Source organism: Mesorhizobium sp. M1338, from assembly GCF_040318045.1.
GTDB lineage: Bacteria > Pseudomonadota > Alphaproteobacteria > Rhizobiales > Rhizobiaceae > Mesorhizobium.
In genome coordinates this window covers 1-229283 of the sequence record NZ_JAMYLL010000006.1, presented here as the reverse complement: position 1 = coordinate 229283, position 229283 = coordinate 1, and the positions used below count along the sequence as shown (strand labels likewise).

Genomic DNA, 229283 nt, shown 5'->3' with positions numbered 1-229283 from the left:
ATCACCTCATAGCCGGTGCGGGCGCAGAGTTCGGCGCAGACATCGTCATGGCTGTCCAGCCCGCCGAGGATGAAGCCGCCGCCATGGAAATACAGCACCGTCACCGCTGCTTGGCGTGCGCTTCGGTAGATGCGGATCGGAATGTCGTGGGTGGGCGTTGCAATGGCGGACGTTTCGACCGTGACGCCGTCGGGATAGCCGGCAAAGAACTCGCGGCACATGCGGTCATAAATCTCGCGCTGCTGCGCGATCGTGAGATCGATCGTATCGGGCGGGTAATAGGAATTGGTCCGCTCGATGAAGGCCCAGGTCTCGGCGTCGATGAGGGTTTTGTAGTCGGTCATGCTGGCCGCGCCGACTGCAAAGGTTGAGCCCAGGCACCCCCCTCTGTCCTGCCGGACATCTCCCCCGCAAGGGGGGAGATCGGCAGCGTTGATCGCGGCGCTCGTCCTACAGCGTTGACGGTTGGCGAAAGCAGAAACGACATCCAATCTCCCCCCTTGCGGGGGAGATGTCCGGCAGGACAGAGGGGGGTGTGACGGAACGCCATCATCTCGGCAAAAACCACTACTTCCCCTTCCATACAGGCTCTCGCTTTTCCGCAAACGCTCGAAAGCCTTCCATATTGTCCTCGGAGCCGTAGAGCGCATCGACGGTCGGCAGCTGCCGGCGCGTCACCTTGTTCATCGCGTCCTGGAAAGCGAGCGCCTCGGCGACCCGCGCCGTTTCCTTGATCGCGGCGAACACCAGCGGCGGGCCGCCGGCCAGCAGCCGGGCGATCTCCCAGACGCGGTCCTCGAGTTTCTCCTTGGGCAGCACTTCGTTGACCAGGCCCCAGCGATGCGCCTCGGCGACATCCATCCAGCGCCCCGTGAGCAGCAGGTCCATGGCGACATGGTAGGGGATGCGCTTCGGCAGCTTGATCGTCGCCGCGTCCGCCAGCGTGCCGGCACGGATCTCGGGCAGTGCGAAGGAGGAATGGTCGGAGGCGTAGATGAGGTCGCAGGACAGCGCCAGCTCGAAACCGCCGCCCACCGCCATGCCGTTGACGCAGGCGATGACTGGCTTGTTGAGATCGCGCAGTTCCTGCAACCCGGCAAAGCCGCCGACGCCATAATCGCCGTCGACCGCGTCGCCGCCGGCGGCGGCCTTGAGATCCCAGCCGGCGCAGAAGAACTTGTCGCCGGCGGTCTTGACGATGGCGACCCGCAAGCTGGGATCGTCACGGAACGCCTTGAAGGTTTCGCCCATCAGCCGCGAGGTCTTGAGGTCGATCGCGTTTGCCTTGGGCCGGTCGAGCGTGACTTCCAGGATCGCGCCCTCGCGGCGGGTCGAAATGACGTCAGACATTCTTCTTGTCTCCCAGCACCAGCAGTGCGTCGGCGATCCAGGCGCCCTTGCCCTCGGCGCAGACGATCAGCGGGTTGATGTCGAGTTCCTCGATCTCGCCGGCATTCTCCTGCACGAAGGCGGCAATGCCCGAGATGGCGTCGATGGCAGCCTGGACATCGGCCTTCGGCCGGCCGCGATAGCCTTCGAGCAAAGGATACAGCTTCAGGCCGCGCAACGCCGCCTCGATGTCGTCGCGGGTCGCCGGCAGCATCAGCGTGACGCTGTCGCGCAGCAGCTCGACCAGCACGCCGCCGGTGCCCAGCGTCATCACCGCGCCGAACATCGGATCGCGGGTGAAGCCGACGATCAGTTCGGCGACACCATCGCGCACCATACGCTCGACATAGAGCCCGGTGCCGAGCGGCAAGAGGTCATGCGCCGCGGTGCTGACGGACTCGGCGTCTTTGAGATTGAGCCGCACCGCGCCGACCTCGGATTTGTGGGTGACGCCCAGCGCCTTCAGCGCCACCGGGAAGCCGAGCGCCATCGACGAGATCACCGCCTCGACCGCATTGGCGGCGCGTTCGCCTTTCGGCACCGGCAGGCCGGCCTCGATGAGGCGGGATTTCGCCTCGGCCTCATCGGGGGTGACGTGGTCGCCGGCAGGCGCGCCGGAGGCGGACGTGTCGATCGGCTGCGCCTGCGGCTCGTGCCACGCCCAGCCGATGAAGGCCGCCGCCTGGGCGGCGTCCATGGCTTCGGAAATGCCGAACAACGGCACCATGCCGCGTGACATCAACTCGGCGGTGTATTCCTCCGGCAGGTTCTCCGGCAGCGAAGAGACGATCGCGCCGTGCGCCTTGTTGGTCTTCAGCGCCGATTCGAAGGCGCGCAGCGTCGCCCACCAGTCGGTGACCGAGCAGCGGTCGGGGCGCGGGAAGTCGAGCACCAGCATGTTGAGGTCGAAGCCGCCCGACACCATGGCGGTGAAGGTGGCGGTCATCGCCGGCTCGTTGTTCCAGATGAAGGTGTGATAGTCGAGCGGATTGGCCACCGCGACGAGCGGCCCGAGTGTCGATTTGACATGGGCGCGGTGGGTGTCGCTGAGCATCGGGAAATTGACCCAGCGGCCTTCGGCACTGTCGGCCATGACGGAGGCCTCGCCGCCCGAGCAGCTCATCGACGACAGCCTATAACCGGGCAAAGGTCCGGTGATGTGCAGCAGCTTCAGCGCCTCGATGAAGGCGGGGATCGAATCGACCCGCGCAATGCCGAGCCGCCTCAGGAAGGCGCCCGATGCCGCGTCCGAGCCGGCGAGCGAGGCGGTGTGCGAGACGGTCGCCTGCCGCGCCTGTTCGGAACGGCCGACCTTCATGGCGATGATCGGCTTCCTCAGCTCGCGGGCCCTCGCCGCCAGCCGTTCGAAGCCGGCTACGGAATCGAAGGCCTCGATGTGCAGGCCAAGCGAAGTGACCCGCTCGTCCTCGATCAGGCCGAGCGCCATTTCCGACAGGCCCGTCTGCGCCTGGTTGCCGGCGGTCATCAGAAAGGCGATCGGCAGGCCGCGCTTCTGCATCGTCATGTTGATGGCGATGTTGGACGACTGGGTGATGATGGCGACGCCCTTGCCGCCCTCGGCCAGTCGGATGCCGCCATGCTGGTCGGGCCACAGAAGCGCGCCGTCGGCATAGTTGATCAGGCCGTAGCAATTCGGCCCGATGATCGGCATTTGGCCCGCCGCCGCGACCAGCTCGGCCTGCAGCCGCTCGCCGTCGTCGTCGTAGGCTTCGGTCTCGAGGAAGCCGGCGGCAAAGCAGACGGCGCCGCCGGCACCGCGCTCGGCCAGCGCCTTGACCACTTCGATCGTCAAATGCCGGTTGACGCCGACAAAGGCGGCATCCGGCGCGCCCGGCAGGTCGGCCACCGAACGGTAGGCCTTGCGGCCGGCGACCTCATCCTTGGTCGGATGCACCGGCCAGATCTCGCCGGAAAAGCCCATCTTGATCGATTGCGCGACGACGGCCGCGGCCTGCGCGCCGCCGAAGACGGCAATCGATCTGGGGCGCAAAAGACGTTCGAGTTTATGCATGGTCATCTTTTCGTTTGAGCATCATCTTCTCCCATGCCGAACTCCGGCTTTGGGGATCATGCTCTAAGCCCCGAACGGACGCAGCAGCGCCCGCGAAATAATATGTCGCTGTATCTCCGAAGTGCCTTCCCAGATGCGCTCGACGCGGGCGTCGCGCCAGATGCGCTCCAGCGGCAGGTCGTCCATCAGCCCCATGCCGCCATGGATCTGGATCGCCTCATCGGCGACGAAGGCGAGCATCTCGGTGGCCTTCAGCTTGGCCATGGCCATGTCCTGATCGGTGACGGTGCCTTGATCGTACTTCCAGCCGGCTTCGAACACCATCAGGTCGGCGGCCTTCAGTTCGGTCGCCATGTCGGCGAGCTTGAACGACACGCCCTGGAACTTGCCGATCTGCTGGCCGAACTGCTGGCGCTGCGCGGCGTATTCGACGGCATGGCCAAGCGCCCGCTCGGCACGGCCGAGACAGGTGGCGCCGACCTGCAGGCGCGTGGCGCCGAGCCATGAATTGGCGACGTCGAACCCTTTGTGGACTTCGCCCAACACCTGGCTTGCGGGAAGCCGGCAATCATCGAATTCGAGGATGGCGTTGGTGTAGCCGCGATGCGAGACGTTGCGATAGCCGTCACGAACGGTGAAGCCTTTGGTGCCCTTGTCGACGAAGAACGCGGTGATCTTCTTGCGTTTGCCGCGCGCCGACTCTTCCTCGCCCGAGGCCATGAAGACGATGGCGAAGTCAGCCAGATCGGCGTGGCTGATGAAATGCTTGGTGCCGTTCAGCACCCAGTCGTCGCCATCCCGCACGGCGGTCGCCTTCATGCCGCGCAGATCGGAGCCGGCGCCCGGCTCGGTCATCGCCAGGCAGTCCCATTTCTCGCCACGGATACAAGGGAACAGGTACTTCTCGCGCTGCTCGGGCGTACCGGCCAGGAGGATGTTGGAGGGCCGCGCCACGCAGGTCCAGTGCAGCGCATAATTGGCGCGGCCGAGTTCCTTCTCGTAGAGCAGCCATGTCACCGTATCCAGGCCCGCGCCGCCGACATCGGCCGGCATGTTGGCGGCATAGAGTCCGGCCTCGATCGCCTTGGCCTTGATTTCCTCGATCAGCTCGCGGCGCAGCACGCCGGTGCGCTCGACCTCGCGCTCATGCGGGTAAAGCTCGTTCTCGACGAACGCCTTCGTCGTCTCGACGATGAGCCTCTGTTCCTCCGACAGCCCGAAATCCATGCTCTCAGCCTTTCTTCTTGCCGGTCTTTTTCTTCGGCTTTTCGGCTTTCTTCACCGGCTTCAACGCCTTGGCCTTCTCGGCGGCCTTGGAGGCCGTAGGCTTCTTCGCCGCCAGCTTGGCCAGTTGTTTGGTATAGTCCTTGTGCAGGGCGCCGGCGCCCCAGCCCTTGCCTTTGTTCTGCTTCGACAGCGCGTCCATGATGGCGACCAGATTGTCGTCGCGGATCTTTTCGAGCTCGCGGATCGACAGCCCATGCGCCTGGTCGTCCGACTGCGTGGCGATCAGCTCGACCAGCTCGTCGTTGAATTCTGGCACGTCCATCAGCTTGGTCCATGGCCATTTCAGGCACGGCCCGAACTGCGCCATGAAGTGGCGCATGCCGGCCTCGCCGCCGGCGACGCGATAGACCTGGAACATGCCCATCTGCGCCCAGCGCAGGCCAAAGCCGTAGCGCATGATGTCGTCGAGTTCCTCGACGGTGCAGATGCCGTCCTTGATCAGCCACAACGCCTCGCGCCATGCCGCTTCGAGCAGGCGGTCGCCGACGAAAGCCTCGATCTCCTTGCGGATGACGACAGGCTTCATGCCGATCGAAGCATACATTCCCTTGGCAACCTCGATCGCCTCGGGAAAGGTCTGCTCGCCGCCGACGATCTCGACCAGCGGCAGGAGATAGACCGGGTTGAACGGATGGCCGACGACCAGTCGCTCCGGATGCTTCTTCATCGCCACCTGCATGTCGGTCGGCTTGATGCCGGAGGTCGAGGAGCCGACAATGGCGTTGGCCGGCGCGTGGGCGTCGATCTCGGCCAGCACGCGGTGTTTCAGGTCGAGCCGCTCGGGCACGCTTTCCTGAATGAAATCGGCATCGGCAACCGCCTCGGCGATGGTCTTGGCGAAGGTCAGCTTGCCCTCCTTGGGCAGTCCGCCGGGCACCATCTGCTTGTAGGCGCGGCGCGCGCCCTTCATCACTTCGCCGACCTTACGCGATGCCTCGGGATCGGGATCGAAGATCGACACGTCGATGCCGTTGAGCAGCAGGCGCGCCACCCAGCCGGCGCCGATGACGCCGCCACCGATGGCGGCTGCCTTGTTGATAATGCTCATGCGGAGGCTCCGGTTCTTGTCTTGGCTGTTGTAAGGTCGATGAGAGGCACGCGCTCGCCGGCGCGGACCACGGAGGCGTCGTAGGCCTTGCGGGCAAACACCTCGAGCACGAAGGGCCGGAAGAAGTCGATCGGTAGGGTGTCATAGTCGGGGTCGAAGCTCGACTGGTCCCAGCGTTCGCAAAACTGATCGCAATCGTCGAAATAGGCGTGGCCGGCGAAGCGATCGCGCGCATGGCGGTTGCCGCCCAGATGATGGGCATAGTAGAGCCGCTGGAAGTCGCCATGCTTCTCCACCACCCAGGTGCATTGTTCGCGCACGAAGGGTTTCAGGATCGAAGCGGCATATTCATCGTGATTGTAGGGCGCGTAGATGTCGCCGATGTCGTGCAGCAAAGCGCAGGCGATCCAGTCGGTGTCGGCGCCGTCACGCCAGGCGCGCGTCGCCGCCTGCAGCGAATGGCCGAGCCGCGTGATCTTGTAACCCGACAGGCCCTCATCGAGCTGGACCAGCGCGTCGAGCAGCCGCTCGCCGGTCCTGGCCGCATAGTCGATCTCATGCGCGGTCAGGAAATCGTAGTCGTCCCGGTCGCCATCCTTCATCGCGGTGAATTTGACGGTAGTCATGCCGACCCTCCCGGCGAATGAACCTTCCTGTTTGAGCATGATCTTATCCGAAAACCGGTTCCCACTTTTCGGGATCATGCTTATGCCGCGATCGGCGCCCGCTTGGTGAGGTTGAGCTTCTGCCGGACCTCTTCCGGCCCAAGAATCCTGGCGCCGAGATTGGTGACGATGCTGGCGGCGCGTTCGACCAGTTGTGCATTGGTCGCCAGCACGCCCTTGTCGAGCCACAGGTTGTCTTCCAGGCCGACCCGGACATTGCCGCCGGCCAGCACGGCGGCGGCGGCATAGGCCATCTGGTTGCGGCCGATGGCGAAGGCCGACCAGTTCCAGGTCGACGGCACATTGTTGACCATGGCCATGAAGGTGTTGAGATCGTCGGGCGCGCCCCAGGGCACGCCCATGCAGAGCTGTACGAGCGCGTCGGGATTGAGCACCTTTTCCTCGACCAGCTGCTTGGCGAACCACAAATGGCCGGTGTCGAAGGCCTCGATCTCCGGCTTGACGCCGAGCGCCGTCATCATGCCGCCCATGGCGCGCAGCATGCCGGGCGTATTGGTCATCACATAGTCGGCCTCGGCGAAATTCATGGTGCCGCAGTCGAGCGTGCAGATTTCCGGCAGGCACTGACGCACGTGTTCCATGCGGTTGGTGGCGCCGCCCATATCGGTGCCTTTTTCGTTGAGCGGCAGCGGCGCTTCCGGCGAGCCGAACACCATGTCGCCGCCCATGCCGGCGGTCAGGTTCAAGATGACGTCGACTTCCGCCGCGCGAATACGCTCGGTCACTTCGCGATAGAGATGCACGTCGCGCCTGGGCTTGCCGGTTTCGGGGTCGCGCACATGACAGTGGACGATCGCAGCGCCCGCCTTGGCCGCATCGATGGCCGAATCGGCGATCTGCTTGGGGGAGCGCGGCACGTGCGGGCTGCGATCCTGCGAGCCGCCGGACCCGGTCACGGCACAGGTAATGAAAACCTCACGGTTCATCGCAAGCGGCATGGAACTCTCCTCCGAATAGAACAAGCCATGCATGTCGCCCAAAAGTGGGAACCGGTTTTGGGATGACGACATGCACAAGAGCTGACCACAATGCCCGACTTGCCGGAAACTGTTTTGCGTTTTACGAAGCTTCCATGACGAAAGGCGAAAAACCGACGATCTTTTGCGCCGAGCGCTCTCCGCTCAAGGTAACGCTGCTGGTGTTTTCCGGCTCGTCTATCATGTGCGTGGCCTCGGCCGTCGATCCCTTGCGCGCCGCCAACCGCATCTCCGGCGAGACCCTGTTCGATTTCAGGCTGGTCTCGGTGACCGGCGAGGCTCCGGTCACCACCTGCGGCCTGCCGGTGGCGGTCAGTGGCCGCTTCGATGCGGGCGAGCCGACCGACGTTCTTGTCGTCGTCGCCGGCTTCGGCACCCAGAATTATGCGACGTCGGCTCTGTTGTCAGGCCTGCGCAGGGCGGCGCGGACAGCACGCGCGTGCGGCGGTGTCGAAGCCGGCACCTGGCTGGTGGCGCGCGCCGGCCTGCTGGAAGGGCGCAGCGCCACCACCCACTGGGAGGACATGGAGGACTTTTCCTCGGCCTTTCCCGGCGTCGACGTGCGCCCGGACCGCTATGTCATTGACGGGCCGGTGTTCACGTCGGGCGGCGCGTCGCCGACCTTCGACCTGATGCTGCATTTGATTCGCACGCGGCTCGGCATGGCCGTCGCGCTCGATGTCGCCAGCGTCTTCATCTACGACCAGGCGCGTGCCGCGACCGACGCGCAGCCGCTGGTCTCGCTCGGCCGGCTCGACGGCTACGATCCGCGGCTGGCGCAAGCCATTCGGCTGATGGAATCGCATGTCGACCAGCCGCTCACCATAGAAGCGGTGGCAAAACGTGCCGGGGTGACGGCACGGACGCTGGAAAGCATCTTTCGCAAATCGATCGGCGAGACGCCAGGCGCCTATTATCTCAGGCTGCGCCTCGGTGCTGCCCGCAGGCTGGTGGTCGACACCAGGGTGGCGATGGCCGATATTGCCGGGCGGACCGGATTTTCGTCCGCCGCGGCATTTTCGAGGGCTTTTTCACGGGCTTTCGGCGAAGCGCCGGTCAGGCTGCGCCGGGGCTGAGTGCATGTCACCCAAAAGTGTATTTCGGTTTTGGGACAATGACATGCACAAAATCGGAAAGATCAGGCAGCGTCCTGGTGATCGCTGCCGCTGTCGATTTGCGAGCGCATCTGTCTGGCAAGATGGGTCTCGAAGCGGCTGGCCACGGCGCGGTCCCATTCGTTCGAGCGGTGTGTGCCATCCTTCGGATGCGGCATTGCCATCAGCCTATCGATGATCGATCCGGCCTCGCCCGCTGAGAGCAGGGCGTCGATTTCACGTTCGTTCTGCATATCGGGTCGCCTCCTTCTTCCTCACCCGCCACGAGCCGGTCTTATACGAGATACGTGACGGCAGTTTGAAGGCAAGAGCGAGGTCATTGAAGGGCGCCAAAGGGCAAAACCGTGTCGTCGCACCCGTCCTTGCGCAAAGTTTGTTCCCGCGTCCGGGCAGGCCAGGTCAAGGAGAGATCTAAAGCCGCTTTTCGAACAGCAGGCAGCCGAGGATCTATGTGGTCCTCGGCTGCCTGTCGCGAAAAGGGCTGACTAGAGCATTACCGCTCTAACGCTTTGTTTTGACGCAATTCCGGACGGAAAACCGCTTCACACTTTTCCTGGAATTTCTCTAGCAGGAAGCGATTGCCGCGGCTTTCAGTCAGACGTGGTGGATATCGGTCCAGAGGTCGGACTTCACACGTACCGGTTGACGATGTTTTCCAGCAGTTCCTGGCGGCCCGACCTTGGGTGCGGCTCGATCTTCTTCTTGACGACGCGCTCGGCGATATCTTCCAGCGTGCGCTTGCCGGACAGCATCGCCTTGCCCTCGGCCGTGTTCCAGCCGGCATAGCGTTCGGCCAGCGGTGCGGACAGCGCCTTGTCCTCGACCATCCGGGCCGCCGCCTTGAGGCCGCGTGCGCAGGAATCCATGCCGCCGATATGACCGATCAGCAGATCCTGTGGGTCGAGCGACTGGCGGCGCAGCTTGGCGTCGAAATTGGTGCCGCCGGTCTTGAAACCGCCGGCCTGCAGGACCTGGTAGTAGGCCAGTGCCATTTCAGGCACGTTGTTGGGGAACTGGTCGGTGTCCCAGCCCGACTGATAGTCGTTGCGGTTCATGTCGATCGAGCCGAAGACGCCGAGCGCATTGGCCAGCGCCAGCTCGTGCTCGAAGGAATGACCGGCCAGAATGGCGTGGCCCTGCTCGATGTTGAGCTTGACCTCCTTCTCCAATCCGAAGCGCTTGAGGAAGCCGTAGACGGTCGCGACATCGTAATCGTACTGGTGCTTGGTCGGCTCCTGCGGCTTCGGCTCGATCAGGATCGTGCCCTTGAAGCCGATCTTGTGCTTGTAGTCGACGACGAGGCTGAGGAAGCGGCCGGCCTGCTCCTGCTCGCGGGCAAGGTCGGTGTTGAGCAGCGTCTCATAGCCCTCGCGCCCGCCCCACAGCACGTAGTTCTCGCCCTTCAGACGCTTGGTGACGTCAATGCAGCTTTTCACCGTCGCCGCCGCATAGGCAAAGACATCCGGATCGGGATTGGTGGCGGCGCCCGACATGAAGCGGCGATTGGAGAACAAATTGGCCGTGCCCCACAAAAGCTTGACGCCGGTCTGCTTCATCTTTCCCGCGAAGTAGTCGGCGATCTCGTCGAGGCGGGCCGCACTTTCGGAAAAATCCTTGCCTTCCGGCCGTACATCGGCGTCGTGGAAGCAGAAATAAGGCGCACCGAGCAGCGAGAACATCTCGAAGGCGACATCTGCTTTCAGTTTCGCCAGTTCCATCGTGTCGGTGCCGCCGGCCTTGGGAAACCACGGCCGGTCGAAGGTCTGGCCGCCGAATGGATCGCCGCCCGGCCAGGCAAAGGAATGCCAGTAGGCGACGGCGAAGCGCAGATGGTCTTCCAGCCGCTTGCCGGCGACGACCTCGTCGGGATTGTAGAACCGGTAGGCCAGCGGATTGGTCGAATCCGGTCCCTCGTATTTGATCTTCTTGATGTCGCCGAAAAATCCGCTGCTCATGATTTCTGTCCTCTCTCGAATAGTTCGCCCTGATTACGTCAGGTAATTCGCCTTGATTACCTCAGGCGTAATTGGTTTCGTTCGTCCGCTGGTCGAAAAGGCTCGTGTCAGAACCGTCAAACAAAGGAGACAGACCATGACCGACCTCAACAAGATCGCCCAAAACTACATCACCGCCTGGAACGAAAGCGATGCCGAGCGCCGGGCCGACTTGCTCAAGGCGACCTTCACCGAAGACGTCAGCTATCGCGATCCGCTCATGCAAGGCGACGGCCATGAGGGCATCGCGGCTCTGATCGGCGGCGTGCAGCAGCGCTTTGCCGGGTTTCGCTTTTCGCTGAAGGGCACGCCGGACGGTTTTGCCGACAAGATACGCTTCTCGTGGAATCTCGGACCCGAGGGGACGCCTTCGGTGATCGAAGGCACCGATATCGGCGTCATCGAGAACGGCCGCCTGAAGAGCGTCACCGGTTTTCTCGACAAGGTCCCGGCGCAGTGAGGACTTCTGGGGGAGGCGGGCGTGAAGCACCCCCCTCTGGCCTGCCGGCCATCTCCCCCGCAAGGGGGGAGATTGGTTGGCGTCCGCGCCATCGCCAATCATCCACCTTGCAGGACTGGCATACCCGCCAACGCTGCTAATCTCCCCCCTTGCGGGGGAGATGCCCGGCAGGGCAGAGGGGGGTGCCTCGCGCTCATTCACGCGGTCACGCCCCTGATTGCCGGGTAGAGCGACCGGTAGCGCTGATACGCATCCGCATACGCCCCAGCGAGCGCAGCGTCCGGTTCAACGGTAGCATCCGTGCTGGGCGCCGTGCACACAGCCAGCGGATCGGCACCCGTCGCCGCGATCAGGCCGAGCCGTGCGGCGCCAAAGGCGGCGCCGAAGTCGCCGTCGGCGGGAATGTCGACGGGCAGTTGAAGCGCGGTGGCAATCGCCTTCAGCCAGTAGCGCGAGCGCGAACCGCCGCCGATCGCTGTCACCCGCGTCAAGGTCGTGCCGGCCTTGGCCAGGGCTTCGAGGCTGTCGCGGAAGGCAAAGGCGACGCCCTCCAGCACGGCCTGCGTCAGCACGGCACGGCTCGATTCATGCGCCAGCCCGGTGAACGCGCCGCGAATGGCGGAATCATTGTGGGGTGTACGCTCACCCGAGAGATAAGGCAGGAAGGACACGCCGCTGGGTGTCTTCAATGAGTCGCCGAGTTCGGCGGTCAATTCGCCGGCGCCTTTGCCGGTGATTTCGGACAGCCAGTTCAGCGAATCGGTTGCCGACAGGATGACGCCCATCTGGTGCCAGGTGTTCGGAAGCGCGTGGCAGAAGGTATGCACTGCACTTGCCGGGTTGGGCAGGTAGGACGCGTTGGCGGCAAACAGCACGCCCGATGTGCCGAGCGAGACGAAGGCGTGGCCGGCGCCGACCGTGCCCATGCCGCAGGCAGAGGCCGCATTGTCACCGGCACCGCCGGCGATCGGAATGCCGGCCTGGACGCCCCATTTCGAGGCCAGTTCGATACGCAGCGCGCCTGCCTTCTCCGTACCCTCGACCAGCGACGGCATCTGCTTTTCATCGAGCGATGTCGCAGCGAGCAGTTCCGCACTCCAGCGGCGCTTGCCGACATCGAGCCAGGACGTGCCGGCGGAATCCGACATTTCCGAAATGTGTTCGCCCGTAAGCCAGAGCCGCAGGAAATCCTTGGGCAGCAGCACTTTCGCGACCTTGGCGAAGACTGCGGGCTCGTTGTTCTTAACCCAGGCAAGCTTGGGCGCCGTGAAACCGGGAAATACGATGTTGCCGGTCAGCGCGCGGAAGCGCGGATCGGCGTCGAGGACGGCGGCCTCGGCATGGCTGCGTGTATCGTTCCACAGGATGCAGGGGCGCAGCACCTTGTCGGAGGCATCGAGCAGCGTTGCGCCATGCATGTGGCCGGACAGGCCGATACCCTTGACCGCGGCGAACTCCCCGGGATGCCTGGCCTTGAGATCGGCAATCGCCTCTTCGCAAGCGCGGATCCAGTCGTTGGGGTTCTGTTCCGACCAGCCTGGATGCGGCCGCGACACGTCGATCGACGCATGGCCGGAACCGATGACGGTTTGCCCGGCATCGATGAGCAGCGCCTTGACGCCCGATGTCCCGAGATCGAGGCCGAGATACATGGTTTCCTCCCCTTGCCATTAATTTTTTCGGGTCCCGAAATAATATGGCTTGGTCAGTTTCTAAGACAAGATCGGTCGCGGGTCAATTCTCTGACAAATCGGCGGCACGCCGGGAAAGCAGCGCCGACACCGGACTGTCGGGTCGCGCCATCGACCGTTCTGCCGTCAGCGCCCGGGCAAGCGCACCCTCACCGGCGCGCAGGGCCGCCTCGATCAGTGTCAGGTCGATGACGTCGCGTTGGGCGTGGCTGCCGCCGAAACGGTGGGCGATCGCCCGGATCGGCCGGATCAGGCGTACGGTCTCGGCATAGCTGCCCTCACCGAATGCCTTGATGGCGAGCGTGAGGGGATGGCCGACATCCCTGGTGAAATCCGCATTGTCGTCGTTGCCATGCATGGCCTCGCGCTGCGTGTCGAGCAGGGTCCGAGCCGGGGCTTCGAGCCCGGCGCCGACAAACGCCATCATCGCGTGGGCATCGTTGAAGGCATAATTGCCGGCGCCGGCGTTGCGCCAGTTTGCGGCGATTGCCGTCCAGCGGTCGCCGACATCGATGCAGCCAAGATAAAGCCGCCACAGGATTGCCGACGCATCGACCATGTTGAGCGCCATCGTCGATTGCACGCTGTAGATGGGGCCGTCATAGAGCGCCAGCACTTCGTCCGTTTCACCGAGATCATAATGGAACAGCGCCAGGTGCCACCAATTGTGCACCTGCAGGAAGCTCTCCCTTGTCCACGCCTCAGGGTTGGCGCGCATCCAGGCGATGCCATCCCTTTGCCGGCTTTGCATTTCCATGACATGGGCGACGGCATGCTGCGCCCAGCCGTCGCGCGGCTCCATGTCGACTGCCGAGCGGCCAAGCTGTTCGGCCCTGATATAGTCACCCATTTCCTCCAGCCCGAAGGCCTGCATGCCGAGCATGGCGTGATAGCCGGGCATGCCGCTTTGCCAGGACGGCAGGGCACGGGCGATGCGGTCGCGCAGCATGCGGGCATTGCCGGTGAAGAAATCGATCTGGTGGCCGACCTGCAGCGCCAACCCGTCGCGCGGGGTCTCGATGGTGATATCCTCAAGAACGCGGCTGGCTTGATGCCAACGCCCGTTGGCGAGATGACCGAGAGCCGAGACATGCGCCTGCTCGCGCGCGGTCGCGGCAAGCGGCAGTGCCGTCTCATGGCACGCCTTGGCCACGGCCGTCGCCTCCCGCTCGGTCGCAAGGCCGAACAGATAGCCCTTGAAGACATGCGCCATGACAAAGCCCGGATCTTCCGCGATGGCGCGGTCGATGGACGCCACGGGATCGCCGATGAAGCACTGCAGTTGACGCACTGCCTGGCTGTAGGGCGTGACTCCCGCCTCCGTTGCACCCGAAAGCGTCAGGCCGAATACGTCCCTGATTGCCATGCGATGTCCTTTCATCGACCCGTGACAGGCCCTCGATCCTTCGGCCCAAGGCGATCCTAAAGCATGAGCCACCGACACGCCAACCATGCGCGCTGCGTTTGCCGCATGCGTGCTGGATCCATCCGCCGGGAACACCGTTTACACCTGCGATAGCGGCGACTCGGGCGGCAGACCGAGGCGTGATCGCCAAGGTGACGGACAAGGTCAGCATCTTCGCCACCGGCGACTACACCACCAATCCTGGCGGCGACAAACGCCGCATCCTCGAAGGCAATTTCGGCTTCAGCGTGAAATAGTGAGGCGAAGGTGTGCTGATATTCAGGTGATGCCGGTTTGCCACGGCTGTTTTCGCTGACCGCCGAAGTTGGCGCTGCCCGACGAACGAATCCAACCCCCTACCTCAGTTACCCGAACGCATCGCCACCGTGGCGATGCCGGCGCCGACCAGCAGCGTGCCGCCGGTGCGATTGAAGATGCGGATCGCCTTGGGATTGCGCACGACGTTGCGTGCGCGTGCCGCGATCAGCGCATAGCCGAAGGCATTGGCGAAGGCGAGCGCCAGGAAGGTCGTCTCGAAGATCAGCATCTGCGTCCAGAAATCGGCGTGCCGGTCGAGGAACTGCGGCAGGAAGGCGACGAAAAGGTGATGCTTTTCGGGTTGAGCGCGGTGACCAGCCAGGCATGCGCCATCATCTTGGCCGACGACACCGCATCGGTGAGCGGTTCGGCTTTCAGCGCGCCGCCGGCACGAAACAGTTTCACGCCGAGATAGATCAGATAGCCGGCGCCGATCAGCTTCAGGATGGTGAAGACGGTCGCCGAAGCGGCCAGCAGCGCGCCGATGCCCAGCATCGACAAGGTCATCGCGGTGAAGTCACCAAGCGCCACCCCGACGGCCATCGGCAATGCGGTGCGCCAGCCCTGGCCCAGCGCGTAGGACACCACCAGAAGGATGGTCGGACCCGGAATGATGAGAAGGATCGTCGATGCGGCGGCGAAGGCGGCCCAGTTTTCGAAGGACATGCTCGTCTCCGTTGAGCGTAAAGAAGAGGATAAATCCTTGGGTCCGGAAGAATGTAAAGAGGCGATTCCCTAATTCGCCAACGGCGGACCGGTGTCAGTTCGCGCCGCAAACGCAGGCTGAGCAAGGTGTCTTCACGCTTTATCAACCATGAATGATGAAAATGCCTGCTATCCGGTCGGACCGTGCTTCCCGCCGACAGCGTAGGGTTTGGGTATATGGGTGAGTTGCCGCAGGGTCTGACGCCGCCGCGAAATGGCGACGCAATCGAAATCGATCATCATCTTTCCCGCCGCGCCATCCTGTCGGGGGCAGGGGCGCTCGCACTGCTCGGCGCCGCCGGTTGCTCGACCTCGGGTGGCGGCCTGCCGGCGCTCGAGCTCGACGGCGTCACCACCGGTTCGGTGCCGCCGATGCGGCCCGCGATCAGCGTCGACAAGAACATCACCAGCCCCGGCGTCATGTATGCGGCGCTGACCGACGGCGGCTTTAACGTGCCGGAAGTGCCCTATTTGAAGGTCAAGCCGGAATTCCGCCGCCAGATCGTCGTCGACACGACAGGCGAGGCGCCCGGCACCATCGTCGTCCACCTGCAGGAGCGCATGCTCTATCTCGTCCAGCCGGGTGGCGATGCCATCCGCTACGGCGTCGGCATCGGCAAGGACGGCTTCCGCTGGTCCGGCCGCGCCAACATCCAGTACGGCAGGGAATGGCCGACCTGGACGCCGCCGCCCGAAATGATCGTCCGCAAGCCGGAACTGGTGAAATGGCAGGCCGGCCAGCCCGGCGGCCTGACCAACCCGCTCGGCGCGCGCGCCCTCTACATCTACCAGGACGGCAAGGACACCGGCTATCGCATCCACGGTTCGCCCGAATGGGCGAGCATCGGCCAGGCGATGTCGTCGGGTTGCGTGCGCCTGATCAACCAGGACATCATCGACCTCTACAGCCGCGTCTCCAAGAAAAACCCGGTGGTGGTCGTCTGACACGTCATCCGCTCCACTCTTCCGTTGCGCGATAGCAAAAGACAGGCGAATGTGCCTGCGAATTCATCGCTCGGGAGACGTCAGGAATGGCCGGAACTTTTGTCATCGCGCAGGGCGGCGGCCCAACCGCCGTCATCAACCAGACGGTGGTCGGGGCGACGCTGGAGATCCGCAAGCGGCATCCCGGTGCCAAGGTCCTCGGTTCCATCCACGGCGTGCGCGGTATCCGTGACGGCAACTATGTCGACCTTTCCGCGATTCCCGAGGACCGGCTGCGGCTGATTGCCGGAACGCCGAGTGCAGCCCTTGGCTCGACGCGCGACAAGCCGGATGCCGCCTATTGTGACGTCATCCTCAACGGATTGAAGAAGGTGGGCGCCGACGCCTTCATCTATATCGGCGGCAACGACACGTCGGGCACGCAGCAGATCCTGACCGATGCCGCAGGCGGCACGATCGCCTTCGTCCACGCGCCGAAGACCATCGACAATGACCTCGAGGAGAACGACCACACGCCGGGCTTCATTTCGGCGGCCGAGTTCGTCGCTGGCGCCTTCCTGTCCGTCGACCTCGATTTTCGCGCCCTGCCCGGCATCTATGTCGGCATCGTCATGGGTCGGCATGCCGGCTTCCTGACCGCGGCCGCCGCCGCATGGCAGCTCGACCCCGACAGCGGCCCGCACCTGGTCTATGTGCCCGAGCGCCCCTTCTCGGCCGCCGGTTTCATCGACGACGTGCGCGCCACGCTCGATCGCCACAAACGCTGCATCGTCGCCGTTTCGGAAGGTGTCGGCACCGCCGATGGCAAGGCGCTGGTCGAAAGCCTGGTGCCGCCGGACAAGCTCGAGCGCGACGCGCATGGCAACGTCAAGCTGTCGGGCAGCGATCTGCCGGCCGCACTCGAGCGCGCACTGGCCGAAGGCCTGCCCGGCAAGCGCGCCCGCGTCGACGCGCTCGGCTACATGCCGCGCGGCTATATCGGCGCCATTAGCGCGGTTGACGCGCGGGAGGCTTTCGATGCCGGCGCCTTCGCGGTTGCCGTCGCCGAACAGGGCGGCGGCTCGGTGGCGCTGCAGTATGACGGCACCAAAACGGTGCTGAAGAAGGTGCCACTGAAGAACGTCGCCGGCAAGACCCGCCACATGCCGGACGATTTCATGAAGCCCGATGTCAATCAACTGTCCGATGCCGGTATGGCTTATCTCAAGCGGCTGGTTCCGGAAAAATACAAGGTCGGAAAGCCCTTCGTCTGATGCTGGGTCACAGCTGATGCCGGGCTCACAGCTGATGCCGGAGTGGTTCAGCAAAAGCATCATCGACGATAAGACGACGATGCTGACCGAACCGTTCGTGCATGAGTACCTGCGTGCCAACATCTGGTATCTGCGCGGCCGCGACGCCGACCTTCTGGTCGATACCGGCATGGGCATCCGTCCGCTGGCGCCTGAGATCGAGACGCCCGACGGCAAGCCGCTGCTGGTCGTCGCCACCCACATCCATCTCGACCATGTCGGCTCGCTGCACGAATTTCCGTGGCGAGCAGGGCCAAGGACAAGCGCGGAACAGTTCGAGAGCATGGATGAGGCGGCGACCTACGCCTACATGTTCCGTGATCTCGAAGGCGCCGTTTCGAAAGTGCCGGCGCCGGGCTGGAAGGCCGCCGACTACAAGATCCCGCCCGCGCCGCTGACGCGAACCCTGGACGAGGGCGACATCGTCGATCTCGGCGACCGGCAATTCCGTGTGCTGCATCTGCCTGGCCATTCGCCGGATTCGATCGCGCTGTTCGACGAGGCCGACGGTCTGTTCTTCAGCGGCGACGCCATCTACGACGACACGCTGATCGACGATCTGCCCGATTCGGACCGAACGGCCTATATCAGTACGATGCAGCGCCTGCTCGACCTGCCGATCCGCATCGGCCATGGCGGCCACGGTCCGAGCGTCGACAGCAAGCGCATGCACGACATCGCCACCGCGTATCTAGGGCGAACCGGCGGGATCTGATGCCCCGGCGGGACAGGGAACACCGGACTGGCGCGGCGCCTGACGACATCGTGACCAGCCGTCATACGGAAATTAAATCTTCGTAAGGTTGCCCGAAAACCCTAAATCGGGCCAATCCACGTCCTAGATGCAGAGCTGTCGATCCGGTCGGCTGCCATGCCAGGCGAGACGGGCATTCGCGACGTTCGACACGCCGAATGGCCGGTTTCCCCACAAGGAGACCTCCACGGCGACCGATCAACTCTCGCCCGGACAAACGACCATGTCAGACATAATTCGCAGACATCGCGTCGCGGCCTTGCTGGGCGCTGCGCTGATCATATCTCCTTTCGTCATGTCTTTCGCTCAAAGCGAAGGTAACACTGTTCCGACGACCCAGACACCTGTCGCCGGCCTCACCGCTCCCAACGGCTCGTTCGCCCCCATCGTGGCGGCCGACAAGCCGGCAGCGGTAACGATCACCACCGTCATGAAGGCAGAGCCTGGAACGACGAGCGATGCCTCTCCCTTCGACGGCGGCTCGCCTTTCGACGACTATTTTCGTCAGTTCTTCGGTGACCAGGGCATGCCGATGCCCAAGACACCGCCACAGCAGCAACCGCAGCGTGCCGAAGCGCTGGGTTCCGGCTTCATCGTGGGCGCGGATGGTATCATCGTCACCAACAATCACGTCATCGATGGTGCCTCCTTGATCAAGGTTGCGCTCGATGACGGCACCGAACTCCCCGCCAAGCTGGTCGGCCGCGATGCCAAGAACGATCTCGCCGTCCTCAAGGTCAAGTCGGTCAAACCCCTGCCGACTGTCAAATGGGGTGATTCCGACAAGCTCATGCCAGGCGACCAGGTATTGGCCTTCGGCAACCCGTTCGGCATCGGCACCACCGTCACCGCAGGCATCGTTTCGGCCCGCGGCCGGGATTTGCACAGTGGCCCGTTCGACGACTTCATCCAGATCGACGCCCCGATCAATCATGGAAATTCCGGCGGTCCGCTGGTGGATGTGAACGGCAATGTCGTCGGTATCAACGCGGCGATCTATTCGCCCAATGGCGGCAGCGTCGGCGTTGGCTTCGCCATCCCGTCCGACCAGGCCCAGAAGGTTGTCGCCAAGCTGATGAAGGACGGCTCGATCCAGTATGGCTACCTCGGCGTCGAGATCCAGCCGGTGACGGCGGATGTGGCGAGCGCAATCGGCCTCGATCATCCCGCCGGCGCGCTGGTTTCGCGGGTCAATGACGGCTCGCCGGCCGCCAGGGCCGGAGTCGAGGCCGGCGACGTCATCACCAGCTTTGCCGGGCAGGATGTCAAGGATCCCAAGGACCTGTCGCGGGCGGTCGCCGATGTCACGCCTGGCGCCAGGGAGACCCTGAACATCTGGCGCAAGGGCAAGGCCGTGGATATTTCCGTCGATATCGGGCGCAACACCGACGACGTGAAGACCGCGTCGCTGGACGACGGGTCCGGCGCGCCTGGCGTCGGGCAAGGTTCCCCGGCGATCGAGCTTGGCCTGATGGACATCACCCCTGACATTCGCGAGCAGATGAATCTCGCCCACAATCAGCGCGGTGCGGTCGTTGCCAGCGTCAATCCCGACAAGGCTGCCGCGGCTTCCGGAATCCAGGCCGGCGACATCATCGTCGCCGTCAATCAGATGCCGGTGAAGAGCGCCAGGCAGGTCACCCAGGCGATCGCCCAGGCCGGCAAGTCCGGCAGGAAGTCGGTGCTGTTGCTGGTCGAGCGCGATGGAGGCCAGATCTATGTCGCGGTGCCGCTCGCCAATGGCTGACGCGAGGCGCTGAACTGAATGCAAAGGCGGTAGGCTCGTCGAGCCTGCCGCTTCCGCTCTCAAGATTTCGGTTGCCCGCGGCGGCATCATCGAGAAAACTGCGGCAGGCTGACGGATGCCTGGTGCAGAGGAATTGCCGCGATGGTCACCCGAGGTTTCTCTTCAGGACGGCGCCCGCCAGCCGATGGCGATGCGCGCATACCGCCCGGCCAATATCTCGAACAGGGTTTTCCGGTCTTGTCGGCCGGTCCGACGCCACGTGTGCGCACCGAGGATTGGTCTTTCACGCTGAAGCATGGGCCACGGCCGATCAAGAAATGGAACTGGGCCGAATTCAACGTGCTGCCGCTGACCAAGATGACACGCGACATCCATTGCGTGACCGCATGGACCAAGTTCGACACGCCGTGGCAGGGCGTGCTGGTCGACGATATCCTTGCAGACGCGGGTTTGGAGCCGCCGACCGGCTTCACGCTGGCGCACGCGTTCGATGGTTACACCACCAATGTGCCGGTAAAGGATCTCACCGCCGGCAAGGCCATGGTGGCGCTGCTCTATGAAGGCAAGCCAATCACGCCGGATCACGGCGGCCCGGCAAGACTGCTCGTTCCGCATCTCTATTTCTGGAAGTCGGCCAAATGGCTGAACGGCCTGCAGTTCACGACGCGCGACGAACCCGGTTTCTGGGAATTGCGCGGCTATCACATCCATGGCGATCCATGGCGCGAACAGCGCTATACGGGCGATCCATGAGCGATGCGGCAGCAGTGCAATCGCCCTGGCAGACGGCCGGGATCGTCCGTATCGAAAAGCGCACGCCGCGGGTCACCAGCTTCTTTTTCCGGCCATCGCGGCCGTTTGCCTATCGCGCCGGGCAGCATGTCGATATCAGGCTGACGGCGCCGGACGGCTACCAGGCGCGCCGCTCCTATTCCATCGCCTCCGCGCCCGAGATTGGCAGCGTGATCGAACTGGCGATCGAGAAGCTCGACGATGGCGAGGTTTCGCCCTTCTTCCACGAGGTCGCGGCGATTGGTGACGAAATCGAACTGCGCGGGCCGCTCGGCGGGCATTTCGTCTGGCCGGAAGATGAGAGCGGACCGCTTGTGCTTGTCGGCGGCGGTTCGGGCGTCGTACCCTTGATGTCGATGGTCCGCCATCGCGCCGCGCGCAATTCGACGATGCCCGTCATCCTGGTCTTTTCAGCCCGGATCTGGGACGAAGTGATCTTTCGCGACGAACTGATCGGCCTCGACGACCGCAGGGACGGCTTCGACCTTGTGCTGACGCTGACGCGCGAAGCCGCGCGGCGCCCGGCCGATTATGCGCGGCGGGTGGACGTCGCGATGATGGCGCAAGCAATGGCGCGGCTGCCCGAGCCGCCCGGTCTCGCCTTTGTCTGCGGCTCCAACGCTTTCGCGTCGGCCGCCGCCCAGGCGCTGATTGATGCCGGCGTTGCAGCGGGAAACATTCGCACCGAACGCTACGGAGTTTGAACGGACGTTGCGTTCCCAACGCGTGTCGTCTTGGCACTGACAGTTCGGCCGAGGACTCGATGCTTCAAGCATTGAAATCCGACCTGCAAGGTAATACCTTATCGAAACATGGTATTACCAGAGGACGAAGATGGCCACCACCGTTACGGCAAAGGGACAAGTGACCATCCCGAAACCGGTCCGCGATCTCCTGGGAATCGTCCCGGGCAGCAGGGTCGATTTCCGACGCGCCGCCGATGGCAGCGTGGTGCTGGCTCGCGTTGACAAAAAGCCGCCTGCGAGCCGCTTCGCCAAGTTGCGCGGCCATGCCGGCGAGGGGCTAACGACCGACGCGATCATGGCGCTGACGCGTGGCGAAGCGTGACGCTGGTCGACACCAACGTTCTGCTCGACCTCGTTACGGATGATCCGACCTGGGCGGACTGGTCGGTTGCACAGCTAGAGGCAGTAAGCCTTAATGGGCCATTGTTGATCAATGATGCGGTCTACGCCGAACTTGCTGTTCGGTACACTCGCATCGAGGATCTCGAGACGTTTCTGGACGCGGCCGGTCTCGAAATGGCTCCGATGCCGAGAGCCGCCCTTTTCCTGGCCGGGAAGGTATTTACACAGTACCGCCGATCAGGAGGATCCAGGACTGGCGTGTTGCCCGACGTCTTCATTGGCGCCCATGCCGCTGTCGCTCGGCTTCCGCTCCTGACCCGTGATGTCGGCCGCTACCGGACTTATTTCCCATCCTTGAGGCTGATCACTCAGGGCCCCTGATGGCACCAACCGCCGGTCACGCCTCGATTTCGAGCGCCGAAAGCGGTTTTGAGCAACAGGCGAGGATAAACCCGTCGTCGATCTCGTGGTCGAGGATGCCGCCATTGTGGCTCATCTCGACGTCGCCCGCGACCTTCTTCACCTTGCAGGTGCCGCACAGGCCGAACTCGCATGCGGCGGGAATCCGCACACCTGAAGCCCGCGCGGTCTGCAGCACGGTTTGGCCGGCGACGCATTCGGCGTCGATATCCGAAAGCGCGAACCGGATCGGTGTCACGGCTTCGACGACAACGGCGGCGCCGTCTTCCGCAGGCGACGTGAACGGCGCCAGGATTTCTTCCACCACAGGCGCCGCAAAGCTCTCCTGATGGTATTTCGTCATGTCGAAGCCCGTTGCCTCCAGCATGCCGCGCACGGCGCGCATGAAGGGATCGGGGCCGCAGCAGAAGATTTCGCGATCGCGGAAATCGGGCGCCAGCAATGGCAGCCGAATGGCGTCGATGCGGCCCATATGGCCGAACCAGCCCTCGCGGCTCGACCGCTCCTCGATCATGAAGCCGAGCGACAGGCCGGGCATACGGCTGCCGAGCAGTTCGAGTTCCTTGCGGAAGATGATCTCTTCCGGACGGCGCGCGCAGTTGACGAAGCCGACATCGGTCCATGGCGCGCAGTCGTTCAGCCAGCGCAGCATCGACATCATCGGCGTCACACCGGAACCGGCGGAGATGAACAGATACTTGGCCGCCGGGTGGCTGTGCAGCGAAAAGTCACCTGTCGGCCCATAGGCCTTGACGTGCGAGCCCGGCGCCAGATGGTCGAACATCCAGCGCGTGCCTGTGCTGCCCGCCTGCGCCTTCACTGTCACCGCGATAGAGAACGGCCGCGATGGCGAGGACGACAGCGTGTAGGTGCGCATCAGCGGCCCGTCGGCTGTCGGCAGTTCCAGCGTCACGAACTGGCCCGGCTTGTAGCGAAACCAGGTCTGGTTGTCGGAGCGGAAGGTGAAGGTCTTTACGTCAGGTGCTTCGTCGCTGACGCCGATCACTTCCAGCACCTGCAGCCTGTCGTTCCAGGGCGTCATCTGGTCGAGATGGCGATAGAGGCCAAGATCCGTCATCGCATTCATCCTCTTGTCCCTTTTGTTTTGTGCATGATCCCAAAGCCGCTGCGCATTTTGGGCGACATGCACTAGGCGACGCTGCGCAGGGCCGGCCGGCCGCCTTCGGCGAGGCGCGGGCCGATGAACGACGCATACCATTCGACGAACTGGATCACGCCGCCCTCATGCAACTCCGAATAGGGGCCGGGCTCGTAGGCGGGCGACAGGATGCCAAAGGCGTTTTCCTCGACGATGCGGCGATCCTGGTCGTTGGTTTCGGTCCAGACATGGGTGAGGTCTTCGATGGTGTAATCGACCCCCTCGACCGCGTCCTTGTGCACCAGCCACTTCGTCGTCACCGCCGTTTCCGTGGCGCTGATCGGCAGCACCCGGAACGTCACCGCGTGATCGATGAGGATGTGGTTCCAGGTCGTCGGATAGTGATAGTGCATCAAGGTTCCGATCCTGTCGGCGGAGACAGTGTCGGAGAGGTTCTTCTTCACCGCCAGCTTGCCGGTCATGGTGTAGCTGACGGCATCGCGCAACAGCGGCGCGCGGGTGGCGCGGTACTGCCCGGCCGGATCGATGCGGAACTTGCTCGGCAGGCCTGATGCCTCGCATTTGGCCCAATGCGCGACCATTTCGGGGTCGCTGTCGGCGCCGTTGACGCCGGTCACGGTAGGCGCTTCCGGGAAGGTCTTGCACAGCTCGGGATGATTGGCGACGCAGTGATAGCACTCGCGATTGTTTTCCCAGACCAGCTTCCAGTTGCCCTTCTCTATGATCGTGCTCTCGAAGGCGATCTTTGCTTCCCGCAACCGGTGCGGCAAAAGATAAGGTTCGATCATCGCCCGCATCGGCGCGAAATCGGCGGGCTCCTTGCCCAGGCAGATGAAGATGTAGCCGCCGACGCTCTCGCAGGCGACCGGCTTCAGGCTGAACTCACTTTTGTCGAAACCGTCGGCCATCTGGCGGGCAAACAGCAGGCGGCCGTCGAGCTCATAGGTCCACTGGTGATAGGGGCAGACCAGCTTTGCCGCCGTACCCCTCTCTGTGTTGCAGACGCGGCTGCCGCGATGGCGGCAGGAATTGTGGAAGGCGTTGATCTTGCCTTGCTGGTCGCGGACAAGAACGACCGGATAGTCGCCGATCTGCACTGTGATGTAGCTGCCCGGCTTAGGCAGCTCGCAATCGTGGCCGATGAACAGCCAATCACGATACCAGATCAGCTCCATGTCGAGCTTGAAAAAGTCTGGATCGGTGTAGAAGGGCTGCTCCAGCGAAAAGCCTTGCCGGCGGCTGTTCAAGAGCCTCAGCATGTCGTTGCGAATATCCATGTCCTGTCCTCGTTTCTTAAGGACTGAAATGGTGGTGACGGAGGAAGGATCGGACGCAGGCCGGCGATGCGCCGGACATGCACTATCCACCTCTTGACCGCCCACCGCGATCAGTCGAGTCTAGAAATCTCGGGCTGGTTTCCGGGCTCTGGAGTTGTCCTTACGGACCATCGCGACACCTTCCCAGGCAACTGCCCAGTGGTCTCCCGTTGCGACTTGAACTCCACCACCGTTGCGGGGGCAGCGCCGGATTCTGACCGGCTTCCCAATTCTCCGCCTCGTCGTCACGAAGCGGCACCTGAGATGGTATGATCTAACCACGATCGCGGGCGCGTCATCGGCATGAAAACGACATCGTATCCATGCGGCGCGACACGCATGCGAAACGTTCCGGTTGGCGATTGTTGAGCCGAAATCCTATCTCCGCGGCGGCCATTCCCAACTGCAATCTCCTCGAAGCCGGCCCCTTGCCGGCGACCAAAAAGGTTAACGGTTTCGAAAAGTGACTATTAGCTGGTTCTAAAATCGAACCGAACGGTTCGTTTCTGTTGACGGTGCGTGCAGGACGGTGTGAACGCCGGGCCTTGGAAACAGTTGGTGATCCAGCGGGCGATTTTGCTTAAGTGTTGAAAAACATAAATAAAAAGTAGCGTGTAGAATCCCGTGGCACAATTTCAAGTGGCGGATTCATGGTCCACACGGAACAACTTCGTGATTGGAAAAGGCGAGGATGCCCTCCCACATCGGGGCTGTCCGAACGACGCGATTTCCCTTCCAAGACACGCCGCTGGACGGACGGAAAAGAAGATACTGGAGTACAAAAAAATGAAAAAGATCATTCTCACTGCCGCCGCCGTTCTGGCCATTTCCGGCAGCGCCTTCGCTAATGGTAGCGACCACTACGGTTCGAACGGCGCCAATCAGCCTGCTGCCGCGGTCGACAAGTCGTACACGGCTTCCACCAAGACCTCGGAACCGGTTGCCCAGACGCCCGCTCAGGGCAGCGACCGTAACCTCTTCGGCCGCTAACAACCAATTCCCAGTTGACGGCGGGTCTGCCCGCCGTCCTGGCGAAATCCAGAAATCCAGGAGACTAAAATGAACAAGATCCTTCTTGCCGCCGCCGCCGTTCTGGCCGTCACCGGCAGTGCCTTCGCCGGCAGCGACAACTTTGGCTCCAAGGGCGCCGACCAGCCTGCCGCCGCGGTCGACAGCTCGTACACGGCTTCCGTCAAGAAGTCGGAGCCGGCCACGCAGGCGCCTGTCGACCATGGCAGCGACCGCAACCTGTTCGGCAACAACTAACCCGACCAAAACCAACATCCGACAGCGATGCGGCGGGTTAACCCGCCGTATCGAATTCGAGAATACGGAGTATCAAAATGAAAAAGATTGTTCTTACTGCCGCCGCTCTTCTGATTGCCGCCGGCAGCGCCTATGCCCGCAACGACAACGCTGGCGGCACCGACATCAACAAGCAGTCGACCGTCAACGTCGACACCTCGCATACGGGCTCGATCCGCAAGAGCGAATCGCCCGTCTACAAGCTGCTCAATTCGTCGGGCGATGCACCGAAGTCCGCCCCTCAGGGCAGTGACCGAAACCTCTTCGGCCGCTAACAGCCGAAGCTGATCTCCAAACGAGAGCGGCGGACCTTGCCCGCCGCTCTTGTTTTTGTAACAGGGCAGTATCGTCGTGCGACCTCTCAGGCCGCCTTCGCCTCCGCTTCGTGAAGAGCGAAGGACCGCCCATCCGTGTCGAAGATATGCAGATCTTCGCCATTGGCGCTCAGGCGCAATGTCGAGCCACGCTTGACTTCGACATTGCCAGGCAGCTTGGTCACCAGCGGCAGGTCGGCGCGGCCGATGTCGATGTAGACAAGCTGGACTTCGCCGAGCTGCTCGACATAGTCGACCGTCCCTTCGAACAGATAGTCCGCACCGCTGGCGATGATCAGGTCCTCCGGTCGCACGCCAAAGCTCACCGCGGCACCCTTTGCCGAAGCAGGCGTCGTGATCGGCACGGTCGCCTTGCGCCCGCCGACATGGCTGACGACAGTCGGATTTCCGGTCTTGTCGATGGTCGCCGGCAGGATGTTCATGGCCGGCGAGCCGATGAACTGGGCAACGAACAGATTGCCGGGCTTCTTGTAGAGGTCCATCGGCGTGCCGACCTGTTCGATATGGCCGTCCTTGAGCACCACGATGCGGTCGGCCAGCGTCATTGCCTCGACCTGGTCGTGGGTGACATAGATCATGGTCGTGGCGGGCATCGATTCCTTGAGCTTGGCGATCTCGATGCGTGTGGCGACGCGAAGTGCGGCGTCAAGGTTCGACAGCGGCTCGTCGAACAGGAACACCTTTGGATTGCGCACGATGGCGCGGCCAATGGCGACGCGCTGGCGCTGTCCGCCCGACATCGCCTTGGGCAAGCGGTCGAGATATTTCGTCAGCTGCAGGATTTCCGCCGCCTGGCGCACGCGCCGATCGATCTCGGCCTTGTTCTCCTTCCCGATCTTCATCGAGAACGCCATGTTGTCGTAGACGGTCATGTGCGGATACAGCGCGTAGGACTGGAACACCATGGCGATCCCCCGCTTCGACGGCGGCACGTCGTTCACGACCTCGCCAGCTATTCTGAGCTCGCCGGAGGTGATTTCCTCGAGCCCGGCGATCGACCTCAGCAATGTCGACTTGCCGCAGCCCGACGGACCGACGAAGACGATGAATTCGCCCGACTTGATATCGAGGTCGATGCCGTGGAGAATGTTCAGATTGCCGTAGGACTTCTTCACTTGTCTTAGCGTGACATCGGCCATTGGTTTCCCTCCAGTAATTTGAAATTCAAGTGATTTGAAATTCAGTCGGCGCGCCCGAACCAGGCGCCGTAGCCGCCAAGCTCGATGGAACCGGTGCTCGCCTGCCCCGAAAATCCGTGCCCGGGCAAAGGTTGCAGCGATCGGCCGCCGAGGTCAACCTCGGTTGGCCCGGCTCCCAGATTGAAGACGCAGACGATCTGCTCATTGCCTGAGCGGCGGGTGAAGGCGACGGTGTCGCCCTCGCTTTCGATGAAGGTGATGTCACCCTTGGCCAGTGCCGGATGGGCACGCCGGAAGGTCAGAAAGCGCCGGTAGTGCTCAAGCAGCGAGTTCTCGTCGCCCTGCTGGACATTGACCGCTTGCGACAGATGCTTGGCCGGCACCGGCAGCCAGGGCTTTGCCGATGAGAAGCCGCCATTGCTGGCGCTGCCGTCCCACACCATCGGCGTGCGGCAGCCGTCGCGGCCCTTGAATTCCGGCCAGAAGCGGATGCCATAGGGGTCCTGTAAATCCTCGAACCGAAGGTCGGCTTCGCCGAGCCCAAGCTCCTCACCCTGGTAGATGCAGACCGAACCGCGCAGCGACATCAGCAGCGCCGAGATGACCTTGAGATAGGCGGTCGGATCGGCTTCGCTGGCCGCCCAGCGCGAGGCCGGGCGCATCACGTCGTGATTGGAAAAGGCCCAGCATGACCAGCCGTCGCTGGCGACCTTGCCGAAGGATTCCAGCACCGAGCGGACCTTGGCCGCACTGATCTTTTCCGGCGCCAGGAAGTCGAAGGAATAGCACATGTGTACGCGCTTGCCGCCGGCGGTGTAGGCAGCCACCACGTCCAGTCCGCGCTGCGAATCGCCGACCTCCCCGACCGCGGCGGTTGCCGGATATTCATCGAGCAGGGCGCGGAAGCGCTCGAGGAAGCCGAGGTTCTCCGGGCGGCTCTTGTCGTAGAGATGATCCTGGTAGTTGTAGGGGTTGACCGCCGGTGCGGTCTGGTCGTTGCGCTCTTCCGGCGGCAGCGGCGGATTGTCTTCCAGGCCCTGGCTGTGGAAGTAGAAATTGATGGTGTCGAGCCGGAAGCCGTCGACGCCGCGCTCCAGCCAGAAACGGGTGACGTCGAGCAGCGCATCCTGGACTTGGCGGTTGTGGAAGTTGAGGTCGGGCTGCTCGGCCAGGAAATTATGCAGGTAATATTGCTGGCGGCTGGTGTCCCATTGCCAGGCCGAGCCGCCGAAGATCGACAGCCAGTTGTTGGGCGGCGTGCCGTCCGGCCTGGCGTCCGCCCAGACATACCAGTCGGCCTTCGGGTTGGTGCGGCTCGACCGGCTTTCCCTGAACCACGGGTGGTTGTCGGCGGTGTGCGACAGCACCTCGTCGATCATCACCTTCAAGCCCAGCCTGTGCGCCTCGGCGGTCAGCGCGTCGAAGTCGGCCAGCGTGCCGAACATCGGATCGACGTCGCGGTAGTCGGTGACGTCATAGCCGAAATCCTTCATAGGCGATTTGAAGAACGGCGAAATCCAGATGGCGTCCGCACCGAGTGCGGCGATGTAGGGGAGGCGGCCGATGATCCCCTTGAGGTCGCCTATGCCGTCGCCGTTCGAGTCCTGGTAGCTGCGCGGATAGATCTGATAGATCACAGCACCCCGCCACCAGTCGCGATCGAGGGCGAGGTCAGGTTTCGAGCTGGCCTTCAAAGCGGATTGCATCGTCTCAGCCTCCTTTCACCGAGCCGGCAAGCAGCCCGCGGACAAAATAGCGCTGCAGCGAGAAGAAGACGATCAGCGGCACGATTATGGTCACGAAGGCCGATGTCGTCAGAATCTCCCAGTCGCCGCCGCGTGAGCCCAACAGCGCGTTGAGCTTGGCGGTCAGCACGATCTGGTCTGCCTCTGTACCGAGGAAAACCATCGCCACCAGCAGATCGTTCCATACCCATAGGAACTGGAAGATGGCAAACGAGGCCAGCACGGGGAACGACAGCGGCAAGACGATCTTGACGAAGATCTCGAAATCGCTGGCGCCGTCGATACGCGCCGATTCCATGATCTCGCGCGGCAGGCCGGCAATGTAGCTGCGCAGCAGGTAGATGGCGAAGGGCAAGCCGAAGCCGGTATGCGCCAGCCAGATGCCGAGATAGGTTTTCGACGGCATGCCGAAGAAAGCGCCGACGCCGTTGTAGAGCTTCAAAAGCGGGATCAGCGACATTTGCAGCGGCACCACCAGCAGGCCGATGATCACCGCGATCAGCAGCGCCCGGCCGGGAAACCGCATCCAGGCCAGCGCATAGGCGGCAAACGCCGCGATCAGGATCGGGATGACTGTCGCCGGGATGGTGACGGTCAGCGAGTTCATGAACGACCGTCCGATGCCCTCGGAAAACAGCACGGTTCTGTAGTTGTCGGTGGTGAATTTCGGCGGCGCCGACGAGGCATAGTAGACGCGCTGGCCGCGATCGCCTTCGAACGCCTTGGGCGAGGCCATGACGAAGCTGCCGTCGGCGTTGAGCCGCAGGGTCACGCCGTCGCCGAGATCGGCCGAAGTGTCGGCGGGATATTGCGTCGGTGCCGCCGATTTGACACCGAAGGCGCTGATGTTGCGCTTGGCGCCGTCGCCGAAGATGTTGCCCTCGAGAACGAACTTGCCGTCCTTTTCGACTTGCGTCGAGGCGGCCGGCAGTCGGCCGGCCTCGGTCTGGGTGGAACTGGCGAACGAGTTCCACCAGCCAGAGGCGATGATCTGGTTCTTGTCGCGCAGCGACGAGACCAGGATGCCGAGCGTCGGTATGGTCCAGATCGCGACGAAGACAAGCACGGCGATGTGGACGCCAAAGCGGCTGGCGAAGGACTTTCCGGTCGCAACGGCCATCTCAATGTCCTCCCGTCTCTTTGTTCGCCTGGCGGATGTTCCAGATCATGATCGGAATGACAGCGATCATGATGATGATGGCGATGGTGGCGCCACGGCCGAAATCGCCGCCGCCACGGAACATCCAGTCGAACATCAGATTGGCCAGCACCTGGCTGTTCCACTGGCCGTTGGTCATGGTCAGAACGATGTCGAACACCTTGAGCACCAGGATGGTGATGGTGGTCCAGACGACGGCGATGGTGCCCCATATCTGCGGCACCATGATCTTCCAGAAGATCTGGAATGGATTGGCGCCGTCGATGACGGCGGCTTCCAGCGTTTCTTCGGGAATGCCGCGCAGTGCGGAAGACAGTATCACCATGGCAAATCCGGTCTGGATCCAGATCAGGATCACCATCAGGAAGAAACTGTTCCAGAACGGCAGCGATATCCAGACCTGCGGCTGGCCCCCGAAATGCTGGATGACGGCGTTGAGGATGCCGATCTGGGTCTGGCCCTCGCCACGATACTCGTAGATGAATTTCCAGATCACGCTGGCGCCGACGAAGGAGATCGCCAGCGGCAGGAAGATCAGACTCTTGGCGATCGTGCCCCACCAGATCTTGTCGGTGAGCACGGCGATGATCAGCCCGAGGAAGGTGCAGGCGGCGGGCACCACCGCCAGCCAGATGATGTTGTTGAGGATCGAGTTGCGGAACTCGCGGTCGCCGAAGGCCCATTCATAGTTGGCCAAGCCGACAAAATTGATGCCGCCGCGATCGAGGAACGACAGCCGCAGCGTCTCGACCACCGGGTAGATCAGGTAGATGGTGAGGATGATCATCGCCGGACCGACGAACAGCCATGGTCGGACCAGCCCTTGCCGGCGCAGATTGTCGATGGCCGCGGCGCCGGCGACGCCGCGCGACGGGAATATCAGGTCGACCAGTTTGTTGGCGCCCCAGAAATAGGCGACGCAACCGCCGACTCCGACGATGATTACGAATATGGCCGAGAAAATCTGAGCCGCCATGGGTCCCTCCCCCTGCGTATCATCAGCCAAGGCCGAACGGTCCGGGCGGTGAGATGCGCCGATTCAGTTGTTCAGAGCGCGATCGCCAGGCAAGACAGGCTTTCCCTTTGCTGATCGCGCTTCATGCCGGATGTTTGTGTGCTCATGATAATCGCCGCGGCACGGGCCGCCGGTCGGATCCGGGCCTCCAGGGCCCGGATCCAGTCGGGATCGGATAGCCGAACAATCGGCTGCTTACTGTCGGACGCCTACTTGATCGCGTCCCAGCTTTTCTGAATGTCGGTGGCGACATCCTGCGCGGACTTGCCGCCGACCAGGTCGATCATGCCGGTCCAGAAGGCGCCGGCGCCGATCTTGCCCGGCATCAGGTCGGAACCGTCGAAGCGGAAGGTCGAGGCGTTGGCGAGGATTTCGCCCTGCTTCCTCAGCGCGTCGCTGGCATAGGCCTCCTTGTTGACCGACTTGAGCGGCGTCACGAAACCACCCTCGGCCATCCAGATCTCATGGGCGAGCGGCATCTTCAGAAAGTCGATGAACGCGCGGGCGGCCTTGGAGTCCTTGGTGATCATCGCCAGCGTGCCGGCGCCGAGCACGGGCGTGCCCAGTTCAGGCTTGGAGGCATAGGGAGGGAAGTAGAAGAAGTCCGCGTCCTGGCCGACCTTGGTGCCTTCCGGGAAGAAGGTCGGGATGAACGACGCCTGATGGTGCAGGTAGCATTTCGGCGGCACAGAGAAGAGGCCCTTCGGGCTGTCGCGGAAATCGGTCGCCGCAACCGCCTTTGCGCCGCCGTCGACCATCTTGTCGTCGGTCGCGATCTTGCCGAAGATGTCGATGGCGCTGACCACCGCCGGGTCGTTGAACGGGATCTCGTTCTTCACCCATTTGTCGTAGACTTCCGGAGACTGGGTACGCAGCATCAGGTCTTCGACCCAGTCGGTCGCCGGCCAGCCGGTGGCGCCGCCGGAGCCGAGGCCGATGCACCACGGCTTGCCGCCATCGGCGATGATCTTCTTTTCGAGATCGGCGAGTTCTTCCTGCGTCTTCGGCACCTTGTAGCCGGCTTCCTCGAAATTGTCCGGCGAGTACCAGACCAGCGATTTCACGTCGGCCTTGTAGGGGAAGGCGAAGAAGCCCGGCTTGCCGTCCTTGTCCTTGAAGGTGCCGAGATCGACCCATGACTGGCCGGCGCCGTAATTGTCCTTGACCCATTTGGCGGTGTCGTCGCCGAGCGGCGTCAACAGGCCCTTCGATGCCAGATCCTGGATCAGCCCCGGCTGCGGCAGCACGGCGATGTTCGGCGGGCTGCCGGCCTGCGTGTCGATGACGATCTGCTGTTCGTAATTTTCCGAGGAGGAGTATTTGATCTCGACGCCGGTGGCTTCCGAGAAATAGTCGAGAACGCCGCGCACCAGGCCTTCGTCCTCACCGCGCCACGGTCCGAAGATCGACAGCGTCTCCCCCTTGAGGTCGACTTTCTTGAGCTCTTCGTAGTTGGCCCAGTTGAAGCGCTTGTCCTCACCTGGCTTGAACTTCAGTTCGGCATGAGCCGGCGCGCTCAGGGCGAGCGTGGCAAACGCGGCACCCAGCAAAAGCATTTTCTTCATCGGTATTCCTCCCAGTGGATCAAACACACCGGACGGAACCTCCATTCCGCCCGCCGACGCCGCAGGACTGTGACTCACTCGGAAAGGAACCGCAACCTTTCGGAGAGTCTTCCAAAGCGCTTTGGCCTTTTTGATCTCGCCATTGAATCGGCCGGAAGTCAAGAGGCAGGTGGGCTAGTCGATTTAATCCGGCGCGTCTGCGGCCTAAAAAGTGCGCTGCAACATGCTTTTATGGCAATGCAGCAGCATTTTTTGTTTCAAACACGTCTGAAGCACGCTTATGGTTCGTTGTCGAACGGCTCAACCCCGAGGGCACTTGGGTCGATTCAAGTTAAAAGCGCTTTGAGGGAGATGGAGAGTTTTCGTGAACCTCAAGCAGCTTGCCCATATGCTGGCGCTGTCGCAGACTACGGTGAGCCGCGCGCTGAACGGCTATCCCGAGGTCAACGAGGAAACGCGCAGGCGTGTCATGGATGCCGCCAAGCGCCATGGTTACCGTCCCAATCCGAGCGCGCGCCGCCTGGCGACCGGCAAGACCGGTATGATCGGCTATGTCCTGCCGACCGGTGCGTCCGTCGACATCGATCCGCATTTCGTCGAATTCTTGTCTGGCCTAGGCGACTACGCCCGCTCGCACGAACTCGACCTGGTGCTGTCGCCGGCCGACGCCGACGACCAGGAGACGACCTACCGGCGCATCGTCGCCAACCGGCAGGTCGACGCCGTCTACATTTCCTCGCCAAGGCCCGCCGACCGGCGCGTGGCGCTGGTCAACACGCTCGGCATTCCCTTCATCGTCCATGGCCGTAGCGAAGGCTTCGATTTCGACTATGCCTTCACCGACATCGACAATGAGGGCGCCTTCCACGAGGCGGCCAGGCTGCTGATCCAGCTCGGCCACCGGCGGCTGGCGCTGATCAACGGCGACGACCGCGAGACCTTTGCCATCCATCGCGAGCGCGGCGTGCGCCGGGCGCTCGCCACGAGCGGGCTGACTTTGGGCGAACGACACGTCTGCTCGGTGGTCATGACCGAAGAGAATGGCTATCGCGCCACCAGGCGTTTGCTGGAAGAGGGCGACGCACCGACGGCGATCGCCTGCTCCAGCCTGATCATGGCGCTGGGCGTCGTGCGCGCGGTTCGCGACCTCGGCCTGAGCATTCCGGGCGACGTGTCGCTGATTGCCCATGACGATGTCTTCCCCTGGCTGAGGCCGGAGAATTTTTCGGTGCCGCTGTCGACGACGCGCTCATCCATCCGTCTCGCCGGCGCCCGCGTCGCCGAGCGGCTGGCGGCCCGGATTTCGGGGCTGGAAGAGGGCGCTCGCGGCGAAGTCTGGCCCGTCGACCTGGTGGTCAGGGGATCGGTCGCCGGCGCGCCGGCATAGCGGCAAGACCTCAACTGCTCTAAGTGACGAAGAAGGCGGACGTCCGTCTTGTCACGGAAGCGGAGGTTGACCGAGGCGAGATGCCGCCAACAATCGTCGTCGTCAGTATATTTTTGGGCAACTTTCTCCACGGGCGAAGCCGTTGACCTCTTCATAAATATATGGCCACCTTCGTAACGAAGCGTTCGCTTACGGGTTATACGATGGCGCTGGGCGATATTGCCGGCCCAACGAAGGTGAGGAATGCCAAGCGTCAATCCCGATGTGCTGAAGTGGGCCCGTGAAACGGCAGGGCTTGACCTTGAAGGCGCCGCAAAAAGGCTGGGCCTCAAGGACACGCGTTCCGTCGTTGGTGCGGATCGTCTTGCAGCGTTGGAAAATGGTGACGGCGAACCGTCCAGGCCATTGCTCCTGAAGATGGCAAAAAACTACCGGCGTCCATTGCTTGCGTTCTATCTGCCAGCGCCTCCGAAGCGTGCGGAACGTGGCGAAGATTTCCGTACCTTGCCGGTAGACTACGCTCGGCGCGACGAGGCCTTGGTTGATGCTTTGTTGCGCGAAGTCAGGGCAAGGCAAGAGATGGTCCGCTCGCTTCTCGAAGTTGAAGATGAGGCAAAGAAGCTCCTTTTCGTTGGTGGCTTCGATATCAATGGTGGCACCAAGGCACTCGCAAAAGAAATTGAGGGCACTCTCAGTTTCAACCTCGCTCAATTCAGGCGCGGTAGCCGAAATGATGCCTTCGCCTATCTGAGGGATCTTGCCGAACAAGTCGGTGTCTTCGTGCTGCTGATTGGGAATCTTGGGAGTCACCATAGCACTCTTGACGTCGAGCTTTTCCGCGGGGTTGCCTTGGCGGATTCTGTCGCTCCTTTCGTAGTCATTAATGATCAGGACAGTGAAGCAGCATGGTCTTTTACCCTGCTCCACGAACTGGCGCATATTTGGATCGGTCGCACGGGAATCAGCGGGGCAAATCCTTCCTCCGCGATAGAGGTGTTTTGCAACGACGTTGCTGGTCAAATCCTCATGCCTGAAGGTGAATCTGCACGTGAAGACGCTCTACGAGGCGCACCAACCGACCAAGTCATCGCGAGAATAAGGCAACTCGCTGACGCCTGGCGCGTGAGCCATTCCGCAGTTAATTATAAGTTGTTTAGACAGGGGGTTATCTCGCGTGAAGTGTGGGCCGAGATCAGCGGTATCTTTCGTCGCTTTTGGCTTCAAAGCCGAGCGGCGGCGAGAGAGCGAAATAAGGAGAACGAAAACGGCCCCGACTACTACGTTGTCCGTAGGCATAGGCTGGGCAATCGGCTGGTAAGCCTTTCCGGGCGAATGCTTGCCGAAGGCGCTCTCTCGCCATCTATGGCAGGCAGGATCTTGGGAGTTAAGCCGACCAACGTCTACGCTTTGACGGGGGCGTCGGCTGCCGGCGCCTCTGGTCGCGCAGCCTGAGGGGGCGACGATTTATCTCCTCGATGCGAACGTCTTAATCACCGCCAAGAATTCGTATTACGCATTCGATCGCGTGCCCGAGTTCTGGGAGTGGTTACTGCATTGGGCCGAACGCGGTGCGGTCAAGATTCCCCTCGAAATCCTCGAGGAAATCGTTGGGGGACCGATGACCTGGCTCAATGGCTTGGCGACAAAGACAATAGGAATGCGCTTTGCCTCGAGGAAGAAGCCGATGTGGGGCGAGTTCAGGATGTCTTAGCGAATGGTTATGGAAATGACCTTACCGACGCCGAAATCATCAAGATAGGACGTGATCCTTTCCTGATATCGTATGCCATGTTTGCGCCGGATGTCCGGAAGGTTATTACGACCGAAGTATCAAAGCCGGCAACCCAACGTGCAAACCGCAGGATTCCGGATGTCTGCAACCAAATGCACGTCAGATGGGGCGACAGCTTCTTGCTCGTTCGAGACCTCAATTTCTCGACCAAGTGGCGTGATCGCATTTAGAACGTCGCTCGCTCCCCTTGTAAGGACGTGTCGCCGAACGTCGTCCACTACCGGCCCGTCCCGGTAATTGAATTGGCAGTAAGTCAACTGATTAAGTTTGACCCATCCATCTCGACGAAAGCCTACTCCTTCGCCGCCTCGGCCGCCTTGATGTCCAGCAGCCCGTAGCCGAAATCATTGTCGCGCCCCTTGGGGCCGAGATCCCTGGCCGTAGCCCCGAGCGCCTTTTCGATGTCGTCGGCCGAGCGATCGGGCGCGGCGTGGATGAGATTGGCGATGGCGCCGCTGACGATCGCCGCCGCGAACGAGGTGCCGGTGACCACATCCGAGCCGGCGCCGCTCGGCGCCACCATCTCGACGCCGGGCGCCGAGATGAAGACATAGGCGCCGCGATTGGCCTGCGGCATCAGCCCGTCCTTGGCATCGGTGGCGGTCACGGCGATGACGTCGTCGAAGGCGGCCGGATAACCATAGGGTGCTTTCGGCCCGTTGTTACCGGCGGCGGCGACCAGCACCATGCCGAGCGCCCGGGCATTGCGGCAGGCGACGCCGAGCAGGTCGTTCTTCGGCCCAACGAAGCTCATGTTGATGATGCGCACGTCCTGCTCCGCCGCCCAGTCGAGCGCCGACAGGATGACATCCATGGTCGACTTGCCGCCCTCGAAGGCCCGGGCGTGGTAGATCCTGGCGCCCGGTGCCATGCCCTCCAGCGCGCCGACGCCGGCGATCAGGCCGTCGATCGACGTGCCGTGATCGCGCTTTTCGATCGGCACCCCCGGCATGGCGTCGAACTGTTCGGCGATGACGCCAGCCAGCGCCGGGTTGGTGTCGTCGATGCCTGTGTCGATCACCGCGATGCGAACGTTTTCGCCGCTGGCCTGCTTGGAATCGAGCGCGATGCGGTCGAAGGCATAGTTGACGATGCCGGCGGCCTGCTGCAGCGAATAGACATGGTTGGGCTCGCGCCGCTGGGTGCGGCCGTCGGCCGCCAGCTGCGCAAGCACGACGCCGACGGGCCGGCCATCGGGAATGCCGAAGCGCACCAGCGTGGTGCCAAGCAGCCGCGACTGGCGCTGCGAGCGCACCTGGAGGCCGAAGGACGCGGCGATCTGCTGCACCGCGCCGGCGTCGCCGTCGACGGTCACCAGCACCTCGTCGGGCACGAAATCGCCGACCACCGCGCGCGGCGGCTGAACGGCGATGAGATCGGTCGGAGAGACGATCGGGCCGCCAGGCGGAGGGCCGGCTTGACTATCGGCCGGCGGTGTCGCCGGAGCCGGCCGTGGCGTCGGCACCGGTGCCGGAGGCGCGGCCGGGTTTGGAAACAGGTCGACGATCAAGGCGGGCAGAAAGACGGCCCCTGCCGCTGCAGGACCCGCACCGACTGCACTGTCACTGTCGTCCTTGGCGCAGTCGGCTCCCGCCGCATTGGCCCCGTCGCGGCAGTCGATTTTCGCGGGATCAGGCTTCGCGCTGGTCTGCGCCGACGCGGGCACGGCGGCGATTGTCATCGTCGCCGCAAGCATTGCCGCAAATCGAATGACCGCCTCAGCCGCCATCAACCGGCCTCCTTCCCTCGATCACAGTCTCCGTGAAAGGCTGGGCGGCAACAAGGCCGATTTGCCTTGTGTAGTCGGCGGTGGTGGTCGCGGGAATGCCAAGCCGGAAGACGCCGTCGGTGGTCGGTCCGCCGATGATCTTCAGCCCGTTGCTGCCGAGAAAGCCAGAAATATCCGACATCTTCGCATCCGGCTTGAACTTGACCAGGGCGAACGGCATTTTCGCCAGATCGTCTTGCGCGCCGGCTATCTCGAAATCACTGCCCTTGCCGCTGGGCTCGACAAATGACTGCACCATGACCAGGGCCAGCAGAACCGCGGCCGCGGCCCAGGCGACGCCGACCGGCACCGCCATGAAGCGGCCCCAGGCCTGCGCCAGCCAGGACGAGCCCGCCGGCTGGCGGACAGGTCCGGCCTCGGCATCGAGCGCCCTGGCGAAGCGGCCGAGCGCATCGGCCGGCGGACGGATCGCTTCGTTGGCGGCCGTGGTGCCGGAGAATTCGGCTTCCGCCTCGCCAAGGGCGGCAAGTGCCGCCGGATCGCTGGCCAGCCATTCCTCGACGGCTTCCAGGTCCGAACCTTCCAGCGAGCCGTTCAGATAGAACGGCAGCAGCGTTTCCATTTCGTCGCGGCGCGACATCTTTTCAGCGGCGCTCATGGCCACCCCCTGTCGTAACCGGCGGCCTTGAGGGCCTCACCGAGTTTCTTGCGGGCGTAAAACATTCGAGTCTTGACGGTCGCGACCGGAATGTCGAGCACTTCGCCGATCTCGCTCACCGACTGGCCATGATAATAGGCAAGATCGATCACCACGCGATGCTCTTCCGGCAAGGCGTCGACGAACCGGCGCAAGGCGGCAGCCTTGTCTCCCTTCATGGTGACGACTTCCGGCGTGTCGGCGCTGTCGGCCACCGCGGCGGCGGCCTCGTCGTCGATCCAGTCTTCCTTCTTCTTGCGCAGCAAGGACAGCGCCTTGAAACGGGCGATGCCGAGCAGCCATGTGGAGACTTCGGAGCGCCCTTCGAAGCATGGCGCCTGGCGCCATAGCTCGAGGAACACTTCGTTGGCGATATCGTCGGCCATCATTTCCGATCCCGTCTGGCGTGCCACGAAGCGGTAGACCCGCACGTGGTGACGCATGAACAGGAGCCGCACGGCGGCACGGTCGCCCTTCGCGACCCGGTCGACAAGCACGCGATCGGTTTCCGTCGCTGCCGTCATGGCCGGTCGAGCCGCCTGGCTCCTGTCTGCTCTGTCGCTGATCGGTCCAAAAAGGTTCATCCTCCCGCCAAGGAATTTTTTGGAGGCTAACCGAAGAGCGGGGCGGTTGCCAGAGCATCCCTTCTCCCGGTCATTATACGGGGAGAATGTACCGGCAGGCGCATGAGGGGCGGCGCCAGCGTTCGCTATTCATATTCGATGTTAGCGCTGCCCTCACCCTTACCATCTCCCCGTAAAGGACGGGGGAAGGGGGCGCCGACGTCGCGGCAACGTCACCCCAAGAACGGCTTAGCCTTCATCGTCTCCGGCACCGGCACGCCGAGGCGCGTCAGCACCGTCGGCGCCAGTTGCAACTGGTCGAGCAGCGTGTCGGCCTGCGGGCCTTTGCCGGGCCCAAAATAATACAGCGCGAAATCCTGCATCTCGTCGTCATGGCCGCCATGATGGCCACGATCGGTCTGGCCATGGTCGGCGGTGACCATCACCTCATAGCCGGCTTCGATCCAGCGCGGCAGGAAGGCGGCCAGCATGCCGTCCATCGCATAGACCGCGTGGTCCATCTCGTGGCAGTCATGGCCGAAACGGTGACCCATCGAGTCCAGCGTGCAGGTGTGCAGGATGCCGTAGTCGATGCCGTGGCGTTTGGTCAGCATGGTCAGTGTCGCGAACAGGTCGACATCGCTCGGCGTCATCTGATTGCGGGCGTTGTAGCCGGTCATGGTGTGGAAGCGGCCATGCGTGATCGGTCCGCCCGGCTCGTCGAATTCCATATCCTCGACCAGGTCGAACGGATGGGCGCGGAAGAATTCCGACCAATAGGAATGTGTCACGGCGCCGGTCTTGCCGCCGGCCTTGCTGACTTCGGAGAAGATGTCGGGTTGCGCGATTCGAAACCGGTTCTCGTTGGATAGGATGCCATGCACCTGCGGCGAAACGCCGGTGTGGATGGAGGCGTAGCAGCAGGCCGAGGTCGACGGCAGCACGGAGCGCATCTTCCAGACCCGCGCCTCGCCCGATTGCACCCACCCTTCGAGATTGCCCATCAACCGGCGCCAGTTCCTGTAGGGAACGCCATCGAGGATGATCAGCAACAGTTTTGTCTCGAGCGCCATGGGCGACTCCGGAAGGCTTTGTCGTTGAAGGATGGCTTCGCGCCACGAATTCCCTAGTTCCCCGCGCTGGCCATGCGCCGTCCCTTGATCGCCTTTTCCAGCCAGCCGATCTCCATCTCGGGAACCGAGGAAAGCAGAAGATCGGTATAGGCGTCGAAGGGCGGCGCCAGAACCTTGCTCTTCGGGCCGTAGCGCACCACCTCGCCGCGATACATCACCGCGATCGAATCTGCGATCGACTTCACCGTGGCCAGGTCATGGGTGATGAACAAGTAGGCGACGTTCTCTTCCTTCTGCAGCTCGAGCAGCAGCTCGAGGATGCCGTGTGCCACCAGCGGATCGAGCGCCGAGGTTACCTCGTCGCAGATGATCAGCTTGGGCTTGGCGGCAAGCGAACGGGCGATGCAGACGCGCTGTTTCTGGCCGCCGGAAAGCTCGGCCGGATAGCGGTCGGAGAAGCCCTTGCCCATCTCGATCTTGTCGAGCAGTTCGGCGACGCGTTTGTCGCGCTCGCGGCCGCGTATGCCGAAATAGAATTCGAGCGGCCGGCCGATGATGGTGCCGACCGTCTGACGCGGGTTCATCGCCACGTCGGCCATCTGATAGATCATCTGCAACTGCCGCAGATCCTCCTTCGGCCGGTCGGCCAGCCGGTTTGCCAGCGGACGCCCATCGAAGGTGACAGTGCCTTCTTCTGGCGGCAGCAAACCGGTGATGGCGCGTGCCAGAGTCGACTTGCCGGAGCCGGACTCGCCGACAACGGCCAGCGTCTGGCCCGGATAGATGTCGACCGAGACGTTCTTCAGCACCTTGATGTGGCTGCGGCCATAGGCGGCGGTGACGTTCTTCACCGACAGGAACGGCGTCATGCCGGGCTTCTGCTCGTGGTGTTCGATCTCGTGCACCGACACCAGCGCGTTGGTGTACTCCTGGCGCGGCTCCTTGATGATCTGCCTTGTGCCGCCCCATTCGACCAGTCGGCCATGGCGCAGCACCATGATCTCGTCGGAGACCTGGGCGACGACGGCAAGGTCGTGCGTGATATAGAGTGCCGCCACATGGGTATCGCGAATGGCGTCCTTGATCGCCGCCAGCACGTCGATCTGCGTCGTCACGTCGAGCGCCGTGGTCGGCTCGTCGAAGACGATCAGGTCGGGCTCGGAGCACAGCGCCATCGCCGTCATCACGCGCTGCAGCTGGCCGCCCGAGACCTGGTGTGGAAAGCGTTCGCCGATGGTTTCGGGGTTCGGCAGGCTGAGCTTCCTGAACAGCGCGATGGCGCGCTTTTCGGCCTCGGCGCGTGTCGCCGTGCCGTGCAGCAGCGTGGCTTCCACCACTTGGTCCATCAGCCTATGCGCCGGGTTGAACGCGGCGGCCGCCGACTGCGCGACATAGCAGACCTCGCGGCCGCGCAGCTTGCGAAAACCGTCCTTGCCGCCCTTGAGGATGTCGCGGCCGTTCAGGATGACCTCGCCGCCGGTGATGCGCACACCACCGCGGCCATAGCCCATCGACGATAGGCCAATGGTCGACTTGCCTGCGCCGGATTCGCCGATCAGGCCAAGCACCTTGCCCTTCTCGAGCGTCAGCGAGACATCGTGCACCAGCACGATATTCTTCGGCGGTTCGCCGGGCGGGAAGACGGTCGCCTCGATGCGCAGATTGCGGATGTCGAGAAGCACGCCGGGCTTCGCTTTGCTGTCGGCCATCACCCGCGTCCTCCCTTCAGGCTTGTCGTCCGGTTGAGCACCCAGTCCGCGACCAGGTTGACGGAAATCGCCAGCAAGGCGATCGCCGCCGCCGGGATGAGTGCGGCCGCGATGCCGAAGACGATGCCGTCCTTGTTTTCCTTGACCATGCCGCCCCAGTCGGCGTCCGGCGGCTGCACGCCAAGGCCGAGGAACGACAGTGTCGACAGGAACAGCACGGCATAGATGAAGCGCAGGCCGAGTTCCGAAACCAGCGGCGACAGTGCGTTGGGCAGGATCTCGCGGAAGATGATCCAGGCGCTGCCCTCGCCGCGCAGTTTCGCCGCCTCGACATAGTCCATGACGTTGATGTCGACGGCGACCGCGCGCGACAGGCGATAGACGCGGGTCGAGTCGAGAATGCCCATCACCAGGATCAGCGTCACCAGATTGGTAGGCAGCACGGACAGCACGACAAGACCCATGATCAGCGTCGGGATCGACATCAAAAGATCGACAAGGCGCGACAGCAGCGTATCGAACCAGCCGCCGAAGACCGCCGCCGAGAAGCCGAGTATGGCGCCGAGCGAGAACGACAGCGCGGTGGCCAGCACCGCGATGAACAGGGTGATGCGCGCGCCGTAGATCATGCGCGACAGCAGGTCGCGGCCAAGATTGTCGGTGCCTAGCAAATGGGTAGCCGACATTGGCTCCCAGACATCGCCGACGATCTCGCCATTGCCGTGCGGTGCGATCCACGGTGCGAAGACCGCCGCCAGCACGAACAATGCCGTCAGCACGATGCCGATCAGCGCGGGGATGGGGATGCGTTTGATATCGAGCATATCCGCCCCCTATTTCGGATGTCTGAGACGCGGATTGGCGACGATAGCCCCTATGTCCGCAATGATGTTCAGGCTGATGTAGACGGCGGCGAAGATCAGGCCGACCGCCTGCACCACCGGCACGTCGCGCTTGGTGACGTGGTCGACCAGATACTGTCCCATGCCCGGATAGACGAAGATCACCTCGACCACGACGACGCCGACGATCAGGTAGGCGAGGTTGAGCATGACGACGTTGATGATCGGCGCGATGGCATTGGGAAAGGCATGCTTGCGGATGACGTTGAAGGCCGACAGGCCTTTCAATTCCGCCGTCTCGACATAGGCCGACTGCATGACGTTGAGGATCGCCGCGCGCGTCATGCGCATCATGTGCGCCAGCACGACCAGCGTCAGCGCCGTCGCCGGCAGGGCGATCGCCTGCATGCGTTCGCCGAACGGCATGCCGTCATAGACGGTTGAGATGCCGGGGAATATTTGCCACTTCACGGCGAAGAAATAGACGAGCACATAGCCAATGAAGAATTCGGGAAACGACGTCGAGGCGAGCGCAAGTCCTGAGATCAGCTTGTCGACCCAGCCATTGCGGTAGCGCACCGCGATGAGACCGAGGATGATCGCCAGCGGCACAGCGACAACGGCCGCCCAGAAGGCGAGGAACAGCGTGTTCCACAGCCGGCCCTTGATCGACGTGGCGATGTCCTGGCCGCTCGACATGGCGGTACCCAGGTCGCCTGTCATTACCCCGCCGAGCCAGCGGAAATACCTGATATAGGCCGGATCGTTAAGGCCGAGCTGCTCGCGCAGATTGGCGAGCGACTCCGGCGTCGCCGATTGCCCGAGAATGGCTTGCGCGACGTCGCCGGGCAGGATCTGTGTGCCGGCGAAAATCAGGACCGAAACGGCCAACAAGAGGAGAATGCCCAGCGCAACGCGCTGGGCAATCAGTTTCAGGATGGGTGAAGACATATCCGCAAAGCCGGCTCAGGCTTCGAGCCAGCACTTCGCCAGTGCGTAGCCGTTCATTAGCTCCTGATGCGGATCGTCGATCCAGCCGCCGACCTTGGCGCCGGTCGCGTCGATGAACTGGTTGAACATCGGCAGGATCAGGCCGCCTTCGTCGCGCACCAGGACAGCCATGTCGTGGTACATCTGCTTGCGCTTGGTCTCGTCGAGCTCGGCGCGAGCCGCCAGCACCATCTTGTCGAAATCCGGACGCTTGAAACGCGTGTCGTTCCAGTCGGCCGTCGATAGATAAGCGGTGGAATACATCTGATCCTGGGTCGAGCGGCCGCCCCAGTAGGAGGCACAGAAGGGCTGCTTGTTCCAGACTTCGTTCCAGTAGCCGTCGCCCGGCTCGCGCTTGAGCTCGAGCTTGATGCCGGCCTTGGCGGCGCTCTGCTGGAAGAGCTGCGCTGCATCGACTGCGCCTGGGAAGGCGACGTCCGAGGTTCTCAGTAGCACGGCGCCGTCGTGACCGGACTTCTTGTAGTGGAACTTCGCCTTGTCGGGATCGTACTTGCGCTGCTCGATCTCGGTAAACAGCGGATAGGACGCATTGATCGGGAAGTCGTTGCCGAGGGAACCGTAGCCGCGCAGGATCTTGTCCAGCATCTCCTCGCGGTCGATGGCCAGCTTGAGCGCCATGCGCAGGTCGTTGTTGTCGAACGGCGCGGTGTTGCAATGCATGATGAACACGTAGTGGCCGGGGCCGGCGTGATTGCGGATGGTGACGCCCGGCAGACGCTTGATCAGATCGACGATCTTCGGCTCGACGCGGTTGATCATGTTGACCTGGCCACCCTGCAGGGCCGCTGTGCGCGCCGTCGCGTCGTTGATGACGATGACCTCGATCTGGTCGGCATGGCCCATCTTGTCACCTTGCCAGTAATTGGCGAAGCGCTCGGCGCCATGGCGCACGCCAGGCTCGTTGGTCTTGACCATGTAAGGGCCGGCCGAGATGCCGGCGTCTGGCTTATCCTTGCCGCCGTTCGGCTGGACGATCAGGTGATAGTCGCTGAGCAGGTAGGGAAGGTCGGCATTGGCTTCCTTCAGGGTCAGCACGACTTCCTTGCCGCTGGCCTTGATGGTTTCGATGCCCTTCATGTAGCCGAGCGCACCGGATTTCGACTTCTCGTCCGAATGGCGCTCCAGCGTGGCCGCGACGTCTTCGGCGGTCACCGTCTTGCCGTTGTGGAATTCAACGCCGTCGCGGATCTTCAGCGTCCATACCTTGGCGTCGTCCGAGGCGCCGATCTCCTCGGCGATGCGGTTCTCGAGCTTGCCGTCGGGAGACAGCTCGACGATCATTTCGCCCCAGCACTTGCCGAAGGCGAACGGCACCTGCGTCATCATCAGCGCCGGATCGAGGCTGTTGGTGGATTCGCCACCGACCAGGCCGGCCTTCAGCGTGCCACCCTTGACCGGACCCGCCGCGCGCGCCGCACTTGAAAGCAGCGAGTTGGCGAAGGGGGCGGTGACGCCGAGCGCTGCCGCCCGGCCCAGAAAATCACGACGGCTCAGTTTGCCCGACGCGACACGCCGGCTAAGATATTCCAGTTCGTTTGACATTTTGAGTTCCTCACTCTGTTGGTTCGACTCTGGGGTCGTTTTTCTTGTTTCTTGTGGGGAGAATAATGACCGCAAGGGAAAGCGGTAAGCAAGACCGAATGCGACATGCCGTGGCGTAAATCGTACGTCGCAATTGGACCAACGAAACCGGCGTTCAAAGAAGCGCGCGGGGCACCTTCTCTTCGAAATTGCGTTCGAAAACGAGCCTTTCGCCCTCATAGGCCTCGATTCTGGCGCTGACGATGAAGTTTTGCGCGTCGGATCGCATTTCGGCGGATGTCTCGGTGCGCACCGACCATCCATTTCGCGACAGGGTCTGCGTCCAATGCGTCTTTCCCGAGGCCGACAGCGGATCGTCGGGATGGATCGTCCAGGTCTCGCGGGCGATGCTGCCATTGGCAAGGCCGTGATCGAGATCGCGCACCTCGCCAAAATCATCAACGATGGAAAGCGTGACAATTCCGGTCTTCTCGTCGCGATCGACATGGCGCTCGGAATTGGTGGCGCGGATCGTTTCTGTCGCCCAGGGGGAGGCGCCTTCCGGCTCGGCAAACGTCGCTTCGTCGCCTGTTGCCAGCGGCCGCAGCGGCAAGGACAGCGTCGCGGTCGACAGCGCGAGTTGGACCGGCTCCGGCGACGGCCAGATCATCGGCCAATAGGCGTTCGAAACAGCAATACGCAGGCGGTGGCCAGCCGGCACGCGGTAGGCGCATTGATCGAGCACCACGCGCGCCGACACGGTTTCGCCCGGCACCAGCGCCTCGGGGAATTCGTGCGAGTTGCGATGCGTCAGGTTGAGTACGCCGTAAGAGATCAGCTCGGTGGCACCGTCGGGATGCACGTCGCAAAGCCGGACCGCGATGTTGGCCTGACGCCGGTCGGACGCGACCCGGACCAGGACTTCGGGCGCACCGACGATATCGATAGCCTCACGGAGTTCCGGCTGGTCGAAACACACCGACAGCGCATCGTCGGGGCGCTGGTCGCCGGGCAGTTCGGGGCCGAAGGTGAACGGAAAATACTCGCCGCCGGCCAGCCCGCAGCTTTGCGGCGAGGCGACGATCGCGGGGTTGCCGCCCTCGGCGATAAGCTCGATCGATTGCGTCTTGATATTGGACGAAGGCCATTGCTGTTCCGCCACCCAGCGGCCCGGCCGCTCGGGATGCCAGCGTGCCGGACGCACGCTGTCCATGACATAGGCGCGGTAGGCGGGGTCGGCCTCGACGCCCGTGTCGATATCCTTCAGCCAGCGGTCCCACCAGCGCAACGCCTCCTGCAGGAAGCCAATGGCGGGCTTGGGCCCGGCGTAGTGCGGGTATTTGTGGATCCACGGCCCGATGATGCCCTTGACCGGCGCTTCGATGTTGCTGGCGAGATGCGAGACGGTGTTGCGGTAGCCGTCATGCCAGCCGCCGATCGACAGCACCGCGGCTTTGACGGCGGAAAAATCCTCGCAGATCGAGCCGCGCTTCCAGTAGGCGTCGCGGTGCTGGTGCTTCAGCCACAGCGGCGCCAGGAAGGACTGGTTTTCCAGCCGGGTGAGCCACAGGTCGCGCCATCTATTGTCTCCGGCCAGCAGCGGATCCGGAGGCCGCGACGAGTAGGACAGCATGGTCGAGGCCCAGCCGAAATTCTCGATCAAAAGGCAGCCGCCCTTGTAATGGATGTCGTCGGCATAGCGGTCGACGGTCGAGCACAGGCTGATCACCGCCTTCAGCGCCGGCGGCTGCTTGGCCGCCACCTGCAGGCAGTTGAAGCCGCCCCAGGAAATGCCCATCATGCCGACATTGCCGTTGCACCAGGGCTGGCTTGCCGCCCAGGCGATGACGTCGCAGGCATCCTGCAATTCCTGCTCTGAATACTCGTCGTCCATCAGCCCTTCGGAATCGCCATTGCCGCGCATGTCGACGCGGATCGAGGCATAGCCGTGGCCGGCGAAATACGGATGCGTCAGCTGATCGCGAAAGATGGTGCCGTCGCGCTTGCGGTAGGGCAGATGCTCAAGGATCGCCGGCACCGGATCATCACCGGCATCTTCCGGCATCCACACCCGCGCCGACAGCCGGCAGCCATCGGGCATGACGATGGCCATGTCCGGAAATTCGACGACCTTGCGGGGAAATTCGGTGACGGTTTTCATGGGAGCTCTCCAGGATGTCAGTGACGCATGAAACGTGTACGTCACGAAGTCAAACGGGCGACGGTCCGTGTCGCCGAGACGACGCCTGGCGGGGACCGTTCGACTTTCCATCTTGCGTTGTCCCATTAATTTATGTATTACTTTTATTCGCTTAGGCCCGATGCATTGAGGACAATCTCGACTGAAGATCGTTTGGGATGAGCCAAAGCGCGTGACGAACCTCGAAGGCCGAGGTCTGGACTTTGCCGAACTCGATATCGAGTTTTTTGCGACTTCAACCGTCCTCCCGGCCAAAGCAGGCCGACTCAAGGCGATTGGCGAATTCGGAGAGATCATTCTCGCCGTGATCTTTAAGCCGCTTGGTTCCGAAGCGATTTCGGTAATCTCGATGCGTCGTGCCAGCCGAAAGGAAAGGTCCGTATATGAGCAATCCTAAATCGCATATTCGACCGCTTACCAATGAGGAGGAAGCGGAAATTCAAAGACAAATTGCCGCTGATCCCGATGATGCGGAGGCGACCGACGAAGAGCTGGTGCATGCCAAACCTTTCGCGGAAGTGTTTCCAGAACTTTTCGAGAGTATAAGGCGGTCCCGTGGTCGGCCGACCGTGGAAAAGCCGAAGCAAGTTGTGTCCATCCGCCTGGATCAGGATGTCGTCAGAAAATTCAAGGCCACCGGCAAGGGTTGGCAAGCCAAGATAAATGAAGTGCTGAAGAAAGCGAAAGTTGGTTAAGCATCCGCGTCAATTCAGCGGAATGTCGTTTTCATCCTTGCTCGCCTGGTAGGCGCCGGACAACTCGTCATAACGGGCCGAGATATTGTCGATGCGTGTTTCCAGCCGCTGGCGTTCGGCCTCGGGCAGGGACCGCACCAGCCTGCGGATCGAAAAGCTCTTCCAGTAGGCGTTCTCGGCATTGTAGCCGCCGGGATCGAGGGTGAAGACCTCCTTCAGGATCTTCAAATCATGCGGGATGGCGAAGCTGTCACGCGAATCCTCATGACTGAACAGATAGTAGAAATTGTCGAAGCCGGTCCAGGTGATCGCCGACAGGCACAGCGAGCATGGCTCGTGCGTGGCGATGAAGATTGCGTCCTTGGTGTCGACTCGCTCTGCCTTCGGCATTTCGTAGAAGCGCTTCAGGCAATGCACCTCGCCATGCCAGAGCGGGTTTTCCATCTCGTTGTTGGTTTCGGCCAGCACCAGCGAACGGTCGTCCTTGCGCAGGATCGCCGCGCCGAACAGTTTGTTGCCATGGGCGACACCTTCGGCCGTCTTCGGCACGATATCGTGCTCGACCACGTCGAGCAGGCGGTCGATCAGCGAAATGTCGGTCATTACTGGGTCTCCTGCTGCATGTCCCCCAAAAGTGCCCCGGTTTCGGGGTAACGACATGCACAAAAAATCAAGGGAGATGTATCTCGTAGGCGTGCGAGAAATGGAATTCCTCGAGGTTGGGGCCGTCGCCACCCCGGTCGACGATCAGGAAATCCTGCGCCTCGCCGAGCGGCGTCAGCACGCCATGCCAGAGATTGCGCCGGTAATTGATCCCTTGTCCGGGGGCAGTGATAAAGGCATGCGGCTCTCCGGGTCCTTCATCCCCGTCATGGCAGACGACGACCAGGAACGGGCGCGGCGACAGCGGAATGAATGCCTGGCTGCCGAACGGGTGGCGCTCGACCATCGTCAGCTTCAGCGGCAATTCGTAGGGCGTGCCGCGCACCATGGAGATCAGCACGCGGGCGTTCGGCCCGGTCGCCTCGGCGGTGGCGAGATCGTGGTAGCGCTCGGCCCTGCCGCCATTGATCGGGTAGTGGTTGTCGCCGCTCATGTCGATGACGTTGCCAAATGGAGCAAAGCTCTCGCGGGTCAGCGGCCGCGCGACGATACGGGTCATGGAGCGCGCTTTGCGATGCCGGCGCCACCGAGCTTGGCGTGGCGGTTGACGTCCTTGTAGAGCAGATAGCGAAATTTGCCCGGACCGCCGGCATAGCAGGCCTGCGGGCAGAAGGCGCGCAGCCACATATAGTCGCCGGCCTCGACCTCGACCCAATCCTGATTGAGGCGGTAGACCGCCTTGCCTTCCAGCACATAGAGCCCGTGCTCCATGACATGGGTCTCGGCGAAGGGAATGACCGCGCCGGGTTCCAGCGTCACGATTGTCATGTGCATGTCATGGCGCAAGTCGGCCGGATCGACGAAACGTGTCGTCGCCCAGCGACCCTCGGTGCCGGGCATCGGCGTTGGCGCGATCTCCTGTTCGTTGGTGAAGAAGGCTTCGGGCGTATCGAGACCGTCGACCACCTCGTAGGCCTTGCGAATCCAATGGAAGCGGACATCGGCCTTGCCTTCGTTGCGAACCGTCCAGCCGCTGGCCGGCGGCAGGAAGGCAAATCCACCGGGCCGCAATACGTGCTTCTTGCCGGCAAGCAGAACCGTCAATTCGCCTTCGACCACGAACAGGGCACCTTCGGCGCCGGCATCGGGTTCCGGCCGGGCGCTGCCGCCGCCGGGCGCGACCTCGACAATGTACTGCGAGAACGTCTCGGCAAAACCGGACAGCGGTCGCGACAAGATCCAGACGCGGGTCTTGTCCCAGAACGGCAGGGCGCTGGTGACGATGTCCTGCATCACGCCCCTGGGGATGACGGCGTAGGCCTCGGTGAAGACGGCGCGGCCGGTCAGCAACTCGCTCTGGCCGGGGTGGCCGCCATGTGGTGCGTAATAGGTTCGCTCGGGCATCCTGATCGTATCCATGGGTTCAAACCTATTGCGGAAGCATGTCCTTGAGGCGGAGCAGCGCGATGCGCTCGACCTGTTTGCAGGCGGTCTCGAATTCGACGCCGCGGCTATTGCCGATGCGCGTCTCGAATTCGGCGAGGATTTCCTCCTTGGTCTTGCCCTTCACCGCGATGATGAAGGGGAAGCCGAAGGTGGTGACGTAGGCGGCGTTCAATTTGGAAAACAGTTCGCGCTCCTTGTCGGTTAGCGCGTCGAGCCCGGCCGAAGCTTGTTCCCTGGTTGATTCAGCCGTCAGCCGTTTGGCCTTGGCCAGCTTGCCGGCAAGGTCGGGATGGGCATTAAGCACGGAAAGCCGCTCGGTCTCGCTGGCGGAGCGGAAGATACGGCAGAGTGCGTTGTGCAAGCCACCGGCCGTGTCATGCGCCGGGCCCAGTTCCAGCTCATGGGCGCGTTCGGCGATCCAGGGCGAATGCTCGAACACGCCGCCGAACGTGTGAACAAACGTCTCGAACTCCATCTTGGATGGACGCAATGCCGCCGGCTTGTAAGGATGATTCTCCTGCCAATGCTTGGCGATATCGACGCGCCGCGCCAGCCAGACCTTTTCATGCGATTTGACATACTCGACGAAGCGCTTCAGCGCTGCCACCCGGCCCGGACGCCCGACGAGGCGGCAATGCAGGCCGATGTTCATCATGCGCGGCCGGCCGGCCTTGCCCTCGGCGTAGAGCGTATCGAAACTATCTTTGAGATAGGCAAAGAACTGGTCGCCCGAATTGAACCCTTGCGGCGTGGCGAAGCGCATATCGTTGGCGTCGAGCGTGTAGGGGATGATGAGCTGCGTGCCGCCTGCGTGCTCGAACCAGTAGGGCAGTTCGTCGTCATAGGTGTCCGACACGTAGTCGAAACCGCCCTCTTCCGCCACAATCCGCACCGTGTTGATCGATGTGCGGCCCGTGTACCAGCCGGTCGGTCGTTGCCCGGTCACCTCATAGTGCAGGCGGATCGCTGCTTCGAGGTCGCGACGCTCATCTTCGGCGCTGTGGTCGCGGTAGTCGATCCATTTCAGCCCGTGCGAGGCGATTTCCCAGCCGGCTTCCTGCATGGCCGAGACCTGATCGGGCGAACGGGCGAGCGCGGTGGCGACACCGTAGCAGGTGATCGGCACCTCGGCCTCGGTGAACAGCCGCAGCAGCCGCCAGAAGCCGGCGCGCGCGCCATATTCGTAGATTGATTCCATATTCCAGTGGCGCTGGCCCACCCAGGGCGCAGCGCCGACGATTTCCGACAGGAAGGCTTCCGACGCCTTGTCGCCATGCAGCACGCAGTTCTCGCCACCCTCTTCGTAGTTGACGACGAACTGCACGGCGACATGCGCACCATCGGGCCATTTCGGATCCGGCGGATTGGCTCCGTAGCCGCGCATGTCTCTGGTGTATCGCATCGTCCCTCCTGCCGGGCATGGCCCGAAGTGTGGTGAGAATATCGAAAGGACTGCCTACGCATTCCCCCGAAAATTTTTGAAAGTGTTTTTGTCGCACTCCGCTCGACCAGGACTTATGCATCGCCTTTAATTGGCGCACAATTCACTGTTGATACTTGATCGTACCGGGCCAAATTCGCTCGTACCGAAAATGGGAGGCGGCCAATGGCAGAAACGTCGAAAGCCGATGGCGGGCGTCTGACGACCCATGTCCTCGACACGGCGACCGGCAAGCCGGCGGCGGGACTGTCGATCGCGCTCTATTACCTCGAGGGCAAGGCGCGAACACATCTGAAGACTGTTGTCACCAATGCCGACGGCCGTTGCGATAAGCCGCTGCTCGCCGGCGTGGAGTTCCGCACCGGCGAATACGAACTGGTCTTCGCGGCCGGTGATTATCTACGCCAGCAGGGAACGAAATTGCCAAACCCGGCCTTTCTCGACTTGATACCAATTCGTTTCGGCGTGGCCGAGCCGGTGCACTATCATGTGCCACTGCTCGTCTCGCCCTATGGCTATTCGACCTACAGGGGGAGCTGAAGCATGGCCAAAGTCAGCATCCGTAACGAGATCCGGTTCATTCTCAATGGCAGGGATGTCGTGCTTTCATCGGTGGCCCCTGAGGCGACCTTGCTTGATTGGCTGCGGCTCGACCGTTCGCTGTGCGGCACCAAGGAAGGCTGTGCCGAAGGCGATTGTGGGGCCTGCACCGTGTTAGTGGGCAAGCTCTCGGCTGGCGGCCTGGTCTATGAAAGCGTCAACGCCTGCATCCGGTTCCTTGGCTCGCTGGACGGCACCCATGTCGTCACCGTCGAGCATTTGCATGGGTCGCCCGGGCAGTTGCACCCGGTGCAGCAGGCGATGGTCGATTTCCACGGTTCGCAATGCGGCTTCTGCACGCCGGGTTTCGTCATGTCTCTCTATGGCCTGTGGATGAAATCACCGGACCCGTCGAACGCTTCTATCGAAAAGGCGTTGCAGGGCAATCTCTGCCGCTGCACCGGCTACGAGGCGATCATACGCGCGGCGCATGCCATCTCCAGCTACGGCAAGGTGGCGAAGGACCCGCTGGCCGCCGAGCGCAAGGCGATCACAGCGAGGCTCGAGGCCATGCATGACGGTGCGCGGGTCGAGATCGGCGCCGGCAAGAAGCGGCTGATCGTGCCGGCCAATGTCGATGATTTCGCCACCGTGCTGGACAAGGAACCTGGCGCCACAATCGTCGCCGGTGCGACCGATGTCGGCCTGTGGGTGACCAAGCATATGCGCGATATTTCGCCGGCGATCTTCATCGGCGATCTCGATGGGCTTTGCACCATCGCCGAAGACAATGGCCTCATCACCATCGGCGCCGGCGTCACCTACACCGAAGCATTCTCGACGCTGGCCAGACGCATACCGGCGCTGGGGCCGTTGTTCGATCGCATCGGTGGCGATCAGGTGCGCAACATGGGCACTATCGGCGGCAACATCGCCAACGGCTCACCGATCGGCGACATGCCGCCGCCCCTGATCGCGCTTGGCGCGCGGCTGACGCTGCGCAAGGGCAACAAGCGGCGCACGATCCCGTTGGAAACCTTCTTCATTGCCTATGGCAAGCAGGACCGGCAGCCTGGCGAATTCGTCGAAGCGGTGCACGTGCCAGTGCCGGCCAAGGGCACAAAATTCGCCGTCCACAAGATCACCAAGCGCCGCGACGAGGACATCACGGCAGCCCTCGGCGCCTTCTTCCTGACGCTGGCCGAGGATGGCACGGTCGCGGATGTGCGCATCGCCTATGGCGGCATGGCGGCGACGCCGAAGCGTGCGCCGGCCGTTGAAAAAGCGCTGCTCGGCAAGCCGTGGACAGAACAGACGGTAGAGGCGGCGATGGCCGAGTACGCGAAAGACTTTACACCGCTCACCGACATGCGCGCCTCGGCAGAGTATCGAACTCTGGCGGCGAAGAACCTGCTGCTGCGCTTCTTTGTCGAAACCACGGATACCCGGGCACCATTCCAGGTGTCACGCAACGAGGCGGCATGATGAACACCAATGGTAGTGAACAAACAGCCGAACGGTCGCGAGTAGCGTCCCCGTTCACGGGGAGAAGATGCCGGCAGTCAGATGAGGGGCGGCGCCGTCATCGATCTTTGTCTGAAAGGCTGTCAACGTCGGCGCTGCCCCTCATCCGGCCCTTCGGGCCACCTACTCCCCGTGAACGGCGAGAAGGGAAAGGGGGCGCTCAATGACCAGCCACGCTCCCAACCTCAAGGCTGAAAAGATTTCAGGTGGCGTCGCCACCGACCAGCGCCACGATTCCGCGCACAAGCATGTCAGCGGCACCGCCGTCTATATCGACGACATGCCGGAGCCGGCCGGCACGCTGCATGGCTGCCTCGGGCTTTCGGCTGCAACACATGCCACCATCACCAGCATGGATCTCTCGGCGGTGCGTACGGCGCCCGGCGTTGTCGACGTGCTGACGGCCAAGGACGTGCCGGGCGAAAACGACATCTCGCCGACCGGCCGCCACGACGAGCCGGTGCTGGCCGACGGCAAGGTGCAGTTCTACGGACAGCCGATCTTTTGCGTCATTGCCGAGACGCGCGAGCAGGCGCGTCGTGCGACAAGGCTGGCCAAGGTCGAATACAAGGAATTGCCTTTCGTCACCGACATCGGCGAGCTCGATCCGAAGAAAGACAAGCTCGTCACGCCGCCGCTGACCCTGAAGCGCGGCGATGCCGCCACAGCGATCCGTCAGGCGCCGCGCCGGCTGAAAGGAAAGATGCGCATCGGCGGCCAGGAGCATTTCTATCTCGAAGGCCATATCGCTATGGCCGTGCCCGGCGAGGACCAGGACGTCACCATCTATTCCTCGACCCAGCATCCGAGCGAAATCCAGCACATGGTCAGCCACGCGCTGGGCGTGCCGAGCAACGCCATTACGGTGGAAATCCGCCGCATGGGCGGCGGCTTCGGCGGCAAGGAGACGCAAGGCAACCAGTTTGCGGCATTGGCCGCGATCGCCGCGAAGAAGCACCATCGCGCCGTGAAAATCCGGCCCGACCGCGACGACGACATGATAGCCACCGGCAAGCGTCACGATTTCCTGGTCGACTATGAGGTCGGCTTCGACAACGAGGGCAACATCCTCGGTGTCGATTTCATGTTCGCGGCACGCTGTGGCTTTTCGTCGGACCTTTCCGGCCCGGTGACCGATCGCGCGCTGTTCCACTGCGACAACACCTATTTCTGGCCGGCGGTGCATGCGCAATCGGCACCGCTCTACACCAACACCGTGTCGAACACCGCTTTCCGTGGTTTCGGCGGCCCGCAAGGCATGGTCGGCGCCGAGCGCGTCATCGACGAGGTCGCCTTTGCGGTCGGCAAGGATCCACTCGAAATCCGCAAGAAGAATTTCTACGGCACATCCGACCGCAACATTACGCCCTACCACCAGACGGTCGAGGACAACATCATCCAGCGCATCGTCGCCGAACTGGAGGAAAGCGCCAGCTACGCACGGCGGCGGCGGGAAATATCGGCCTTCAACGCCAACAGTCGTTTCATCAAGCGGGGCCTGGCGCTGACGCCGGTCAAGTTCGGCATCTCGTTCACCGCCACGCACTACAATCAGGCCGGCGCGCTGGTGCATGTCTATACCGACGGTTCGGTGCATCTGAATCATGGTGGCACCGAGATGGGGCAGGGCCTCTACGTCAAAGTGGCGCAGGTGGTGGCGGAAGAGTTTCAGATCGACCTCGACCAGGTGAAGATCACCGCGACCACGACCGGCAAGGTACCGAACACTTCGGCCACGGCGGCGTCGTCCGGCTCCGACCTCAACGGCATGGCGGCGCGGAACGGCGCTCGCCAGATCAAGGATCGGCTGACCGATTTCGCCGCCGAAAAATATCAGGTGCCGCGCGATCAGGTGCTGTTCCTGCCCAACCGGGTGCGCATCGGCAACCAGGAAATCGCCTTCGCCGACCTCGTCAAGCAGGCTTATATGGCCCGCATCCAGCTTTCGGCGGCCGGTTTCTACAAGACGCCGAAAATCCACTGGAACCGTGACAAGGGCGAGGGGCGCCCATTCTATTATTTCGCCTATGGAGCCTCGTGCTCGGAGGTCTCGGTCGACACGCTGACCGGCGAATACATGGTCGAGCGCACCGACATTCTGCATGATTGCGGCCGCTCTCTGAACCGCGCCATCGACATCGGCCAGATCGAGGGAGGCTTCATCCAGGGCATGGGCTGGCTGACGACGGAAGAACTGTGGTGGGACGACAAAGGCCGTCTGCGCACCCACGCGCCATCGACCTACAAGATCCCGCTCGCCTCCGACCGGCCGAAGATCTTCAACGTCACCTTGGCCGACTGGCCGGAAGCCAGCGAGCCGACGATCCACCGTTCCAAGGCGGTCGGCGAGCCGCCGTTCCCGCTCGGCATGTCGGTGCTGCACGCCCTGTCGGACGCGGTGGCGAGCGTCGCCGACAACCGGATCTGTCCGCGCCTCGATGCGCCGGCGACACCGGAGCGGGTTCTGATGGCGATCGAGCGGCTGAAGTCCGAGGCCAAGGCCTGAGTCTGCGCCACGGTCGGCATGCGTGCAATTCAGGCCGAAAAACCCTATGTTTCCCGCACGGGAATGCGAATGATGAATTCGAACGTGCAAAACCTCAAAGACTTCCTTGCTGGTCAAGGCCGCATCGCTTTGGTCGAGGTCGCCGGCACGAAAGGGTCGACGCCACGCGAGAAGGGCGCCTTCATGCTCGTCTCGCAATCGGCGATTTCAGGCACGATCGGCGGCGGGCAACTTGAGTATATGGCCATCGACAAAGCCAGGCAGATGCTTTTCTCCCCCCTTGAGGGGGGTGAGGAACGATCGGCTGAAGGCCGAGAAAAAGCCAATGATTTGGCTTTTTCAGCGACGAACGCCCGGAGCCATGGCGAAGGGCAATCCGCGAAGCGGCCAGAGGGGGCACTCTCAGAAGGCACCACAAGGGCGTCGAGCACTGCCGCAACGACCCCCTCTGTCGGCTTCGCCGACATCTCCCTCTCAAGGGGGGAGAGACCCCGCGCCGCGGCGACCCCACCCGACGGCTTCGCCGCCACCCTCCCCTCAAGGGGGAGGGATATTCGCGCCACCCTCGACGTCCCGCTAGGCCCCGAGATCGGCCAATGCTGCGGCGGGCGCGTCGAAGTGCTGATCCGGCTCGTCGATGCCGCGCTCGCCGCCGACCTGGTTGCGGCCGCGGAAGCCGAGGAGGCTCATCTGCCGCATGTCTATATCTTCGGTGGCGGCCATGTCGGCCAGGCGCTGGCGTCGACGATCTCACTTCTTCCCGTGCATGGCGTCGTCATCGAAACGCGGGCCGAGGCGCTGGAAGGCATGCCGGAAACCGTGGAGATGCGGCTGACGCCGATGCCCGAGGCTGAGGTGCGAAACGCTCCCGCCGGCACCGCTTTCGCCATCCTCACCCATGATCATGCGCTGGATTTCCTGATTGTCGCCGAGGCGCTGAAACGCGACGATGCCGCCTATGTCGGCATGATTGGCTCGAAGACCAAGAAAGCGACGTTCAAGAACTGGTTCTTGAAATCGGCGGATGGCAGCGAGGCGGAATTTGCCCGCCTCGTCTCGCCGATCGGCGGCGACACCGTCAAGGACAAGCGTCCGCAAGTCATCGCGGCGCTGGCGGCGGCCGAGATCATGACGGCGCTGGTCGCCCACGCCGCAGCATCAAATGTAGGCCATCAGGTTCCGCATGACAAGGTGACGGTCGGCTAAGCTTGCGCCTCAACGCATCTCAGCCAGGCCGCTTCAAGCCCAGATGCTCGCGCAGGGTGCGGCCGTCATAATCCCTGCGGAACAGGCCGCGCCGTTGCAATTCCGGCACGACGAGCGTTGCAAACGCATCGAGTTCGCCGGGGAAATACGAGGGCATGACGTTGAAGCCGTCGGCCGCTCCGCCCTCGAACCGCGCCTGCAGCTCGTCGGCGATTTGGGCCGCTGTTCCGACGATGCGCCAATGGCCGCGCGCGCCAGCGAAATGCCGCGCCAGCTGCCGGATGGAAAGTCCGTCGCGGCGCGACTGCTCGATCACCAGCGCCTGCCGGCTCTTCATCCCCTCGCTCTCAGGCAGCTCCGGCAGCGGTCCATCGATCGGATAGCGCCACAGATCGGAGATGCTGAGATAGCTGGACAGCAGCGCCACCCCGACATCGTCGGGGATCAGCTCCTGCAATTCTTCGTATTTTTCCTGGGCCTCCGCCTCGGTTTCCGCCACCACTGGCGCGACGCCGGGCATGATCTTGATGTCGTCCGGCTCACGCTCATAGGCCGCCAGACGCCCCTTGAGGTCGTCGTAGAAGGCCTTGGCCTCCTCGAAAGTCTGCGCCGCCGTGAACACCACATCGGCGGTGCGGGCGGCGAGGTCGCGGCCGATCTCAGAGGCGCCGGCCTGGACCATGACCGGCGCGCCTTGCGGTGAACGCGGCAGGTCGAGTGGATCCCGCACCGAAAAGCTTTGGCCGGCATGACGGGAAGTTCCATCGAGCTTGCCGCGCCAAAGCCCGGCGACCACTTCGGCGAACTCGCGCGCCCGTTCGTAGCGGTCGGCATGGGGCTTGAGGCCAGTCGAGCCGAAATTGGCGGCTTCGATGGGGCTGGCCGAGGTGACCAGGTTCCAGCCGGCACGGCCGCCGCTTAGATGATCGAGCGACAAAAAGGTCCGTGCCAGCCCATAGGGCTCGTTGTAGCTTGTCGACGCCGTGGAAACGAGGCCGATGCGGCTGGTCTGGACGGCGAGCGCCGAAAGCAGGCTGATCGGCTCGAAGCCGATCGAGCGCGACGTCTGGCTGGCGATGCCGACATTGGCTTCGCGCAGGCCGGCGGCGTCCTCGCAGAACACCATGTCGAATTTCGCCGCCTCCGCCGTGCGCGCCAGCTGGACGTAATGGTCGATGTCTATGCCCGCCGTGACATGCGCCTTTGGGTGGCGCCAGGCGGCGATGTGGTGGCCGGTCGCCCACAGGAAGGCACCGAGCTTCATCTGACGGTGCGCGCCGGTCATTGATCTTCTCCGCCGGCAAGCCCGAGATGCGAGCGCAACGTCGCGCCGCGATAGCTCTGTCGAAACAGGCCGCGCAGCCGCAGCTCCGGCAAAACCAGATCGACGAAATCGTCGAGCGCTGAGAGTTGTGCCGGCATCTGGATATTGAATCCGTCGCAGCTTTTCGAGCGGAATTCTTTTTCCATGCTGTCGGCGATGGTCGGCTTGGTGGTGCCATTGGTGAGGAGCGAGATATTCGTCAGAAGCCTCACGGCATCAGGATCGCGTCCGCAGGCGACAACGCGGCGCTTCAGGTCCTCATAGCGCGCTTTCGCGCCATCGATCGGCCCGTCGTCCAGCAGAATGACATCGGCGGCGCGGGCGGCAATATCCAGGTCGGGCTCCGACAGACCGGACAGCACCAGCACCGGCCTGTCCTGCGGCGATCTCGCGACGTTCAGCGGTCCGCGCACGGAAAAGAACTCGCCCTTGTGGTCGAGCAGGTGCATTTTTCCGGGGTCGTGGAAGCGGCCACCGCTCTTGTCGAATAGCAGCGCATCCGCATCCCAGCCCCGCCACAAGCCCTGGACGATGCCGATATACTCCTCCGTGCGCCGGCGAAAATCGTCGGACGAAAAGCCTTCGGGCCGGCTGAAATTGGCCGCCTCGCGCGGGTTCTGCGCCATGGTCGCGTTCCAGCCGGCGCGGCCATGGCTGATGATGTCGAGCGAGGCGAAACGGCGCGCCAGGTTGTAGGGCTGATGGGCAATTGTGGAGGCCGTGGCGACGAGGCCGATCCTGCTCGTTACGGTTGCCAGTGCGGCCAGCAGCGTCGTCGCTTCAAAGGGCACCGGCCTATTCGCTGCATCGCCACCGGCAGTCGGCGCGGAATCGGCGAACAGCACCATGTCCAACCCCGCAGCTTCGGCCTTTTGCACAAACTTTGCCAAGCGACCGAATGGCGGTTCGGGTGATGGATCGGCGGTCCCCGGAAACAGCGAAACGGCAAGATGCATTGTGGCGCCGTTGTCCATCGATGGTCCCTGCAAGACGAAAATCGACCTGAACTATGTTCGCCGCTTCCCGGGATGGCAACCGCTTGCGCTGGGCCAACCGCCGGTCACTTGCCGGCCAGTCCTATTTACCCGCGAGCAGATCATTGATCAGCCGCTGGCAGCGTTCGGCCATGAAGTCGAGCAGCAGCCGCACTTTTGGATCCTGCAGCTTCTTGTGCGGGTAAACGGCGGCGAACTGCACTGGCGTCGGCGGCGTGTTGCTCAGGATCACCTTCAGGCGCTGGTCGCGGATGAACGGCTCGACCTCGAAGCGCGGCTTGTTGATGATGCCGCGCCCCGACAGCGCCCAACTGGTCAGCACGTCGCCATCGTCGGTGTCGTAGGGCCCGTGCACTTCGAATTTCTGCGGGCCTGTGGGTGTCTGCAGCGTCCACACATATTCGCGCGCGCCGGAGTAGCGCAGCATCAGGCAATCGTGTTTCTTGCCGATCAGCTCCTGCGGCTCCACCGGTTCGCCGCGCGCTTCCAGATATTCCGGCGCTGCCACCAGCACGCGCTCGCATTCCATGATGCCGCGCATCCTGAGGCTGGAATCCTCGATGATGCCCAGCCGGAAGGCGACATCGATCCCTTCCTTCATGATGTCGACATTGTGGTCCGAGAGCCTCAGCCGCACCTCGATATCAGGGTATTTGTCGTGGAAATCGGGAATGCCCGAAGCCACCAGCCGGCGGCCGAGGCCCAAGGGTGCCGTGACGCGGATGGTACCGCGTGGCTGGCCGGAAAGGGCCGAGACAGCCGCTTCGGCCTCGGTGATCGCCTCCAGAACCTGCTTGGCGCCAGAATAAAAAACCGTGCCGTGTTCGGTCGGCATCAATTGCCGCGTGGTGCGGTTGAAAAGCCGCACGCCAAGGTGCTTCTCCAGCTCCTTGATGCGGTTGGAGGCGACCGCCGGTGAAATGCGCATGTCGCGCCCGGCCGCCGACAGATTGCCGAGCTCGACGACGCGGACGAAGACGGCGATGTTGTCGAGATAGGCCATACGGAGCACCTTCGCCGGTTTGCAGCGATAAGCCTAGTATTTTCCATTTTTTTTTGAAAGTCATCGTGCACCTCGCCCCTTTCCGTTTGCGCTCCAGCCCGTAAAGTCACCCAATCGGCAGGGACGACTTCAATGATGGATTTCGCGATTTTCTGGGACTGGCTGAGCTTCGCCGTGCGCTGGCTGCATGTCATCACCGGCATTGCCTGGATCGGCTCGTCGTTCTACTTCGTCGCGCTCGATCTCGGCCTGCGCCAGAGGCCGGGCATGCCTGTCGGTGCCTTCGGCGAGGAATGGCAAGTGCATGGCGGCGGCTTCTACCACATCCAGAAATACCTGGTGGCGCCGGCCGAGATGCCCGAGCACCTGACTTGGTTCAAATGGGAATCCTACGCCACCTGGCTGTCCGGCTTCGCCATGCTGTGCGTCGTCTACTATGCCGGAGCCGATCTGTTCCTGATCGATCCCAACGTTCTGCCTATGTCGGTGCCGGTCGGGATCCTGCTGTCGCTGGCTACCATCGGCGTCGGCTGGGTGGTCTATGATCTCCTCTGCCGCTCGCCGCTCGGCAAGAGCGACACCGGGCTGATGCTGGTGCTCTACTGCGTGCTGGTGTTCATCGCCTGGGGACTGACGCATTTGTTCACCGGCCGCGCCGCCTTCCTGCATCTGGGCGCCATCACCGCCACGATCATGTCGGCCAACGTCTTCATGGTCATCATCCCCAACCAGAAGATCGTCGTCGCCGACCTTATCGCGGGGCGCAAGCCCGATCCGAAATACGGCAAGATCGCCAAGCAGCGTTCCCTGCACAACAACTATCTGACGCTGCCGGTGCTGTTCCTGATGCTGTCGAACCACTATCCCCTGGCGTTCGCCACGCAGTTCAACTGGGTCATCGCCTCGCTGGTGTTCATCATCGGCGTGCTGATCCGGCATTATTTCAACAGTGTCCACGCGCGCAAGGGCAACCCACATTGGACCTGGCTGGGCGCTCTTGTCCTGTTCATCATCATCATCTGGCTGTCGACCGCGCCGAAGGTGCTGACCGGCGAACCCCGGGAATCGGCGTCGGCGCAGGTCTATGTCGCTTCGGTGCATTTCCCAGCGGTGCGCGACACCGTGCTCGGCCGCTGCTCGATGTGCCATGCGGCGGAGCCGGTCTACGAGGGCATCTATCATGCGCCGAAGGGCGTGATGCTGGATACCGACGCCGGCATCGCCAACCATGCTCGCGAGATATATCTGCAGGCCGGCCGCAGCCATGCCATGCCGCCTGCCAACGTCTCGCAGATCACCGATAAGGAACGGGCGCTGCTGGTGGCCTGGTTCGAAGGCGCAGGGAAATAGCATGATTTCGACATTTCTGCGCGGCCGCACGCTGTCCTTTGTGCGCTGGCCGCAAACCATCGACGACCATGCCGCCTGGCGCTACGAGGAGGATGGCGGCCTGCTTATCCGCGAAGGCAGGATCGTCGCCGCGGGCGCCTATGCTGACGTGGAGAAACAGGCCGGTGAAGCGGCGAAAAGAATCGACCACCGGCCGCATCTGCTGCTGCCGGGCTTCATCGATGCGCATGCGCATTTCCCGCAGATGCAGATCATCGCTTCCTATGGCGCCGAACTGCTCGACTGGCTGAACACCTACACCTTCCCGGAAGAAACCAAGTTCGCCAACGCGCAGCACGGCCGCCGCATCGCGCGGCTGTTCCTCGACGAGATGGTGCGCCACGGCACCACGACGGTCGCCGCCTATTGCTCGGTGCACAAGGCGTCAGCCGAAGCCTTCTTTGCGGAGTCGCATGACCGCAACATGCTCAACATCGCCGGCAAGGTGATGATGGACCGCAATGCGCCCGACGGCGTGCTCGACACCCCGCAATCCGGCTACGACGACACGAAAGCGCTGATCGCCGAGTGGCACGGCAAGGGGCGGCAGCTCTATGCCATCACCCCGCGCTTCGCCATCACCTCGTCGCCGGAGCAGATGGAGATGGCCGGCGTGCTGTGCCGCGAGCATCCCGACCTGCACATGCAGACGCATCTGTCGGAAAATCATGGCGAGATCGCCTTCACGCAGGAACTCTATCCGTGGTCGCGGGACTATACCGACGTCTACGAGCACTATGGGCTGTTGGGCAAAAAGAGCCTGTTCGGCCATTGCATCCATTTGTCGGAGCGCGAGGCGGATGCGCTTTCGGACTCGGGCTCGGTGGCGGTGTTCTGCCCGACTTCGAACCTGTTCCTTGGCTCCGGCCTGTTCGACTATCAGCGCTTTCGCCGCCGCGACAAGCCGGTCCGCATCGCCGCCGCCACCGATGTCGGCGGCGGCACCAACTATTCGATGCTGCGCACCATGGACGAAGGCTACAAGGTGATCGCGCTGAATGGCGAGAAGCTGAACCCGTTCCAGTCCTTCTGGCAGCTGACGCGCGGCAATGCCGAGGCGCTGTCGGTGGCGGAAAAGATCGGCACGCTGGATGCCGGCACCGACGCCGACATCGTCGTGCTCGATGCCAGGGCCACGCCTGCGATGCGGCTCAGGATGGAAACGGTCGAGACACTGGCGCAGGAATTGTTCCTGCTACAAACGCTGGGCGACGACCGCGCCGTGCGCGAGGTCTATGTGGCCGGCCGTCCGGCCAAGACTGATATTGCAATTTAGAATCCTTGCTTGACCCCACGGCAGCCATCGGTCAAAGCGTGCGGCGAAGTTGACAGGGGAACGACATGGCCGTTGCTGACGACATCGCTTTGATCAAGAGACAGGAAGAGACCCTTGTTTTTCCGGCCTTTGACGAGGCCGTCGCGTTCAAGCTCGGTTCGGCCATCCGCGACCGGGCACTGGCCGAGAACCTGCCTGTTATCGTCGATATCAGGACCTTCGACCGGCCGCTTTTCTATGCCGCGATGCCGGGCTCGAACGCTTCCAATCCCGACTGGGCGCGACGCAAGATCAATGTCGTGAAGCGGTTCCTGAAAAGCACTTATCGGATGGTGCTGGAACAGCAGCGCCCTGACCGCACCTTCAAGATCGGTGAGGGCCTCGACATCGCTGACTACGTGCTCGCCGGCGGCGGTTTTCCGGTCACGGTTGAAGGCGCCGGGGTCATTGGTGTGATCGCCGTCTCCGGCCTGCCGGAGCGCCAGGATCACGGCGTCGTCGTCGAGGCACTGTGCGATCATTTGGGCATCGACAAGCTCGGGCTGGTACTGCCCCCGGAAGAAAAATGAGCGACCCCAAATCGTTCCTCACCGCCATCTTCAACGCGGCCGTCGCCGCCGCCGATCCGGAACGAACCATCCGGGATCATTTGCCGGCCAAGCCCAAGGGCCGCACCATCGTCATTGGCGCCGGAAAAGGCTCGGCGCAGATGGCGGCGGCGTTCGAGAAGGTGTGGGACGGCCCGATCGAAGGGCTGGTCGTCACCCGCTATGGTTATGGCGCGACCTGCGAGCGTATCGAGATCATCGAAGCGGCGCATCCGGTGCCGGATGCAGCCGGGCTTGAAGCCTCGCGCCGCCTGCTCGCGAAGGTCCAGGGACTGACGGCGGACGACCTGGTCGTGGCGCTGATTTCGGGCGGCGGCTCGGCGCTGCTGCCGTCGCCGGCCGGCACCCTGACGCTGGCCGACGAGATCGCCGTCAACGAGGCGCTGCTCGCCTCCGGTGCGCCGATCGCGGCGATGAACACCATCCGCAAGCATCTTTCGACCATCAAGGGCGGTCGGCTGGCGGCTGCCGCCTGGCCGGCCAAGGTGGTGTCGCTGGTCGTTTCCGACATTCCCGGCGACAATCCGGCGCTCGTCGCCTCCGGCCCGACGGTGCCGGATACCGGCAGCCGCGCAGACGCACTGGCCTCGATATCAACCTATGGCATGAAGCTGCCGGCCTCGGTGATGGCGCATATCAATTCGCCGGCCGCCGATGCGCCAGACCCGGATGATGAACGCTTTTCGCGCAACGAGGTCCATCTGATCGCCTCGGCCGGCGTATCGCTCGAGGCAGCGGCCGCGGAAGCGAAACGACAGGGCGTCGAGGCCGTCATCCTTTCCGATGCGATCGAGGGTGAGGCGCGCGAGATCGGCGGCGTCCACGCGGCAATCGCCCGCGAAGTGACGACGCGCAACCGCCCATTTCCAAAGCCGGTGCTGATCCTGTCGGGCGGTGAAACCACTGTGACACTTCGTGCCAAGGGCAAGGGCGGCCGCAATTCGGAATTCCTGCTCGCCTTCGCCATCGGCATCAGCGGCGTCGAAGGCATTCACGCACTGGCCGCCGACACCGACGGCATCGACGGTTCGGAAGACAATGCCGGCGCCTTTGCCGACGCTTCGACCGTATCGCGCATGCGGGCAGCCGGGGTCGATGCCAAGGCCATGCTGGCCGGCAACAATGCCTGGACGGCCTTCAATGCGATTGGCGATCTTTTTGTGCCGGGCCCGACCGGCACGAATGTCAACGATCTCAGGGCGATCCTGATCAGGTAGCTTCAGGCGGCCATCAGCCGCTTCACCTTTCTGATATCGTCCAGGAACCGCTCGCGTTCGGCTTGCTTGTCCGCCGGCTCACGAATGCGCAGGATGAGGGAGGGATGGATAGTGACAAAGACGCGCAAACCGTCCTCGCGCTCGATCACCTGGCCGCGCATCTTCATTACCGGGATCGCCTTGCCCAGCAGCGACGTCGCCGCTGTCGCGCCGAGTGCCACCGCGATGTTCGGCTTGATCAGCTCGAACTCCTGGTCGATCCACCAGCGGCAGGCCTGAATCTCGCCGGCATTCGGCTTGGAATGGATGCGCCGCTTGCCTCGGGGTTCGAATTTGAAGTGCTTGACCGCGTTGGTGACGTAAACTTTCTGACGGTCGACCCCAGCGTCATCAAGGATGGCGTCGAACACCCTGCCCGCGGGCCCGACGAAAGGCTTGCCGGCGAGATCCTCCTGATCACCCGGCTGCTCGCCGACGAAGATCACCTTGGCATTGTCCGGTCCTTCGCCGAACACGGTCTGCGTCGCATGACGCCAGAGCGGGCAGCGGCGGCAGCCATTCGCGGCCTCTTGCAGTTCCGTGATCGAGCTGGCTTTAGCCTCGTCCGCTATCGGCTCCGCACGCGCTATGGAAACACGCCGGGCTGGGATCTTCGCTTCGTGCGGAAGGCCCGTGCTCGCCATCATCTTGCCTCGTCCATTTCGATATTGAAATGAACGAGATCGACGATGGTTCCTTTCCTTACACCTCGTGCAGATAGAGGTGGTAATCCAGTTCGCTGACCGTGCGCGCCACGCGCAGATATTCCGACTGCTTGATCGCCACGAAGGTCCGGTGCAGGTCTTCGCCGAGCGCGCCCTTCAGGAAGCTGGATGCTCGCGCGGCTTCGATCGCGGCGCGCCAATCGACAGGCATGGTCGTGCGCGTGACTGGCGCCTCGTAGCCGTTGCCGGTGGTTTCGGGACCAGGGTCGAGACCGTCGTCGAGCCCTTTGGTTATAGCGGCCAGCACCGTTGCCGCGATCAGATAGGGGTTGGCATCGACGCCGGATGGCCGATGCTCGATGCGCCGATTTTTCGCGTCGCCCGCCGGCACGCGCAGCGCCACCGAACGATTGTTCACGCCCCAGGTCGGCGCCACCGGCGCATAGGATTGCGAGACGAAGCGCCGCCAGGAATTGGCGTGCGGCGCAAACACCAGCATCGATTCCGCCATCGTCTGGATCAGGCCGCCAAGCCCCTGGAGCAGCGGCAGCGACCAACTCTCGCCGCCGGCTTCGGCAAAGACGTTTCGGCCAGCCTTGTCCTGCAGCGAGACATGGAAATGCATGCCCGAGCCGGCATATTTCTCGATCGGCTTGGCCATGAAGCAGGCGGTGACGCCATGGCGGCGCGCCTGCGCCCGCACCAGGCGCTTCAGCATGACCAGGTCGTCGGCGGCCCTCATCACGTCCTTGCGGTAGTTCAGCGTCAATTCGTACTGGCCGGGCGCATATTCGGAAATCACCGTCTCGGCCGGAATGCCTTGTGCCTTGGCCGCGGCATAGATGTCGGAAAACAGCGGCTCCATGCCGTGCAGGTGATCGACGGAATAGACCTCGGTCTTGCCCGAGACGCGGCCGTCGAGCACGGCGCGCGCCGGCTGCACCTTGCCGTCGGCATCGCGCTCATTGGCAAGGAGAAAAAATTCGAGTTCGAAGGCGCCGGCCGGATAGAGACCCTTGGCCGCCAGTATGTCGACCTGCCGTGCCAGCGCCAGCCGCGGATCCGATGACATCGGCCGGCCGTCGAGCTGGTACATGGCCATCAGCAACTGGCCGCGCGGCGGGTTCGTGCCGTAGAGCGGCACCAGCGTGCCGGGGATCGGCCAAGCCCTGAGGTCGCCGTCGCCGGTCGTCCAGATCAGCCCGGTCTCGTGCACATCCTCGCCGGTGATATCGAGGCCGAGGATCGAGATCGGCATATGGCGGCCGCCCTCGAAGATGCTTTTCAGCTCATGCCGGCGCACGATCTTGCCGCGGCCGACGCCATTGGCATCGGTCAGCACGATATCGAAGGCTTCGATCTCGGGATGGGCGTCGAGAAAGGCTTGCGCCTCGGTGGGCGTCGAGCCCGAAGGTGAGGTCATCATGGCATTGGGGTTGTCCATCGCCGCTTGTCTCATGCCGCAAGCTTTGCCGCAACCGCGCCGAAGGCGGCAATCAGCCGGTTGACCTGGGCTCCTGAAGTCGCCGGCGAGATCAGCATCATGTTGTGGAACGGGGCGATCAGCACGCCGCGATTGACCAGCGCGACATGGATGGCCGCCTCCAGTTCCGGCGCATGCGCCACTTCCGCCTCGGCGCCATTCCTCAACGGGCCGGGCGCGCAGATGAACTCGACGCGCGCGCCGACGCGGGAAACATGCCAGGGCAGGCGGTAGCGGTCGATCACGCCGGTCAGCCCGGCATCGAGCCGCCGCGCCAGATGATCCATGCGGTCATAATTTTCTTCAGTCATCACCTCTTCGAGCGTGGCGCGCATCGCCGCGAACTGCAGCGGGTTGGCCGACAGCGTCGTGCCCATGCCGGAATAGCCCGGCTCCTTGGTCCTGTTGTAATCCGCGTAGCGCGAGGCGACGTCGTCGCTCATACCCCACACACTTGCCGGCACGCCGCCGGCGATCGGCTTGCCCAGCACGAAAAAATCCGGCTCCAGTCCGTATTTCCTGGTGTAACCGCCCGGACCGGTCGAGATCGTGTGCGTCTCGTCGATCAGAAGCAGTGTGCCGGCTTGGTGCGTTAGTTTGCGCAGCGCGTCATGGTAGCCCGGATCGGCCACCACCATGCAGGAATTGGTCAGCACCGGTTCGGCGATAACGCAGGCGACGTCCTTATTCCCAAGCGCGGCTTCGAGTGCTGGAACATCGTTGAACTCGATGACCTTGGCCGTGCGCGTCAGGTCGCGGAACTCGCCCGCCAGCCCCGGCCGGTTGACGGGCTTGCCGTCGATCAGCCGCACCATCGTCTCATCGACCGAGCCGTGATAGCAGCCATTGAAGACCAGGATATTCTCCCGGCCGGTGACGGCGCGGGCGACGCGCAACGCAAAGCGGTTGGCGTCGGTCGCCGTCGTCGCGATCTGCCAGAACGGCAGGCCGAAACGCTGCCGCAGCAGCGGCCCGATCGCGAGCGCGTCTTTCGAAGGCAGCATATAGGTCAGGCCGCGTCCGGCCTGGCGGCGGATGGCGCGCGCCACCGGCGTCGGCGAATGGCCGAACATCGAGCCGGTGTCGCCAAGGCAGAAATCGTCGAGCCTGATACCGTCGATATCGGTGATGGTCGCGCCCCTGGCGCTGTCGACCAGGATGGGAAACGGCGTCGGCCAGTCGTTCATCCAGTGCATCGGCACGCCGCCGAAGAAGCCGGGCAGGCCATTGCCGGCCTTGGCTTGCGACTTTGGCCGGGCCTTGCGGAAGGCCGCGCCCTCGGTCTCGCGCAATTCGGCAATGCGGTCGCGGCCGATGCCGCCGATGGCCATCTTGGAAGTGTCGCTGTGCATGAAAACCCCTCTGGTCTGTCCCTCTTAGCCAATCCATGTCCGCAACCGCAATTGGCCGCGCATCTGTCCTGCATTGGCTCAGCCCTTGGCAGCGGCGCTTGACCGTGCCGCCGAAGTCAGCGCCAATATGAGCGGGAACCAAGGTAGGGGAGCAAATATGCGGACGATCATCTGTGTGGCGACGCTTCTGTCGTCGGCCAGCGCGGCTTTCGCCTCAGGCGGCATCTGGTGCAACGTTGACGATGCCGCTGTGACATTCGACGTCGGTGCCGGCGTCACCAGAGGCATGGGCGGCCCGACCTTCAACTTTCGCGGCGATCTCGAAATCAAGGCGAGGCCAGTTGGCGATCATCTGCGCAAGACGGTGTTCGAGGATTCCAACCTCACCCAGTACTGGCTGGACGGCAAGGAATTGCGGCTGAACATCTACCGCGAGCATCAGCTCGCGGATACCTACAACTATGTCGAGCTGACGATCCTGACCAAGACCAGCGACGAAGGCGTCTATGACGGCCAGTACACGCTCGCCGTCTATGACCATGCCGCCGACACGGACAAGGACGGCAAGACGGTCGAACTGACCGGAAAGGTCTCCTGCGGGGCCGAATGAACCTGAAATTACGCCGTGATGTCGATGACGCCGCAATCTCCGGCCGCACTGCCGAAAGCGACGCGGCGTTCTTCCTTGTCCCACATCATCGAGGTGATGGCGCCCTTGCCCGGCCGCCGCAACAGCACTTCCTTGGCGTCGGCAAAACGCACCGCCATCACCATGCCGTCATCATAGCCGACGGCGACGACATCCTGGCTCGGGTGGCAGGCGACAGCCGTCACCATGGCGTTGCCGCGCGTGCCGAGTTCCAGCGGTGCCTTGCCCATCGGACCGTCCTTGCCTGAAAACGGCCAGACGATCGCCGCCGGCGCGCCGGAACTCGCCAGCCACTTGCCCTTCGCGCTCCACGACAGACTCTTGACCTTGGCGGGATAACCGCTCATGCGCATGTGCTTGCCGTCGGCGAGCTTCCAGCCGTGCAATGCGTTTTCCTGCATGGTGGTGACCAGGAAGGCGCCATCCGGCGAGAAGGTGATGCCGGTGTGGGCGCCGGCCCATTCGAGCTCCACCGGCTTGCCCTCGGCGGCCGGGAAATGCAGCGTCGCGCCATTGTAGCGGGCAACGCCGAAGCGCATGCCCTTGGGCGAGAACGCCAGCCCCTCGACCGAGCGCGGATGGACGAATTCCCGGGTCTTGCCGTCGGCGAAGCGCACGTAGGCGGTCTTGCCGGTCGCATAGGCGATGGCGCCTTGCGGTCCGGCGGCAACGCTGGTGATCCACTTCTTGGCCGCGCTTGCCAATTCCGTGGCCTCGCCGCCCGCTTTCACGGCAAACACCTTGCCGTCCTCGCCGCCGGTGATCAGCCGGTCATTGGGGGCATCGTGAAAGGCGGCTAGCAGCCCGTCATTGGCCTGCACCGTCTTGTGGCCATGGTCCAGCCGGTGGATGGCGCCGTCGGCCATCGCGAAATGCGGCACGTCGCCGAGGAAGACGGCGGCGATGCAATGGCCTTCGAGATCAAGCGGGGCGACTGTGGGCATGACTATTCTATTCACCTGGACGAGATTGTAGAAACAGCCCGGGCGGCTTACTCGACGTTTGCGGTTCCGGCAACCATGAGGTTCGGCAAGTCCCGAGAGGCGATTGTCAAAGCAGTCCTTTCTCCCGCAGATCGGTTGCAAACGTCGCCAGGGGCATCACCAGGGTCAAATCCGATTCTTGGAGGGGCTCGGCGCCATAGCTGGCATACCACCTTGCCGCTCGCTCGCTCTTGGCGTCGATGATGAGCAGGATACCGCCGCCCTCGCCAGCAAGTCGCAGGCAGCGCAACGCCGCGGCAGCAAGCAACTGGCCGCCGAGCCCTTGCCCTGCGACGGTGCGGTCGGTCGCGAGCCGTGCAAGCTTGAAGCCGGAAACCTCGTGTCGGGCTAAGCCTCTCGTCATGTCTTCGGGCACGGTTTCGTAGGCGATTGCAGACGGTGCGATCGTATAGAAACCGAAGATATGTTCCGAAGCCGCGTCATCGACCGCACAGAAGGTCTTGGCTGCATTCTGATCGTGGCTCTGTCGCGCGAAACGCCGTAGAAAATCGTTCATCTGCGCGTCGCCGCAATCGAAGGAAGCCCGATCATGACGTTTCGCAATCGGTTCTTCGTGCCAGGATGGAAGCGTCACAGAGTAGCCGGCAAGGCAGCGATCGCGGCCCTGAGCTTGGCGTTTGGCTTTGGCGGGTGCTCCAACAGGTCGAGGATGCGCGAGAAATCGCGACCGGACACCTTCGTCACCTCCGCTGCTTCGATCACGGCCTGCGCTTCGGGCACGACCTTGTCGAGGATAAAGTCGGCCATATCCTTGTGCGACAGCGCTGCGGCGCGGGAGATCATCGCCTTTTGCTCAGCCGGAATGCGGATTTGGTAGCGCTCGGTCTTGTTGTCGGCTGATCTAGGCATAGGTCACTCCTCGCCGCTAATATCGTGTACACATGATATGTGTACACGAGGAGATATTCAACCCGCAATGAGCAGCGCTACGAAGGATGACCTAGGCCTGGCAGGCGTCAAAGCTCTTCTTCAGCCGCTCGGCGTCGAGTTCGCGGCCGATGAACACCAGCCGGCTTTCATGCTTCTCGCCGTCCTTCCAGGCGCGCTGGTGGTCGCCCTCGATGATCATGTGCACGCCCTGGATGACATAGCGCTCGTCATCGCCCTTGAGCGCGATGATGCCCTTCAGCCGCAGGATGTTGGGGCCTTCCATCTGGGTGATCTTCTCGATCCACGGGAAGAATTTCTTCGGGTCCATCTCGCCGCCGCGCAGCGACACCGACTGCACGGTCACGTCATGGATGTCGGAAGGATGCGCGTGATGGTGGTGATCGTGTCCGTCATGATCATGATGATCGTGGCCGTCATGGTCGTGGTCATGATGGTCGTGATCGTCATGCGCCTCGAGGAAATGCGGATCGTTTTCCAGTGCCCTGGACAGGTCGAAGGCGCCGCGGTCGAGCACTTCGGACAAAGCGACGCCGGCTCGTGTCGTGCGATGGATCTTCGCCGCCGGATTGATGGCGCGGATCGTCGCCTCGACCTTGGCAAGCTCTTCGGTGGTGACGAGGTCGGTCTTGTTGAGCACGACGACGTCGGCGAAAGCAATCTGGTCCTCGGCTTCCCTGGAATCCTTGAGCCGCAGCGGCAGATGCTTGGCGTCGACCAGCGCCACCACCGCGTCGAGCCTGGTCTTGGAGCGCACGTCGTCGTCCATGAAGAAGGTCTGCGCCACCGGCACCGGATCGGCGAGCCCGGTGGTCTCGACCACGATGGCGTCGAAGCGGCCGGGCCGGCGCATCAGGCCCTCGACGACGCGGATCAGGTCGCCGCGCACCGTGCAGCAGACGCAGCCATTGTTCATCTCGTAGATTTCCTCGTCGGATTCCACGATCAGGTCATTGTCGATGCCGATTTCGCCGAACTCGTTGACGATGACGGCGTAGCGCTTGCCGTGGTTTTCCGACAGGATGCGGTTGAGCAGCGTCGTCTTGCCGGCGCCGAGATAGCCGGTGAGAACGGTTACGGGAATCTGCGTCTGTGCGTCGCTCATGGGTTGCCTCGAACTATCTGGGCCGCGAAAGATCCGGCCATCGAAATGAGATTGTCGGCTCCATATAGGATGTGCGCCGGGCTTTTGCACGAGGCAAACCGATGGGCCAAACAAGCTGCTGCCATTACCGAATTTTGACTGGCGAGAGCCGCTGTGACCGCCTAGATCAGGATACGGGAGGCCAATTCGAGAGGCAGGATATGTCCGGCAAGCCATCCTCCTTCCCATTGAGCCGGCGCCAGGCGCTCGGCTTGATCGCGGTCACGGCCGGCGGTGGTGCCTTCCTGCCCGCCTCCGCGATGGCCGCCCAATCTTCGGCTACCCAAGTTTCACCCTATGCCGGACTGGCTCTGTTCGAAACCGGCGCGGGCGTGTGCGTCATTACGCCTGAGGTGACCGAGGGGCCGTTCTATTTCGACCCGAAACTCGAACGTGCCGATGTCACCGAAGGCAAGAAGGGCATTGCTCTTGCTGTCCGGCTGCAGGTCGTCGACGCTGCCTGCCGCCCGCTTGCCGGCGCTCGCGTCGATATCTGGCATTGCGACGCCCAAGGTGCCTATTCGGGCTATCCGGGACAAGGTGACGGCAGGGATGTCGATACATCGGGCCAGACCTTCCTGCGCGGTTGGCAGAAGACCGATGCAAGCGGCATCGTTTCCTTCGCCACCATCTATCCCGGCTGGTATCGCGGTCGCACCACCCATATCCATTTCAAGGTTTTCCCCGACGACAGTTCGGTGATGACCGGCCAGTTGTTTTTCCCCGACGGTCTCAGCGAGCAGATATTCACCACGGTCGCACCCTACAATGACCGGCCCCGCAAGCGTGACACCTCGAACACCAGCGACGGCATCGCCAGGCAGGCCGGACCGCTGTCGCAGGCCGCACTGCGCGAGGTGGAGGATGTCTATCAGGCGCTGATGATCGTCGCGGTGAAGCCCATCTGAGCGGCATTCCCTCACGCACCCTGCCCACGGCGAAAACTCCGGCCGCGAAAACTCGTTTGTCATCTAACTGAAATAAACATCTGGCATTAGCCACGGCGGACACCACAATTGCTTGCCGGCAAAGCTGTTTGAAGCGCCGGAATCTTTTTGATCGTCGATTGCCAACCGGCCGGCTGCCTCTATGCTACCCGCACCGGTACGGCCGAAGAGGGATGACCATGGCCAAGGCGGACAAGACTGCGACAATGAGCCGGCTGCATTCGGCGGCAAGGCTGGCAAGAACCGCGCTGGCGGCACGGCTTCTGGCGCACGGCTTCTATGCCGGCCAGGACCAGATCATGCTGTCGCTCGACCGTGAAGATGGCCAGACGCCTGGCAATCTGGCAGGACGCCTCGGCGTGCGCCCGCCCACCATTACCAAGACCATCAACCGGCTTCAGGCCCAGGGTTTCCTGGAGAAGCGCGCCTCCGAGGCCGATGCCCGCCAGGCGCATATCTTCCTCACCGACACCGGGCGCGACATCATTCACGCTATCGAGAAATCGGTGAAGAAGACGGAAAAGCAGGCGCTGAAAGGCCTCGACAAGAAGGACCAGAAGACGCTGTTCAAGCTGCTCGCCCGCATCGAGGCCAACCTCTCGAACGAAGAACTGGCGTTGATCGACGACGACGCCGAGCTGGACGACTGATCGTACGGCAGGCGTTCAAGCCGCCGCTGCGGCCGATCCACGGATCAGCGAAGACCAGCGTCCCGGCGTCATGCCGAACGCCTTCTTGAATTGTCTTATGAAATGGCTTTGGTCGCTGAAGCCGGCGTCGACGGCGATCTGCGCCAATGGTTCGCCGGCGGCGATCATCCGCCGCGCGCGCTGAAGCCGGCGCATCACCAGGAAGCGATGCGGGCTGGTCGAGAAGGCGGCGCGGAAATGCCGTGACAAGGCATAGCGGTCGAGCCCGGTGACCGCTTCCAGTTCGCCCGAACGCACCGGCCGGGCGAGGTTTTCCGTAAGATAGTCGCGCGCCAGCATAGCCGCCCGCCACGCCGTTCTGGCCATTGGCTTGGCAGGTTGGCCGGCATGCCGTGTCAGGCTTTGCATCAGTTGCGTCAGGAAGTCGTCGACGAACAATTCGTCGAGTTCCTGCTCCAGCGGCCCCAGCGCCGAAAGCAGCATTGCGCGGAAAGCCGCGTCCGTCACCACGCCATCCCCAACAAAAGGCAGCGAAGCGCCGCCAAGGCAGTCGAGCATCAACGACGGCTCCAGGTAGAGCATTCGGTAGCGCAGGCCGTCCTCGGTGCCCGCGCCGCCGTCATGCAACTCGTCGGGATGCAGCACGATGATCTGGCCGGGCAGGCTGTGGCGCGTCTCGCCGAGATAGCGAAACGTCTGCACCCCGTGCAGCGTCACGCCGATCGCATAGGTATCGTGACGATGCAGGTCGAAGGCGCTGCCATGGAACCGCGCCTCGATGCGCTCCATGCCGGCGGGGTCGGGGGCGGAGATGATGCAGTTTTCCGCCGCATCGACGCACAAACGTCCAAGACCTCTAAAGGCCTGGCTGTCTAGATCGTGAGACATCGTCTCCTTCAGTCCCGAAACCGGGGCGCAACCTCGAATGGTCTATTTTCTCATGTTCGATACGAAATTTGCAATCGTGCTCAGGCAGGATCTGCCGGTCTGGCAGAAACTCAACGTCACCGCCTTCCTGACCAGCGGCATCGCCGCGCAGTTTCCGGACATCATCGGCGAGCCCTATCGCGACCGCGCTGGCAATCTCTACAACCCGCTGTCTATCCAGCCCGTCATCGTGCTGTCGGTCGACCATGCGACGCTGGCCACCATCCACAGGCGCACGCTGGAGCGCGGCGTGACCACCTCGCTCTATGTCGAGGAGATGTTTTCGACCGGCTTCGACGCCGCCAACCGCGCCGTCTTCGCCGAGTTCGCGCCCGAAGACGCCAAGGTGGTCGGTATTGCGCTTCGCGCCGAGAAGAAGCTGGTCGACAAGATCACCAAGGGTGCCCGCATGCACGCCTAGCTTTCCGACGCATGGACCAAGCCTGTCGCCGCGTCTTGTTGTGCCAGGCGCTTTTGGCTTGCCGGGAGCCGGCAATTCCCGCAAAGGTGGGCTTCAGCCAGCTTCCCACCCGGCCTGCAAGTGAGTGCTCCCCAAAGATATCCAGAAAGCGCGACGCCCCCGGTGGCGATCCTGTGCATGCTTTCCACCTATGTCTGCTTCACCTTCCTCGACACCAGCAGCAAGTATCTCGTCCTGGCCGGCGTTTCCGTGCTGATCGTCGCCTGGGTGCGCTTTGCCGTGCATGTGGTGCTGGTCGGCACGCTGCTGCGCGGCTGGCGCCAGCCGGCGCGATTTCGCCCGGTCAATCTGCCGGCACATGTCCTGCGCGGCCTGTTCCTGTTTGGATCGACCATATTCAACGTCCTGGCGCTGCGGTCCCTGCAACTGGCCGAGACCACCTCGATCTATTTCTTCGGGCCGATGGTGATCACGGCGCTGGCCGGTCCGCTGCTTGGTGAGTGGGCCGGCTGGCGCCGCTGGCTGGCGATCCTGGCGGCCTTTGCGGGGGTTCTCATCATCACCCGGCCAGGCGTCGGGGTTTTCGGCATCGGGCATCTCTTCGCGCTCGGCTCGATGCTGTCGAACTGCTTCTACGTCATCATGACGCGCCGCATGTCGGCGACCGAGACGCCGGAGAGCCTGATCCTGTTCTCGGCGCTGGCGCCGGCGCTGCTGCTGTTGCCCTTGCTGCCGTTTTCGTTTTCGCTCCCACATGACGGCTGGCACTGGTTCGTGCTGCTCATGCTTGGCGTGTTCGGCGGCGTCGGCCACTGGCTGCTGGTTCAGGCCTACCGGCTGGCGACGACCACGGCATTGGCGCCCTATACCTATTCCCAGATGGTGTGGATGATCATTTCCGGCTGGATCGTCTTCAAGCAGTTTCCCGACCGCTGGACGCTGGTCGGAGCCGCCATCATCGTCGCCAGCGGCCTCTACATCGTCCACCGCGAGCACCGGCTTCGGCTGCAGAGCCGCGCGGCCTCGGATGTCGAGGCGGAAGCGCTGGCAAAAAAACTTTGATTTGCCTCCGATCGGTGGCATAACGCCGCCTTTAAACAGTTTAGGTCTGAATTCAGGTCGTTCGGGGGGCGCAAGGCGCTGGCACAGAAAATCAAGCTTTCGACGATCGCGGATGCGCTCGGCGTGTCCACGGCCACGGTCTCGCTGGCGCTGCGCGACAGCCCTCTGGTTGCCGGAATCACCCGCGACCGCATCAAGGAACACGCCCGCGCCATCGGCTATATCTACAACCGCCGCGCCGCCAGCCTGCGCACCTCGCGGTCGGGCATTGTCGGCGTTGTCGTCCACGACATCATGAACCCGTTCTTCGCCGAGATCCTGCGCTCGATCGAAAGCGAGCTCGACCGCAGCCGGCAGACCTTCATCCTGTCCAACCACTATGATCAGCTCGAAAAGCAGCGCACTTTCATCGACACGCTTTTGCAGCTCGGCGCCGACGGGGTCATCATGTCGCCGGCCATCGGCACACCGGCCTCCGACATCGTGATGGCCGAGGAGAATGGCCTGCCGGCGGTGCTGATCGCGCGCACCGTCGAGGGCGCCGACGTGCCGGTCTTTCGCGGCGACGATGCCTATGGCACCGGGCTCGCCACCAACCATCTGATCTCGCTCGGCCACAAGCGCATCGCCATGATCGGCGGCACCGACCAGACCTCGACCGGCCGCGACCGTTACCAGGGCTACGTCAATGCCATGGACGCGGCCGGGCTGGAAGTCAGGCCGTCCTGGCGCATCGCCGGCCCGCGCACCAAGCAGGCCGGCTTCGAGGCAGCCGGCCAGTTCCTGGCGCTGAAGGACAGACCGACGGCTGCCTGCTGCTGGAACGACCTTGTCGCCATCGGCCTCATGAACGGCATTGCCCGCGCCGGCCTGGTGCCCGGCGTCGATATCTCCGTCACCGGCTATGACGATCTCGAAGAGGCGGCGATCGCGACGCCGGCGCTGACCACCGTCTGGAACGGACAGCGCGAGGTTGGCCGCCGCGCCGCCAGCGCGCTGCTCGACAAGCTCAACGGGCAGATGGTGCGGCCCTCGCAGGAATTGATCAAGCCGGAACTGCATGTGCGTCAGTCGACCGGCAAGCCGGTGGAGCGTGCATGACCAAGGCCGAACAGCTGCAAACCGTCGCCATCCTGGTGCCGGGCGATTTCAACGATCATGCGATCGACCGCATCAACCGCACATTCAGACGTGTCACAATCGAACGCGCCGATCCCTCCCTGGTCACCGACGAGATGCGCGGCAACGTGCGTGGCATCGCTTCGTTTGCCGGCATCAACGCGGCGATGATGGATGCCCTGCCCAATCTCGAACTCATCGCTTCCTTCGGCGTCGGCTATGATTCAGTCGATGTCGGCCATGCGGCGGCGAAAAACATCATGGTCACCAACACCCCCGACGTGCTGACCGAGGAGGTTGCCGACACCGCCATCGGGCTGCTGATCAACACTGTCCGCGACCTGCCGCGCGCCGAAGCCTGGCTGCGAGACGGCAGTTGGGTGCGCAAGGGCAACTATCCGCTGAGCCGGCTGACCTTGCGCGGGCGCAGTGTGGGTATTTTTGGCATGGGCCGCATCGGGCAAGCCATCGCCCGGCGGCTCGAAGCTTTCGGCCTGCCGGTTTCCTACCACAACCGGCGCCAGGTTGAAGGCTTGAGTTATCAGTATCACCCGACGCTGAAAGGGCTTGCCGAAGCCGTCGATACCCTGATTTCGGTGGCACCTGGCGGAGCTTCGACGGAGAAGGCGGTCAATGCCGAGATCCTGTCGGCGCTCGGCGCCGACGGCGTCTTCGTCAACATCGGCCGTGGCAGCACGGTCGATGAGTCGGCGCTTGCGGCATCACTCGCCAACGGCATCATCGCCGCTGCCGGCCTCGATGTCTTTGCCGACGAGCCGAACGTGCCCAAGGCGTTGCTCGACGCGCCAAACACCTCGCTGTTGCCGCATGTCGGCTCGGCTTCGGACCACACCCGCCGCGCCATGGCCGACCTGTGCGTCGACAATCTGGTGTCCTGGTTCACCGAGCGCCGCCCGCTGACGCCGGTGCCCGAGACGGCTGGGGTCAGGGCTCGTGGCTGAGCCGCGGCTGCCACACTTATTAACGTCAGCTTAACCCTTTGGAATCATTCTTTATCCTGTGCGTGTGCGTGGATGAAGAATGATGAAAGCACTTTCCGCATTGATCGCTGCCGCAGCGCTGTTTGGCGGCATTCAGCTGTTTCACGGTGGCAGCGGTGAAAGTGCCGCCGACGAAGTCGCGCCGTCCAACAGCTACAGGTTGGTCGCCAATGGCCATGAGGCGGCCTGTGCGGTCAGCCGCGGGGCCGAAATTTCGGATGGCTTGGCCCTGCTCACCGTTGCTCCGAAATGCCGCCGGCTCTTGCCGGGCATAGAGCAGGCGAAGTTCTGGCGCGAGCAAAACGACGGCACGGTCGCCTTCAGCGCCAACGGTGTCGATGCGATCGTCACATTCGCGGCTGCCGACGGCGACGGCTATGAATCCTATGCCCCGGCCGCGCCACTTCTGTCGCTGGCGGCTACCGGTGATTCGAAATCCGGCGATTGATTATTCGGCCGCGGCCCGCGCGCCAGCCTTCGCCGCGGCGTGCAGGCGAACCGCATCGCCGAAGGCACGGAATATTTTCGTCGAGTTGCTGTCCGAATTGACCCAATATTCCGGATGCCATTGCACGCCGACGGCGAAGGCGCGGGCATCCCTGACCGACACCGCCTCGACCGTGCCGTCGCTGGCGACGGCCTCGATCTGCAGCTTCGGGCCGAGCCGGTCGACGGCTTGGCGGTGTACGGAATTGACCATGATATCACCCTCGCCGAACACACCGGCCAGGCAGCTTCCGGGCTTGATCGTCACCTTTTGCCGGATACCGAAGCGTTCGTCCTGATTGTCGCTCACCGGCGCACGGTGATCGAGCGAACCCTCACGCTCCTGGATCTCGGTGCCGAGCGTGCCGCCCAGCGCCACGTTCATCTCCTGGATGCCGCGGCAGATGGCGAGCAGCGGCACGCCGCGCTCGATCGCCTGGCGGATCAGCGGCAGCGTCGTGGCGTCGCGCGCCGGGTCATAGGGGCCGTTGGCTTCGCTGGCATCGCCGCCATAGAGCGAAGGATGCACATTGGATTTCGAGCCGGTGACCATGACGCCGTCGACCGACGACAGAAGTTCGCCGAAGTCGAGCCGGTCGCCGAATGATGGCACAAGCACCGGGAACACGCCGGCGCCGGTGATCGCCGCTTCCAGATATTGCTGCGGGGCGGCATGCCAGGTGTAGTTGTCGAACTGACGGACGTCGGTCGATATGGCGACGAGCGGCTGATGCATTTTGGCTCTGTGTTCCATCTGGGCAAGGGAATGTCCTGCCTCTAAAATAGGCGATCCCCGGCTATTTTTCCATGCCAAGTTTCAGCGTGTCGCATGGGCCACGAAACGGCCTGTTAGACTATAGTTGCAGGGCAGCTGGGCTTCGCCGTCAAATCGGGCCGCCGTGCTGGACTCGACTTCTTGCCCGTGTATTGTTTCGAGCGAACCGATATGGGAATCGAGGATATCCCCGAACATCGGTCTGTTGATCCGAAAGGGAGGAACTTCATGGATCGTCGTTCATTCATTCGCAAGGCCGGTGTCACCGGCGTCGGTGCCGCGGCGGCGGCGGCCACGCTGGCGGCGCCAGCAATCGCTCAGTCCAATCCCAAGGTGACGTGGCGGCTGGCATCGTCCTTCCCGAAGTCGCTCGACACTATCTATGGCGGCGCCGAGGTGTTCTCCAAGATGCTGTCGGAGGCCACCGACGGCAATTTTCAGATCCAGGTCTTCGCCGCCGGCGAACTGGTGCCGGGCCTCCAGGCCGCCGACGCCACCACGGCCGGCACGGTCGAGGCCTGCCACACGGTGGCATATTATTACTGGGGCAAGGACCCGACATGGGCGCTTGGCGCGGCGGTTCCCTTCTCGCTCAACGCACGTGGCATGAATGCCTGGCACTACCATGGCGGCGGTATCGACCTGTTCAACGAGTTTCTCGCCACGCAGGGCCTTTTCGGCCTGCCGGGCGGCAACACCGGTGTGCAGATGGGCGGCTGGTTCCGCAAGGAAATCAACACGGTGGCCGACCTTTCCGGCCTCAAGATGCGTATCGGCGGCTTTGCCGGCAAGGTGGTGCAGAAGCTCGGCGTCGTGCCGCAGCAGATCGCCGGCGGCGATATCTACCCGGCGCTGGAAAAAGGCACTATCGACGCAGCCGAATGGGTCGGCCCCTATGACGACGAGAAGCTCGGCTTCTACAAGGTCGCACCCTACTACTACTATCCCGGCTGGTGGGAAGGCGGCCCGACCGTCCACCTGATGTTCAACAAGGCGAAATACGACGAGCTTTCGCCGACGTACAAGTCGCTGCTGCGCACCGCGGCACAAGCCGCCGATGCCAACATGCTGCAGAAATACGATTATTTGAACCCCGCGGCGGTCAAGCGGCTGGTGGCCGGCGGCGCGAAACTGCGCCCGTTCAGCCAGGAGATCATGGCCGCCTGTTTCGAAAAGGCCAACGAGGTCTATGCCGAAATGGAAGCCTCCAACGCCCCGTTCAAGAAGATCTGGGAATCGATCAAGGGCTTCCGCAAGGAGCACTATCTCTGGGCGCAGGTGGCCGAATACAACTACGACACCTTCATGATGGTCCAGCAACGCAACGGCAAGCTGTAGCCCTATCTTATAGATGGATTGCGCCGGCTAAGGACTGAAAGTCCGCGCCGCCCCTCATCCGCCTGCCGGCACCTTCTCCCCGTATAGAGACGGGGAGAAGAGAAACTGGCACCGGCCGCGGCGCCCTGCAACGCGGATGATTGGCGAAATCGGCGATGAAAGCATCCTTCTCCCCGTCACTATACGGGGAGAAGTGCCCGGCAGGGCGATGAGGGGCGGCGCGGACGCTTGTAACTAACAATCTGGGGCGGTAGCCACTCAGCTCCGGCCTGGCACCACCAGCACCTTTACCTCGCCGGGCGCCGGTGGATTGGCAATCACCGCGGCCGCGTCCTCGAGGGCCACCTGCCTGGAGATCAGCCTGTCGATCTCGATGGCACCCGATGCGATGAGTTCGGCGGCGCGGCGATGGGTGTACGGATTGAGGAAGGAACCGAGCACCCTCAGTTCCCGGAACAAAAGGTCGAAGGGCTCGAATTCCGCTTTCATGCCTTGCGGCGTCACGCCGACGATGACGACGGTGCCGCCGGCGCGGGCCAGCCGCATCGATTGCTCGACGGTCTCTCGCACGCCCGCGCATTCGAACACCACGTCGGCTCCGCCCGGCACCATGCCCGCCGGTCCGGCGATGGCTTCGATGACATCGGCGGCGGTCGGATCGACCGTCGCCGTGGCACCGAGTTCCTCGGCGAGCGCGCGCCGCGAGGCTTGCCTGGTCGACAGAATGACGGTGGTGGCGCCTGCCTGTCTTGCCAGTTGCACGGTGAGCAGGCCGATCACGCCGCCGCCCAGAACGACCACCGAGCTGCCCGGTTTGATCCCGGCAAGGTCCACGCCATGCAGACAACAACCGAGCGGCTCGCAGAATGCACCGTGCATCGGATCCAGGCCCACAGGCAGGACAAAAGCCTGCTTCTGCGGCAAGGCAAGGTATTCGGCAAAGCCGCCGTCGCGATGGATGCCGATGGCTTGCAGATTGCTGCAGAGGTTGACCCGTCCGGCATGACAATGCGCGCAACGCCCGCAGGCGATGTTGGGGTCGCCGGTGACACGATCGCCAATGGCAAAGCCGGATACGGATGTTCCGATCGCCTCGACGATGCCGGAGAATTCGTGGCCGGGAGTCACCGGCGGCGTGCAAGGAAATTCGCCGTGAAACAGATGCCGGTCTGTACCGCAGACGCCACAGGCTTCGACACGCACCAGAAGCTCGTCCGGCCCGATATCAGGCTTGTCGACTTCGCGCAGCGCGATGCTGCCCACCGCTTCCAGCCGAACCGCCTTCATGATCTTGCTCATGCCGGGTTCAGTTGAAGCTTGGCGGCTGCGACAGATCCGGCTGCGGTGCTGCCGGTTGGGCCGGCGCCGGTTCGCCGAAGTTCGGCGGCTGCGACAGATCATCGGGCGCGGCGGGAGCGGCTGGTGCCGTGCCGCCCGCAGATGGTGTGCCGAGCGGCGACAGGCCGGGTGCCTCCGGCACCTTGTAATCGATCGTGCCCGGATCGACGGTCGTTCCCTTGTAGTGCATCACCATTTGCGGGAAGGCGATGGTCAGCCCGATCATGATCACCTGAATACAGACGAAGGGCACCGCGCCCCAATAGATCTGTCCGGTGGTCACGGGTGCGATCTGTTTGCCGGTCAGGCGGTCGAGATAGGGCACGCGGGCGGCCACCGAACGCAGGTAGAACAGCGCGAAGCCGAAGGGCGGGTGCATGAAGCTGGTCTGCATGTTGACGCCCAGAAGCACGCCGAACCAGATCAGGTCGATGCCGAGCTTGTCGGCGGCCGGCGCCAGCAGCGGCACGATGATGAAGGCGAGCTCGAAGAAGTCGAGGAAGAAGGCGAGGAAGAAGACGAGCAGGTTGACGCCGATCAGGAAGCCGACTTCGCCGCCCGGCAGCGAGGTCAGCAGGTGTTCGACCCAGATGTGGCCGTTGACGCCGTAGAAGGTCAGCGAGAACACCCGCGCGCCGATCAGGATGAACAGCACGAAGGACGACAGCCGCGTCGTCGAGGTCAGCGCCTGCTTGACCACGTCAAGCGACAGCCGGCCCTTTGCCGCCGCCATGATCAAGGCGCCGACGGAGCCCATGGCGCCGCCCTCGGTCGGGGTGGCGATGCCGAGGAAGATGGTGCCCAGAACCAGGAAGATCAGCGCCAGCGGCGGGATCAGCACGATGATCACCTGTTGCGCGAGCCTGGACATCATGTTGAAGTTCAAGCCTTTGTCGGCAATGGCCACGACGTAGATGAAGAACACGCCGGCAGTGGCGCCCAGAATGTCGGCATTGTCGCCATGGGCCGGCGCGAGATAGCGATACGCCGCGTAGGAAACCGCTGATGTGACCGCCAGCGCCACCAGCAAGGACATCACGCCATGGCCGAGCTTGCGGGCCTCGAGCGGCAGCGCCGGCATCGAGTTCGGCCGGATGATCGACATGATCAGGATGTAGAGCATGTAGAGGCCCGTGAGTACGAGGCCCGGGATCAGCGCGCCCGCATACATGTCGCCGACCGAACGGCCGAGCTGGTCGGCGAGTACGATCAGCACCAGCGATGGCGGGATGATCTGGGCGAGCGTGCCCGACGCCGCGATGACGCCGGCCGCCACGCGCCGGTCATAGCCGTAACGCAGCATGATCGGCAGCGAGATCAGGCCCATGGCAATGACGGATGCCGCCACCACGCCGGTGGTCGCCGCCAACAGCGCGCCGACGAAGATCACCGCATAGGCGAGGCCACCGCGGATCGGCCCGAACAGCTGGCCTATCGTGTCGAGCAGATCTTCGGCCATGCCCGATCGTTCAAGCACGATGCCCATGAAGGTGAAGAACGGAATGGCCAGCAGCGTGTCGTTCGACATCACCCGGCTGCCGTAGAAATTATCCGGCAGTGCGTGCAGAAGCGGCCAGGCGAGATTGATCGATCCACCGGAATAGGGCGAGAGGAGCACGCCGATGAAGAAGAACATCAAGCCGTTCGCGGCCAGTGAAAAGGCGACTGGATAGCCGATCAGCATGAACAGGATCAGCGAAGCGAACATGATCGGCGCCATGTTCTGGGCGATGAACTCCATCACGAGCGCACCTCGTCGGCCAGCGCCTTGGCTTCGAGCTCGGCCTGCTCATGCACCGATATGAAGGGATTGGGGTCGTCCATGTCGCCGCGCATGATGGCGATCTTCTTGATGATCTCGGAGATGCCTTGAAGTGCGAGCAGGAAAAAGCCGACCAGCAGGATGGCCTTGGCCGGCCAGATGATCAGCCCGCCGGAGTTGTTGGACATCTCGCCGCTGCGAAACGACAGCGACACATAGGGAACGAAATAGATCACCATCAGCGTCACGAACGGCATCAGGAAGAGGATATGGCCAAGCAGGTCGATCCAGTGCTGCATGCGGCGCGAAAACAGGCCGTAGACGACGTCGATGCGGATATGTTCGTTCTGCTTCAGCGTATAGGCGGCGGCCAGCATGAAGGCGGCGCCGAACAGATACCACTGCAGCTCGAGCCAGGCGTTCGAGGATATGTCGAACACCTTGCGGATGATGGCGTTGGCTGCGCTCACCAGGATCGCCAGCAGGATCAGCCACGAGACCCATTTGCCAATGAACTCATTCGCGCGATCGATGGTCCTGGATAGAGCGAGAAGCCCTGCCATGCATTCCTCCCTGTGTGTCGGAGGCGTGCCGGCTCCCCCTTATTGCCCGTCACGCCGCGTGGTCCAACGGTATGCCGCGCGTGGACTGACGGGTCAACAAGGATAGCGGCGGCAAAATATCATTGCACGGGAGAGCTGGGCGGATACCGGCTCTCTGCCCGCGCGTCATTCAACCAAAGTCTGATGCGGTTCAGCCGATTTTGCCGGTGTCGCGGCCGGCGCCGATCAGCACCAGGATCGCGACCAGGAACAGATACATCCACGCATCGCGCCATTCGACCGGGAAATAGCCGGCCCACAGCGATTCGGCCATGCCGAAAGCGGCCGCGCCGAGCGCCGCCCGCGGCGGCGAGAGATAGCCGCCGACCGCCGTCACGAACAGGATCTTCAGCCCGTAGACGAGGCCGGAGCCGAAGCTGACATTGCCGTAATAGAGGCCGGCCATGACGCCGGCCAGCGCGGCGCAGAAACCGCCGAACAGCACAGCATGCCGTAACACCGCGCGCACGTCGACGCCGCACATCGCGGCTGCCTTGGGATCGTCGGAGACGGCGCGCCACTGCCGGCCGAAGCTCGAACGGGCAAACGTCCAGCTGGCCAGCGCGATTGCCGCCAGTACCAGCGCGCAGTCGATGAGCTGGATAAGCGTCAGCGTCGCCTTGAAGGTCGCGCCCTGCGCGAAAATGACAGGCTGTGCCAGCATCGGCGGCAGCCACAGATCGTGCGTGTCGGCCGCAATGCGGCTCGCCTCGGACAACAGCAGCAGGATGCCGAGCGTCGTCACCACGATCGCGTTGGGTGTACGGTCGGCCAATGGTTCGAAGACGCTGCGCGACAGCACGTGGCTGAGCAGCGCGGCATAGAGGAAAGCCGCGACGACGCCGAGCGCCACCGCCGCAAGCAGTGTCAGCCAAAGCACCTGATAGCCGAAGGCCGCGGTGAGGATCATCGTTTGTCCGCAAAAGGCGAACAGCGCGCCATAGGCGAGGTTGGTGCGATGCAGGATGCCGTTGGTCAGCACATAGCCGAAGGCGAGCAGCGCATAGAGCGCGCCCGAATGCAGTCCGCTCAGGACCTGCTGGAAGAAGTAGAGCATGCAAGAACCTCGGAACATGTCGCCCAAAAAAGCGAAGTGGTTTTGTGACGACGACATGCTCAAAAGGCTGCGGAGACCGCATCCTGCGGTAAGGTTTGCATCGTCGAATCTAACTTGTCAAATGCGATTTATCGGTTAGATTTCCGATATGACGGTATCCTGGACCCCGCACCGCTTCACCGGCGGCCTGCTTGCGCTCGACACGGCCAACACCGTCGTGCTGCGCGGCGATCCGCGGAGGTCTTTCGACCGCTTCGACGATCCAGCCGAGATTGCCCGCTTCGCCGATGCGGCGAGCCGCTTTCGCGCAGCCGAGCTTGGCGGCAGACCGCTGGCGGCACCGTCACCGGCGACGATTGCACCCGTCGTGCTATCGATCCGCGAGGCGACAGACCGGCTGTTTCGTGGCGCGGTGTCGAAGGGTTCTATTACAGCCTCCGATTTGCCGGGCTTCCTCAAAGCCTGCTCCGATGGCCTGGACGGTAGCCGGACCGAGATCGGTGCGCCGGGAAGGCCGTTCGGCGATCCGGTGACGCCGATCGCCTTCGAGACGGCGCTGGCGGTTTCGGCGCTCTCGCTGCTGTGCGACGACACCGCCGCAAGGCTCAGAATTTGTCCCAACTGCACCTGGCTGTTCGTCGACAGAAGCCGCAATTCCAGCCGCCTTTGGTGCGACATGGCGGTGTGCGGCAACAGGCAGAAGGCTAGGCGTCACTATCGTCGCCGCCGCATGGCGGAAAATGAGGTCAAGAATGCCTAGGGGTCTTTCCCGTTCGATCGTCGTCGGTGCGGCACTCATTGCCGCCGTTGCGCTCGGCGCCTGCCGTGACACCGGCCGCGATACCGGTGAAGACGAAGGCAAGCTGTTCGAGATTTCCGGCAAGATATTCGTCTTCAATTACCGCCTCGCCAGGGCGACCTATGTCGTGACGCTGCGGCCGCTGAAGCCGATGGGAGAAGGCCAGGTAGCGATCGCCAACTTCCAGGATCCCGCCGGCGGCGCGCCATTGGTGGTCGAGCAGAAGGTGTGGCCGAAGCTCGACAAGGTGACGCTGGAGAGCCCGGCACTGACCTGCGTCGTCAAGAACAAGCCCTATGCGATCTCCATCAGCATCAAGGGAGCCGACGGTGCGGTCCTGCAGGAGATCGACACCACGCTGATGTCGACGGAAGACCAGTCGATCCTGCCCGACCGGCCGCTGGTCATCGACCAACTCTATACGGCCAATCCCGATCTCGCCGGCCATCCCGACGGCAAGCTGCCGGGCGAGCCGAAGCCGGATTGCTCGAAGGGCACCTGACGCGTCGCTGCCAGCCCGGCTACAGCGCCGTGCAATGCCCGCGGCGATGGTCGCCGACTGTTCGTCGTGCGTTGCCCGGCACCTGCGATTTTGTTTGACCTGCCTTGCAAGGGAAGAAAGGATGCGTCATCCGACCCCGACGTTGGCTGCCTGCCCCCGCGCGGCCTCCGCAGAGGAAATTCCTGATGACGCTGCATGACGTCGCGCTCGACGATAAGTTCGACCTCGCAAAGGAGCGCATCTTCCTGTCGGGCGCGCAGGCGGTCATCCGCATGCTCCTGATGCAGCGCGAGCGTGACCGCCGCGCCGGCTTGAACACGGCCGGTTTCGTCTCCGGCTATCGCGGCTCGCCGCTCGGCGGCCTCGACATGCAGCTGTGGAAGGCCAAGAAACAGCTCGCTCAGGCCGACATCGTCTTCCAGCCAGGCCTCAACGAGGAGCTGGCCGCCACCGCTTGCTGGGGCGCGCAGCAGACGGAGCTGCTGGGCGAGGGCACCCATGACGGCGTCTTTTCGGTCTGGTACGGCAAGGGGCCGGGCGTCGATCGCTCCGGCGATGTGTTCCGCCATGCCAATCTCGCCGGCTCGTCCAAGCATGGCGGCGTGCTCGCCCTGATGGGCGACGATCATATGGCCGAATCCTCGACGAACGCGCATGCCACCGAATTCCTGTTCGTCGACACCATGGTGCCGATCCTCAACCCGGCCGGTGTCCAGGAGGTCATCGATTACGGGCTCTACGGCTTTGCCATGTCGCGCTTTGCCGGCACCTGGGCGGCGATCAAATGCGTCAAGGACAACATCGAATCGACGGCCTCGGTCGATGCCTCGCTCGAGCGGTTGAACATCGTCGTGCCGGATTTCGACATGCCGCCCGGCGGTCTCAACATCCGCCACGAGATCGATATGCTCGGCCAGGAGGAGCGGCTGCATGAGCATAAGCGCGCCGCGGCTTCCGCCTTTATCCATGCCAACGGGCTGAACCGCATCGTCTATTCGGGCGGCCGCAACCCCAAGATCGGCATCATCACGCTGGGCAAGAGCTATCTCGACGTCCGCCAGGCGCTGGAGGACATCGGCATCGACGAGGCGGCCGCCAACCGCATCGGCGTGCGGCTGTTCAAGGTCGGCTGCCCCTGGCCGCTCGACTTGCATCACATCGCCGACTTCGCCCGCGGCCTCGACACCATCGTCGTCGTCGAGGAGAAACGCTCGCTGATCGAGGTGCAGCTGCGCGAGAGCCTTTACGGCACCGCCACGCAGCCGGTCATTGTCGGCAAGAAGGACGAGCGCGGCGACTGGCTATTCCCGGCCAAGGGCGCGCTCGACCCCAACGAGATCGCCATCGCGCTTGGCGAGAGGATCATCAGGACCATCGGTCCGTCCGAGGAGATTTCGGCACGGGTGGCCAAGCTGCGTCAGTTCCAGGCAATGCTCGCCGACGCCACCGACATCGGCTCGCGCACGCCGTTCTTCTGTTCCGGCTGCCCGCACAATTCGTCGACCAAGGTGCCGGACGGCTCGATTGCCGGGGCCGGCATTGGTTGCCATTTCATGGCGCTGTGGATGGACCGCAACACCGTCGGGTTCACGGCCATGGGCGGCGAGGGCGCGCAATGGGTCGGCCAGGCGCCGTTCTCGAAGCGTGGCCACATCTTCCAGAATCTCGGCGACGGCACCTACAACCATTCCGGCACGCTGGCGATCCGCTTCGCGCTGTCGACCGACGCCAACATCACCTACAAGATCCTCTACAACGACGCCGTCGCCATGACCGGCGGCCAGCCGCACGAAGGCGGTCTGACCGTCGATATGATCGCCAGGCAGGTGCGGGCCGAGGGCGTCGATCGCATCGCCATCGTCACCGACGAACCCGACAAATATGCCGGTAAGGCCGAATTCCCGGCCGGCGCCACCATCCATCACCGCGACGATCTCGATCTCGTCCAGCGCGAACTGCGGGACGTCAAGGGCGTATCGGTCTTGCTCTACGACCAGACCTGCGCCGCCGAAAAACGCCGCCGCCGCAAGCGCGGCACCTTTCCCGATCCCGACAAGCGCGTCTTCATCAACGAACTTGTCTGCGAAGGCTGCGGCGATTGCGGCGTGCAGTCGAACTGCGTCTCGATCCAGCCGGTCGAGACCGAATTCGGCCGCAAGCGCAGGATCGACCAGTCGAGCTGCAACAAGGACTTCTCCTGCGTCAACGGCTTCTGCCCGTCCTTCGTCACCGTGCATGGTGCCAAGATTCGCAAGGCCGAAGGCCTTGCCGGCAAGGCCAACCCGCTCGACGGCGTGCCGACGCCCGCCGAATTCCCGCTGGGCGAGCAAGGCTGGGCAGCGATCATCGATGGCGTCGGCGGCACCGGTGTCGTCACTGTCGGTGCCGTGCTCGGCATGGCCGCCCATCTCGAGGACAAGGGTTGCGGCATGATCGACATGGCCGGTCTTGCCCAGAAGGGCGGTTCGGTGTTCACCCATGTCCGTATCGCCCGTACTCCGGACGACATCCATGCCATCCGCGTTTCGGCGGGAAAGGCCGATCTCGTGCTTGGCTGCGATCTCGTCGTGTCGGGCGCCAAGAAGGTGCTGACCGCGGTGCGCGAGGGCCATACCATCTTCCTCGCCAACACCGCCGAGATCATGCCCGGCGAATTTGCCCGTTCGGCCGATTTCTCGTTGCCGACAGAGCGCCTGAAGAAGGCGATCCGCACCGCTGCCGGGGACGACAAGGCGCATTTCTTCGACGCCACCCGCACCGCCACGGCACTGTTCGGCAACTCGCTCGGCGCCAACATGTTCATGCTCGGTTTTGCCTTCCAGCATGGCGGCTTGCCGCTCTCAGCCGAAGCCGTCGAGAAGGCGATCGAGCTCAATGGCGAAGCCGTGGCGATGAACATCGCCGCCTTCCGCTGGGGCCGTCGGGCCGCCCACCAGCCGGACTTCGTGCGCGGCCTTGTCGCCCAGCCGGGCCCAACCGTCGCTGGAAAGACCGGCCAGGCCGCCGATGTCGCCGAGACCCTGGACGACATCATTGCCCGTCGCGTGGCATTCCTGACCGCCTATCAGAACGGCGCCTATGGCAGGCGTTATGCCGAAAGACTGGCCCTATTGCGCGCCGCAGAAGCGAAGGCCGTGCCCGGTTCGACCGCGGTGTCGGAAGCCGCCGCCAGGAACCTGTTCAAGCTGATGGCGATCAAGGACGAGTACGAGGTGGCGCGGCTCTATACCGACGGCTCGTTCGCCGCCGAATTGGGCAAGCAGTTCCAGAGCTACGACAAACTCGAATTCCACCTTGCGCCGCCGATCATGGGCCGCCGCGGCAATGACGGCAAACCGAGGAAATCGAGCTTCGGCCCCTGGATGATGAAGGGATTTCGCCTGCTGGCGGCGATGAAGGGCCTGCGCGGCACCGCCTTCGACCCGTTCGGCTACACCGCCGAGCGGCGCATGGAGCGGCAGCTCCTGGCACAGTACGAGGCGGATCTGGAGCTAATCGCCGGGGCGCTGGCGCCGGCCAGGGTCGATGCGGCGGTTGCCCTTGCCTCGGTGCCCAGCCTCATTCGCGGCTATGGACACGTACGGCAGGCCAGCGCCGAAAAGGCAGCCGGCGAGCGCTCCCGGTTGCTCCAGCGCCTCGCAAACGCACCGGCGGGGGCGGCACTTCAGGCCGCCGAGTGAAGGCCTTGTTTACCTGAAGCTTGATTTTCCGGTCTGTCCTGCTTTTGCGCTCCTTCGGCAACCGGGCCAAAGCCACTGTTCTAAGCCTTTCTTAAGGCGGATGTGGGATGACGAGGCCTAGCGTTGGGCCGACGATATGGGCAGAACAAAGACCGAAAACATCCCGGCGGATGTTTATATCCAGTTTGTGCGGTCGTTGTTCGACAACGCTCACATGCTGGTGATTGGCGGCGTGTGCTACTGGATCCTCGGATTCATGATCTACTTGCGCACGCACAATTCATTGTTCCTGGCTTTCTCTTTTAGTCTGCTGTCCATCAGCCTTTTCCGCTACTTCGGCATTCGCGACTTCCGGAAGGCGGGCGGTGTAATAGCCAATGTCCAAGAGGCGCGGCGGTGGGAGCGCAATTATATCCTCAAGGGCAGCCTGCAGGGCCTCGGCCTGGGCGCGCTGTGCTTCATATCGATCTATGTCTATCCCGATCCCTTTGCCGAACTGGCCGCGACGTCGCTGGCCATCGCAACCTTGGTGACGGTTGTTGGCCGGAACTACGGATCTCCGCTCATGGTGCGGATTTTTTCCGTGACCTTCATTGGTCCGGCAGCACTTGCACTCTTGCTGCGCATGGATATCCCCTCGGTCGTTCTGGGGCTGATGATCATCCCGTTGACGTTTATCACGATCAACAGCGCCGACCACGTCCGCGACGTGCTTTTCTCGGCGGTCATCGGCCACAAGGAAGCAAAGAAGCTCGCGCACAGGTTCGATCGCGCCCTCAACACCATGTCACACGGCCTGGTCATGCTCGGCCCCAACGGCCGCGTGGCGGTAGCCAATGCCGAAGCCGCCCATCTGATGTCGCTCAAGTCCGGGGATGCGCTGCTTGGGCGGTCCATCCACGGTCTTTTGATGCGCGGCGTCGCCGCCGGCATGTTGGCACCGAAGGATTGCCGCTACATCGAGGCCCAATTGACGCGCGCGCTGCGCGAGGGCCGCGACCGCAAGGTGCTGGTTTCCCTCGCCAACGGCCAGCACTATGAATTCTCGGCTCGCGAAGGCAGCCAGGAGCTGGGCGTCATCACCTTCGAGGACGTGACGGCGCGCGTCGAGGCGGAAGACAAGATCCGCTTCATGGCGCGTTACGACAATCTTACCGGCCTGCCCAACCGTGCCTATTTCCACGAGTTGATCGGCGAGGCCATGGCGTCCGGCGATCGCGACCGGCTCTGCGGCCTGGCGGTACTCGACCTCGACGATTTCAAGAGCGTCAACGACACGCTCGGCCATCCGATCGGCGACGGCTTGATCTACGCCGTTGCCGAGCGGCTTGCCGCCATTGCCGGGCAAGGCATAACGGTCAGTCGTTTCGGCGGCGACGAGTTCATGATCTTCTTCGACCGCGTCGAGGATGAGAGCCATCTGACCAGCCAGCTCGACGAGATTTTCGCCGGCCTGCAAGGAGAAGTCGACGTCGCCGGTCACGGCCTGCGGGTCCAGGCCAGCGGCGGCGCCGTGCTGTCGCGGGTGAAGGATACCGATGTCGACGCCATGATCGTCAAGGCGGACCTGGCGCTCTACAAGGCCAAGGAGCTCGGCAAGAACGGCTGGCGGCTGTTCGAGGCGGCAATGGACGCCGCGTTCCGCAACCGTCAGCTGATGAAGGCGGATCTGCGCAGCGCGGTGGAAAGCAAGGAATTGCGGGTAGTCTACCAGCCGATCGTGGCAATGAACACGATGCGCATCGCCGGTTGCGAGGCGCTGTGCCGCTGGGACCATCCCGATCTCGGGCCGATCTCGCCCAGCATCTTCATTCCGCTGGCCGAGGAAATGGGCATCATTTCCGAGATCAGCACCTTCGTGCTGCAGGCAGCCTGTACCGAATGCGCCAACTGGCCCGACCAGACCAGCGTCTCGGTCAATCTCTCCGCCAAGGATTTCCGCAGCCGCGATGTCATCCAGAAGGTTCGCGACGCGCTGGCGAGTTCCGGTCTCGCCGCTGGCCGGCTGGAAATCGAGGTCACCGAAACGGCGCTGCTCGACGACAAGTCGCTGACACGCCAGTACATCGAGGAATTGAAGCAGATTGGCGTGCGCATCGCGCTCGACGATTTCGGCACGGGCTATTCGAGCCTGAGCTATCTGCATAAGCTGCCGCTCGACAAGATCAAAATCGACCGCTCGTTCCTGATGGACGTTACCCAGAACCCGCGTTCATTGGAACTGCTCAAGGGCATCGTCAACCTGTCGCGGCCGCTGGGACTTTCCGTGACCGTCGAAGGCGTCGAGACCTTCGAACAACTCAAGATCCTGGCCTCGCAGGTCAAACCCGATCTCGTGCAGGGCTTCCTGTTCGGTGCCGCGCTCAGTGCGTCGGGTATCGAGACGATGTCGAATGTCACTTGGCCCTTCGCCGCTGACCTGCGTCTCATCGGCAAGCGGACAGCCATTTAGCGCCGTGACCGACAGCTCAAGCGTTGGCTTAGCTCACGCACCTTTATTGACGGGGTGCGATGCCTTGGAGGCAATGATCCAAATCCTTTTCGGGGCGTAATCCCCACTAAGACGTTCTCAAAGGGGCGGGTCCGGCTGTTAAGGTTAACAGAAGGTAAATCAACAACATCCAAATTTCAGCTTGTGTCTCACTTCCACTCGAATAGCTTGTCCGTAGGCGGAATTTCGAGGACAGATGATGGATGCTGCAAGGGGTGCAAGGAATGCGCCGGGCGCGATCAGCGCGGCCGGGGATTCGGTGCTGAACCGATCGATCATGCAACAGCTGGAGCATGTCGATTATCGCCTCATTACCGGAGGCGAGGATCTGGAGGCGATTTACCGGCTTCGCTATAAATCCTACCTGCGCTCAGGCATGTGCGGCCCAATCGCCAGCGGAATGTTCGAGGACCGTTGGGACGATCTGCCCAATTCCTACCGGTTCGGTGTCTATTGCTATGGCGAATTGGTCAGCACGATCCGCTTCCATTACATTTCCAGCGAGCACCCGCATTCGCCCTCCGTCGATGCCTATCCGGAAGTGCTGATCGAGCGACTTGCCCGCGGAGAAACCTTCATAGACGGAACCCGCTTCGCAACCGATCCCGACAGTGCACCGGCGCCCGGAGTGTTGCCTTTCCTGACACTCAGGCTTGCCATGGTGGCCTCGCGCTACTTTGGCCAGAACTCGGTCCTTACGCCGGTCAAGATCGAGCATTCCAATTTTTATTCCCGTTACTTCAATGCCGTGCAGAGAACCGAGGGAAAAGTATTTCCGGGCGTTCTTGCCCCGATCGCTCTGTTCGAAATCCCCGCCGGCGAGAATATGCGACTGACGCTCGAACGGTTCCCATTCTTCAGGTCGACGTCGACGGAACAGCGGCTGATGTTTGCCAATCCGGCCATCAACGGACTGACACCCCTGTCCATCGTGCCGACAGCGAAATATTATCGCGACGCCGCCTGAGGCTTCCGATTTTTGCGGAGCGTCTGGAGCTTTCCAGCCGGACAGGCGTTCTGATGATGGCGCGTTTTGACGCTCGGCATCTGCATTTCGACGGATCTCCCAGAAGGAACCCGACATGACCATTTCCACGCTTGCGCTCACCCCGCTCATCTCGCTGATCGCCGGCGTGCTGATCCTCGTCATGCCAAGGCTATTGAACTACATCGTCGCGCTCTATCTGATTGTCGTCGGACTGCTCGGGCTTTTCCCGCACCTTGCCGGCTGACAGCGCCACTTGAGGCAGCGCAACCGTCTGCCTCGACCCCCTTTCTGAGCATCTTCGCATCAGGCGCCCGAATCCGGGGTCGGGCTCCGGCGTCATGTCGGCACCGGCTTCAAATTTCCGTTGAGGCAGTTGTCGCTGCGATGCGGCAATAGCGCCATTGCTCTCGGCCCGGCTTTTCGCTATGTGCCTGAAAGATGTCTTCGAAGGGGTATTCCTATGGCTGATCACTCGCCGACCGGTCCTGTCGAACTGGGCGCGAAGATGGACTATGCCGAGCATGACCGCACCTATGCGGGCTTCCTCATGCTGGCCAAATACGGATCACTTTTCTGCGGAGCCCTGCTCCTGGCGATGGCCTTCGGCTTCTTCGCGGGCGGCTTCTTCTCGGCGACCATCCTGTTCGTGCTGATTATGGCCGCCGGCGCCTTTATCCTCCGATAGATTTTCCGACACCTTGTCCACGCCGCCGCCGCGAGGCCGGCCGGCATCTTGCGGGAACGAGCTTCCCGCCGAAAGGATCACGCGGTGGGACAGACGGTATTCATCCCTCGTGAACTCGATGCCAACGAGCCGCGCGTCGCAGCCTCGCCCGATACGGTGAAACGGCTGGCGGCGCTGGGCTTCGAAATCGTCGTCGAGACCGGTGCCGGCACCCGGTCGCGCATCCCCGACGAGGAATTCGCCAAGGCCGGTGCCGCCGTCGGCAAGGTTTCGGATGTCGCCAAGGCCGATGTCGTGCTGAAGGTGCGTCGACCGACGGATGCCGAGCTGAAGAGCTACAAGCCGGGCACAGCGGTCATCGCAATCATGGATCCCTATGGCAACGACGCCGCCGTGGCAGCCCTGGCCAAGGCCGGCGTCACTGCTTTCTCGATGGAATTCATGCCGCGTATCACCCGGGCGCAGTCGATGGATGTTCTGTCCTCGCAGGCCAACCTGGCTGGCTACCAGGCGGTCATCGACGGCGCTTCGGAATATGACCGGGCGCTGCCGATGATGATGACCGCGGCCGGCACGGTGCCGGCGGCAAAGGTCTTCGTCATGGGCGTCGGTGTTGCCGGCCTGCAGGCGATCGCCACCGCGCGTCGGCTTGGCGCGGTCGTCACCGCCACCGACGTTCGCCCCGCCGCCAAGGAACAGGTCGCCTCGCTTGGCGCGAAGTTCCTCGCGGTCGAGGACGAGGAGTTCAAGGCTGCCGAGACGGCCGGTGGCTACGCCAAGGAAATGTCGAAGGAATACCAGGCCAAGCAGGCGGCCCTCACCGCCGAGCATATCGCCAAGCAGGATATCGTCATCACCACGGCGCTGATCCCCGGCCGTCCGGCGCCGAAGCTGGTTTCGGCGGCGATGGTTGCCTCGATGAAGCCGGGCTCGGTGCTCGTCGACCTGGCGCTCGAGCGCGGCGGTAATGTCGAGGGCGCCGTGTCAGGCCAGGTCGTCACCACGGCCAACAACGTCAAGATCGTCGGCCATCTCAATGTGCCCGGCCGCATCGCGGCGTCGGCATCGCTGCTTTACGCCAGGAACCTGTTCGCCTTCCTCGAGACGCTGGTCGACAAGGCGACCAAGACGCTTGCCATCAATCGAGACGACGACCTGGTCAAGGCGACGATGCTGACCGATGGCGGCAAGGTGGTTCATCCGGCCTTCGCCAAGGCCGACCAGCAGCCGCCAAAGGGCCAATATGTCGAGCCGGCGGCAATTACGGCCAAGACCATGGTCGCCGACGCTTCGGCCAAACCGAAGAAGGCCGCTCCCAAGAAGGCAGCCGCGTCCAAGTCGCCTTCGTCGAAGTCGAAAGGCATTGCGTGATGGATCAGACCCTGCAGAAAGCCCTCGATCAGCTCGACCAGGCCTCCGCCGCCGTTCGGCTGGCGGTGCACAATATGGCGACCGCGCCTGGTGGCGCCGAGGCGGCGGGTGATGCCGCGCACGCTTTGTCCGGCGGCGCCATCGATCCCTTCGTCTTCCGATTCGCCATTTTCGTGCTGGCGATCTTCGTCGGCTATTATGTCGTCTGGTCGGTGACCCCCGCTTTGCACACGCCGCTGATGGCCGTCACCAACGCCATCTCCTCGGTCATCGTCGTCGGCGCATTGCTTGCCGTCGGCATCGCGGCCTCCGGCATCGCCGCGGGCTTCGGCTTCGTCGCCTTGATGCTGGTTTCGGTCAACATCTTCGGCGGCTTCCTCGTCACCCAGCGCATGCTGGCCATGTACAAGAAGAAGGACAAGTAGAGCGCCATGAACGCCAACTTCGCGTCCTTCCTCTACCTTGTTTCCGGCGTCCTGTTCATCATGGCGCTACGCGGGCTGTCGCACCCGACCACCAGCCGCCAGGGCAACCTCTACGGCATGATCGGCATGGGCATTGCCATCGCCACCACGCTGGCGCTGGCGACCCCTTCGGCCGGACGCTTCGGCCTGATCGTGCTCGGTCTTGCCCTTGGCGGCGGTGTCGGCGCCGTCACCGCGCGCCGCATCGCCATGACCTCGATGCCGCAGCTTGTCGCCGCCTTCCACTCGCTCGTCGGCCTTGCCGCCGTGATGGTGGCGGCTGCGGCGATCTATGCGCCTGAGAGTTTCGGTATCGGCACGGTCGCCGACATCCACGCCCAGGCGCTGATTGAGATGAGCCTCGGCGTCGCCATCGGCGCCATCACCTTCACCGGCTCGGTCATCGCCTTCCTCAAGCTCGATGGCCGCATGTCGGGCAAGCCGATCATGATCGGCGGCCGCCACTTCATCAACGCAGCGCTTGGCGTGGCACTCATCGTGCTGATCGTGCTCCTGGTCACCACCGAGTCGAAGCTGGTGTTCTGGCTGATCGTCGTGGCCTCGCTCGTCCTGGGGGTCCTTCTCATCATCCCGATCGGCGGCGCCGACATGCCGGTCGTCGTCTCGATGCTGAACTCCTATTCCGGCTGGGCGGCGGCGGCCCTCGGCTTCACGCTCGGCAATCTGGCGCTGATCATCACCGGCGCGCTGGTCGGCTCGTCCGGCGCGATCCTGTCCTACATCATGTGCAAGGGCATGAACCGAAGCTTCATCTCCGTCATCCTTGGCGGCTTCGGCGGCGAGACGGCAGCCGCGGCCGACGACGGCCTCGAGCGCACGGTCAAGCAGGGGTCGGCCGACGACGCCGCCTACCTGATGATGAACGCGCAGAAGGTCATTATCGTGCCGGGCTACGGCATGGCGGTCGCCCAGGCCCAGCACGCGCTGCGCGAAATGGCCGACAAGCTCAAGGCCAATGGCGTCGACGTGAAGTACGCCATTCATCCGGTCGCCGGCCGCATGCCTGGCCACATGAACGTGCTGCTCGCCGAAGCCAATGTGCCCTACGACGAAGTGTTCGAGCTCGAGGACATCAACTCCGAATTCGCGCAGGCGGACGTCGCCTATGTCATCGGCGCCAACGACGTCACCAACCCTTCGGCCCGTGACGACAAGTCGTCGCCGATCTACGGCATGCCGATCCTCGACGTCGACAAGGCCCGTACCTGCCTGTTCGTCAAGCGCTCGCTCGGCTCCGGCTACGCCGGCATCGACAACACGCTGTTCTACAAGGACGGCACGATGATGCTGCTCGGCGATGCCAAGAAAATGACCGAAGAGATCGTCAAAGCGATGGATCACTGATCGGGAATCAGCACCGAGACACGCCAAGGAACGCCCGGCTCGCGCCGGGCTTTTTCTTGGCTTGACGGCGATTTCCAGGCTACGATGACGAAATCCCGTCTCGCTGACGGGATTGTCGTCAACGGAGACGTTGGTGCCCGACCCCATCGCATCGCCGCCCACCGGGAAAGCGCCGCGCAAGCCCAGTCAGGCGGTGGTGATCGTGCATGGCATGGGCGAACAGCGGCCGATGGATACGCTGCGCGGCTTTGTCCAGGCTGTCTGGAGCCACGATCCCGCCCGCGCGCCGTTCTATGCCCATGTCGCCGATCCGGCCGACCCCGCCGGCGCGAAGATCAACCGGAGCTGGATCACACCCGACAGCCGGACCAATTCATACGAACTTCGCCGCATCACCACGCCCTACGACGTCGATGGCCGCCGTACCGATTTCTACGAGCTTTACTGGGCCGACATCACGCAGGGCACGACGCGGGGCCGGCTTGCCGCCTGGGTGACGAATCTGCTGTGGCGCAAGCCCACCGACATTCCGCGCGACGCCCGCAAGCTCTATCTCGTCACGCTTCTTGCCGTCATCGTCGTCCTGTGCGCGGCGCTCGCGCTCGCGACGTCGGTTTGGCAGCAGTATATCTCCTTGGCCGCCGGCCTGCTCGTCACCATCCTGGCCTCATTCATCATCTGGGCGGTGGACCGGTTTGGTCTTCCCTATTTCGGCGATGTCGCTGCCTATGTGCGCGCGGAAGCGGCGACGGTCGAGAAGCGGGCGCTGATCCGCGACCGCGGCCTGAGGCTGCTGAAAGGGCTGATGATGGACGATGCCTACGACCGGATCGTGCTGGTGTCGCACAGCCTTGGATCGATGATCGCCTACGATCTGTTGCAGATATTATGGGCCGATTTCAGACCCCGAAAACTGGAGGCCATCCGCGACAAGACGAAACTGAAGGCCATCCACGCCATCGACAAGGCCACGCTTATTGCCGACGGTTCGGCATGGCCTGACAGGCTGGACGACCTCGCCGGCTTCCGGCGCGACCAATGGGAGCTCTACCGACAACTGCGCACTGGCGATGCCGACCATCCGTTGCCATGGAAGATCAGCGATTTCATCACGCTAGGCAGTCCGCTGACCCATAGCGAGTTTCTGGTGACGCATGATCTCGCCGAATTCAGGCGCGGTATCGCCGAGCGGCTGTTCTCGGCATGCCCGCCGATCGCTGACACGGCAGCCGGCGGGATCGTGCCTTATCAGGAAGGGCGCAGCCGTTCAGGCAAACCACAGCGGGCGGCGCATCATGGCGCGGTGTTCGCCGCGACGCGCTGGACTAACATCTTCGACCACGGCAATGGCTGGCTGACAGGTGACCCGATCTCCGGCCCGATGACGGAAAATTTCGGCCCGGGCGTGGAGAATATCCAGGTCGAGCTGCGCGGCTCCCGCGGCCGCATCTTCACCCACACGCTCTATTGGTCGTTGGCGGCGACCGGTGTCGAGGTCACCGCGCCGGCCGGCGTTGCGCCGCGCTCGCATCTGGAGGTGTTGCGCGACGCTATCGACCTCGGCCGCAAGCTGGAGCCGAGCTAGGCGGCTCCGGCGGCGAGCCCGCAAGCGTAGAAGCGGATCGGGGCTCAGATATCCAGGTTGGCGACCGACAGCGCGTTGTCCTGGATGAATTCGCGCCTCGGTTCGACTTCATCGCCCATCAGCCGCGAGAACAGACTGTCCGCATCCGTCGCGTCGTTGACCTTGACCTGCAGCAGCGAGCGCACGTTCGGATCGAGCGTGGTTTCCCACAGCTGTTCGGCGTTCATCTCGCCGAGACCCTTGTAGCGCTGCATGGTCAGGCCCTTGCGGCCGGTCGCAAAGACGGCGTTGAGCAACGCCAGCGGCCCCGAGATGGTTTCGGAGACATCCTTGCGGCGCAGCACCGGCGGCGACCCGTAGACGTCGCTAAGACGTTGTGCGTAGCGGTCGAGCTGGCGTGCATCGGCCGAGTTGATCAGCGCCAGATCGAGATGCGCGTATTCCTTGACGCTGCGCACCGTGCGCTCGAACACATAGCCGCCGACGCCTTCGTTCGAGGTCGACATACGGCCGGTCCAGCCGCGCTCGGTGTCCTCGGCGATGATGTCGAGGCGTTTTGCGACCCGGTCGGCCATGGCGTTGGCGCGGCCAAGATCGGTGAAGACGTCCGGGTTGAGCCCGCCGGCGATCGCCGCCTGTTCGACCACGCCTCTGTTGTAGCGTGTGTGCAGGCCGTTGATCAGCTGACGCACGGCCAGCGCGTCGTCGATGGCGCCGCGCAAATCCTGCCCGGCACGAACCTCGCCCGATCCGAGCGAAAGCGATGCTTCTTCCAGCCCCGAGCCGATCAGGAATTCCTCGAAGGCGCTCTCGTCCTTGATGTATTGCGAACTCTTGCCGCGCGTCACTTTGTAGAGCGGCGGCTGGGCGATATAGAGATGGCCGCGCTCGATCAGCTCCGGCATCTGCCGGAAGAAGAAGGTGAGCAGCAAGGTGCGGATGTGGGCGCCGTCGACGTCGGCGTCGGTCATCAGGATGATCTTGTGGTAGCGCAGCTTGTCGGCGTTGAATTCATCCTTGCCGATCGAGGTGCCGAGCGCGGTGATCAGCGTGCCGATCATGTCGGAGCCGAGCATGCGGTCGAAGCGCGCCCGTTCGACATTGAGGATCTTGCCGCGCAACGGCAGGATCGCCTGGTTCTGGCGCGACCGGCCACCCTTGGCCGAGCCGCCGGCGGAATCACCCTCGACGATGAAGATTTCGGATTTCGCCGGGTCGCGTTCCTGGCAGTCGGCCAGCTTGCCGGGCAGCGAGGTGACGCCGAGCGAGCTCTTGCGGGTGATGTCGCGTGCCTTGCGCGCCGCTTCACGCGCCGCCGCCGCCTGGATCACCTTGTCGACGACCACCTTGCCCTCTGCAGGGTGCTCCTCCAGCCAGGTGCCGAGCGCTTCGTTGACCAAGCCTTCGACGACGGGGCGGACTTCCGACGAAACCAGCTTGTCCTTGGTCTGCGAGGAGAACTTCGGATCGGGAACCTTGACCGAAAGCACCGCCGTCAGGCCTTCGCGGCAGTCATCGCCGATCAGCGAGACTTTTTCCTTCTTGGTCAGGCCCGAGGATTCGCCATAGCCGGTGATCTGGCGCGTCAGTGCGCCGCGGAAGCCGGCCAGATGGGTGCCGCCGTCGCGTTGTGGGATGTTGTTGGTGAAGGCCAGCACGTTCTCGTGGTAGCTGTCGTTCCACCACATCGCCACTTCGACGGTTATCCCGTCGCGCTCGGCCTTGATAGCGATCGGCTTGTCGATCAGCGGCTTCTTGACCCGGTCGAGATATTTGACGAATTCTTCCAGCCCGCCATCATAGTGCAGTTCATGGCGCACGACGTCGGCGTGACGGGCATCGGTCAGGACGATGCGCACGCCGGAATTGAGGAAAGCAAGCTCACGCAGCCGGTGTTCCAGCGTCCCGAAGTCGAATTCGACCATGGTGAAGGTCTCGGTCGACGGGAAGAAGGTGATCTCGCTGCCGCTGCGCCCTTCATAGGTGCCCGGCTGCTTGTCCTGTTTATAGCTGCCTGTCGCCTTCAGCGGCGCGTCGGCATTGCCATGCGTGAAGCTCATTTCGAAGATCTGGCCGTTACGGCGGATTTTCAGTTTCAACCAGGCCGAAAGCGCATTGACCACCGAGACGCCGACGCCATGCAGGCCGCCCGAGACCTTGTAGGAATTCTGGTCGAACTTGCCGCCGGCATGCAGCTGAGTCATGATCACTTCAGCCGCCGAAATGCCTTCTCCGGTGTGGATATCGGTCGGAATGCCGCGCCCATTGTCGATCACGGTGACCGAACCGTCGGGGTTCAGCGTCACGGTGACGAGGTCGGCGTGACCGGCCAGCGCCTCGTCGATCGCATTGTCGACCACCTCATAGACCATGTGATGCAGGCCAGAACCGTCGTCGGTGTCGCCGATATACATGCCGGGGCGTTTGCGCACGGCATCCAACCCCTTCAAAACCTTGATGGAATCGGCGCCGTATTCGGCTTCAGCGCCGTTGATGTTGTCGATCTGATCGCTCATGAAAACCTGTTGTCTGGATGCCGCTCGCACGGCGCGAAAAATCGGCCCCGAATCGCGCCTCTAATATACATTAGATATAGGCGCTAAAGGCGGTTTTTCCAAGGTTTGCAGGCATTTCCCCGGGAACGGGCCGGCTGTCCATGACGCGCTCTCTCCAGGCCTTATCTGGCCTTGGCCAGCCGGTCCCTGAGAAACTTGATCATGAACTTGTATCGCGGCGCCAGCCGCCCGGTCCGATCAAGTTCCAGCGTCATGTCGAGCGCCTGGGAAAGCACCGGCTTGGGGTTCTTGGCGACCTGAGCATAGTCGATCATGGCCACCACAAGGTCGCGCTGCCAGGTGGCATTGTTGGGGTCGGACTGGGCAAGCTGCTGGCGGATGTCGAGGCTGTCCTGGAAGGCCCGCCGCGCGCCCTTGAAGTCGCGCTGCTTGCCCTTGAGCATGCCGATTTCGGACAGCGTGATCGACAGGTCGCGCTGCCAGTCGGCATTGGCAGGATCGAGCTTGGCCAGCCGGTCGGCGATGACGAAACTGTCGGTGTAGGCCTTGAGCGCGCCCGCCCGGTCGCCTTGTATTTCCAGAATGCCGGCGACCTTTTCGAGGCTGACGGAGAGGTCGCGCTGCCAATCCGTATTGTTCGGGTCGCCGGCCGCCAGCACGCGGGCCAACGAGAGGGCTTGCCTGTAAGCCGACAGCGCATCCGGCCATTTTTCCTGGTCGCTCAGCGCATTGCCGATCTTGGCATTGCCGACAGACAGGTCGCGCTTCAGCTCGGTGTTGTCCGGGTCGCGGTCCACCAATCGTTCGACAATCGCCTGGCTTGCCCGATAGGCCGCGAGTGCGCCCACCGCATCGCTCCGCTCGCGCTTGAGGTTGCCGATCGTCGTATGGCTGACCGAGACATCGCGCTGCCGCTCGGCATCCTGCGGCTTCTTTTCGGCCAGCGCCAATCGGACCTTCAGGCTCTCTTCATAGGCCGCCTGGGCGTTGTCCAACTGGCCGGCGGTGCGCGCCAGCGCGCCGATCTCGTCATAGCTGATGGTCAGGTCGCGCTGCAGCTCGGCGCGCTCGGGTTCGTTGTCGGCAAGCTGCTTCTTGATCGACAGGCTTTCCTGGTAGACCCGCGAAGCTCCAGCCAGATCGCCTTGCGTCACCAGCACATCGCCGATCTTGTCGTCGGCCATGGCGAAGTCGCCGAACCACGGCAGACGATCGGGCTCGGCCGCAGTCAAATCCCTGAGCATGGTTCTGGCGGTCTGATAGTTCTCAAGCGCTTCCGGCAGGTCGCCCTGCGCCAGCCTGATGTTGCCGAGCTTGATGTGGCTGACGGCGAAATCGCGCTTGACGCTCGGATCGGTTTCCTGGGCCGAACGCAGCTCGAGATTGGATACCAGTGCCGCAAAGGCGCGGCCTGCCGCATCGGTGTTGCCGATAAGGGTGTAGAGCTTGCCAAGGTCGTCCAGCGTCCGGATCTGGCGATCGGCGTCGTCCAGCGTCAGCGAGGTCTGTCCGGCCTCGCCGTAAAGGGCCAGCACCGATTCATAGTCCTTGATGGCCGTGGCGTAGTCGAGATCGGCGCGTGCCGCACCGCCGGACAGAAAACGCGTCGCCGCCTCCGACAGCGTGCGGCTGACGAAATTGACCTTCAAGGCGTTGCGCGAGACATTGTCGATGTCGGCGGCCCTGGCGAGGATGGCGCGCGCGCCATCGAAGGCGCCGAGCGATAGCTGCACCTCGGCCTGCCGGCGCAGTTCCGTCACTTGCGGATCGTCGGAGGCGAGCGTCCTCATCTCGCCGCGCACCTTGACGAAGGCGTCGGCCGCCTCGTGCAGCCTGGCATTCAGGCTGTCCGCCGAGAGGTGGCTGGCGTCGGAGCTGATCAGCGCGCCATAGAGTGGCGCCAGCGGCATGTCGGCATCGCTGGCAATCTGCTCGACCTCGCCGCGCATTTCCGGTGTCACGTCGGCCATGGCGAGCAGCAGGCGCTCGCGCTCAGGCAGCTGTTCCTTGGCCGATGCGGCAAAGAACAGCTTCGGCAGGCCACTCTCGACATAGGGTAGCTGTTTGCCGCGAGACAGGTCATAGACCTCCTGCTGCACCAGTGTCAGCACCGAGCGGATCTCGAGCCCGTCGGTGCCGAGATATTTGGTCAGCGCTGTCGTGAACGGCGAATTCTGGCCGGTCCCGTCGGCCGCCGTCTCGCCCGGTGCGGCCGAGAACGCGAACAGGATGTTTTCGGCGCGGCCAATCCGGCCGAGACCCGGCCGGACTTTTTCCGCGACATCCTTTGCCAGCGATGTCGCGCCTCGCCCTTCGCCCATCGTGCCCGAAAACGGATCGCTGCGGCAGGCATCGAGCATGATCAGGCCGACCTTGGCAGTGGCCGCCACGGTGTCGCGCACCTCTTCCAGCGGCAGGCTGGTCTTCTCCAGCGCATCGAGCGAGGAGGCGTCGGCGTCGACCGGCAGCAGCCGGTTGTCGCCCGAGATTTCGACGCCGTGGCCGGAGAAATAGACGAGCGCCACGTCGGCGCCTCTGGCATCCTCGCGAAAATCGTCGAGCGCGCGGCGCATCCGTCGCAGATCGCGATTGGTTTCGAGGACGACCTCGAAGCCGAGCTTCTTCAATGCCGCTCCCATCGCCTCGCCGTCATGGACCGGATTGGCGAGTGGCCGGACCAGGCGGTAGTCGTCATCGGCGATGACCAGCGCCACGCGCCGCTCCGCCACCGCGGCGGCGGTGGCCGTGAGCATCAGCAGCAAGGCAAACAGCAAGCGCAAGTCGAACTGCCCCCCGGCTCGTTCATTTGCGCGAACATTCCACCTCTTTATGGCATGAGCAAGCCAAGCTTTTGGCGGAAAGCCGATGCTTTCAGGCAGCCCGCATCGGCTTCAAGGCCTCGCTCCAGCGCGACAGCTCGTCCAGCATGGTCTTGGCGCCGCCGCGCACCTGCTCGCTGGCGCTGAAAGCGCCTTTCTCGTCGAGCAGTTTCTGATACATCGGCAGCGCGACACCTTCCGGGATCGGCATGACGCCCACCGAGGTCAGCAATGGCTTCAGCGCCTGCGCCGCGCGCAGACCGCCGGAGACGCCGCCATAGCTGAAAATGCCGGCGGGCTTGTATTTCCATTCGCGCAAGAGATAGTCGATCGCGTTGACGATCGCCGGCGCCACGAAATAATTGTATTCCGGCGCGACGAAGACAAAGGCGTCGGCGGCATCGATCGCCTTGGACCAGGCCTTGGTATGGTCGTTCTGGTAGTTGCCAAGCCTTGGATGGTGCGGTTCGTCCAGCACCGGAAGCTTGAACGTATCGATGTCGGTCAGCACCGGCTCGAATTTTCCATGCTCGCGCGCGAACCTCTCCAGCCACTCGGCGAAAACCGGTCCGGCGCGGCCGGGCCGCGTGCTGCCGATGATGATGTTCAACTGGTGCTTCAAGGCGGGCTCCTTCGTTTGGCGGTATCTGTTGGTGACCGTGACCTACGGCAGGCCATGGCCGCGGACAAGGCGACACCGCCAGGGAGGCGGTCACAATTGCCTGAACGGACTGTCTGCCGCACGTCCCGGGTCGCATGGTTCGTGCCTGCCGTTCGGTCCCATGGACGCCCGGATTGCCAGCCACTACATTGGTGTATCAGCGGAGCAGCCCATGGACATCCAGCCCGCCCCCTTCGTCCCCCCGGCGCCAAAGCCGCGCACGACGCCTCCCTCGACGCTGGAGATGATCCGCATCGTCTACCGCAACCCGCTCGAACTGTGGGGGGAGCATACCTACAACGAGCCCTGGATCTCGGCGAGTGGCGTTGGTGGACATCTCATCGTTGCCAACGATCCGGGCCTGATCCGCCACGTGCTGGTCGACAACGCCAAGAACTACAAGATGGCGACGGTGCGCCAGAAAATCCTGCGGCCGATCTTGCGCGACGGCCTGCTGACCGCCGAGGGCGAGGTCTGGAAACGGTCGCGCAAGGCGATGGCGCCGGTGTTCACGCCGCGCCATATCTTCGGTTTCGCCCAGCCGATGCTCTGGCGCACGCGGGAGTTCGTCACCCGTTACGAAGGCGGCGGCATATCCGACATCGCCCATGACATGACGCTGCTCACCTACGACATCCTGGCCGAGACGCTGTTTTCCGGCGAAATCGCCGGCGTGCCGGGCAGTTTCGCCAACGAGATCGACCGCCTGTTCGAGACGATGGGCCGCGTCGACCCGCTGGACCTGTTGCGCGCGCCCGACTGGCTGCCGCGTCTCACCCGCATCCGCGGCCGCAAGACCATGGCCTATTTCCGCAAGATCGTCACCGACACGGTCAAGATGCGCGAAGAGAAATTCAGGCGGGATCCCGATGCCGTGCCGCAGGATTTCCTGACGCTGCTGCTCAAGGCCGAGGGCCCCGACGGGCTGACGCGGGCAGAGGTCGAGGACAACATCATCACCTTCATCGGCGCCGGCCACGATCCACGGCGCGCGCGCTTGGCTGGACGCTCTATTGCCTTGCGGAATCCCCGTGGGAGCGCAACCGCGTCGAGCAGGAGATCGACCGGGTGCTGGCGCGCGAGCCCGATCCGACGAAGTGGCTCGATGCCATGCCTTTCACGCGTGCTGCCTTCGACGAAGCACTCAGGCTGTATCCGCCGGCACCGTCGATCAACCGCGAGCCGATCGAGCCGGAAATGTGGAAGGATCTCTATATCCCGAAACACGCCGCCGTGCTGGTGATGCCATGGGTCGTCCATCGCCACCGGAAGCTTTGGGATCAGCCGAATGCCTTCCTGCCGGAGCGCTTCCATCCGGGAAACCGCGAAAAGATCGACCGCTTCCAGTATCTGCCGTTCGGTGCGGGCCCGCGCGTCTGCATCGGCGCCAGCTTCGCCATGCAGGAGGCGATCATCGCGCTGGCGATCATGCTGTCACGCTTCCGCTTCGACACCACCGCGGAGACAAAACCCTGGCCGGTGCAGAAGCTGACCACCCAACCGCAAGGCGGTTTGCCGATGCAGGTCACGCCCCGCCAGGTGTGGTGATATTCAGGTGATGCCGGCCTGCGAACGCTCCGTTCCGGTTCTCGGTATCCACCGCTCTCGGCTCGGCCTGACCTGAATCTCAACACAACTTCAAGCTGTGGTAATGAATTAAGCTGCGGGTTTGCGCTGCTGGAACTGGCCGGCGGCGCGGTAGCGCCAGAGGTAGCTGGGCAGGATCGTCGCGATCGATTGCGGCTGGATGCCGAGGCCGGCGAGCGTCCTGTTGGCCTTGGCCGCCGCGTCCGACACGATGTTGTGCTCGCGCAGCTGTATCACCTGGTCCTTGGTCAGCAGCGGATTGGGCAAGAGGCCGAGGATCGAGGCCTGGATGTTGGCCACCCACCACGGCACCGGCACCAGCAGGCGCTTGCGCTCGATCACCTCGAGCAGCTCTTCCATGCACTCCTTGAAGGTGAGCACCTTCGGCCCGCCGAGTTCATAGATCTGGCCGCCCTCGACCTTGCCGTCGACCGAGCGTGCCACCGCTTCGGCGACGTCGCCGACATAGACCGGCTGGAACTTGGTCTGGCCGCCGCCGATCAGCGGCAGCACCGGCGAATAGCGGGCCATGTTGGCGAAGCGGTTGAAGAAGGCGTCCTCGGGCCCGAAATTGATCGACGGCCGGAAGATCACGGCGTCCTTGATCGTCTCCAGAACGGCCTTTTCGCCGAGCGCCTTGGTGCGCGCGTAGTCCGATCCGGAGTTCAGATCGGCACCCAGCGCCGAAATATGGGTGAGACCGGCGCCGACGGCGCGCGCTGCCTCGGCCACGGCGCGGGCGCCGAACTCGTGGACGGCGGAGAATTTCTGCCGGCCGCTCTCATGCAGGACGGCGACCAGATTGACGACATGGTCGGCGCCCTGCACGGCGCGGTCGACTGACCAGCGCACGCGCACATTGGCCTGCACCGGCTGGATCTGGCCGACATTGCCGAGCGGCTGCAGATGGCCGGCGAGATCGGGCCGCCGGCAGGCGACGCGGATGCGATAACCGCGTTTGGCCAGCGCGCGCACGACATGGCGACCGACAAAGCCTGACCCGCCAAAGACGACGACGAGCTTTGGGGTCTGCAGGATTTCGGTCATGGCTGGCTCCGGCGCTCGCAGGCTTGGCTGAAGCCGTTTCATAATCGGTTTCGCGCCAAAGGCAAAGGGTGACGCGTGGTCGCTGCCAGCCTTATCGGAACACCTTGCCGATGCAGGGTCGGCCGAGTGGCGGTTGCCGCCGCGAATGACGAAGAACAGCAGGATCGCCGCCTGAAGACGTGGATGCAAAAACGCAGAAAACCCCGCCGAAGCGGGGTTTTCCGGGCTGCATCCATGCGAAGCCAGGGGCCGCCGGAGCGGCCTGACCTGAGACGGTATCAGGAGGGCGTGAAGCAAGTACGCCCACCCCAGCCCTGAACATCCGACATGGTGCCGCCGACCTTCTTGCAGGCGGCGGCGAAATCGACGCTGCAGTTGGCGGTCCCCCAGTGTGGATCGGGCAAGGTCGCCTTGCCCCGGACAAAGCTGGGTCGCGGTAACGCGCGGAAAGGTTCAGCGGGGCGCGAAGAAAATTGCACCACGCCGCGCCTCAAGCGGGAAAATGCGAGATAACTATCTGATATCTAACGGATTATTCAGGAAGAATAGCGGGCGGCGAATTCGGAAATGCGCTGCACCACGGCCTTGGACGCGCTGATGCCCCGCGCTTGCGCCTTCTCGGCGGCTTCGGCCCGGGCACGGCCGGGCACATGCACGCCGAAGCGCCGCCGCAGGCGGTCGAGCTGGTCCTTCATCCGCTGCTCGAAATCGGGATCGAGCAGCTTGGGTTCGATCGCAAGCACAAACAGCCCGGTGCCGGGGCTGTCTGGTCCACCACTGAACCATGGCGCGTCGAGCGACCAGTTGGCGCCCGACAGGCCCGCCGCCAGCACCTCGACCATCAGCGCGATGTTGGCGCCGCGCTGGCCGCCGAAGGCAAGCATCGCGCCCTTCATGGCGGCGGCCGGATCGGTGGTCGGATTGCCGCTGGCGTCCAGCGCCCAGCCTTCGGGGATTGTCTTGCCCTCCTCGGCCGCCTTGCGGATGTTGACGAAAGCGGTGGCGCTCGACGACTGGTCGATGACCAGCGGCGCGCCATCGGCGGCGGGTGCGGCAAACGACATCGGATTTGTGCAGTAGACCGGCTTCACCGAGCCGGAGCCGGCGAGCACGGCGGGGCCGTTGGTGGCGGCGAACGACACCAGCCCTTGCGCTGCCAGCCGGCCGGTGAAATAGCCGAGCGCGCCGCATGTATAGGCGTTCTTCTGCGAGAAGATGGCGACGCCAAACAGCCTTGCCGCCTTGGCGAGGTCGTCGATGGTGCGGTCGAAGCCGGTGTGCGCCAGCCCGCCGCGTGCATCGGAGAGGTAGATCGCCAACGCCGGCCGGGTGATCACCGGGTCTGCGTTGCCGTCGATGCGGCCGGCTTCCAGAGCCTCGAGGTAATCGATGAAATGCGAAAGCCCGACGGAGGAAAGCCCTTCCGACTCGGCGGCGATGATCGAAGCGGTTAGCGATTGTGCCGCTTCCTCATTGGCCCCGGCGCCGAGTGCCGCCATCCGGCACAATCCTTTTGCCTGGTCGAGACTGAGTTGCATCGCAATGAGTTCCTAAGCGAGTGGCGAGTGGCGAGTGGCGGAAATAGCGGAAATAGCGGGCGCTTGCTATTCGCTATTCCCTATTCCCTATTCGCTAACTCACTAACCGATCTTGTTCGGGATCCTGGCCTCGATCCTGCCGAAGGCGAGGACCAGAATACCGGTGATCGTCATGTAGATCAGCGCCAGCAGCAGCAGGGGCTCATAGGTGAGGTAGGTATCCTGCCGCACCTTGGACGAAACGGCGAAGATGTCGATGACGCTGATCGTCGCCACCAGCGGCGTCGACTTCAATTGCAGCACGGTCTCGCCGGTCAGCGTCGGCAGCGCCCGGTAGATGGCTTGCGGCAGCCAGATGCGCCGGAATGCCTTCCAGCGGCTCATGCCGAAGGCGCGGGCGGCCTCGAGTTGCCCCTTGGGCACGCCGGCAAAGGCGCCGCGCATCACTTCACCTTCATAGCCGGCAAAAGACAAGGTCAACGCCAGCACGCCATAGGGCCAGGCTTGCCGCAGATACGGCCACATCCAGGATCCACGGATCCACGGATATTGCGGGAACAGCGAGCCCAGCCCGTAATAGAGCAGCCACAGCTGGATCAGCAGCGGCGTGCCCCGGATCACCGTGCAGAACGCCTTGGCGGGCGCGGCGAACCAGAAGGAGCCGGTGGCCTGCGCCAGCCCGAGTGGCACGGCAAGCAGGAAGCCCAGCACGCAGGTGACGGCCAGGATCCACAGCGAGCGCCAGATGCCGATCAATCCCATTTCATAATATTGCGGCAGCCAGTCCCAGCGCATGAAAAAGGCCGCCGACAGAACCAGGCCGAGCGCGATCAGGATCAGCATGATGCGGTGCGGCTGCAGCCACAGCGACGTTCGCGCGACGACGTTGATGATGGCCGCCTCGTTGGCCATCAGCGCGCCTCTCTGAGCGAAGGCATGCCGCGCCGCGACCAGGCCTCGACACGGCCGATGAGGAGGTTGGAAAACAGCGACAGCAGCAGATAGAGCACAGCCGCGGCGAAGAAGAAGGTGAAATAGGCTTTGGTGACGCCGGCGGCCTGCCGCGTTGCCAGCGCCAGCTCGTAGAACCCGACGACCGCCAGCAGCGCGGTGTCCTTGGTGGCGATCAGCCAGAGATTGGCGAGGCCCGGTATGGCGAAGGGCAGCATTGCCGGCAAGGTGATGCGCCGCAGAAGCAGGCCTGGAGACATTCCATAGGCGCGCGCGGCTTCGATTTGCCCTTGCGGAATGGCCAGGATCGCGCCGCGTATCACCTCGGTCGAATAGGCGCCCTGGACAAAGCCGAGCACGGCGATGCCGGCGGCAAGGCCGCTAATGTCGACGCGCTGATAACCCATTGCCGTCAGCGCCTGGTTGATGAGGTCGGTTCCGGCATAATAGAGCAGCAGGATCAGCACCAGTTCGGGCACGGCGCGCACGATGGTGGTGTAGACCGCCAGCAGATCGCGCACCACCGGGCCGCCATAAAGCTTGCCATAGGCGCCGCCAGTGCCGATCAAGAGACCGAGACATGTGGCGCCCAGCGCGATCTCGATCGAATGGAGCAGCCCAACCAAAAGGGTCCCGCCCCAGCCCGGCGGATTGGGCGAGAGAAGTTCGATGATGCCGGCCGCCGAGGCCGAAAGAAATGCGTCGATCAGCGTCGCCCCCGGATTGCTGGCTCTAACCGCCGACGGCTGCGTCTGCGGCAAACATGCCTGGGAAAGATCGGGCAGGAGGGGCATGGCGCTGACGCCATGCCCCTCAGCTCATGCGAGAGGATTGTCAGTTCGACTGCGCGCCGCCGCCGCCGTAAATGTCAAAATCGAAGTACTTCTTCGAGATCTCGTCGTATTTGCCGTTGGCGCGGATCGCCTTGATGCCGGCGTTGATCTTGTCCTTCAACTCGGTGTCTTCCTTGCGCACGCCGGCCCCGACGCCCGGTCCGAGCACTTCGTCATCCGGTGCCACCATGCCCTTCAGATCGCAGCAGGCCTTGCCTTGGTCCGATTTGAGAAATTCACCAAGCGCGATGGAATCGGCCTGCACCGCGTCGAGGCGGCCGGCCGCCAGATCGTTGTTGGCTTCGTCCTGGGTCTGGTATTCCTTGATTTCCGCCGCTCCGGTGAAGTGCTTCTTGGCGTAGACAGCGTGCACGGTCGACACCTGAACGCCGATGACCTTGCCCTTGAGGTCGTCCGGAGTGGCGCCGAATTTCTGGTCCTTTGGCCCGATGATCGCCGTCGGCGTGTTGTAATACTTGTCCGAGAAGTCGATCGTCTTCTTGCGCTCGTTGGTAATCGACATCGAGCTGACGATGAGGTCGATCTTCTTCGTCGTCAGCGCCGGAATGATGCCGTCCCAGGCAACCGGGGTGATGACGCAGTCGAGTTTCTCTTCGGCGCAGACGGCGTCGATGAACTCGATTTCCCAGCCGACCCACTTGCCCGATGCATCCGGCGAGGTGAAGGGTGGATAGGGCTCGGCGGCGACACCGATCTTGACCGGATCGGCCTTGGCCACGCCCATGGCGGCAATGCCGAGCAGCAGCGCTGCGGCGAATGTCTTCAGAACGGTCTTCATTTCACGACTCCCAGTTTGTTGTTGGTTCCCGGTTTTCTTCCGTCCCGGCCTGTCCTAGCCGATGTTGCGGATGAACTGCTTCAGCCTTTCGGATTTCGGCGCGCCGAAGATTTGCTCCGGCGGCCCTTCTTCCTCGACCAGCCCGTTGTAGAGGTAGACGACATGCGTCGCGACCTCCCGGGCAAACTTCATTTCATGGGTGACCAGCACCATGGTGCGGCCTTCGCGCGCCAGGTCGCCGATCACCTTCAGCACCTCGCCGACTAGCTCAGGGTCGAGCGCCGAGGTCGGCTCGTCGAAAAGCATGACGCGCGGATTGATGGCTAGCGCCCGGGCGATTGCGGCGCGCTGCTGCTGGCCGCCCGACAGATAGGCCGGATAGACGTCGCGCTTTTCGGCAAGGCCGACGCGGGCGAGCAGCTTTTCGGCCTCTGCGATCGCCACATCGCGCTTGACACCAAGCACATGCACCGGAACCTCGATGACGTTTTCGATCAGCGTCATGTGGCTCCACAGGTTGAAGTTCTGGAACACCATGCCGAGCTTGGAGCGGATGCGCTCGATCTGCTTGCGGTCGGCCGGAACCGTGTGGCCGTGGCTGTCGGCCTTGAGCTTGATCTCTTCGCCATTGACGCGGATGATACCGCTGGTCGGATTTTCCAGGCAGTTGATGCAGCGCAGCAGCGTCGACTTGCCCGAGCCTGAGCCCCCGATAATGGCGATCACCTCGCCGTCACGCGCCGACAGCGACACGCCCTTCAGCACATGCAGCTCACCGAACCTCTTGTGCAGGTTCTCGACATGAATGGCTTCGGCGGCGCCGCCCTGCGCCGTCTGTTTCAATGCGGATGCGGCGCCTTGCGCTATCATCCCGGATGCGGCACTTGTAGCCGTCATCCCTTCGACGCTCCGCGGAGCGGTCGACCTCGTCGCTGCTGGTATCTTTTACCCATTACCCATCACTGGACAGAGTTCCCATTCTCAGGATGGACCGTTCCGCTTGCCTCCGTCAACCATGGTTTTTGGACTATTGATCACAGCCTGCCGTAGTGGTTAGTGGCGGCAACGGACGTTTCGGGAGAATTTAGTGGGCAAATCATACGGGTCGCAGTCCATGGCCGGACCCTTGAAACGCGTGCTGATGCGGTCCGCCGCCAGCGCCATGCGTCATGCAAGGGCACAGGAATGGCACTATGGTCCGGGTTTCGATCCGCAAAAGGCCGCAACCCAGCATGAGCAATTGACCGGCATGGTCGCGGCCTCCGGCGCCGAGATCGAATGGCTGACGGATGCCGATGACGGGCTGGCCGATTCCGTCTTCACCCACGATCCGTCGCTGATGACCGATCATGGCGCGATTATTCTCTCGATGGGCAAGGCGTTGCGCCGGGTCGAGCCCGGCCTGCATGAGGCAGCCTACGAGCGCATGGGCATTCCCATTCTCGGCCGCATCGACGATCCGGGCCAGGTGGAAGGCGGCGACTGTGTCTGGGTCGATGCGACCACGCTGGCCGTCGGCCGTGGCGCGCGCACCAACCAGGACGGTATCCAGCAGCTTTCGAACCTGCTTTCGCCCAAGGGCATTTCGGTTTTTGGCTTCGACCTGCCGCTCTGGCATGGGGAGGAAGCCTGCCTGCATCTGATGTCGGTGATCAGTCCGCTCGCCGACGATCTGGCGCTGGTCTACGCGCCGCTGCTGCCGGCCGCCTTCTACCAGCTGCTGCGGGCGCGCGGCATCACGCTGGTCGAGGGTGACGCCGACGAGTTCTTCATCTCCAACGGGCTCAGCCTCAACGTGCTGCCGACCGCGCCGCGCCAGGTCATTGCCGTTGCCGGTTTCCCCAGGACTGCGGCTGCCATGCAGGCTGCCGGCTGCGTGGTTTCCACCTTCGAGGCGGACGCACTCTGCATCGCCTGCGAGGGCGGCCCGACCTGCCTGACGCGCCCGGTGCTGCGCCAATGACCACCATTGGGACCATCACTGGGACGACTGTCGGTGAGGCGCTTATCTCGCTGCTCGAAGCTCATGGCGTCGACACGGTCTTCGGCATTCCCGGGGTGCACACGGTCGAACTCTACCGGGGGCTGGCGCGCTCGACGATCCGCCATGTCACGCCGCGCCACGAACAGGGCGCCGGCTTCATGGCCGACGGCTATGCACGCGCCAGCGGCCGGCCGGGCGTCGCCTTCGTCATCACCGGACCGGGGCTCACCAACACCATCACCGCCATGGGACAGGCACGTGCCGATTCCGTGCCGATGCTGGTCATCTCCGGCGTCAACGCCATGCCGACGCTGGGCAAGGGGCTGGGTTTTCTGCACGAACTGCCCGACCAGCGCGGCATGATGGAGAAAGTGGCGCTGTTTTCGCAGCGCGTTACCGAGGCCAGGGAATTGCCCGGTGCCCTGGCGCAGGCCTTCGCCCTGTTTTCATCGGCCCGGCCCGGCCCGGTGCATATCGAGATCCCGACCGACGTCATGGTCAAGCCGGCGGATGGCATCGCTGCCATGCTGAGCAATGTAACGCCGCCCGCGCCGGAAGCTGCCGCAATTGCCAGCGCCGCCAAGCTCATCGCTGCCGCGCGCCGCCCCCTGATCCTGGTCGGCGGCGGTGCCAAGCGTGCCGAAGCGCCATTGCGCCGCCTGGCCGAACGGCTGGGAGCGCCGGTCGTCCAGACCGCCAATGCGCGCGGCCTGCTGCATGGTCATCCCCTTTGCGTGCCAGCCAGCCCGAGCCTGAAGGCGGTGCGGGCGCTGATGGCCGACGCCGATCTGGTGATTGCCGCCGGCACCGAATTCGGCCCCACCGACTATGACGGCTACAGCGATGGCGGCTTTGTGCTGCCCGCCAATCTGATCCGCATCGATATCGGCGCGGATCAGCTTGCCCGCCGCCCGGCGACGGTTTCGATCCAGGCCGATTGCGCCGAGGCGCTCGAAGCGCTGCTCCCGCAAATCAGCCATGTCCCGGCAAGCGAGGACGGTCCGCCGCGCGCCGCCGCCGCGCGGCAAGCGGCCTTTGCCGAGCTCAATCCGACGCTGCGGGAGCAGGTGCGCGCCGTCGAGGTGATCCGCGACACTTTGCCGGGCGCGTTCATCGTCGGCGATTCAACGCAGCCGATCTATGCCGCCAACCTCTATTACGACCATGATCGGCCAGGCGGCTGGTTCAATGCCGCGACCGGCTTCGGCGCGCTCGGCTATGGCCCGCCGGCGGCGATCGGTGCTGCTCTTGCCGTGCCCGAGGCGCCGGTCGTCTGCCTCACGGGTGACGGCGGCTTCCAGTTCACGCTGCCGGAACTGGGCGCCGCGCTCGATGCCCGGGCGCCCGTCATCTTCGTCGTTTGGAACAATCGCGGCTACCGCGAGATCGAAACCTCGATGCTCGATGTCGGGGTCGAGCCGGTCGGCGTGTCGCCGGCGCCGCCGGATTTCTGCAAGCTGGCTGAGGCCTATGGCATCGGCGCCGAACGGCTGTCCGATATCGCCGCTCTAACGGACGCGCTGAAACGCGCTCGCGCAACCGGACTGCCACGCGTCATCGAAATCACGGTTGACTGAATATCGGTGGCCCGACTTCCCGCCTCGGCCATTGCCCACGGCTAGCCGGTGGCGGACGCATGCAAAGACGCGACAACTGCCATGTCGAGATTTCAATTGAGTGATGGCGAGAAAGGCGCGACGCTTCGCGTCGGCGGCGCAAGAAACGACCTAACGATAAAAAATGACAGGAGCGGTCCAAGATGACGGAAACCCTTGAAGGCAGGCATATCGTCGTGACCGGTGGAACCGGTGCGCTCGGCGGTGCGGTTGTCGGCAAACTTTTGAGTGACGGCGCGATCTGCCATGTGCCCAATGCCCATGCCGCCGCACCAGCCCATTTCCCTTTCACCGCGCATGATCGTGTCGAGCTGGTGCACAATGTCGATCTCTCGGACTCCGCCAAGGTCGAGGCGTTCTACAGCCAGGTTCCCGGCCTGTGGGGGTCGATCCACCTGGCCGGAGGCTTCACGGGAGCGCCGGTGGAAAAGATCGAGTCGGCGTCGTTTGCCGAGATGATGGACACCAATGCGCGCACCGCCTTCCTGTGCTGCCGCGCGGCGGTACGCTCGATGCTGGCATCAGGCACGGCAGGCCGCATCGTCAATATCGCTGCACGGGCGGCATTGGAGCCGCGCAAGGGTGCGGGCTCGGTCGCCTACGCGGCAAGCAAGGCGGCGGTGGCGGCGATGACGGTGGCGATGGCCGAGGAGCTGAAGCACAAGGGCATCCTGGTCAACGCCGTGGCGCCGTCGACGCTCGACACGCCGGCAAACCGCGCCGATATGCCGGATGCCGATGTCACCAGATGGGTCAGTCTCGAAGCCGCCGCCGAAGCCATCGCCTATCTCGCCTCGCCGGCCAATCAGGCGATGAGCGGCACGCTGGTGCCGCTTTACGGCAGGGCCTAACCTTCCGACCTTCCAACCTTCACGTCGATCAAAGAAGAACCCCGCCGGATTGCTCCGGCGGGGTTTTGTTTTCGAGCTTATGCGAAGACTTCGCTGTGCGAAGGACTTAGCTGCCCTGCTTCTTCAGCGCGGCACCCAGGATGTCGCCCAGCGAAGCGCCGGAGTCGGTCGAGCCGTACTGAGCGACCGCTTCCTTCTCTTCGGCGATTTCCAGCGCCTTGATCGAGACCTGCAGCTTGCGGGTCTTCTTGTCGAAGGCGATGACGCGGGCGTCGACCTTCTGGCCGACGGTGAAGCGCTCGGGGCGCTGCTCGTCGCGGTCGCGGCTCAGATCGGAGCGCTTGATGAAGGTCTCGATGCCGCTGTCGACCAGCCGCACTTCCAGACCGCCATCCTTGACGCCGATGACTTCACAGGTGACCACCGCGTTCTTGCGCAGTTCGCCTGAAGTCGCCGCTTCGCCGACCGTATCCTTGGCCAGCTGCTTGATGCCGAGCGAGATGCGCTCCTTGTCGATGTCGACGTCGAGCACCTGCGCCTTGACCATGTCGCCGCGATTGTACTCTTCGATGACCTGCTCGCCCGGACGCGTCCAGTCGAGGTCGGAAAGGTGGACCATGCCGTCCACGTCGCCTTCGAGGCCGATGAACAGGCCGAACTCGGTCTTGTTCTTGACCTCGCCCTCGACCTGGCTGCCGACCGGATGGCTCGAGGCGAAAGCCTGCCACGGATTCTCGAGCGTCTGCTTGAGGCCGAGCGAGATGCGGCGCTTGGCCGGATCGACCTCAAGCACCACAACGTCGACTTCCTGGGTCGTCGACAGGATCTTGCCGGGATGCACGTTCTTCTTCGTCCACGACATTTCCGAAACGTGGATGAGACCCTCGATGCCCGGCTCCAGCTCGACGAACGCGCCGTAGTCGGTGATGTTGGTGACGGTACCCTTGATCTTCTTGCCGATCGGGAACTTGGTGCCGATCTCGGACCACGGATCGCTCTCGAGCTGCTTCATGCCGAGCGAGATGCGGTGGGTTTCCTGGTTGATGCGGATGATCTGCACCTTGACCGTCTGACCGATGTTGAGGATTTCGGTCGGATGGTTGACGCGGCGCCATGCCATGTCGGTGACATGCAGCAGGCCGTCGATGCCGCCGAGGTCGACGAACGCACCGTAATCGGTGATGTTCTTGACGACGCCTTCGACAACTTGGCCTTCTTCGAGATTCTGCACGATTTCCGAACGCTGTTCGGCGCGGCTCTCCTCGAGCACGGTACGGCGCGACACCACGATGTTGCCGCGGCGGCGATCCATCTTGAGGATCTCGAAGGGCTGCGGGTTGTGCATCAGCGGGGAGACGTCGCGGATCGGGCGGATATCGACCTGGCTGCGCGGCAGGAAGGCCACGGCGCCGTCGAGGTCGACGGTGAAGCCGCCCTTGACCTGGTTGAAGATAACGCCTTCGACGCGCTCACCCTTGGTGAACTTCTCTTCGAGACGGACCCAGCTCTCTTCGCGGCGGGCCTTCTCACGCGAAAGCATCGCTTCGCCAAGCGCGTTCTCGATGCGCTCGACATAGACTTCGACGGTGTCACCGACCTTGAGGGTGGTGTCCTTGCCCTTGACGCCGAATTCCTTCAGCGGCACGCGGCCTTCGACCTTGAGGCCAACGTCGATGATCGCCATGTCTTTTTCAATGGCGGTGATGATGCCCTTGACGACCTGGCCTTCGCCGGAATGGCCGGCGGTAAATGATTCTTCGAGCAGGCTCGCGAAATCATCGCGAGTGGGATTTGCAGCTGACATTGTTTCTCCTGGAGTGCCCCGCATCTCAAGCGGGACGGGCGCCGTGGGTTAGCGTTGCGTTAGCCTGCCGGCGTTCCGGGCTACAAAAGCCCTGGGCCGCTCTTTAAGCGGCAATTCCGGCGCATGAAGAATGCTGGCAGGCTGGTTCGTGCCCGATATGGGTGTCTTCTTCGCCTCCGACAATGGAAACGCGAGGGAAAAACCCGGATCAGGCGTTGTCTCTCTTGGCCAGCACGTCGTCTATGATCGCCTTGGCTGCGAGAAACGCGGCTTCTATAGCCATTTCGCTGGTATCAAGCAAGTGCGCGTCGGCGGCGGGCTTCAAAGGCGAGTCGGCGCGACCCATGTCGCGCTCGTCGCGGCGCACGATATCGGCAAGGATCTCGGCGAAATCGGCGGTGCCGCCGATGCTCTCGATCTCGGCCAGCCGGCGCCTCGCGCGCACCTCGGCGCTCGCCGTCACATAGAGTTTGATGTCGGCGTCAGGGCAGACGACGGTGCCGATGTCGCGCCCGTCGAGCACGGCGCCCGGTGGTGTCTGAGCGAAGTCGCGCTGCTTTTCGACCAGGATGCGCCGCACGGTCGGGAACACCGCCACCTTCGACGCCGCCTCGCCGACCGCATGCGCCGACAGCACCGCGCGGTCGAGCTTGGCCAGATCGACCTGGCGGGCAGCGGTCTCGGCGGCCGAGACATTGTCGAGCGGCAGCGCGTGCTGAAGCAGCGCATAGGCGACGGCGCGATAGGTGAGGCCGGTGTCGAGCAGGTTCAGCCGATAGTGGTCGGCGAGCCGCCGGGCGAGTGTACCTTTGCCGGCGCCCGCGGGTCCGTCGATGGCGATGGTGAAGGGGATGCTCATTGGCTGGCCGCCGCGATCGAAAGGCGCGATGAAAAAGACAAGCGCCGCGATCCGTCGCACCCCCCTCTGTCCTGCCGGACATCTCCCCCGCAAGGGGGGAGATCAGCCGTCACCGCTGACTTCGCCAATCGCCAATGTTGCAGGACTGAGCGGAGCGTCAAAGCTGCCAATCTCCCCCCTTGCGGGGGAGATGTCCGGCAGGACAGAGGGGGGTGCTGTCCCGCCGACGTCTCTGCCAGAGCGCAATCTTCAACGCTAGCGATTGCCATGAACGTCACCCAATCTCCGCGCCCAACGCCTTCATCAGGCCCATGAATTCCGGGAAACTTGTCGCGATCATCGCCTGGTCGTCGATGGTGACCGGCTTTTCCGTCGCCAGTCCCATCACCAGAAAGCTCATGGCGATGCGGTGGTCGAGATGGGTCTGCACGGTCGTGCCCTGGCCGTTGGGATGGCCGCCGAGACCCTTGCCGCCCGGTTTGCCGCGCACCGCAAGCGAAGCTTCGCCCTCGGTGCAGTCGACGCCGTTGAGCTTGAGCCCGTTGGCGACGGCCGACAACCGGTCGGATTCTTTCACCCGCAGCTCTTCCAGCCCCTGCATCAGCGTTTCGCCCTCGGCGAAGCTGGCGGCGACCGCGAGCACCGGGTACTCATCGATCATCGACGGCGCCCGCTCGGGCGGCACGATGACGCCTTTCAGCTCGGAGTAACGCACGCGCAGATCGGCGACGTCCTCGCCGCCGGCATTGCGCGGGTTCAGGATGTCGATCTTGCCGCCCATTTCCTGCAGCGTCAAAAGCAGGCCGGTCCGGGTCGGGTTCATCAGCACGTTCTCGATTGTTATGTCCGATCCCGGCACGATCAGCGCGGCCACCAGCGGGAAGCCGGCCGAGGAGGGGTCGCCCGGCACCGCGATGGTCTGGCCGGTCAGCTTGCCTTGGCCCTCGATGAAGATGTGGCGCACGCCGCGCTCGTCGGTCTCGACCGAAAGGTTGGCGCCGAAGCCTTTCAGCATCTTTTCGGTGTGGTCGCGCGTCATGACAGGTTCGATGACCGTGGTGATGCCCGGCGTGTTCAGCCCGGCGAGCAGCACCGCCGACTTCACCTGCGCCGAGGCCATCGGCACACGATAAGTGATCGGTGCGGCATGCTTGGGCCCATGCAGCGTGATCGGCATGCGGTCGCCGGGCGTCGCCTTCAGCACCTGCACGCCCATCTGGCGCAAGGGTTCGAGCACCCGGCCCATCGGCCGGCCGGACAGCGAGGCGTCGCCGATGAAGGTCGTTTCCATGTCATAGGTGCCGACAAGGCCCATGGTGAGCCGCGAGCCGGTGCCGGCATTGCCGAAATCGAGCGGGCTTTCCGGCTGCAGCAGCGCGCCATTGCCGGTGCCGCGGATCACCCACTCGGCGCCGCGCTTCTCTATATGCGCGCCCATCGCCTTCATGGCCGCGCCGGTGCGCATCACGTCCTCGCCCTCGAGCAGGCCGGTGATGCGGGTCTCGCCGGAGGCGAGGCCGCCGAACATGAAGGAGCGATGCGAGATCGATTTGTCGCCCGGCACGCGGGCCGTGCCGGAAAGCGCTGATGATTTACGGGCGGTGGCCGGCTTTGGGGCGGCGGCGTGAGACATGGAATTTCCCTGGACGGAATGCCGGCGGGCCGGCGCTTTTCATTTGTTGCGGCGGTCTCGTATCACGGCGGGCCGAAATGGTCATCCCCCGTGGTCGTCGCTTGACGGGAGGCCTTTCAATGCATGGTTTTGTGACGCCGGCTTTTCGCTTTGACAGCGCTGCAAACTGTGGTTAAGGGGACCACTCTTTTATCGACGAGGCTTGCCGTGGCAAAAACCGAACTTGGCACAAAACGTATCGACCCGGAGACGGGCCGAAAATTCTACGACCTGAACAAGGACCCGATCGTCTCGCCCTACACCGGCAAGACCTATCCGCGTTCCTATTTCGAGGAAGGCAAGATTGCCGCTCTCGAGGAGGAAGAAGAGGAAGTGGCCGAGAAGGAAGTGGACGCCGAGGAAGAAGAGGGCGTTGAGGTCGTCTCGCTCGAAGAGGCAGACGAGGACGCCAAGGGCGACGACCTGCCCGATCTCGGCGACGACGAGGACGATGTCGATCTCGGCGACGACGAGGATGACACTTTCCTTGCCGACGAAGAGGAAGAAGACGACGACGTTGCCGACATGATCGGCGTCGGCGACGACGACGACGAGGTCTGATCGGCCTTGAAAGCGGGCGTTTGCAGGCTTTCGTGGCCTGTTGCGAAAAAGCGGCTCTCGAAGGCTTGATATTGACGAAAGGCGGGGTTAGAAGCCGCCTGCACTAACGGCGCGGTCTCCAACCCGCGCCGGATCTCTTCGCCGGAAACGGCGCCGGTAGACTGCCGGAAGTGGGGCCATAGCTCAGTTGGGAGAGCGCTTGAATGGCATTCAAGAGGTCGTCGGTTCGATCCCGATTGGCTCCACCAAACAGTCCCTCTGCAAAACTGGCTATTCCCTTGCGGGATAATCGCGCCTCTTCAAAGGCTTGCCAGCTCGAGTTTTACCCCGCCTGACAAAGACTGCGCTTCGGCGGATTTCAGCCCCAACAACCTCAGCCCTTGGCCTAGTCGCCGACGCTTTGGTGGGACACAAGACGGCATCGAAGGGCGCAGCAACTGGTGCGGCTTGGCGGCTTCAGCCGAGAAGGTCGGCCGCGACTTCGAGCGTGTTGCGCAACGACGTCTCGAGATGGTGTTCCATCGCTTGCGCGGCGCTCTCGGCGTCGTGACGCTTCAGCGCCTCGAGAATGGCTTCATGCTGCTCGATCGTCTGTTCGCCATAGCCGGGCTTCGGAATGACGAGGTAGCGGCCACGGTCCATTTGCGCCTTTGAGATGTCGACGGCTCTCCAGATCATCGGCAGGCCGCAGATTTCGGCGATGGTCCGGTGAAAGACGTCGTCGAGCTGTATCGCGGTGGCATATCTGCTCCGCGATATGGCAAGCCGGTGCGCCGCCATATTGTCTTCCAGCAATTCGCCGGCTGCCGGTGAGAATTTGGCGGCCGCGCGCCTGGTGCTTTCCATCTCCAAGGCCCGGCGGATGATATAGGCTTCTTCGAGGTCGGCTCGGCTGATCGGGGCGACATAGGTGCCGGTCTGCGCCAGGATGTTGACCAGACCCTCGTCGCTGATGCGCTTGACCGCTTCGCGCACCGGGGTACGCGAAACACCGAGTGCTTCCGCGATGCTAACCTCGCTGATCACGTCCCCAGGCCTCATCTGTCCGATGACGATCAGGTTGCGAATCTGATGATAGATCTGATCGCGGAGCGGAAGAGCCCGATTGAGAGTCGAAGGGTCCAGGTCCATGGGAAATCCGTGGCTTAGGTCGCCGGAAATGATCAAATTAGAATGTAAATCAGAAAGCACCTAATGCGAGGCGCGGCTTCGACTTGGAATTCGCACCCGGGCAAAGCGTCACAGTCAGTGAGTTCGGATTCGGGCCGGCTGGAGAGAATTTCTAATCCCGTCGGCGGAATTGGAATAAACTAACTCTACAGAATTTATGGAATAAGCAATCTGCACGGGCGATCTGGTTTCCACACGGACAGGACCACGCCATGCCCACCCTTTTGCGCTTGCTCTCAACCAAAGCAGGCATTGCCGGCAGTCTCCGTCACCACATGGGAGGCAGGCCATGACCAGCGACATTCCTGAACGCATCAAGGTGCTCTGGTTTCTGCCGACGCATGGCGACAGCCGCTATCTCGGCACGACGGAAGGCGGCAGGGCCGTCGATCTGCCTTATCTGACGCAAGTCGCGAAGGCCGCCGACACGCTGGGTTACTACGGCGTGCTGCTGCCGACCGGCCGGGCCTGCGAGGATTCCTGGGTGATCGCGTCGGCGCTGGTGCCACTGACCGAGCGCTTGCGCTTCCTTGTCGCCGTGCGGCCCGGCCTGCAGTCGCCGACGTTGGCCGCGCGCATGACGGCGACGCTGGACCGCATCTCCAACGGGCGCCTGCTGATCAATGTGGTCACCGGCGGCGATCCGCTGGAGAACAAGGGCGACGGCATCTTTCTATCGCATGCCGAGCGCTACGAGGTGACGCAGGAGTTCCTGCGGATATACAAGCGGGTGCTGAGCGGCGAGACGGTCGAGCACGAGGGCAAGCATTTCCGCATCGAGGATGGAAGGCTGCTGTTTCCGCCGGTGCAGACGCCCTATCCGCCGCTCTATTTCGGCGGCTCATCCGACGCCGGATCCGTGGTGGCGGCGCAGGAGATCGACAAATATCTGACCTGGGGCGAGCCGCCCGCGGATGTCGAGCGCAAGTTGGATGGCGTGCGTGAACTGGCGCAGAAGGCCGGCCGCAAACTCTCCTTCGGCATTCGCCTGCATGTCATCGCCCGCGAAACGAGCGAGGAAGCCTGGGCCGCCGCCGACAGGCTGATCAGCCGGCTCGACGATGCGACGATCGCCTCGGCACAGAAAGTCTTTGCCCGCATGGATTCGGTCGGCCAGGCGCGGATGAGCGCGCTGCATGGCGGCAACCGTGCCAAGCTCGAGATCGCGCCCAATCTCTGGGCCGGTGTCGGCCTGGTGCGCGGCGGCGCCGGGACCGCGCTTGTCGGCGACCCCGACACGATCGCTGAGCGCATCGATGAATACCGGCGCCTCGGCATCGACACCTTCATCCTCTCCGGCTATCCGCATCTGGAAGAAGCCTATCGCTTCGGTGAACTGGTGCTGCCAAGACTGCCGACCGATCATCCGGTCAAAGTTGCCGCTTCGTCCGTCAATACCGGCCCGTTCGGCGAGACCATCGCCGGCGACCACCGGCCGAAGTCGCTCGCCAGCGCTTCATGAACGCGCTCCCTCCGATCCGCCGGTTGCGTGTCGCCATAATCGGCGGCGGTTTTTCCGGCGCGGCGGTGGCCTGGCACCTGGCACGAATGCATCGGCCGGAGCGTATTTCCATTTCGGTGATCGAGCCGCGGCCGGTGCTCGGCGGCGGCCTTGCCTACTCCACCGAGGAGCCGTCGCACCGGGTCAATGTCCCGGCTGTCAGAATGAGCATGGTACCCGACGACCCGCGGCACTTCGCGCGCTGGTTGACCGGCAGCGGAGAACTCGAGCGCGACACGGACGCCATCTGGAAGAATGGCGACGCCTATCCGCGCCGGCGCGTGTTTGGCCGCTACGTCGCCGAACATCTGGCGCCGCATCTCGGCTCAGGCGTTGTCCACCATGTTGAAGGGTCCGCCACAAATGTAACGCGCGATGCCAGTGGCGCGGGCTGGACCGTGCATACGTCCAGTGGGTTGGTCGCCGCCGACATCGTCGTCCTGGCAGCGACGCACCCGCACCCCGCGATTCCAGCCGCGCTGATCCAACTGGCGGAAGCGCCGGGTTTCATCGCCGACCCTTACGTCGCGTCAGCGCTTGCCGGGATCGGGCCGGAGGCCTCGGTGCTGATCGTCGGCTCCGGACTGACTTCGGCCGACATGGTCGCCGAACTCTCCCGCCGTGGCCATCGCGGCCGCATCGTGGCGCTGTCGCGCCGCGGGCTGCGCTCGCGTGGCCACCCGGACATCAGGGGCGAGCCTTTCGGCGACTTTGCCTCGGCCCCGGCAACAACGGCGCTTGGCCTGCTCAAGAACATTCGCGCGACGCTGGCGGCGGCGCGTGCGGCCAATGTCAACTGGCAGTCCGTCTTCGACCAGTTGCGCCTGCAAGGTCCTGTGCTGTGGGCCGCACTTACCCCGCCAGAGCGGGCAAGGCTGGTCCGCCAGCTGCGCGTGTTCTGGGACGTGCATCGCTTCCGGATCGCTCCGCAGGTCGCTTCCGTGCTCGACCGCCGTCATGAGGGCGGCACATTCGACACCATCGCCGCCAGGCTTGTCGCGTCGAACGTTGAGGACGGCAGCCTGGCGGTCAGCTTTCAGCGGCGCGGGCAGACGCGGATCGAGACGGCGCGCTTCGATGCCGTCATCAACACCACGGGTCCGGCCCATGGGCAGGCACCGCGGCTGAACCCGGCGCTAAGCTCGCTGGCGCAAGCCGGGCTGATCAGGATGGACCAATACGGATTGGGCATCGAGACCAGTCTCGACAGCCGCGCCGTCGGCCGGGATGGCGGGACAACCACGACACTGTTCGTCGCGGGTCCGCTGGCGCGAGCGACTTTCGGCGAACTCATGGGCCTGCCCGAGGTCGCCCGCCATGCCCAGGCGGTCGCGGCCGAAATTGTCAAGCTGCTCGAATCGCCAGCCACCATCAGCGCCAATGTTGTGCCTGGTCCGCTCGCGAGCTGACATCGGCAAGCCGGATTGGTCGGGCAAAATTGGTATTTCCGTCCCAAGAGGGCCTCAAAAACGGAAAATCCTCCTTTGTATATATATTCTATAAACATAATAAATATTGGAAGCCGGCGTGACCGGAGCGATCAACGACACGGCCTGGATGGGAGACAGTTCATGGCACACGCAGGAACCGACGCGATCAAGTTCGCCTACTGGGTGCCGAATGTTTCGGGCGGCCTGGTGATCTCCAACATCGAGCAGCGCACCAACCATTCGGCCGAGTACAACCGCAAGCTGGCGCGGATCGCCGAGAAATCCGGCTTCGACTATGCGCTCAGCCAGATACGTTTCACCGCCGGCTACGGCGCCGACGAACAGCATGAATCGGTGGCGTTCAGCCATGACCTGCTAGCCGCGACCACCACACTCAAGGTCATCGCGGCGATCCTGCCCGGCCCCTGGAATCCGGCGCTGGCAGCAAAGCAGATCGCCACCATCAGCTATCTGACCAATGGCCGTGTCGCGATCAACCTTGTCTCCGGCTGGTTCCGCGGCGAATTCCACGCCATCGGCGAGCATTGGCTCGACCATGACGAGCGCTACCGCCGCTCGGAGGAATTTATTCGTGCGCTGCGCGGAATATGGACAGAAGACAGCTTCACCTTCCGAGGCGACTTCTATCGTTTCAACGAATATTCGCTGAAGCCGAAGCCGCCACATCCGCTGCCCGAGATATTCCAGGGCGGCTCGTCGCGCGCCGCACGCGACATGGCCGCGCGCGTCTCGGACTGGTACTTCACCAACGGCAACACGCCGGCCGAGATCGCCAAGCAGGTCGACGATCTCAGGGCCAAGGCGAAGGCCAACAACCATTCCGTCAAGGTCGGCGTCAACGCCTTCGCGGTCGTCCGCGAGACCGAGGACGAGGCCAGGGCGGTGCTCGCCGAAATCATCGCCAAGGCCAATCCCGAGGCGGTCAACGCCTTTGGCCACGAGGTCAAGAATGCCGGCAAGGCCTCGCCGGAAGGCGAGGGCAATTGGGCGAAATCCTCTTTCGACGATCTGGTCCAGTACAATGACGGCTTCCGCTCGAACCTGATCGGCACGCCAAGGCAGGTCGCTCAGCGCATCGTCGACCTGAAGCGCGCCGGTGCCGATCTCATCCTGCTCGGCTTCCTGCATTTCCAGGAAGAGGTCGAGTATTTCGGCAAGCATGTCATCCCGTTGGTCCGCGAGCTGGAAAACGCCGAGGCGGCGGCGTCGCTGGCGGCGGAGTAGTTACCCCACAGGCTGGCCGGACAAGCACCGGCCAGCACTCGCGTGAAGCTTGCCGGCGCGCTCGATCCATCGGGCGGCCTGGGAACTTGCGCGCCTGCTGAAGCAATCGAGGACATTGGAATGCCTCTGCCCAGTTATGCCTTAGGAGTGATGGAGGCTTCCGCCTATGCACCGGAGGTCTTTGCGCGCGGCCTGCCGTCAAGCTCGCGGCCGCAGCAGCAGCCCGAAGACAATAGCGAGCCGGTCGGCTCCGTTGCCGGCGTACCCGCTGCGCTGCTTTCGCTGGAAGGCATCGGCCTGTCGTTTGGCGGTGTCGTGGCACTTGCAGACATCGACCTGTCGGTCCGTCCCGGCGAGATCCGCGCCATCATCGGCCCGAACGGCGCCGGCAAGAGTTCGCTGATCAACGTCATCAGCGGGGTCTACCGGCCGGATCGCGGCCATGTCCAGCTCGACGGTACTTTTTATGCCCAGGTCCCGACGCAGCGGTTGGCGCATCTCGGGGTCGCCAGGACCTTCCAGAACCTTGCGCTGTTCAAAGGCCTCAGCGTGCTCGACAATGTAGCTTCAGGCCTCGCCTACAAGGCCCGCTCCAACTTTGCCGGTCAGGTGCTGGGCATCGGCCGCTCGCGCGACGAGCAGCGCCACTCGCGCAGCCGTGCCGAACAGACCCTCGAATTCCTTGATCTCACGTCTGTTCGCGATCGCCTTGCCGGCACGCTGCCTTACGGGCTGCGGAAGCGGGTCGAACTCGCCCGTGCACTGGTCGCCGAGCCGCGCCTGCTTTTGCTCGATGAGCCGATGGCCGGCATGACCGCAAACGAAAAGAGCGAGATGGCGGCCTTCGTCCGCGCCGCGCGCGACCGCTTCGCCACATCAGTGGTGTTGATCGAGCACGATGTCGGCGTCGTCATGGGCCTGTCCGACCGCATCGCCGTTCTCGACTACGGCCGCAAGATCGCCGACGCCACGCCCGATGAAGTCAGGAACGACCAGCGGGTCATCGATGCCTATCTCGGTGTCGCCTCGGACAATGAGGACAGGGCAGGCATATGATCGCCGATTTCGACTACCAGTTCTTTATCGAAGTGCTCGTCGGCGGCCTGCTTTCCGGCGTCATGTACTCGCTGGTCGCGATCGGCTTCGTGCTGATCTACAAGACCTCGGGCGTGCTCAATTTCGCGCAAGGCGCGATGCTGTTGTTCGCGGCACTCACCTTCGTCAGCCTTGTCGAGCGCGGTATTCCGTTCGCGTTGGCGCTGGTGATCACCTTCGCCATCATGGTGGCGATGGGTGTCGCAATCGAGCGTACGGTGCTGCGGCCGCTCACCAACAAGCCGCCGATCACGCTGTTCATGGCGACGCTCGGCCTGTCCTACATCATCGAGGGCGCCGCCCAACTGATCTGGGGCACGCAGGTCCACGGCCTCGACCTTGGCATCGAGGATGTGCCGCTGGAAATCGGCGGCGTGCTGATCAGCCAGTTCGACATCTTCGCCGCCGTGGTTGCCGCCGGCATGGTTCTCCTGCTGTCGCTGTTCTTCCGCTACACGCGCATCGGCCTCTCCTTCCGTGCCGTCGCCGACGACCAGTTTGCCGCACTCGCGGTAGGCCTGCGTCTGCCGCTGATATGGGCGACCGTGTGGGCCGCCGCCGGCCTCGTCGCACTGGTGGCGGGACTGCTCTGGGGCGCACGCCTCGGCGTGCAGTTCTCGCTGTCGCTGGTGGTGCTGAAAGCGCTGCCGGTGCTGGTGCTCGGCGGCTTCGACTCCATCCTCGGCGCCATTGTCGGCGGGCTCTTGATCGGCGCGAGCGAGAAGCTCGCCGAGGTCTATATCGGCGACTATTTCGGCGGCGGTATCGAAAGCTGGTTCGCCTATGTCCTCGCGCTCGTCTTCCTGCTGATCCACCCTTCCGGCCTGTTCGGCCAGAAACTCGTCGAGAGGATCTAAGCGATGGCCGCGATAACAAGCGATTTCGCCTCCGCGCCGGTCCTGCCGAAATGGATCGTGCCCGTGCTGTTGCTCGCCTTCGCCTATGGCGTCGTGCCGCTGATCGGCTCGAGCTATCTGTTCGAGGCCATCCTGCTGCCGTTCCTGGCGCTCAGCCTCGCCGGCGTGGGCTTGAACATCCTGACCGGCTGTGCCGGCCAGGTTTCGCTGGGCAGTGCCGCCTTCATGGCGGCGGGCGCCTTCGCCGCCTACAATTTCAACCTGAGGATCGAAGGCCTGCCGCTGATCGGCAGCATCTTTCTGGCCGGCATTGTCGCGGCCGCGATCGGTATCGTATTCGGCCTGCCCAGCCTGCGGCTGAAGGGCTTTTATCTCGCGGTCTCGACCTTGGCCGCGCAGTTCTTCGTGCAATGGGCGCTGACCAAATTCAGCTGGTTCTCCAACAACTCGGCTTCCGGCGTCATCGACGCGCCGAGACTTTCGATCGGCGGGCTCGCTCTGGATGACGCCGTCGGCCGCTATCTCTTCGCGCTGACCATCGTCACAGTGCTGACCTTCCTTGCCTATCGGCTGGTCACGTCCCAGACCGGGCGCAACTTCATCGCCATCCGCGACAATGAAACCGCGGCCCGCATCATCGGCATCCCGGTGCTGAAGACCAAGCTTCTGGCCTTCGCCATCTCATCCTTCATCATCGGCGTTGCCGGGGTCATCTGGGCCTTCGCCTATCTGCGGACCGTCGAGCCGGACGGCTTCGATCTCGATCGGTCGTTCCAGATCCTGTTCATCATCATCATCGGCGGCCTGGCTTCGATTCGCGGCGCTTTCTTCGGCGCCGCCCTCATCGTCGTCTTCCCGCTCGCCCTGTCGCGCCTCGGCGGCTTCCTGCTCGGCGATCTCTTCGACTCGGGCGTGCTCGACATGAGCCAGCGCATCGTGCTGGGCGCGCTCATCATCCTGTTTCTGATCCTGGAACCCGACGGGCTGGTGGCCCTTTGGGACAGGCTCCGAAGACGGCTCCTGTTCGCCTGGCAGACGACTTGAGCCCGTGCATTTGAAAATGAACCACATCTGAAAATGAACTGGGGCCGAACCCAAGACGGCCCATACCGGGAGTACCTCGACCATGACTTTCCTCAGCACAATCAAGACGGCGGCGCTGTCCGCGGCGATGAGCGTGTCGGTGGCCTTGCCCGCCGCGCACGCGGACGAGCAATATTTCCCGCTGCAGAGCTATCGAGTCGGGCCCTATGCGGCCGGCGGCACCGGCTTCTTCGGCGGCTTCATCGACTACCTCAACCTCATCAACATCCGTGACGGCGGCGTCAACGGCGTCAAGCTGACCTGGGACGAATGCGAGACCCAGTACGAGGTCGAGCGCGGCGTCGAATGCTACGAGCGGCAGAAGAGTCATGCCGCCGCAGCCGCCTGGAACCCGCTCTCGGTGGGCATCGCCTACGCCATGATCGACCGCATCACCGCCGACAAGGTGCCGCTGATCACCGTCAACCACGGCCGCACCGATTCCACCGACGGGCGCGTCTTCCCCTATGTCTTCCCGCTGCTGCTCAATCCCTACAGCGAGACCTCGGGCATCGTGAACTACATCGCCTCCAAGGAAGGCGGCATCGACAAGCTGAAGGGCAAGAAGATCGTCGTGCTCTATCACGGCTCGCCCTACGGCAAGGAAACCATCCCGATCTATGACTTGCTGGCGCAGAAATACGGCTTCACCGCGCAGCAGATCGAGGTGCCGCATCCCGGCAACGAGCAGCAGTCGCAATGGCTGACCATCCGTCGCGCCAAGCCGGACTTCGTCGTCCTGCGCGGCTGGGGGGTGATGAACCCGGTGGCGCTGAAGACGGCGGTCAAGGTCGGCTATCCCGTCGACCACATCGTCGGCAATGTCTGGTCGAATTCGGAAGAGGACGTGATCCCGGCCGGCGACGCCGCCAAGGGCTACACCGCCATCACCACCCAGGCTTCCGGCAACAGCTACCCGGTGGTGCAGGAGATCGTGAAGACGGTCTACGGCGCCGGCAAGGGCAATCTGGAAGACAAGTCGCGCATCGGCTCGGTTTACCACAACCTCGGCATCGTCAACGGCATCCTCAATGTCGAGGCGATCCGCGTCGCGCAGGAGAAGTTCGGCCACCGCACGCTGACCGGCGACGAGGTCCGCTGGGGCTTCGAGCACCTCAAGCTTGATCCGGCCAAGGTCGAGGCGCTCGGCGCCAAGGACCTGTTCCACTCGATCAATGTCAGCTGGGACAATCACGAGGGCGAAGGCTACGTGACCTTCCAGCAGTGGGATGGCAAGAAATGGAACGTCGTCTCCGACTGGATCGCGCCGGACTGGGCGCTGCTGCGGCCGATCATCGAGAAGTCCGCCGAAGCCTATGCGGCCGAGAAGGGCATCAAGCTGCGCACGGCTGATGACGCCGATGCGGTGACCACCAACTGATCAGCCAAGGGCGGGCGCTTCGGACAACTTTCCGTAGCGCCCGGCCCGTTTCGGTTCATCGAACCACGGAAATGAGAGCCTATGTCGGACGATGACGTCATTCTTGCCGTGGACGCGGTTCATGCTACCTACAACCACGCCATCACGGCGTTGCACGGCGTCAGCTTAGAGCTGAGGCGGGGCCAGATCCTGGCATTGCTTGGCGCCAATGGCGCCGGCAAGACCACGACGCTGAAGGCTGTTTCCAACCTGCTGCCGGCCGAACGTGGGCAGGTCAACGCCGGCACCGTCCGCTATGAAGGCTCGGATGTCTCGCGCCGCAAGCCGGGCGATCTCGTGCGTGCCGGGCTGGTCCAGGTGCTGGAAGGCCGCCACTGCTTCAAAAGCCTCACCGTCGAGGAAAACCTGGTCGCCGGCGGCATTGGCCGCAGCGGCAGCCGCGCCGAGATCAACGGGGATCTCGAACGGATCTACGGCTATTTTCCGCGTCTCAGGGAGAAGCGCCGGACATTGTCCGGCCTGACCTCGGGCGGCGAACAGCAGATGACGGCGATTGGGCGGGCTCTGATGTCGCGGCCGCGCCTGCTGGTCCTCGACGAACCATCGATGGGGCTCGCCCCGCTCATCGTCCAGGACATTTTCCAGAGCTTGAGAAAACTCAACCGTGAGACCGGCCTGTCGATCCTGGTCGCCGAGCAGAACTCGGCGGTTGCCCTCAGATACGCCGACCACGCCACGGTGCTGGAAAACGGCGTCTCCGTTCTCTCCGGCGCGGCCGCCGAGCTTCGCCAGCGCGAGGACATCAGAGCCTTCTATCTCGGTCAATCGACCCCCGGGCAACAGGCATCGCCCGCCGCCAAACCATCCCATCTCCATGCCGTCGCCTGAACCGAAATCTCAAGGAGCAGTGAAATGACCGTTTCGACCGTCAAGACCGACCAAGCTTCCGCCGCCGTGCCGCCAGTCGCAAGGCCGACCGTGCCGGCGCATATCATCAAGGACGACGCCGAGGCGATTGCGATCGCCCACGCGCTCGCCGCCGAATTCGTCAGGGATTCCTCCAGGCGTGATCGCGAGCGGATCTGGCCGGTTGCCGAACTCGATGCGTTTTCGCAAAGCGGCCTATGGTCGATCAACGTGCCCAGGACATTCGGCGGGCCGGAGGTGTCCTATGCCACGCTGGCGAAGGTGATCGAGATCATCTCGGCGGCGGATTCCTCGATCGGCCAGGTGGCACAGAACCATCTCGGCGTCGTCGCCGCCATCCGCACCGTATCCGACAAGGATCAGCAGACGCTGCTGTTCGCCGAAGCGCTGAAGGGCACCCGGTTCGGCAACGCGTTTTCGGAGTTCGGCTCCAAGCGTGCCGCCGATTTCGAGACCCGCTTCACCGAAGCCGGCGATCATGTGATCGTCAATGGCCGGAAATTCTATTCGTCCGGCGCGCTGCTGGCGCATCTGGTGCCGATCGTCGCGCTCGATGACGAGGGCCGCGCCTGGTATGCGATCGCCGACCGTGGCGCACCTGGCCTGACGGTCATCGACGACTGGTCAAGCTTCGGCCAGCGTACGACGCTGTCGGGCACCGTCATCATCGACAACGTCAAGGTGCCGAAGACCCATCTGGTGCCCGGCTACAAGGGCTACGACAAGCCGACCGCCGACGGCGCCATCTTCCAGATCATCCAGGTGGCGGTCGACACCGGCATCGCCCAGGCGGCGATCGACGAGACGGTCAGTTTCGTCAGGACCAAAAGCCGCGCCTGGATCGACAGCGGCGTCGACAATGCCTGGGACGATCCCTACACCATCCAGGCCATCGGCGATCTGACGCTGCGCCTGCACGCGGCGCAGGCGCTGCTCGAAAAGGCCGGCCTGGCAATCGACCGGGCGGTGATTGAGCCAACCGCCGAGACGGTGGCGCATGCCCAGATCGTCACCGCCGAGGCAAAAATCCTGTCGACCGAAATCGCCATCGCCGCGACGAACAAGCTGTTCGAGCTGGCGGGAACCCGCTCGACCCTGGCGGAACACAATCTCGACCGGCATTGGCGCAACGCCCGCACGCACACGCTGCACGACCCGGTACGCTGGAAATATGCGATCCTGGGCAAATATTTCCTGAACGGCGAGAATCCGCCGCTGCACGCCTGGAGCTGATTTCCCATCGGCGGCGAGCGGCTCGCCGCGTCAAAACTTCGACCATCCAAGAGAGGCCCACTGCCATGTCAAACCCAACAGTCGTCGGCTTTTCCGGCAACATCACCCGGCCGTCAAAGACGCGCGCCTTCGTCGATTTGGTCGCCAGGGACATCGCCGCCAGTCACGGCCTGTCGGCGAGTACCTATGATATCGAGGATCTCGGTCCGTCGCTCGGCACGGCAAGATGGGCCCGCGATCTCGACGGCCAGGCGCGCACGATCCTGGAACAAATCCTCGCCGCCGACGTGCTCGTCGTCGGGTCGCCGACCTACAAGGGCAGCTATACCGGCCTGTTCAAGCATTTCTTCGACCTGATCGACCCGGCAGCGTTGCGGGGCAAGCCCATCGTGTTGACGGCGACCGGCGGTGGCGAGCGCCATGCCTTGATCGTCGAACATCAGCTGCGGCCGCTGTTCGGCTTCTTCGAGGCCTTTGCGTTGCCCACCGCCGTCTATGCCACCGACAAGGATTTCACCGACGGTGTGCTGCATTCCGAGGCCATCCTGAAGCGTGCGGCGCAGGCGGTCGATGAGGTCGGCTTCGTGCTGGCCAATCGCTCGGCCGGCAGGATCGCCGCCGAATAGCCTGCCGTCACCAGATTTCGCCACGATCGAAATAAGCAAGGACCGCGCCCTCGCTTACGCGCGGTTTACGACCGCACGCTACATCTGTTCCTGTCTGATTCGCCTGGGACAGGAACCTTATGAGCAAAGCCCTCACCTCCTTCGCACTGGTCGCCGTGCTGACCGCCCTGCTCATGGCGTTGAGCCTGGCCGTGGCCAGGCACGGCTATCCCTATGGCGCGATCGGCGTCAGGCGCCTTGACGGCATCGCCGATGCCGGCGTGTTCATCCCGATCGCCGCGGTCTATTTCTTCAGCGCGATGCTGATGATGATCCTGCCGATCAGGGCGGCCGGCATTGTCCTGACCCATGCCGCCGACGCGATCTTCTGGACGGTGATCGTGCTGTTTGCGGCCATCGTCGGCTGTCTCGCCGCCAGATGGGCTTTCGGCCAGGGCAGCGCCGTGTGGGCGCTGCTGAACTGGCGGTTTTTGTTTGCCGCGGCGATCGTCGGTTGCCACTTCGTCATGAACGAACTGCGCCGCAACGTTCTGCTGCGCAGCCTGTTTTTCGTGGTCTTCGCCGTCGCGACGCTGGCCTGCCTGTTCTGGTCGTTCACGCTCTGACGTGGCGCCGGCTAATCCGCTGATCCGGCGGCGATGTTGCAGGCGGCAATTTCCATCCATGTCCAGAGATAGGCCGCGAGACTACGGTCGATATGGATGCGATCACTGCCACATGAAATTGCCGGGCCCCGGCAATTTCATGGCTACCGGCCGCGAGGAACGGTTTTCTCGACATAGCGCGAGAAATCCTCGACGTCCCGGGGTGACGGTTCCTGGCCAGTGAAACTGCGCAGATAGGAGGCAACATGAGCCAGCCGGCTGCTCATCGGCTCGTTGAGCTCGAGCGAGTAATAGCCGATCTGCATGAAATAGAGCACGCGAGCCCGCACGAACGCATTCACCTCTTGATAGCCATGACGCATGAACATGTCGCGAATGGCGTTGACGCGCTCCTCGTCGGCCTCGTCAAGCGCGCGCCGGATGGCAGGTGAGCGGCGGGCCCAGGCCCTGATCGCGAAATCCAGCTGCGGATCGAACAGCCTTTCGTCCACCCAGCATTCGAAAATGCTCATCACCCCGCGGATGACGGTCGCGGACGGCCGCCTGGCGCGTTCGACGATGAATTTGGTGTTGGTCTGCCGCCAGTAGTCGAGCAACTGGTCGAGCAGATCCTGCCGGCTCTTGAAATACCAGTAGAAGCTGGAACGCGACACATCGAGCTTCTGGCCAAGCGTCAGCACGCGGACGCGTTCGACACCGTCCGAGATCAACGTTTCAAGCGCAAGCTTCAGCCAGTCTTCGCGAGTGGCCTTGATGTTGCCGGTGGCGCCAGCGCGCTGAATCATCGTTTCGAGAGCTGCCATCGACACGACGCATGACATGCTGCCTCAGGCAAATCAAGGCTATGGACACTAATGTACAGAGCAATTCGACCTGGCCCGAATGGTGCGGCACAGATGTTAGCCGGACGGGATCGATATGGCGCTGTCGTCGCAGCGTCATATCGAGCGAGGGGGGTTTTTGTCGCGGCTGCTGGATCAGTGCGTGCTTTCCCGCAAGCCAATTGTCTGGCAAATACCAGTTCAGACAGATGCCGCCGCGCGGCCAACCAGCAGGGAGATAGGAACATGACGCTGTTTCGACAGAACCTTATCGATGGCGAATGGGTCGGCGAGGCCGGTTCGCGCAACATCAACCCTTCCGATACCGGCGATGTCGTCGGCGACTATGCCTCCGCGGGAGTCGAGCAGGCCAAACAGGCGATCGCCGCGGCCAAGGCGGCGTTTCCGGCGTGGTCCCGCTCCGGTCCGCTGGCGCGCCACGCGGTGCTGAAAAAAGCCTCGGACGAGATCATGGCGCGCAAGGACGAGATCGGCCGCAACCTGGCACGTGAGGAAGGCAAGACGCTGGCCGAGGGCATCGGCGAGACCATTCGCGCCGCCCAAATCTTCGATTTCTTTGCTGGTGAAGCATTGCGCCTGGCGGGAGAGGTCGTGCCGAGCGTGCGGCCGGGTGTCGGCGTCGAGATCACGCGCGAGGCGGTCGGCGTCGTCGGCATCATCACGCCATGGAATTTTCCGATCGCCATCCCGGCCTGGAAGATCGCGCCGGCGCTGTGCCACGGCAACACCGTCGTCTTCAAGCCGGCCGAACTGGTTCCCGAGAGCGCCTGGTCCATCGTCGATATCCTGCATCGCGCCGGCCTGCCGAAGGGCGTGCTCAATCTCGTCATGGGCAAGGGTTCGGTGGTCGGCCAGGCGATGCTCGACAGTCCCGATGTCAACGCCATCACCTTCACCGGCTCGGTCGGCACCGGCAAGCGCGTCGCCGCGGCAAGCATCGAGCATATGCGCAAGTTCCAGCTTGAAATGGGTGGCAAGAACCCGCTGGTCGTGCTCGACGATGCCGACCTCGCGGTTGCCGTCGATTGCGCGCTCAATGGCGCCTTCTTCTCGACCGGCCAGCGCTGCACGGCATCGTCCAGGCTGATTGTGACCGACGCCATTCATGACCGTTTCGTCGAAGCTCTCAAGGATCGCATGAGCAAACTGGTCATCGGCGATGCGCTCGACGCGCAAACCCAGATCGGCCCGGTCGTCGACGCCACCCAGTTGAAGCAAGACGAGGACTATATCGCTATCGGCGTCAGGGAAGGTGCCACGCTTGCCTTCGGCGGCGAGCGGCTCGACCGCAAGACGCCGGGTTTCTACCTGCGGCCGGCGCTGCTGACGCAGGCCACCAACGCCATGCGCAGTTCGCGCGAGGAAATCTTCGGACCCGTCGCCAGCGTCATCCGCGTCAAGGACTATGACGAGGCGCTTTCCGTCGCCAACGACACGCCCTTCGGGCTGACCTCGGGCATCTGCACCTCGAGCCTTAAGCACGCCACCCACTTCAAGCGCAATTCGGAGGCCGGCATGGTGATGGTCAATCTGCCGACGGCGGGTGTCGACTTCCATGTTCCCTTCGGCGGGCGCAAGGGCTCGAGCTACGGCCCGCGCGAACAGGGCCGCTACGCGGCGGAATTCTACACCACCGTGAAAACCGCCTATACGTTCCCAGGCTGATCGGCCAAGTGGCCGATCATGCCGAGCTGATCGGTCGATCGGGCCGGCAACCCGCCATGCACATCAAGATCGGGCACATTCTAGATTGGAGCGGCGCGAAGCGATGACAGTGCAGGACCTGACCTGGCTCAATCCGCCGCCGCACCATTCCATCGACGGCGACAGCGTTCGTGTGCGCACCGGCAAGGAGACCGATTTCTGGCGCGAAACCTTCTACGGTTTCTGGCGCGACAACGGTCACTTCCTGTACCGCCAGGTCGAGGGCGATTTCACCGCCGAGGTCACGGTCAAAGGCGACTACGAGGTGCTTTATGATCAAGCCGGGCTGATGGTCCGTCTGAGTGAAACGCATTGGATCAAGGCCGGTATCGAATACACCGACGGCGTGATGTACTTTTCCGTCGTCGTCACCAATGATGCCTCCGACTGGTCGCTGGCCACCATTCCGGCCAGTCCCGACGGTGTCAGGATCCGGTTGACCCGTCACGCCGAGACGATCCGCGTCCAGTATCTCGATGCTTCCGACGGCCACTGGAAGCCGGTGCGGCTCGCCTATTTTCCGATCTCGAAGACGGTCGATGTCGGCATGATGTGCTGTTCGCCGCAGCGCGAAGGCTTCGAGGTCACATTCGCCGGCTTTTCGGTCGGCCCACCGATATCGCGGGAATTGCACGACTGACACTGCCGTCGCTTCCAGCGTTAGGCCTGAAAACGATGCGGAACGACGTCGCTCTTCCACGTCTGGTGAAGGATCGGTAGAATCATGCGCCAGCCTCGTCCAGTCCCAGCCCGGCGCGGACGGCATTGCGGATGGCACGCGGGCTGAACCTGGCCCAAACCGCTTGATGCGCGCGGATGCGCTGCCGTGCCCGGCGGTCAGCGTCCAGGCAAAGTTCGACAGCCATGTCGGCAAGCCCTTCATCGGTATCCGACAGCAGCAACTCCTCGTTGTCGGTAAGGTCCAGACCCTCGGCCGCTAGCGGCGTCGCGATCACCGGCACGCCCCAGGCCATCGCCTCCAGAATCTTGATGCGCGTGCCGCCGCCTGCCGCAAGCGGCATGATGCTGAGATGCGCCCCGGACAGGAGCGGCGCCACGGTTTCGGGGTCTTCGACGAGCTCCACGCCAGGCAATCCGGCCAGCGCCCGCACCGCGGGCTTCGGGCTGCGTCCAGCGAGAACCAGTGTCGCCGCCGGCAAGGCCTGCCGGATGCGCGGTAATATGGAGCCGGCTAACCGCTCGACAGCATCGACGTTTGGCGGATAGCCGAGATGGCCGATAAACAGGATCACCGGAAAGCCATTGCCGGGTCCGGGCTCGGCGGGTAGCGTTTCGGGACTGTGCCCGGCGTGGGGAATTCCGTTTGGAACGACATCGATCGGAACCGTGCACCGCGAGAGGGCCATCAGCCTCTCGCGATCCTGGCCCGAGCAGACCCAGACCCTGTCGACAAGGGCAAGCGTCTTTCGCTCGAGGCGCCTGATGCCAAGGCTTGGCGTGATCGTCGCCATGGCAGGTCGCTTCGCATCGGCGCGCCGCAACTGTCCTGCCAGGTCGGATTCGACATTGTGCATGTCGAGGATGAGCTGTCGTGTCAGCGCTCGCAAAGGCCGCAGCAGCTTGAAAAGGCCGATACCCTCGACCAGCACGGTGTCCGGGCGGAAGTCCCGGACCAGTGCCTCCAGCCGCGTCAAGGCGGCGCGCGAAATGCGATGCTCCGCCCTTATGCGCCACCACCCGATCGAACCGGAGCGGGCCTCTCCTTCGATCGACAAAGCCTCGATACGGATCGACGGATCGGCTGCTTCCACGGTCCGCGGCCGCACCGACACCAGGCAGACCGGGCCGAATTCCGTTGTCGCCTCAGCGTTGCGGTAATTCCTCAGGTCAGCGCCGGATGTCGGCGGAGAGGCCGGATCGTGGGAGACGAGCAGCACGCGCCGCTCGGCGTTCCGCGTGGAAACAGTAGGGTTCAAAGCGGGCGCCCGGGACGTCGCACCAGGCACTGCTTTAAAGGCTTCATTCCAGATGGCATTCACGACGGCCCCAAGCCACAACAATCAGCTTCGACTTGTTTAGCCGAACGGGGCTTTCGTCAAGCGTCGTATCCTCTGTGGATGTCTGGTGCCCCAGCCTTGCGGCAGGCCTGCCGGCATAGCGCGATCACCGCCTGGACCATGCCAGCCAGCGGGCCGCCAGACGCTTCCAAAATGAGGTGAGCCTTGTCCGCCGATAAGCGTCGCCGGCCATCTTGATGCCTTGCGCCTGCGTTGGGAAAGGATGGATGACGTCGGCCAGCGCATGCAATCCCATGCCAGACCGCATGGCGAGCGACACCGCATTGATCATCTCGCCGGCATGGCTGGCGACGACCGTGGCACCCAGGATGCGGTCGGACCCCTCTCTGACGTGGATCTTGACGAAACCCTCCTCCTCGCCGTCCATGACCGCGCGCGCGACGTCGTGCATCAGCACCGTATAGGTCTTGACCGGGATGCCGTTCTGCCGCGCCTCCGCCGGATAGAGGCCGACATGGGCGATCTCCGGATCGGTGTAGGTGCACCACGGAATGACCAGTTCGCTCAGTTTCCTGCGTCCGAGAAACAGGGCATTGCGCACGACCATGCGGGCTGTCGCCTCGGCGGTATGGGTGAATTTGTATGCAAGGCAGACATCGCCAGCCGCATAGATGCGTGGATTGGTGGTTCTGAGGTAGTCGTCCACTTTGATGCCGGTGGCGTCGTACGCCACCCCGGCGTTCTCCAGGTCGAGTCCGTCGACATTGGGCGAACGGCCGATGCCCGTGATGATCTCGTCGACGGAAACCGTCATTGTGTCGCCGTCGCGCACAAGGTCGGCGAGCTTCTTGCCGCCTTCTGTCCGCACCGCCACCGCCTCGGTATTGAGGCGAACCTCGACCCCTTCGCGCGCCAGCGCGTCCGAAAGGATCTGGGCGGCGTCGCGTTCCTCGCCAGGCAGGAACATCGGTTCCCGCTGCACCAGGATGACGTTCGCGCCCAGCAGGCAGAAGGCCTGCGCCGCCTCGCAGCCGAGCGGTCCGCCGCCAATGACCAGAAGCCGTTTCGGGCACTCCGTGAGATCGAACATGGTTTCGTTGCTGAGATAGCCGGCTTCGGCGAGGCCCGGAATCGTCGGCAGGGCCGGACGTGCGCCCGTCGCAACCAGCGCCTTCCTGAAACGCAGTGTCTTCCCGGCAACCGTGACCTCGTCAGGCCCGGAAAATCGCGCTTGACCGAAATAGAGGTCGATGCCCGCGGAAGCCAGGCCCGCGGCCGAATCCGCGCGGCTGATCCGCTGCCGGATTTGCCGCATCCGCGTCATTGCCCGCTGAAAGTCGATGTGAAGACGGTCCGGCGTGTCGCCGCCAAGATTCTCGGCATCGCGCATATCGGCATAGAGCCTGGCCGTGCGGATGATCGCTTTCGACGGGATGCAGCCGACATTGATGCAGGTGCCGCCGATCAGCCCGCGCTCGATCAGCGCGACTTTCGCACCGAGGTTTGCCGCTTCGCTGGCAGCCGTCAAGCCGGCTGGCCCGGCGCCGATGACGACAAGATTGTATGGGCCATTGGGCTCGGGATTCTTCCAGAGCGGTGGATGGGCACCCCTGATCAGCTCGATGTCATCGCGGTCGACTGGGAAGGCGTTGGCCATGGTCCGGTCACGCGACATCGCCGTCACCTGACGCCGGGCTGGCCGGCTGAGACAGCCAGCCGCCGCTGAATCCGGCTCTGCCCAGGCCGCGGCGGATGTGCGGATTGGACCGCATCAGCTCCCAGATCAAGCGCGACCGGTGGTTCTCGATCATCATCACCACGATGCCCTGATCCAGCCCGTAATGGCCTTCCGACACCCAGCCGTCGCGGCCGAATTTTCGCCGATTGGCCAATGTCGGATTGAAGCCGCTTGGCAGCCGGAAATTGTCGATCACCTCGGGGTAGCGATCCCCGAGATGGCGCAATGCCGCCAGGCAGATGTCCGGGGCGAAGGGCAGCGACGCCGGATAGGACCATGGGGTGATCGTTCCATCATCCGGCCCGAAAGGCGCGCCGCGCGCGGCATAGCCGGAAAACCGGCGACGCTGTCGCGCTACGCTGGCACGAAAGCCGCCTGGTCCGTCGCCCGCCGAAAGTCCCCACAGGTTCTCGTCGTAGCCGCCGTAGCCGTAAGGGTTGTGGCGCGCATAGTCGCGGTGCAGGTAGGTCGAGCGGCGGCTGTTTTCGAAATAGTCCGAATTCTTCTCACGCATGAAAGCGTCGCGGATGCCCGCGAAGTCGATCCAGGCATGCGAGAACTGGTGCATGAACAACGGACCGCCATAGAGCACGTCGTAGCCGTAGATGTTTTCCCATTGGTAGGTCGCCGTCCAGCCCTCGTAGCTGTTGTCCGAGGTCGGTTTGTCGGGCGAGGCCATCGACAGCACGTAGAGGATCATCGCTTCGTTGTAGCCTTCCCAGCCATAGTGGAGAAAGCCGCTCTTCGGCTTCCAGCCCTGCCGCAGGGTCGAGCTTGAGCCTTGCGCCCATCGCCAGTCGACGCGCCGGTAGAGCGCCTCGGCCAGTTGGCGGATTTCGGCTTCGTCGCCACTGTCGTCGGAGAAATAGGCGCCTGCCACCAGCATGCCCGATATCAGCAATGCGGTATCCACCATCGACAGTTCGCAACGCCAGACGCGCAGGCCGGTCCGCATGTCGAGGAAATGGTAGTAAAAGCCCTTGTGGCCGGTGACCTCGTCGCCATTGCCTTGCCGGCTGGTCGAGAAGAAACGCAGGGCGGCAAGCGTCAGCTTCACGGCCGTATCGCGCGTCATCCAGCCGCGCTCGACTCCGATCGGGTAGCAAGACAGCGCGAAGCCGACGACAGCGATGCTGGCCGGCGAATTCGGTCGCGACGTATCGGCTACCAGTCCGTTGTCGGGGTTCACGTTTTCGAGGAAGTAGTCGAAGGCGGCACGCTGATAGCGCTCCAGAAGCTCGTCGTCGGACAGTGCGGCAGGGTCGACTTTAAGCAAAAGAAGCTGGCTCCCGCCCGATGGCTTCGTTCCGTGTCATGGTTCCCGGCATAGCTTCCTTGCATGATCGTCGATTCGAAGTCTGGGACTATACGCCCGTACGCTCCCGTTCGTTGCACCGTCACGCGGAATTGAGATGCATCCGGCCTCATTAGCTGGCGCGGCCGCCGGATACGTCGAACACGGCGGCCGTCGTGAACGAACACTCCTCCGAGGCGATCCAGCAGCCGGTCTGCAATACGCTGTGGGACAAGATCGTCGACACCTTCCGCGTCACCCGTGCCGTGCGGCCGGGCGGACCTCTCCACAAATGCCTCGCCGTAAGACAAGGTGACCGGATTTGCCATTGAGCGCCGGGCGCGATAGGTTATATTGCACTGCACAATGGAGACGCCGTTTATTGCACGCCCTTGTTTGCGGATATGCCGTCTGGCCCATGGCTTGGCGGTTCCGGGTCGCGCCGACGGGACTCTGAGATGAAGATCCCAAAGTCCCTGCTGATCGATCCCGAGAGAAATTCGGTCTATGGCGCCTTTGCCGTAGCCGTCTCGATCTGGGCGTTTTCCTACTCCGTCATTTTCGGCCAGGTGCTGATCCTGGCCTACTATGCGGTCTGGCTTCCGCTCATCCTGGTCGATTACCGGCGGTTCCTGCGCCAACTGTCCAGCGCCTGGCTGCCGCTGCTGTTTGCGGCCTATGTCTGCTCCTCCGTCTTCTGGTCGCAGGCGCCCGGCGTCACGGCGAGAACGGCCATCCAGTACTTTTCCCATATAGCCTGCGCCTACGTCGCCGCGCGCACCGTCAGTGTGCGCACCCTGACCATAGGTGCCCTGGTCGGGATATTCGTCGTCCTCATCTATTCACTGAAGGTCGCGAACTATTCCGAGGACGTTCTGGATGGCACCGTCAACTTTGTCGGCGCCTTCGCCTCCAAGAACCAGATCGGCTTTGTCGGGTCGCTCGGCGTCTATTTCTGCGCCGTCTTCCTCGCCTTTTACAGGCGCGGCCGGCTGAGCCTCATCCTGGCGGCGCCCGTCGTGCTGCTGTCGGCCTATGTTCTGGTCGTTTCGCATTCCGCCACCTCGATGGCCTCGATACCGGCGGTTCTGGCGCTGGTGGCGCTTCTTGCCATGAGCAAACTACTGTCACGCCGCTACCGCCGCGTGATCTTCCTGATCGGCGCCGGCCTGCTGGTGGTGACTGCCTTTGTCGCCTTGAATCTCGGGCTGATGGACTTCGTCCTCGGCATCTTCGGCAAGGATTCGACGCTCACCGGGCGGACCTATCTGTGGGAGCAGGGCTGGAATGCCATACAGAAATCGCCGATTCTCGGTGTTGGCTATGCCGCCTATTGGGTGCAGGGTTTTGCCGAAGCCGAGCGGCTGTGGAACGAATTCTACATCACCACACGCACCGGCTTCCACTTCCACAACACCTACATCGAAGCCCTCGTCGAACTTGGCTTCGTCGGAGCGACGCTGGTATCGCTGATCATGCTGCGCACGCTCTACGGCCATGTTTCGGCGGTGATCTTCAGGACATGGCAGGCGGATTCGGTGGTCCTCTTCGGCGTCATGGTGCTGCTGCTGATCCGCTCTTTCGTCGAGGTCGAGGTACTCAACCCCTACATCATGGGCTCTTTCCTGATGTATTTCAGCTTCTTCAAGCTGGCGCGGCTGCCCGTTACCCGCACGCGGCGGTCGCGGGCCCTGGAGCAGGCAGAGGCCAGGGGGGAGGCTGACTGGCCCCGGCATGCCGGCCGGCCGGCGGCCGCCGGCCCGTCATGAGCTATCAGCTCGCTGGTTGAACTCAGCGCACGGGAAGCCTCCGCCCGGCTTGCGTGACGCCTAATGCATGTCGCCCAAAAGTGGCCCCCGCAACGACATGCATAAAAAACGAAGCCTAAAGCGCGTCGACTGAATTCGCTTCAACGCGCAGCGGTTTAGGCCATCCCTTGCCGGGATGGATCGAAACACTGGACAGTGCCGGGGTTCGCGGGTCTACTGACTGGCCAGCGGCGCCAGCTTGATCTTGATCACATCGCCAGGCAGCACCGGCGTGTCTTCCTTCGCGGCGATTTCGCTGGTCTTGCCGTCGGCGACCCTCACCAGTGTGTAGATCAGGGTAGGCTCTTCGTTGGTAGCACTGGCCGCTATCGTGGCGGGATCGGTTGCCTGGGCCATGAGGCCTTTCTGCATATTCGCCTTCAGCGCCGCCTCATTCAGGTCGGCTTCGGTCTGCTGCCGGTCGGTGGCGAGCCTTGAACTCAAGGTGTTCTGGGCATCGATGGCATCCTGCGTAGCCTTGCTGATCGCCTGCTTGGCGGTGAGGATGGCCGTTTCGTAGTCCAGGATCTTGCCCTGCAGGTCGGCAACGGATTGGCGCGAATCCAGCAGTCGGGCGTTGGCGATCAGGCCTTTCTGCGCCAGCGGGCCGATGCTGGTGAGTTGCTGCTGCGCCAGGTCGACCTGCTGCTGCTGGTTGACGATCTTCTTCTGCAGAGATTCGATTTCGGACTGTAGAACCCCCTTCAGCTCGTCGAGCGCCTCGAGTTTCAGCTTCAGCGCCTTTTGGTCGGCTGTCAGGATCGTCATCTCGTCGGCGACGATGGCTGGCAATCTCGGATCGCCCTCGACCTCCTTCGGTACGTCGAAACTCGTCTTGCCGGCCATGTCCGCGTCGATGCGGGCGCGCTTGACGATCAGCCGAACGCGCACGTCGTCAGAGATATCGAAGTTGCCCTTGGCGGTGACCAGATCCTTGCCTAGCTGAGGGCCGTAGTCAGTGTTTCGCCTGATGCCGCCGGCGACGCTGATCGCCTGCAACACCGTCAGGTCGGGCACATAAGGAAATTTGCCGGGGTTCTGCACTTCGCCCGAAATGTAGAATGGCCGGAACTGCGCCATCTCGACCGAGGCTTCCGGCTTGTCCGATAGAGCGAGCTTACGCTGCAGCGCCTCGCCTATCGCCGTTGCGATTTCGGACGTGGTCTTGCCTGCTGCCGGCAGCTCGCCGGCGAACGGCACCGACAGCGTGCCCGATGGACCGACCGTGTACTCGCCATTCACCGCCGACCAGTCACGAAACGTGCCCTCCACGGTCTGCCATTCGGCAACGCGGATGGTGAGCTTGTCCTGCGACCCGAGGCGGTAGTCGCCGGCGGTGGCGACGTGGGGGAGAACGAGCGACACGGCAAGGCACGTGGCCAACAAACGCGCCCGCCGCGGGCGGCCGGAAACCGGGCCGCTGCGAAAGGCTTCGAAAATATCTGTTTTCAACTGAACGTTCCGATCCGCTTTAGCCCCATCGCCCGATGAGCTTGCGTCGAATGGCCGGCGCCAATGTCTGGCATCGGCCATCGGCTGGTCAGTAAGAGCCGCGCGACATCCAGACGGCCGGGACGGTCTTGATGATGATGCGAACGTCCTCGAACAGCGACCAGTTCTCGACATAGTGGCGGTCGAAGGCGACGCGGCTGTCATAGGACACATCGTTGCGGCCGCTGACCTGCCACAGGCCGGTCAGGCCCGGGCGGGATTTCAGGTAGTAGACCGCGGACGTGCCATAGATTTCCAGTTCGTCGCGCACGACCGGACGAGGGCCGACAAGACTCATGTCGCCCTGCAGGATGTTGATGATCTGCGGCAGTTCATCGAGGCTGAGTTTCCTCAGTACGGCTCCGACACGGGTGACGCGGGGGTCGTTCTTCAGCTTGCGGGTCGCATTCCATTCCGCGTTGGCGTCCGGGTTGGCGGCGAGATAGGCTGCCAGCACCTTGTCGCCGTCCGGAACCATGGTGCGGAACTTCAGGCACGGAAAAATCCGCCCGCCGCGCCCTATTCGCCTGTGGCCATAGAAAATCGAACCGCCGTCGGAAAACTTGACGAGCAGCGCTATCATGACAAACAGCGGGCTGAGAGCGATCAAGCCAATCAGCGAACCGGTGATGTCGAAACTGCGTTTGAGCAGGCCGCCGATCGGCGGCGGAAAATCGATGTCAGCCTGCGAAAAGCCCGCCGTGGCCGACTTGGCAACGTCCCTCATGCCGTAAACTCCATGCGTTGAACGAATGGTTCGCGGCAAGATACCAAAAAAATGTTGCAGCGCAACACACAATTTCCCATCTCGTTGAAATAGTCGCGTCATGAATTGACTAAATAATAAGCTAGCCATGCACAAATTTCGGCATATTTAGCACATTTGTGACAAGAAATGGGCATCGTCGAAAAAATACGGACATTTTTAGGGCGGTTTTTAGGCAAGCCTACCTATCTGCCAAGGCACGGCCCATATTAGTGCTTCAGTGTTCGGTGATGCTTGGGCAAAACCACGTAAAATACTACTTAATATTGCTTATTCTACTGGAGGTAACTGATGGCCGGAGATCGGCTTGAATCCCATTGCGTGCATTGCAGCATGATGGAGTCGATCGCAAAAGCCCGATGAAAAATATCCGGAGTTGCCCTTGCCGCCTATTGCTCGCCTTAATAGAATTGCAAATTATATCTGTCAGAGTGGCGACAGGTAGAAAAGGCCGGAAGCAACCGGCCGAGAGTGGGCGACCTTAACAAGCCCACATAACAAGGGACGGCGCTCGGGTGGGGCAAACGTTATATGTACCCGAGCCGGTTTATGGGCTGTTGGGTATGGCACTTCCAAAATTCATCCTCGGGATGATTTTCGCTTTGGCTATCGTGGTCGGCTGGTCCTGGCTGGGCGGCGCGTCGATAGGCACAATACTGGTGCGCGCCATCATTTGCGCGGTTGTCATCCAGGCGGGTTACTTCGTGCTCGTCTATGCCATGATCGCCAGGAGCCCGCCGACGCCGGCCGACATGGCTCGTGACGCCGAGCGAAAACTGAATGCGCCCGAGGTTGCCGAAGGCGAAAAGCTGAGCGCAAGGCGCGGCCTGCATTAGCCGGTCGGAATCGCGCCGCCCTCACGCGACGTTGGCGGCTTCGCTCTCCGACTGTTCCCCCGACAGCATCCTCGACAACCGGCTGCCGGGTTTTTTCCTTCAGCCGCTGATATTGGCCGACCTCGACGATACGGCGCATGACCGCACTTATGTAACGCTCTGGTTGCAAAATTCCGCACGGCAAAAGGAAAGGCTTTACGGCATCAAGGTTTTTGGTGATGCTTGCTTCGCACTTGCAGCATAAGCGTCGCGGGAACCGCTTTCTTTGGGAGACTGTGCGCTAAATGGCCTTGCCGGATGGTTCATACGAATGATTGCGCGCCGCCGCCGTGTCGATGCCTGGCCCGGCGCCACCAAAATTGCCGACATTGCCTGGCTGAACAAGCTCGCGACCTTCGTCCTCAAAGCCCGTCGCGCGCAGCTGCGCATGACAGGCCGCCTGAGCTTTTCCAGTGGCTCGACACTTGCCGCGGCAGTCGATTTCGGTCGCCGCGTCTTTGAACGGCCGGGCATTTGCCGATGGCAATTCCATCGGGCATCGAACGAGCATGGGGCGAGGGCAAATCGATATCACCTGTACGAGAGGCAAATCCATGTCGATGATGAAATCCGAGGTCTGCGTGATCATCGCGGCAAAAAACGCGGCAGCGACCATCGCTGTCGCCATCGCATCCGCGTTGCGCGAACCGGAGGTGGCGGAGGTCGTCGTCGTCGATGACGGCTCCACCGACGGCACTGCTGACGTCGCACGATCCGCCGACGACGGCAGCGGCCGGCTCACGGTGATGCGCCTCGACGTCAATCGCGGCCCCTCTTTTGCCCGCAACGCGGCGATCGCCGGCTCGAAATCGCCGTTCATCGCCATTCTCGATGCCGACGATTTCTTCCTCGAAGGTCGGTTTCGCAGCCTGTTTGCCGGTGCCGATTGGGATTTCGCGGCGGACAACATCATGCTGATCAGGGATGATGCGACAGGCGATGCGACGAAAATCGTCGCGCCTGAATTTGCCGCCGATCCGGAATTCCTCGATTTCGAACGCTTCGTCGAAGGCAATATCTCCAGGCGCCGCGTGCAAAGGGGCGAGTTGGGCTTTTTGAAGCCGGTGATCAGCCGCGCCTTCCTCGACCAGCACGGCTTGCGCTATGACGAGAGCCTGCGGCTGGGCGAGGACTATGAACTCTACGCCCGTGCGGTCGCCCGCGGGGCGCGGTTCAAGGTCATTCGCTCCTGCGGCTACGGCGCCATCGTCCGCGCCGATTCGCTGAGCGGCCGCCACAAGACGCAGGATTTGAAGCGTCTGGCCGATGCGGATTTGGCGCTGCTGGCGATCGACAGCCTGCCGGAAGGCTCGAAAGCGATGCTGCGGCGGCATGAGCGGCACGTGCGCGACAAGTATCGGCTGCGCAATTTCCTCGACGTCAAGGCCGAGCGGGGGCTGGCATCGGCCGCGGCCTATGCCTTGTCAAGCCAATCTAACCTCGTCCCTATCGTCCAGGGCGTGGCCGCCGACAAGCTCGAGGCGCTGTTTCGCCGTGTCGGCCTTGTCTCCAGGCAAAACGTGCCGCCGCTGCGTTTTCTGATGGCCGGAACCAGCACGGGCAAGGAACGTTAAGCGCGGTCCATGCGTGCGGTTGCCTGCCAAGGGACACCTTATCACGCAAACCATTTCGGCCGGAATTATGAGTTTACGAATTGGGTAGTTGCCTCACGGCTCCGACGATGGCAGTCTATGTTGCGGTGCAGCAAATTAGACGACCAGCCGAACTGGCCCCCGATCGGATTGGTTTGATGTCTCTCCCTAAGAGGAGCAGGACAATGCGACGCGAGTTTTCTGAGCCCCGGCTGCGGGGATCGGCCAGAAGCCCGGCCCACAAGCCGGCGATGACAGGAATTTGAGTTCATGGCCTCGATATTCGGTTTCAGATCAAGGGATCCGGCCCGCGACCGGCAGACCGATGTTTCACGTCTTGATCGTCTGGCAAAGCTGTTCGAGCAAATCGCGGCCGAGATCGAGTCCGAGAGGGCCGGGCTCGAGAATCGCTACCGGACGAAGGCGACCAACGCCGCCTTCCTGGTCGAAGCGATGGAAAACGGCTCCGCCTCCGACAAACGGTCCTCGGAAGTCAGCGCATTGACGCAGTCGATCCTGAATTGCGAACGCCGCATCGCGGCACTGTCGCGCCAGGATGGCATGATGAAAGAGCTCCGTCATTCGCTGGATATGGTCTTCGACGAGAATGCCGAACCGGCAGCCAAGGCTGAATTCGCCAGGCCGGCGGGAGTCGGCAGGGGTTGAAGGTGAGGGCTCGGAATTGTCGCAACGGATTTGATGCAAGGCAGCAAAAGCAATTCGGGAGGGTCACAAAAGAGATCAAGGTTGCCCGTTCAGGAGCGGTTCGAACGTCGACTTTGGGTTGGGGACGCGCAGCGCAAGGGTGAGTTTGGTATGAATTCGAATCCGAAATCCAAGTCCATGACAACACTCGACGCACCGTCGTTCGCACAGCGGCCCGGGCAAGCCGGCCGGCGGCGACTGGTTTCGCTCGGCGCGTTGCTGCTGGCCGCTCTTGGCAGTTTCCTGGCAACCCCTTCCCATGCCCAGGACATTCCGACATCGCCGTCCTTTGTCGACGATTTCAAGAGCTTCGATCGTGCGCGCTGGTATGTTTCCGACGGCTGGAACAATGGCAGCCATCAGAATTGCACTTGGTCGAAGGGACAGGTCAGCCTGTCGGACGGGGTGCTGTCGCTGGGCTTCGAGAAGCAGCAGCTGAAAGACCGTGAGTTTGCTTGCGGGGAGATCCAGACCAAGCAGCGCTTCGGCTACGGCACCTATGAGGCACGGCTGAAGACCGACACCGGCTCCGGCCTCAACGCGGCGTTCTTCTCGTATATCGGTCCGTCCGACAAGCAGCCCTGGGACGAGATCGACTTCGAAATCCTGACCAAGGACACCTCCAAGGTGCAGGTCAATGCCTATATCGCGGGCAAGGGCAAGAACGAGAAGCTGGTCGACGTGCCGGGTGGCACCGAGAGTGCTTTCAACGACTACGCCTTCGTCTGGCAAAAGGACAGTTTGCGCTGGTACGTGAACGGCCAGTTGGTCAATACCATCACCGATCCGGCGAAATTGCCGACCCATGCGCAGAAGATATTCTTCAGCTTTTGGGGCAGCGATACGATGAAAGGTTGGATGGGAGCCTTCGCCGATCCAGGCCGCAAGCTTTCGCTGCAGATCGAGCGCGTTGCTTTCACGGCGCTCGGCGAACCCTGTCAATTTCCGGAATCGCTGGCATGCAGCGTAAAGTAGTTGGGATAGTCGATTTGAACTGGCCGGGCCGAGAACGGTTCGCCGCCTTGCATGGGAATGAAAACGAATGAATTTGACGGTGTTTGGAATTGGCTATGTCGGCCTCGTGCAGGCGGCGGTGCTTGCCGAAGTAGGGCACCATGTGGTGTGCGTGGACATCGACGCCGCCAGGGTCGAGCGGCTCAATCAGGGCCTGGTTCCCATTTTCGAACCCGGGCTGGAAAATCTCGTCAAGGAGAACCATGCCGCCGGCCGCATCAAGTTCACCACCGATGCCGCCGCCGCCGTCAGGCATGGCGACATCCAGATGATCGCGGTTGGCACACCGCCCGGCGAGGACGGCTCGGCCGACCTCAAATATGTGCTGGCCGTCGCCGAGACCATCGGCCGCGAGATGGACAAACCCAAGATCGTCGTCGGCAAGTCGACGGTGCCGGTCGGCACCTGCGAAAAGGTCAAGGCGAGGATCGCCGAAACGCTGAAGAAACGAGGCCGCGAGGACCTGAGCTTCGACGTCGCTTCCAATCCGGAATTCCTCAAGGAAGGGTCCGCGGTCGCCGATTGCATGAAGCCGGACCGCATCATCGTCGGCACCGACAGCGAGGACACCGAGGCGGTGATGCGCGAACTCTACGCACCGTTCAACCGCAACCATGAGAAGATGATCGTGATGGATGTGCGCAGCGCCGAATTCACCAAATACGCCGCCAATTGCATGCTGGCGACCAAGATCAGCTTCATGAACGAGATGGCCAATTTGGCCGAGCAGCTCGGCGCCGACATCGAGGAGGTCCGCAAGGGCATCGGCAGCGACCCGCGCATCGGCTACCATTTCATCTATCCGGGTCTTGGTTATGGCGGCTCGTGCTTCCCGAAGGACGTGCGTGCGCTGATCAAGACCGCTGAAAGCGTCAAGTTCGATGCCAAGCTGCTGCGCGCGGTCGAGGAGCGCAACAACGCACAGAAATCGGTTCTCTTCGACAAGGTGGACCGCTATTTCAAGGGCAATCTCAAGGGCAGGACCTTCGCGCTGTGGGGCCTCGCCTTCAAGCCCGACACCGACGACATGCGCGAGGCGCCGGCGCGCGTCCTGATGGAAGCGCTGTGGAAGGCCGGCGCCAATGTCCAGGCCTATGATCCCGAGGCGATGCAGGAATGCCAAGCCATCTACGGGCTGCGCGACGACCTGCTTCTGTGCGGCACCAAGGAGGCGGCACTGCGCGGCGCCGACGCGCTGCTGATCGCCACCGAGTGGAAGAGTTTCCGCGCGCCGTCCTTCGATGCGCTGAGAGATGCACTGACCACACCGGTCATCTTCGACGGCCGCAACCTCTATGATCCCAAGGTCATCGCCCGTCACGGCATCGAATATCACTCGATCGGCAGAATGGCGGCGTGACGGCAGGGCGGCACAACAAGGAGCCAGGTCCATGAAAGTTCTGTTTGCGGGCGGCAGCGGCTACACGCCGCAATTCAGCGGCGGTGTGCAGTCGAGCACCCACCATCTGGTCGAACAATTGCGCGAGAACGGTCATGATGCTTCCGTTCTGGCAGCGCTGTTCGGCGATGGCATATTCGGCTTCAGGGCGCGCGCCAAGATGAAGCTCCTTCGTCAGCGCGCTGTCATCGACACTTTTCCGGGCTATCCGGTGGTGCGCGCATGGTTTCCCTGGGAAGCGGTCGGCTTTGCGGTCGAAAAGCTGAGGCCGGATGTTGCCGTGGTGCAATGCCACAACTCGGTTCCGATCGGCAGGGCACTGCAAGCCGAAGGCGTGCCTGTCGTCGTTTATCTGAGGAATGTCGAATTCCGCGAACTGGCCGGTGACCTGCGCGACCTGCAATCGGCGCTCTATATCGCCAATTCCGAGTTCACCGCGCGCACCTACAAGGCAAAATTCGATATCGATTCGACGGTCATTCCGCCGACCATCAATCCCGGGTTCTACAGCACTCCCACGACCGGTGAATTTGTCACGCTCATCAACCCCTATGAGGAAAAGGGCTTCGACCTTGCAGTCCGCATTGCCGCCGCCTGTCCTGAGATCCCATTCCTGTTCGTCGAAAGCTGGAAGCTCGATGACGATCATCGGGCCCGGATCGAAGCGACAATCTCTCCATTGCAAAACGTCAAGCTGGAAGGCCGCACCAGTGACATGAAGACGGTCTACGGCCGCACGAAGATACTGCTTGCGCCCAGCAAATGGGAGGAGGCCTGGGGCAGGGTAGCCTCAGAAGCGCATTGCAGCGGCATTCCCGTGGTCGGCTCACGTCGCGGCGGTCTGCCGGAAGCAATCGGCTCCGGCGGCGTGGTTCTGGACTACGACGCACCGCTTGCCGACTGGGTCTCGGCCGTCAGGCGGCTGTGGAGCGACGAGGCCGAGTACAAGCGTCTGTCGGCGGCGGCGATTCAGTTTTCCGAGCGATCGCAAATGAACCCAGACCGTCAGTTTGCCACGTTCATGGACGTTCTCGACAGCGCTCGGCGCGTCGGCCTGGAGCGTGCTGCCTAAACGCGCTGCGTTGGATTTGCCCAACTGGCCATGCCGGCCTCCGCACCTGGACCCGCCAAGCATGCCGGCGCTGCCGGGGTTCTGGCGGATCCTGTAGGCCTTGGAGGTTGATCGGCAGACACGCCAAATTGCCTGAAATCTTGCAAGGTCGCACCAAAAATGTTGCAGTGCAGCAAGGCCTGTACTAACGTCCGTCCGGGTGGCCAAACAGCGGTAGAATTCTATGCTGCACGTCTTGTGCCTCGGGCACGATGTTTTCGGCCCGGCCGTCGTCGGGCGCGCACCGGTTCCCAGCGCGGTTGACCTGCAGCCACCTTGCAAGGTTTCCGTGTCACCTGTCAGTCCCCATGCGGGGCGGTTCACAACGGGCTGCTTGATCGGTGTTCGCACGAACGCATCCTGCCGATGAAGATTTGCTTCGTAGTCGACAAGTTCCCCTCATTGTCGGAGACTTTCGTTCTCGACCAGATAGCCGGATGCCTTGAGCGCGGCATGGAAGTCGGCGTCGTCTGCAATGAAATGTCGTTTGGCAAGGACGGCAATATCGACGATTCTCGCTGGCACGCGCTGCCGGGAAAGGTCGTATGCTGGTGGGGTGGCCTGGCTCGCTATCGCCCGCTGCTCAGGAAGTGGTCTGGCAGGTTCTGGGATAAACTGTCGACCGCCATCGACATTGCTTATGCGCGTAAATTGCAGAACGCCGACCTGATCGTCGCCCATTTCGGCAACAACGGCATGCGCGTGGCCCGCGCTATTAAGCGAGGCAGGATTTCCGCTCCCCTTATGACGATATTTCATGGCCGCGATGTCGGCGAGCCGCTGCATGACAATTCACTCGCGCGCTACAAAATTGTGTTCGAAAAGGGCGCTCTTCAACTGCCGGTGAATGCGTTTTTCCGCGATGCTTTGATCGACGTCGGTGCATCGCCGACGCAAGTTATGGTTCACCATATGGGCGTGCGGCCGAGCGAGATCGGCTATCGGTGGCGTTCATGGGAGCACGCCACTCTATCTTTCATCTCGGTCTGCCGCCTGACCGAAAAAAAGGGCATCGAATATGCGCTTCGCGCGCTCGCCGGCCTGCCGCGGCGCGATTGGGTCTATTCGGTGATCGGAGGCGGAGAACTTCTGGAGGAGCTGAAGGAGATCGCCGCAAATCTCGGCATCGCCGACAGGGTGACCTTTCTTGGCCCGCGTTCGCACAGCGAAGTGAAGCAACGGCTGCGCGATGCTCATGTGTTCCTGCTGCCTAGCGTCACTGCGCGCGATGGCGATCTGGAAGGCATTCCGGTTTCACTGATGGAGGCGATGGCCGCCGGACTGACAGTGGTCAGCACATATCACTCGGGGATTCCCGAACTGATCGAGGATCAAAAGACAGGGTTCCTCGCTCCCGAGAGAGACATTGCGGCGCTGACTAGCAAACTTGCCTGGATCGCCGAGAATCCGAAGCCCTGCGAGCAAATTGCCCTCGCCGCGCGCAAGAAGATCGAGGCGGACTTCAACGCAGATGTGCTGAACGAACATTTCGCACAGATAGCCGAGCAGCTTGGCGAAACGAGGTTCGGTTCATGAATGTCAATCCGCCGCCCCCCCATTTCGGCCGTGTCGCCCTTCGTGGCGGATTGGTGACGATCGGTGCGCAGGGCTTCAAGATGGCGATCCAGTTTCTCTCCGTCATCGTGCTCGCCCGTCTGCTCGTTCCCGAGGATTTCGGCCTGGTGGCTTCCGTCGGGCCGATCGTGGCCTTTGTTGGATTGCTTCAAAACCTGGGCCTCCAGCAGGCTGTGGTTCAGCGCAAGGACATCAGCGACCAGCAACTCAACCAGGTTTTCTGGATCAGTGCGCTCGTCGGGCTGGGCAGTGCCGTGGCAGTGGCCGGCCTGGCGCCCGCGATTGCCGCTTTCTACGGCGATCAGCGCATGTCCGGCATCACTCTTGGCTCCGCCTTGCCGCTGCTCCTCGGCAGTCTTGCCGCGGTGCCGCTGGCATTGATGAATCGCCACCTGCAATTCGGCCAGCTCGCCGTGAACGATGTGACAAGCGCCGCAGCCGGACTTCTGGCCGCTGCGGTCGCGGCCTATGCGGGGCTTGGCTACTGGTCGCTGGTCATCGGCCCGGCTGTTTCAGCGGTTGTCGCATTGGCGGCCGCGTGGCGGGTGGCGCGGTGGAGGCCGCTACGGCCGGATTTGAAAGTCGATGCCGACATATTGTCGTTCGGCGCCAATCTGACGGGCTTCAATCTTGCCAACTTCTTCTCGCGCAATCTCGACAACATTCTCATCGGAAAATATTCCGGCGCGATCGAGCTCGGCTATTACGACCGCGCCTATAAGCTCCTGCTGTTCCCGCTGCAGAACATCAACCAGCCGCTGACGCGCGTGATGGTGCCTCTGCTAAGCCGCATCCATGAGGACAAGGCTCGATTTCGCGACATTTACGTGCGGACCAACTGGATGCTGGCTGCCGTTACCATGCCCGGCATTGCGGCGCTGACGATGACCTCCGATCAGGTCGTAGGACTTCTCTTCGGCCAGGGTTGGGCGCCGGTGGCGCCGATTTTTGCGTGGCTGGGCATCGCTAGCCTGGTCCAGTCCGTTTCAAGCACCACAGGCTGGATATTCATCTGTCAGGGCAAGACGAAGACCATGTTCCACTGGGGCATCTATTCGTCACTGACGACCGTCGCCGCCTTCATCGTCGGCTTGCACTGGGGTGCCGTCGGCGTTGCCGCGGCCTATGCCATCAGCGGTTACGTGCTGCGCGTTCCCGTGCTTGCCGTGCTGGTCCATCGAGTCGGTCCCGTCACAGCCGCCGACTTTCTCGTCATGCAGGGGCTTTTCATTGCCTCGTCCCTGCTCGCCTGGCACGCATACTCGTGGCTGCCGGCGTCGCTGACCGGACAGTCAGACCTGCTCGCGGTCTTTCTTGCGATTGCCCTCAATTACGGGATCGGTCTCATTCTCATGCTTGCGGTCGCCCAATCGCGCCGCGCGTTGTTCACCACCCTGTCCAATGCCGCGCGCAACATCCGCTGAGTGACCCTCGATCAAAGGCGCCAGCAGGTTTGTGGCCGACATTGCCGAGGCATGCTCCTCAAGCACCGCCTGAAGGCTGGTCTGGCGATAGAGGTTGAGGTTTCCTGCAAATCTGCCGAGCTTTTCGCTCGCTTCCTCAGGCGTCACTGTGTCGATGTCGAGCAGCACGTCGGCGACACCGATCCGCTTGGCTACTTCCTTGGTCTTGAACTCATAGGCGATTGGCAGCACCGGCGTGCCGACACAAAGCGACATGATCATCATGTGCATACGCGTGGCGACCACGAAGTCGAACCCTTTCACCAGTGCCATCAACTGGTCCGGCGTGTGAAATGCAGCGTCTACGGTCACATGTTTGGCGATCTCCGGATCGAGTTCGGCGACGATCGCCCGTGCGGTCTTGGAATCGTCATGGGCATATTCCGGCACCCCCTGACACGTGGAGACGAAGGTCACCTCCTTGCCGTGGTCCCTGACGAGAATCGTCGCGATCTCGTGGATCGAATCGAGATAGCGGCGCATGCCACCTTCGCCGTCGCTGACATAGTTCCAGTGGCGGACGGAAATGGCGACGCGGCCCGTCGGCGCCGGCGGCTGACTGGAGGCTAGAATTTTCTCGATCCTGTCGGTTTCTGCCAGGGCAAAGACGGCATCGGCCACCACGTGGCACTTGCCGAAATCCTTCACCATATCCTGGATATGGTTTCTGGACCGTTCGTCACGCAGCAGGATGAGCGGGCTGCGGTCGAAGATCGGACTCAATTCCTGGCGGTTGTAACTTTTATTGAACGGGCCGAGCGATTGCGTGAAGAAGACCGGATCCTTGCCGAGCACGGCATCAAGCCGGAACTGATTGAGACGCCTCTCGAGATTGTAGTTCTCGACGAGATAGGTGCCGCCCGTCGTGACCACGAGATCGGCGCCAGTGTAGATATCGAGGCTGCGACGGTCACTCCGGCTGAAGAAAGTGCCAAGCGCGCTGCTCCCAAACCACCGCAGGGCCTGAAGGACAATTTTGTTGTAGATCGGTTTGATCCGGTTCTTCAGTCCATCGCCATTCTTGTACCTGAAAAGGGATTCCGACAGCAGCTTGTGAAATTCGAGGTCCGGATACTCCCTTTTCGGGTAGAGCCTCGCCGCGACCTCGGGCTGGCTGTCGAAGATGAAGAACTGCAGGTCGCTCCCGGCGACTGCCTTTAGGATGTGCCGGATCGCTAGGAGAATCGCTGCATCCCCGGTGTTCAGGCAGACTGTGTTTTCGACCACGATCTTCATGGAATTTACCTCATATCGTCAGCAGATTCCGCAGCTAGGCCGGCGGTGCTTAAGACGGGGGTGACCGAAAATGCTGCACGCCAGGACGATCCCGATGCGCTCCGCGTCACGATTAGGGCGCCGCACCAAGTCGGTGACCGCATGGTCCGAGTGGCACTAAAAGCAAGCCCGAGATTAACGCATCAATTTTGCAGTGCAACAGAAAACGTGGATCACTGCACCAAAAATGTTGCGATGCAGCAAGAGGTGTACTAGCATTCTTGTGGGTGGGCCAACAGCGGTCGAGTTTTCATGCTGCATGTCTTGTACCTTGTGCACGACGTTTCCGACCCGGCCGTGCGCCGAAGGATTACGATGCTCAAGGCAGGTGGGGCCCAGGTCACTTTGGCCGGCTTCCGTCGCACCACGAATCCGATTGCGGATGTCGAGGGATTGCGGCCGATCGACCTTGGCGCGACGCGTGATGGGCGATTCGGCCAGCGCCTCGCGGCGGTCGCCAAGGCGGCTCTATCGGTCGGCTCGAAGCTTGCCGGGGTGCCGAGGCCCGATCTCATCATCGCGCGCAACCTGGAAATGCTGGCGCTCGCCCGCCGCGCCAGTTCAGCCTTCGGTGCGTCGGTTCCGATCGTCTACGAGTGCCTCGACATTCATCGCCTTGTGCTGCGCAACGATGTCCTGGGCAAGGCGCTGCGCGCCACGGAACGCTTCCTGGCCAGGGACGTGAAGCTGCTGGTGACCAGTTCGCCTGCCTTCATCGCCAATTATTTCAAGCCGTTCGGCCAGGTCGCGGCACCCATCGAGCTGGTCGAAAACAAGTATTTCGAGGCCGCGGCGATCTTGCCTGGCGCCCCCGAGGCCTTGGAGAGTCCGCTCGGCCCGCCATGGCGGATCGGCTGGTTCGGCGCCTTGCGCTGCCGCCGTTCGCTCGAACTGCTGGCCGATTTCTCCCGCCGCATGGATGGACGCTTCGAGATCGTGCTGCGCGGCCGTCCGGCTTTGTCCGAATTCCCGGATTTCCATGGCTTCGTCGAAGCCGAACCATGGCTGTCGTTTCGCGGGCCCTACCGCAACCCGGAGGACATGGCGGCGATTTATAACGACGTCCATTTTTCCTGGGCGATCGATTTCTTCGAGGCGGGGCAGAACTCCGAATGGCTTCTGCCCAACCGGCTCTATGAAGGCTGTCGTTTCGGCGCGGTGCCGATCTCGATGGGCAACACCGAGACCGGGCGATTCCTCAAGCAGCAGGATATCGGCGTGCTCTTGCCGCAGGCTTCGCCCGAGGCGCTCGAAACCGCGCTCGGCAAGATGGAAGAGCATCTCTTCGCCAGGCTGAAGTCGCGTGTTCTGGCCCGCAACCCGAGGACCTGGAGCTACGATCGAAGCGATTGCCGGGCGCTCGTCGAGCGGTTGCGCGGCCTGACCGCCGTGCCCGGCTCCTTTGCAGCCGAGGCATTTGGCATAGGATGGCCAGAGATGGACAGAGGCGGATGACGCAGACTGAAAACCCCTCATCCTGCCTGATCGTTATTCCGTGCTTGAACGAAGCCGCCCATATCGGCGCGCTGCTCGATCAATTGCGACCCGCGGCCGCCAGGCTTGACGCCAGCATCATCGTCGCCGACGGCGGCAGCACCGACGGCACGCTGGCCATCGTCCAGGACATCGTTGCGAAGGACCAGCGCGTTATCCTGCTTCACAATGAGCGGCGCATCCAGAGTGCGGCGATCAATCTCGCCGTCGGCACGTTCGGTAAGGGTGCCGACTATCTCATCCGCATCGATGCGCATGGCGGCTATCCCGACGACTATTGCGACCGGCTGGTCGAGGAGGCATTGGCCACCGGCGCGGATTCGGTTGTGGTTTCGATGCTGACCAGCGGCAGCGGCACCGTGCAGAAGGCCGCCGCCGCGGCGCAGAATTCCAAGCTCGGCACCGGCGGCTCGAAGCATCGGCACCTTTCGGGAGGAGAGTGGATCGACCACGGCCATCACGCGCTGATGCGGATATCGGCCTTCGGGGCGGTCGGCGGTTATGACGAGACGTTCAGCCACAATGAGGACGCAGAGCTTGACTACCGCCTTCGTCAGGCCGGCTACAAGATCTGGATGAGCGGCAAGACGCAGATGGTGTACTATCCGCGCGCCTCGCTCATCGGCCTCTATTTCCAGTATCTCGGCTACGGTCGCGGCCGCGCCAAGAACGTGCTGAAGCACCGCGTCATCCCGAAGGTCCGGCAGATGGTGCCGCTGCTGGTGTTTCCGGTCGTGCTTCTGGCGGCCTTCTCTTTCGTGCATTGGCTGGCGGCGGTGCCGCTGCTGATCTGGGCGTCGGTATGCCTCGGCTACGGCATGTGGACGGCCATCCGCCAGCGCAATGCCGATATCGCGCTTGCCGGCGTCTCGGCGATGGTCATGCATCTTGGCTGGTCGGTCGGCTTCTGGCTGCAGCTTCTCGGCCTCGGGTCGCGGCGCGGGGTGGCGTGATGACGGCGCAGGCCAAGAACCGCGGCATCGACATCGGCGTCTGCACGTTCCGCCGACCGGAACTGGCTGACACGCTGCGCTCGCTCGACGCCATGGAGATTCCGGCGGGATTCGATGTCAGCATCGTCGTCGCCGACAATGACGACGCCCCGACCGCCCGTGATCTGGTGACGGCGCTGTCGCGGGAATTGACGGTGCCGATCCGCTATCAGCATGCCCCGGCGCGAAACATCTCGATCGCCCGCAACGCTTGCCTCGACGCCAGCACCGCAGATTTCGTCGCCTTCATCGATGACGACGAGACGGCCACGCCCGCATGGCTCGCCGAACTGGTCGCTATGGCTGAAGCAAGCGGTGCCGCCGCTGTGCTCGGCCCGGTCAGGGCGCACTATCGCCCGGATGCGCCGGACTGGATGCGGCGCGGCGATTTCCATTCGACCTTGCCCGTCTGGGTGCGCGGCGAGATCCAGACCGGCTACACCTGCAACGTTCTGCTGCGGATGGGATCGGACAGCCTGCGCGGCCGCCGCTTCAGCCTGGCGCGCGGCCAGACCGGCGGCGAGGACACCGAGTTCTTCGACCAGATGCACAAGGCCGGCGGCCGCATCGCTTTTGCGCCGGAAGCCTGGGTCGACGAGGTGGTGCCGCGCACAAGGGCGGCATTCGACTGGCTCGGCCGCCGCCGCTTTCGCGTCGGGCAGACGCATGGCCACCTGCTGGGGCGCAACGCGCGGGGCATCGGCCTGGTCAAGCAGGTCGGCCTGGCGTCGGCAAAGGCCATCTATTGCTTCGCCTCGGCACTTCCGGTCCTCATCAGTCCGGTTCGAAGGAACCGAAGCGTGCTACGCGGCATTATGCATGTCGGCGTCGTCAGCGGCCTTGTCGGCATCCGCGAAATCCGGCTCTACGGCCAGCCTTCGCCACAGGAGGGAGGCAATCGTGCAGCCTGATGTGAGCTTCGTGATTGCCGCCTATAACGCCGAGGCGACCCTCGACCGGGCGATCGCCAGCGCTATCGCCCAGAACAACGTCAGCGTCGAAATCATCGTCGTCGACGACCAGTCGCGCGACGCAACGCTCGATGTGGCGCGGGCCTATCCGCAGGATATCGTCCGCGTCGTCGCCCTTGCCAGCAATCGCGGCCCTGGCGGCGCCAGGAATGCGGGCCTCGACGCCGCCCGAGGCAGGTGGATCGCGGTTCTTGATTCCGACGACGCCGTCTTTCCCGATAGGCTCGCCGCCATGATCGCGCGTGCCGAGAGTGCAGGCGCCCAGATCGCCGTCGACAACCTCCAGGTCATTCGCGAGGACGGTGTCATCGAGGACGCGATGTTCCCGCGGCACTATCTGGAAGGCTTGCGCGAAATTTCGCTAGCCACCTACATCGCCGGCAACGTCCTCTTCGAATCGAAGTTCAATCTCGGCTATCTCAAGCCGATCTTCCAGCGCGAGTTCCTGAACGAGAACGGACTTCGCTATGATGAAAAACTGATCATCGGGGAAGACTACATCCTCCTGGCCAACGCCTTGGCCATGGGCGGCAAATGCGTCGTCGAACCTGATATCGGCTATGCCTACCATATCCGCAGCGGCTCCATCTCCCGCGTGCTCGAGCTTCACCATGTCGAAGCGATGCACAGGGCAGATGCGGTGTTCGCTCAAACTCATCAGATGGATGACGCCGCTCGGGCCGCGTTCGCCCGGCGCGGCCGCAGCCTGCGCAAGGCCGCTTCATTCCTGTCGATGGTTCAGCACATCAAGGCGCGGTCACCGCTCAAGGCGATCCTGACAGCGCTCGGCGACCCGGCGGCGGTCAGGCATATGGGCATGCCGATCGCCGTGCGGTTGCGAAGAATGGCGGCGCAGTTTGCCGTTGGGGTGGGCAGGTGAAGATGCAGGCACATGGAGGTTTTCGTGGCCTGTGAATGGACTGAAGTCGATCTCCTCAGAAGGAATTTGCGATGAAGAAAATCAGGAAGGCCGTGATACCGGTGGCGGGGCTTGGAACACGGTTCCTGCCGGCGACCAAATCGATGCCGAAGGAAATGCTTCCCGTCGTCGATAGGCCTGTCGTGCAATATGCGGTGGACGAGGCCTTCGAGGCGGGCATCGAGCACATCGTGTTCGTGACCGGTCGCAACAAGGCGGTAATCGAGGACTATTTCGACCTCCATCCGGAACTGATCGGAACCCTGGAACAGACCGGCAAGAAGGCGCAGTTGCAGTCGCTGGAAAGCCTTTTGCCGGTGGCCGGCGCCACCAGCTTCATCCGCCAGCAATCGCCGCAAGGCCTCGGCCATGCCGTCTGGTGCGCGCGCGAAGTCATCGGCAACGAGCCCTTCGCCTTGCTGCTGCCGGACATGGTCTCCTTTGGCGGGCGCGGATGCCTCGCCGAAACCGTCGACCTCTACGAGCGAACCGGCGGCAATGTCATCGCCGTCGAGCGTTGCGAACCAACCGAGACCAACAAATACGGCATCGTTGGCCGCGGCGCCGAGATCGGCAGTGGCTTCGAGGTGACGGCGATGGTCGAAAAGCCGGCGCCGGCCAACGCGCCGTCGAACTTCTACATCAACGGCCGCTACATCCTGCAGCCCGAGATCTTCGCGCTTCTGGGCAATCAGCAGCGCGGCGCCGGCAACGAGATCCAGCTGACGGACGCAATGGTCCGTCTGTCGAAGGATCAGCCGTTCTTCGCCCAGCCTTTCAAGGGTCGCATGTTCGACTGCGGTTCCAAGGAAGGGTTCATCCAGGCCAACATCGCCTTCGCGCTGGCGCGCGACGACATGAAGGGCCCGGTTTTCGAGATGCTTCAGGAGTTCGTCCGGACGCATGAACGTCAGGAAGAAGCCGCATAATGCCCATGTTTCGGGAGCATTTTCAGATGGTGGATGGCGCGGGGCGATAGGCTTTGCGCTGTCTGGCACGAGGTTTGCGTCGTTTTGCGCAAACGCTCCCGATCTTGGCGGCGCCTGCAAGCCAAAGCATGATCCCGGAAAGTGGGTCCCGGTTTCCGGAAAAGATCATGTTCAAACAGTGAGATAGAGCCCATTGCGATCAATCGGAATGGGACCGGCTCTAGAATTGGACCGAAGATGAACTATGCCAACTTTCCTCTCGACAAGAGGATGCCATTGCCGAATTCAGACGCAGGAGACGGCGAAGACTTCATCGATATCGAGCGGCTGCTTGGCATGGCCGCACGGCAAGCCAAGGTGGTTGCCGTGTGCGCCATCATCGGTCTCATTCTTGGCGTGCTCTATCTGCAGACCACGCCGCCCAAATATCAGTCGGTCAGCAGCGTGCTGATCGACGAAGGCTTGAACAAGATCGTCGATGACATCTCAGCGGCATCGACAACCATGCAGACCGATTCCGCCATCCTGAGCCAGATCGAAATACTGAATTCGACGCGGCTTGCCGCCGTGGTGGTCGACAAGCTGAAGCTCGACCAGAACGATGCGTTCATGAATCCGCCCGTATCGGCTCTGGCCCAGGGCGTCGGTCTGGCCCGGAGCCTGATCCAGTATGTTCGCCCCAGCCCCGCCACGCCGGGCGTCGGTGACATCAGCAAGCTCGACCCCGCCGCCCGCGATGCGCTTATCGCCACGTCTCGTCGCGACTACGCGATCCTCAAGCTGCAGAATGAGGTCCAGGCGGAGCGCACCGGGCGAAGCTTCGTGATCACCATAGGTTATCAGGCAACGGATCCGGCCCTCGCAAACGCGGTCACCAAAGCCTATGCCGATGCCTATCTCGCCGATCAGCTCGATGCCAGCTTCGACGCCACCGAGCGGGCGGCGGTCTGGCTGCAGGGCCGGTTGACGGAATTGCGCCAGAGCTCGCAGGCGGCATCGCTCGCGGTCGAGAAATTCAGGGCCGAACATGGCTTGGCCGCCAACAGCGATGGTCAGCTGATGAGCGACAAGCAACTCTCCGATCTCAACGCCCAGCTCATCGTCGCGCAGGCCGACACCGCACGCGCCAGTGCCCGCTACCAGCAGTACAAGGCAATTGTCGAAAGCGGCTCCGACAACGCTTTCAAGGATGCCGCCATATCGAGTGACCAGCCGAGCAGCTCGGTCATCGCGGCGCTCAAGACCCGCTACCTCACGGTCTCCAAGCGGCTGCAGGACGTCGAGGCGAATTTCGGCCCCCAGCATCCGCAGGCGGTGGCGCTTACCAAGGAGAAGACCGACATATCGACGCAGATTTTCGGCGAACTGAAGCAGCTGACCGAAAGCTATCGCAACGAATATGAAGTGGCGCAGGCGCGCGAGACCGCGCTCAGGGCCAATGTCGCGGCCGCACAAGGCAAGAGCTCCGTTGACAACCAGACGCAGGTCAAGCTGCGTGAACTCGAACAGCAGGCGACGGCGCTCACCACGCTCTATCAGACCTTCCTCGGCCGCTACGAGGAAGCCGCGCAGCAGCAATCCTTCCCGGTCGGCAAGATCCGCATCATCTCGGACGCCTCGATGCCGACCTCCGCGTCAAGCCCACGCACGATCATCGTGCTGGGACTTTCGCTGGTTCTTGGCATGCTGATGGGCGCCGGCTTCGGCGGCCTGAACGAGTTCAACGAACGGTTCTTCAGGACCGGCGAGGATGTACGCGACCGGGTCGGCCTGAAATTCCTCGGCTATCTGCCGATGATCGGCGGCAAACTCGGCAAGGAAGAAAAGCCTGGCGATACCCAGGTGGATGCCAAGACCGCCAAATCGCTGTCGGCCGCGGAAAAACGGGCGCGCATGCGGGTCAGCATCGATTCGCCTGCCTCGATGTTCTCCGAAACGCTGCGCAGCGCCAAGATTGCCTTCGACGTCGTGCTGGAAGGGCAAGGCAGCCGCGTCATCGGCATCATCTCGGTGCTTCCCGGCGAGGGCAAGTCGACGGTCGCGGCCAATCTCGCCGGCCTGCTTGCCGCCAATGGCGCCAAGACGTTGCTGATCGATGGTGACCTGCGCAATCCCGGCCTCAGCCGTGGCCTCGGCATGGAAGCCGAGCAGGGCTTGATGGAAGCGGTGGTCAACGGCCAGACCTGGCAGTCCGTCGGCAAGATCGACAGGCAGACGAAGCTGGCGATCATCCCGGCCGTGCTGCGCGGCAACTTCTCGCATACCAGCGAACTCCTCTCCTCCGCCGGCATGCGGCGCTTCATCGGGAACGCCAAGGAGACATTCGAATACATCGTCGTCGATCTGCCGCCGCTTGGACCAGTGGTCGATGCCAAGGCCTTCGCGCCGCTGGTCGACGGTTTTCTGCTCGTCACCGAATGGGGGCGCACGCCGCGCGCCATGGTCAGGTCGATGCTGGAATCCGAACCGTATGTCGCCAACAAGATCGTCGGCGCGGTGCTGAACAAGGTCGATCTGAAGAAGCTGGCCAAATACGGATCGTTCGGCGGCTCGGAAAAGTTCTTCGATAAATACTCGACCTACTATCTGGAAAAATCGGAAGTGCGCAGCAAGGCACCGGTCTGATTTGACCGCTGCCAGGGCAAGGCCGGCCGCGTTCATTGTGGCTGCACGTGACGTGGCGATGCGCTAACCGGAGCAGACGATTGGCTACGCGGCCTTGAGCCGGCAGCGGAAATGGTGCGGTCGAGCAGTAGCCGGATGCGTGGCTCGGCTTAGGTCGCCACCAGCTTGCCGCGATCATCGTCGCGCCGATTGCCATCGACCGGAGATAGAGATAAGGCGCTCCGGCGCGGACCATCGCCACTCAAGCATCGCAGCCCCGACAAGCCAAGCCCTTCAGCGGCTCAAAGGCCGATCCCGCGCTCCTTCAGGGCGGCGGCGATCTCGTCGAGAATGACCGGGTCGTCGATGGTCGCCGGCATCGCCCATTCTTCCTTGTCGGCGATCTTCTGCATGGTGCCGCGCAGGATCTTGCCCGAGCGTGTCTTGGGCAGGCGCTTGATCGTCACCACCGTCTTGAAGGCGGCGACCGGGCCGATGCGTTCGCGCACCAGGCCGACCACCTCGGTCTCGATGAGGCCGATATCGCGCGTCACACCAGCATTCAGCACCACGAAGCCGAGCGGAACCTGCCCTTTCATGGCGTCGGCAATGCCGATGACCGCGCATTCGGCGACATCGGGATGCGCCGAAAGCACCTCTTCCATGGTGCCGGTCGACAGCCGGTGGCCGGCGACATTGATGATGTCGTCGGTGCGGGCCATGACGTAGAGATAGCCGTCCTCGTCGACCATGCCGGCATCCGCCGTTTTGTAGAAGCCGGGGAACTCGTCGAGATAGGCTTGGCGGAACCGTTGATCGGCGTTCCACAGCGTCGGCAGGCAGCCGGCCGGCAGCGGCAGCTTGACCACCACATTGCCCAGCGTGCCGCGCGGCACTTCGTGGCCCGCATCGTCGAGCACGCGGATATCGTAGCCAGGCATCGGCACGCCCGGTGAGCCGTATTTCACCGGCAGCAGGCCGAGGCCGGCGGGATTGATCGTCATCGGCGAGCCGGTCTCGGTCTGCCACCAATGGTCGATCACCGGCACGTTCAGCTTCTGCTCCGCCCATTTGATGGTTTCAGGGTCGGCGCGCTCGCCGGCGAGGAACAGCGTGCGGAATTTCGACAAATCGTATTTCGCGATGAACTCGCCCTTCGGATCCTGCCCCTTGATGGCGCGGAACGCGGTCGGCGCGGTGAAAAGTGCTACGACACCGTATTCCGATATCACCCGCCAGTAGGTGCCGGCATCGGGCGTGCCGACAGGCTTGCCCTCGAACAGGATGCTGGTGCAGCCATGCAGCAGCGGCCCGTAGACGATATAGGAATGGCCGACCACCCAGCCGACATCGGATGCCGCCCAGAACACCTCGCCCGGCTTGACGCCGAACTCGTTTTCCATCGTCCATTTCAGCGCGACCATGTGGCCGCCATTGTCGCGCACGATGCCCTTGGGCTGGCCGGTCGTGCCCGATGTGTAGATGATGTAGAGCGGATCGGTAGCGAGCACCGGCACGCAATCGATATTGGCGCCCGCTGCCCGTTCGCGGGCGACGGCATCGGCGTAGTCGATGTCGAAATGCTCCCTGAGGTCGCAGCGCAGTTGGTCGCGCTGCAGGATCAGGCAGGCGTCCGGCTTGTGGCGGGAAATCTCGATCGCCTTGTCGAGCAGCGGCTTGTAGGCGACGACGCGGCCCGGCTCCAGGCCGCAGGAGGCGGAAATGATCAGCTTCGGCCTGGCGTCGTCGATGCGGGTGGCGAGCTCATGCGAGGCAAAGCCGCCGAACACCACCGAATGCACCGCGCCGATGCGGGCACAGGCCAGCATGGCGATGGCCGCCTCGGCCACCATCGGCATGTAGATGATAACGCGGTCGCCCTTGCGAATGCCGCGGTTCTTCAGCACCGAGGTGAGTGCGACCACCTCGCGCTTGAGTTCGGCATAGGTGAATTTCTTGACCGTGCCGGTGATGGCGCTGTCATGGATCAGCGCGATCTGGTCGGCGCGTCCGCCCGCCACATGGCGGTCGATGGCGTTGTAGCAGGTGTTGCAGGTGGCGCCGGTGAACCATCGGCCATAGACCCCGGCAGTGGCGTCGAACACCTTGTCGTAGGGCGAATACCAGTCGATGGCGCCGGCCGCGTCAGCCCAGAATTGCTCCGGGTCGCGTTTCCAGCCGTCATAGACCTCGTGATAGCGTGAAGCCATAAGGCCCTCCCCAGGAACGATTTTCTTCCCTCCAGATAGCGCGCTCTAACCTTGGCCGCAAATGTACGCCATTGTGCTGACGACATCGACCTGGTGCTTGGGGGCAAGCTGCTATGAAATTGCGATATGGGATTGGAGCCGCGATGTTTGCCAGGCGATCCTTGCTTCCATCCTTCCTGGCTGTCTTGCTCGCGATCTCCACCGGAGCCGCTCAGGCCGGCGATGCCGCGGCACGGCGTATCATCGGCTTTTCGCCCGACGGTGCCTATTTCGCCTTCGAGCAATATGGAAAGCTCGATGCCGGCGCCTCGGACTCCGGCTGGTCGGAGATCGACATCATCGACACGCGCACCGATGAATTCGTCGGCGGCAAGCCGATCCTCGTCGTCGACGCGTCGGAGGAAGCGACGCTGACCCTGGAACAGGCGAGGGCGCAGGCCGCCGTCAGGGCGGCGCCCGTTCTTGCCAGATATGCCATCGCATCGCGCGGCGATCAGACAGCTTCCGATAAGTTCACCTTTCCAGGTGAGATGATTGCCTACAACGACATTTCCCGCCTCGAACAGGTGTCGCAGAAGTGGCTGGCGCCGCTCTATGGCGAAACGGATATTTCGACCATCCAGCTCGATCAGATCCTGGCGGCCAGCACGGGCGATTGTTCGGCGAGTTTCGATGCGGCGCGGCAAGGCGATACATCCGGCAAGGCGCTCGGCTTCCGGCTGACGCTGCAAGGGCAAGACAGCAAGCCGTTCAAGATCCTGCACGAGGACAAGGCCGTGCCGGGCTCAAGAAACTGCCCGACCTCCTACAGCCTGTCGGAATCCTACGAATTCACCCCGGCCGGCAAGCCGGCGGTGATCGTCGTGCTGGTACAGCGTTTCAGCCAGGGTTTTGAGGGGCGTGATCGCCGCTTCCTCGCCGTGACCGGGCAACCGCGCTGACACGACGGCCCAAAGTTGCCCTGTCGATGACTATTGATTGTTCTAGATAGGCAGGGCCACAAGCATGAGACCAATGCCGCCAGCGATCAAAATTGCCGTCGCCAGCGCTTTTCTGTGACGTTCGAAGCTCGTCGGAGCCCGCTCCCAATTGTAACCCATACGCTATCTCCCCAAGACCCAGGCAGGCTTTACCTTACTCCAGGGAAGAAAAGCAACGGCCGAGCCGGTCGGTTCCCTTGTCCATGCCTCGCCTTGGCGTCTATTTCTGAGACGATTCCGGCCGGGAGCAGGCCGCGGATGCGATTTCGCGACCGGGACGAGGATCTGTCGGAACGCAAAACCGCGGCTGCCCGCCGCCGGTCTCCATGATCGGCTGATAGACAGCGTTCCATCGCCGCGCTATCTGAAATCCGGGGTTTTTGCATGGCTTGGTGGGGTTGGTGATGGAAATTGGCTCTGGAACGGTTCTGCGGCTGGCGGAAGACGCTTCGGTCCAGCATGTCGGCGATGGTGCAGTCGTGCTTTTGGCGCGCAGCGGCCAGCTTTACACATGCAACGGCACGACCGAAGCCTTCCTCGACAAGGTGGACGGCGCGCGCAACCTCGACCAGATCGTCGACCTGCTTTGCGGGGAGTTCGAGGTCGACAAGGGGACGCTCGATCAGGATATGGCGTCACTGGCCACCGATCTGATCGAGGAAGGTATCCTCGCCGCGCCGGGTGCTTGATGGCTAAAGATACGCGCCTGATGGCCGACGGTCCGCTCATGCGCGCCTTGTTTCGCTGCCATCTCTGGGCAAGCGCGCGGCTGATGCCGTTCCTGGTCGCCAACCGCAGCTTCGAGGACGTGCTCAAATGGGCGCCGCTCACCTCGTCGACGCCCTATCGCGGCTTGCCGTCCGCCTACATCGTCGCCAGCGTCAACCGCACCGTCCGCCATCCCTGGCTGATGCGCGACCGCAGGTGTCTGAGAGAGGGTCTGCTCGGCCATCGTTTCCTGCGCCTTGCCGGCTTCGATCCGGACCTGCGCTTCGGCGTTGATCCCCAGTCGATGCACGCGCCACGCATGTCGGCGCATTGCTGGGTCTGCCTCGACGGCAGGCCGGTGGTCAGCGACAGCCTTCCCGGCATGGTCGAGATCTACCGTCACCATGCCGATGCCACGAAGGTGCGTCCCGCTTGACCAGACCTTCAGCGTGCTACGCCCTCAACGGCCAGATTCTCGGCATATCGGCCGAGCGCACCGAGCTGTGGCGGGATTTCGACAGGATGTTCGCCGGCCTGCGTATCGCCGAACCCGTCGAGCCGGGCTTTCGCCTTGATATCACCGAGACCGACACCTTGGATGAGACACCCCACGGATCCCTCGTTTTCGATGGTGAGGTCCCGGAGGATGGCCACTGCCGGATGATTGAGGCCGGCGGCACCATCCATCTCGTCTTTCCCGCACGTCTCACCGTCTCGATCAAGAGCGACGAGGGTTGGGCCGAGCTCCGGGTGCGCCCCGGCACGAAAGTCGCCTGGACGGCCTGGATGCTGGTGCTCGACGCCGCGCTCGACGCTGGCGGCCAGCATATGCTGCATACCGCGGGCCTGACGTTGCCGGGCAGCGATGCGGTGGTGCTGATCCATGCCCCGAGCGGCACCGGCAAGACCACGACGTCGCTGGCTCTGGCAACGCAGGGCTTTGGCCTCTGCTCCGACGACGCCATGATCGTGAATGTCGCTTCAAGCAAGGTCGTGGCCTGGGGCTTGCCGCGCGCCGTCAAGATCCACCGGAAGACGGCGCAGATGATTCCGCGGGTGGCGCCATGCCTCGGCCAGACGTGGGATCGCAACGGCGAACAGCCCGTCTCGCTTGAAAGGCTGGCCGGGATCGTGCGGGTAGAAAACGCGTCCGCCAGGCCGGTAGCGGCCCTTCTGCACTTGGCGCGCTCCGCCGACAGCCAGACCCGGCTCGTCGCCATGGCCAGGACCGACGCAATGGTGGCGCTGGCAGTGGACAATGTCCGCACGGGCATGACCGGGCTGCTGCCGATGCAAAAACGCCGGTTGGCGACCATCGCCGGGCTGGTCAATTCGGTGCCGACCTTCCGGTTGGAGGTGGGCGCGCACCCGGCCGACGCGGCGGCGCTGATCAGCTCTACCCCGGATTGACGTCAAGTCAGGCAAGCTGTGGCCTGGCCTTGGCCAGCCGCTGGATCCATCGGAAGGCGTCGCGGCGCAGGCGCGAACCAAGCTTGTCCCTGGAATTGACGCCGAGCAGCGTATTCGTGGTGATCAACCGTCTGGCCAGCCGTATCGAGAGATCGGGCTTGATGCGGCCGGCGAGTTCAAGCGCACGGGTCTCCTCGAACAATTCGCCGGTCACATTGAGCACAACAGCCAGTTCGAGCTCGATCCCGGTCATGCGGGCAGCGTCGAACAGGCGCGCTTCCGCTTCCGCCGACTGCAACGCCCGCACCCCTTGCAGCACGTCGACGCAAAGCTGCAGCCGGTGGAATTTGTGGCCGCCGGCGGCATGCACGATGGCAATCGTCAAAAGCGCCGCCGGCGTGTCCGTCGCCTCGCCGTCGATGGCGCGCAATTCAGGGAAACCCAGCGACAGGCGCCGCCGCATGCCGGTGTCATGCACCAGATCGCCATGCAGTTCGACCAGCAGGCTCGAATTCTCCTTCTCCAGCCATTTGAACTCCTGCAACTCGTAGGATTGCGCCTCGTTGCTGCCAAGCTCGAAGCCGCATGCCGCGATCACCCGGTTTGCCCGCGCCAGGTTGGCCGGCTCGACCAGTATGTCGATGTCGGTGAACGGCCTGTCGGCGACGTTGCGGTAGAGTTTGCGCGCGAAGACCGGCCCCTTGACGATCCGCGCCGGAACGTTGTCCGCCGCCAGCCCCTTCATGATGCGGTCGCCATGGTACCGCAGCAGCATCGACTGGCCGGTGGCGATCGTCGCCTTCTGGCGCAGATCCTCCAGTCTGTCCCGCAGCCCCTGATCCGGTGGCAGCCGCGCGTCGCCGCTGAGCTTGCGCAGCATGATCGGCAGGACACCATGGAACTCGGCATTGTCGAGCAGCGCCGTCAGGGACTTTGCCGGCAAATTATCGGCGTCGAAGGCCGACGCTTCCGGATCGGCGTAGCGCAGCAGCAGCTTTTCTTCGGGTGGGGTGAGAGATGGCAGCATCAACCCGGACAATGTTGCGGCTAAAGGGATTGTCCAGGATGGTTGCAGAAAAGCGGAGTGGAAGCCAGCGTTACATGCCCCATCGCAGTGCCGCCGTGCGCACCGGCGCATCCCAGAATGCCGTCGTCTCGTCGTCGAGCATGGTGAGTGTGATCGAGCAGCCGGCCATGTCGAGCGAGGTGACGTAGGAGCCGACCAGCGAACGGGTCACCGTCACGCCGTGCTTCTCGAAAATCGCCCGCGCGCTGTTGTACATCAGATAGAGTTCCATCAGCGGCGTGCCGCCGAAGCCATTGACGAACAGCAGCGCCGGGCCTTTCGCCCCGTCGCCGAGATCGCCCAGGATCGCGGCACAAATCTCCTGCGCGATAGCATCGGCGCTTTTCAACGTATCGCGCCGGCGGCCGGGCTCGCCATGGATGCCGACGCCGAATTCCATCTCGCCGTCGCCGATGTCGAAAGTCGGCTTGCCCGCCGCCGGCACCGTGCAACTGGTCAGCGCCACGCCCATGGAGCGGGTGGCAGCGTTGACGCGGTCGCCCACTGCCTTCAACGACGCCAGCGCCAGGCCATGTTCGGCCGCCGCGCCGACGATCTTTTCCACCACCAACGTGCCGGCGACGCCACGCCGGCCGGTCGTATAAGAAGAATTCTCGACGGCGACATCGTCATTGGTCACGACCTGCTGGATCCCTTCCGACATCTCTGCCGCCATGTCGAAGTTCATCACGTCACCCTCGTAGTTCTTGACGATGAACAGGCAGCCGGCGCCGGTGTCGACGGCTTCCGCCGCCGCCAGCATCTGGTCCGGTGTCGGCGAGGTGAACACCTGGCCGGGGCAGGCAGCGTCCAGCATGCCATGGCCGACAAAGCCGCCATGCAGCGGCTCGTGGCCGGAGCCGCCGCCGGAGATCAGCGCCACCTTGCCCGGCCGCAAGGTCTTGCGGCGGATGAATTTGTGCTCGTCGCCAAGCACCAGGATGTCGGCATGGGCGGCAACGAAACCGTCGAGGCTCTCGGTCAGCACCGTGTCCACCGAATTCATGAATTTCTTCACGGCCGTCTCCTCCCGAAATAGGCGTGACATCGAAGCAATTCCAGGAAAAGTGTGTAACGGTTTTCCGTCCGGAATTGCGTACAAACTCCAAGGGGTCAGCCACCCTTGCCGGTGATGCTGGTGATCTTCTGGATGAAGTCGTTGACAGCCCTGTCGAGCGCGGCGTTCTGCTTGTCGTCGCCGAAATCCGGCACGATCAATGAAACATGCCGCGTCTTGCGCATGCCTGCCGCGACCGACATTTTTCCCGGATGCGCCTGATGATAGGCTGCGAGAAACTGATCGCGCTCTGCCGGGCTGAAATGGCACACCGAAAATATAGCCGGCAAATGTTTTGACGGGATCGGGATCGAATAGGCCGGGCTCGAAATCTGCGTGACGAAGCTGCGATGCTTGCCGAGCGCGTCGGCGAGGCGCTGGCGCATGCCGGACGGCCGCTGGTCGATGACGTGCGACAGGATCGTCTTGTAGGCGCGGATTGCCTCATCGGAACCGGGTTCGGGTGTCTTGTCGATCATGCCAGCCGCGCCTAGACCGAAATATCGGCGATGGCCGCCTTGGCCATGGCGAGTTGCGCCGGCGCGACGGAAAGTTCGCGCAGGCCGGCCTCGAGCAGCGACGGGATCGAGGCGGGATCGCCGCCGGCATCGCCGCACAGGCTGACCGGAATCTTTTCACGCTGGCCAAACGCGGTCACGGCGGCGATCAGCCGCAGCACGGCCGGATGACGGACCGAATTGAGATGTGCCACGGCGGCGTTGTCGCGGGCCGCAGCCATGACATATTGGGTGAGATCGTTGGAGCCGATCGAGAAGAAGGCGGCCTCGGCAAAGGCTTCCGGCACGATCGCCACCGAAGGCACCTCGACCATGATGCCGAGCGGCGGCATCCTGTGCGCGATGCCGCGCGCGGCAAGTGCTGCCTGTTCCTCGGCGAACATCGCCGCTGCCTGCCTGTATTCCACAATAACGGCGATCATCGGGAACATCACCTTCAGACTGCCGTGCACGGCGGCGCGCAACAGCGCACGAATCTGTACACGAAAAACCTCCGGTCTTGCCAGCGACAGCCTGATGCCGCGCAGGCCAAGAAACGGGTTGCTCTCCTCGACGGTGAAGCCCGGAACCGGCTTGTCGCCGCCGGCATCGACGGTACGGATCGTCACTGGCTTGCCGCCGGCCCACTCCAGCACCTTGCGGTAGGCGCGATATTGCGTCTCCTCATCCGGAAGCGTCCTGCCGAACAGGAATTCGGTGCGCATCAGGCCGACACCGTCGCAGGTGACGATGTCGATGCCGTCGACTTCGGACGGGTCGGCGATGTTGACCTGCACGCGCACCACCGTGCCGTTCTTGGTCACCGCCGGCCGCGCCAGGAACGTTCCAGCCCGGTCGCGGCGCGCCGAGAACGACGACGACGATTGGCGAAAGGCGGCGATATCGGCCCTGGAGGGCAACAGAACGATGCCGCCATGTTCGGCGTCGAGCAGGGCGATACCCGCAAGGTGAGCCGGCGAAGCGCCCAGCCCGACTACCATGGGAACGCCGCGCGAGCGCGCCAGCATGGCGACGTGGCTGGCGGTGCTGCCCGCCTTCAGCGCGATGCCGCCGCCGCTGCTCCAGTCGGTCTCGAGAAAGCGCGTCGGCGCGATGTCATCGCCATAGAGAATGGCGCCGGCCGGTGCCGGGATGTCGCTATCCCTGGTCAGCGCCCGCAGCACCTGGTCCCTGATGTCGCGTATGTCGGCGGCACGCGCGCGGAAATAGTCCTGGTCTGAGGCATCGTAGCCGGCGATCTCGGCATCCAGTGCCTGTCGCCACGCCACATCGGCGGGTTGACCAGTCCCGATCGCGGCAAAGGCCGGGCTGCTCAGCGCATCGTCTTCCAGCATGGCGATTTGAAATTCAAGAATGTCGGCGGCGTCGCCGTTGGCGGTTTGGATCAATGCGGTGAGACGAGCGGCCGCACTGGCGATTGCGCTCTCAAGCGCGGCCTTCTCTCCGGCGGCTGTGGCCTTGCCGACATAGGATGCGGCAATCCGGTCGAGATCGAACAGCGGCCCCTCGGCATAGCCGGCCGAGGCCGAAATGCCTTGCAGCCTAAGCGGTCCGGACATGGTCCGTGCCTTCATCGAAGTCGCGCCGCACCAGTTCGACCAGCGCGTCGACGGCATCATCGGCGCCGTCGCCGCTCGCCCTGATGTGCAGCAGCGTGCCTTTCGGCGCCTTGGCCGCCATCACCTTGACGATGCTCTTGGCGTCGAACCATGGCCCGTTGGCGGCCAGCGCTATTTCCACCTCGGCGGCAAAAGTCTTGGCCAGCTTGGTGAACTTCACCGAAGGACGCGCGTGCAGGCCCACCTCGTGGGTGATCACAACGGTCGCTTCGGCTGCTGCGGACATGTCGTCAAGCTTCCCGTTCACTCACGACGGCGACAATTCATGTGCCGTCGCCACCACTTCTTTCAGCGAGGCACCGCCTGAGGCCTCGGTCGCCGCCATGATCGCGCCCTCGACGATCGGCGCGTTGCACACGATGATCTTTTGCGACCGTGGCTCGCCGATCATCTCCACCGCCATTTCGCTGTTGGTCTCGGCGCCGCCGAGATCGACCAGGATGACGACACCGGCTTCCGACCAGGCCTTGTCGATGGCGCCCATGATCGCCTCGACATTGGTTCCGAGCCCGCCATGGCCGTTTCCGCCGCACCATGCAAGCGGCACTTCGTCGCCCACCATCTGCCGCACCATGTCGGCCGTGCCCTCGGCGACCAGCGGCGAATGCGAGACGATGACGATGCCGACATTGCTCATGGCTGACCTTCCAGCGTTTCGACGATCGTGCGCACCAGAAGCGCGGTCGAACGCGCGCCGGGATCCATATGGCCGATCGAGCGGTCGCCGAGGAACGAGGCGCGGCCACGCAGGGCCTTCATTGACACGGTCGCCTTAGCCGCGGCGTCGGCGAAGTCAGCGATTTCCGATCCAGTCTTTCCCTCGACCAGCGCGTCATGCACCGGCTGCAGCACGTCGAGCATGGTTTTTTGCCCAACCTGCGACTTGCCACGCGCGGCCACCGCTTCGATCGCCTTGCCAAAAGCCGCCGTCAGATCGGCGCGGTCGGGCGCCGCCGAAATCTCCTTGCCGAGCGCCAGGAACAGGGTGCCGAACAGCGGACCGGAGGCGCCACCGACCGTCATCACCAGCTTGGTGCCGATCGCCTTCAGGGCCTCGGGCAATGGCTTGGCAGCAAACGCTTCGGCCTCGGCCCGCACCGCCTCGAAGCCGCGCTTCATGTTCAGCCCGTGGTCGCCGTCGCCGATCGCCTGGTCGAGCGCCGTCAACTCTTCGGCGTGAGCGGCAATCGCATCCGCGGCGGCCGCGATCAACCCGGCAAGGTTCAGCGCCGCCATGTCACTCGCATTCCTGGTTTCCACCTTTCCGGCAGTATCGAAAGAACGGTCATTCGACAACTGGAGCATGCGTCAGGCCGCTTCATGCAGCGCGGCGGCGGCCGCGAAGACCTCGGCTACCGCATAGGCGCCGGGGTCTACAACACCTTGCAGCTTGCCGCCGACATAGGCGGATCGTCCGGCTTTCGCCCTGTCCATGGCGGCAGTGGCCTCGGCACCGCGTCGGGCCGCTGGTGCCGCATCTTCCAGGCCGTTGGCGGCGAGCGCTTTCAGCGCTGGTTCCAGGGCATCAATCATCGTGCGATCCCCCATCCTTGCACCGCCATAGAACGTCATCCGCTCCAGGCCGGCTAGCAGCGCCTCGGCCAGGTTCGCGCCGCCGTTCAGAGCCTGCGCCGCCGCGGTGAAGAAGATCGACAGCAGCACGCCGCTGGAGCCGCCCATGGAGGCGCTCAGTATGTTACCTATCGCACCAAGGGTCGCGGCAGGTTCGGCAAGCGGCAGCGTGTCGAGCCGTTCCAGCACGCTGCGTGCGCCGGTCGCTGCCGTCGAGCCGGTGTCGCCGTCGCCTGCCTTGGCGTCCAGCGCGTTCAAGGTGCCTTCGAGCGCGATCAGCCTTTCGCAGACCGTGACGACCAGCCGTCTGGTGCGTGCATCCTGGGTGGGCTTGGGCACCGCGCTCTGTCCGGCCGCTTTCGCCATCGGCACGACGGCAGGCGGCACAACGGGCTTTGCCGGCATCCAGGCATGCGGGCCGACCGGCGCCAGCAAGGCTGTTTCGCGTGCCGCGTCGAGCCGGATCAGCGACAGCGAGAAGCCGTTCATGTTGAGCGCCGTCATCAGCGGGCCCGGGCCGATCGTCAGCTTGATCGCTTTGGCGAGTGGTGCGGCAAGCACCGCGTTGGCGATAACGGACATTTCGAGCGGTGGCACCGAACCGAGATTATTGATCAGCAGGGCGTAGCTGGCCGCAGGGTCGAGCCGTGCCGACAGGCGCTCGGCCATGATCGCGACCAGCCTGTCGGCGCTTTGCACCGCAATGCGCTCGACGCCCGGCTCGCCATGAATGCCGAGGCCGAGCTCGCCGTCATTTTCGCCAAACCGGTCTTCATGCGGCTGACCGGGGATCGAGCAGGACGACAGCGACATGCCGAGCGAAACGATGTCCTTCGCAGCCGTGCGCGCGGCTGCCGCAACGGACGCGAGGTCATGACCGGCTTCCGACAGATGGCCAGCGATCTTGTGCACGAACAAGGTGCCGGCGACGCCGCGCGGCTGGGTGATGTCAGGCAAAGCGATATCGTCGGCGACGATGACCATTTCGACACGAAACCCTTCGGCGCGCGCCTTCTCGGCCGCCAGGCCGAAATTGAGACGGTCGCCGGTATAATTCTTGACGATGAGCAGGCAGCCGGCCGGGCCGGTCACCGCGCGAATTGCCGCCAGCACGGCTTCGACGCTCGGTGAGGCAAAGATCTCGCCCGAAACCGCCGCCGTCAGCATGCCCTTGCCGACGAAGCCGGCATGCGACGGCTCGTGCCCGGCGCCACCACCGGAGATGACGCTGACCTTCGTCTTGTCCCAACCGGCGCGCAGGATCACCTTGATCTCGGGATAGCCGTCGAGGCGCGCGAGATCGCCTGATCCGATGGTCCGCAACAGACCGTCCAGCGCCTCGGTGACGATCGTTTCCCTGCGATTGAAAAAGTGCTTCATCGAATTCGTCCCGTACTCGCAAAGTCAAAAACCGGCGCCGAGCCCTTGGCAAGCAAACACCGAAAACCGCTCACATCAGCCCCATTCACATCAGTCGTTGTCCGTCGGCGCCAAAATACAGCGGCGACCGGTAGCGGATCACCACTCTGTCGCCCTGCGCCAGATCCGTGTCGGGGTCGGTCAGCGTCACCAGTTTCTTCGACCCAACCGTAACATGCAGGTGGTTCTGGTCGCCGAGATGCTCGACCCAGTCGACCACGCCGTCGGCGTGGCCGTTGGTTGCCTTTTCGATCGTCAGATGTTCGGTGCGCGCGCCGATCGTCTTGGTTCCCGCCGGCGCGCCACCATCGGGCAGCAGTCCGGTCGGCAGAAGATTGATCGCCGGCTGGCCGAGTCTTGCCGCGACATGCAGGTTCGCCGGCTCCGAATATATGATTCGCGGCGAGCCGATCTGCACCAGCACGCCGTCGGCAAGGATGCCGATGCGGTCGGCCATCGTCATCGCCTCGATCTGGTCGTGCGTGACATAGAGCATGGTGGCGCCGAGTTCGGTCTGGATGCGCTTCAGCTCGAGCCTGAGATCCCCGCGCAGCTTGGCGTCGAGCGACGACAGCGGCTCGTCCATCAGATAGATCGAGGGCTTGCGCACCAGCGCGCGGCCGATGGCGACGCGCTGCATTTCGCCGCCCGAAAGCTTGGTCGAGCGGTTGGCGAGCTTGTGATGGATGCGCACCATCCTGGCCACCTCCTCGACCCGGCGGCGGATCTGGTCTTCTGGCATTTTCCGAGCCGGCGAGCGCAGCGGGAAGGCGAGATTGTCGAACACCGACAGATGCGGATAGAGCGAATACTGCTGGAAGACGAAAGCGGTGTCGCGCTCCGCCGGCGACAGCGTCGTGGCATTGTGTCCGCCGATTTCGATCGTGCCGGAATCCGGTCGCTCCAGCCCGGCGATGAGCCGCAGCGTCGTCGTCTTGCCGGCCCCGGTCGGTCCGAGCAGCACGACGAACTCGCCATCTGATATATCCAGATCAAGGCCGTCGACGGCGGCATGGTCGCCAAAACTCTTGGTCACGTTCTTGATGTGCACATCAGCCATGCTGGGCCCTCCGCTCAGAGGCGACGTCGTGGATCGCGGTTCTCACCGCGCGGCCGGATCCTTTCTCGAACAGCGACAGCCGCGCGCTGCTCAGCGCCAACCCGACATGGTCGCCGGTGGAGAGCCGGATTTCGGCCGGGACGCGTGCCTTGATGATGCCGTCCGCCGTCTCTACCGCCACGATTTGCGTGGTGCCGAGATATTCGGTGCCATAGATGGCACCGCGCAGCTGCGAATTGTCGTCGAAGCGGATGTGTTCGGGCCTGATGCCGAGCGCCATGTCGGCAGGTGCGATATCCTCGCGCACCTCCGGCACCGCCACCTTCGCACCTTGCACGACGATCTCCCTGGCACCCTTGGCGAGCCCGCCGCCGAATCCCAAGAAATTCATCGGCGGCGAGCCGATGAAGTCGGCGACGAACATGGTCGCCGGGCGGTCGTAGATTTCGCGTGGCGTGCCGAACTGTTCGATGACGCCATGGTTCATCACCGCGATCTTGTCGGCCATCGACATCGCTTCCATCTGGTCGTGCGTGACATAGACCGTCGTGGCGTGGATGCGGTTGTGCAGCTCGCGCAGCTCATGGACCATCAGATCGCGGAATTCGGTGTCGAGCGTGCCAAGCGGCTCATCCATCAGGAAGCATTTGGGCCGCCGCACGATGGCTCGGCCGAGCGCCACGCGCTGGCGGTCGCCACCGGCAAGGCCGGAGACGGATTTGTTGAGCAGATGGTCGATGCGCAGAAGCTTCGCCGTCTCCTCGACCCGCGTGCGAATCTCGGCCGAAGGCATGCCTTGCGCCAGGAGCGGAAAGCCGATGTTCTTGCGCACGTTCATGTGCGGATAGAGCGCGAACAGCTGGAAGACGAAGGCGATGTCGCGCTCGCGTGCCCGCCGCATGGTGACGTCGTCGCCGCCGAGCAGGATCTGGCCGCCGGTCGGCAATTCGAGCCCGGCAATCATTCGCAAGGTCGTCGTCTTGCCGCAGCCCGATGGCCCTAGCATGACGAAGAACTCGCCATCCTCGACGACGAAGTTGGAATCCTTCACGGCGACGAAATCGCCGAAGGCCTTTCTCAGGTGCTGGACGCGAATTTCGGCCATGATTATTCCGGGAACTTCGAGACGATGATGAACATCACCGTGCCGGCGAGCATGGTGATGAAGGAATAGGTGTAGAGCGACAGCGCGAAGGGCTGGAACAGCATCAGGAAGCCGATGGCGATCAGCGCCGTCGCGATGTTTTCCATCAGGCCGCGGCGGAGCGCGCGCGGCCAGGACGAGCGCTTGGCAGAGCTGCGGCGGGTCATGGCGACAACCTCCGCGACACCTTCTCCCCGTCACTACACGGGGAGAAGGTGGCCCGAAGGGCCGGATGAGGGGCGGCGCCCAAGTCCGGAAAGCTAGCGCTGCCCCTCATCTGCCTGCCGGCATCTTCTCCCCGTAAACGGGGGGAAGGGACGCTGCCGCGCCGTCGGTTCCATGCCTGCTGACAACTCATGATGCTGCTCATTTGCGCACCGCGCCGAAAGTGATGCCGCGCAGCAATTGCTTGCGAAGCAGGATGGTGAAGACCAGGATCGGCACCAGGAAGATCGTCGTGCCGGCTGCTACCGCCGGCCAGTCCTGGCCGCCTTCGCCGATGATGGTCGGGATGAAGGGCGGCGCGGTCTGCGCCGTGCCGGAGGTCAGGAGTGCCGCGAAGGCGTATTCGTTCCAGGCGAAGATCAGGCAGAAGATAGCGGTCGCGGCAATGCCGGTGGTGGCTTGCGGCAACACGGTGCGCCAGAAGGCCTGCAGCCGCGTATAGCCGTCGATCATCGCCGCTTCCTCATATTCGCGCGGGATCTCGTCGATGAAGCCTTTCAGCAGCCACACCGCCAGCGACACGTTGACGGCCGTGTAAAGCAGGATCATGCCGAGCGCCGTGTCGGACAGGCCAAGCTCGCGGTACATCAGGTAGATCGGAATGGCGACGGCGATCGGCGGCATGAAGCGCGTCGACAGGATGAAGAACAAGAGGTCGTCGGCCAGCGGCACCTTGAAGCGCGAGAAGCCGTAGGCCGACAGCGTGCCGAGAAACACCGCGCAGAAGGTCGAGCCGAAGGCGATGATCAATGAGTTGAGGAAGCGCGGCAGGAAGTTGGAAGGGCCGGCGATCACCATGTTGCGCTTGCGCGTGGTCTCGTCGCAGAAGCTCGTCGCCGGTCCCAGCGAGTTGATGTATTCCGGCGTCTGCCGCGTCCGCGTCGTGAACAGATTGCAGTAGCCTTCGAGGCTCGGCTGGAACAGGATCTTGGGCGGATAGGCGATCGAATCCGGCGGCGTCTTGAAGCTGGTGGCGAAGATCCACAGCAGCGGCACGATCGAGATCAGTGCATAGGCAATGATGATCGCGCCGGCGATGCGCTTCGAGTTGCTGCTCGGTGCGACGACCGAATGGGCTGTGGTCAGGCTCATCTCTGCTTCACCTTGTTGAGCGCCTTGACGTAGATGTTGGCCAGCCCGAACACTGCGACGAACAGGATGATGGCGAAGGCCGAGGAATAGCCGGTGCGCCAGCTTTCGAAGGCTTGCCGCTTCAGCGTGATCGAGGCGACCTCGGTGGTCGAGCCCGGCCCGCCGCCGGTCAACAGATTGACCATGTCGAACATCTTGAAATTCTCGATGCCGCGAAACAGCACCGCCAGCATGATGAAGGGCAGCGCCATCGGCAGGGTGATCGACCAGAACTGCCGCCAGTTGGAGGCGCGGTCGACCTCGGCCGCCTCATAGATGTATTCGGGAATGGAGCGTAAGCCCGCGAGGCAGATCAGCATCACGTAGGGCGTCCACATCCACGTATCGACGATGATGATCGACCACGGCGCCAGCGACACGTTGGAGAGCATCTGGATATCGGTCGGCGGGATCCTCGTGACGAACGAGATGGCATAGGCGAACAAGCCGATCTGCGGCTCGTAGAGGAAGCGCCAGAAATTGCCGACCACCGCCGGCGACAGCATCATCGGCACCAGGATCAGCGTCGTCCAGAAGGCATGGCCGCGGAACTTCCGGTCGATCAGCCAGGCCAGCGTGAAGCCGATCAGCGTCTGCAGCAGGATGGTCCAGAACACGAAATGCGCCGTCGTCTGCATGGCGATCCAGATATCCTTGTCGCCGAGGATGCGCTGGTAGTTGGCAAAGCCGAGGTTCTTCACCACTTCGTTCGGGCGGTTGGCGCGGTAGTTGGTGAACGACAGATAGATCGCCCAGAACAGCGGGAAGATGTTGATGGCGAGCAGCAACAGGATCGTCGGCGAGATGAACAGCCAGGCCAGGCCCTTGTCGCTGATGCCCCGGACTTTGCGGGCCAACGGTTCCGGGGTCGCCCGGGCAACGTTCTCCGCGGTCCGATTGAGCATGGTGAGTCCTGCTTCGGTCACTTGGTCGTCTCTGTCATGGAATTTATCTGAACCGCGTCCCGTGCCAAGGGCGGCACGGGACCAAGAGCATGATGCCGAAAAGTGTGCAGCGGTTTTCGGACGACATCATGCTCTCTCTCTTTTTATCCCTGGAGGCGGATGATTTCTGGTCGATTCGACCTGAAAATCATCCGCCTCCGGGGCCTAGCTCGGGAGGAGCCGATTACATCTTGCCGTCGTCCTCGAAGACCTGCGTCCAGTCCTTGACGAGGCCGTCGAGTGCGTCCTTGGCCGATCCCTGGCCGGCGACGACATAGTCGTGGAAGCGCTTCTGCGAGGCCTGCAGCAGCGGTGCGTAGCTGGGCTCGGCCCAGAAGTCCTTCACGATGGCCATCGAGTCGAGGAAGGTCTGCGCGTAGGGCTGGCTGGCCGGGAAGGCCGGATCCTTGACCACCGCGTTGAGGCAGGAATAGCCGCCGAGCGACCACCACTTGGACTGCACGTCCTTGTTGGCGAACCACTTGATGTATTTCAGCGCCGCTTCCTGCTTGTCGGAATAGGACACCACCGAGATGCCCTGGCCGCCGAGCTGGGCGAACTGCTCGCCGTCGGGACCCTTGGGATTGACGAAGTAGCCGATCTTGTCGCCGCCGACATTCTCGTCCTTTTGCAGGCCGGGCCATGTGAAGGCGAAGTTCATGTGCATCGCCACCTGGCCGGATTTGAAGGCATCGACACCTTCGCCCATGTAGCTGTTCGAGGCGCCGGGCGGTGTGCAGCAATCATAGAGCGCCTTGTAGAACTCCAGGCCCTTCACCGACTTGTCGGAATTGACGAAGCCTTCCATCTCATAGGGCTTCTTGGGGTTCTCGTACTGGAAGCCATAGCTGTAGAGCACGTCCATGGCGCCCATGGTGATGCCTTCAGAGCCGCGCTCGGTATAGATCGAGGCGCCGTAGACGGTCTTGCCGTCGATCTCACGCTTCTGGAAGAACTCGGCGACCTGCTTCAGCTGGTCGAAGGTGGCCGGCGGGCCGAGATCCCAGCCGTACTTCTCCTTGAATTCCTTCTGCAGTTCCGGCTTGGAGAACCAGTCCTTGCGATAGGTCCAGCCGACGACGTCGCCCATGGCCGGCAACGCCCAGTAGTTCGGCGTGTTCTTCGGCCATTCCGAATAGCCGACGACGGTTGCCGGTACGAAGTCGTCCATGCTGATCTTCTCCTTGTCGAAGAAGTCGTTCAGCTTGACGTAGTGGCCGTTCTCGGCGGCGCCGCCGATCCACTGGCTGTCGCCGATGATCAGGTCGCACAGCTTGCCGTGCGAATTCAGCTCATTGAGGAACCGGTCGGCATAGTTGGTCCACGGCACGAACTCGAATTTCATGCCGATGCCGGTTTCCTTGGTAAAATCCTTGGACAGTTCGACAAGCGCGTTTGCCGGGTCCCAGGCGGCCCAGCAGAGCGTCAGGTCTTCAGCGTGCGCGACGTTCGAGACGGCTGTCGACGCTGTAATCGCCGAGGTCAGTCCCAGCGCCAGTTTCAAACTCGATTTCATATCTTCCTCCCATTTGCGAAACGCGCCGGATGACGGTTTCAAGAGCCTTCAAACCCTCTCCTCAGGGGGCCCAAACATAGCGGCGCAACAGCGTCGCGGATGTTTAGTAATTTGTTTAGTGATGCAATTTTTACTAAACAAGGCAAGCGAATTCGTTGCTGCGCCGCAGCATGCTTATGGCGATGTCTGAAAACGTTGGGAAAAGCGCTGGTCGGCTACGGCCTGGCGGTCGTCGGTGGAGCGGCCTGCTGACCATGGTGCGCGAGGAAGCGCGGCTGGGCACGGTGCGCTGGAACCCGTTTTCCCGCACCCGGCTTTGAATTGGCGTTGGTGCGATAAGTTGCGCGGCCACCACCACCGCTGATATGCGGACGCGATGACCACAAAACCCCTGCCGGAGCTTCCGGTATCCGCCGTGCTGCCGGCGCTGAGCGAAGCGCTCGGCCATGGCAACAGCGCCGTGCTGGTGGCGCCGCCCGGCGCCGGCAAGACGACGCTGGTGCCGCTGGCGCTGCTCGACGCGTCCTGGCTGGGGGTCGGCAAGATCGTTCTGCTCGAACCGCGCCGGCTCGCCGCCCGCGCCGCCGCCCGCCGCATGGCGCAATTGCTTGATGAGGAGCCCGGCGCCACCGTCGGCTATGCCATGCGCATGGAAAACCGCACCTCGGCAAAGACCAGGATATTGGTCGTCACCGAGGGCGTGCTGGCACGGATGATCCTCGACGATCCCGAACTGCCCGGCGTCTCGGCGGTGATTTTCGACGAATTCCACGAGCGTTCGCTCGACGGCGATTTCGGTCTGGCATTGGCGATCGACGTGCAGGGCGCGCTGCGGCCGGATCTGCGGCTGCTGGTGATGTCGGCGACGCTCGATGGCGCGCGCGTCGCGAAGCTGCTGTCGGGCGCCCCGGTAATCGAGAGCGAGGGCCGCGCCTTTCCTGTCGATGTGCGTTACGACGAGCGGTCGGCGGGCACCACCATCGAAGACGCCATGGCCAAGGCGATCCGCGCCGCCCTTGCCGACGAGAGCGGCAGCGTGCTCGCCTTCCTGCCCGGCCAGCGCGAGATCGAACGCACCGCCGAGCGGCTGGCCGACAGGATCAGTGCCGATACCGACATCGTGCCGCTCTACGGCATGCTCGACGGCAAGGCGCAGGACGCGGCGATCAAGCCGGCGCCGCCAGGCCGCCGCAAGGTGGTGCTGGCCACCTCGATCGCCGAGACCTCCATCACCATCGACGGCGTGCGCGTCGTCATCGATTCCGGCCTGTCGCGGCTGCCGCGCTACGAGCCGGCGAGCGGCCTTACCCGGCTGGAGACCGTGCGCGTCAGCAAGGCTTCCGCCGACCAGCGCGCCGGCCGTGCCGGCCGCACGCAGCCTGGCGTCGCCATCCGGCTGTGGCGGGCCGAGCAGACGGCCGCACTCCCCGCCTTCACGCCACCCGAAATCCTTGAGGCCGACCTGTCCGGCCTGCTGCTCGACTGCGCCGCTTTCGGCGTCGCCGATCCGACAGGGCTCGCCTTTCTCGATCCGCTGCCGGCGCCAGCGCTCAACGAGGCTCGGGCGCTGCTGCGCGCGCTGGATGCCATAGACGAGGATGGGCGCCTGACGGATGCGGGTATGGCGATGCGCAAGCTCGCTCTGCCCGTGCGGCTTGCGCATATGGTCGCCGAGGCAGCCGAGAGCGGTCACGCCCATGAGGCGGCCATGCTTGCCGTGCTGCTCACCGAACGCGGCCTTGGCGGTGATGGCGCCGACCTAGAGCGACGGTTGATGCGCTTTCGCCAGGAAAGATCGCCGCGCGCCACCGCCGCGCGCCAGCTCGCCGAACGGCTGGCGAGGCAGGCATCTTCACCCTCCCCCTTGTGGGGAGGGTCGATCCGCGAAGCGGAGCGGGGTGGGGGTCGGCCGAGCGCGGCACCCCCACCCCGTCTCCCTCGTCTTGCTGCGCAAGGCGCGCTCGCCGACCCTCCCCTCAAGGGTGCCGGCCCTCTGCTCGTCCATGCCTGGCCGGATCGCGTCGCCAAGGCGCGCGGCGAGCGCGGCCGTTTCGTACTGGCCAATGGCTCGGGCGCCATGCTCGACGCAGCCGACCCGCTGGCGGGTGAGCCGTTTCTGGTCGTCGCCGATTTGCAGGGCAAGGCGCAGAACGCGCGCATCACGGCGGCGGCGGCAATCAGCGAGGACGATGTCCGCGCCGCGCTCGCGGACAAGATCGAAACACGAAGGCAAACGAGCTTCGACCGCGACAAGCGCGCGGTGCGCGTGCGCGAGGCCGTTCGCCTTGGCGCCATCACGCTTGCCGAACGCATGCTGCCGCCGCCAACCGGCATCGATGCCGATCGGGCCATCCTTGATGCGGTGCGCGAGCACGGGCTGTCGCTGCTGACCTGGAGCAAGGAGGCGCAAACGCTGCGCCAGCGGCTTGGCTGGCTGCATCGCGGCCTTGGCGCGCCCTGGCCCGATATGGCGGATGCCGCCCTCATCGAGCGTCTCGACGACTGGCTGCTGCCGTTCCTGTCCGGCGCGGCATCCTTTGCCGCCATCGATGCGGGCGTTGTCTCGGCCGGACTGGCCACACTCGTGCCGCACGATCTGCAGCGCAGGATCGACACGCTGGCGCCGACCCATTTCGACGCCCCGTCGGGCAGCCATGTGCCGATCCGCTATGACGGCGAATGGCCGGTGCTGGCGGTTCGCGTGCAGGAGCTGTTCGGTCTCGACCGCCATCCCGCCATCGCCAATGGCAGCGTGCCGCTGACGCTCGAACTCCTGTCGCCGGCGCACCGGCCGATCCAGACGACGCGCGACCTGCCCGGCTTCTGGCGCGGCTCCTGGGCCGATGTGCGCGCCGACATGCGCGGCCGCTATCCCAAGCATGTCTGGCCGGAAAATCCGCTTCTCGCCGCCGCCACCGCCCGGGCAAAACCCAGAGGTACCTAGCGCTTGCCGTCCCGCGGCTGTATTTCATGGTCATGATCAGCGTTTTGCGTTCGCCCGATTTCCAGCAGAGTCAGAGACTGCGCCTCAACACGCTGATCCGGCTGCGCTGGCTTGCCATCGTCGGTCAGAGCGTTGCGGTTCTCGTCGTTGCCTATGGCCTGAAGTTTCCGCTGCCGGTCAGCCTCTGCTTTGCCCTGATCGCCTGTTCGGCCTGGATGAACCTGTTTCTCGCCTTCCGTTTTCCGGCGGCGCACCGGCTCACTCCGCTCGCGGCCTTCGGCATCCTCATCTTCGACAGCCTGCAGCTTGCCGGCCTGCTCTACATGACCGGCGGCCTCACCAACCCGTTCTCGCTGCTGATGACCGTGCCCGTCGTCATTTCGGCGACCTCGCTGCCCCTGCGCCTGACCGCCATCCTCGGCGGGCTGGTGATGTCGGCGGCGACCTTGCTGGTCTTTGTCCATCTGCCGCTGCCCTGGCATGAAGGCGCGCCGCTGGAGATGCCCTTCATCTACGTCGCCGGTATGTGGATGGCGGTGCTGTCCTCGATCGCCTTCACCGCCATATACGCCTTCCGGGTGGCCGCCGAAGCACGGCTTCTGGCCAATGCGCTCGCCGCCACGGAGTTGGTGCTGCAGCGCGAGCAGCATCTTTCGGCGCTCGACGGGCTGGCCGCCGCGGCCGCGCACGAACTTGGGACGCCGCTCGCCACCATCGCGCTTGTCGCCAAGGAGATGGAAAAGGCCCTCGGCAACGATCTGAAATACGGGGAAGACGTGAAGCTGCTTCGCTCGCAGAGCGAGCGCTGCCGCGAAATCCTCAAGCGCCTGACCAGCCTGTCCTCCGAGGGCGAAGCGCATCTTTCGCGGCTGCCGTTGACCTCGCTGGTCGAGGAGGTCACCGCGCCGCATCGCGACTTCGGCATCTCGATCAAGCTTCGGCCTGGCGAACGCATCGGGCCCGAGCCGGTCGGGCGCCGCAATCCGGGCGTCATCTACGGCCTCGGCAATCTGGTCGAGAACGCCGTCGACTTCGCCCGCAAGAGCGTCACCGTCGGCTGGAGCTGGAACGAGGCCACCGTCACCTTCTCGATCATCGATGACGGACCGGGCTTTCCGGCCGAGATCATCGACCGCATCGGCGAGCCCTATATGTCGACGCGCCAGGGCAATGAAGGCGGCGGCGGCCTGGGGCTCGGCCTGTTCATCGCCAAGACTTTGCTCGAACGCTCTGGCGCGACGCTCGATTTCCGCAATTCGAGCGGCCTGGGCGAGGGCGCCGTGGTACAGATATCGTGGCCGCGTGGTGTGTTCCTCAATCCGGAAATCACTTCGGCCAGCATGTTCGACACCGCCTGAGAGCCTTGAAGGAGCTCTAAAAATTGGACAATGAGGCTCGGGAACTATATCTGCGTAAAATTAAGGCAGCAGGAATTTTGAGACTATGACAGGCGACGAAAATATTGGCGCAATGGTTGAAGGCGAGGACACCTCGCTGCTCATCGTCGATGACGACAAGCCGTTCCTTACGCGTCTGGCCCGCGCCATGGAAACCAGGGGATTCGTGGTCGAGACGGCCGAGAGCGTCGAGGAGGCGGTTGCCAAGGCGCGCGCCAATCCGCCCGCCTACGCCGTGGTCGACATGCGGCTTGGCGATGGCAACGGCCTCGACGTGGTCGCGGTCATCCGCGAAAAGCGCGACGATTCCCGCGCCATCATCCTTACCGGCTACGGCAACATCGCCACCGCGGTGACCGCGGTGAAGCTTGGCGCCGTCGATTACCTCTCCAAGCCCGCCGACGCCGACGATATCTTCGCGGCACTCACCCGCACCGCCGGCGAGCGCGCGGCGCCTCCGGAAAACCCGATGTCGGCCGACCGCGTCCGCTGGGAGCATATCCAGCGCGTCTATGAAATGTGCGAGCGCAATGTCTCAGAGACAGCGCGCCGGCTCAACATGCATCGCCGCACCTTGCAGCGGATACTAGCCAAGCGCGCGCCACGCTGAGAGACTGCTTGGAAACTCTACTCTGGCGGCCATCTGATGGCGTTTTCTGCGCTTCCGTTGCTCACGGACCAAATGTCCGCTGCGCTACGGTTCTCGAAACCGCCACCATATGACTCGCCAGAGCGAATTTCGAAACAGTCTCTGGGGCGCGGAACACAGTCCGATGCTTGCTCCACTGCCGGAGTTTGAGCATCATCGCGAGTGACGCGGCTTAACGGAGGCGACATGCGGGATTTGAAGCAGCGGCCGGTTTCCGTCTTCCGCGAATTCCTCGATAGTGAAGCGGCCGGCGGTATCGTCCTGATGGCGGCGGCGGCACTGGCTCTCATCGTCGCCAATTCGCCGCTGGCCGAAACCTACTTTTCCGCGCTCCACGCCTATCTCGGCCCGCTCAGCGTGTCGCACTGGGTCAATGACGGGTTGATGGCGGTGTTCTTCCTGCTCGTCGGGCTGGAGATCAAGCGCGAGATGCTGGATGGCCAGCTCTCCACCTGGCCCCGGCGCGCATTGCCCGGCATCGCCGCCGCCGGCGGCATGGTGGTTCCGGCGCTCGTCTATGTCGCCATCAACCGCGACAATACGGCGGCACTGTCGGGCTGGGCGATCCCGACCGCCACCGACATCGCCTTCGCGCTCGGCGTGCTGTCGCTGCTCGGCAGCCGCGTGCCGGCTTCGCTGAAGGTGTTCCTCACCGCGCTGGCCATCATCGATGATCTCGGCGCCGTCATCATCATCGCCATCTTCTACACCAGCGGTCTGTCGCTCACCTATCTCGGCGCCGCTTTCGCCGTCATCGCCGCGCTCGTCGTGCTCAACCGCATGCGAGTGATGACGTTGGTGCCCTACCTTGTGCTCGGCGCCATCCTGTGGGTGCTGGTGCTGAAATCGGGCGTCCATGCGACGCTTGCCGGCGTCGCGCTGGCGCTGACCATTCCGCTCGAACGCTCCGCCGGGATCGGCCACGATCTCGACCATTCGCCGCTGCACCGGCTCGAGCACGGCCTGCACAAGATAGTGCCCTTTGTCGTCATCCCGATCTTCGGCTTCGCCAATGCCGGCGTTTCGCTCGCCGGCCTCAGCTTTGGCGCGCTGATCGAGCCGTTGACGCTGGGTGTCGCCGCCGGCCTCGTGGTCGGCAAGCTGGTCGGCGTGTTCGGCTCCTCGGCGCTTGCCATCCGGTTCGGTCTTGCCGATCTGCCCGCCAACGCCGGCTGGGTGCACATGATCGGCATCTCGCTGCTGTGCGGCATCGGCTTCACCATGAGCCTGTTCATCGGCCTGCTCGCCTTCGCCAGTGACGTGGCATTGCAGGACGCGGTCAAGGTCGGCATCCTCGCCGGCTCCTTCATCGCCGCTATTCTGGGTGCCGCCGTGCTTTTGATGGCCCCGGCCGAGCGTGGGCTGGAAGAGGGTGAAGGGTAAGGCGATACCTACTCGCTCTCACCCTCGAGCGCCGGCACCGACACGCCGGCAAGTTCAGCCGCCAGCAGCCGTGAAGCGCCGGCCCGCGCGATCCGCAGCATCAGCGCCTTGCGCGTGGCCGCCGCCATGCGGTGCTCCGGCGCATCGCGCATGATTTCGGCGCCGTAGCCGTCGGAGAGGATAAAGCCGCACTCTTCGGGAAATATCTCCGAGGGCACGCCGGGATGGGTGGCGAAGAAGAAGCGGTCGGAGTGCAGCCGGTAGTCGGGCCATTTGCGGTCGACCCTGAAATCCTCGATCGAGGATTTGATCTCGATGATCCAGATGTCGCCCTGCCGGGTCAGCGCGACGAGGTCGGCACGGCGGCCGGTGGCCAGCGACAGTTCGGGCAGCACATGCGCGCCCATCTCCATGAGCAGCCGCTGCACGCCGCGCCGCACCAGCATGGCGCGTTCGGACTGGCGACCGTCGATGAGAGGGTTGATTTGGATGGGAGAGATGATCGGCATGACGGCAGCATGCCAGATTTTGTTCACGGTTTGAACCCCGCCCGCGGGGCGATTGACAAACTCGGCGGAATAGGAATATAATCCTCGAACAATCAACTGCCGACAGAGGGACGCGACGTCATGCCCCAAACGCCATGGGAAGTGCTGCTGATGAGCCTGCGTTGGGTCGCATTTCTGATTGCTGCCTTCCCATCTGCGAGGAACGGTCCAAAGAATCCCGATGCCCTGGATCGCTCCAAAGAAACCGCACCATCCCCATGCGCGATTCATATCAGCGCACCCGGATTCGCCAACTCGGCGACGAGCCAAGAAGTGGCCGGCGCATGCCGGTGGGACGGCATTGCCGAAGCCGCGTCGGCCACTGCGGCGATTTTTGGGGGTATGCCGCCCCACCAGACTAGCATCGGGAGACAAAAGGCGAGGGCTTTGGTAAAAACCGTACCGTCGAAGTCCGGAAGGCGGCTCTGGCTCACCGCCCCGTTTCATTCCATCCGAGGAATGGCGTCCTTGCTTGCCTGCGCCTCGGCATTCAGCAGCGCTTCATGCAGGTGCCCGGAGCGGTCACAGCAAGGCGATTTTATATTTGACAGACTCCGGCCCACTGCAGCGCCACGTTCGTTCCCCCTGATGACTCCCGCCCAGCGGCAGGCGCATAGCCTCTCTTTAAATTAGCTAGCGCGCATATAACGGAAAGGTGGTATTTTAGGAGGCAGCCGGAGCTCCCCCCTTACACCCCGCTCCGGTCAGGCCCGGTAGCGGTCCACCCAAAGGAAAGGCCACCGGGCCGCCGTCTTCCATCAACAGCTGGAAAATGGGGCCAAAGTCCGAGGTTCATACGCAAAAATCCGACAGTTCCGGAAATGTCCATTGGACGTACCGCCACTTTAGTCAGTCGACAGGTAAGTCGCGTCGACCCGCCCCATCAAAGGTAATGCCGGTCATCAGGATGACAACTCGCCCCCGCGCCTCAAATGTATATTCGTCGCCAAAATGGCCGACGCGGATGCCGGTGAGACAACATTGCCTAATCGCGTCGGCCATCTGCGGCGGATTTGGGATTGCCGCCTTTCAAGTTTAGCGCGGCTCAAAAGGTGGGCAATGCGCCTGGCTGCTTGGTTATGATCGTACAATCGAATGCCCATGTGCCTTTTTGCAACCAACCCATGGCCCGCTGGTTGACCCAATGCCGGGTTGATCCCCTGGCACTCCAGAGACTGCCCGCCGCCCCACAGCGGCGGGCCTTTTTTGCCCTGATCGGAAGTCTAGCCGACAGCGACGGCGCAGGCCCGACGAATGCGACTTCTTGTTTGCCGGCCTCGGTCAGAAGCGGATCCAGAAGGATCTGCGGAAACACCTGCGGCGCCAGTAACCGTGACGCCAATAGCGACGGCAAACCCGTCTCCACCCGCGACGGCGGCGATGCCACCTGCGATGCCGCACGAGCTCGATGCCGTCTTGGACGTCAGGACCATCCTGGTCGAGAATATCGTCGGACGGTTTGTCGAGTTCATCGAGAATGCCGGGTCCCGTATTCGGGATGCCGGCCAACGCAGTGGCGGGGCGCGCAAGTGCGACCACGGTCGCGGCCCCCGCCATTCCAAGCATTCCAGTCAGGAACAATCGCCGATCCATGCCAACCTCCATCGTTGATCATTGCGACAAGGATGAAATAGTGCGGTCGATTGACGCGCCCAGATATCGAAGGAAATTGTGCCGATCGAATTGCCGTGCGGCCGGCGGCGGACCTTTTTAGCGCCTGCTCGACAATCCGTGCGCCAAGGCGCCGCTCGATCATGGTCGATGCGAAGTCCTTATGCAGGGGCCGAAGCACCCTTGTCGCTGAGCAACGTCGCCCCCGCCATGTCATCAAGGATCGGGCAATCCGGCCTTTCGTCGCCATGGCAGGCGTGGATCAGCTTCTGCAAGGTCGAGCGCATCGACTGCAGTTCGCGCACCTTCTCCTCGATCGCCGCGACATGGGCGGCGGCGATCTCGCGCACGTCGTGGCTGGCGCGGCCGCGGTCCTTGTAAAGCGCCATCAGCTGCCGGCAATCATCGATGGAAAAGCCGAGATTGCGCGCGCGGCGCAAAAAGGTCAGCCGGTGGATGTCGTCTCCGGAATAGTCGCGGTAGCCGTTGGCGGCGCGCGCCGGGGCGATCAGGCCGATCTCTTCATAGTAGCGGATGGTCTTGGCCGGCAGGCCGGAGCGGTGGGCGGCGTCACCGACATTCATGATGGTTCTCCTCGATTCCTGGCGAAGCCGTGGGCCCGGTCATTGAATTTCCTCCACAATCCTGTGAGGGCTGTTGCCGAAATGCCATAGTAGTGCGCTTACCAGCACGTCAACTCCGGCATATAGGCATCGCGCGCTTGGCAAGCAAAGCAAATGCCAGCATGAATGATTGAGAGAAAGCGGCCGACTCGTGCCGCCGAAGTTGGGGCGGGGCACCGGATCACCTGATGCGCATGAAGTCGTTTGCTATCGTCGCCGCACTGGCGCTGTCCACTGCTATCGCCGGTTGCAGCACCATCGGCTCGCGGATTTTCTCCAACGACTACGGCGCCGTCACCGACGCCGGTTACCAACTGCCGCGCATCCCGATCGAGAAAGTGCCGATGAAGTACCATCGGCAGGAAGTGAACTACGACAGCCCGGAAAAACCGGGCACCATCATCGTCGATACGCAAAACAAGTTCCTCTACTTCATCGAAGATGACGGAAGGGCAATTCGCTACGGCATCGGCGTCGGCCGTGAAGGATTCGAGTGGCATGGCACCGCCCACATCGCGCTGAAGCGCGAATGGCCGACCTGGACGCCGCCGCGGCAGATGATCCAGCGCCAGCCCGAACTGGAAAAGTTTGCCAGCGGCATGGAGCCGGGCCTGAAGAACCCGCTCGGTGCGCGCGCCATGTACCTGTTCAACAAGGGCGGTGACTCGGGCTATCGCCTGCATGGCAGCCCGGAATGGAATTCGATTGGCAAAGCGATGTCGTCGGGCTGCATCCGCCTGATGAATCAGGACATTATCGACCTCTATGACCGCGCCTCGGTCGGCGCCAAGGTCATTGTTCTTTAGATCATGATTCCGAGAAAGCGGTATCGGTTCTCGGGAAAATCATGATCGGATAGAGGCAGCTTTCATACGCGGACCGTCTAGGCAACAACGGACGTCCCAAACAAAAAACCGGGCAATTTGGCCCGGTTTTTTGTTTTTTGCGATGGATCGAGTTTGTTAGCCGGCAAGACGGCGAGTTGAACGGTCAGGAGACCTGCTCGACCTGCTGCACTTCCGGCACGAAGTGACGCAGAAGGTTCTGGATGCCGTGCTTCAGCGTCGCCGTCGATGACGGGCAGCCGGCGCAGGCGCCTTTCATGTGCAGGAACACCGTGCCGTTCTCGAAGCCGCGGAAGGTGATGTCGCCGCCATCCTGGGCGACCGCCGGGCGCACCCGCGTATCGAGCAGTTCCTTGATGGTGATGACCAGTTCCTCGTCGGCCTTGTCGTAGAACTCGCCGGTCAGGCTGGTCTCGGCGGCAGGACCGGCCTTGGCCATGACAGGCGCGCCGGACATGAAATGCTCCATGATGGCGCCGAGGATCGCCGGCTTCAGATGCTGCCAGTCGGGGCCGTCCTTGGTCACGGTGATGAAGTCATAGCCGAAGAAAACACCGGTAACGCCGGGAATCTCGAACAGCCGGCCCGCCAGCGGCGAGGCAAGTGCGGCGCTGTCGGCATCGCGGAAATCGGCGGTGCCTTCCAGAAGCACTTCCTTGCCGGGCAGGAATTTCAGCGTCGCCGGATTTGGCGTCGATTCGGTCTGGATGAACATGGCCATCTCCGTGCCCGTTTCGGGCAGCTAGTTTGGAATAATTCTAAATAGGCTCAATCGGCTGGACATTCAAGCGAAACGCATCGCCGGAATGGCTGGCTGGCGGAATGTTTTTGCGCGCCTCGGTAGGTGCTCGAAGGTGTGTCGAGATTCAGGTCAGGCCGGCATCACCCCGACATCGATACATCTCAGGCGAGGCTGTCGATCTCCTCGTCCGAAAGATTCTGCGGCACGACCGTCACCGGGATCGGGAAGGCGGCACCCTTGCCGGCCACGGCGCCGACCAGCGGCCCCGGGCCTTCCTTGCCCGCACCGGCGGCCAGCACCAGGATGGCGATGTCCTGGTCTTCCTCGATCAATTTGTGGATCTCTTCCGTCGGCTTGCCTTCGCGCACCACCATCTCCGGCTCGATGCCAAGCTTCTGGCGCACCTTGCTGGCATAGCTGTCGAGTGCTGCGCGCGCCGTGGCGGTCGCCTCCTCGCGCATGATCTTCTCGACGCCCAGCCAGTGCTGGAAATCATCCGGCTCGATGACATAGAGCAGCACCAGCGTGCCGCTGGTGCTCTGCGCCCGCTTCGAGGCGTAGGCGACTGCGCGCTCACACTCCGGCGTGTCGTCGATGATCGCCAGGAACTTGCGGCGATGGCCGGCTTCGCGGCTGAGGCGTTTGGAGACCATGTCTTCTACTCGGTGTTACTGAGGCCGTAATCTGCCACCGCCACGGACCGGCGGCAAGCCGCCGGCCTTGGGGCAGTATGGTGCAGTGCGGCAGCGAGATCAGGCCTGCAGCAACCCGATGATGTCGCGGACCGTCTTCATCGTCGCTTCGGCCAGCACGCCGGCGCGCTCGCCGCCGTCCTTGAGCACCGCGTCGACATAGGTGCGGTCGTCGGAAATGCGGCGCATCTCGCTGGCGATCGGCGCCAGTCTTTCCACCGCAAGGTCTGCCAACGCCGGCTTGAACACCGAAAACTGCTGGCCGGCGAACTCCTTGAGCACATCCGCCTTCGACATCTCGGCGAGGCCAGCATAGATGCCGACCAGGTTTTCCGCCTCGGGCCGGGCGGCCAGACCGTCCAACTCGCTCGGCAACGCTTCCGGGTCGGTCTTGGCCTTGCGGATCTTCTTCGAGATGGCGTCGGCATCGTCGGTCAGGTTGATGCGCGACAGGTCCGACGGATCCGACTTCGACATCTTCTTCGAGCCGTCGCGTAGCGACATGATGCGCGCCGCCGGCCCGCCGATGACCGGCTCGGTCAGCGGGAAATAACCGTTCACGGTCTCTTCGCCGACCTGCATCTCGACGCCGACGCCAAGACCGGCGATGCGGCCGGAGAAGTCGTTGTTGAATTTCTGCGCGATGTCGCGGGTCAGCTCCAGATGCTGCTTCTGGTCCTCACCCACCGGGACATGCGTTGCACGATAGAGCAGAATGTCGGCAGCCATCAGGCTCGGATAGGCAAGCAGGCCGAGCGACGCGTTCTCGCGGTCCTTGCCGGCCTTGTCCTTGAACTGCGTCATGCGATTCATCCAGCCGATGCGCGCCACGCAATTGAAGATCCAGGCAAGCTCCGCATGCTGCATCACACGCGACTGGTTGAAGACGATGTGCTTCGTCGGGTCGATTCCCGAGGCCAGGAACGCAGCGGTGATCGACCGCGTCTGGTCGGCGAGGTCTTCATAAACGAGTTGGGCGGTCAGCGAATGCAGGTCGACGACGCAATAGATGCAGTCGGAAGTGTCCTGCAGGGCGACGAATTTCTTGATGGCGCCGAGATAGTTGCCGAGATGCAGATTGCCGGTCGGCTGGACGCCGGAAAAGACGAGTGGCTTGAAGGCGGTCATGGTTTCCTCATGGCTTGTGGAGGGCCGTTTCGCGCGCGGCGAAAGTCTTGCGACGGCGCGCTTATGAACGAGAGTGTGGAGCGGATCAAGAGGTTCGGTGATCGCGGCGGAGCAATTGCGTCAGGTCGGATTGCTTGTTCCCATGTTGTTGGGAGCGCGCTTATAGCGCTGGTCTCTTGACCTGCCAGCTTGGCGCCGCCCCTCATTGTCCTGCCGGACATTTCCCGTATAGAGACGGAGAGAAAGAGCCCGTCATCACCGGTTTCGCTAATCGCCAGCGCTGCAGAAACGCGCCGCGTTGCGGTCAGCTACTTTCTCCCCGTTTACGGGGAGAAATGCCCGGCAGGGCAATGAGCGCAGACATCGGCATTCATGATAGAGTGGGACCTATTCTGCATACGATCTGATGAAAAATAAATGCCCGTCGACATCAACATCGAAGCAGCTTTGAAGCGCCGCGCCCTCGAGACGCCGCTGGAAACAGCGGCGCGGCTTCGGGCCGAATTCGGAATCGAACTTAGCAAGCAAGTCGCGAGCCACTGCGAACCCGGTCTACGACGAGTTGTCTGGCGAAGACTGATGCTTGTCGACGGGGTCAATACAGTTGGGCTCACGGATCTGGAGACTGTTCCTTGACAGGGGGCGTGCCCTTCCGCCCAACATTGCGCCGGATCATGCCGAAGTCGGCGCCGCCGGTGGCAAATGCGGTGATGAAGTAGAGCAGCGCTCCGCCGGCGACCAGCGACAGCAGCGTCGTCGCCTTGACGACCAGCGGCGAGCCGGGTCCGAGCCTGACGGCGAACCAGTGCTCGGCGAAATAGAGCGCCGCCCCCATCACCACCGCCGACAGCACCAGCCGTGGAATGCGTTTCATCAGCGGCACGTCGCGGCCCCAATGGCCGCGCCGGATCAAGACGCCGAGCAGCATCAGCGCGTTGACCCAGCCGGCGACGGCCGAGGCCACCGCGATGCCGGGCGCGCCCATCCGGGGGAACAGCGTCAGCGCCGTCGTCACGTTCACCGCCACCGAGATGGCGGCAAAAATCATCGGCGCGCGCGTGTCCTCGCGGGCGAAATAGCCCGGGGTGAACGCCTTGATCAGCACGAAGGCCGGCAGGCCGAGGCCGAAGATCGCCAGGATCGCCGCCACCGTCGGTGTCGAACCGTTGGCGGCAAACGCGCCGCGCTCATAGACCAGCCGCACAATCGGTTCCGACATCACCCAGAGCGCGGCTGCAGCCGGCAGGGTCAGAAACAGCGTGAACTCGACCGAGCGGTTCTGCAGGTTGGCCGCTTCGATCAGATTGCCCGACTTCAGCGCCCGCGACAGTTCGGGCAACAGCACGATCGCCACCGCCACGCCGACCACGCCGAGCGGCAACTGGTAGATGCGGTCGGCATAGGCAAGCGAAGAGACAGCGCTGTTTTGCGCCGAGGCGATCGCCGTGCCGATCAGCTGGTTGATCTGAGTGATGCCGCCGGTGATTGCCGCCGGCAGCGCCAGGATCAGCAGCCGCTTGACAGCGGGCGTCATTTTCGGACGGCGGAAGCCGATCGAGATGCCCGCATGGCGCACCGCCACCCAGACGATCGCCAGTTGCACCAGCCCGGCGGCAAGCACGCCCCAGGACAGCCCGTAGCCGACGGTGAGTGCGTCGGAGCCCTTGTACCAGGCATAGGCGAGCACGCTGATCAGGATGACGTTGAGGAACACCGGTGCCACTGCCGCTGCGAAATAGCGGCGCAGCGAATTCAGCATGCCCGCCATCATGGCGCCCAGCGACATGCAGATCAGATAGGGGAACATGATCGTCGCCAGCGTCACCGTGGTGTCGAATTTCCCCGGTGTGCCGGCAAAACCCGGCGCCACCAGGTAGCGCACGATCAGCGGCATCGACAGTTCCATGATGATCGTCAGCGCCAGCAGCGCCGTGAACAGCACACCGAACACTTCCTCGGAAAAGCGCTTGGCGCCGTCGGTGCCGTGGGTCTCGATCTCCTTCGCGAACAGCGGCACGAAGGCGGCGTTGAAGGCGCCCTCGGCGAACAGCCGGCGAAACGTGTTGGGAAACTGGAAGGCGGCGTTGAAGGCGTCGGCGACCGGTCCGGTGCCGAGTGCGGCCGCCATCAGCATCTCACGGCCGAAGCCGAGCGCGCGGCTCATCAGCGTGCCGGAAGCGACCGTTGCAAATTTCTTGACGAGGCTCATGCGTTTGGAGACTGCCTGCGGGATAAGGACAAAGTGATGGCGGCGGTCACTCGGCCGCCGCCCTGGCCTTGCCGCCGCGTTCGGGCACGATGCCTTCGAGCGTTGCCATCAGCCGGTTGCGGATGGTGGCGATGCGGGCCGGGCTGTCGATCTTCTGGCCGGTGAGGTCGGTGACATAGAAGGTGTCGATGACCTTCTCGCCGAAGGTGGTGATGTGGGCCGATGCGATGTCGAGCGACAGGTCGGAAAGCGTTCCGGTGATCTCCGACAGCAGCCCCGGCCGGTCCAGGCCCTCGACCTCGACGACCGAAAAACGGTTCGACAGCGTGTTGCGGATTTCGGCGCGCGGCGGGATCTTGAACACCTTGGCGCCGCGCCGCGGCTTGGTGCGCTTCTCGATCATCTCCGGCAGCCAGCTCTTGCCAGACAGCACGTCCTCGATCAGCCGGCCGACGCGCTCGGCGCGCCGGCGCTCGTCCTCATCGCGGTCGAATTCTCTGCTGATCAGGATGGTGTCCAGGGCACGGCCGTCCGACGTCGTGAATATCTGTGCGTCGACGATGTTGCCGCCGGCTCCGGCGCAAGCCCCGGCGATGACCGAGAGCAGGCGGGGGTGGTCCTGCGCCAGCACGGTGATTTCGGTCACTGCCTCGAACTGGTGGGTCATGACCATGGTGGCGAGCTTCTTGCCCGCCACATCAGCCTCGCGGATGAACTCGGCATGGCGCAGCTGGTCGGCGAGATCGACGGTCAAAAGGTAGTTCTCGTAGTGCTGGCCGACATAGCGCTTGCGAGCCTTGTCCGGCCAACTGGCAAGTGCCTCGGCGAGACGCTCTCGCGCCGCCGCCGTGCGCTGGGCGCGCGACACTTCCGAAAAGCCGCCGGTCAAAAGCAGTTCGGTCTCGTAGTAGAGCGTGCGCAGCAACTGGCCCTTCCAGCCGTTCCAGACACCGGGTCCAACGCCCCTGATGTCGCAGACGGTCAGGATCAAAAGCAGCTTCAGCCGCTCGACCGACTGCACGATCGCGGCGAAATCCTCGATGGTCTTGCGGTCGTTGAGGTCGCGGGTCTGCGCCGTCATCGACATCACCAGGTGGTTCTCGACCAGCCAGGCAACGGTTTCGGTATCGGCCGGCGACAGCCCCATATGCGGGCAGATGCGCCGCGCGATCCTGGCACCGGCCTCGGAATGATCTTCAGGTCTGCCCTTGGCGATGTCGTGCAGCAGCACGGCGACATAGAGCGCCTCGCGGCTCTTCTTCAGCCCCGGCATCAGCGTGTGCGAGAGGGGATGGACCTTTTCGCCGTCGCCGCGCTCGATCTCGGCCAGCACGCCGATGCAGCGGATCAGGTGCTCGTCCACCGTGTAGTGGTGGTACATCGAGAACTGCATCATGGCGACGATCTTGCCGAAATCCGGGATCAGTCTGCCGAGCAGCCCAGCCTCGTTCATGCGGCGCAGATTGAGTTCGGCATTGCGGTCCGAGGTCAGGATGTCGAGGAACAGCCGGTTGGCCTCCTCGTCGCGCCGCAACGACTTGTTGACCAGGCCGAGCGAGCGGGTCAGCAGCTTCAGCGCATCGGGGTGGAACTCCAGGCCGTGCTTGTCGGCAAACCAGAACAATCTCAAAAGATTGACCGGATCGCGTTCGAACACCTGGTCGTCGGCGATGTTGATGCGGTGGTTGTCGACAATGAAGTCCGACGTGCCGGCCAGCTTGCGCTTGCGGCGCGAGAAGGTGAGGAAGATACGGTTGAAGCCCGGCACGTGCTTGGCCTGCTCTTCTTCGAGCGCGGCGCAGAAGATGCGGGTCAGGTCGCCGACATCCTTGGCGACGAGGAAATAGTGCTTCATGAAGCGCTCGACCGCCGACAGGCCGGGGTGAGTGGTGTAGCCGAGCCGTTCGGCGATCTCGCGCTGAATGTCGAAATGCAGCCGTTCCTCGGCCTTGCCGGTGAGGAAATGCATGTGGCAACGCACCGCCCACAGGAAATCCTCGGCCTTCTGGAACTCCCGGTATTCGCCCTCGGTGAAGACGCCCTTGTCGACCAGTTCCTGGCCGGTGCGCACCCGGTAGAAATATTTGCCGATCCAGAACAGCGTCTGCAGATCGCGCAGGCCGCCCTTGCCGTCCTTGACGTTGGGTTCGACGAGATAGCGGCTTTCGCCGGCCTTGGCATGGCGGTCGTCGCGTTCGGCAAGCTTGGCCTGGACATATTCGGGACCGGTCGTGCGCACCACCTCATGGTCGAAGCGCAGCATCAGCTCGTCATAGAGTTTTTCCTCGCCCCACAGGAAACGCGCTTCGAGGATCGAGGTGCGGATGGTGACGTCGGTGCGCGACAGGCGCAGGCATTCGTCGATGTTGCGGGTGGCGTGGCCGACCTTGAGCCCCAGGTCCCACAGCATGTAGAGCATGTATTCGACGGTCTGCTCGCCCCATGGCGTCTGCTTGTAGGGCAGCAGGAACAACAGGTCGATGTCGGACCCAGGCGCCAGCGTGCCGCGGCCATAGCCGCCGACGGCGACGACGGCCATGCGCTCCGCCGAAGACGGGTTCTTGACCCGGTAGACATGGGTGACGGCGAAATCGTAGAGCGCCCGGATGATCTCGTCCATGAGATGCGACAGCCGCGCCGCGCAGGCACTGCCGCCGCCGTCGTCCCGCAGCATGCGTTCGGCAATGGCGCGCCCGTCGGCCAGCCGCCCCTTGAGCAGCTGGAGCACACCGCTGCGCGCCGCCTGTCCGGAGCCGTCGCCTGCCTTGGCCGCGGTCTGCGCGGTCATCTCGCGGCGCAAGGCTTCGCCGTCGATCAGTTCGTCGAGCTTCAGGGAGATTCTTGCCATATGTCCGGGTCGGCCTCGCCTTTTCGGCGGCGTCTATAGCGCGTTTTCGCGGCGCTGGGTATGGGGCGGGAGGACGAGTCTCCGCGCGGACATTCGACACCCGCCGCCACAAAATCAAAACCGGCCCTTGACCTTCCAGTTACTGGAAGCCCTATCTCCGCGTCGCACACCGACCCATCGAGGCATTTTTCGCATGACGCATTCCGATCACGATCATCACGCGCATGGCGGCTGCTGTTCAGTAAAGGGCGCAGCACCTGCCGCACAGGCCGTCGTCCGCGACCCGGTCTGCGGTATGACCGTCGACCCGGCCGCCGGCAAGCCGACGGCCGAGCATGATGGCCATCTCTATCATTTCTGCAGTCAAGGCTGCCGCACGAAATTCGTCGCCGAGCCGGAAAAATTCCTGACGGCCACCGATCCGGTCTGCGGCATGAGCGTCGACCGTGCGACAGCCAGGCACTTTGCCCGCCACGAGGGTCAGGGTTTCTACTTCTGCTCCGCTGGCTGCCAGGCGAAATTCGAAGCGGAGCCGCAAAAATATCTCGGCGACAGGCCGGCGCCCCAGGAGATGCCCAAGGGCACGCAATACACCTGCCCGATGCATCCCGAAATCGTCCGTGACAAGCCCGGCGCCTGCCCCATCTGTGGCATGGCCCTGGAGCCGATGGGCGTGCCGACAGGCGATGAAGGGCCAAATCCCGAACTGGTCGATTTCACCAGGCGGCTCTGGGTGAGCGCGGCCCTGTCGGTCCCCCTTCTGATCATAGCTATGGCGCCCATGCTCGGCCTGACGTTTGAAGGCCTGGTCGAGGATCGGACAAAGGTCTGGATCGAGCTGGTACTGGCAAGTCCGGTGGTGCTTTGGGCTGCCTTCCCCTTCTTTCATCGCGGCTGGGATTCGATCCTCAACCGCAGCCCCAACATGTGGACCCTGATCTCGTTAGGCGTAGGTGCTGCCTATTTCTACAGCGTCGTCGCCACGCTGTTTCCGGACATTTTTCCGCATCAGTTCCGCGGCCATGGCGGTGCGGTGCCGGTCTATTTCGAGGCTGCCGCCGTCATCGTCGCGCTGGTCTTCCTCGGCCAGGTATTGGAGCTGCGTGCCCGTGAAAAAACCGGATCGGCGATCCGCGCCTTGCTTGATCTCGCGCCGAAGACCGCGCGGCTGATCGTCGCCGACGGTTCCGAAAGCGATGTGCCGCTTGACGCGGTCAAGGCCGGCGATCGCCTGCGCATCCGTCCCGGCGACGCGGTGCCGGTCGACGGCACGGTGCTGGAAGGCCGTTCCTCGGTCGACGAATCGATGATCACGGGTGAACCGTTGCCGGTCGAAAAGACTGAAGGCGATGCCTTGACCGGCGGCACGCTCAACAGACAAGGTTCGCTGATCATGCGCGCCGAGCGGATCGGCTCCGAGACGACGCTGGCGCGCATTGTCGAGCTCGTCGCCAAGGCACAACGCTCGCGCGCCCCGATTCAAGGGTTGGCCGATCGCGTTTCTTTCTACTTTGTGCCGACCGTCGTCCTTGTCGCGATCGCCGCTTTCATCGCCTGGGCCGTGATTGGACCCGAACCGAGCCTGATCTTTGCCATCGTCTCGGCTGTGTCGGTGCTGATCATCGCTTGCCCCTGTGCGCTCGGCCTCGCCACGCCGATGTCGATCATGACCGCCACTGGGCGCGGGGCGCACGCCGGCGTACTGATCAAGGAAGCCGCCGCGCTCGAACGCTTCGCCTCCGTCGACACACTGATCGTCGACAAGACGGGTACGCTGACCGAGGGCCGGCCGAAACTGACCGATGTCGTTGCGGCAAACGGCTTTTCCGAAGACGAATTGCTGGCGCTTGCCGCGGGTTTGGAAAAAGGCTCGGAGCATCCGCTGGCCGAAGCCATCGTCGAAGGCGCCGCCACGCGCGGTGTGACCGTTGCCGAGGCCAGCGGCTTCGAGGCGGTCACCGGCAAGGGCGTTTCCGGCACGGTGTCGGGAAAGAAGGTCGCGCTCGGCAATGCCGCGATGATGGCCGATCTAGGGATCGACACCGGGTCAGTCTCGGCTAGGGCCGAGGCACTGCAGACCGAAGGCAAGACGGCGATGTTCGTCGCCGTCGGCAACAGACTGGCCGGCCTTGTCGCTGTCGCCGACCCGGTCAAGGCGACCACCGCCGAGGCAATCAAGGCGCTGCATGACAGCGGCTTGAGGATCATCATGGCGACCGGCGACAATGAACGCACGGCCAACGCCATCGCCAGAAGCCTCGGCATCGATGAGGTTCGCGCAGGCCTGCTTCCGGAACAGAAGGCGGCCCTCGTCGAGGAACTGCGCGCCAAAGGCGCGGGCGTCGCCATGGCCGGCGACGGCGTCAACGACGCACCCGCGCTTGCCGCCGCCGATGTCGGCATCGCCATGGGCACCGGTGCCGATGTCGCGGTCGAAAGCGCCGGCATCACGCTGGTCAAGGGCGACCTCAACGGCATCGTGCGGGCGCGCACGCTGGCCCAGGCGACGATCCGCAACATCCGCCAGAACCTGTTCTTCGCCTTCCTCTACAATGTGCTTGGCGTGCCGGTCGCCGCCGGTGTGCTCTATCCGCTCACCGGCACGCTTTTGTCGCCGATGCTGGCTGCGGCGGCGATGAGCCTGTCCTCGGTGTCGGTGATATCAAACGCCCTGCGGCTGAGAACATTGAAACTCTGATCCAAGCTCCCAAATACGAAACCTACCCAACAGGAGACCATGAATGACCTTGGCTAGAAAACTCGTGCTTTTGCTGATGGCGGCCGGAATGCTGGTTGCCGTCTTCCTCGAAAGCGTTCCGGCGCAGAGCGAAGAGATGAAACACGACATGGGCGCCATGGCGACGGACGCGACCAGTCCTTCGACCGAAGGCTACAAGGCGGCGATGGACAAGATGCATGCCGACATGATGGCGTCCGAGTACACCGGCAATGCCGATGCCGATTTCGTCCGCAGCATGATCCCGCACCATCAAGGCGCCATCGACATGGCCAAAGTCGTGCTTGCCAACGGCAAGGATCCGGAAATCCGCAAGCTGGCCGAAGGCGTCATCGCCGCTCAGGAAGCCGAGATCAAGCAGATGCAGGCATGGCTCGCCGCTCATCCGGTGAAGTAAGGTTCAGGCAACCGCCAAGGCGGCGAGAACGCCTGTGGATTTCTCGCCCAGCCTGTGATGCGATCCGGCCCCACTGGAGCCCGCCATGCCATCGACCATCAGAACCACCAAACTGCCCTCAGGCGAAGCCGTTCAGGTGCTTGGTCAAGGCACGTGGAAGATGGGCGAGGATATCGGTCGCCGTGCCGATGAGGTGAATGCCCTCAAGCTCGGCCTCGACCTTGGCATCACGCTGATCGACACCGCCGAAATGTATGCAAGCGGCGGCGCCGAGGAGGTGGTGGCCGAGGCTATTGCCGGGCGCCGCGACGAGACCTTCCTGGTCTCGAAAGTTCTGCCATCGAACGCTTCGCGCGCGGGCGTGCAGCGCGCCTGTGAAAACAGCCTGAAGCGCCTGCGCACCGACCGCATCGATCTCTATCTGCTGCATTGGCCCGGCAGCGTGCCGCTGGCGGAAACGGTCGCGGCCTTCGAGGCCCTGAAAAAAGCCGGCAAGATCCGCCACTGGGGCGTCAGCAATTTCGACGCCGACGAGATGGAAGAGTTGGTCGGCTTGCCCGACGGCGGCAATGTCCAGACCAACCAGGTGCTCTACAATCTGGTCCGGCGTGGCCTCGAATTCGACCTGGCGCCATGGAGCCGGCAGCGCGGCATCCCCTTGATGGCCTATTCGCCGGTCGAGCAGGGCACGCTGGCGCGCAATGCCAGGCTCGACGCCGTCGCCACCCGCCACAATGCGACCCCGGCGCAAATCGCCTTGGCCTGGGTGATGCACCAGGAGAGCGTCATCGCCATTCCGAAAGCCAGCAGCCAGCAGCACGTCCGCCAGAATGTCGCCGCGCTGGATATCAAGCTTACCGGCGAAGACCTCACCGAACTCGACCGCGCCTTCCCGGCGCCGACACGCAAGCGCGGGCTGGAGATGATCTAGGCGCTGATAGTGCAGGCCGCATTCCGTCACACCCCCCTCTGTCCTGCCGATCTTTACCGGCTCGCCAGCCCCTTCAGCCGGTAGAGCGCCTCCAGCGCCTCGCGCGGCGTCATCTCGTCGGGATTGATCGCGCCGAGCGCGTCGCCGAGCGCATCGTTTTTCGTCGGCTTCGGCGCTTCGCGCTTCACCGCCACCGAAAACAGCGGCAGGTCGTCGACCAGGCGATTGGTCTTGCCTGAGACCTCGCCTTCTTCGAGCTGATGCAGCACTTCCTTGGCCCGGTCGACCACCGCCTCCGGCAGCCCGGCCAACCGTGCCACCTGCACGCCGTAGGAGCGGTCGGCGGCACCCTTGCCGACCTCATGCAGGAAGACGACGTCGTTCTCCCATTCCTTGACCCGCATGGTGACGTTGTGCAGTCGCACCAGCTTGCCGGCGAGCGACGTCATCTCGTGGAAATGGGTGGCGAAGATCGCCCTGCAGCGGTTCTTCTCGTGCAGATATTCGACCGCAGCCCAGGCGATCGACAGGCCGTCGAAGGTGGCGGTGCCGCGGCCGATCTCGTCGAGGATCACCAGCGCGCGCTCGCCGGCCTGGTTGAGGATTGCCGCCGTCTCGACCATCTCGACCATGAAGGTCGAGCGGCCGCGCGCCAAATCGTCCGAGGCGCCGACACGCGAGAACAGCCGGTCGACGACGCCGATATGGGCTGATGCCGCCGGCACGAACGAGCCGGTCTGGGCCAGGATGGCGATCAGCGCGTTCTGCCGCAGGAACGTCGACTTGCCGCCCATGTTGGGGCCGGTCAAAAGCCAGATCGCGCCGTTCCTGGCACTACCCTCCGGCGACAGGTCGCAATCATTGGCGACGAATGGGCCTTCGCCTGAGCGGCGCAGCGCCTGCTCGACCACCGGATGCCGCCCGCCCTTGATCTCGAAGGCAAGGCTCGAATCCACCACCGGCCGGCACCAGGCTTCGCTTTCCGACAAGAGCGCGAGTGCCGCCGACACGTCGAGCACGGCCAGCGCATCGGCGCCGGCGCGGATCTTTTCGGCTTCGCCAACCGCCTCCGCAGTCAGCGCATCGAAGGCGGCCAGCTCAATGCTGAGCGCCCGGTCGGCGGCATTGGCGATCTTGGTCTCGAGTTCGGCAAGCTCGGTCGTGGTGAAACGCATGGCGTTGGCCATGGTCTGGCGGTGGATGAAGCGCGCCTTGGCGCCATCGCTGCCGGTCATCACCGCATGATGGTTGGCGGTCACCTCGATGTAGTAACCGAGCACATTGTTGTGCCGGATCTTCAGCGAGCGGATGCCGGTTTCGTCGATCAGCGAGCGCTCCAGCCCGGCGATGACTTTTCGCGATTCGTCGCGCAGCGCCCGCATCTCGTCGAGATCCGGATGGTAGCCGCCGCGAACGAAGCCGCCATCGCGCTTGAGCAGTGGCAGTTCGTCGCCAAGCGCCTGCGTCAGATGTTGGGCCAATGCCTGGGGCAGCGCCTGAATGGCGGCCAATGCCGCCGTGAGTTCCTGGGGCAGGGCGGTCGCGGCAAAAATTTCAGCGATCGCGCCGGCCGCCTCGAAACCGGCGCGCAGCGCGCCGAGGTCGCGCGGCCCGCCCCGGTTGAGCGCCAGCCTGGACAGCGCGCGCGGCATATCTGCGACGCTCTTCAGGCTCGATCGCACCGCCTGGCAGAGCCGCGTCTCGGAGCGGAAGAACGACACCGAATCCAGCCTGGCACCGATCGCTGCCGGGTCGGTCAGCGGCGCCATCAGCCGGTCGGCGAGCAGCCTTGCACCGCCACCGGTGACCGTGCGGTCGATCGCCTTGAACAGCGAGCCTTCGCGGCTGCCCGACAATGTACGCAGCAGTTCGAGATTGCCGCGCGTCGCCGGATCGATGAACAGCGTCGAGCCCTGCTCCTCGCGCTCGGGACGTGACAGCGGCGGGCGCTCGGCCTTCTGCGTCTTCTCGACATAGGCGATAGCGCCGGAGATCGCCGACAGCTCGGCACGCGAAAACAAGCCAAAGGAGTCCGGCGTCGCCACATCGAAGAAGCGGGCGATGCGCCCGGTGGCCGAGGCCGAATCGAACAGCGACGGCGGCTGCGGGCTGGCGACTCGGCCGAGCACGTCGAACACCGGCTTCAGCTCCGGATCATGGAACACCGGCTCGGCGACGATCAATTCACGCGGATCGACACGGAAGATGTCGGCCAGCAGCCGGTCGGCGGTGGTGTCGGTGACGCGGAAGGCGCCGGTCGAAATGTCGATCCAGGCCAGCGCAACGGCGTGATCGCTGCCGCCACCCTTCACCCGCCCCAGCGCCATCAGGAAACTCGATTCCGATGGCGCCAACAATTTGTCCTCTGTGATGGTGCCCGGCGTCACCAGTCGCACCACGTCGCGGCGCACCACCGATTTTGAGCCGCGTTTCTTCGCCTCGGCCGGATCCTCGATCTGCTCGCAGACGGCAACGCGGAATCCCTGGCCGATTAGCTTCTGCAGATAATCGTCGGCCGCATGCACCGGCACGCCGCACATCGGAATGTCGAGCCCTTGATACTTGCCGCGCTTGGTCAGCACGATGCCCAGCGCCCGGCTCGCCTTCTCGGCATCGTCGAAGAACAGCTCGTAGAAATCGCCCATGCGGTAGAACAGCAGCGAATCCGGGTTCGCCGCCTTGATCTCGATGAACTGCTCTATCATCGGCGTGGCGCCGGCGGTGGGCAACGGCGTCATGGCCTCGGGGGCGTCCGGCTCGTTCGGAGTATGCATGTTCATGCACGGCACGCTAGCAGATGTGATCGCGCGGTTTAATGCCGAGGCTTCGAAAAACAGGGGACGACCGGGCTGCCGGGTGTTCGCAATTTCCTGGACGACCCGCGATTCCCAAGTGCTGGCGGTTTACACGCGGCGGCGCGTGGTCTTAATTCGGATCGAAACAAAGCACCCGCTTCAACGAGGTGCTGCACCGGTGAGGAAATCAAGAACATCATGGCCAGGAAAACCGAGAACAACGGTCCGTCCGTCAGCGCGCAGGAAGCGCTTGAATTCCACGCCATGGGGCGCCCCGGCAAGCTGGAAGTCGTCGCCACCAAGCCGATGGCAACGCAACGTGATCTGAGCCTCGCCTATTCGCCTGGTGTCGCGGTTCCGGTTCTGGCCATCGCCGAGGACCCCAGCCGCGCCTTCGACTACACGACGCGCGGCAACATGGTCGCCGTCATTTCCAACGGCACCGCCATCCTCGGCCTCGGCAATCTCGGCGCGCTGGCCTCCAAGCCGGTGATGGAAGGCAAGGCGGTGCTGTTCAAGCGCTTCGCCGATGTCGATTCCATCGACCTCGAGGTCGACACCGAGGATGCCGACGAGTTCATCAACTGCGTGCGTTTCCTTGGGCCCTCTTTCGGCGGCATCAACCTGGAGGACATCAAGGCGCCGGAGTGCTTCATCATCGAGCAGCGGCTGCGCGAATTGATGGACATCCCGGTCTTCCACGACGACCAGCACGGCACCGCCATCATCTCGGCCGCCGGCCTGATCAACGCGCTGGAGGTCACCGGCCGCGACATGAAGACCACGAAGATGGTCTGCAACGGCGCCGGTGCGGCCGGCATCGCCTGTATCGAGCTGATGAAGGCGATGGGCTTCGCGCCCGAAAACATCACTTTGTGCGACACCAAGGGCGTGGTCTTCCAGGGGCGCACCGAAGGCATGAACCAGTGGAAGTCGGCGCATGCGATCAAGACCGAGGCGCGCAGCCTCGCCGAGGCGCTCGACGGCGCCGACGTCTTCCTCGGCCTCTCCGCCAAGGGCGCGCTGACCACCGCCATGGTGCGGTCGATGGCCAAGAACCCGATCATCTTCGCCATGGCCAATCCCGACCCGGAAATCACGCCGGAGGAAGTGGCCGAGATCCGCACCGACGCCATCATGGCCACCGGGCGTTCTGATTATCCCAATCAGGTCAACAACGTGCTCGGCTTCCCCTACATCTTCCGCGGTGCGCTGGATGTGCGGGCAACCACCATCAATGACGACATGAAGATCGCCGCCGCGCAGGCGCTGGCAGCGTTGGCGCGCCAGGACGTGCCCGACGACGTCGCCGCCGCCTATCAGGGCAACCGGCCGAAATTCGGCCCCAACTACATCATCCCGGTGCCGTTCGACCCGCGCCTGATCTCGGCCATTCCGATCGCGGTGGCCAAGGCGGCGATGGATTCAGGCGTCGCCCGCAAGCCGATCCTCGATCTCGACCGCTACGCACAGGAACTCTCCGCCCGCCGCGATCCGATCGCCTCGACCCTGCAGCGCATCTACGACCGCGTGCGCCGCCAGCCCAAGCGCATGGTCTTCGCCGAGGGCGAGGAGGAGCAGGTTATGCGCGCCGCCGTCTCCTATGTGAACCAGAAGCTCGGCACCGCCATCCTGCTCGGCCGCGACGACGTTATCAAGGACAACGCCAAGCTCGCCGGCATAGACCTCAACAAGCAAGGAATCGAGATCATCAATGCACGGCTGTCGCGCCGCAACGGCATCTACACCGACTATCTCTACGAGCGCATGCAGCGCAAAGGCTTCCTGTTCCGCGACTGCCAGCGGCTGATCAACAACGACCGCAATCACTTCGCCGCCTGCATGGTGGCGCTGGGCGATGCCGACGGTATCGTCACGGGCGTGACCCGCAACTATTCCACCGCGCTCGACGACATCCGCCGCGTCATCGATGCCAAGCCCGGCCACCGCGTCATCGGCGTGTCGATCGTGCTGGCGCGGGGCAAGACCGTGCTGGTCGCCGACACCGCCGTGCACGATATGCCGAACGCCGAGCAGATCGCCGACATCGCCGAGGAGGCGGCAGGCTTTGCCCGCCGCATGGGCTACGAGCCGAGGCTCGCCATGCTTGCCTATTCGACATTCGGCCATCCGCAGGGCGAGCGCTCCGAACGCGTCCAGGAAGCCGTGCGCATCCTCGACAAGCGCCGCGTCGATTTCGAGTATGACGGCGAGATGGCCGCCGACGTCGCGCTCAACGCCCGCGCCATGGCGCAATACCCGTTCATCCGGCTGACCGGCCCGGCCAATGTGCTGATCATGCCGGCCTTCCATTCGGCCTCGATCTCGACCAAGATGCTGCAGGAACTCGGCGGCTCGACGGTGATCGGCCCGCTGCTGGTGGGGCTGAACAAGCCGGTTCAGATTGTATCGCTCAATGCCAAGGACTCAGACATCGTCAACATGGCGGCGATCGCGGCGTATACGGCGGGGACTTGACGAAACGGTCCGCGCCGCGGACGAAAAGCCGAGGATCTGGCTTTCTGACGGGACGGGTGTCCAGAACGCCGCCGGACGTTAGCCCATAAGAGATTGATAAGATTCAGCTGATATAGAAAACCTCTTGCCGACATGCCGTAACGGCATCTACGGCGCGCTCAGACCGCCAAACGGGGGTGCGGCCATGAAGCATGACGGAGTTCCAGCATCCGCGGTCGGCCACGGGGCCTACCACGACGAGCGCCTGGACGCGCTTCTCAGCATCACCGGCCGCATGGACGGCTATCTCTACCGCTGCCGCAACGATGCGTCCTACACCATGCTCTACATCAGCGACGGCATTCTCACTGTTAGCGGTTATCGGCCGAGCGATTTCATTCACAACGCGGTGCGCGACTATGTCTCGGCCATCCATCCGGATGATCTCGCCGCCGTCTACGCCGCCGTCGACGGCGCGCTCGAGACGCGCTGCAACTGGAACGTCGACTATCGCATCGTCCCGCGGGTCGGCGAACCGCTATGGGTGCGCGAGATCGGCGGCGGTGTCTGGGACGACACCGGCGAACTCGAGTTCCTGGAAGGCTTCGTCGTCGACATCAGCGACCGCAAGGTTGTCGAGGACCTCAATTCCCAGCTGCTGCTGGATCTGAAGGCAGCCAACGAGGAGCTGTCCGCGCAGAAGCGGGAGATCGAGCTGGCGAAGCTGCAGAGCGACCATTCGGCCAACCACGATGCATTGACCGACTTGCCCAACCGGCGCGCCTTCCACGACGAACTGAAATCGGTGGTCGCGCGCTGCGGCGCCACCGGCGAGGCGGCCGGACTTCTGTTCATCGATCTCGACCGGTTCAAGGAAGTCAACGACACGCTCGGCCACGAGGCCGGCGATGCGTTGCTGCAGCGCGTGTCGAAGAACCTTCGCTCCATCCTGCGCAGTGACGATTTCGTGGCACGGCTTGGTGGCGATGAGTTCGCCTTCCTGTTTTCGGGAGAGCCGGACCTCGCGCGGCAAAAGGCGGTGCGGGTCGCCGAGCGCATCCTTGAAAGGCTGCAGATCAAAATCCCGGCGCCGGATAGCGCCATCCAGATCGGGTGCACCGTCGGTGTCGCCATGTATCCCCTGGATGCCGCCGATTCGGATGCACTAGTCGCTGTCGCCGACCGGCTGATGTATATCGGCAAGAAAAGTGGCCGCAACCGGTTGGTCACTGCCGGGGAACTGACTGCGGAACAACAGCCGTCGTCCGGATCTCGCCACCCAATTCGCAAGACCGCCTAGGCGCGACTGGGGTGCACCAAAGCCATCAAGCCGGCGCGAACACGCGTGCGGCCTCGACGACCTCCTCGACCTGATCCTGCCGCAGCAGGTCGATCGGGACTTGGCCTTCGAGGTCGGCTGAGGGGCGCGTCAGCCACAGCCACGCCAGCCTCGGATTGCTGATCAGGGACAGCACGGCGCGGATGCCCGCCACCGGTCTGCCGTCGACGAACTGCGCCAGCGGGAAGACATGTTTGCGGCCGCCCTTGCGCAGGGCGATGACCTCGCCCCGCCTTTGCCAGCGGTGCAGCGTCGACCGCGCGATGCGCAGGTTCTCCTCAAGATAGGTCGATCCGGCGACGCGGCCCGCCCAGTCCTCGATCAGCATCGATTCGAGGTCGTCGGACTTTGGCGGCGAAGTTTGCTCGATATCGGCCAATAGCGTCGTCGGCGGATTTGTGGCGCCAGTGATACCGGCTTCGCCGCGGCGCGCAGCCTCCGCCGCCAGCGCGCGCACGAATTTCGAGGCCAGGCCGGGAAGGTCGGCGTGGATGGTGTCGATGGCGCGCTGGTGTTTCGGCGACAGCAAGGTGACCGCGGAAGCTATGCTGCCGGCGATCTTGCCGACCGAGACCATGGTGGGCTTGTTGATGGCCTCGTCATAGTGGGCAAGCGCGCGATCGACATCCTCCGCGACCATCTCTGCGAAGTCGTCCTGCTTGAGGCCCTGGATCTGAAATCTGTTCATGCATGTGTCTTCCGGGCCGCGCGCTCCTCCCAGCGGCCGGCTGTTGAACTTCTAGAGCGGAAAGCGGAAATCGCGGCGGCAACAGATACAGCGGCCCGACAGCTTGCTGTCTTGCATTTTTGACACCCCAACTGGCCGAGGGCGCACCGAAATGTCAGTCGGGGCGCCTGGATTGCGTGTAGGTGCGATGTGTGACAGCCGCGCGACGGTGAGCGCACCGGCGGCCAAGCTGCCGATCTCCCCACTTGTGGGAGAGATGCCCGGCAGGGCAGAGGGGGGCGCGAAGGATCGCTACGGAGCGATGTTTGCGTCCGAGCTCTTCGATCGACGGCGCGCCATGAAAATCATGCCATCCATTTTTGGGCTGGCGGCAATGTAAAGCCGTGCAGATGCTGGTGGGACAACGCCCCCCTCTGGCCTGCCGGCCATCTCCCCCACGAGGGGGGAGATCGGCAGTTGTCCCTAAAGCAACCCTGCCTGCTCAGCCTCGCGGCGCAAATTCTGCCGCGGCCTGGGGCCGATCTGCTGGATCACCAATCCGGCCGCCAGTGAGCCAAGGTCGCCGCAGGTCTGCAGGTCGCGGCCTTGCGTGTAGCCATGCAGGAACCCGGCGGCATAGAGATCGCCGGCGCCCGTCGTGTCGACCAGCTCCCTGATCGCGGTTGCCTTGATGACCACGGTCTCGTCGCCGCGCACGATCACCGAGCCTTTCTCCGAACGGGTCACGGCGGCGATCCGGCAATCCTTGCGGATCTGTGCCAGCGCCTCCTCGAACGACGATGTCTGGTAGAGCGACTTGATCTCGTGGCTGTTGGCAAAGACGATGTCGACCGTGCCCGAACGCATCAGGTCGAGGAACTCGTCGCGATAGCGGTCGACGCAGAACGAATCCGACAACGTCATGGACACTTCGCGGCCTGCCGCGTGCGCCAGCTTCGCCGTCTGCCGGATCGCTTCCTTGGCGCGCGGCGGATCCCACAGATAGCCCTCGAAATAGGTGACCTTGGCGCCAGACGCCTTGTCGGCCTCGACATCCTCAGGGCCGAGCTCGACGCAGGCGCCGAGATAGGTGTTCATTGAACGCTCGCCGTCGGGGGTGACGAAGATCATCGAGCGCGCTGTCGGCGGCTCGCCCTTGAGCGGCCTGGTGTCGAAGGCGACGCCCTGCGCATGGATGTCGTGGGCATAGATTTCGCCCAGCGCATCGTTGGAGACCTTGCCGAAGAAGGCCGCGCGGCCGCCGAAGCTTGCGACACCGGCCGCCGTGTTGCCGGCGCTACCGCCGGAGGCTTCGATCGCCGGGCCCATGCGGCTGTAGAGCAGTTCGGCGCGCCGGGTGTCGATGAGGTTCATCGCGCCCTTGATAATGCCGTTGGTCTCGAGGAATTCCTCGTCGCACTGGGCGATGATGTCGACAATGGCATTGCCGATGCAAAGCACGTCATAGTTCGGCATCAATGTCTCCGCCAAAAACCCGAGCCGGCTTCTTGCCACGCCGGCCCGGCGCGGGTCTAGCGATTTGAAACCGTTTTGCCTAGGGCGTGACACGCAACTTTGGCGGATCAGGCTGGAACAGGCCAAAGGCGCATCCGCCACGAGGCGCTATGACAATTCGACCGTGGCCGAAGCATTTCATCGCCACACGGCCTACAAGCCTGGCTCAGCCGATTCCGTTTCGAAGGCGAGCCAGCCCACCAATGTCCACAAAGAGCATCTCTACAAGGAACGAGCCAGCAAAGAACGACATGACGACCGACCTGGCACTGCTCGCCGTGCTGGCAGTGCTCTGGGCCGCCTCCTACACCTTCATCAAGATCGGCATCGAGACGATCCCGCCGGTCACCTTCATTGCCGCCCGCACCCTGATCGCGGGTGGCATCCTGTTCGCCGTCATCCGCTGGCGCGGGCTGGCCATGCCGGGCGATGCGGCAAGCTGGCGTCGGTTCGCCTTCCAGGCATGCCTCAACAGTGTCATCCCGTTCACCCTGATCGCTGCGGCCGAACGTTCGGTCGATGCTGGCCTCGCCACCATCCTGAACGCGACCTCGCCGATCTTCACCTTCCTTTTGACCGCGCTCATCACCCGCCACGAGCCGGTCACGTTGCGCAAACTGATTGGCGTCGGCGCCGGCATTGCCGGTATCTGCCTCATCATTGGCACCGAGGCGCTGGGTGGTCTCGGTCATGAACTGTGGGCACAATTGGCAATTGTCGCGGCGACGATCTGCTATGCCGGCGCGGCGATTTTCGGCCGTGGTTTCAAGGGCCTCGACCCGATGCTGCCGGCCGCCGGCTCGATGCTCTGCGGTGCAGTCATTCTCGTGCCGCTCAGTCTTGTGTTCGACCAGCCATGGACGCTGGCGCCATCAACGGCGTCGATCCTGGCCTTGCTAGGCCTGTCGGTCTTTTCCACCGCGCTGGCTTTCGTCATCTATTTCCGCCTCATCCACACGCTGGGCTCGGTCGGCACCACCTCGCAAGCCTATCTGCGCGTGCCGATCGGCGTCGGCATCGGCGCCCTCTTCCTTGGCGAAAGCCTGGGTTCGACGGCATGGCTGGGAATGGCGTTTGTCGTAGCCGGGGTGGCAGCGATGACCATCCCGGTTCGCAACCCGGCGTTTGCACGGTAAACGCCCAACGCTTGTGCTCGCGGCTTGCGCTGCCTATCTCGGAGGCGTCCGCCCGTGCGGTGGTATCCGCTAGAGGGGTCCAAGCACAGTGATTTTCGACGCTGCCCGCACCGCGGCCTTCGAGCTGCTCTCGCCTCCCTTTCGCGCCGTGTTCTTCAAGACGCTTGGGCTGACTTTGCTGGCGCTGGTGGCCTTGTGGTTCGGTCTGACCAGCCTTGTCGAGTGGCTGGCCCTGCCATGGCTGCAGACGCTGTTGCCCGGCATGCCGTCCTGGGCCGGGTGGCTGGGCGGCATCATCGCGGCTATCGCGCTTGCCTTCGGCGTGGCGCTGCTCATCGCGCCGGTGACGGCTGTTGTCGCCGGCCTGTTTCTCGACGATATCGCCGACGTGGTCGAGCGCACCGACTATCCCGGCGATCCGCCCGGACGCGCCATGCCGGCGCTGCGCTCGCTGGTGCTGTCGATGCGATTCCTCGGTGTCGTCGTCCTCGGCAACATCGTCGCGCTGCTGCTGCTTCTGGTGCCGGGCGTCAACATCGCCGCCTTCTTCATCGTCAACGGCTATCTGCTTGGGCGCGAGTTCTTCGAATTCGCCGTCATGCGCTTTCGCGGGGAAGACGAGGCCAGGGCCTTGCGCAGGCACTATGCCGGCACCGTGTTTCTCGCCGGGCTGCTCATCGCTGCCTTCCTCGCCGTGCCGCTGCTCAACCTAGTGACCCCGCTGTTCGCCGCCGCCATGATGGTGCATCTGCACAAGGCGATCAGCGCGCGGGAAATTACCCGCCGGGGCTAGGCTCTGCTCAGCGTAGAAGGAAACCGAGTCCGAGTTCGTCGTCCGCCTCGACGATGAACTCAGCCCGTCCGGAATAATAGGCGCGGCCGCCGACGCGGGCGATGATCGCCTCGTGCAGGCCAGCCTTCGCCGTCCGCACCGCGGACCCGGAAAAACGCGAGCCGGCGATGCTTTCGAACATGCGCGTCTGTCCTATCGCGATCTCGCCCTTGGCGTGCATGGCCGCCAACCGCGCGGTCAGGCCGGAGCCGGTCGGCGAGCGGTCGACCTCGGCCTCGGCGAAGACACAGACGTTCTTCGTCACCTCATTGGAAAACGCGTCGCGGCCATCGGTCAGGATGGTGCCGTAGAGAAAGGCAAGATCGGCGTGGTCGGGATGCGACAGCGGAAATTCGGCCTTGAGCCTGTTGGTCAGTGCCGTCGCCGCATCGACGAAATCGCGTACCCGGTCGCGGCCGAATTCGAGCCCGAATTGGTGGCAATCGGCCAGCGCGTAGAAGGCGCCGCCATAGCCGATGTCGAAACCGATCGTGCCATGGCCCGCCAGCTCTATCGTCTGCCCGCCGGCGAACAGGAAGGCCGGCACGCTTTCGAACGACACCCCGCCGGCCTTGCCGTCCCTGACCTCGACCGAGGCGACGACCAACCCGCACGGCGCCTCGATGTTGACGATCGTCACCGGCTCGCGTTTCGTCACTAGTCCTTCGTCTACGGCGTAGCGCCCGAGCGCGACGATGGCGTGGCCGCACATGGTCGAATAGCCCTCATTGTGCATGAACAGCACGGCGAGATCGGCGCCGGGCAGGTCCGGCTCGACCAGCAAGGCACCATACATGTCGTAATGGCCCCGCGGCTCGAACATCAGGATTTTCCTGAGATGATCGAGACGGTCGCGCACATAGGCGCGCTTCTCCAGGATCGTGCCTTTCGGGATATCCGGATAGCCGCCGGTGACGATCCTGAGCGGCTCGCCGCCGGTATGCATGTCGACGACGGTCAGCGTCATGCGATTGGGCCCATCTAAGCTGAAGGTTTGCCGAACAGAGCCTGCAATTTGCCGAAAGGCATGGCGGCGCGGGTGAAGCCGAACGTGCCGTCCTGCTGGATCTCGCGCGCCGCCGTTTCCAGCATGCCGTAGGCGAAATTGGTCAGCCACGGCCCGAGCGAAATACGCTTGACGCCGGCCATGGCGAGATCGGCGATGGTGAAGCCGGGTCTTGCCATGACGTTGACCGGCTTGCTGACCGCCGAGCAGATCGCACGCACCATCTCGACGTCGCCGATGCCCGGCGCATAGAGCACATCGGCGCCGGCCTTCTCGAAAGCCTGCAGCCGCTTGATGGTGTCGTCGAGATCGGACTTGCCCCACAGGAAATTCTCGGCGCGTGCGGTGAACACGAAATCGCGCTTCAGCGCGCGCGCCGCCTCCACGGCCGCCGCGACGCGCTCGACGGCGTGCGAGAAATCATAGATCGGCTTGTCCGGGTCGCCGGTGTGGTCCTCGATCGAGCAGCCGGCAAGGCCGGCCGCTTCCGCCGCGAAGACGGTTTCCGCGGCACTGGTCGGGCTGTCGCCCTTGCCTTTCTCGAGGTCGGCCGAGACCGGCAGGCTGGTCGCCGCCGTCAGCTCGCGGCAATGGTGGATCATCTGGTCGAAGGTCACGGCGCCATCCGGCAGGCCGCGCGAAAAGGCAAAGCCGGCGCTGGTCGTCGCCAGCGCCGTGAAGCCGAACGAAGCCAGCAGCTTCGTCGTGCCGATGTCCCAGGGATTGGGCATGACGAAGGTCGAGGCATGCAGGTCGCGAAAGATCTTGCCCTTGTCCATGGTAGTTCCCCCATCATGTGCGGTGTGGCTAAACAGATTTTATCCTGCCCCCTTTGGTCGGGCAAACGAATGCGGTTGGTTCAGAAGCGTTTGGCGTTCTCTCCTGCCAATTTGTCCAGCGTGTCGGAATCCATGGCGTAGCGCGATGTCTCCTGATGGCGGCATATGACTGGCAGGGTGGGTTTCATGCGCGGCCTCAGGTCTGGCGGGCCAAGCTACCACGGACAATCGAGGCGTACAGCAGTAGGCTGGAGATCAGATCAGTGGATCGGCACCAGCCCGGCCAGTTCGCGCATGTCGTCGAACAGTATGCCCCCGGCCTGGACCAGGCCATCTCGGTCGGAATGGGGATCGGCGTAATAGGAAAACACCCGCATGCCGGCGGCGATGCCTGCCTGCGTGCCGGCGACGCTGTCCTCGATGACGATGCAGTCGGCGGGCGAAAAGCCCATGGTCCTGGCCGCATGCAGGAACAGGTCGGGAAACGGCTTGCCGCGCGCGGCCATGGTCGAAGAAAACATTGCGTGCTCGAACAGCGGTAACAGCCCGGTCTGGCCGAGCGTGATGTGCATCTTCGACACCCTGGCCGAGGTGGCGACGCAATAGGCGATGCCGGCTGAACGCACGGCTTCGACAAACTCGCGGACGTAGGGGATCGCCTCGACGCCATGGGCGAACAGATCCGGCAGGCCGGCGTTCCAACGATCGACGAAGTCGGCGCCGAGCCTGACGCTGGTTTCCTCTTCGATCTGTTTTTGCACCGACGCCATGCTGCGGCCGGAGAAATTCTTGCGGCAATATTCGAAGCTTGTCGGATAGCCGGCGGCGCTCAACCATTCGGCGAGGCGCCGATTGGCGAGGTTCTCGGTGTCGACCAGGATGCCATCGCAGTCGAAGATGACAAGTTTAGGCAGTTCAGACATCAGGCGGTGCCGGTCGATCCGAACCCGCCCGAGCCACGCGCCGTGCCGCCGGCCAATGTACGTTCTTCCCCGGCCGCCTGCGTCACCGCCGCGAAGACGATCTGGGCGATGCGCATGCCGCGCGTCACGGCAAAGTCCTCGTCGCCGAGGTTGATCAGCAGCACCTTCACCTCGCCGCGATAGTCGCTGTCGATGGTGCCGGGCGTGTTGAGGACGGTCAGCCCATGTTTGAAAGCAAGTCCGGAACGCGGCCGCACCTGACCTTCCATACCTTCCGGAATTTCCAGGATCAGCCCGGTCGGCACCAAAGCGCGTTTGCCAGGCAGGATCAGCAGCGGCCGGTCGTCGGGCACCGCGGCGCGCAAATCCATGCCGGCCGCACCGGTGCTTTCATAGGCTGGAAGGGGAAGTCCTTCACCATGCGGCAACCTGACGAAGCCGACGGTCGGACCGATGACGGAGGGAGTTTGAAGGGCTGCGCGCATAAAATCGATCCTATCGGCGCGAACGGCGATTCGGTCAACTCGACCGCAATGCTATCAACGTCTTTCTTTCAGGCATCACTATGACCTGGTCATCGGAACGACGGTGGTCTCCTTGATCTCCTCCATCACGAACGAGGCGGAAACGTCCGACAGCGCCACCTTGGCGATCAGCCGCTGGTAGAGCCGGTCATAGGCCTTCACGTCGGCGACACGGGCGCGCAGCACATAATCGAGGTCGCCGGACATGCGGTAAACGCCGGTGATCTCGGGAAAGCCGGTCACTGCCGCGCGGAACTTCTGCAGCCACTCCGGGTCGTGGTTGGACGTGCGGATCAGGATGAAGACGGAAAGGCCAAGTCCGAGCTTTTCGGCATCGACCAGCGCCACCCGGCCGGTGATGACGCCATCCTCTTCCAGCCGCTTCACCCGGCGCCAGCAGGCATTGCGCGACAAGGCCACCCGCTCCGACAGCTGGTCGACCGACAGCGTGCCGTCGCGTTGCAATTCGCTCAGCAATTTCCGGTCGATTTCGTCGATTTCCAATGCCATATGGGATGTTTGTCCCATCAATGGGCCAAATACAAGGATAATTTGAGACCGATGAACCGGCGAAGCGTGTCAGGATACTCATATCAGGAACTTCAAGCGCTGAAGGGGAACCAGCATGTCGGTCGCAAGGATTTTCACCTCTCATCCGGCCAAGGTCGGCGAAACCTATTTCGGCCACATGGCCTTTGCCGCTTGGTTCTCATCGCGGCTCCTGATGGCGGCGGGCGCCGCGCTCGTTCACGCTTTCTTGCCATTTCTGTTTGAAACTACAGCCAGCCGAATCGTTCGCGAACTCTACGAGCGGACGCACAACAGAGGCACACACGCGACCAAGGAGCCCGCGGCTCTTATGGATCGCGCCTAGAGGACGACAGAAGCGATGTGCCGATGGGCGGCCTATCTCGGTGAAGCGGTCTTTCTCGAAGACATCCTCACCGCGCCCTGCCACTCGCTGATCGCCCAGAGCCATTGCGCCCAGGAAGCAAAGTCGCCGACCAATGGCGACGGCTTTGGCCTTGCCTGGTATGGCGACCGCCCGGAGCCCGGTCTTTACCGCGACATCCTGCCGGCCTGGTCCGATCCCAATCTGAAGAGCCTGTGCCGGCAGATCAAATCCGGCCTGTTCCTCGCGCATGTGCGGGCGTCCACCGGCGGCGCCACCAGCCGGATGAACTGCCACCCGTTCATCTCCGGCAACTGGTCATTTATGCACAACGGCCAGATCGGCGGCTTCGAGAAGATCCGCCGCGCGCTGGAGAACTCGCTGTCCGACGCCGTTTTCGACCAGCGCGAAGGCACCACCGATTCCGAGTTGTTTTTCCTGCTGACGATCGATGAAGGGTTGGCCGGTGATCCGCAAGGTGCCGTCTCGCGTGCCACCAGCCGCGTGCTCGACGCCTCTCACCGCGCCGGTCTCGATCCGTCACTGAAACTCACCGCCGCATTCTCGGACGGGCAGGCTCTTCACGCTGTGCGTTATGCGACCGACGCCCACGCGCCGACGCTCTACACCTCCACCTTACGCAAGGGCGGCGGCCGCTGCATCATGTCCGAACCGTTTGACCGCGAGGGCGGCGATTGGCAGGCTATTCCGCCATCAAGCTTTGTCACCATGACCAGGGATGGCATGGCTATTCGCCCCTTTGCTCCGGCTGCGGCGAAGCTGGCCCTGGCCGTCTAGTTGCAAATCACGGCAACGTCGCGCGCATCGGCTGGCAATCACCTTCAGGGGTTTTGCGGCGCGCTGGAATGTCTCAGCCAATGGCGGTCGAAGACATCGAGAATGGCGCGGAACTCGGCTGGCGGGATCTGGTGGACGCCGCCATCGCTGCCTCCCACGAGGAACCGTATGAGTTGTCGGTCGACCTGCTCCGGCTGGTCGATGGATATGCCGAGCGATGCCAAATCCTCTGATATCGACTGGTCGCCTAGCAGGTATCCGCCCCACGAGGTGGTCCCAGGCGCCGGATCGTGCAGGCGTACCATGAGGATCCTGGTCAATGACGGCAGGGTCTCCGGGCCGATAATAGCGGTTCCGCACATATACCCGCCAAGCACACTTCCCGGCTGCGACTGCGGCAACAGGCTGATGAAGAACTGGGCATCGCCGCCCGCTTCCTTCAGATGCACGTAAAGAGCGCGCTTGGCCGGCGTGACCGGGCCGCCAAGCACCAGCTGGCCTGTCGGCAAGGCTTCGCGATATGTGGCGGTCAAGCCATGCAGACCAGGCCCTGCCTCGATCGACAGGATGCCCTTGATGATCTGGCCGCGATAGTAAGGCGACCAGGCGCGCGAATAACATGCATAAGCACCGGTCAGCGCGAACACGAGGCTGCGCTCATCATGGCTGGAGGAGGCATCGAATTGATTGCCGGCGCGGCGTTCGAGCACCGCGCTGTCGATGCCGTGGCGGGCTGCGATGGCTGCGGTGAAGTGCGGCAGGTCGCAGTCGGCGATCCATGAGCCGGGCTGCTCCAAGCGAAGCAGCTTCGCCCAATCGTCATAGACACTGTGCTCGCGCGGCTGGGCGCGACCTTGCAGCCATTTGTCGGCGCGGCCGAGATCGAACGCGGTCTTGGGATTAACGGCTCGGAACGCCGCCGCCAGATCCTTGCGGGTGACGGTCCCCAATAACGCCGACGTCAGCCGCAATTTCTGCGCGATGTGCTGTGCCATACGGCTGCCTCTTGCTGCTCGCTGTCTGCCATATCATGCTGCATCCATCCTTTCACGATATATTTCCATTAGCTAATATTCCAGGAATTCCAGAGAATTCCACGGTATTCCGTACGTGCTGCCTTTTCCGGTAGCGGTCCGGCGCTAAGCTCGCGGAGGGCAAGGGGCTTATCTTCCGCGAGAAAGTGCTGAACGTGGGCCGAGCACGTCCCTTCCTTCGCAGAGCACCGACACGCTCCAATCGAGCAACGAGCAACCAAGCTCAAGGAGCCTGCTGACAACCTTACGTTGTGGCACCTCAACCTGAAGGAACGACCGGATGACCTCGAATGCCTCTTCCAGACTGACGTTCATTGTATTTACCGCTGGTTGTATCGCGTTGGCGCTGCTCTTTCGATACGCGCCGGTCGGTGAATTCCCCTCGAAATATATCAAGGCCGCACCGGTGGCGCTCGCCGCAAATCCGACGCGCATCGACGTCGACAATGAGGCGCACGCCATACGCTTCTACATCGATGGCAAGCAGGTCGCCTTGCTCGATCAGTCCGGTTTCAGGCAGTGAGGCGCCAAGCCGCGCAAGGCGGCGCGGCGGTTTTGAGTGCATGAGACAAGAACTTGGGCACGACGCATGGGTGATCCAGAAAATGCGGAGCGCTTTGGAGCCAGAGAGGAAACCGTCATGAAACTCATTCTGTCCGCGTTGCTTGTGCTGCTTGCCTTGTCGCAGGTGGCGGAGGCGAAGAAGAAAGTCTTGGTGACGCAGGACAATGCCGCCAAGGCGCAGGCGACCCGGCCGCAACTCGACAACGCATGGACAGGCGGGATTAGGCCGGCCGCGGATGCAAAGGCGCGAGCCACCGACGGGATGCAGTACCCGCCGGCGCTGTATTTCAATTTCCTTTAGGCCGGTTGCTGGCCGGCGTCGGATCGATGCCCCGTGCGGCATCGGCCGCGGGCTTTCGCCGTCCGCCGGGCTATTGAGCGAAGCGTCCCAATCCATAGGGCGCCAAAAGCGGGTCGCGCTCGCCCTCCAGTATTTCCCGTGCGGCGAACAGGCCGACGGCCGGCGCCAGCGTGATGCCCGAATGCATGACCGCGACATAGACGCCGTCCATGCCCTCGGCGCGGCCGATGATCGGAAAGCCGTCGATCGGCGTCGGTCGGTAGCCGACCGTGTGGAAATCCAGTTCCAGCCCGTCACTGTCGCGCAGCATGGCCTTCATGGCCGCGAACAGCGCGCGGGCGGTGTCTTGCGGATCCATGCCCGGATCGGCACCTCCGAAATCCGAACCGGCGATGATTCGCCCTTCGGCTGTCTGGCGCATGTGCAGCCGCTCGGCCAGCACCAGGCCGTTAAGCAGCTTTTTGTAAGGCCGAGAGTGAACGATCAGGCCGGGCGGTGTCTCGATCGGCAGGTTGATCCCGGCCGTCGCGGCGATGTCCGGGGAGCCGACGCCGGCCGCGATCACCACCTCGTTGGCGGCAATCAGGCCATGCGATGTGTCGACACCGGTGATCTTGCCACCGGTCTGGACCAGCGCCGTGACCGTGCTGGAGATGATGCGTGCGCCATGTCGCTCCGCGTCTGCCAACAGTGCGCGGGCGGCGGCCACCGGCTCGGCGACACCCTCCTCAGCCACATGCAGGGCAAACTCGGGAAGCTCGGCGAGATTTGGCTCGATGCGCGCCGCGCCGGCGCGATCGACGCGCTCGATGCCGTAAGCCCAGGCGGAATGCTCCGTGGCATAAGTTTCCATTGCGGCGGCCGGCAAATCCCAGCACAGGCCGCCGCACCAGCTGAGCGGGAGGCCGGGCAGGTCCTGCGCCAGCCGCGACCATTCGGCCATCGCGCGGGTGCGTAGCCGGAAATACGGCTCCGGATTGCCCCAACTTGCGTTGATCCAGGCGAACGAGTTCGGCGTCGCCACCCCGCCCGCGGCGCTGTCGGCGATGACCGTCACCCGCGCCCGCGCCCGCGCCTTGGTCAGATGCCAGGCGATGGAGGCACCGATGATGCCGGCGCCAATAACGATCACTTGTTTGGCCGCTGTCATGTTCGCTCCTTTGCCTCGTCATTTCGTGGGGATGTTCATCCAGTGCCATCCCGGCAGCCGCTTGCCAACGCGAAATATGCGGCAATGCTCTCGTCCGAACCACGGCGTGACCGACTCCGTGCTCTGACGGACGGGCGGCAACCAGCGGCGTCCGCCCGCCGGACCGGTCGACAGCTTGGCACTGCGCTGCTAGAAGCCCGGCCTGTCACACGGAAATCCCAGAGAATGCCCGAAGCAATAGAAGAAGAAGTGGCGCGCCGCCGCACCTTCGCGATCATCGCGCACCCGGACGCCGGCAAGACGACGCTCACCGAAAAGCTGCTGCTGTTCGGTGGCGCCATTCAGCTTGCCGGCGAGGTCAAGGCCAAGAAGGACAAGATCCAGACCCGGTCCGACTGGATGAAGATCGAGCGCGAGCGCGGCATTTCGGTCGTCACCTCGGTGATGACCTTCGAGTACGAGGACAATGTCTTCAACCTGCTCGACACGCCCGGCCACGAGGATTTCGCCGACGACACCTATCGCACGCTGTCGGCGGTCGACTCGGCCGTCATGGTCATCGATGCCGCCAAGGGCATCGAGCCGCGCACGCTGAAACTGTTCGAGGTCTGCCGCCTGCGCGACATCCCGATCATCACCTTCGTCAACAAGATGGACCGCGAAAGCCGCGATCCGTTCGAGATTTTGGACGAGATCGAGCAGAAGCTGGCGCTGGACACCGCGCCCATCACCTGGCCGATTGGTCGGGGAAGAACCTTTTCCGGCACTTACCATCTGGCGTTGAACGCGGTGCGCAAGGGCGACGACGAGAAGGAACGCACGCCGGTAAACGGTCCCGATTCCAATCGCGTTGCCGGGCTGTTGCCGGAAAACGAGCGCGAGGCCTTCATCGAGGAGCTGGAATTGGCGCGCGGAGCCTGCCGGCCGCTCGACATCGACACTTTTCGCGAAGGCCACCTGACGCCGGTCTATTTCGGCTCGGCGCTGCGCAACTATGGCGTCCGCGACCTGATCGAGGCGCTTGGCGCCTTTGGGCCGCCGCCGCGCGCGCAGGAAGCCGATACCCGCAAGGTCGAGGCGACCGAAGAGAAGATGACATCCTTCGTTTTCAAGATCCAGGCCAACATGGATCCCAACCACCGCGACCGCATCGCCTTCGTCCGAGTCTGCTCGGGCAAGCTCGAGCGCGGCATGAAGGCCAGGCTGGTGCGCACGGGAAAACCGATGTCGCTGTCGGCGCCGCAATTCTTCTTTGCCCGCACCCGCGTCACCGCCGACGAGGCCTTCGCCGGTGATGTCGTCGGCATTCCCAATCACGGCACGCTGCGCATCGGCGACACGCTGACCGAGGGCGAGGAGATACTGTTCCGCGGCGTGCCGAATTTCGCCCCGGAAATCCTGCGCCGTGTCCGCCTCGGCGACGCTATGAAGGCCAAGAAGCTCAAGGAAGCGCTGCACCAAATGGCCGAGGAGGGCGTCGTGCAGCTATTTTCACCCGAGGATGGTTCACCAGCGATTGTCGGCGTCGTCGGCGCGCTGCAACTCGACGTGCTGAAGGAACGGCTGAACTTCGAATACACGCTGCCCGTCGAATTCGAGATGTCGCGCTTTTCCGTCTGCCGCTGGATCTCGGCCGACGACAAGGCCGAGGTTCCCCGCTTCATCGAGGCGCATCGCGGCGACATCGCCCGCGATCTCGACAACGACCCGGTGTTTCTGGCCCAGCACGCTTTTTCGCTGAACTACGAGGCCGAGCGCTGGAAAGCGATCCGCTTCGCCACGATCAAGGATTATCAGGTCCGCGACAAGGCGGCTTGAAGTTCTCCCTTCTCCCCGTTTTACGGGGAGAAGGTGCCCGAAGGGCGGATGAGGGGCAGCGCCAACCTCAAGAATTAATGGACCCCTATATGCCCCCGGCCCTTCGCAGGCTCAGGGCGTTCGAAGCTCGAAAAGCCAAGCAATTGGCTTTTCGTCCGCTACGCGGACCGCTTCTCACCCCCTGGCCGCTTCCTCGATCTTGGCGATGTCGATTTTGACCATCTTCATCATTGCCTGCATCACCCGGTCGGACCTGGCCTGATCAGGGTCGCGAAGCAGTTTCGGCAATTGCTCCGGCACGATCTGCCAAGACAGGCCGAATTTGTCCTTCAGCCAGCTGCACGCAACCGGCTGCCCGCCTTCGACAAGCTTGTCCCAGAAATAATCCACTTCCTCCTGCGTCTTGCAGTCGACGGAGAGCGAGATCGCCTCGGTGAACTTGTGTTGCGGGCCGCCATTGAGCGCCTGGAATTCCACACCATCGAGCTCGAACGACATGACCAGCACCTGGCCTTCACGATCGCCGCCGCTCTTGCCCCAGCGCGTCGTGCTCAGCACCTTCGAATTTTTGAAGATGGAGACATAAAAATTCACAGCCTCCTCGGCCTGGGTGTCGAACCACAGGAAAGTGGAGATCTTTTGCATGTCGCGCTCCTCGGGTTGTCTTTTGCTGTTGCAGGGAAACGGCAGGTTTCGAGAATTGTGCCATATCTTGCCGTTTGTCCAAGGACGGGCATACGGCATGCAATCCGACAGCAGGCCGCAATTTTTTCGGAAGCTCTGGTTTTTTGCGGGGAATCTGGCGCATTGCAAAATTGTGGCCAGACCATACTTGCGCGTCTATAACGCCTGCGGCCCGAATTCAGCTCCGCCGCGCCATTCCTGGGCTGCGGCCAGCCACCAAGGAAAAAATATGCCTGCCTATCGCTCCCGCACCACCACCCATGGCCGCAACATGGCCGGCGCCCGCGGCCTCTGGCGCGCCACCGGCATGAAGGACAGCGATTTCGGCAAGCCGATCATCGCGGTGGTCAACTCCTTCACCCAATTCGTGCCGGGCCATGTCCATTTGAAGGACCTCGGCCAGCTGGTCGCGCGCGAGATCGAGAAGGCCGGCGGCGTCGCCAAGGAGTTCAACACCATCGCCGTCGATGACGGCATCGCCATGGGCCATGACGGCATGCTCTATTCGCTGCCGTCGCGCGAGCTGATCGCCGATTCCGTCGAGTACATGGTGAACGCGCATTGTGCCGACGCCATGGTCTGCATCTCCAATTGCGACAAGATCACCCCCGGCATGCTGATGGCCAGCTTGCGCCTCAACATCCCGACCGTCTTCGTTTCCGGCGGGCCGATGGAAGCCGGCAAGGTGGTGCTCGCCGGCAAGACGCAGGCGCTCGACCTGGTCGACGCGATGGTCGCGGCCGCCGACGACAAGGTCTCCGACGAGGACGTCAAGGTCATCGAGCGTTCGGCCTGCCCGACCTGCGGCTCCTGCTCGGGCATGTTCACCGCCAATTCGATGAATTGTTTGACCGAAGCGCTTGGCCTGTCGCTGCCGGGCAACGGTTCGACGCTGGCCACGCATGCCGACCGCAAGCGTCTGTTCGTCGAGGCCGGCCACCTGATCGTCGATCTCGCCCAGCGCTACTACGAGCAGGATGACGAAACCGCGCTGCCGCGCAACATCGCCTCGAAGGGCGCCTTCGAGAACGCCATGACGCTCGATATCGCCATGGGCGGCTCGACCAACACCGTGCTGCATATCCTGGCCGCCGCGCATGAGGGCGAAATCGACTTCGATCAGGATGACATCGACGCGCTGTCGCGCAAGGTGCCGGTGCTGTGCAAGGTGGCTCCGGCCAAGTCCGACGTCCACATGGAAGACGTTCATCGCGCCGGTGGCATCATGGCGATCCTCGGCCAGCTCGACAATGCCGGCTTGATCAATCGCGACCTGCCGACCGTGCATACGTCAACGCTCGCCGAAGCCCTCGATCGTTGGGATATTTCCCGCACGACCAGCCAGAGCGTGCGCGATTTCTTCCTCGCCGCCCCTGGCGGCGTGCCGACGCAGGTCGCCTTCAGCCAGGATCGCCGCTGGGACGAACTCGATCTCGACCGCGAAAAGGGGGTCATCCGCTCGGCCGAATACCCCTTTTCCAAGGACGGTGGCCTTGCCGTGCTGAAAGGCAATCTGGCGCTCGACGGCTGCATCGTGAAAACCGCCGGCGTCGATGAATCGATCCTGAAGTTCACCGGCCCGGCGCGCGTCTTCGAAAGCCAGGATTCGAGCGTCAAGGCGATCCTGTCCAACGAGATCAAGGCTGGCGATGTCGTCGTCATCCGCTATGAGGGGCCGCGCGGCGGCCCCGGCATGCAGGAAATGCTCTACCCGACCAGCTATCTGAAGTCGAAAGGGCTGGGCAAGGCCTGCGCGCTGGTCACCGATGGCCGTTTCTCCGGCGGTACGTCGGGCCTGTCGATCGGCCATGCTTCGCCGGAAGCCGCCGAAGGCGGGCTGATTGGCTTGGTGCAGGAAGGCGATACGATCGAGATCGACATCCCGAACCGCAGCATCCGCCTTGCTGTCGACGATGCGGAAATCGCGGCCCGCCGGGTGGCGATGGAGGCCAAGGGCGCCCTGGCCTGGAAGCCCGAGGAAAAGCGCAAGCGCAAGGTGACGACCGCCTTGCGCGCCTATGCCGCCATGGCGACCAGCGCGGCCAAGGGCGCGGTCAGGTTCGTGCCGGAGTAAATTAGGCTGCGGCCCCTACCTCCCCCTTGTGGGGAGGTCGGACCGAAGGTCCGGGTGGGGGGCGGCGCGGGGGGGGGGGGGCGGCCCCCCCCCCCCGCGCCCCCCCCCCCCCCCCCCCCCCAGCGGCCAGAGGCGGCAAGGCGGCGGAAACAAAAAGAAAA

Annotated in this window: 203 protein-coding genes, 1 tRNA gene, 4 pseudogenes and 1 riboswitch (1 of these 209 running past the window's edge); of the genes and pseudogenes, 106 read left to right on the top strand and 102 right to left on the bottom strand. The window is 63.3% G+C overall.

Features of this window, described 5'->3' with window-relative positions:
- The 7 genes from NKH19_RS09120 to bcoG all read right to left on the bottom strand — a co-directional run.
- Positions 1 to 344, bottom strand: partial view of an alpha/beta hydrolase gene (locus tag NKH19_RS09120; RefSeq protein WP_352869371.1) — the 5' portion only. Its footprint begins 595 nt before the window's first position; only the first 344 of its 939 coding nucleotides appear in the window; the start codon lies at positions 342 to 344; the stop codon falls past the left edge of the window.
- Positions 345 to 567: 223 nt separating this feature from the next.
- A complete protein-coding gene (locus NKH19_RS09115) occupies positions 568 to 1350 on the bottom strand; it encodes a carnitinyl-CoA dehydratase (RefSeq protein ID WP_352869369.1) in 783 nt (260 codons plus the stop codon).
- On the bottom strand, positions 1343 to 3421 hold the full coding sequence (locus NKH19_RS09110) for an acetate--CoA ligase family protein (protein ID WP_352869367.1): 2079 nt from the start codon (positions 3419 to 3421) through the stop codon (positions 1343 to 1345). Before NKH19_RS09110 ends, NKH19_RS09115 begins: the two co-directional genes overlap by 8 nt.
- Positions 3422 to 3484: 63 nt before the next feature.
- On the bottom strand, positions 3485 to 4648 hold the full coding sequence (locus NKH19_RS09105; RefSeq protein ID WP_352869365.1) for an acyl-CoA dehydrogenase family protein: 1164 nt from the start codon (positions 4646 to 4648) through the stop codon (positions 3485 to 3487).
- 4 nt (positions 4649 to 4652) lie between these two features.
- Complete coding sequence (locus NKH19_RS09100; protein WP_352869363.1) at positions 4653 to 5756, bottom strand: carnitine 3-dehydrogenase; 1104 nt, start codon at positions 5754 to 5756, stop codon at positions 4653 to 4655.
- Complete coding sequence (locus NKH19_RS09095; protein WP_352869361.1) at positions 5753 to 6382, bottom strand: HD domain-containing protein; 630 nt, start codon at positions 6380 to 6382, stop codon at positions 5753 to 5755. The genes NKH19_RS09100 and NKH19_RS09095 overlap by 4 nt, the downstream gene beginning before the upstream one ends.
- A gap of 80 nt (positions 6383 to 6462) precedes the next feature.
- Complete coding sequence (bcoG, locus tag NKH19_RS09090) at positions 6463 to 7380, bottom strand: 3-dehydrocarnitine:acetyl-CoA trimethylamine transferase BcoG (protein ID WP_023810589.1); 918 nt, start codon at positions 7378 to 7380, stop codon at positions 6463 to 6465.
- A 134-nt stretch (positions 7381 to 7514) separates the two neighbouring features.
- Between bcoG and NKH19_RS09085 the strand changes: the two genes are divergently transcribed.
- Positions 7515 to 8495 (top strand): GlxA family transcriptional regulator, encoded by a 981-nt coding sequence (locus tag NKH19_RS09085; RefSeq protein ID WP_352869359.1) that lies wholly within the window; start codon positions 7515 to 7517, stop codon positions 8493 to 8495.
- Positions 8496 to 8557: 62 nt separating this feature from the next.
- On the opposite strand, the gene NKH19_RS09080 is transcribed toward NKH19_RS09085, so the two are convergent.
- Together NKH19_RS09080 and xylA are read right to left on the bottom strand one after the other, a co-directional pair.
- A complete protein-coding gene (locus tag NKH19_RS09080; RefSeq protein WP_352869357.1) occupies positions 8558 to 8767 on the bottom strand; it encodes a hypothetical protein in 210 nt (69 codons plus the stop codon).
- A gap of 396 nt (positions 8768 to 9163) precedes the next feature.
- Positions 9164 to 10489 (bottom strand): xylose isomerase, encoded by a 1326-nt coding sequence (xylA, locus tag NKH19_RS09075; protein ID WP_352869355.1) that lies wholly within the window; start codon positions 10487 to 10489, stop codon positions 9164 to 9166.
- 136 nt (positions 10490 to 10625) lie between these two features.
- Between xylA and NKH19_RS09070 the strand changes: the two genes are divergently transcribed.
- On the top strand, positions 10626 to 10988 hold the full coding sequence (locus NKH19_RS09070) for a nuclear transport factor 2 family protein (RefSeq protein ID WP_352869353.1): 363 nt from the start codon (positions 10626 to 10628) through the stop codon (positions 10986 to 10988).
- A 197-nt stretch (positions 10989 to 11185) separates the two neighbouring features.
- Here NKH19_RS09070 and xylB read toward each other — a convergent pair whose 3' ends face one another.
- The 3 genes and pseudogenes from xylB to NKH19_RS09055 form a co-directional block, all read right to left on the bottom strand.
- A complete protein-coding gene (gene xylB, locus NKH19_RS09065; RefSeq protein ID WP_352869351.1) occupies positions 11186 to 12640 on the bottom strand; it encodes a xylulokinase in 1455 nt (484 codons plus the stop codon).
- Positions 12641 to 12722: 82 nt separating this feature from the next.
- Positions 12723 to 14045: a tetratricopeptide repeat protein gene (locus NKH19_RS09060; RefSeq protein ID WP_352869349.1), complete on the bottom strand. Its 1323-nt coding sequence runs from the start codon at positions 14043 to 14045 to the stop codon at positions 12723 to 12725.
- Positions 14046 to 14445: 400 nt separating this feature from the next.
- Positions 14446 to 15068, bottom strand: a pseudogene (locus tag NKH19_RS09055) (LysE family translocator).
- Positions 15069 to 15284: 216 nt separating this feature from the next.
- Here NKH19_RS09055 and NKH19_RS09050 point away from each other — a divergent pair.
- From NKH19_RS09050 to NKH19_RS09015, 8 genes are all read left to right on the top strand, one after another.
- A complete protein-coding gene (locus NKH19_RS09050) occupies positions 15285 to 16052 on the top strand; it encodes a L,D-transpeptidase (RefSeq protein WP_352869347.1) in 768 nt (255 codons plus the stop codon).
- Positions 16053 to 16138: 86 nt separating this feature from the next.
- Complete coding sequence (locus NKH19_RS09045; RefSeq protein ID WP_352869345.1) at positions 16139 to 17305, top strand: diphosphate--fructose-6-phosphate 1-phosphotransferase; 1167 nt, start codon at positions 16139 to 16141, stop codon at positions 17303 to 17305.
- 34 nt (positions 17306 to 17339) lie between these two features.
- Positions 17340 to 18059 (top strand): MBL fold metallo-hydrolase, encoded by a 720-nt coding sequence (locus NKH19_RS09040; RefSeq protein WP_352869399.1) that lies wholly within the window; start codon positions 17340 to 17342, stop codon positions 18057 to 18059.
- A gap of 262 nt (positions 18060 to 18321) precedes the next feature.
- The gene (locus tag NKH19_RS09035; protein WP_352869343.1) at positions 18322 to 19845 is read left to right on the top strand and encodes a DegQ family serine endoprotease; all 1524 of its coding nucleotides are present in this window, start codon (positions 18322 to 18324) and stop codon (positions 19843 to 19845) included.
- Between the two features lie 141 nt (positions 19846 to 19986).
- A complete protein-coding gene (locus NKH19_RS09030) occupies positions 19987 to 20598 on the top strand; it encodes a molybdopterin-dependent oxidoreductase (protein ID WP_352869341.1) in 612 nt (203 codons plus the stop codon).
- On the top strand, positions 20595 to 21341 hold the full coding sequence (locus tag NKH19_RS09025) for an FAD-binding oxidoreductase (RefSeq protein ID WP_352869339.1): 747 nt from the start codon (positions 20595 to 20597) through the stop codon (positions 21339 to 21341). The genes NKH19_RS09030 and NKH19_RS09025 overlap by 4 nt, the downstream gene beginning before the upstream one ends.
- Before the next feature lie 130 nt (positions 21342 to 21471).
- The gene (locus NKH19_RS09020) at positions 21472 to 21705 is read left to right on the top strand and encodes an AbrB/MazE/SpoVT family DNA-binding domain-containing protein (RefSeq protein WP_352869337.1); all 234 of its coding nucleotides are present in this window, start codon (positions 21472 to 21474) and stop codon (positions 21703 to 21705) included.
- Positions 21702 to 22106, top strand: coding sequence for a type II toxin-antitoxin system VapC family toxin (locus NKH19_RS09015; protein WP_352869335.1), 405 nt, complete (start codon positions 21702 to 21704; stop codon positions 22104 to 22106). The genes NKH19_RS09020 and NKH19_RS09015 overlap by 4 nt, the downstream gene beginning before the upstream one ends.
- Positions 22107 to 22122: 16 nt before the next feature.
- On the opposite strand, the gene NKH19_RS09010 is transcribed toward NKH19_RS09015, so the two are convergent.
- Together NKH19_RS09010 and NKH19_RS09005 are read right to left on the bottom strand one after the other, a co-directional pair.
- On the bottom strand, positions 22123 to 23223 hold the full coding sequence (locus tag NKH19_RS09010) for an FAD-binding oxidoreductase (protein ID WP_352869332.1): 1101 nt from the start codon (positions 23221 to 23223) through the stop codon (positions 22123 to 22125).
- A 71-nt stretch (positions 23224 to 23294) separates the two neighbouring features.
- On the bottom strand, positions 23295 to 24542 hold the full coding sequence (locus tag NKH19_RS09005) for an aromatic ring-hydroxylating oxygenase subunit alpha (RefSeq protein WP_352869329.1): 1248 nt from the start codon (positions 24540 to 24542) through the stop codon (positions 23295 to 23297).
- A gap of 115 nt (positions 24543 to 24657) precedes the next feature.
- A riboswitch (cobalamin riboswitch) is annotated at positions 24658 to 24859 on the bottom strand.
- A gap of 508 nt (positions 24860 to 25367) precedes the next feature.
- Here NKH19_RS09005 and NKH19_RS09000 point away from each other — a divergent pair.
- The 3 genes from NKH19_RS09000 to NKH19_RS08990 all read left to right on the top strand — a co-directional run bounded on the left by NKH19_RS09000 (position 25368) and on the right by NKH19_RS08990 (position 26161).
- Complete coding sequence (locus tag NKH19_RS09000; RefSeq protein ID WP_352869327.1) at positions 25368 to 25571, top strand: DUF680 domain-containing protein; 204 nt, start codon at positions 25368 to 25370, stop codon at positions 25569 to 25571.
- A gap of 69 nt (positions 25572 to 25640) precedes the next feature.
- The gene (locus NKH19_RS08995; protein WP_352869324.1) at positions 25641 to 25847 is read left to right on the top strand and encodes a DUF680 domain-containing protein; all 207 of its coding nucleotides are present in this window, start codon (positions 25641 to 25643) and stop codon (positions 25845 to 25847) included.
- Between the two features lie 77 nt (positions 25848 to 25924).
- A complete protein-coding gene (locus NKH19_RS08990) occupies positions 25925 to 26161 on the top strand; it encodes a DUF680 domain-containing protein (RefSeq protein ID WP_352869321.1) in 237 nt (78 codons plus the stop codon).
- A gap of 86 nt (positions 26162 to 26247) precedes the next feature.
- Here NKH19_RS08990 and NKH19_RS08985 read toward each other — a convergent pair whose 3' ends face one another.
- The 5 genes from NKH19_RS08985 to NKH19_RS08965 form a co-directional block, all read right to left on the bottom strand.
- Positions 26248 to 27360 carry an ABC transporter ATP-binding protein gene (locus tag NKH19_RS08985; RefSeq protein WP_352869318.1) on the bottom strand — a complete coding sequence of 371 codons (1113 nt, stop codon included), beginning with the start codon at positions 27358 to 27360 and terminating at the stop codon, positions 26248 to 26250.
- A 41-nt stretch (positions 27361 to 27401) separates the two neighbouring features.
- A complete protein-coding gene (gene bglA / locus NKH19_RS08980; RefSeq protein ID WP_352869315.1) occupies positions 27402 to 29066 on the bottom strand; it encodes a beta-galactosidase BglA in 1665 nt (554 codons plus the stop codon).
- Between the two features lie 4 nt (positions 29067 to 29070).
- Positions 29071 to 30225 (bottom strand): carbohydrate ABC transporter permease, encoded by a 1155-nt coding sequence (locus NKH19_RS08975; RefSeq protein WP_352869312.1) that lies wholly within the window; start codon positions 30223 to 30225, stop codon positions 29071 to 29073.
- A gap of 1 nt (position 30226) precedes the next feature.
- Positions 30227 to 31240: a carbohydrate ABC transporter permease gene (locus tag NKH19_RS08970; RefSeq protein WP_352869309.1), complete on the bottom strand. Its 1014-nt coding sequence runs from the start codon at positions 31238 to 31240 to the stop codon at positions 30227 to 30229.
- Between the two features lie 248 nt (positions 31241 to 31488).
- The gene (locus tag NKH19_RS08965) at positions 31489 to 32844 is read right to left on the bottom strand and encodes an ABC transporter substrate-binding protein (RefSeq protein WP_352869306.1); all 1356 of its coding nucleotides are present in this window, start codon (positions 32842 to 32844) and stop codon (positions 31489 to 31491) included.
- 364 nt (positions 32845 to 33208) lie between these two features.
- Here NKH19_RS08965 and NKH19_RS08960 point away from each other — a divergent pair, with 364 nt between their 5' ends.
- From NKH19_RS08960 to NKH19_RS08950, 3 genes and pseudogenes are all read left to right on the top strand, one after another.
- On the top strand, positions 33209 to 34231 hold the full coding sequence (locus tag NKH19_RS08960) for a substrate-binding domain-containing protein (RefSeq protein ID WP_352869304.1): 1023 nt from the start codon (positions 33209 to 33211) through the stop codon (positions 34229 to 34231).
- Positions 34232 to 34474: 243 nt separating this feature from the next.
- On the top strand, positions 34475 to 35683 hold the full coding sequence (locus tag NKH19_RS08955; protein WP_352869301.1) for an ImmA/IrrE family metallo-endopeptidase: 1209 nt from the start codon (positions 34475 to 34477) through the stop codon (positions 35681 to 35683).
- Positions 35655 to 36193, top strand: a pseudogene (locus tag NKH19_RS08950) (DUF4411 family protein). Before NKH19_RS08955 ends, NKH19_RS08950 begins: the two are co-directional and overlap by 29 nt.
- 122 nt (positions 36194 to 36315) lie before the next feature.
- On the opposite strand, the gene NKH19_RS08945 reads toward NKH19_RS08950, so the two are convergent.
- From NKH19_RS08945 to NKH19_RS08905, 9 genes are all read right to left on the bottom strand, one after another.
- Positions 36316 to 37752, bottom strand: coding sequence for a S8 family serine peptidase (locus tag NKH19_RS08945; protein ID WP_352869300.1), 1437 nt, complete (start codon positions 37750 to 37752; stop codon positions 36316 to 36318).
- A complete protein-coding gene (locus NKH19_RS08940) occupies positions 37742 to 38410 on the bottom strand; it encodes an anti-sigma factor (protein WP_352869298.1) in 669 nt (222 codons plus the stop codon). The genes NKH19_RS08945 and NKH19_RS08940 overlap by 11 nt, the downstream gene beginning before the upstream one ends.
- Positions 38407 to 38973, bottom strand: coding sequence for a sigma-70 family RNA polymerase sigma factor (locus NKH19_RS08935; RefSeq protein ID WP_352869295.1), 567 nt, complete (start codon positions 38971 to 38973; stop codon positions 38407 to 38409). Before NKH19_RS08935 ends, NKH19_RS08940 begins: the two co-directional genes overlap by 4 nt.
- A gap of 272 nt (positions 38974 to 39245) precedes the next feature.
- Positions 39246 to 40085, bottom strand: a complete 840-nt coding sequence (locus NKH19_RS08930; RefSeq protein ID WP_352869293.1) for an alkaline phosphatase family protein — start codon at positions 40083 to 40085, stop codon at positions 39246 to 39248.
- A 53-nt stretch (positions 40086 to 40138) separates the two neighbouring features.
- Complete coding sequence (locus NKH19_RS08925; protein ID WP_352869290.1) at positions 40139 to 41794, bottom strand: ABC transporter ATP-binding protein; 1656 nt, start codon at positions 41792 to 41794, stop codon at positions 40139 to 40141.
- Entirely contained in the window at positions 41794 to 42618 is an 825-nt protein-coding gene (locus NKH19_RS08920; RefSeq protein ID WP_127262628.1) for an ABC transporter permease, read from the bottom strand. Before NKH19_RS08920 ends, NKH19_RS08925 begins: the two co-directional genes overlap by 1 nt.
- A 9-nt stretch (positions 42619 to 42627) precedes the next feature.
- Positions 42628 to 43587, bottom strand: a complete 960-nt coding sequence (locus NKH19_RS08915; protein WP_352869287.1) for an ABC transporter permease — start codon at positions 43585 to 43587, stop codon at positions 42628 to 42630.
- 15 nt (positions 43588 to 43602) lie between these two features.
- A complete protein-coding gene (locus tag NKH19_RS08910; protein ID WP_352869285.1) occupies positions 43603 to 45189 on the bottom strand; it encodes an ABC transporter substrate-binding protein in 1587 nt (528 codons plus the stop codon).
- A gap of 154 nt (positions 45190 to 45343) precedes the next feature.
- A complete protein-coding gene (locus NKH19_RS08905) occupies positions 45344 to 47329 on the bottom strand; it encodes a CocE/NonD family hydrolase (protein ID WP_352869283.1) in 1986 nt (661 codons plus the stop codon).
- A 181-nt stretch (positions 47330 to 47510) separates the two neighbouring features.
- On the opposite strand from NKH19_RS08905, the gene NKH19_RS08900 reads away from it, so the two are divergent.
- Both NKH19_RS08900 and NKH19_RS08895 read left to right on the top strand, forming a co-directional pair.
- Positions 47511 to 47765, top strand: coding sequence for a BrnT family toxin (locus NKH19_RS08900; protein WP_352869397.1), 255 nt, complete (start codon positions 47511 to 47513; stop codon positions 47763 to 47765).
- Positions 47752 to 48063, top strand: coding sequence for a BrnA antitoxin family protein (locus NKH19_RS08895; protein ID WP_352869282.1), 312 nt, complete (start codon positions 47752 to 47754; stop codon positions 48061 to 48063). The genes NKH19_RS08900 and NKH19_RS08895 overlap by 14 nt, the downstream gene beginning before the upstream one ends.
- Positions 48064 to 48072: 9 nt before the next feature.
- Here the strand turns inward: NKH19_RS08895 and NKH19_RS08890 are convergent, their stop codons facing one another.
- From NKH19_RS08890 to puuE, 4 genes are all read right to left on the bottom strand, one after another.
- The gene (locus NKH19_RS08890; protein WP_352869279.1) at positions 48073 to 48666 is read right to left on the bottom strand and encodes a nucleoside deaminase; all 594 of its coding nucleotides are present in this window, start codon (positions 48664 to 48666) and stop codon (positions 48073 to 48075) included.
- A 67-nt stretch (positions 48667 to 48733) separates the two neighbouring features.
- Positions 48734 to 49225, bottom strand: coding sequence for an ureidoglycolate lyase (locus NKH19_RS08885; protein ID WP_352869277.1), 492 nt, complete (start codon positions 49223 to 49225; stop codon positions 48734 to 48736).
- Positions 49222 to 50085: a bifunctional allantoicase/(S)-ureidoglycine aminohydrolase gene (locus tag NKH19_RS08880; protein WP_352869275.1), complete on the bottom strand. Its 864-nt coding sequence runs from the start codon at positions 50083 to 50085 to the stop codon at positions 49222 to 49224. Before NKH19_RS08880 ends, NKH19_RS08885 begins: the two co-directional genes overlap by 4 nt.
- A gap of 10 nt (positions 50086 to 50095) precedes the next feature.
- Complete coding sequence (puuE, locus tag NKH19_RS08875) at positions 50096 to 51514, bottom strand: allantoinase PuuE (RefSeq protein ID WP_352869272.1); 1419 nt, start codon at positions 51512 to 51514, stop codon at positions 50096 to 50098.
- 204 nt (positions 51515 to 51718) lie between these two features.
- Between puuE and uraH the strand changes: the two genes are divergently transcribed.
- The 4 genes from uraH to xdhC all read left to right on the top strand — a co-directional run bounded on the left by uraH (position 51719) and on the right by xdhC (position 57329).
- Entirely contained in the window at positions 51719 to 52093 is a 375-nt protein-coding gene (uraH, locus tag NKH19_RS08870) for a hydroxyisourate hydrolase (RefSeq protein ID WP_352869271.1), read from the top strand.
- A gap of 3 nt (positions 52094 to 52096) precedes the next feature.
- Positions 52097 to 53578 carry a xanthine dehydrogenase small subunit gene (gene xdhA / locus NKH19_RS08865; RefSeq protein WP_352869269.1) on the top strand — a complete coding sequence of 494 codons (1482 nt, stop codon included), beginning with the start codon at positions 52097 to 52099 and terminating at the stop codon, positions 53576 to 53578.
- 202 nt (positions 53579 to 53780) lie between these two features.
- Complete coding sequence (gene xdhB, locus NKH19_RS08860) at positions 53781 to 56123, top strand: xanthine dehydrogenase molybdopterin binding subunit (protein WP_352869267.1); 2343 nt, start codon at positions 53781 to 53783, stop codon at positions 56121 to 56123.
- A gap of 72 nt (positions 56124 to 56195) precedes the next feature.
- Positions 56196 to 57329 carry a xanthine dehydrogenase accessory protein XdhC gene (gene xdhC / locus NKH19_RS08855; protein ID WP_352869396.1) on the top strand — a complete coding sequence of 378 codons (1134 nt, stop codon included), beginning with the start codon at positions 56196 to 56198 and terminating at the stop codon, positions 57327 to 57329.
- Between the two features lie 19 nt (positions 57330 to 57348).
- Here the strand turns inward: xdhC and NKH19_RS08850 are convergent, their stop codons facing one another.
- The 3 genes from NKH19_RS08850 to NKH19_RS08840 form a co-directional block, all read right to left on the bottom strand.
- Entirely contained in the window at positions 57349 to 58614 is a 1266-nt protein-coding gene (locus tag NKH19_RS08850) for an LLM class flavin-dependent oxidoreductase (RefSeq protein WP_352869265.1), read from the bottom strand.
- Positions 58611 to 59627, bottom strand: a complete 1017-nt coding sequence (locus NKH19_RS08845; RefSeq protein ID WP_352869263.1) for an LLM class flavin-dependent oxidoreductase — start codon at positions 59625 to 59627, stop codon at positions 58611 to 58613. The genes NKH19_RS08850 and NKH19_RS08845 overlap by 4 nt, the downstream gene beginning before the upstream one ends.
- 103 nt (positions 59628 to 59730) lie before the next feature.
- Complete coding sequence (locus NKH19_RS08840; protein ID WP_352869261.1) at positions 59731 to 60651, bottom strand: LysR family transcriptional regulator; 921 nt, start codon at positions 60649 to 60651, stop codon at positions 59731 to 59733.
- 132 nt (positions 60652 to 60783) lie between these two features.
- Between NKH19_RS08840 and NKH19_RS08835 the strand changes: the two genes are divergently transcribed.
- The 4 genes from NKH19_RS08835 to NKH19_RS08820 all read left to right on the top strand — a co-directional run bounded on the left by NKH19_RS08835 (position 60784) and on the right by NKH19_RS08820 (position 65141).
- Complete coding sequence (locus NKH19_RS08835) at positions 60784 to 62001, top strand: urate hydroxylase PuuD (protein ID WP_352869259.1); 1218 nt, start codon at positions 60784 to 60786, stop codon at positions 61999 to 62001.
- A 1-nt stretch (position 62002) separates the two neighbouring features.
- Entirely contained in the window at positions 62003 to 63316 is a 1314-nt protein-coding gene (gene guaD / locus NKH19_RS08830) for a guanine deaminase (protein ID WP_352869257.1), read from the top strand.
- Between the two features lie 65 nt (positions 63317 to 63381).
- Entirely contained in the window at positions 63382 to 63885 is a 504-nt protein-coding gene (locus NKH19_RS08825; RefSeq protein ID WP_352869254.1) for a heme-degrading domain-containing protein, read from the top strand.
- Entirely contained in the window at positions 63882 to 65141 is a 1260-nt protein-coding gene (locus NKH19_RS08820; RefSeq protein ID WP_352869253.1) for a glycerate kinase type-2 family protein, read from the top strand. Before NKH19_RS08825 ends, NKH19_RS08820 begins: the two co-directional genes overlap by 4 nt.
- 2 nt (positions 65142 to 65143) lie before the next feature.
- Here the strand turns inward: NKH19_RS08820 and NKH19_RS08815 are convergent, their stop codons facing one another.
- From NKH19_RS08815 to NKH19_RS08805, 3 genes are read right to left on the bottom strand one after another with little or no spacing between them, the layout of a single operon-like run.
- The gene (locus NKH19_RS08815) at positions 65144 to 65824 is read right to left on the bottom strand and encodes a UdgX family uracil-DNA binding protein (protein ID WP_352869394.1); all 681 of its coding nucleotides are present in this window, start codon (positions 65822 to 65824) and stop codon (positions 65144 to 65146) included.
- Positions 65825 to 65882: 58 nt separating this feature from the next.
- Positions 65883 to 67268, bottom strand: coding sequence for a glutamine synthetase family protein (locus tag NKH19_RS08810; protein WP_502910890.1), 1386 nt, complete (start codon positions 67266 to 67268; stop codon positions 65883 to 65885).
- Positions 67269 to 67300: 32 nt separating this feature from the next.
- On the bottom strand, positions 67301 to 68680 hold the full coding sequence (locus NKH19_RS08805) for an aspartate aminotransferase family protein (RefSeq protein ID WP_352869249.1): 1380 nt from the start codon (positions 68678 to 68680) through the stop codon (positions 67301 to 67303).
- Between the two features lie 157 nt (positions 68681 to 68837).
- Here NKH19_RS08805 and NKH19_RS08800 point away from each other — a divergent pair, with 157 nt between their 5' ends.
- Positions 68838 to 69290 (top strand): hypothetical protein, encoded by a 453-nt coding sequence (locus tag NKH19_RS08800; RefSeq protein ID WP_352869247.1) that lies wholly within the window; start codon positions 68838 to 68840, stop codon positions 69288 to 69290.
- Positions 69291 to 69298: 8 nt separating this feature from the next.
- Here NKH19_RS08800 and NKH19_RS08795 read toward each other — a convergent pair whose 3' ends face one another.
- The 4 genes from NKH19_RS08795 to NKH19_RS08780 all read right to left on the bottom strand — a co-directional run bounded on the left by NKH19_RS08795 (position 69299) and on the right by NKH19_RS08780 (position 72326).
- The gene (locus tag NKH19_RS08795) at positions 69299 to 70273 is read right to left on the bottom strand and encodes a WD40 repeat domain-containing protein (protein ID WP_352869245.1); all 975 of its coding nucleotides are present in this window, start codon (positions 70271 to 70273) and stop codon (positions 69299 to 69301) included.
- Between the two features lie 106 nt (positions 70274 to 70379).
- A complete protein-coding gene (locus NKH19_RS08790; RefSeq protein WP_352869243.1) occupies positions 70380 to 70907 on the bottom strand; it encodes a GNAT family N-acetyltransferase in 528 nt (175 codons plus the stop codon).
- Positions 70904 to 71182, bottom strand: coding sequence for a type II toxin-antitoxin system TacA family antitoxin (locus NKH19_RS08785; protein ID WP_352869241.1), 279 nt, complete (start codon positions 71180 to 71182; stop codon positions 70904 to 70906). Before NKH19_RS08785 ends, NKH19_RS08790 begins: the two co-directional genes overlap by 4 nt.
- A gap of 91 nt (positions 71183 to 71273) precedes the next feature.
- The gene (locus tag NKH19_RS08780; protein WP_352869239.1) at positions 71274 to 72326 is read right to left on the bottom strand and encodes a CobW family GTP-binding protein; all 1053 of its coding nucleotides are present in this window, start codon (positions 72324 to 72326) and stop codon (positions 71274 to 71276) included.
- 200 nt (positions 72327 to 72526) lie between these two features.
- Here NKH19_RS08780 and NKH19_RS08775 point away from each other — a divergent pair, with 200 nt between their 5' ends.
- Together NKH19_RS08775 and NKH19_RS08770 are read left to right on the top strand one after the other, a co-directional pair.
- Positions 72527 to 73273: an intradiol ring-cleavage dioxygenase gene (locus tag NKH19_RS08775; RefSeq protein WP_352869236.1), complete on the top strand. Its 747-nt coding sequence runs from the start codon at positions 72527 to 72529 to the stop codon at positions 73271 to 73273.
- Between the two features lie 218 nt (positions 73274 to 73491).
- Positions 73492 to 73962 (top strand): MarR family winged helix-turn-helix transcriptional regulator, encoded by a 471-nt coding sequence (locus NKH19_RS08770; RefSeq protein WP_352869234.1) that lies wholly within the window; start codon positions 73492 to 73494, stop codon positions 73960 to 73962.
- Between the two features lie 15 nt (positions 73963 to 73977).
- Here NKH19_RS08770 and NKH19_RS08765 read toward each other — a convergent pair whose 3' ends face one another.
- The gene (locus NKH19_RS08765) at positions 73978 to 74850 is read right to left on the bottom strand and encodes an AraC family transcriptional regulator (protein WP_352869232.1); all 873 of its coding nucleotides are present in this window, start codon (positions 74848 to 74850) and stop codon (positions 73978 to 73980) included.
- 52 nt (positions 74851 to 74902) lie between these two features.
- Here NKH19_RS08765 and NKH19_RS08760 point away from each other — a divergent pair, with 52 nt between their 5' ends.
- The 5 genes from NKH19_RS08760 (at position 74903) to NKH19_RS08740 (ending at position 78940) form a co-directional block, all read left to right on the top strand.
- Positions 74903 to 75310 (top strand): DUF2000 family protein, encoded by a 408-nt coding sequence (locus NKH19_RS08760; protein ID WP_352869392.1) that lies wholly within the window; start codon positions 74903 to 74905, stop codon positions 75308 to 75310.
- Positions 75311 to 75487: 177 nt separating this feature from the next.
- Positions 75488 to 76372: a DMT family transporter gene (locus NKH19_RS08755; RefSeq protein WP_352869230.1), complete on the top strand. Its 885-nt coding sequence runs from the start codon at positions 75488 to 75490 to the stop codon at positions 76370 to 76372.
- A 78-nt stretch (positions 76373 to 76450) separates the two neighbouring features.
- Positions 76451 to 77473: a LacI family DNA-binding transcriptional regulator gene (locus NKH19_RS08750; RefSeq protein WP_352869391.1), complete on the top strand. Its 1023-nt coding sequence runs from the start codon at positions 76451 to 76453 to the stop codon at positions 77471 to 77473.
- Positions 77470 to 78453, top strand: a complete 984-nt coding sequence (locus tag NKH19_RS08745) for a 2-hydroxyacid dehydrogenase (RefSeq protein WP_352869228.1) — start codon at positions 77470 to 77472, stop codon at positions 78451 to 78453. The genes NKH19_RS08750 and NKH19_RS08745 overlap by 4 nt, the downstream gene beginning before the upstream one ends.
- 82 nt (positions 78454 to 78535) lie before the next feature.
- Positions 78536 to 78940 carry a hypothetical protein gene (locus NKH19_RS08740; protein WP_352869390.1) on the top strand — a complete coding sequence of 135 codons (405 nt, stop codon included), beginning with the start codon at positions 78536 to 78538 and terminating at the stop codon, positions 78938 to 78940.
- On the opposite strand, the gene NKH19_RS08735 is transcribed toward NKH19_RS08740, so the two are convergent.
- Positions 78941 to 79714, bottom strand: coding sequence for a gamma-glutamyl-gamma-aminobutyrate hydrolase family protein (locus NKH19_RS08735; RefSeq protein ID WP_352869225.1), 774 nt, complete (start codon positions 79712 to 79714; stop codon positions 78941 to 78943).
- Between the two features lie 267 nt (positions 79715 to 79981).
- Here NKH19_RS08735 and NKH19_RS08730 point away from each other — a divergent pair, with 267 nt between their 5' ends.
- Positions 79982 to 81091 carry a TRAP transporter substrate-binding protein gene (locus NKH19_RS08730; RefSeq protein ID WP_126067370.1) on the top strand — a complete coding sequence of 370 codons (1110 nt, stop codon included), beginning with the start codon at positions 79982 to 79984 and terminating at the stop codon, positions 81089 to 81091.
- Between the two features lie 258 nt (positions 81092 to 81349).
- On the opposite strand, the gene NKH19_RS08725 is transcribed toward NKH19_RS08730, so the two are convergent.
- From NKH19_RS08725 to NKH19_RS08710, 4 genes are all read right to left on the bottom strand, one after another.
- Positions 81350 to 82378 (bottom strand): zinc-dependent alcohol dehydrogenase family protein, encoded by a 1029-nt coding sequence (locus NKH19_RS08725; RefSeq protein ID WP_352869389.1) that lies wholly within the window; start codon positions 82376 to 82378, stop codon positions 81350 to 81352.
- A 19-nt stretch (positions 82379 to 82397) separates the two neighbouring features.
- Complete coding sequence (locus NKH19_RS08720; protein WP_352869388.1) at positions 82398 to 84170, bottom strand: TRAP transporter large permease; 1773 nt, start codon at positions 84168 to 84170, stop codon at positions 82398 to 82400.
- The gene (locus NKH19_RS08715) at positions 84170 to 84754 is read right to left on the bottom strand and encodes a TRAP transporter small permease subunit (protein WP_352869223.1); all 585 of its coding nucleotides are present in this window, start codon (positions 84752 to 84754) and stop codon (positions 84170 to 84172) included. Before NKH19_RS08715 ends, NKH19_RS08720 begins: the two co-directional genes overlap by 1 nt.
- 190 nt (positions 84755 to 84944) lie before the next feature.
- Positions 84945 to 85850 carry a branched-chain amino acid ABC transporter permease gene (locus tag NKH19_RS08710; protein WP_352869220.1) on the bottom strand — a complete coding sequence of 302 codons (906 nt, stop codon included), beginning with the start codon at positions 85848 to 85850 and terminating at the stop codon, positions 84945 to 84947.
- Between the two features lie 148 nt (positions 85851 to 85998).
- On the opposite strand from NKH19_RS08710, the gene NKH19_RS08705 reads away from it, so the two are divergent.
- The 11 genes from NKH19_RS08705 (at position 85999) to NKH19_RS08655 (ending at position 99780) form a co-directional block, all read left to right on the top strand.
- A complete protein-coding gene (locus NKH19_RS08705) occupies positions 85999 to 86610 on the top strand; it encodes a CGNR zinc finger domain-containing protein (protein WP_352869218.1) in 612 nt (203 codons plus the stop codon).
- Positions 86603 to 87151, top strand: a complete 549-nt coding sequence (locus NKH19_RS08700; RefSeq protein ID WP_352869216.1) for a hypothetical protein — start codon at positions 86603 to 86605, stop codon at positions 87149 to 87151. The genes NKH19_RS08705 and NKH19_RS08700 overlap by 8 nt, the downstream gene beginning before the upstream one ends.
- Positions 87152 to 87336: 185 nt before the next feature.
- The gene (locus tag NKH19_RS08695; RefSeq protein WP_352869213.1) at positions 87337 to 90831 is read left to right on the top strand and encodes an indolepyruvate ferredoxin oxidoreductase family protein; all 3495 of its coding nucleotides are present in this window, start codon (positions 87337 to 87339) and stop codon (positions 90829 to 90831) included.
- Positions 90832 to 90967: 136 nt separating this feature from the next.
- The gene (locus NKH19_RS08690; protein WP_352869210.1) at positions 90968 to 93283 is read left to right on the top strand and encodes a putative bifunctional diguanylate cyclase/phosphodiesterase; all 2316 of its coding nucleotides are present in this window, start codon (positions 90968 to 90970) and stop codon (positions 93281 to 93283) included.
- Positions 93284 to 93518: 235 nt separating this feature from the next.
- The gene (locus NKH19_RS08685; RefSeq protein ID WP_352869208.1) at positions 93519 to 94289 is read left to right on the top strand and encodes an N-acyl amino acid synthase FeeM domain-containing protein; all 771 of its coding nucleotides are present in this window, start codon (positions 93519 to 93521) and stop codon (positions 94287 to 94289) included.
- A gap of 115 nt (positions 94290 to 94404) precedes the next feature.
- On the top strand, positions 94405 to 94554 hold the full coding sequence (locus tag NKH19_RS08680; RefSeq protein WP_013528205.1) for a DUF3096 domain-containing protein: 150 nt from the start codon (positions 94405 to 94407) through the stop codon (positions 94552 to 94554).
- 216 nt (positions 94555 to 94770) lie between these two features.
- Positions 94771 to 94995 carry an aa3-type cytochrome c oxidase subunit IV gene (locus NKH19_RS08675; RefSeq protein WP_352869205.1) on the top strand — a complete coding sequence of 75 codons (225 nt, stop codon included), beginning with the start codon at positions 94771 to 94773 and terminating at the stop codon, positions 94993 to 94995.
- Between the two features lie 84 nt (positions 94996 to 95079).
- Complete coding sequence (locus NKH19_RS08670; RefSeq protein ID WP_352869203.1) at positions 95080 to 96366, top strand: Re/Si-specific NAD(P)(+) transhydrogenase subunit alpha; 1287 nt, start codon at positions 95080 to 95082, stop codon at positions 96364 to 96366.
- The gene (locus NKH19_RS08665; RefSeq protein ID WP_502910889.1) at positions 96366 to 96791 is read left to right on the top strand and encodes a proton-translocating transhydrogenase family protein; all 426 of its coding nucleotides are present in this window, start codon (positions 96366 to 96368) and stop codon (positions 96789 to 96791) included. The genes NKH19_RS08670 and NKH19_RS08665 overlap by 1 nt, the downstream gene beginning before the upstream one ends.
- A 6-nt stretch (positions 96792 to 96797) precedes the next feature.
- Entirely contained in the window at positions 96798 to 98195 is a 1398-nt protein-coding gene (locus NKH19_RS08660; RefSeq protein WP_352869199.1) for an NAD(P)(+) transhydrogenase (Re/Si-specific) subunit beta, read from the top strand.
- Positions 98196 to 98328: 133 nt separating this feature from the next.
- Positions 98329 to 99780, top strand: a complete 1452-nt coding sequence (locus NKH19_RS08655; protein WP_352869196.1) for a hypothetical protein — start codon at positions 98329 to 98331, stop codon at positions 99778 to 99780.
- A 44-nt stretch (positions 99781 to 99824) separates the two neighbouring features.
- Here NKH19_RS08655 and gyrB read toward each other — a convergent pair whose 3' ends face one another.
- From gyrB to NKH19_RS08640, 3 genes are all read right to left on the bottom strand, one after another.
- Positions 99825 to 102296, bottom strand: a complete 2472-nt coding sequence (gene gyrB / locus NKH19_RS08650; RefSeq protein ID WP_352869195.1) for a DNA topoisomerase (ATP-hydrolyzing) subunit B — start codon at positions 102294 to 102296, stop codon at positions 99825 to 99827.
- A 161-nt stretch (positions 102297 to 102457) separates the two neighbouring features.
- Positions 102458 to 105076: a caspase family protein gene (locus NKH19_RS08645; RefSeq protein ID WP_352982096.1), complete on the bottom strand. Its 2619-nt coding sequence runs from the start codon at positions 105074 to 105076 to the stop codon at positions 102458 to 102460.
- 91 nt (positions 105077 to 105167) lie between these two features.
- Positions 105168 to 105737, bottom strand: a complete 570-nt coding sequence (locus NKH19_RS08640; protein ID WP_352869190.1) for an NADPH-dependent FMN reductase — start codon at positions 105735 to 105737, stop codon at positions 105168 to 105170.
- A gap of 211 nt (positions 105738 to 105948) precedes the next feature.
- Between NKH19_RS08640 and NKH19_RS08635 the strand changes: the two are divergent.
- Positions 105949 to 107324, top strand: a pseudogene (locus NKH19_RS08635) (cytochrome P450).
- Between the two features lie 108 nt (positions 107325 to 107432).
- Here the strand turns inward: NKH19_RS08635 and NKH19_RS08630 are convergent.
- From NKH19_RS08630 to NKH19_RS08605, 6 genes are all read right to left on the bottom strand, one after another.
- A complete protein-coding gene (locus NKH19_RS08630; protein ID WP_352869187.1) occupies positions 107433 to 108410 on the bottom strand; it encodes a complex I NDUFA9 subunit family protein in 978 nt (325 codons plus the stop codon).
- 536 nt (positions 108411 to 108946) lie between these two features.
- Complete coding sequence (locus NKH19_RS08625; protein ID WP_352869185.1) at positions 108947 to 109948, bottom strand: Ldh family oxidoreductase; 1002 nt, start codon at positions 109946 to 109948, stop codon at positions 108947 to 108949.
- A 102-nt stretch (positions 109949 to 110050) separates the two neighbouring features.
- Positions 110051 to 110860, bottom strand: coding sequence for an ABC transporter permease (locus NKH19_RS08620; RefSeq protein ID WP_352869183.1), 810 nt, complete (start codon positions 110858 to 110860; stop codon positions 110051 to 110053).
- A complete protein-coding gene (locus NKH19_RS08615; protein ID WP_352869387.1) occupies positions 110860 to 111525 on the bottom strand; it encodes an ABC transporter permease in 666 nt (221 codons plus the stop codon). Before NKH19_RS08615 ends, NKH19_RS08620 begins: the two co-directional genes overlap by 1 nt.
- 208 nt (positions 111526 to 111733) lie before the next feature.
- Positions 111734 to 112531, bottom strand: coding sequence for a transporter substrate-binding domain-containing protein (locus tag NKH19_RS08610; RefSeq protein ID WP_352869181.1), 798 nt, complete (start codon positions 112529 to 112531; stop codon positions 111734 to 111736).
- 54 nt (positions 112532 to 112585) lie between these two features.
- Complete coding sequence (locus tag NKH19_RS08605) at positions 112586 to 113401, bottom strand: ABC transporter ATP-binding protein (protein ID WP_352869385.1); 816 nt, start codon at positions 113399 to 113401, stop codon at positions 112586 to 112588.
- A gap of 244 nt (positions 113402 to 113645) precedes the next feature.
- Here NKH19_RS08605 and NKH19_RS08600 point away from each other — a divergent pair, with 244 nt between their 5' ends.
- From NKH19_RS08600 to NKH19_RS08590, 3 genes are all read left to right on the top strand, one after another.
- Complete coding sequence (locus NKH19_RS08600; RefSeq protein WP_352869383.1) at positions 113646 to 114494, top strand: dimethylarginine dimethylaminohydrolase family protein; 849 nt, start codon at positions 113646 to 113648, stop codon at positions 114492 to 114494.
- Complete coding sequence (locus NKH19_RS08595) at positions 114491 to 116092, top strand: 5-guanidino-2-oxopentanoate decarboxylase (protein WP_352869178.1); 1602 nt, start codon at positions 114491 to 114493, stop codon at positions 116090 to 116092. Before NKH19_RS08600 ends, NKH19_RS08595 begins: the two co-directional genes overlap by 4 nt.
- A 182-nt stretch (positions 116093 to 116274) precedes the next feature.
- On the top strand, positions 116275 to 116982 hold the full coding sequence (locus NKH19_RS08590; RefSeq protein WP_352869175.1) for an SDR family NAD(P)-dependent oxidoreductase: 708 nt from the start codon (positions 116275 to 116277) through the stop codon (positions 116980 to 116982).
- 106 nt (positions 116983 to 117088) lie between these two features.
- Here the strand turns inward: NKH19_RS08590 and rpsA are convergent, their stop codons facing one another.
- The 3 genes from rpsA to aroA form a co-directional block, all read right to left on the bottom strand.
- Positions 117089 to 118786 carry a 30S ribosomal protein S1 gene (gene rpsA / locus NKH19_RS08585; protein ID WP_023811516.1) on the bottom strand — a complete coding sequence of 566 codons (1698 nt, stop codon included), beginning with the start codon at positions 118784 to 118786 and terminating at the stop codon, positions 117089 to 117091.
- Between the two features lie 208 nt (positions 118787 to 118994).
- A complete protein-coding gene (gene cmk, locus NKH19_RS08580) occupies positions 118995 to 119645 on the bottom strand; it encodes a (d)CMP kinase (protein ID WP_352869381.1) in 651 nt (216 codons plus the stop codon).
- Positions 119646 to 119919: 274 nt separating this feature from the next.
- Positions 119920 to 121278 carry a 3-phosphoshikimate 1-carboxyvinyltransferase gene (gene aroA, locus NKH19_RS08575; protein ID WP_352869153.1) on the bottom strand — a complete coding sequence of 453 codons (1359 nt, stop codon included), beginning with the start codon at positions 121276 to 121278 and terminating at the stop codon, positions 119920 to 119922.
- A gap of 207 nt (positions 121279 to 121485) precedes the next feature.
- Between aroA and NKH19_RS08570 the strand changes: the two genes are divergently transcribed.
- Together NKH19_RS08570 and NKH19_RS08565 are read left to right on the top strand one after the other, a co-directional pair.
- A complete protein-coding gene (locus NKH19_RS08570; RefSeq protein WP_352869150.1) occupies positions 121486 to 121878 on the top strand; it encodes a TIGR02300 family protein in 393 nt (130 codons plus the stop codon).
- 172 nt (positions 121879 to 122050) lie between these two features.
- Positions 122051 to 122126: transfer RNA gene (locus NKH19_RS08565), tRNA-Ala, on the top strand.
- Between the two features lie 208 nt (positions 122127 to 122334).
- On the opposite strand, the gene NKH19_RS08560 is transcribed toward NKH19_RS08565, so the two are convergent.
- Entirely contained in the window at positions 122335 to 123009 is a 675-nt protein-coding gene (locus tag NKH19_RS08560) for a GntR family transcriptional regulator (RefSeq protein WP_352869147.1), read from the bottom strand.
- Between the two features lie 328 nt (positions 123010 to 123337).
- On the opposite strand from NKH19_RS08560, the gene ssuD reads away from it, so the two are divergent.
- The 11 genes from ssuD to NKH19_RS08505 all read left to right on the top strand — a co-directional run bounded on the left by ssuD (position 123338) and on the right by NKH19_RS08505 (position 135031).
- A complete protein-coding gene (gene ssuD, locus NKH19_RS08555; RefSeq protein ID WP_352869144.1) occupies positions 123338 to 124510 on the top strand; it encodes an FMNH2-dependent alkanesulfonate monooxygenase in 1173 nt (390 codons plus the stop codon).
- Positions 124507 to 125958: an FAD/NAD(P)-binding protein gene (locus NKH19_RS08550; protein WP_352869141.1), complete on the top strand. Its 1452-nt coding sequence runs from the start codon at positions 124507 to 124509 to the stop codon at positions 125956 to 125958. Before ssuD ends, NKH19_RS08550 begins: the two co-directional genes overlap by 4 nt.
- 162 nt (positions 125959 to 126120) lie before the next feature.
- Positions 126121 to 127224: a dimethylsulfone monooxygenase SfnG gene (gene sfnG / locus NKH19_RS08545; protein ID WP_352869138.1), complete on the top strand. Its 1104-nt coding sequence runs from the start codon at positions 126121 to 126123 to the stop codon at positions 127222 to 127224.
- Between the two features lie 120 nt (positions 127225 to 127344).
- A complete protein-coding gene (locus NKH19_RS08540) occupies positions 127345 to 128280 on the top strand; it encodes an ABC transporter ATP-binding protein (protein WP_352869135.1) in 936 nt (311 codons plus the stop codon).
- A complete protein-coding gene (locus NKH19_RS08535) occupies positions 128277 to 129176 on the top strand; it encodes a branched-chain amino acid ABC transporter permease (protein WP_352982095.1) in 900 nt (299 codons plus the stop codon). The genes NKH19_RS08540 and NKH19_RS08535 overlap by 4 nt, the downstream gene beginning before the upstream one ends.
- Before the next feature lie 3 nt (positions 129177 to 129179).
- The gene (locus NKH19_RS08530; protein WP_352869129.1) at positions 129180 to 130220 is read left to right on the top strand and encodes a branched-chain amino acid ABC transporter permease; all 1041 of its coding nucleotides are present in this window, start codon (positions 129180 to 129182) and stop codon (positions 130218 to 130220) included.
- An 82-nt stretch (positions 130221 to 130302) separates the two neighbouring features.
- Entirely contained in the window at positions 130303 to 131640 is a 1338-nt protein-coding gene (locus NKH19_RS08525; protein ID WP_352982094.1) for an ABC transporter substrate-binding protein, read from the top strand.
- 81 nt (positions 131641 to 131721) lie between these two features.
- On the top strand, positions 131722 to 132528 hold the full coding sequence (locus tag NKH19_RS08520; protein ID WP_352869123.1) for an ABC transporter ATP-binding protein: 807 nt from the start codon (positions 131722 to 131724) through the stop codon (positions 132526 to 132528).
- Between the two features lie 24 nt (positions 132529 to 132552).
- On the top strand, positions 132553 to 133800 hold the full coding sequence (locus NKH19_RS08515) for an SfnB family sulfur acquisition oxidoreductase (protein WP_352869120.1): 1248 nt from the start codon (positions 132553 to 132555) through the stop codon (positions 133798 to 133800).
- Positions 133801 to 133865: 65 nt separating this feature from the next.
- Entirely contained in the window at positions 133866 to 134426 is a 561-nt protein-coding gene (msuE, locus tag NKH19_RS08510; protein WP_352869118.1) for an FMN reductase, read from the top strand.
- 119 nt (positions 134427 to 134545) lie between these two features.
- A complete protein-coding gene (locus NKH19_RS08505; protein WP_352869115.1) occupies positions 134546 to 135031 on the top strand; it encodes a hypothetical protein in 486 nt (161 codons plus the stop codon).
- Positions 135032 to 135174: 143 nt separating this feature from the next.
- Here NKH19_RS08505 and NKH19_RS08500 read toward each other — a convergent pair whose 3' ends face one another.
- Complete coding sequence (locus tag NKH19_RS08500) at positions 135175 to 135834, bottom strand: TetR/AcrR family transcriptional regulator (protein ID WP_352869112.1); 660 nt, start codon at positions 135832 to 135834, stop codon at positions 135175 to 135177.
- A gap of 264 nt (positions 135835 to 136098) precedes the next feature.
- Between NKH19_RS08500 and NKH19_RS08495 the strand changes: the two genes are divergently transcribed.
- Both NKH19_RS08495 and NKH19_RS08490 read left to right on the top strand, forming a co-directional pair.
- Positions 136099 to 137538 carry an aldehyde dehydrogenase family protein gene (locus tag NKH19_RS08495; RefSeq protein ID WP_352869110.1) on the top strand — a complete coding sequence of 480 codons (1440 nt, stop codon included), beginning with the start codon at positions 136099 to 136101 and terminating at the stop codon, positions 137536 to 137538.
- 103 nt (positions 137539 to 137641) lie between these two features.
- Positions 137642 to 138217 (top strand): DUF1349 domain-containing protein, encoded by a 576-nt coding sequence (locus NKH19_RS08490; protein ID WP_352869108.1) that lies wholly within the window; start codon positions 137642 to 137644, stop codon positions 138215 to 138217.
- Between the two features lie 82 nt (positions 138218 to 138299).
- Here NKH19_RS08490 and NKH19_RS08485 read toward each other — a convergent pair whose 3' ends face one another.
- The 3 genes from NKH19_RS08485 to NKH19_RS08475 all read right to left on the bottom strand — a co-directional run bounded on the left by NKH19_RS08485 (position 138300) and on the right by NKH19_RS08475 (position 142570).
- Positions 138300 to 139475: a glycosyltransferase family 4 protein gene (locus NKH19_RS08485; RefSeq protein WP_352982093.1), complete on the bottom strand. Its 1176-nt coding sequence runs from the start codon at positions 139473 to 139475 to the stop codon at positions 138300 to 138302.
- Positions 139476 to 139701: 226 nt separating this feature from the next.
- Positions 139702 to 141231, bottom strand: a complete 1530-nt coding sequence (locus tag NKH19_RS08480) for a mercuric reductase (RefSeq protein ID WP_352869103.1) — start codon at positions 141229 to 141231, stop codon at positions 139702 to 139704.
- Positions 141221 to 142570 carry a glucoamylase family protein gene (locus NKH19_RS08475; protein WP_352869100.1) on the bottom strand — a complete coding sequence of 450 codons (1350 nt, stop codon included), beginning with the start codon at positions 142568 to 142570 and terminating at the stop codon, positions 141221 to 141223. Before NKH19_RS08475 ends, NKH19_RS08480 begins: the two co-directional genes overlap by 11 nt.
- A 194-nt stretch (positions 142571 to 142764) precedes the next feature.
- Between NKH19_RS08475 and NKH19_RS08470 the strand changes: the two genes are divergently transcribed.
- Positions 142765 to 142920, top strand: coding sequence for a hypothetical protein (locus NKH19_RS08470; protein ID WP_352869169.1), 156 nt, complete (start codon positions 142765 to 142767; stop codon positions 142918 to 142920).
- A 126-nt stretch (positions 142921 to 143046) separates the two neighbouring features.
- Positions 143047 to 144357, top strand: a complete 1311-nt coding sequence (locus tag NKH19_RS08465; RefSeq protein ID WP_352869097.1) for an O-antigen ligase family protein — start codon at positions 143047 to 143049, stop codon at positions 144355 to 144357.
- Between the two features lie 213 nt (positions 144358 to 144570).
- On the opposite strand, the gene NKH19_RS08460 is transcribed toward NKH19_RS08465, so the two are convergent.
- Positions 144571 to 145836: a polysaccharide biosynthesis/export family protein gene (locus tag NKH19_RS08460; protein ID WP_352869164.1), complete on the bottom strand. Its 1266-nt coding sequence runs from the start codon at positions 145834 to 145836 to the stop codon at positions 144571 to 144573.
- A gap of 100 nt (positions 145837 to 145936) precedes the next feature.
- Entirely contained in the window at positions 145937 to 146614 is a 678-nt protein-coding gene (locus NKH19_RS08455) for a sugar transferase (protein ID WP_352869095.1), read from the bottom strand.
- Between the two features lie 602 nt (positions 146615 to 147216).
- On the opposite strand from NKH19_RS08455, the gene NKH19_RS08450 reads away from it, so the two are divergent.
- Positions 147217 to 147489 carry an exopolysaccharide production repressor protein gene (locus NKH19_RS08450; RefSeq protein WP_352869092.1) on the top strand — a complete coding sequence of 91 codons (273 nt, stop codon included), beginning with the start codon at positions 147217 to 147219 and terminating at the stop codon, positions 147487 to 147489.
- Between the two features lie 31 nt (positions 147490 to 147520).
- Positions 147521 to 147733 (top strand): hypothetical protein, encoded by a 213-nt coding sequence (locus NKH19_RS08445; protein ID WP_352869090.1) that lies wholly within the window; start codon positions 147521 to 147523, stop codon positions 147731 to 147733.
- Positions 147734 to 147769: 36 nt separating this feature from the next.
- Here NKH19_RS08445 and NKH19_RS08440 read toward each other — a convergent pair whose 3' ends face one another.
- The gene (locus NKH19_RS08440; RefSeq protein ID WP_352869167.1) at positions 147770 to 148144 is read right to left on the bottom strand and encodes a hypothetical protein; all 375 of its coding nucleotides are present in this window, start codon (positions 148142 to 148144) and stop codon (positions 147770 to 147772) included.
- On the opposite strand from NKH19_RS08440, the gene NKH19_RS08435 reads away from it, so the two are divergent.
- The 7 genes from NKH19_RS08435 to NKH19_RS08405 all read left to right on the top strand — a co-directional run bounded on the left by NKH19_RS08435 (position 148083) and on the right by NKH19_RS08405 (position 156348).
- Positions 148083 to 149102 (top strand): glycosyltransferase family 2 protein, encoded by a 1020-nt coding sequence (locus NKH19_RS08435; protein ID WP_352869088.1) that lies wholly within the window; start codon positions 148083 to 148085, stop codon positions 149100 to 149102. The two genes, NKH19_RS08440 and NKH19_RS08435, sit on opposite strands and share 62 nt — an antisense overlap.
- 288 nt (positions 149103 to 149390) lie before the next feature.
- Entirely contained in the window at positions 149391 to 149786 is a 396-nt protein-coding gene (locus NKH19_RS08430) for a hypothetical protein (protein WP_352869085.1), read from the top strand.
- Positions 149787 to 149936: 150 nt separating this feature from the next.
- Positions 149937 to 150800 carry an endo-1,3-1,4-beta-glycanase ExoK gene (exoK, locus tag NKH19_RS08425; RefSeq protein ID WP_352869082.1) on the top strand — a complete coding sequence of 288 codons (864 nt, stop codon included), beginning with the start codon at positions 149937 to 149939 and terminating at the stop codon, positions 150798 to 150800.
- Positions 150801 to 150867: 67 nt separating this feature from the next.
- Positions 150868 to 152199, top strand: a complete 1332-nt coding sequence (locus NKH19_RS08420; RefSeq protein WP_352869080.1) for a UDP-glucose dehydrogenase family protein — start codon at positions 150868 to 150870, stop codon at positions 152197 to 152199.
- Between the two features lie 31 nt (positions 152200 to 152230).
- Positions 152231 to 153310 carry a glycosyltransferase gene (locus NKH19_RS08415; RefSeq protein ID WP_352869078.1) on the top strand — a complete coding sequence of 360 codons (1080 nt, stop codon included), beginning with the start codon at positions 152231 to 152233 and terminating at the stop codon, positions 153308 to 153310.
- 492 nt (positions 153311 to 153802) lie between these two features.
- Positions 153803 to 154885, top strand: coding sequence for a glycosyltransferase (locus NKH19_RS08410; protein ID WP_352869075.1), 1083 nt, complete (start codon positions 153803 to 153805; stop codon positions 154883 to 154885).
- Positions 154882 to 156348 (top strand): lipopolysaccharide biosynthesis protein, encoded by a 1467-nt coding sequence (locus NKH19_RS08405; RefSeq protein WP_352869073.1) that lies wholly within the window; start codon positions 154882 to 154884, stop codon positions 156346 to 156348. The genes NKH19_RS08410 and NKH19_RS08405 overlap by 4 nt, the downstream gene beginning before the upstream one ends.
- A 225-nt stretch (positions 156349 to 156573) precedes the next feature.
- Here the strand turns inward: NKH19_RS08405 and NKH19_RS08400 are convergent.
- Positions 156574 to 157623 (bottom strand): annotated as a pseudogene (locus NKH19_RS08400) (polysaccharide pyruvyl transferase family protein); the annotation flags it as partial.
- 291 nt (positions 157624 to 157914) lie between these two features.
- On the opposite strand from NKH19_RS08400, the gene NKH19_RS08395 reads away from it, so the two are divergent.
- The 6 genes from NKH19_RS08395 (at position 157915) to NKH19_RS08370 (ending at position 165592) form a co-directional block, all read left to right on the top strand.
- Positions 157915 to 159117, top strand: coding sequence for a glycosyltransferase (locus NKH19_RS08395; RefSeq protein ID WP_352869070.1), 1203 nt, complete (start codon positions 157915 to 157917; stop codon positions 159115 to 159117).
- Entirely contained in the window at positions 159114 to 160109 is a 996-nt protein-coding gene (locus tag NKH19_RS08390; RefSeq protein ID WP_352869067.1) for a glycosyltransferase family 2 protein, read from the top strand. The genes NKH19_RS08395 and NKH19_RS08390 overlap by 4 nt, the downstream gene beginning before the upstream one ends.
- A complete protein-coding gene (locus NKH19_RS08385) occupies positions 160109 to 161059 on the top strand; it encodes a glycosyltransferase family 2 protein (protein ID WP_352869064.1) in 951 nt (316 codons plus the stop codon). The genes NKH19_RS08390 and NKH19_RS08385 overlap by 1 nt, the downstream gene beginning before the upstream one ends.
- Complete coding sequence (locus NKH19_RS08380) at positions 161049 to 161999, top strand: glycosyltransferase family 2 protein (RefSeq protein WP_352869061.1); 951 nt, start codon at positions 161049 to 161051, stop codon at positions 161997 to 161999. The genes NKH19_RS08385 and NKH19_RS08380 overlap by 11 nt, the downstream gene beginning before the upstream one ends.
- Before the next feature lie 71 nt (positions 162000 to 162070).
- Positions 162071 to 162967 (top strand): UTP--glucose-1-phosphate uridylyltransferase, encoded by an 897-nt coding sequence (locus tag NKH19_RS08375; protein ID WP_352869058.1) that lies wholly within the window; start codon positions 162071 to 162073, stop codon positions 162965 to 162967.
- 237 nt (positions 162968 to 163204) lie between these two features.
- A complete protein-coding gene (locus tag NKH19_RS08370; RefSeq protein WP_352881552.1) occupies positions 163205 to 165592 on the top strand; it encodes a polysaccharide biosynthesis tyrosine autokinase in 2388 nt (795 codons plus the stop codon).
- Positions 165593 to 165873: 281 nt separating this feature from the next.
- Here NKH19_RS08370 and NKH19_RS08365 read toward each other — a convergent pair whose 3' ends face one another.
- Positions 165874 to 167781 carry a propionyl-CoA synthetase gene (locus tag NKH19_RS08365; RefSeq protein ID WP_352869052.1) on the bottom strand — a complete coding sequence of 636 codons (1908 nt, stop codon included), beginning with the start codon at positions 167779 to 167781 and terminating at the stop codon, positions 165874 to 165876.
- A 143-nt stretch (positions 167782 to 167924) separates the two neighbouring features.
- Here NKH19_RS08365 and NKH19_RS08360 point away from each other — a divergent pair, with 143 nt between their 5' ends.
- The 4 genes from NKH19_RS08360 to NKH19_RS08345 all read left to right on the top strand — a co-directional run bounded on the left by NKH19_RS08360 (position 167925) and on the right by NKH19_RS08345 (position 170879).
- Complete coding sequence (locus tag NKH19_RS08360; protein ID WP_352869049.1) at positions 167925 to 168722, top strand: DUF2259 domain-containing protein; 798 nt, start codon at positions 167925 to 167927, stop codon at positions 168720 to 168722.
- A 443-nt stretch (positions 168723 to 169165) separates the two neighbouring features.
- Positions 169166 to 169450, top strand: a complete 285-nt coding sequence (locus NKH19_RS08355; RefSeq protein WP_352869046.1) for a PqqD family protein — start codon at positions 169166 to 169168, stop codon at positions 169448 to 169450.
- Between the two features lie 20 nt (positions 169451 to 169470).
- Positions 169471 to 169905, top strand: a complete 435-nt coding sequence (locus NKH19_RS08350; RefSeq protein WP_352869162.1) for a lasso peptide biosynthesis B2 protein — start codon at positions 169471 to 169473, stop codon at positions 169903 to 169905.
- Positions 169902 to 170879 (top strand): phosphoenolpyruvate carboxykinase (ATP), encoded by a 978-nt coding sequence (locus NKH19_RS08345; RefSeq protein WP_352982092.1) that lies wholly within the window; start codon positions 169902 to 169904, stop codon positions 170877 to 170879. The genes NKH19_RS08350 and NKH19_RS08345 overlap by 4 nt, the downstream gene beginning before the upstream one ends.
- A 7-nt stretch (positions 170880 to 170886) precedes the next feature.
- On the opposite strand, the gene NKH19_RS08340 is transcribed toward NKH19_RS08345, so the two are convergent.
- The 14 genes from NKH19_RS08340 to NKH19_RS08275 form a co-directional block, all read right to left on the bottom strand.
- Positions 170887 to 171906, bottom strand: coding sequence for a nucleotidyltransferase family protein (locus tag NKH19_RS08340; protein WP_352869040.1), 1020 nt, complete (start codon positions 171904 to 171906; stop codon positions 170887 to 170889).
- Between the two features lie 70 nt (positions 171907 to 171976).
- Complete coding sequence (gene dhaK, locus NKH19_RS08335; protein ID WP_352869037.1) at positions 171977 to 172963, bottom strand: dihydroxyacetone kinase subunit DhaK; 987 nt, start codon at positions 172961 to 172963, stop codon at positions 171977 to 171979.
- Between the two features lie 95 nt (positions 172964 to 173058).
- Positions 173059 to 173481, bottom strand: a complete 423-nt coding sequence (locus NKH19_RS08330) for a hypothetical protein (protein WP_352869034.1) — start codon at positions 173479 to 173481, stop codon at positions 173059 to 173061.
- Between the two features lie 11 nt (positions 173482 to 173492).
- A complete protein-coding gene (gene ptsP / locus NKH19_RS08325) occupies positions 173493 to 175079 on the bottom strand; it encodes a phosphoenolpyruvate--protein phosphotransferase (RefSeq protein WP_352869031.1) in 1587 nt (528 codons plus the stop codon).
- Complete coding sequence (locus tag NKH19_RS08320) at positions 175063 to 175365, bottom strand: HPr family phosphocarrier protein (protein ID WP_352869029.1); 303 nt, start codon at positions 175363 to 175365, stop codon at positions 175063 to 175065. Before NKH19_RS08320 ends, ptsP begins: the two co-directional genes overlap by 17 nt.
- A gap of 21 nt (positions 175366 to 175386) precedes the next feature.
- Positions 175387 to 175776: a dihydroxyacetone kinase phosphoryl donor subunit DhaM gene (gene dhaM, locus NKH19_RS08315; protein ID WP_352982091.1), complete on the bottom strand. Its 390-nt coding sequence runs from the start codon at positions 175774 to 175776 to the stop codon at positions 175387 to 175389.
- Positions 175773 to 176375 (bottom strand): dihydroxyacetone kinase subunit DhaL, encoded by a 603-nt coding sequence (gene dhaL, locus NKH19_RS08310; RefSeq protein WP_352869023.1) that lies wholly within the window; start codon positions 176373 to 176375, stop codon positions 175773 to 175775. Before dhaL ends, dhaM begins: the two co-directional genes overlap by 4 nt.
- A 72-nt stretch (positions 176376 to 176447) precedes the next feature.
- The gene (locus NKH19_RS08305; protein WP_352869021.1) at positions 176448 to 178091 is read right to left on the bottom strand and encodes a dihydroxyacetone kinase subunit DhaK; all 1644 of its coding nucleotides are present in this window, start codon (positions 178089 to 178091) and stop codon (positions 176448 to 176450) included.
- A gap of 85 nt (positions 178092 to 178176) precedes the next feature.
- Positions 178177 to 179190, bottom strand: a complete 1014-nt coding sequence (locus NKH19_RS08300) for an ABC transporter ATP-binding protein (RefSeq protein WP_352869018.1) — start codon at positions 179188 to 179190, stop codon at positions 178177 to 178179.
- Positions 179183 to 180295, bottom strand: coding sequence for an ABC transporter ATP-binding protein (locus NKH19_RS08295; RefSeq protein ID WP_352869015.1), 1113 nt, complete (start codon positions 180293 to 180295; stop codon positions 179183 to 179185). The genes NKH19_RS08300 and NKH19_RS08295 overlap by 8 nt, the downstream gene beginning before the upstream one ends.
- Before the next feature lie 2 nt (positions 180296 to 180297).
- On the bottom strand, positions 180298 to 180501 hold the full coding sequence (locus NKH19_RS08290; RefSeq protein ID WP_352869012.1) for a hypothetical protein: 204 nt from the start codon (positions 180499 to 180501) through the stop codon (positions 180298 to 180300).
- Between the two features lie 199 nt (positions 180502 to 180700).
- Positions 180701 to 181651, bottom strand: coding sequence for a carbohydrate ABC transporter permease (locus NKH19_RS08285; protein ID WP_352869009.1), 951 nt, complete (start codon positions 181649 to 181651; stop codon positions 180701 to 180703).
- The gene (locus NKH19_RS08280; protein ID WP_032901495.1) at positions 181648 to 182595 is read right to left on the bottom strand and encodes a carbohydrate ABC transporter permease; all 948 of its coding nucleotides are present in this window, start codon (positions 182593 to 182595) and stop codon (positions 181648 to 181650) included. Before NKH19_RS08280 ends, NKH19_RS08285 begins: the two co-directional genes overlap by 4 nt.
- A 223-nt stretch (positions 182596 to 182818) precedes the next feature.
- The gene (locus NKH19_RS08275) at positions 182819 to 184150 is read right to left on the bottom strand and encodes an ABC transporter substrate-binding protein (protein ID WP_352663014.1); all 1332 of its coding nucleotides are present in this window, start codon (positions 184148 to 184150) and stop codon (positions 182819 to 182821) included.
- A gap of 376 nt (positions 184151 to 184526) precedes the next feature.
- Between NKH19_RS08275 and hrpB the strand changes: the two genes are divergently transcribed.
- The 4 genes from hrpB (at position 184527) to nhaA (ending at position 190523) form a co-directional block, all read left to right on the top strand.
- Positions 184527 to 187094 carry an ATP-dependent helicase HrpB gene (gene hrpB, locus NKH19_RS08270; RefSeq protein ID WP_352982090.1) on the top strand — a complete coding sequence of 856 codons (2568 nt, stop codon included), beginning with the start codon at positions 184527 to 184529 and terminating at the stop codon, positions 187092 to 187094.
- 26 nt (positions 187095 to 187120) lie between these two features.
- Positions 187121 to 188452 carry an ActS/PrrB/RegB family redox-sensitive histidine kinase gene (locus NKH19_RS08265; protein ID WP_352869002.1) on the top strand — a complete coding sequence of 444 codons (1332 nt, stop codon included), beginning with the start codon at positions 187121 to 187123 and terminating at the stop codon, positions 188450 to 188452.
- 85 nt (positions 188453 to 188537) lie between these two features.
- On the top strand, positions 188538 to 189101 hold the full coding sequence (locus NKH19_RS08260) for an ActR/PrrA/RegA family redox response regulator transcription factor (protein ID WP_352982089.1): 564 nt from the start codon (positions 188538 to 188540) through the stop codon (positions 189099 to 189101).
- Between the two features lie 225 nt (positions 189102 to 189326).
- The gene (nhaA, locus tag NKH19_RS08255) at positions 189327 to 190523 is read left to right on the top strand and encodes a Na+/H+ antiporter NhaA (protein ID WP_352868999.1); all 1197 of its coding nucleotides are present in this window, start codon (positions 189327 to 189329) and stop codon (positions 190521 to 190523) included.
- 8 nt (positions 190524 to 190531) lie between these two features.
- Here nhaA and NKH19_RS08250 read toward each other — a convergent pair whose 3' ends face one another.
- Positions 190532 to 191032 carry an MmcB family DNA repair protein gene (locus NKH19_RS08250; RefSeq protein ID WP_352869159.1) on the bottom strand — a complete coding sequence of 167 codons (501 nt, stop codon included), beginning with the start codon at positions 191030 to 191032 and terminating at the stop codon, positions 190532 to 190534.
- A 1431-nt stretch (positions 191033 to 192463) separates the two neighbouring features.
- On the opposite strand from NKH19_RS08250, the gene NKH19_RS08245 reads away from it, so the two are divergent.
- The gene (locus NKH19_RS08245) at positions 192464 to 192682 is read left to right on the top strand and encodes a hypothetical protein (RefSeq protein WP_352868996.1); all 219 of its coding nucleotides are present in this window, start codon (positions 192464 to 192466) and stop codon (positions 192680 to 192682) included.
- 161 nt (positions 192683 to 192843) lie between these two features.
- Here the strand turns inward: NKH19_RS08245 and cueR are convergent, their stop codons facing one another.
- A complete protein-coding gene (gene cueR, locus NKH19_RS08240) occupies positions 192844 to 193266 on the bottom strand; it encodes a Cu(I)-responsive transcriptional regulator (protein WP_352868993.1) in 423 nt (140 codons plus the stop codon).
- Between the two features lie 227 nt (positions 193267 to 193493).
- Here cueR and NKH19_RS08235 point away from each other — a divergent pair, with 227 nt between their 5' ends.
- The gene (locus NKH19_RS08235; RefSeq protein WP_352868990.1) at positions 193494 to 194111 is read left to right on the top strand and encodes a L,D-transpeptidase; all 618 of its coding nucleotides are present in this window, start codon (positions 193494 to 193496) and stop codon (positions 194109 to 194111) included.
- 184 nt (positions 194112 to 194295) lie between these two features.
- Here NKH19_RS08235 and NKH19_RS08230 read toward each other — a convergent pair whose 3' ends face one another.
- From NKH19_RS08230 to trpS, 3 genes are all read right to left on the bottom strand, one after another.
- A complete protein-coding gene (locus NKH19_RS08230) occupies positions 194296 to 194865 on the bottom strand; it encodes a NifU family protein (RefSeq protein WP_352868987.1) in 570 nt (189 codons plus the stop codon).
- A gap of 188 nt (positions 194866 to 195053) precedes the next feature.
- Positions 195054 to 195545: a universal stress protein gene (locus NKH19_RS08225; RefSeq protein WP_352634367.1), complete on the bottom strand. Its 492-nt coding sequence runs from the start codon at positions 195543 to 195545 to the stop codon at positions 195054 to 195056.
- A 99-nt stretch (positions 195546 to 195644) separates the two neighbouring features.
- Positions 195645 to 196712: a tryptophan--tRNA ligase gene (gene trpS, locus NKH19_RS08220; RefSeq protein WP_352868984.1), complete on the bottom strand. Its 1068-nt coding sequence runs from the start codon at positions 196710 to 196712 to the stop codon at positions 195645 to 195647.
- A gap of 417 nt (positions 196713 to 197129) precedes the next feature.
- Here trpS and NKH19_RS08215 point away from each other — a divergent pair, with 417 nt between their 5' ends.
- The gene (locus tag NKH19_RS08215) at positions 197130 to 197348 is read left to right on the top strand and encodes a hypothetical protein (RefSeq protein ID WP_352868982.1); all 219 of its coding nucleotides are present in this window, start codon (positions 197130 to 197132) and stop codon (positions 197346 to 197348) included.
- On the opposite strand, the gene murJ is transcribed toward NKH19_RS08215, so the two are convergent.
- A complete protein-coding gene (gene murJ, locus NKH19_RS08210; RefSeq protein ID WP_352868979.1) occupies positions 197323 to 198921 on the bottom strand; it encodes a murein biosynthesis integral membrane protein MurJ in 1599 nt (532 codons plus the stop codon). The two genes, NKH19_RS08215 and murJ, sit on opposite strands and share 26 nt — an antisense overlap.
- A 46-nt stretch (positions 198922 to 198967) precedes the next feature.
- Positions 198968 to 201769, bottom strand: coding sequence for a [protein-PII] uridylyltransferase (locus NKH19_RS08205; RefSeq protein WP_352868976.1), 2802 nt, complete (start codon positions 201767 to 201769; stop codon positions 198968 to 198970).
- A gap of 193 nt (positions 201770 to 201962) precedes the next feature.
- On the opposite strand from NKH19_RS08205, the gene NKH19_RS08200 reads away from it, so the two are divergent.
- The 3 genes from NKH19_RS08200 to NKH19_RS08190 all read left to right on the top strand — a co-directional run bounded on the left by NKH19_RS08200 (position 201963) and on the right by NKH19_RS08190 (position 205834).
- Positions 201963 to 204467, top strand: a complete 2505-nt coding sequence (locus NKH19_RS08200) for a heavy metal translocating P-type ATPase (protein WP_352868973.1) — start codon at positions 201963 to 201965, stop codon at positions 204465 to 204467.
- Between the two features lie 43 nt (positions 204468 to 204510).
- Entirely contained in the window at positions 204511 to 204903 is a 393-nt protein-coding gene (gene copM / locus NKH19_RS08195; RefSeq protein ID WP_352868970.1) for a CopM family metallochaperone, read from the top strand.
- Positions 204904 to 204988: 85 nt separating this feature from the next.
- Positions 204989 to 205834 carry an aldo/keto reductase gene (locus tag NKH19_RS08190; protein ID WP_352868967.1) on the top strand — a complete coding sequence of 282 codons (846 nt, stop codon included), beginning with the start codon at positions 204989 to 204991 and terminating at the stop codon, positions 205832 to 205834.
- A 53-nt stretch (positions 205835 to 205887) separates the two neighbouring features.
- Here the strand turns inward: NKH19_RS08190 and mutS are convergent, their stop codons facing one another.
- The gene (gene mutS, locus NKH19_RS08185) at positions 205888 to 208614 is read right to left on the bottom strand and encodes a DNA mismatch repair protein MutS (RefSeq protein ID WP_352868964.1); all 2727 of its coding nucleotides are present in this window, start codon (positions 208612 to 208614) and stop codon (positions 205888 to 205890) included.
- A gap of 213 nt (positions 208615 to 208827) precedes the next feature.
- Here mutS and NKH19_RS08180 point away from each other — a divergent pair, with 213 nt between their 5' ends.
- Together NKH19_RS08180 and NKH19_RS08175 are read left to right on the top strand one after the other, a co-directional pair.
- A complete protein-coding gene (locus NKH19_RS08180; protein WP_352868961.1) occupies positions 208828 to 211107 on the top strand; it encodes an NADP-dependent malic enzyme in 2280 nt (759 codons plus the stop codon).
- A 184-nt stretch (positions 211108 to 211291) separates the two neighbouring features.
- Positions 211292 to 212386: a diguanylate cyclase domain-containing protein gene (locus NKH19_RS08175; protein ID WP_352868958.1), complete on the top strand. Its 1095-nt coding sequence runs from the start codon at positions 211292 to 211294 to the stop codon at positions 212384 to 212386.
- Between the two features lie 25 nt (positions 212387 to 212411).
- Here the strand turns inward: NKH19_RS08175 and NKH19_RS08170 are convergent, their stop codons facing one another.
- On the bottom strand, positions 212412 to 213113 hold the full coding sequence (locus NKH19_RS08170; RefSeq protein ID WP_352868955.1) for an antitoxin Xre/MbcA/ParS-like domain-containing protein: 702 nt from the start codon (positions 213111 to 213113) through the stop codon (positions 212412 to 212414).
- Positions 213114 to 213575: 462 nt separating this feature from the next.
- Entirely contained in the window at positions 213576 to 214568 is a 993-nt protein-coding gene (locus NKH19_RS08165; RefSeq protein WP_352868952.1) for an adenosine kinase, read from the bottom strand.
- A gap of 290 nt (positions 214569 to 214858) precedes the next feature.
- On the opposite strand from NKH19_RS08165, the gene NKH19_RS08160 reads away from it, so the two are divergent.
- Together NKH19_RS08160 and NKH19_RS08155 are read left to right on the top strand one after the other, a co-directional pair.
- Positions 214859 to 215743 carry an EamA family transporter gene (locus NKH19_RS08160; RefSeq protein ID WP_352868950.1) on the top strand — a complete coding sequence of 295 codons (885 nt, stop codon included), beginning with the start codon at positions 214859 to 214861 and terminating at the stop codon, positions 215741 to 215743.
- Between the two features lie 88 nt (positions 215744 to 215831).
- Positions 215832 to 216536 (top strand): sulfate transporter family protein, encoded by a 705-nt coding sequence (locus NKH19_RS08155; protein ID WP_352868947.1) that lies wholly within the window; start codon positions 215832 to 215834, stop codon positions 216534 to 216536.
- A 7-nt stretch (positions 216537 to 216543) separates the two neighbouring features.
- On the opposite strand, the gene NKH19_RS08150 is transcribed toward NKH19_RS08155, so the two are convergent.
- From NKH19_RS08150 to NKH19_RS08130, 5 genes are all read right to left on the bottom strand, one after another.
- The gene (locus NKH19_RS08150) at positions 216544 to 217542 is read right to left on the bottom strand and encodes a proline racemase family protein (RefSeq protein WP_352982088.1); all 999 of its coding nucleotides are present in this window, start codon (positions 217540 to 217542) and stop codon (positions 216544 to 216546) included.
- A 14-nt stretch (positions 217543 to 217556) separates the two neighbouring features.
- A complete protein-coding gene (locus NKH19_RS08145) occupies positions 217557 to 218360 on the bottom strand; it encodes an isocitrate lyase/PEP mutase family protein (protein WP_352868940.1) in 804 nt (267 codons plus the stop codon).
- Between the two features lie 260 nt (positions 218361 to 218620).
- Positions 218621 to 219283 (bottom strand): HAD family hydrolase, encoded by a 663-nt coding sequence (locus tag NKH19_RS08140; protein WP_352868937.1) that lies wholly within the window; start codon positions 219281 to 219283, stop codon positions 218621 to 218623.
- On the bottom strand, positions 219283 to 219768 hold the full coding sequence (gene dut, locus NKH19_RS08135; protein ID WP_352868935.1) for a dUTP diphosphatase: 486 nt from the start codon (positions 219766 to 219768) through the stop codon (positions 219283 to 219285). Before dut ends, NKH19_RS08140 begins: the two co-directional genes overlap by 1 nt.
- Positions 219769 to 219846: 78 nt before the next feature.
- A complete protein-coding gene (locus NKH19_RS08130; protein ID WP_352868932.1) occupies positions 219847 to 220317 on the bottom strand; it encodes an Lrp/AsnC family transcriptional regulator in 471 nt (156 codons plus the stop codon).
- A gap of 115 nt (positions 220318 to 220432) precedes the next feature.
- Here NKH19_RS08130 and NKH19_RS08125 point away from each other — a divergent pair, with 115 nt between their 5' ends.
- The gene (locus NKH19_RS08125) at positions 220433 to 220681 is read left to right on the top strand and encodes a DUF6356 family protein (RefSeq protein WP_352868929.1); all 249 of its coding nucleotides are present in this window, start codon (positions 220433 to 220435) and stop codon (positions 220679 to 220681) included.
- 15 nt (positions 220682 to 220696) lie between these two features.
- Entirely contained in the window at positions 220697 to 221497 is an 801-nt protein-coding gene (locus NKH19_RS08120) for a class II glutamine amidotransferase (protein WP_352868927.1), read from the top strand.
- A 44-nt stretch (positions 221498 to 221541) separates the two neighbouring features.
- Here NKH19_RS08120 and NKH19_RS08115 read toward each other — a convergent pair whose 3' ends face one another.
- Positions 221542 to 222492, bottom strand: coding sequence for a hypothetical protein (locus NKH19_RS08115; RefSeq protein WP_352982087.1), 951 nt, complete (start codon positions 222490 to 222492; stop codon positions 221542 to 221544).
- A 319-nt stretch (positions 222493 to 222811) separates the two neighbouring features.
- Here NKH19_RS08115 and NKH19_RS08110 point away from each other — a divergent pair, with 319 nt between their 5' ends.
- Positions 222812 to 223054: a hypothetical protein gene (locus tag NKH19_RS08110; RefSeq protein ID WP_352868922.1), complete on the top strand. Its 243-nt coding sequence runs from the start codon at positions 222812 to 222814 to the stop codon at positions 223052 to 223054.
- A gap of 66 nt (positions 223055 to 223120) precedes the next feature.
- Positions 223121 to 223396, top strand: a complete 276-nt coding sequence (locus NKH19_RS08105) for a hypothetical protein (RefSeq protein WP_352868919.1) — start codon at positions 223121 to 223123, stop codon at positions 223394 to 223396.
- A gap of 70 nt (positions 223397 to 223466) precedes the next feature.
- On the opposite strand, the gene NKH19_RS08100 is transcribed toward NKH19_RS08105, so the two are convergent.
- The gene (locus tag NKH19_RS08100) at positions 223467 to 224546 is read right to left on the bottom strand and encodes an NAD(P)/FAD-dependent oxidoreductase (RefSeq protein ID WP_352868917.1); all 1080 of its coding nucleotides are present in this window, start codon (positions 224544 to 224546) and stop codon (positions 223467 to 223469) included.
- Between the two features lie 225 nt (positions 224547 to 224771).
- Here NKH19_RS08100 and NKH19_RS08095 point away from each other — a divergent pair, with 225 nt between their 5' ends.
- Positions 224772 to 226364, top strand: coding sequence for a peptide chain release factor 3 (locus NKH19_RS08095; RefSeq protein WP_352868914.1), 1593 nt, complete (start codon positions 224772 to 224774; stop codon positions 226362 to 226364).
- A 174-nt stretch (positions 226365 to 226538) separates the two neighbouring features.
- Here NKH19_RS08095 and NKH19_RS08090 read toward each other — a convergent pair whose 3' ends face one another.
- Entirely contained in the window at positions 226539 to 227009 is a 471-nt protein-coding gene (locus NKH19_RS08090) for a VOC family protein (RefSeq protein ID WP_352868912.1), read from the bottom strand.
- A gap of 268 nt (positions 227010 to 227277) precedes the next feature.
- On the opposite strand from NKH19_RS08090, the gene ilvD reads away from it, so the two are divergent.
- On the top strand, positions 227278 to 229122 hold the full coding sequence (gene ilvD / locus NKH19_RS08085; RefSeq protein WP_352868909.1) for a dihydroxy-acid dehydratase: 1845 nt from the start codon (positions 227278 to 227280) through the stop codon (positions 229120 to 229122).
- Positions 229123 to 229283: the final 161 nt, after the last annotated feature.

Bases quoted from the DNA above. Each gene is read 5' to 3' on its own strand.
- NKH19_RS09115 (WP_352869369.1), bottom strand. From the start codon at position 1,350: ATGTCTGACGTCATTTCGACCCGCCGCGAGGGCGCGATCCTGGAAGTC.
- NKH19_RS09110 (WP_352869367.1), bottom strand. From the start codon at position 3,421: ATGCATAAACTCGAACGTCTTTTGCGCCCCAGATCGATTGCCGTCTTC.
- NKH19_RS09105 (WP_352869365.1), bottom strand. From the start codon at position 4,648: ATGGATTTCGGGCTGTCGGAGGAACAGAGGCTCATCGTCGAGACGACG.
- NKH19_RS09100 (WP_352869363.1), bottom strand. From the start codon at position 5,756: ATGAGCATTATCAACAAGGCAGCCGCCATCGGTGGCGGCGTCATCGGC.
- NKH19_RS09095 (WP_352869361.1), bottom strand. From the start codon at position 6,382: ATGACTACCGTCAAATTCACCGCGATGAAGGATGGCGACCGGGACGAC.
- bcoG (WP_023810589.1), bottom strand. From the start codon at position 7,380: ATGCCGCTTGCGATGAACCGTGAGGTTTTCATTACCTGTGCCGTGACC.
- NKH19_RS09085 (WP_352869359.1), top strand. From the start codon at position 7,515: ATGACGAAAGGCGAAAAACCGACGATCTTTTGCGCCGAGCGCTCTCCG.
- NKH19_RS09080 (WP_352869357.1), bottom strand. From the start codon at position 8,767: ATGCAGAACGAACGTGAAATCGACGCCCTGCTCTCAGCGGGCGAGGCC.
- xylA (WP_352869355.1), bottom strand. From the start codon at position 10,489: ATGAGCAGCGGATTTTTCGGCGACATCAAGAAGATCAAATACGAGGGA.
- NKH19_RS09070 (WP_352869353.1), top strand. From the start codon at position 10,626: ATGACCGACCTCAACAAGATCGCCCAAAACTACATCACCGCCTGGAAC.
- xylB (WP_352869351.1), bottom strand. From the start codon at position 12,640: ATGTATCTCGGCCTCGATCTCGGGACATCGGGCGTCAAGGCGCTGCTC.
- NKH19_RS09060 (WP_352869349.1), bottom strand. From the start codon at position 14,045: ATGGCAATCAGGGACGTATTCGGCCTGACGCTTTCGGGTGCAACGGAG.
- NKH19_RS09050 (WP_352869347.1), top strand. From the start codon at position 15,285: ATGGGTGAGTTGCCGCAGGGTCTGACGCCGCCGCGAAATGGCGACGCA.
- NKH19_RS09045 (WP_352869345.1), top strand. From the start codon at position 16,139: ATGGCCGGAACTTTTGTCATCGCGCAGGGCGGCGGCCCAACCGCCGTC.
- NKH19_RS09040 (WP_352869399.1), top strand. From the start codon at position 17,340: ATGCCGGAGTGGTTCAGCAAAAGCATCATCGACGATAAGACGACGATG.
- NKH19_RS09035 (WP_352869343.1), top strand. From the start codon at position 18,322: ATGTCAGACATAATTCGCAGACATCGCGTCGCGGCCTTGCTGGGCGCT.
- NKH19_RS09030 (WP_352869341.1), top strand. From the start codon at position 19,987: ATGGTCACCCGAGGTTTCTCTTCAGGACGGCGCCCGCCAGCCGATGGC.
- NKH19_RS09025 (WP_352869339.1), top strand. From the start codon at position 20,595: ATGAGCGATGCGGCAGCAGTGCAATCGCCCTGGCAGACGGCCGGGATC.
- NKH19_RS09020 (WP_352869337.1), top strand. From the start codon at position 21,472: ATGGCCACCACCGTTACGGCAAAGGGACAAGTGACCATCCCGAAACCG.
- NKH19_RS09010 (WP_352869332.1), bottom strand. From the start codon at position 23,223: ATGACGGATCTTGGCCTCTATCGCCATCTCGACCAGATGACGCCCTGG.
- NKH19_RS09005 (WP_352869329.1), bottom strand. From the start codon at position 24,542: ATGGATATTCGCAACGACATGCTGAGGCTCTTGAACAGCCGCCGGCAA.
- NKH19_RS09000 (WP_352869327.1), top strand. From the start codon at position 25,368: ATGAAAAAGATCATTCTCACTGCCGCCGCCGTTCTGGCCATTTCCGGC.
- NKH19_RS08995 (WP_352869324.1), top strand. From the start codon at position 25,641: ATGAACAAGATCCTTCTTGCCGCCGCCGCCGTTCTGGCCGTCACCGGC.
- NKH19_RS08990 (WP_352869321.1), top strand. From the start codon at position 25,925: ATGAAAAAGATTGTTCTTACTGCCGCCGCTCTTCTGATTGCCGCCGGC.
- NKH19_RS08985 (WP_352869318.1), bottom strand. From the start codon at position 27,360: ATGGCCGATGTCACGCTAAGACAAGTGAAGAAGTCCTACGGCAATCTG.
- bglA (WP_352869315.1), bottom strand. From the start codon at position 29,066: ATGCAATCCGCTTTGAAGGCCAGCTCGAAACCTGACCTCGCCCTCGAT.
- NKH19_RS08975 (WP_352869312.1), bottom strand. From the start codon at position 30,225: ATGGCCGTTGCGACCGGAAAGTCCTTCGCCAGCCGCTTTGGCGTCCAC.
- NKH19_RS08970 (WP_352869309.1), bottom strand. From the start codon at position 31,240: ATGGCGGCTCAGATTTTCTCGGCCATATTCGTAATCATCGTCGGAGTC.
- NKH19_RS08965 (WP_352869306.1), bottom strand. From the start codon at position 32,844: ATGAAGAAAATGCTTTTGCTGGGTGCCGCGTTTGCCACGCTCGCCCTG.
- NKH19_RS08955 (WP_352869301.1), top strand. From the start codon at position 34,475: ATGCCAAGCGTCAATCCCGATGTGCTGAAGTGGGCCCGTGAAACGGCA.
- NKH19_RS08945 (WP_352869300.1), bottom strand. From the start codon at position 37,752: ATGGCGGCTGAGGCGGTCATTCGATTTGCGGCAATGCTTGCGGCGACG.
- NKH19_RS08940 (WP_352869298.1), bottom strand. From the start codon at position 38,410: ATGAGCGCCGCTGAAAAGATGTCGCGCCGCGACGAAATGGAAACGCTG.
- NKH19_RS08935 (WP_352869295.1), bottom strand. From the start codon at position 38,973: ATGACGGCAGCGACGGAAACCGATCGCGTGCTTGTCGACCGGGTCGCG.
- NKH19_RS08930 (WP_352869293.1), bottom strand. From the start codon at position 40,085: ATGGCGCTCGAGACAAAACTGTTGCTGATCATCCTCGATGGCGTTCCC.
- NKH19_RS08925 (WP_352869290.1), bottom strand. From the start codon at position 41,794: ATGGCCGACAGCAAAGCGAAGCCCGGCGTGCTTCTCGACATCCGCAAT.
- NKH19_RS08920 (WP_127262628.1), bottom strand. From the start codon at position 42,618: ATGCTCGATATCAAACGCATCCCCATCCCCGCGCTGATCGGCATCGTG.
- NKH19_RS08915 (WP_352869287.1), bottom strand. From the start codon at position 43,587: ATGTCTTCACCCATCCTGAAACTGATTGCCCAGCGCGTTGCGCTGGGC.
- NKH19_RS08910 (WP_352869285.1), bottom strand. From the start codon at position 45,189: ATGTCAAACGAACTGGAATATCTTAGCCGGCGTGTCGCGTCGGGCAAA.
- NKH19_RS08905 (WP_352869283.1), bottom strand. From the start codon at position 47,329: ATGAAAACCGTCACCGAATTTCCCCGCAAGGTCGTCGAATTTCCGGAC.
- NKH19_RS08895 (WP_352869282.1), top strand. From the start codon at position 47,752: ATGAGCAATCCTAAATCGCATATTCGACCGCTTACCAATGAGGAGGAA.
- NKH19_RS08890 (WP_352869279.1), bottom strand. From the start codon at position 48,666: ATGACCGACATTTCGCTGATCGACCGCCTGCTCGACGTGGTCGAGCAC.
- NKH19_RS08885 (WP_352869277.1), bottom strand. From the start codon at position 49,225: ATGACCCGTATCGTCGCGCGGCCGCTGACCCGCGAGAGCTTTGCTCCA.
- NKH19_RS08880 (WP_352869275.1), bottom strand. From the start codon at position 50,085: ATGGATACGATCAGGATGCCCGAGCGAACCTATTACGCACCACATGGC.
- puuE (WP_352869272.1), bottom strand. From the start codon at position 51,514: ATGCGATACACCAGAGACATGCGCGGCTACGGAGCCAATCCGCCGGAT.
- uraH (WP_352869271.1), top strand. From the start codon at position 51,719: ATGGCAGAAACGTCGAAAGCCGATGGCGGGCGTCTGACGACCCATGTC.
- xdhA (WP_352869269.1), top strand. From the start codon at position 52,097: ATGGCCAAAGTCAGCATCCGTAACGAGATCCGGTTCATTCTCAATGGC.
- xdhB (WP_352869267.1), top strand. From the start codon at position 53,781: ATGACCAGCCACGCTCCCAACCTCAAGGCTGAAAAGATTTCAGGTGGC.
- xdhC (WP_352869396.1), top strand. From the start codon at position 56,196: ATGAATTCGAACGTGCAAAACCTCAAAGACTTCCTTGCTGGTCAAGGC.
- NKH19_RS08850 (WP_352869265.1), bottom strand. From the start codon at position 58,614: ATGACCGGCGCGCACCGTCAGATGAAGCTCGGTGCCTTCCTGTGGGCG.
- NKH19_RS08845 (WP_352869263.1), bottom strand. From the start codon at position 59,627: ATGGACAACGGCGCCACAATGCATCTTGCCGTTTCGCTGTTTCCGGGG.
- NKH19_RS08840 (WP_352869261.1), bottom strand. From the start codon at position 60,651: ATGGCCTATCTCGACAACATCGCCGTCTTCGTCCGCGTCGTCGAGCTC.
- NKH19_RS08835 (WP_352869259.1), top strand. From the start codon at position 60,784: ATGATGGATTTCGCGATTTTCTGGGACTGGCTGAGCTTCGCCGTGCGC.
- guaD (WP_352869257.1), top strand. From the start codon at position 62,003: ATGATTTCGACATTTCTGCGCGGCCGCACGCTGTCCTTTGTGCGCTGG.
- NKH19_RS08825 (WP_352869254.1), top strand. From the start codon at position 63,382: ATGGCCGTTGCTGACGACATCGCTTTGATCAAGAGACAGGAAGAGACC.
- NKH19_RS08820 (WP_352869253.1), top strand. From the start codon at position 63,882: ATGAGCGACCCCAAATCGTTCCTCACCGCCATCTTCAACGCGGCCGTC.
- NKH19_RS08815 (WP_352869394.1), bottom strand. From the start codon at position 65,824: ATGGCGAGCACGGGCCTTCCGCACGAAGCGAAGATCCCAGCCCGGCGT.
- NKH19_RS08810 (WP_502910890.1), bottom strand. From the start codon at position 67,268: ATGACCTCACCTTCGGGCTCGACGCCCACCGAGGCGCAAGCCTTTCTC.
- NKH19_RS08805 (WP_352869249.1), bottom strand. From the start codon at position 68,680: ATGCACAGCGACACTTCCAAGATGGCCATCGGCGGCATCGGCCGCGAC.
- NKH19_RS08800 (WP_352869247.1), top strand. From the start codon at position 68,838: ATGCGGACGATCATCTGTGTGGCGACGCTTCTGTCGTCGGCCAGCGCG.
- NKH19_RS08795 (WP_352869245.1), bottom strand. From the start codon at position 70,273: ATGCCCACAGTCGCCCCGCTTGATCTCGAAGGCCATTGCATCGCCGCC.
- NKH19_RS08785 (WP_352869241.1), bottom strand. From the start codon at position 71,182: ATGCCTAGATCAGCCGACAACAAGACCGAGCGCTACCAAATCCGCATT.
- NKH19_RS08780 (WP_352869239.1), bottom strand. From the start codon at position 72,326: ATGAGCGACGCACAGACGCAGATTCCCGTAACCGTTCTCACCGGCTAT.
- NKH19_RS08775 (WP_352869236.1), top strand. From the start codon at position 72,527: ATGTCCGGCAAGCCATCCTCCTTCCCATTGAGCCGGCGCCAGGCGCTC.
- NKH19_RS08770 (WP_352869234.1), top strand. From the start codon at position 73,492: ATGGCCAAGGCGGACAAGACTGCGACAATGAGCCGGCTGCATTCGGCG.
- NKH19_RS08765 (WP_352869232.1), bottom strand. From the start codon at position 74,850: ATGTCTCACGATCTAGACAGCCAGGCCTTTAGAGGTCTTGGACGTTTG.
- NKH19_RS08760 (WP_352869392.1), top strand. From the start codon at position 74,903: ATGTTCGATACGAAATTTGCAATCGTGCTCAGGCAGGATCTGCCGGTC.
- NKH19_RS08755 (WP_352869230.1), top strand. From the start codon at position 75,488: ATGCTTTCCACCTATGTCTGCTTCACCTTCCTCGACACCAGCAGCAAG.
- NKH19_RS08745 (WP_352869228.1), top strand. From the start codon at position 77,470: ATGACCAAGGCCGAACAGCTGCAAACCGTCGCCATCCTGGTGCCGGGC.
- NKH19_RS08740 (WP_352869390.1), top strand. From the start codon at position 78,536: ATGAAAGCACTTTCCGCATTGATCGCTGCCGCAGCGCTGTTTGGCGGC.
- NKH19_RS08735 (WP_352869225.1), bottom strand. From the start codon at position 79,714: ATGCATCAGCCGCTCGTCGCCATATCGACCGACGTCCGTCAGTTCGAC.
- NKH19_RS08730 (WP_126067370.1), top strand. From the start codon at position 79,982: ATGGATCGTCGTTCATTCATTCGCAAGGCCGGTGTCACCGGCGTCGGT.
- NKH19_RS08725 (WP_352869389.1), bottom strand. From the start codon at position 82,378: ATGAAGGCGGTTCGGCTGGAAGCGGTGGGCAGCATCGCGCTGCGCGAA.
- NKH19_RS08720 (WP_352869388.1), bottom strand. From the start codon at position 84,170: ATGGAGTTCATCGCCCAGAACATGGCGCCGATCATGTTCGCTTCGCTG.
- NKH19_RS08715 (WP_352869223.1), bottom strand. From the start codon at position 84,754: ATGGCAGGGCTTCTCGCTCTATCCAGGACCATCGATCGCGCGAATGAG.
- NKH19_RS08710 (WP_352869220.1), bottom strand. From the start codon at position 85,850: ATGCTCTACTTCTTCCAGCAGGTCCTGAGCGGACTGCATTCGGGCGCG.
- NKH19_RS08705 (WP_352869218.1), top strand. From the start codon at position 85,999: ATGACGGTATCCTGGACCCCGCACCGCTTCACCGGCGGCCTGCTTGCG.
- NKH19_RS08700 (WP_352869216.1), top strand. From the start codon at position 86,603: ATGCCTAGGGGTCTTTCCCGTTCGATCGTCGTCGGTGCGGCACTCATT.
- NKH19_RS08695 (WP_352869213.1), top strand. From the start codon at position 87,337: ATGACGCTGCATGACGTCGCGCTCGACGATAAGTTCGACCTCGCAAAG.
- NKH19_RS08690 (WP_352869210.1), top strand. From the start codon at position 90,968: ATGGGCAGAACAAAGACCGAAAACATCCCGGCGGATGTTTATATCCAG.
- NKH19_RS08685 (WP_352869208.1), top strand. From the start codon at position 93,519: ATGATGGATGCTGCAAGGGGTGCAAGGAATGCGCCGGGCGCGATCAGC.
- NKH19_RS08680 (WP_013528205.1), top strand. From the start codon at position 94,405: ATGACCATTTCCACGCTTGCGCTCACCCCGCTCATCTCGCTGATCGCC.
- NKH19_RS08675 (WP_352869205.1), top strand. From the start codon at position 94,771: ATGGCTGATCACTCGCCGACCGGTCCTGTCGAACTGGGCGCGAAGATG.
- NKH19_RS08665 (WP_502910889.1), top strand. From the start codon at position 96,366: ATGGATCAGACCCTGCAGAAAGCCCTCGATCAGCTCGACCAGGCCTCC.
- NKH19_RS08660 (WP_352869199.1), top strand. From the start codon at position 96,798: ATGAACGCCAACTTCGCGTCCTTCCTCTACCTTGTTTCCGGCGTCCTG.
- gyrB (WP_352869195.1), bottom strand. From the start codon at position 102,296: ATGAGCGATCAGATCGACAACATCAACGGCGCTGAAGCCGAATACGGC.
- NKH19_RS08630 (WP_352869187.1), bottom strand. From the start codon at position 108,410: ATGACCGAAATCCTGCAGACCCCAAAGCTCGTCGTCGTCTTTGGCGGG.
- NKH19_RS08625 (WP_352869185.1), bottom strand. From the start codon at position 109,948: ATGCAACTCAGTCTCGACCAGGCAAAAGGATTGTGCCGGATGGCGGCA.
- NKH19_RS08620 (WP_352869183.1), bottom strand. From the start codon at position 110,860: ATGGCCAACGAGGCGGCCATCATCAACGTCGTCGCGCGAACGTCGCTG.
- NKH19_RS08610 (WP_352869181.1), bottom strand. From the start codon at position 112,531: ATGAAGACCGTTCTGAAGACATTCGCCGCAGCGCTGCTGCTCGGCATT.
- NKH19_RS08605 (WP_352869385.1), bottom strand. From the start codon at position 113,401: ATGATAGCGCAAGGCGCCGCATCCGCATTGAAACAGACGGCGCAGGGC.
- NKH19_RS08600 (WP_352869383.1), top strand. From the start codon at position 113,646: ATGGCCGGACCCTTGAAACGCGTGCTGATGCGGTCCGCCGCCAGCGCC.
- NKH19_RS08595 (WP_352869178.1), top strand. From the start codon at position 114,491: ATGACCACCATTGGGACCATCACTGGGACGACTGTCGGTGAGGCGCTT.
- NKH19_RS08590 (WP_352869175.1), top strand. From the start codon at position 116,275: ATGACGGAAACCCTTGAAGGCAGGCATATCGTCGTGACCGGTGGAACC.
- rpsA (WP_023811516.1), bottom strand. From the start codon at position 118,786: ATGTCAGCTGCAAATCCCACTCGCGATGATTTCGCGAGCCTGCTCGAA.
- cmk (WP_352869381.1), bottom strand. From the start codon at position 119,645: ATGAGCATCCCCTTCACCATCGCCATCGACGGACCCGCGGGCGCCGGC.
- aroA (WP_352869153.1), bottom strand. From the start codon at position 121,278: ATGTCTCACGCCGCCGCCCCAAAGCCGGCCACCGCCCGTAAATCATCA.
- NKH19_RS08560 (WP_352869147.1), bottom strand. From the start codon at position 123,009: ATGGACCTGGACCCTTCGACTCTCAATCGGGCTCTTCCGCTCCGCGAT.
- ssuD (WP_352869144.1), top strand. From the start codon at position 123,338: ATGACCAGCGACATTCCTGAACGCATCAAGGTGCTCTGGTTTCTGCCG.
- NKH19_RS08550 (WP_352869141.1), top strand. From the start codon at position 124,507: ATGAACGCGCTCCCTCCGATCCGCCGGTTGCGTGTCGCCATAATCGGC.
- sfnG (WP_352869138.1), top strand. From the start codon at position 126,121: ATGGCACACGCAGGAACCGACGCGATCAAGTTCGCCTACTGGGTGCCG.
- NKH19_RS08540 (WP_352869135.1), top strand. From the start codon at position 127,345: ATGCCTCTGCCCAGTTATGCCTTAGGAGTGATGGAGGCTTCCGCCTAT.
- NKH19_RS08535 (WP_352982095.1), top strand. From the start codon at position 128,277: ATGATCGCCGATTTCGACTACCAGTTCTTTATCGAAGTGCTCGTCGGC.
- NKH19_RS08530 (WP_352869129.1), top strand. From the start codon at position 129,180: ATGGCCGCGATAACAAGCGATTTCGCCTCCGCGCCGGTCCTGCCGAAA.
- NKH19_RS08525 (WP_352982094.1), top strand. From the start codon at position 130,303: ATGACTTTCCTCAGCACAATCAAGACGGCGGCGCTGTCCGCGGCGATG.
- NKH19_RS08520 (WP_352869123.1), top strand. From the start codon at position 131,722: ATGTCGGACGATGACGTCATTCTTGCCGTGGACGCGGTTCATGCTACC.
- NKH19_RS08515 (WP_352869120.1), top strand. From the start codon at position 132,553: ATGACCGTTTCGACCGTCAAGACCGACCAAGCTTCCGCCGCCGTGCCG.
- msuE (WP_352869118.1), top strand. From the start codon at position 133,866: ATGTCAAACCCAACAGTCGTCGGCTTTTCCGGCAACATCACCCGGCCG.
- NKH19_RS08505 (WP_352869115.1), top strand. From the start codon at position 134,546: ATGAGCAAAGCCCTCACCTCCTTCGCACTGGTCGCCGTGCTGACCGCC.
- NKH19_RS08500 (WP_352869112.1), bottom strand. From the start codon at position 135,834: ATGGCAGCTCTCGAAACGATGATTCAGCGCGCTGGCGCCACCGGCAAC.
- NKH19_RS08495 (WP_352869110.1), top strand. From the start codon at position 136,099: ATGACGCTGTTTCGACAGAACCTTATCGATGGCGAATGGGTCGGCGAG.
- NKH19_RS08490 (WP_352869108.1), top strand. From the start codon at position 137,642: ATGACAGTGCAGGACCTGACCTGGCTCAATCCGCCGCCGCACCATTCC.
- NKH19_RS08480 (WP_352869103.1), bottom strand. From the start codon at position 141,231: ATGTCGCGTGACCGGACCATGGCCAACGCCTTCCCAGTCGACCGCGAT.
- NKH19_RS08465 (WP_352869097.1), top strand. From the start codon at position 143,047: ATGAAGATCCCAAAGTCCCTGCTGATCGATCCCGAGAGAAATTCGGTC.
- NKH19_RS08455 (WP_352869095.1), bottom strand. From the start codon at position 146,614: ATGAGGGACGTTGCCAAGTCGGCCACGGCGGGCTTTTCGCAGGCTGAC.
- NKH19_RS08450 (WP_352869092.1), top strand. From the start codon at position 147,217: ATGGCACTTCCAAAATTCATCCTCGGGATGATTTTCGCTTTGGCTATC.
- NKH19_RS08435 (WP_352869088.1), top strand. From the start codon at position 148,083: ATGTCGATGATGAAATCCGAGGTCTGCGTGATCATCGCGGCAAAAAAC.
- NKH19_RS08440 (WP_352869167.1), bottom strand. From the start codon at position 148,144: ATGGTCGCTGCCGCGTTTTTTGCCGCGATGATCACGCAGACCTCGGAT.
- NKH19_RS08430 (WP_352869085.1), top strand. From the start codon at position 149,391: ATGGCCTCGATATTCGGTTTCAGATCAAGGGATCCGGCCCGCGACCGG.
- exoK (WP_352869082.1), top strand. From the start codon at position 149,937: ATGAATTCGAATCCGAAATCCAAGTCCATGACAACACTCGACGCACCG.
- NKH19_RS08420 (WP_352869080.1), top strand. From the start codon at position 150,868: ATGAATTTGACGGTGTTTGGAATTGGCTATGTCGGCCTCGTGCAGGCG.
- NKH19_RS08415 (WP_352869078.1), top strand. From the start codon at position 152,231: ATGAAAGTTCTGTTTGCGGGCGGCAGCGGCTACACGCCGCAATTCAGC.
- NKH19_RS08410 (WP_352869075.1), top strand. From the start codon at position 153,803: ATGGAAGTCGGCGTCGTCTGCAATGAAATGTCGTTTGGCAAGGACGGC.
- NKH19_RS08405 (WP_352869073.1), top strand. From the start codon at position 154,882: ATGAATGTCAATCCGCCGCCCCCCCATTTCGGCCGTGTCGCCCTTCGT.
- NKH19_RS08395 (WP_352869070.1), top strand. From the start codon at position 157,915: ATGCTGCATGTCTTGTACCTTGTGCACGACGTTTCCGACCCGGCCGTG.
- NKH19_RS08390 (WP_352869067.1), top strand. From the start codon at position 159,114: ATGACGCAGACTGAAAACCCCTCATCCTGCCTGATCGTTATTCCGTGC.
- NKH19_RS08385 (WP_352869064.1), top strand. From the start codon at position 160,109: ATGACGGCGCAGGCCAAGAACCGCGGCATCGACATCGGCGTCTGCACG.
- NKH19_RS08375 (WP_352869058.1), top strand. From the start codon at position 162,071: ATGAAGAAAATCAGGAAGGCCGTGATACCGGTGGCGGGGCTTGGAACA.
- NKH19_RS08370 (WP_352881552.1), top strand. From the start codon at position 163,205: ATGAACTATGCCAACTTTCCTCTCGACAAGAGGATGCCATTGCCGAAT.
- NKH19_RS08365 (WP_352869052.1), bottom strand. From the start codon at position 167,781: ATGGCTTCACGCTATCACGAGGTCTATGACGGCTGGAAACGCGACCCG.
- NKH19_RS08360 (WP_352869049.1), top strand. From the start codon at position 167,925: ATGTTTGCCAGGCGATCCTTGCTTCCATCCTTCCTGGCTGTCTTGCTC.
- NKH19_RS08355 (WP_352869046.1), top strand. From the start codon at position 169,166: ATGGAAATTGGCTCTGGAACGGTTCTGCGGCTGGCGGAAGACGCTTCG.
- NKH19_RS08350 (WP_352869162.1), top strand. From the start codon at position 169,471: ATGGCCGACGGTCCGCTCATGCGCGCCTTGTTTCGCTGCCATCTCTGG.
- NKH19_RS08340 (WP_352869040.1), bottom strand. From the start codon at position 171,906: ATGCTGCCATCTCTCACCCCACCCGAAGAAAAGCTGCTGCTGCGCTAC.
- NKH19_RS08330 (WP_352869034.1), bottom strand. From the start codon at position 173,481: ATGATCGACAAGACACCCGAACCCGGTTCCGATGAGGCAATCCGCGCC.
- ptsP (WP_352869031.1), bottom strand. From the start codon at position 175,079: ATGTCCGGACCGCTTAGGCTGCAAGGCATTTCGGCCTCGGCCGGCTAT.
- NKH19_RS08320 (WP_352869029.1), bottom strand. From the start codon at position 175,365: ATGTCCGCAGCAGCCGAAGCGACCGTTGTGATCACCCACGAGGTGGGC.
- dhaM (WP_352982091.1), bottom strand. From the start codon at position 175,776: ATGAGCAATGTCGGCATCGTCATCGTCTCGCATTCGCCGCTGGTCGCC.
- dhaL (WP_352869023.1), bottom strand. From the start codon at position 176,375: ATGGCGGCGCTGAACCTTGCCGGGTTGATCGCGGCCGCCGCGGATGCG.
- NKH19_RS08305 (WP_352869021.1), bottom strand. From the start codon at position 178,091: ATGAAGCACTTTTTCAATCGCAGGGAAACGATCGTCACCGAGGCGCTG.
- NKH19_RS08300 (WP_352869018.1), bottom strand. From the start codon at position 179,190: ATGGCTGATGTGCACATCAAGAACGTGACCAAGAGTTTTGGCGACCAT.
- NKH19_RS08295 (WP_352869015.1), bottom strand. From the start codon at position 180,295: ATGGCCGAAATTCGCGTCCAGCACCTGAGAAAGGCCTTCGGCGATTTC.
- NKH19_RS08290 (WP_352869012.1), bottom strand. From the start codon at position 180,501: ATGACCCGCCGCAGCTCTGCCAAGCGCTCGTCCTGGCCGCGCGCGCTC.
- NKH19_RS08285 (WP_352869009.1), bottom strand. From the start codon at position 181,651: ATGAGCCTGACCACAGCCCATTCGGTCGTCGCACCGAGCAGCAACTCG.
- NKH19_RS08280 (WP_032901495.1), bottom strand. From the start codon at position 182,595: ATGCTCAATCGGACCGCGGAGAACGTTGCCCGGGCGACCCCGGAACCG.
- NKH19_RS08275 (WP_352663014.1), bottom strand. From the start codon at position 184,150: ATGAAATCGAGTTTGAAACTGGCGCTGGGACTGACCTCGGCGATTACA.
- hrpB (WP_352982090.1), top strand. From the start codon at position 184,527: ATGACCACAAAACCCCTGCCGGAGCTTCCGGTATCCGCCGTGCTGCCG.
- NKH19_RS08265 (WP_352869002.1), top strand. From the start codon at position 187,121: ATGGTCATGATCAGCGTTTTGCGTTCGCCCGATTTCCAGCAGAGTCAG.
- NKH19_RS08260 (WP_352982089.1), top strand. From the start codon at position 188,538: ATGACAGGCGACGAAAATATTGGCGCAATGGTTGAAGGCGAGGACACC.
- nhaA (WP_352868999.1), top strand. From the start codon at position 189,327: ATGCGGGATTTGAAGCAGCGGCCGGTTTCCGTCTTCCGCGAATTCCTC.
- NKH19_RS08250 (WP_352869159.1), bottom strand. From the start codon at position 191,032: ATGCCGATCATCTCTCCCATCCAAATCAACCCTCTCATCGACGGTCGC.
- NKH19_RS08245 (WP_352868996.1), top strand. From the start codon at position 192,464: ATGCCGCACGAGCTCGATGCCGTCTTGGACGTCAGGACCATCCTGGTC.
- cueR (WP_352868993.1), bottom strand. From the start codon at position 193,266: ATGAATGTCGGTGACGCCGCCCACCGCTCCGGCCTGCCGGCCAAGACC.
- NKH19_RS08235 (WP_352868990.1), top strand. From the start codon at position 193,494: ATGCGCATGAAGTCGTTTGCTATCGTCGCCGCACTGGCGCTGTCCACT.
- NKH19_RS08230 (WP_352868987.1), bottom strand. From the start codon at position 194,865: ATGTTCATCCAGACCGAATCGACGCCAAATCCGGCGACGCTGAAATTC.
- NKH19_RS08225 (WP_352634367.1), bottom strand. From the start codon at position 195,545: ATGGTCTCCAAACGCCTCAGCCGCGAAGCCGGCCATCGCCGCAAGTTC.
- trpS (WP_352868984.1), bottom strand. From the start codon at position 196,712: ATGACCGCCTTCAAGCCACTCGTCTTTTCCGGCGTCCAGCCGACCGGC.
- NKH19_RS08215 (WP_352868982.1), top strand. From the start codon at position 197,130: ATGCCCGTCGACATCAACATCGAAGCAGCTTTGAAGCGCCGCGCCCTC.
- murJ (WP_352868979.1), bottom strand. From the start codon at position 198,921: ATGAGCCTCGTCAAGAAATTTGCAACGGTCGCTTCCGGCACGCTGATG.
- NKH19_RS08205 (WP_352868976.1), bottom strand. From the start codon at position 201,769: ATGGCAAGAATCTCCCTGAAGCTCGACGAACTGATCGACGGCGAAGCC.
- NKH19_RS08200 (WP_352868973.1), top strand. From the start codon at position 201,963: ATGACGCATTCCGATCACGATCATCACGCGCATGGCGGCTGCTGTTCA.
- copM (WP_352868970.1), top strand. From the start codon at position 204,511: ATGACCTTGGCTAGAAAACTCGTGCTTTTGCTGATGGCGGCCGGAATG.
- NKH19_RS08190 (WP_352868967.1), top strand. From the start codon at position 204,989: ATGCCATCGACCATCAGAACCACCAAACTGCCCTCAGGCGAAGCCGTT.
- mutS (WP_352868964.1), bottom strand. From the start codon at position 208,614: ATGAACATGCATACTCCGAACGAGCCGGACGCCCCCGAGGCCATGACG.
- NKH19_RS08180 (WP_352868961.1), top strand. From the start codon at position 208,828: ATGGCCAGGAAAACCGAGAACAACGGTCCGTCCGTCAGCGCGCAGGAA.
- NKH19_RS08175 (WP_352868958.1), top strand. From the start codon at position 211,292: ATGAAGCATGACGGAGTTCCAGCATCCGCGGTCGGCCACGGGGCCTAC.
- NKH19_RS08170 (WP_352868955.1), bottom strand. From the start codon at position 213,113: ATGAACAGATTTCAGATCCAGGGCCTCAAGCAGGACGACTTCGCAGAG.
- NKH19_RS08165 (WP_352868952.1), bottom strand. From the start codon at position 214,568: ATGCCGAACTATGACGTGCTTTGCATCGGCAATGCCATTGTCGACATC.
- NKH19_RS08160 (WP_352868950.1), top strand. From the start codon at position 214,859: ATGACGACCGACCTGGCACTGCTCGCCGTGCTGGCAGTGCTCTGGGCC.
- NKH19_RS08150 (WP_352982088.1), bottom strand. From the start codon at position 217,542: ATGACGCTGACCGTCGTCGACATGCATACCGGCGGCGAGCCGCTCAGG.
- NKH19_RS08145 (WP_352868940.1), bottom strand. From the start codon at position 218,360: ATGGACAAGGGCAAGATCTTTCGCGACCTGCATGCCTCGACCTTCGTC.
- NKH19_RS08140 (WP_352868937.1), bottom strand. From the start codon at position 219,283: ATGTCTGAACTGCCTAAACTTGTCATCTTCGACTGCGATGGCATCCTG.
- dut (WP_352868935.1), bottom strand. From the start codon at position 219,768: ATGCGCGCAGCCCTTCAAACTCCCTCCGTCATCGGTCCGACCGTCGGC.
- NKH19_RS08130 (WP_352868932.1), bottom strand. From the start codon at position 220,317: ATGGCATTGGAAATCGACGAAATCGACCGGAAATTGCTGAGCGAATTG.
- NKH19_RS08125 (WP_352868929.1), top strand. From the start codon at position 220,433: ATGTCGGTCGCAAGGATTTTCACCTCTCATCCGGCCAAGGTCGGCGAA.
- NKH19_RS08120 (WP_352868927.1), top strand. From the start codon at position 220,697: ATGTGCCGATGGGCGGCCTATCTCGGTGAAGCGGTCTTTCTCGAAGAC.
- NKH19_RS08115 (WP_352982087.1), bottom strand. From the start codon at position 222,492: ATGGCACAGCACATCGCGCAGAAATTGCGGCTGACGTCGGCGTTATTG.
- NKH19_RS08110 (WP_352868922.1), top strand. From the start codon at position 222,812: ATGACCTCGAATGCCTCTTCCAGACTGACGTTCATTGTATTTACCGCT.
- NKH19_RS08105 (WP_352868919.1), top strand. From the start codon at position 223,121: ATGGGTGATCCAGAAAATGCGGAGCGCTTTGGAGCCAGAGAGGAAACC.
- NKH19_RS08100 (WP_352868917.1), bottom strand. From the start codon at position 224,546: ATGACAGCGGCCAAACAAGTGATCGTTATTGGCGCCGGCATCATCGGT.
- NKH19_RS08095 (WP_352868914.1), top strand. From the start codon at position 224,772: ATGCCCGAAGCAATAGAAGAAGAAGTGGCGCGCCGCCGCACCTTCGCG.
- NKH19_RS08090 (WP_352868912.1), bottom strand. From the start codon at position 227,009: ATGCAAAAGATCTCCACTTTCCTGTGGTTCGACACCCAGGCCGAGGAG.
- ilvD (WP_352868909.1), top strand. From the start codon at position 227,278: ATGCCTGCCTATCGCTCCCGCACCACCACCCATGGCCGCAACATGGCC.